This window comes from Agrobacterium sp. NPDC090273, assembly GCF_044772305.1.
In the GTDB taxonomy this organism is placed as follows: Bacteria; Pseudomonadota; Alphaproteobacteria; order Rhizobiales; family Rhizobiaceae; genus Agrobacterium.
In genome coordinates this window covers 443,564-649,472 of sequence record NZ_JBIVYN010000002.1, presented here as the reverse complement: position 1 = coordinate 649,472, position 205,909 = coordinate 443,564, and the positions used below count along the sequence as shown (strand labels likewise).

At 57.7% G+C, this 205,909-nt stretch carries 187 protein-coding genes and 3 tRNA genes (1 of these 190 only partly in view); 96 read left to right on the top strand and 94 right to left on the bottom strand.

Annotated features, from left to right (window positions below; genetic code table 11):
- Positions 1 to 16 precede the first annotated feature (16 nt).
- Positions 17 to 93: transfer RNA gene (locus ACIQT8_RS09315), tRNA-Met, on the top strand.
- Between the two features lie 353 nt (positions 94 to 446).
- Here the strand turns inward: ACIQT8_RS09315 and ACIQT8_RS09310 are convergent.
- From ACIQT8_RS09310 to ACIQT8_RS09275, 8 genes are all read right to left on the bottom strand, one after another.
- On the bottom strand, positions 447 to 1,016 hold the full coding sequence (locus ACIQT8_RS09310) for a TlpA disulfide reductase family protein (protein WP_400964843.1): 570 nt from the start codon (positions 1,014 to 1,016) through the stop codon (positions 447 to 449).
- A 58-nt stretch (positions 1,017 to 1,074) separates the two neighbouring features.
- Entirely contained in the window at positions 1,075 to 1,626 is a 552-nt protein-coding gene (locus tag ACIQT8_RS09305) for a carboxymuconolactone decarboxylase family protein (RefSeq protein WP_400964842.1), read from the bottom strand.
- 71 nt (positions 1,627 to 1,697) lie between these two features.
- A complete protein-coding gene (locus tag ACIQT8_RS09300) occupies positions 1,698 to 2,414 on the bottom strand; it encodes a hypothetical protein (protein ID WP_400964841.1) in 717 nt (238 codons plus the stop codon).
- Positions 2,415 to 2,453: 39 nt separating this feature from the next.
- Positions 2,454 to 3,098, bottom strand: coding sequence for a MarR family winged helix-turn-helix transcriptional regulator (locus ACIQT8_RS09295; RefSeq protein ID WP_400964840.1), 645 nt, complete (start codon positions 3,096 to 3,098; stop codon positions 2,454 to 2,456).
- Positions 3,099 to 3,168: 70 nt separating this feature from the next.
- On the bottom strand, positions 3,169 to 4,362 hold the full coding sequence (locus ACIQT8_RS09290; protein WP_400964858.1) for a MauE/DoxX family redox-associated membrane protein: 1,194 nt from the start codon (positions 4,360 to 4,362) through the stop codon (positions 3,169 to 3,171).
- A 2-nt stretch (positions 4,363 to 4,364) separates the two neighbouring features.
- Positions 4,365 to 4,997, bottom strand: coding sequence for a cysteine hydrolase family protein (locus tag ACIQT8_RS09285; protein WP_400964839.1), 633 nt, complete (start codon positions 4,995 to 4,997; stop codon positions 4,365 to 4,367).
- A 113-nt stretch (positions 4,998 to 5,110) separates the two neighbouring features.
- Positions 5,111 to 5,959: an alpha/beta fold hydrolase gene (locus ACIQT8_RS09280; protein WP_400964838.1), complete on the bottom strand. Its 849-nt coding sequence runs from the start codon at positions 5,957 to 5,959 to the stop codon at positions 5,111 to 5,113.
- 200 nt (positions 5,960 to 6,159) lie between these two features.
- Positions 6,160 to 7,104 (bottom strand): helix-turn-helix domain-containing protein, encoded by a 945-nt coding sequence (locus ACIQT8_RS09275; RefSeq protein ID WP_400964837.1) that lies wholly within the window; start codon positions 7,102 to 7,104, stop codon positions 6,160 to 6,162.
- Positions 7,105 to 7,576: 472 nt separating this feature from the next.
- Between ACIQT8_RS09275 and ACIQT8_RS09270 the strand changes: the two genes are divergently transcribed.
- Positions 7,577 to 8,092: a cytochrome P460 family protein gene (locus tag ACIQT8_RS09270; RefSeq protein WP_400964836.1), complete on the top strand. Its 516-nt coding sequence runs from the start codon at positions 7,577 to 7,579 to the stop codon at positions 8,090 to 8,092.
- Between the two features lie 200 nt (positions 8,093 to 8,292).
- Here the strand turns inward: ACIQT8_RS09270 and ACIQT8_RS09265 are convergent, their stop codons facing one another.
- The 4 genes from ACIQT8_RS09265 to ACIQT8_RS09250 all read right to left on the bottom strand — a co-directional run bounded on the left by ACIQT8_RS09265 (position 8,293) and on the right by ACIQT8_RS09250 (position 12,360).
- Entirely contained in the window at positions 8,293 to 9,612 is a 1,320-nt protein-coding gene (locus ACIQT8_RS09265; protein WP_400964835.1) for an epoxide hydrolase family protein, read from the bottom strand.
- A 206-nt stretch (positions 9,613 to 9,818) separates the two neighbouring features.
- Positions 9,819 to 10,808: a ketopantoate reductase family protein gene (locus tag ACIQT8_RS09260; RefSeq protein ID WP_400964834.1), complete on the bottom strand. Its 990-nt coding sequence runs from the start codon at positions 10,806 to 10,808 to the stop codon at positions 9,819 to 9,821.
- Between the two features lie 50 nt (positions 10,809 to 10,858).
- Positions 10,859 to 11,635: a pyrroline-5-carboxylate reductase gene (locus ACIQT8_RS09255; protein ID WP_400964833.1), complete on the bottom strand. Its 777-nt coding sequence runs from the start codon at positions 11,633 to 11,635 to the stop codon at positions 10,859 to 10,861.
- 5 nt (positions 11,636 to 11,640) lie between these two features.
- Entirely contained in the window at positions 11,641 to 12,360 is a 720-nt protein-coding gene (locus tag ACIQT8_RS09250; protein ID WP_400964832.1) for a GntR family transcriptional regulator, read from the bottom strand.
- 200 nt (positions 12,361 to 12,560) lie between these two features.
- Between ACIQT8_RS09250 and ACIQT8_RS09245 the strand changes: the two genes are divergently transcribed.
- From ACIQT8_RS09245 to ACIQT8_RS09200, 10 genes are all read left to right on the top strand, one after another.
- Complete coding sequence (locus ACIQT8_RS09245) at positions 12,561 to 13,394, top strand: substrate-binding periplasmic protein (protein WP_400964831.1); 834 nt, start codon at positions 12,561 to 12,563, stop codon at positions 13,392 to 13,394.
- 67 nt (positions 13,395 to 13,461) lie between these two features.
- Positions 13,462 to 14,244: an amino acid ABC transporter ATP-binding protein gene (locus tag ACIQT8_RS09240; RefSeq protein ID WP_262527461.1), complete on the top strand. Its 783-nt coding sequence runs from the start codon at positions 13,462 to 13,464 to the stop codon at positions 14,242 to 14,244.
- A gap of 9 nt (positions 14,245 to 14,253) precedes the next feature.
- On the top strand, positions 14,254 to 14,916 hold the full coding sequence (locus tag ACIQT8_RS09235; protein ID WP_400964830.1) for an amino acid ABC transporter permease: 663 nt from the start codon (positions 14,254 to 14,256) through the stop codon (positions 14,914 to 14,916).
- A 9-nt stretch (positions 14,917 to 14,925) separates the two neighbouring features.
- Entirely contained in the window at positions 14,926 to 15,591 is a 666-nt protein-coding gene (locus ACIQT8_RS09230) for an amino acid ABC transporter permease (RefSeq protein WP_400964829.1), read from the top strand.
- A 26-nt stretch (positions 15,592 to 15,617) separates the two neighbouring features.
- Complete coding sequence (gene dapA, locus ACIQT8_RS09225; protein WP_400964828.1) at positions 15,618 to 16,496, top strand: 4-hydroxy-tetrahydrodipicolinate synthase; 879 nt, start codon at positions 15,618 to 15,620, stop codon at positions 16,494 to 16,496.
- A gap of 57 nt (positions 16,497 to 16,553) precedes the next feature.
- A complete protein-coding gene (locus tag ACIQT8_RS09220; RefSeq protein ID WP_400964827.1) occupies positions 16,554 to 17,786 on the top strand; it encodes an NAD(P)/FAD-dependent oxidoreductase in 1,233 nt (410 codons plus the stop codon).
- Positions 17,787 to 17,822: 36 nt separating this feature from the next.
- Positions 17,823 to 19,292: an aldehyde dehydrogenase family protein gene (locus tag ACIQT8_RS09215; RefSeq protein ID WP_400964826.1), complete on the top strand. Its 1,470-nt coding sequence runs from the start codon at positions 17,823 to 17,825 to the stop codon at positions 19,290 to 19,292.
- Positions 19,289 to 20,320, top strand: a complete 1,032-nt coding sequence (locus ACIQT8_RS09210) for a proline racemase family protein (RefSeq protein WP_400964825.1) — start codon at positions 19,289 to 19,291, stop codon at positions 20,318 to 20,320. Before ACIQT8_RS09215 ends, ACIQT8_RS09210 begins: the two co-directional genes overlap by 4 nt.
- Positions 20,317 to 21,069: an SDR family NAD(P)-dependent oxidoreductase gene (locus ACIQT8_RS09205; RefSeq protein ID WP_400964824.1), complete on the top strand. Its 753-nt coding sequence runs from the start codon at positions 20,317 to 20,319 to the stop codon at positions 21,067 to 21,069. Before ACIQT8_RS09210 ends, ACIQT8_RS09205 begins: the two co-directional genes overlap by 4 nt.
- 6 nt (positions 21,070 to 21,075) lie before the next feature.
- On the top strand, positions 21,076 to 21,828 hold the full coding sequence (locus tag ACIQT8_RS09200; protein ID WP_400964823.1) for an SDR family NAD(P)-dependent oxidoreductase: 753 nt from the start codon (positions 21,076 to 21,078) through the stop codon (positions 21,826 to 21,828).
- A gap of 23 nt (positions 21,829 to 21,851) precedes the next feature.
- On the opposite strand, the gene ACIQT8_RS09195 is transcribed toward ACIQT8_RS09200, so the two are convergent.
- Positions 21,852 to 22,745, bottom strand: a complete 894-nt coding sequence (locus ACIQT8_RS09195) for a LysR family transcriptional regulator (protein WP_400964822.1) — start codon at positions 22,743 to 22,745, stop codon at positions 21,852 to 21,854.
- Positions 22,746 to 22,876: 131 nt separating this feature from the next.
- On the opposite strand from ACIQT8_RS09195, the gene ACIQT8_RS09190 reads away from it, so the two are divergent.
- The 10 genes from ACIQT8_RS09190 to ligD all read left to right on the top strand — a co-directional run bounded on the left by ACIQT8_RS09190 (position 22,877) and on the right by ligD (position 34,965).
- Entirely contained in the window at positions 22,877 to 24,427 is a 1,551-nt protein-coding gene (locus ACIQT8_RS09190; protein ID WP_400964821.1) for an ABC transporter substrate-binding protein, read from the top strand.
- A 24-nt stretch (positions 24,428 to 24,451) separates the two neighbouring features.
- Entirely contained in the window at positions 24,452 to 25,333 is an 882-nt protein-coding gene (locus ACIQT8_RS09185; protein ID WP_400964820.1) for a dihydrodipicolinate synthase family protein, read from the top strand.
- A 33-nt stretch (positions 25,334 to 25,366) separates the two neighbouring features.
- Positions 25,367 to 26,326: a nucleoside hydrolase gene (locus tag ACIQT8_RS09180; protein WP_138794096.1), complete on the top strand. Its 960-nt coding sequence runs from the start codon at positions 25,367 to 25,369 to the stop codon at positions 26,324 to 26,326.
- On the top strand, positions 26,323 to 27,303 hold the full coding sequence (locus ACIQT8_RS09175) for a nucleoside hydrolase (protein WP_400964819.1): 981 nt from the start codon (positions 26,323 to 26,325) through the stop codon (positions 27,301 to 27,303). Before ACIQT8_RS09180 ends, ACIQT8_RS09175 begins: the two co-directional genes overlap by 4 nt.
- Positions 27,300 to 28,274 carry an ABC transporter permease gene (locus ACIQT8_RS09170; protein ID WP_138794098.1) on the top strand — a complete coding sequence of 325 codons (975 nt, stop codon included), beginning with the start codon at positions 27,300 to 27,302 and terminating at the stop codon, positions 28,272 to 28,274. The genes ACIQT8_RS09175 and ACIQT8_RS09170 overlap by 4 nt, the downstream gene beginning before the upstream one ends.
- Entirely contained in the window at positions 28,274 to 29,212 is a 939-nt protein-coding gene (locus ACIQT8_RS09165; protein WP_138794099.1) for an ABC transporter permease, read from the top strand. The genes ACIQT8_RS09170 and ACIQT8_RS09165 overlap by 1 nt, the downstream gene beginning before the upstream one ends.
- 4 nt (positions 29,213 to 29,216) lie before the next feature.
- Positions 29,217 to 31,022 (top strand): ABC transporter ATP-binding protein, encoded by a 1,806-nt coding sequence (locus ACIQT8_RS09160; protein ID WP_400964818.1) that lies wholly within the window; start codon positions 29,217 to 29,219, stop codon positions 31,020 to 31,022.
- A 12-nt stretch (positions 31,023 to 31,034) separates the two neighbouring features.
- Positions 31,035 to 31,913: a ribokinase gene (locus ACIQT8_RS09155; protein ID WP_400964817.1), complete on the top strand. Its 879-nt coding sequence runs from the start codon at positions 31,035 to 31,037 to the stop codon at positions 31,911 to 31,913.
- A gap of 93 nt (positions 31,914 to 32,006) precedes the next feature.
- Positions 32,007 to 32,330 carry a hypothetical protein gene (locus ACIQT8_RS09150; RefSeq protein ID WP_400964816.1) on the top strand — a complete coding sequence of 108 codons (324 nt, stop codon included), beginning with the start codon at positions 32,007 to 32,009 and terminating at the stop codon, positions 32,328 to 32,330.
- Between the two features lie 4 nt (positions 32,331 to 32,334).
- On the top strand, positions 32,335 to 34,965 hold the full coding sequence (gene ligD / locus ACIQT8_RS09145) for a DNA ligase D (RefSeq protein WP_400964815.1): 2,631 nt from the start codon (positions 32,335 to 32,337) through the stop codon (positions 34,963 to 34,965).
- A gap of 25 nt (positions 34,966 to 34,990) precedes the next feature.
- Here the strand turns inward: ligD and ACIQT8_RS09140 are convergent, their stop codons facing one another.
- From ACIQT8_RS09140 to ACIQT8_RS09125, 4 genes are all read right to left on the bottom strand, one after another.
- Positions 34,991 to 35,809, bottom strand: a complete 819-nt coding sequence (locus ACIQT8_RS09140; RefSeq protein ID WP_400964814.1) for a Ku protein — start codon at positions 35,807 to 35,809, stop codon at positions 34,991 to 34,993.
- A gap of 16 nt (positions 35,810 to 35,825) precedes the next feature.
- Positions 35,826 to 36,707: a Ku protein gene (locus ACIQT8_RS09135; RefSeq protein ID WP_400964813.1), complete on the bottom strand. Its 882-nt coding sequence runs from the start codon at positions 36,705 to 36,707 to the stop codon at positions 35,826 to 35,828.
- A gap of 106 nt (positions 36,708 to 36,813) precedes the next feature.
- The gene (locus ACIQT8_RS09130; protein WP_400964812.1) at positions 36,814 to 37,218 is read right to left on the bottom strand and encodes a hypothetical protein; all 405 of its coding nucleotides are present in this window, start codon (positions 37,216 to 37,218) and stop codon (positions 36,814 to 36,816) included.
- A gap of 9 nt (positions 37,219 to 37,227) precedes the next feature.
- Positions 37,228 to 38,115 (bottom strand): TIGR02587 family membrane protein, encoded by an 888-nt coding sequence (locus ACIQT8_RS09125; protein ID WP_400964811.1) that lies wholly within the window; start codon positions 38,113 to 38,115, stop codon positions 37,228 to 37,230.
- A gap of 223 nt (positions 38,116 to 38,338) precedes the next feature.
- On the opposite strand from ACIQT8_RS09125, the gene ACIQT8_RS09120 reads away from it, so the two are divergent.
- Positions 38,339 to 39,553, top strand: coding sequence for an FAD-dependent monooxygenase (locus ACIQT8_RS09120; RefSeq protein WP_400964810.1), 1,215 nt, complete (start codon positions 38,339 to 38,341; stop codon positions 39,551 to 39,553).
- Between the two features lie 43 nt (positions 39,554 to 39,596).
- Here ACIQT8_RS09120 and pcaF read toward each other — a convergent pair whose 3' ends face one another.
- The 3 genes from pcaF to ACIQT8_RS09105 form a co-directional block, all read right to left on the bottom strand.
- Positions 39,597 to 40,802 carry a 3-oxoadipyl-CoA thiolase gene (gene pcaF, locus ACIQT8_RS09115; protein WP_400964809.1) on the bottom strand — a complete coding sequence of 402 codons (1,206 nt, stop codon included), beginning with the start codon at positions 40,800 to 40,802 and terminating at the stop codon, positions 39,597 to 39,599.
- 67 nt (positions 40,803 to 40,869) lie between these two features.
- Complete coding sequence (locus ACIQT8_RS09110; protein ID WP_400964808.1) at positions 40,870 to 41,574, bottom strand: CoA transferase subunit B; 705 nt, start codon at positions 41,572 to 41,574, stop codon at positions 40,870 to 40,872.
- Positions 41,571 to 42,293 carry a 3-oxoacid CoA-transferase subunit A gene (locus ACIQT8_RS09105; protein WP_400964807.1) on the bottom strand — a complete coding sequence of 241 codons (723 nt, stop codon included), beginning with the start codon at positions 42,291 to 42,293 and terminating at the stop codon, positions 41,571 to 41,573. Before ACIQT8_RS09105 ends, ACIQT8_RS09110 begins: the two co-directional genes overlap by 4 nt.
- Positions 42,294 to 42,429: 136 nt before the next feature.
- On the opposite strand from ACIQT8_RS09105, the gene ACIQT8_RS09100 reads away from it, so the two are divergent.
- Positions 42,430 to 43,185, top strand: coding sequence for an IclR family transcriptional regulator (locus ACIQT8_RS09100; RefSeq protein ID WP_400964806.1), 756 nt, complete (start codon positions 42,430 to 42,432; stop codon positions 43,183 to 43,185).
- Positions 43,186 to 43,204: 19 nt separating this feature from the next.
- Here ACIQT8_RS09100 and fhuB read toward each other — a convergent pair whose 3' ends face one another.
- From fhuB to ACIQT8_RS09070, 6 genes are all read right to left on the bottom strand, one after another.
- On the bottom strand, positions 43,205 to 45,193 hold the full coding sequence (gene fhuB, locus ACIQT8_RS09095) for a Fe(3+)-hydroxamate ABC transporter permease FhuB (protein ID WP_400964805.1): 1,989 nt from the start codon (positions 45,191 to 45,193) through the stop codon (positions 43,205 to 43,207).
- Position 45,194: 1 nt separating this feature from the next.
- The gene (locus ACIQT8_RS09090; protein ID WP_400964804.1) at positions 45,195 to 46,019 is read right to left on the bottom strand and encodes an ABC transporter substrate-binding protein; all 825 of its coding nucleotides are present in this window, start codon (positions 46,017 to 46,019) and stop codon (positions 45,195 to 45,197) included.
- 68 nt (positions 46,020 to 46,087) lie between these two features.
- Positions 46,088 to 48,436, bottom strand: a complete 2,349-nt coding sequence (locus ACIQT8_RS09085) for a TonB-dependent siderophore receptor (protein ID WP_400964857.1) — start codon at positions 48,434 to 48,436, stop codon at positions 46,088 to 46,090.
- 199 nt (positions 48,437 to 48,635) lie between these two features.
- Positions 48,636 to 49,598, bottom strand: coding sequence for a FecR family protein (locus tag ACIQT8_RS09080; protein ID WP_400964803.1), 963 nt, complete (start codon positions 49,596 to 49,598; stop codon positions 48,636 to 48,638).
- Between the two features lie 97 nt (positions 49,599 to 49,695).
- The gene (locus ACIQT8_RS09075; RefSeq protein WP_138794116.1) at positions 49,696 to 50,193 is read right to left on the bottom strand and encodes an RNA polymerase sigma factor; all 498 of its coding nucleotides are present in this window, start codon (positions 50,191 to 50,193) and stop codon (positions 49,696 to 49,698) included.
- 174 nt (positions 50,194 to 50,367) lie between these two features.
- Positions 50,368 to 50,763 (bottom strand): cupin domain-containing protein, encoded by a 396-nt coding sequence (locus tag ACIQT8_RS09070; protein ID WP_138794117.1) that lies wholly within the window; start codon positions 50,761 to 50,763, stop codon positions 50,368 to 50,370.
- Positions 50,764 to 50,935: 172 nt separating this feature from the next.
- Between ACIQT8_RS09070 and ACIQT8_RS09065 the strand changes: the two genes are divergently transcribed.
- The 7 genes from ACIQT8_RS09065 to ACIQT8_RS09035 are packed head-to-tail and all read left to right on the top strand — an operon-like array spanning position 50,936 to position 56,879.
- Entirely contained in the window at positions 50,936 to 51,370 is a 435-nt protein-coding gene (locus ACIQT8_RS09065; protein ID WP_400964802.1) for an acetyl-CoA carboxylase biotin carboxyl carrier protein, read from the top strand.
- Positions 51,370 to 52,737, top strand: coding sequence for an acetyl-CoA carboxylase biotin carboxylase subunit (gene accC / locus ACIQT8_RS09060; protein ID WP_400964801.1), 1,368 nt, complete (start codon positions 51,370 to 51,372; stop codon positions 52,735 to 52,737). Before ACIQT8_RS09065 ends, accC begins: the two co-directional genes overlap by 1 nt.
- A complete protein-coding gene (locus ACIQT8_RS09055) occupies positions 52,734 to 53,144 on the top strand; it encodes an acetyl-CoA carboxylase (protein WP_400964800.1) in 411 nt (136 codons plus the stop codon). The genes accC and ACIQT8_RS09055 overlap by 4 nt, the downstream gene beginning before the upstream one ends.
- Positions 53,141 to 53,848, top strand: coding sequence for a 5-oxoprolinase subunit PxpB (pxpB, locus tag ACIQT8_RS09050; RefSeq protein WP_400964799.1), 708 nt, complete (start codon positions 53,141 to 53,143; stop codon positions 53,846 to 53,848). Before ACIQT8_RS09055 ends, pxpB begins: the two co-directional genes overlap by 4 nt.
- A complete protein-coding gene (locus tag ACIQT8_RS09045; RefSeq protein ID WP_400964798.1) occupies positions 53,845 to 54,840 on the top strand; it encodes a biotin-dependent carboxyltransferase family protein in 996 nt (331 codons plus the stop codon). Before pxpB ends, ACIQT8_RS09045 begins: the two co-directional genes overlap by 4 nt.
- 16 nt (positions 54,841 to 54,856) lie before the next feature.
- Positions 54,857 to 55,624 carry a LamB/YcsF family protein gene (locus tag ACIQT8_RS09040; RefSeq protein WP_400964797.1) on the top strand — a complete coding sequence of 256 codons (768 nt, stop codon included), beginning with the start codon at positions 54,857 to 54,859 and terminating at the stop codon, positions 55,622 to 55,624.
- 52 nt (positions 55,625 to 55,676) lie between these two features.
- Positions 55,677 to 56,879: a pyridoxal phosphate-dependent aminotransferase gene (locus tag ACIQT8_RS09035; protein WP_400964796.1), complete on the top strand. Its 1,203-nt coding sequence runs from the start codon at positions 55,677 to 55,679 to the stop codon at positions 56,877 to 56,879.
- Between the two features lie 4 nt (positions 56,880 to 56,883).
- Here ACIQT8_RS09035 and nac read toward each other — a convergent pair whose 3' ends face one another.
- Positions 56,884 to 57,789, bottom strand: coding sequence for a nitrogen assimilation transcriptional regulator NAC (gene nac, locus ACIQT8_RS09030; RefSeq protein WP_138794125.1), 906 nt, complete (start codon positions 57,787 to 57,789; stop codon positions 56,884 to 56,886).
- Positions 57,790 to 58,050: 261 nt separating this feature from the next.
- On the opposite strand from nac, the gene ACIQT8_RS09025 reads away from it, so the two are divergent.
- The 8 genes from ACIQT8_RS09025 (at position 58,051) to ACIQT8_RS08990 (ending at position 65,292) form a co-directional block, all read left to right on the top strand.
- Positions 58,051 to 58,830 carry an SDR family oxidoreductase gene (locus tag ACIQT8_RS09025; protein ID WP_400964795.1) on the top strand — a complete coding sequence of 260 codons (780 nt, stop codon included), beginning with the start codon at positions 58,051 to 58,053 and terminating at the stop codon, positions 58,828 to 58,830.
- Positions 58,827 to 59,534, top strand: coding sequence for an amino acid ABC transporter permease (locus ACIQT8_RS09020; protein ID WP_138794127.1), 708 nt, complete (start codon positions 58,827 to 58,829; stop codon positions 59,532 to 59,534). The genes ACIQT8_RS09025 and ACIQT8_RS09020 overlap by 4 nt, the downstream gene beginning before the upstream one ends.
- A complete protein-coding gene (locus tag ACIQT8_RS09015) occupies positions 59,531 to 60,289 on the top strand; it encodes an amino acid ABC transporter permease (RefSeq protein WP_400964794.1) in 759 nt (252 codons plus the stop codon). Before ACIQT8_RS09020 ends, ACIQT8_RS09015 begins: the two co-directional genes overlap by 4 nt.
- Positions 60,286 to 61,053, top strand: coding sequence for an amino acid ABC transporter ATP-binding protein (locus tag ACIQT8_RS09010; protein ID WP_138794129.1), 768 nt, complete (start codon positions 60,286 to 60,288; stop codon positions 61,051 to 61,053). The genes ACIQT8_RS09015 and ACIQT8_RS09010 overlap by 4 nt, the downstream gene beginning before the upstream one ends.
- Before the next feature lie 36 nt (positions 61,054 to 61,089).
- Entirely contained in the window at positions 61,090 to 61,926 is an 837-nt protein-coding gene (locus tag ACIQT8_RS09005) for an ABC transporter substrate-binding protein (RefSeq protein ID WP_138794130.1), read from the top strand.
- Positions 61,927 to 62,031: 105 nt separating this feature from the next.
- Positions 62,032 to 62,706, top strand: a complete 675-nt coding sequence (locus ACIQT8_RS09000; RefSeq protein ID WP_400964793.1) for a 4-carboxy-4-hydroxy-2-oxoadipate aldolase/oxaloacetate decarboxylase — start codon at positions 62,032 to 62,034, stop codon at positions 62,704 to 62,706.
- Between the two features lie 34 nt (positions 62,707 to 62,740).
- Positions 62,741 to 63,511 carry an amino acid ABC transporter ATP-binding protein gene (locus tag ACIQT8_RS08995; RefSeq protein ID WP_400964792.1) on the top strand — a complete coding sequence of 257 codons (771 nt, stop codon included), beginning with the start codon at positions 62,741 to 62,743 and terminating at the stop codon, positions 63,509 to 63,511.
- 197 nt (positions 63,512 to 63,708) lie between these two features.
- Entirely contained in the window at positions 63,709 to 65,292 is a 1,584-nt protein-coding gene (locus ACIQT8_RS08990; protein WP_400964791.1) for an ABC-F family ATP-binding cassette domain-containing protein, read from the top strand.
- Between the two features lie 9 nt (positions 65,293 to 65,301).
- Here the strand turns inward: ACIQT8_RS08990 and ACIQT8_RS08985 are convergent, their stop codons facing one another.
- Entirely contained in the window at positions 65,302 to 66,126 is an 825-nt protein-coding gene (locus ACIQT8_RS08985; RefSeq protein ID WP_400964790.1) for an IclR family transcriptional regulator, read from the bottom strand.
- Positions 66,127 to 66,181: 55 nt separating this feature from the next.
- Here ACIQT8_RS08985 and ACIQT8_RS08980 point away from each other — a divergent pair, with 55 nt between their 5' ends.
- The 3 genes from ACIQT8_RS08980 to attM are packed head-to-tail and all read left to right on the top strand — an operon-like array spanning position 66,182 to position 69,654.
- Positions 66,182 to 67,636: an NAD-dependent succinate-semialdehyde dehydrogenase gene (locus ACIQT8_RS08980; RefSeq protein WP_400964789.1), complete on the top strand. Its 1,455-nt coding sequence runs from the start codon at positions 66,182 to 66,184 to the stop codon at positions 67,634 to 67,636.
- A 20-nt stretch (positions 67,637 to 67,656) separates the two neighbouring features.
- Positions 67,657 to 68,817 carry an iron-containing alcohol dehydrogenase gene (locus tag ACIQT8_RS08975; RefSeq protein ID WP_400964788.1) on the top strand — a complete coding sequence of 387 codons (1,161 nt, stop codon included), beginning with the start codon at positions 67,657 to 67,659 and terminating at the stop codon, positions 68,815 to 68,817.
- Positions 68,818 to 68,862: 45 nt separating this feature from the next.
- Positions 68,863 to 69,654, top strand: a complete 792-nt coding sequence (gene attM, locus ACIQT8_RS08970; protein ID WP_046802461.1) for an N-acyl homoserine lactonase AttM — start codon at positions 68,863 to 68,865, stop codon at positions 69,652 to 69,654.
- Between the two features lie 87 nt (positions 69,655 to 69,741).
- Here attM and ACIQT8_RS08965 read toward each other — a convergent pair whose 3' ends face one another.
- Positions 69,742 to 70,734, bottom strand: a complete 993-nt coding sequence (locus ACIQT8_RS08965; protein WP_400964787.1) for a helix-turn-helix transcriptional regulator — start codon at positions 70,732 to 70,734, stop codon at positions 69,742 to 69,744.
- Between the two features lie 130 nt (positions 70,735 to 70,864).
- Between ACIQT8_RS08965 and ACIQT8_RS08960 the strand changes: the two genes are divergently transcribed.
- From ACIQT8_RS08960 to ACIQT8_RS08950, 3 genes are read left to right on the top strand one after another with little or no spacing between them, the layout of a single operon-like run.
- Positions 70,865 to 72,115 carry an MFS transporter gene (locus tag ACIQT8_RS08960; protein ID WP_400964786.1) on the top strand — a complete coding sequence of 417 codons (1,251 nt, stop codon included), beginning with the start codon at positions 70,865 to 70,867 and terminating at the stop codon, positions 72,113 to 72,115.
- On the top strand, positions 72,112 to 74,112 hold the full coding sequence (locus tag ACIQT8_RS08955) for a TonB-dependent receptor (protein ID WP_400964785.1): 2,001 nt from the start codon (positions 72,112 to 72,114) through the stop codon (positions 74,110 to 74,112). The genes ACIQT8_RS08960 and ACIQT8_RS08955 overlap by 4 nt, the downstream gene beginning before the upstream one ends.
- Before the next feature lie 10 nt (positions 74,113 to 74,122).
- Positions 74,123 to 75,283, top strand: coding sequence for an FAD-dependent monooxygenase (locus ACIQT8_RS08950; protein WP_400964784.1), 1,161 nt, complete (start codon positions 74,123 to 74,125; stop codon positions 75,281 to 75,283).
- A 55-nt stretch (positions 75,284 to 75,338) separates the two neighbouring features.
- On the opposite strand, the gene ACIQT8_RS08945 is transcribed toward ACIQT8_RS08950, so the two are convergent.
- The 7 genes from ACIQT8_RS08945 to ACIQT8_RS08915 all read right to left on the bottom strand — a co-directional run bounded on the left by ACIQT8_RS08945 (position 75,339) and on the right by ACIQT8_RS08915 (position 83,083).
- Entirely contained in the window at positions 75,339 to 76,256 is a 918-nt protein-coding gene (locus ACIQT8_RS08945) for an iron-siderophore ABC transporter substrate-binding protein (protein WP_138791872.1), read from the bottom strand.
- Between the two features lie 17 nt (positions 76,257 to 76,273).
- Positions 76,274 to 77,101 (bottom strand): ABC transporter ATP-binding protein, encoded by an 828-nt coding sequence (locus ACIQT8_RS08940; protein WP_262527528.1) that lies wholly within the window; start codon positions 77,099 to 77,101, stop codon positions 76,274 to 76,276.
- Complete coding sequence (locus ACIQT8_RS08935) at positions 77,098 to 78,153, bottom strand: FecCD family ABC transporter permease (protein WP_400964783.1); 1,056 nt, start codon at positions 78,151 to 78,153, stop codon at positions 77,098 to 77,100. Before ACIQT8_RS08935 ends, ACIQT8_RS08940 begins: the two co-directional genes overlap by 4 nt.
- The gene (locus tag ACIQT8_RS08930) at positions 78,150 to 79,202 is read right to left on the bottom strand and encodes a FecCD family ABC transporter permease (protein WP_400964782.1); all 1,053 of its coding nucleotides are present in this window, start codon (positions 79,200 to 79,202) and stop codon (positions 78,150 to 78,152) included. Before ACIQT8_RS08930 ends, ACIQT8_RS08935 begins: the two co-directional genes overlap by 4 nt.
- Before the next feature lie 208 nt (positions 79,203 to 79,410).
- Positions 79,411 to 81,045 (bottom strand): GMC family oxidoreductase, encoded by a 1,635-nt coding sequence (locus tag ACIQT8_RS08925; protein WP_400964781.1) that lies wholly within the window; start codon positions 81,043 to 81,045, stop codon positions 79,411 to 79,413.
- 13 nt (positions 81,046 to 81,058) lie between these two features.
- Entirely contained in the window at positions 81,059 to 81,586 is a 528-nt protein-coding gene (locus tag ACIQT8_RS08920) for a sugar dehydrogenase complex small subunit (protein WP_400964780.1), read from the bottom strand.
- Between the two features lie 60 nt (positions 81,587 to 81,646).
- Positions 81,647 to 83,083, bottom strand: a complete 1,437-nt coding sequence (locus ACIQT8_RS08915) for a c-type cytochrome (protein ID WP_400964779.1) — start codon at positions 83,081 to 83,083, stop codon at positions 81,647 to 81,649.
- 288 nt (positions 83,084 to 83,371) lie between these two features.
- Between ACIQT8_RS08915 and ACIQT8_RS08910 the strand changes: the two genes are divergently transcribed.
- Positions 83,372 to 84,295 (top strand): LysR family transcriptional regulator, encoded by a 924-nt coding sequence (locus ACIQT8_RS08910; protein ID WP_400964778.1) that lies wholly within the window; start codon positions 83,372 to 83,374, stop codon positions 84,293 to 84,295.
- Between the two features lie 37 nt (positions 84,296 to 84,332).
- On the opposite strand, the gene ACIQT8_RS08905 is transcribed toward ACIQT8_RS08910, so the two are convergent.
- On the bottom strand, positions 84,333 to 87,527 hold the full coding sequence (locus ACIQT8_RS08905) for an autotransporter domain-containing protein (protein WP_400964777.1): 3,195 nt from the start codon (positions 87,525 to 87,527) through the stop codon (positions 84,333 to 84,335).
- 234 nt (positions 87,528 to 87,761) lie between these two features.
- Here ACIQT8_RS08905 and ACIQT8_RS08900 point away from each other — a divergent pair, with 234 nt between their 5' ends.
- The 3 genes from ACIQT8_RS08900 to ACIQT8_RS08890 all read left to right on the top strand — a co-directional run bounded on the left by ACIQT8_RS08900 (position 87,762) and on the right by ACIQT8_RS08890 (position 89,927).
- A complete protein-coding gene (locus tag ACIQT8_RS08900; protein ID WP_138791881.1) occupies positions 87,762 to 88,235 on the top strand; it encodes a MarR family winged helix-turn-helix transcriptional regulator in 474 nt (157 codons plus the stop codon).
- Entirely contained in the window at positions 88,232 to 89,356 is a 1,125-nt protein-coding gene (locus ACIQT8_RS08895) for an FUSC family protein (protein WP_400964776.1), read from the top strand. Before ACIQT8_RS08900 ends, ACIQT8_RS08895 begins: the two co-directional genes overlap by 4 nt.
- A 103-nt stretch (positions 89,357 to 89,459) precedes the next feature.
- Positions 89,460 to 89,927, top strand: coding sequence for an Lrp/AsnC ligand binding domain-containing protein (locus ACIQT8_RS08890; RefSeq protein ID WP_178340670.1), 468 nt, complete (start codon positions 89,460 to 89,462; stop codon positions 89,925 to 89,927).
- Between the two features lie 53 nt (positions 89,928 to 89,980).
- Here the strand turns inward: ACIQT8_RS08890 and ACIQT8_RS08885 are convergent, their stop codons facing one another.
- From ACIQT8_RS08885 to ACIQT8_RS08860, 6 genes are all read right to left on the bottom strand, one after another.
- A complete protein-coding gene (locus ACIQT8_RS08885) occupies positions 89,981 to 90,706 on the bottom strand; it encodes an ABC transporter ATP-binding protein (RefSeq protein ID WP_400964775.1) in 726 nt (241 codons plus the stop codon).
- A complete protein-coding gene (locus tag ACIQT8_RS08880; protein WP_400964774.1) occupies positions 90,703 to 91,461 on the bottom strand; it encodes an ABC transporter ATP-binding protein in 759 nt (252 codons plus the stop codon). The genes ACIQT8_RS08885 and ACIQT8_RS08880 overlap by 4 nt, the downstream gene beginning before the upstream one ends.
- Positions 91,451 to 92,341: a branched-chain amino acid ABC transporter permease gene (locus ACIQT8_RS08875; protein WP_400964773.1), complete on the bottom strand. Its 891-nt coding sequence runs from the start codon at positions 92,339 to 92,341 to the stop codon at positions 91,451 to 91,453. Before ACIQT8_RS08875 ends, ACIQT8_RS08880 begins: the two co-directional genes overlap by 11 nt.
- Entirely contained in the window at positions 92,334 to 93,227 is an 894-nt protein-coding gene (locus tag ACIQT8_RS08870) for a branched-chain amino acid ABC transporter permease (RefSeq protein ID WP_400964772.1), read from the bottom strand. The genes ACIQT8_RS08875 and ACIQT8_RS08870 overlap by 8 nt, the downstream gene beginning before the upstream one ends.
- Positions 93,228 to 93,379: 152 nt before the next feature.
- Positions 93,380 to 94,495 carry an ABC transporter substrate-binding protein gene (locus ACIQT8_RS08865; protein WP_138791887.1) on the bottom strand — a complete coding sequence of 372 codons (1,116 nt, stop codon included), beginning with the start codon at positions 94,493 to 94,495 and terminating at the stop codon, positions 93,380 to 93,382.
- A 191-nt stretch (positions 94,496 to 94,686) separates the two neighbouring features.
- Positions 94,687 to 94,953 carry a hypothetical protein gene (locus ACIQT8_RS08860; protein ID WP_138791888.1) on the bottom strand — a complete coding sequence of 89 codons (267 nt, stop codon included), beginning with the start codon at positions 94,951 to 94,953 and terminating at the stop codon, positions 94,687 to 94,689.
- 152 nt (positions 94,954 to 95,105) lie between these two features.
- On the opposite strand from ACIQT8_RS08860, the gene ACIQT8_RS08855 reads away from it, so the two are divergent.
- The 8 genes from ACIQT8_RS08855 to ACIQT8_RS08820 all read left to right on the top strand — a co-directional run bounded on the left by ACIQT8_RS08855 (position 95,106) and on the right by ACIQT8_RS08820 (position 101,283).
- Entirely contained in the window at positions 95,106 to 95,606 is a 501-nt protein-coding gene (locus tag ACIQT8_RS08855; RefSeq protein ID WP_138791889.1) for a gamma-glutamylcyclotransferase family protein, read from the top strand.
- 97 nt (positions 95,607 to 95,703) lie between these two features.
- Positions 95,704 to 96,570: an ABC transporter substrate-binding protein gene (locus tag ACIQT8_RS08850; protein ID WP_400964771.1), complete on the top strand. Its 867-nt coding sequence runs from the start codon at positions 95,704 to 95,706 to the stop codon at positions 96,568 to 96,570.
- 17 nt (positions 96,571 to 96,587) lie between these two features.
- Positions 96,588 to 97,436 carry an amino acid ABC transporter permease gene (locus ACIQT8_RS08845; RefSeq protein WP_400964770.1) on the top strand — a complete coding sequence of 283 codons (849 nt, stop codon included), beginning with the start codon at positions 96,588 to 96,590 and terminating at the stop codon, positions 97,434 to 97,436.
- Entirely contained in the window at positions 97,433 to 98,218 is a 786-nt protein-coding gene (locus ACIQT8_RS08840; RefSeq protein WP_138791892.1) for an amino acid ABC transporter ATP-binding protein, read from the top strand. Before ACIQT8_RS08845 ends, ACIQT8_RS08840 begins: the two co-directional genes overlap by 4 nt.
- 90 nt (positions 98,219 to 98,308) lie before the next feature.
- Positions 98,309 to 98,746, top strand: coding sequence for a VOC family protein (locus ACIQT8_RS08835; RefSeq protein WP_400964769.1), 438 nt, complete (start codon positions 98,309 to 98,311; stop codon positions 98,744 to 98,746).
- 9 nt (positions 98,747 to 98,755) lie between these two features.
- A complete protein-coding gene (locus tag ACIQT8_RS08830; RefSeq protein ID WP_400964768.1) occupies positions 98,756 to 99,640 on the top strand; it encodes a DMT family transporter in 885 nt (294 codons plus the stop codon).
- 43 nt (positions 99,641 to 99,683) lie between these two features.
- On the top strand, positions 99,684 to 100,496 hold the full coding sequence (proC, locus tag ACIQT8_RS08825) for a pyrroline-5-carboxylate reductase (protein WP_400964767.1): 813 nt from the start codon (positions 99,684 to 99,686) through the stop codon (positions 100,494 to 100,496).
- A gap of 136 nt (positions 100,497 to 100,632) precedes the next feature.
- Positions 100,633 to 101,283, top strand: coding sequence for a GntR family transcriptional regulator (locus tag ACIQT8_RS08820; RefSeq protein WP_138791896.1), 651 nt, complete (start codon positions 100,633 to 100,635; stop codon positions 101,281 to 101,283).
- Positions 101,284 to 101,370: 87 nt separating this feature from the next.
- Here ACIQT8_RS08820 and ACIQT8_RS08815 read toward each other — a convergent pair whose 3' ends face one another.
- Together ACIQT8_RS08815 and ACIQT8_RS08810 are read right to left on the bottom strand one after the other, a co-directional pair.
- Positions 101,371 to 102,126, bottom strand: a complete 756-nt coding sequence (locus ACIQT8_RS08815) for an alpha/beta hydrolase (RefSeq protein WP_400964766.1) — start codon at positions 102,124 to 102,126, stop codon at positions 101,371 to 101,373.
- A 41-nt stretch (positions 102,127 to 102,167) separates the two neighbouring features.
- Positions 102,168 to 103,940 (bottom strand): cytochrome c biogenesis protein DipZ, encoded by a 1,773-nt coding sequence (locus ACIQT8_RS08810; protein WP_400964765.1) that lies wholly within the window; start codon positions 103,938 to 103,940, stop codon positions 102,168 to 102,170.
- A gap of 321 nt (positions 103,941 to 104,261) precedes the next feature.
- Here ACIQT8_RS08810 and ACIQT8_RS08805 point away from each other — a divergent pair, with 321 nt between their 5' ends.
- From ACIQT8_RS08805 to ACIQT8_RS08785, 5 genes are all read left to right on the top strand, one after another.
- A complete protein-coding gene (locus ACIQT8_RS08805) occupies positions 104,262 to 105,320 on the top strand; it encodes an alpha/beta fold hydrolase (RefSeq protein ID WP_400964764.1) in 1,059 nt (352 codons plus the stop codon).
- A gap of 97 nt (positions 105,321 to 105,417) precedes the next feature.
- Positions 105,418 to 106,158 carry a response regulator gene (locus tag ACIQT8_RS08800; RefSeq protein WP_138791900.1) on the top strand — a complete coding sequence of 247 codons (741 nt, stop codon included), beginning with the start codon at positions 105,418 to 105,420 and terminating at the stop codon, positions 106,156 to 106,158.
- Complete coding sequence (locus tag ACIQT8_RS08795) at positions 106,155 to 107,498, top strand: sensor histidine kinase (RefSeq protein WP_400964763.1); 1,344 nt, start codon at positions 106,155 to 106,157, stop codon at positions 107,496 to 107,498. Before ACIQT8_RS08800 ends, ACIQT8_RS08795 begins: the two co-directional genes overlap by 4 nt.
- Positions 107,499 to 107,629: 131 nt before the next feature.
- Positions 107,630 to 108,046, top strand: coding sequence for an organic hydroperoxide resistance protein (locus tag ACIQT8_RS08790; protein WP_400964762.1), 417 nt, complete (start codon positions 107,630 to 107,632; stop codon positions 108,044 to 108,046).
- Between the two features lie 13 nt (positions 108,047 to 108,059).
- Positions 108,060 to 108,182: a hypothetical protein gene (locus ACIQT8_RS08785; protein WP_286086202.1), complete on the top strand. Its 123-nt coding sequence runs from the start codon at positions 108,060 to 108,062 to the stop codon at positions 108,180 to 108,182.
- Between the two features lie 54 nt (positions 108,183 to 108,236).
- Here ACIQT8_RS08785 and ACIQT8_RS08780 read toward each other — a convergent pair whose 3' ends face one another.
- Entirely contained in the window at positions 108,237 to 109,652 is a 1,416-nt protein-coding gene (locus tag ACIQT8_RS08780) for an aldehyde dehydrogenase family protein (protein WP_400964761.1), read from the bottom strand.
- A 99-nt stretch (positions 109,653 to 109,751) separates the two neighbouring features.
- Between ACIQT8_RS08780 and ACIQT8_RS08775 the strand changes: the two genes are divergently transcribed.
- From ACIQT8_RS08775 to ACIQT8_RS08755, 5 genes are all read left to right on the top strand, one after another.
- On the top strand, positions 109,752 to 110,645 hold the full coding sequence (locus ACIQT8_RS08775) for a LysR family transcriptional regulator (protein ID WP_400964856.1): 894 nt from the start codon (positions 109,752 to 109,754) through the stop codon (positions 110,643 to 110,645).
- Between the two features lie 195 nt (positions 110,646 to 110,840).
- The gene (locus ACIQT8_RS08770; protein WP_400964760.1) at positions 110,841 to 111,365 is read left to right on the top strand and encodes an RNA polymerase sigma factor; all 525 of its coding nucleotides are present in this window, start codon (positions 110,841 to 110,843) and stop codon (positions 111,363 to 111,365) included.
- A gap of 129 nt (positions 111,366 to 111,494) precedes the next feature.
- A complete protein-coding gene (locus ACIQT8_RS08765; RefSeq protein WP_400964759.1) occupies positions 111,495 to 112,514 on the top strand; it encodes a FecR family protein in 1,020 nt (339 codons plus the stop codon).
- Between the two features lie 160 nt (positions 112,515 to 112,674).
- Positions 112,675 to 115,581 carry a secretin and TonB N-terminal domain-containing protein gene (locus ACIQT8_RS08760; RefSeq protein ID WP_400964758.1) on the top strand — a complete coding sequence of 969 codons (2,907 nt, stop codon included), beginning with the start codon at positions 112,675 to 112,677 and terminating at the stop codon, positions 115,579 to 115,581.
- Positions 115,581 to 118,337 carry an insulinase family protein gene (locus ACIQT8_RS08755; RefSeq protein WP_400964757.1) on the top strand — a complete coding sequence of 919 codons (2,757 nt, stop codon included), beginning with the start codon at positions 115,581 to 115,583 and terminating at the stop codon, positions 118,335 to 118,337. Before ACIQT8_RS08760 ends, ACIQT8_RS08755 begins: the two co-directional genes overlap by 1 nt.
- A 66-nt stretch (positions 118,338 to 118,403) precedes the next feature.
- Here ACIQT8_RS08755 and ACIQT8_RS08750 read toward each other — a convergent pair whose 3' ends face one another.
- The 3 genes from ACIQT8_RS08750 to ACIQT8_RS08740 are packed head-to-tail and all read right to left on the bottom strand — an operon-like array spanning position 118,404 to position 122,057.
- Positions 118,404 to 119,843 carry a c-type cytochrome gene (locus ACIQT8_RS08750; protein ID WP_400964756.1) on the bottom strand — a complete coding sequence of 480 codons (1,440 nt, stop codon included), beginning with the start codon at positions 119,841 to 119,843 and terminating at the stop codon, positions 118,404 to 118,406.
- A 2-nt stretch (positions 119,844 to 119,845) separates the two neighbouring features.
- Positions 119,846 to 121,492 carry a GMC family oxidoreductase gene (locus ACIQT8_RS08745; RefSeq protein WP_400964755.1) on the bottom strand — a complete coding sequence of 549 codons (1,647 nt, stop codon included), beginning with the start codon at positions 121,490 to 121,492 and terminating at the stop codon, positions 119,846 to 119,848.
- 1 nt (position 121,493) lies between these two features.
- A complete protein-coding gene (locus tag ACIQT8_RS08740) occupies positions 121,494 to 122,057 on the bottom strand; it encodes a sugar dehydrogenase complex small subunit (RefSeq protein ID WP_400964754.1) in 564 nt (187 codons plus the stop codon).
- A 295-nt stretch (positions 122,058 to 122,352) separates the two neighbouring features.
- Between ACIQT8_RS08740 and ACIQT8_RS08735 the strand changes: the two genes are divergently transcribed.
- Positions 122,353 to 123,387 (top strand): LacI family DNA-binding transcriptional regulator, encoded by a 1,035-nt coding sequence (locus ACIQT8_RS08735; protein WP_400964753.1) that lies wholly within the window; start codon positions 122,353 to 122,355, stop codon positions 123,385 to 123,387.
- An 88-nt stretch (positions 123,388 to 123,475) separates the two neighbouring features.
- Here ACIQT8_RS08735 and ACIQT8_RS08730 read toward each other — a convergent pair whose 3' ends face one another.
- Genes ACIQT8_RS08730 through ACIQT8_RS08710 form a run of 5 tightly spaced genes read right to left on the bottom strand, consistent with a single transcriptional unit; the run spans position 123,476 to position 127,506 of the window.
- Complete coding sequence (locus ACIQT8_RS08730; RefSeq protein ID WP_400964752.1) at positions 123,476 to 124,153, bottom strand: ABC transporter permease; 678 nt, start codon at positions 124,151 to 124,153, stop codon at positions 123,476 to 123,478.
- A 7-nt stretch (positions 124,154 to 124,160) separates the two neighbouring features.
- Positions 124,161 to 124,838, bottom strand: coding sequence for an ABC transporter permease (locus ACIQT8_RS08725; protein WP_400964751.1), 678 nt, complete (start codon positions 124,836 to 124,838; stop codon positions 124,161 to 124,163).
- A 57-nt stretch (positions 124,839 to 124,895) separates the two neighbouring features.
- Positions 124,896 to 125,666, bottom strand: a complete 771-nt coding sequence (locus ACIQT8_RS08720) for a lysine/arginine/ornithine ABC transporter substrate-binding protein (protein ID WP_400964750.1) — start codon at positions 125,664 to 125,666, stop codon at positions 124,896 to 124,898.
- 23 nt (positions 125,667 to 125,689) lie between these two features.
- Positions 125,690 to 126,472, bottom strand: coding sequence for an ABC transporter ATP-binding protein (locus ACIQT8_RS08715; protein ID WP_400964749.1), 783 nt, complete (start codon positions 126,470 to 126,472; stop codon positions 125,690 to 125,692).
- A gap of 44 nt (positions 126,473 to 126,516) precedes the next feature.
- Entirely contained in the window at positions 126,517 to 127,506 is a 990-nt protein-coding gene (locus ACIQT8_RS08710; RefSeq protein ID WP_400964748.1) for a LysR family transcriptional regulator, read from the bottom strand.
- Between the two features lie 280 nt (positions 127,507 to 127,786).
- Between ACIQT8_RS08710 and ACIQT8_RS08705 the strand changes: the two genes are divergently transcribed.
- Entirely contained in the window at positions 127,787 to 129,256 is a 1,470-nt protein-coding gene (locus ACIQT8_RS08705; protein ID WP_400964747.1) for an FAD-binding oxidoreductase, read from the top strand.
- 26 nt (positions 129,257 to 129,282) lie between these two features.
- On the opposite strand, the gene ACIQT8_RS08700 is transcribed toward ACIQT8_RS08705, so the two are convergent.
- From ACIQT8_RS08700 to ACIQT8_RS08680, 5 genes are all read right to left on the bottom strand, one after another.
- A complete protein-coding gene (locus ACIQT8_RS08700) occupies positions 129,283 to 130,905 on the bottom strand; it encodes an ABC-F family ATP-binding cassette domain-containing protein (protein ID WP_262527563.1) in 1,623 nt (540 codons plus the stop codon).
- Positions 130,906 to 131,040: 135 nt separating this feature from the next.
- Positions 131,041 to 132,273, bottom strand: coding sequence for a TadE/TadG family type IV pilus assembly protein (locus tag ACIQT8_RS08695; protein WP_178340666.1), 1,233 nt, complete (start codon positions 132,271 to 132,273; stop codon positions 131,041 to 131,043).
- 163 nt (positions 132,274 to 132,436) lie between these two features.
- A complete protein-coding gene (locus ACIQT8_RS08690; RefSeq protein WP_400964746.1) occupies positions 132,437 to 133,318 on the bottom strand; it encodes a transglutaminase domain-containing protein in 882 nt (293 codons plus the stop codon).
- Positions 133,319 to 133,322: 4 nt separating this feature from the next.
- Positions 133,323 to 135,734, bottom strand: a complete 2,412-nt coding sequence (locus ACIQT8_RS08685) for a circularly permuted type 2 ATP-grasp protein (RefSeq protein ID WP_400964745.1) — start codon at positions 135,732 to 135,734, stop codon at positions 133,323 to 133,325.
- A gap of 1 nt (position 135,735) precedes the next feature.
- The gene (locus ACIQT8_RS08680) at positions 135,736 to 139,062 is read right to left on the bottom strand and encodes a DUF2126 domain-containing protein (protein ID WP_400964744.1); all 3,327 of its coding nucleotides are present in this window, start codon (positions 139,060 to 139,062) and stop codon (positions 135,736 to 135,738) included.
- On the opposite strand from ACIQT8_RS08680, the gene ACIQT8_RS08675 reads away from it, so the two are divergent.
- Positions 139,043 to 139,231, top strand: a complete 189-nt coding sequence (locus tag ACIQT8_RS08675; protein ID WP_400964743.1) for a hypothetical protein — start codon at positions 139,043 to 139,045, stop codon at positions 139,229 to 139,231. The two genes, ACIQT8_RS08680 and ACIQT8_RS08675, sit on opposite strands and share 20 nt — an antisense overlap.
- Before the next feature lie 111 nt (positions 139,232 to 139,342).
- A complete protein-coding gene (locus ACIQT8_RS08670) occupies positions 139,343 to 141,151 on the top strand; it encodes an ABC transporter ATP-binding protein/permease (protein WP_400964742.1) in 1,809 nt (602 codons plus the stop codon).
- 22 nt (positions 141,152 to 141,173) lie between these two features.
- Here the strand turns inward: ACIQT8_RS08670 and ACIQT8_RS08665 are convergent, their stop codons facing one another.
- Positions 141,174 to 141,368 (bottom strand): hypothetical protein, encoded by a 195-nt coding sequence (locus tag ACIQT8_RS08665; protein WP_262527575.1) that lies wholly within the window; start codon positions 141,366 to 141,368, stop codon positions 141,174 to 141,176.
- Positions 141,369 to 141,544: 176 nt separating this feature from the next.
- On the opposite strand from ACIQT8_RS08665, the gene ACIQT8_RS08660 reads away from it, so the two are divergent.
- From ACIQT8_RS08660 to ACIQT8_RS08645, 4 genes are all read left to right on the top strand, one after another.
- Complete coding sequence (locus ACIQT8_RS08660) at positions 141,545 to 141,934, top strand: acyl-CoA thioesterase (protein WP_138791928.1); 390 nt, start codon at positions 141,545 to 141,547, stop codon at positions 141,932 to 141,934.
- Positions 141,935 to 142,025: 91 nt separating this feature from the next.
- Complete coding sequence (locus ACIQT8_RS08655; RefSeq protein ID WP_400964741.1) at positions 142,026 to 143,219, top strand: ATP-grasp domain-containing protein; 1,194 nt, start codon at positions 142,026 to 142,028, stop codon at positions 143,217 to 143,219.
- A 5-nt stretch (positions 143,220 to 143,224) separates the two neighbouring features.
- Positions 143,225 to 144,274, top strand: a complete 1,050-nt coding sequence (locus ACIQT8_RS08650; RefSeq protein WP_400964740.1) for a polysaccharide deacetylase family protein — start codon at positions 143,225 to 143,227, stop codon at positions 144,272 to 144,274.
- Positions 144,275 to 144,552: 278 nt separating this feature from the next.
- On the top strand, positions 144,553 to 146,409 hold the full coding sequence (locus ACIQT8_RS08645; RefSeq protein ID WP_400964739.1) for a flagellin: 1,857 nt from the start codon (positions 144,553 to 144,555) through the stop codon (positions 146,407 to 146,409).
- A 125-nt stretch (positions 146,410 to 146,534) separates the two neighbouring features.
- On the opposite strand, the gene ACIQT8_RS08640 is transcribed toward ACIQT8_RS08645, so the two are convergent.
- Together ACIQT8_RS08640 and ACIQT8_RS08635 are read right to left on the bottom strand one after the other, a co-directional pair.
- A tRNA-Gln gene (locus tag ACIQT8_RS08640) sits at positions 146,535 to 146,608 on the bottom strand.
- A 101-nt stretch (positions 146,609 to 146,709) separates the two neighbouring features.
- Positions 146,710 to 147,147 (bottom strand): Lrp/AsnC family transcriptional regulator, encoded by a 438-nt coding sequence (locus ACIQT8_RS08635; protein WP_138791932.1) that lies wholly within the window; start codon positions 147,145 to 147,147, stop codon positions 146,710 to 146,712.
- A 129-nt stretch (positions 147,148 to 147,276) separates the two neighbouring features.
- Here ACIQT8_RS08635 and rocF point away from each other — a divergent pair, with 129 nt between their 5' ends.
- Together rocF and ACIQT8_RS08625 are read left to right on the top strand one after the other, a co-directional pair.
- Positions 147,277 to 148,197, top strand: coding sequence for an arginase (rocF, locus tag ACIQT8_RS08630; protein WP_400964738.1), 921 nt, complete (start codon positions 147,277 to 147,279; stop codon positions 148,195 to 148,197).
- Between the two features lie 14 nt (positions 148,198 to 148,211).
- Positions 148,212 to 149,267, top strand: a complete 1,056-nt coding sequence (locus tag ACIQT8_RS08625) for an ornithine cyclodeaminase (protein WP_400964737.1) — start codon at positions 148,212 to 148,214, stop codon at positions 149,265 to 149,267.
- Positions 149,268 to 149,302: 35 nt separating this feature from the next.
- On the opposite strand, the gene ACIQT8_RS08620 is transcribed toward ACIQT8_RS08625, so the two are convergent.
- From ACIQT8_RS08620 to ACIQT8_RS08595, 6 genes are all read right to left on the bottom strand, one after another.
- A complete protein-coding gene (locus ACIQT8_RS08620) occupies positions 149,303 to 150,184 on the bottom strand; it encodes a DMT family transporter (RefSeq protein WP_400964736.1) in 882 nt (293 codons plus the stop codon).
- 225 nt (positions 150,185 to 150,409) lie between these two features.
- Complete coding sequence (locus tag ACIQT8_RS08615) at positions 150,410 to 152,140, bottom strand: acetyl/propionyl/methylcrotonyl-CoA carboxylase subunit alpha (RefSeq protein WP_400964735.1); 1,731 nt, start codon at positions 152,138 to 152,140, stop codon at positions 150,410 to 150,412.
- The gene (locus tag ACIQT8_RS08610; RefSeq protein ID WP_400964734.1) at positions 152,137 to 153,759 is read right to left on the bottom strand and encodes a 5-oxoprolinase/urea amidolyase family protein; all 1,623 of its coding nucleotides are present in this window, start codon (positions 153,757 to 153,759) and stop codon (positions 152,137 to 152,139) included. Before ACIQT8_RS08610 ends, ACIQT8_RS08615 begins: the two co-directional genes overlap by 4 nt.
- Positions 153,760 to 153,766: 7 nt before the next feature.
- A complete protein-coding gene (locus tag ACIQT8_RS08605) occupies positions 153,767 to 154,576 on the bottom strand; it encodes a putative hydro-lyase (RefSeq protein ID WP_400964733.1) in 810 nt (269 codons plus the stop codon).
- A gap of 10 nt (positions 154,577 to 154,586) precedes the next feature.
- On the bottom strand, positions 154,587 to 155,354 hold the full coding sequence (locus ACIQT8_RS08600; RefSeq protein WP_400964732.1) for a LamB/YcsF family protein: 768 nt from the start codon (positions 155,352 to 155,354) through the stop codon (positions 154,587 to 154,589).
- Between the two features lie 22 nt (positions 155,355 to 155,376).
- A complete protein-coding gene (locus tag ACIQT8_RS08595; protein ID WP_400964731.1) occupies positions 155,377 to 156,618 on the bottom strand; it encodes an NRAMP family divalent metal transporter in 1,242 nt (413 codons plus the stop codon).
- Between the two features lie 265 nt (positions 156,619 to 156,883).
- Between ACIQT8_RS08595 and ACIQT8_RS08590 the strand changes: the two genes are divergently transcribed.
- The 10 genes from ACIQT8_RS08590 to cysG all read left to right on the top strand — a co-directional run bounded on the left by ACIQT8_RS08590 (position 156,884) and on the right by cysG (position 170,005).
- Positions 156,884 to 157,549 carry a GntR family transcriptional regulator gene (locus tag ACIQT8_RS08590; RefSeq protein ID WP_138791941.1) on the top strand — a complete coding sequence of 222 codons (666 nt, stop codon included), beginning with the start codon at positions 156,884 to 156,886 and terminating at the stop codon, positions 157,547 to 157,549.
- 87 nt (positions 157,550 to 157,636) lie between these two features.
- Entirely contained in the window at positions 157,637 to 158,224 is a 588-nt protein-coding gene (locus tag ACIQT8_RS08585) for an ANTAR domain-containing response regulator (RefSeq protein WP_138791942.1), read from the top strand.
- Positions 158,225 to 158,257: 33 nt separating this feature from the next.
- Positions 158,258 to 159,547: a CmpA/NrtA family ABC transporter substrate-binding protein gene (locus tag ACIQT8_RS08580; RefSeq protein WP_400964730.1), complete on the top strand. Its 1,290-nt coding sequence runs from the start codon at positions 158,258 to 158,260 to the stop codon at positions 159,545 to 159,547.
- A gap of 376 nt (positions 159,548 to 159,923) precedes the next feature.
- A complete protein-coding gene (locus ACIQT8_RS08575; protein ID WP_400964729.1) occupies positions 159,924 to 161,216 on the top strand; it encodes a CmpA/NrtA family ABC transporter substrate-binding protein in 1,293 nt (430 codons plus the stop codon).
- Between the two features lie 86 nt (positions 161,217 to 161,302).
- The gene (gene ntrB / locus ACIQT8_RS08570) at positions 161,303 to 162,196 is read left to right on the top strand and encodes a nitrate ABC transporter permease (protein ID WP_138791945.1); all 894 of its coding nucleotides are present in this window, start codon (positions 161,303 to 161,305) and stop codon (positions 162,194 to 162,196) included.
- 66 nt (positions 162,197 to 162,262) lie between these two features.
- Entirely contained in the window at positions 162,263 to 163,060 is a 798-nt protein-coding gene (locus ACIQT8_RS08565) for an ABC transporter ATP-binding protein (RefSeq protein WP_262527609.1), read from the top strand.
- Positions 163,061 to 163,064: 4 nt separating this feature from the next.
- The gene (gene nirB, locus ACIQT8_RS08560; RefSeq protein ID WP_400964728.1) at positions 163,065 to 165,512 is read left to right on the top strand and encodes a nitrite reductase large subunit NirB; all 2,448 of its coding nucleotides are present in this window, start codon (positions 163,065 to 163,067) and stop codon (positions 165,510 to 165,512) included.
- A gap of 5 nt (positions 165,513 to 165,517) precedes the next feature.
- Positions 165,518 to 165,853, top strand: coding sequence for a nitrite reductase small subunit NirD (gene nirD, locus ACIQT8_RS08555; protein ID WP_138791948.1), 336 nt, complete (start codon positions 165,518 to 165,520; stop codon positions 165,851 to 165,853).
- A gap of 2 nt (positions 165,854 to 165,855) precedes the next feature.
- The gene (locus tag ACIQT8_RS08550) at positions 165,856 to 168,513 is read left to right on the top strand and encodes a molybdopterin-dependent oxidoreductase (RefSeq protein ID WP_400964727.1); all 2,658 of its coding nucleotides are present in this window, start codon (positions 165,856 to 165,858) and stop codon (positions 168,511 to 168,513) included.
- Complete coding sequence (cysG, locus tag ACIQT8_RS08545; RefSeq protein WP_400964726.1) at positions 168,485 to 170,005, top strand: siroheme synthase CysG; 1,521 nt, start codon at positions 168,485 to 168,487, stop codon at positions 170,003 to 170,005. Before ACIQT8_RS08550 ends, cysG begins: the two co-directional genes overlap by 29 nt.
- On the opposite strand, the gene ACIQT8_RS08540 is transcribed toward cysG, so the two are convergent.
- Genes ACIQT8_RS08540 through kdpF form a run of 6 tightly spaced genes read right to left on the bottom strand, consistent with a single transcriptional unit; the run spans position 169,972 to position 177,798 of the window.
- Positions 169,972 to 170,670 carry a response regulator gene (locus ACIQT8_RS08540; RefSeq protein ID WP_262527614.1) on the bottom strand — a complete coding sequence of 233 codons (699 nt, stop codon included), beginning with the start codon at positions 170,668 to 170,670 and terminating at the stop codon, positions 169,972 to 169,974. The genes cysG and ACIQT8_RS08540 overlap by 34 nt on opposite strands.
- Positions 170,667 to 173,360: an ATP-binding protein gene (locus ACIQT8_RS08535; protein WP_400964725.1), complete on the bottom strand. Its 2,694-nt coding sequence runs from the start codon at positions 173,358 to 173,360 to the stop codon at positions 170,667 to 170,669. Before ACIQT8_RS08535 ends, ACIQT8_RS08540 begins: the two co-directional genes overlap by 4 nt.
- A 5-nt stretch (positions 173,361 to 173,365) precedes the next feature.
- On the bottom strand, positions 173,366 to 173,932 hold the full coding sequence (gene kdpC, locus ACIQT8_RS08530) for a potassium-transporting ATPase subunit KdpC (protein WP_262527616.1): 567 nt from the start codon (positions 173,930 to 173,932) through the stop codon (positions 173,366 to 173,368).
- 2 nt (positions 173,933 to 173,934) lie between these two features.
- Positions 173,935 to 175,971: a potassium-transporting ATPase subunit KdpB gene (kdpB, locus tag ACIQT8_RS08525; protein ID WP_400964724.1), complete on the bottom strand. Its 2,037-nt coding sequence runs from the start codon at positions 175,969 to 175,971 to the stop codon at positions 173,935 to 173,937.
- 12 nt (positions 175,972 to 175,983) lie between these two features.
- Positions 175,984 to 177,693 carry a potassium-transporting ATPase subunit KdpA gene (gene kdpA, locus ACIQT8_RS08520; RefSeq protein ID WP_138791954.1) on the bottom strand — a complete coding sequence of 570 codons (1,710 nt, stop codon included), beginning with the start codon at positions 177,691 to 177,693 and terminating at the stop codon, positions 175,984 to 175,986.
- 18 nt (positions 177,694 to 177,711) lie between these two features.
- Positions 177,712 to 177,798 carry a K(+)-transporting ATPase subunit F gene (gene kdpF, locus ACIQT8_RS08515; protein ID WP_138792259.1) on the bottom strand — a complete coding sequence of 29 codons (87 nt, stop codon included), beginning with the start codon at positions 177,796 to 177,798 and terminating at the stop codon, positions 177,712 to 177,714.
- Between the two features lie 439 nt (positions 177,799 to 178,237).
- Here kdpF and ACIQT8_RS08510 point away from each other — a divergent pair, with 439 nt between their 5' ends.
- Complete coding sequence (locus ACIQT8_RS08510) at positions 178,238 to 178,897, top strand: peroxiredoxin (RefSeq protein ID WP_400964723.1); 660 nt, start codon at positions 178,238 to 178,240, stop codon at positions 178,895 to 178,897.
- A gap of 79 nt (positions 178,898 to 178,976) precedes the next feature.
- Here ACIQT8_RS08510 and ACIQT8_RS08505 read toward each other — a convergent pair whose 3' ends face one another.
- Positions 178,977 to 179,837: a LysR family transcriptional regulator gene (locus ACIQT8_RS08505; RefSeq protein WP_138791956.1), complete on the bottom strand. Its 861-nt coding sequence runs from the start codon at positions 179,835 to 179,837 to the stop codon at positions 178,977 to 178,979.
- Positions 179,838 to 179,935: 98 nt separating this feature from the next.
- Here ACIQT8_RS08505 and ACIQT8_RS08500 point away from each other — a divergent pair, with 98 nt between their 5' ends.
- On the top strand, positions 179,936 to 180,946 hold the full coding sequence (locus tag ACIQT8_RS08500) for a bile acid:sodium symporter family protein (RefSeq protein ID WP_262527622.1): 1,011 nt from the start codon (positions 179,936 to 179,938) through the stop codon (positions 180,944 to 180,946).
- Between the two features lie 70 nt (positions 180,947 to 181,016).
- On the opposite strand, the gene ACIQT8_RS08495 is transcribed toward ACIQT8_RS08500, so the two are convergent.
- From ACIQT8_RS08495 to ACIQT8_RS08485, 3 genes are all read right to left on the bottom strand, one after another.
- The gene (locus ACIQT8_RS08495; RefSeq protein ID WP_138791958.1) at positions 181,017 to 181,499 is read right to left on the bottom strand and encodes an Hsp20 family protein; all 483 of its coding nucleotides are present in this window, start codon (positions 181,497 to 181,499) and stop codon (positions 181,017 to 181,019) included.
- A gap of 154 nt (positions 181,500 to 181,653) precedes the next feature.
- Positions 181,654 to 182,247, bottom strand: coding sequence for a YceI family protein (locus tag ACIQT8_RS08490; protein ID WP_400964722.1), 594 nt, complete (start codon positions 182,245 to 182,247; stop codon positions 181,654 to 181,656).
- Positions 182,244 to 182,825: a cytochrome b gene (locus ACIQT8_RS08485; RefSeq protein ID WP_400964721.1), complete on the bottom strand. Its 582-nt coding sequence runs from the start codon at positions 182,823 to 182,825 to the stop codon at positions 182,244 to 182,246. The genes ACIQT8_RS08490 and ACIQT8_RS08485 overlap by 4 nt, the downstream gene beginning before the upstream one ends.
- Before the next feature lie 332 nt (positions 182,826 to 183,157).
- On the opposite strand from ACIQT8_RS08485, the gene ACIQT8_RS08480 reads away from it, so the two are divergent.
- Entirely contained in the window at positions 183,158 to 184,099 is a 942-nt protein-coding gene (locus ACIQT8_RS08480; protein WP_262527627.1) for an alpha/beta fold hydrolase, read from the top strand.
- Positions 184,100 to 184,107: 8 nt separating this feature from the next.
- Here ACIQT8_RS08480 and hisN read toward each other — a convergent pair whose 3' ends face one another.
- Complete coding sequence (gene hisN / locus ACIQT8_RS08475; protein WP_400964720.1) at positions 184,108 to 184,884, bottom strand: histidinol-phosphatase; 777 nt, start codon at positions 184,882 to 184,884, stop codon at positions 184,108 to 184,110.
- Between the two features lie 287 nt (positions 184,885 to 185,171).
- Positions 185,172 to 186,056: an N-formylglutamate amidohydrolase gene (locus ACIQT8_RS08470; RefSeq protein ID WP_138791963.1), complete on the bottom strand. Its 885-nt coding sequence runs from the start codon at positions 186,054 to 186,056 to the stop codon at positions 185,172 to 185,174.
- A gap of 180 nt (positions 186,057 to 186,236) precedes the next feature.
- Here ACIQT8_RS08470 and cpdR point away from each other — a divergent pair, with 180 nt between their 5' ends.
- From cpdR to ACIQT8_RS08455, 3 genes are all read left to right on the top strand, one after another.
- On the top strand, positions 186,237 to 186,599 hold the full coding sequence (gene cpdR, locus ACIQT8_RS08465) for a cell cycle two-component system response regulator CpdR (protein WP_138791964.1): 363 nt from the start codon (positions 186,237 to 186,239) through the stop codon (positions 186,597 to 186,599).
- 81 nt (positions 186,600 to 186,680) lie between these two features.
- Positions 186,681 to 186,755 (top strand) — tRNA-Val (locus ACIQT8_RS08460).
- Between the two features lie 456 nt (positions 186,756 to 187,211).
- Positions 187,212 to 189,155, top strand: coding sequence for a methyl-accepting chemotaxis protein (locus ACIQT8_RS08455; RefSeq protein WP_400964719.1), 1,944 nt, complete (start codon positions 187,212 to 187,214; stop codon positions 189,153 to 189,155).
- A gap of 100 nt (positions 189,156 to 189,255) precedes the next feature.
- Here the strand turns inward: ACIQT8_RS08455 and ACIQT8_RS08450 are convergent, their stop codons facing one another.
- The 9 genes from ACIQT8_RS08450 to ACIQT8_RS08410 all read right to left on the bottom strand — a co-directional run bounded on the left by ACIQT8_RS08450 (position 189,256) and on the right by ACIQT8_RS08410 (position 198,302).
- A complete protein-coding gene (locus ACIQT8_RS08450) occupies positions 189,256 to 190,416 on the bottom strand; it encodes an alanine racemase (RefSeq protein WP_400964718.1) in 1,161 nt (386 codons plus the stop codon).
- A gap of 40 nt (positions 190,417 to 190,456) precedes the next feature.
- Complete coding sequence (locus tag ACIQT8_RS08445; RefSeq protein WP_400964717.1) at positions 190,457 to 192,328, bottom strand: adenine deaminase; 1,872 nt, start codon at positions 192,326 to 192,328, stop codon at positions 190,457 to 190,459.
- Positions 192,325 to 192,984, bottom strand: coding sequence for a helix-turn-helix domain-containing protein (locus tag ACIQT8_RS08440; protein WP_400964716.1), 660 nt, complete (start codon positions 192,982 to 192,984; stop codon positions 192,325 to 192,327). Before ACIQT8_RS08440 ends, ACIQT8_RS08445 begins: the two co-directional genes overlap by 4 nt.
- 29 nt (positions 192,985 to 193,013) lie before the next feature.
- Complete coding sequence (locus ACIQT8_RS08435; protein WP_400964715.1) at positions 193,014 to 193,949, bottom strand: N-carbamoyl-D-amino-acid hydrolase; 936 nt, start codon at positions 193,947 to 193,949, stop codon at positions 193,014 to 193,016.
- A gap of 2 nt (positions 193,950 to 193,951) precedes the next feature.
- Complete coding sequence (locus tag ACIQT8_RS08430; RefSeq protein WP_400964714.1) at positions 193,952 to 195,037, bottom strand: ABC transporter ATP-binding protein; 1,086 nt, start codon at positions 195,035 to 195,037, stop codon at positions 193,952 to 193,954.
- 4 nt (positions 195,038 to 195,041) lie between these two features.
- Positions 195,042 to 195,830 carry an ABC transporter permease gene (locus ACIQT8_RS08425; RefSeq protein ID WP_138791970.1) on the bottom strand — a complete coding sequence of 263 codons (789 nt, stop codon included), beginning with the start codon at positions 195,828 to 195,830 and terminating at the stop codon, positions 195,042 to 195,044.
- 7 nt (positions 195,831 to 195,837) lie between these two features.
- Complete coding sequence (locus ACIQT8_RS08420) at positions 195,838 to 196,674, bottom strand: ABC transporter permease (RefSeq protein WP_400964713.1); 837 nt, start codon at positions 196,672 to 196,674, stop codon at positions 195,838 to 195,840.
- Positions 196,675 to 196,697: 23 nt separating this feature from the next.
- Positions 196,698 to 197,723: an ABC transporter substrate-binding protein gene (locus tag ACIQT8_RS08415; protein ID WP_138791972.1), complete on the bottom strand. Its 1,026-nt coding sequence runs from the start codon at positions 197,721 to 197,723 to the stop codon at positions 196,698 to 196,700.
- Between the two features lie 186 nt (positions 197,724 to 197,909).
- Positions 197,910 to 198,302 carry a helix-turn-helix domain-containing protein gene (locus ACIQT8_RS08410; protein WP_138791973.1) on the bottom strand — a complete coding sequence of 131 codons (393 nt, stop codon included), beginning with the start codon at positions 198,300 to 198,302 and terminating at the stop codon, positions 197,910 to 197,912.
- A gap of 141 nt (positions 198,303 to 198,443) precedes the next feature.
- Between ACIQT8_RS08410 and ACIQT8_RS08405 the strand changes: the two genes are divergently transcribed.
- Together ACIQT8_RS08405 and ACIQT8_RS08400 are read left to right on the top strand one after the other, a co-directional pair.
- Complete coding sequence (locus tag ACIQT8_RS08405) at positions 198,444 to 199,055, top strand: NAD(P)-dependent oxidoreductase (protein ID WP_400964712.1); 612 nt, start codon at positions 198,444 to 198,446, stop codon at positions 199,053 to 199,055.
- Positions 199,056 to 199,086: 31 nt separating this feature from the next.
- Positions 199,087 to 199,557: an ester cyclase gene (locus ACIQT8_RS08400; protein ID WP_400964711.1), complete on the top strand. Its 471-nt coding sequence runs from the start codon at positions 199,087 to 199,089 to the stop codon at positions 199,555 to 199,557.
- A 69-nt stretch (positions 199,558 to 199,626) separates the two neighbouring features.
- Here the strand turns inward: ACIQT8_RS08400 and iolG are convergent, their stop codons facing one another.
- From iolG to ACIQT8_RS08380, 4 genes are all read right to left on the bottom strand, one after another.
- Complete coding sequence (iolG, locus tag ACIQT8_RS08395) at positions 199,627 to 200,619, bottom strand: inositol 2-dehydrogenase (RefSeq protein WP_400964710.1); 993 nt, start codon at positions 200,617 to 200,619, stop codon at positions 199,627 to 199,629.
- Between the two features lie 268 nt (positions 200,620 to 200,887).
- A complete protein-coding gene (locus tag ACIQT8_RS08390) occupies positions 200,888 to 202,123 on the bottom strand; it encodes an adenylate/guanylate cyclase domain-containing protein (RefSeq protein WP_400964709.1) in 1,236 nt (411 codons plus the stop codon).
- 209 nt (positions 202,124 to 202,332) lie between these two features.
- Positions 202,333 to 202,563, bottom strand: coding sequence for a helix-turn-helix domain-containing protein (locus ACIQT8_RS08385; protein ID WP_138791978.1), 231 nt, complete (start codon positions 202,561 to 202,563; stop codon positions 202,333 to 202,335).
- A gap of 246 nt (positions 202,564 to 202,809) precedes the next feature.
- Positions 202,810 to 203,922, bottom strand: coding sequence for an RHE_PE00001 family protein (locus ACIQT8_RS08380; RefSeq protein WP_400964708.1), 1,113 nt, complete (start codon positions 203,920 to 203,922; stop codon positions 202,810 to 202,812).
- 246 nt (positions 203,923 to 204,168) lie between these two features.
- On the opposite strand from ACIQT8_RS08380, the gene ACIQT8_RS08375 reads away from it, so the two are divergent.
- Positions 204,169 to 205,473 carry an MFS transporter gene (locus ACIQT8_RS08375; RefSeq protein WP_138792261.1) on the top strand — a complete coding sequence of 435 codons (1,305 nt, stop codon included), beginning with the start codon at positions 204,169 to 204,171 and terminating at the stop codon, positions 205,471 to 205,473.
- Between the two features lie 58 nt (positions 205,474 to 205,531).
- Here the strand turns inward: ACIQT8_RS08375 and ACIQT8_RS08370 are convergent, their stop codons facing one another.
- Positions 205,532 to 205,909, bottom strand: the final stretch of a protein-coding gene (locus ACIQT8_RS08370; RefSeq protein WP_138791980.1) for a HAMP domain-containing sensor histidine kinase. Its footprint extends 957 nt past the window's final position; the window shows 378 of its 1,335 coding nt (coding positions 958-1,335); the start codon falls outside the window, past its right edge; its stop codon occupies positions 205,532 to 205,534.

Sequence of the window (205,909 nt, the reverse complement as noted above, 5' to 3'; positions counted from 1 at the left end):
GGCAAAGTCATGGTGCCGCGGGGTGGAGCAGCCCGGTAGCTCGTCAGGCTCATAACCTGAAGGCCGCAGGTTCAAATCCTGCCCCCGCAACCAATATCCCCACAAAGCACAAATCCCCAAGTCAAAAGACGTAAACAAAACACCAAATCAACCGCAAGCGGCCTCGAATAATACGGGCTCGGTTGGTGATTAATATCGAAATATAGGTTTTATGGCGCTGGTCTGTGCGTGAAAAGAGTGGCCTTCGCCGCTCCTGTCACGGCAGTCTTCTAGCTCGAATAAACCGATTAACGTCGCTAAAGCCCCAGGATACGCATGATTTTATATTGAAGGAGAGGCAGGCAGGCGCTTCAGCGTCTGAGCAATACGCCCGACTTCACTAGAAGGAGCCGAGATCCTCGACGTGGATGTGCCGCAATACGAGCGCGGATTTCTTCATCTTGACCTCACGAAACGTGTTTCGACGATGAGGGGATCTCGCATAGTCCGTTGGCGCACTCGCGGTCCTGCTCGCTCACGGTAGCGGGTTCAATCTCGGGGACGCGTGCTGACAGTGCTGTGGCGATCCTTGCGCCGACCGCGATGTCATCCTCGACCCCGAACGCGTGGTTAAGGATGGATCCGTCGCGCCCGATCAGGACGGACGAGGGTGTGCCGCGCAGGCCGAACCGCCGCATCGTTGCTGGGATGTCGGATCCCGCTTCTGCCAGGTCGACGCCGACCGGCGATCGCAGACGGTATTCGTGCAGAAATGCCCGAAGTGTTACTGGCGACATGGCCGCATGATGCTCGAATACCGTATGGATCCCGATGATCTGAAGGTCGGTTCTGGCGAAGATGCGCTCGATGCGTTGCACCTGCGGAATGGCTTCCGCCACACAGCCCGGGCAGAGAACCTGAAATGTATGAAGGAATACCGGACGACCACGAAGCCCTGCGAGGGTCAACGGGGTTGGTGTATTGAACCATTCACTCACCGCCAATTCAGGCGCAAGTGTTGTTGAAGAGCTTAACATAATTCTTGATCCTTAGATTGTGGCGGGCCGGAGAGGAAACGATCCGCCCTCCAGGGGCTTACGCGGCGGCGGCACGCGTGAGCTTCACTCCCGGAAAATCGACCGGAACATCGAGCGCGACATTCAGGTAGTTGGTGAAGAGATTGAGCGCGATGTGAGCGATAATCTCGACGATTTCCTCGTCATCAAACCCTGCTGCTCTGAGAGCAGCCACATCGGCGATCTGAACATCCGCTCGCTCGTTCACCACCTTGATCGCGAACCGGAGCGCTGCAGCCGTGCGTGCATCGGTCGAACGGCCCGCTTGAGCCTCAACCATTTCCTGCGCGGTTGCGCCAGCCTTTCGGTCAAGACCGGTGTGCGCAGCGAGGCAATAATTGCAATTGTTGCGATCAGCGATGGAGACGGCTATCTGCTCGCCGAGCTTGGCGCCGAGACGGCCGTTGCCCAGGGCCCCGAACGAGCCCCACATGCTGGAAAGTGCTGCTGGCGAGTTCGCCGCCGCCTTGAACATATTGGGCACCATGCCGAAAGCGGTCTTGATCTGCGAAAGCTGTTCACCCGTCGTTCCTGTTGCATTGGACGGGTCTAAGAGGGTAATCCTTGTCACGTTCTTTCCTTTCATTTGCCTGGAGGGGGAGATTTGTCGGTCTGGCGATGGCAGTCGCCGGACCGACGTTATCAGTCAGCCGCAATCACTTTACCTGGCAGACTGAGATTTCCGGATGCAACTTTGAAGACGTTGCTGACGCACAGCAGCGGTGCGTGCAGATTACCGTTGACCTTGAGGCCAGCGGTGACGCCATCGAAGGATGCACCTTTGATACCGCTAATCAGAGACAGCGGGATTTCCACATCAACCGACTCTCCTTTGAAACTCGTTGGATATTCTGGGCTATCGATCAGAAGCGGAACACCCGGCCATGTCGCCGGAACCTTGGGCTTGGCGCCTTCCGGAATGTCGATGACCTTGAGTCCACCGCCACAGGCTTTGTCCTGGGCCAACACGACCCAGTGCGGATGCCAGATGTGGCGATTCTTGCCGCCATAAGCCGCATCGTCGAAATCGGGATGGAAGGTTACGGCCAGCGCAACGATGCCCTGATCCTTCTCGAAGCCGATCTCGGCGCTGTTAAGGCTGGTCGGCCACACATAGGCGTAGACACTGGAACCCTCGAACTTGCCGGTCGCGTCCGGCTTGTCCTTGCCGGCCTCGCCGCGCACGCGTGTCGTAAACACCGCTTTATCGCCTTTTGTGACGATGGTGGTCTCGATGATGTCGAATGCGGCCTGCACGGCTTCCACCGGCTTTGCCTCAATGGAATGGGCTTCGGCTGAAATCAGCCATAGCACTGCCGTCCCGGCGACAAGGGCACCGGTTGCGAATTTCAGTAGCATTGAAGTTCTCCTTCCTTTTCTGTTTGCCTGGAGGGTTGATTATCCTTCGACGAAAGCGCTCCAGGTGGCAGCCCGGATCGCTGGGTCGGCGGTTTCATGGTCGCGGCAATCGATGCGGAGTTCCCGCTGGCCGAAGGCCGCGTCTACGAAATTGCAATGATGCGGCCTTGCCGCATCGGTATGAACGAATGGCGCGAAGTATCGACAGCTTGCGCACATCCGCTGGATCGGTATCGCCTCGCGTTCCTGCAGGGAACGGATCATCTTGACCAGCGTGAGCAGGAGTTCCTCCTGCTCCTGCCCGCCCAGCACCCCGGTCGCCTGCTCGGCATCGCCTTCGACCGTGCCGCCCGCCCGCAGTGCGGCGACACCTTCGGACGTCAGGCCAACGCTTACGCCACGCCTGTCATTCGCTGTCTGGCGCTTTTCGACGTAGCCCTTGCGTTCAAGGGCGCCGATGGAGTCCGTAGCCGTTGGCTGGGAAACCGCCAGATGCAGGGCGATGTCCTTGACGCTCAGTCCGCCCTTGCGTCCCTCCAGCAGTTCGAGGATCGAAAGCTGCGTCGGATTGATTCCGGCGAGTTTCGCCCTGTTCCAGTCGTCGGCGCGCATGACCATCGCGATCCGCGAAAGGCCCTCGCGGATACGGTGTTGAATGGCTGTCGGGTTCGTCGGCGTTTCCATAGTGTTTATATATAGGAATCCTATTTAAATGCAAGTGGCACGAGCTGGACCCCGAGATTTCCCATGATGCCTATTGTTTGGTCGGGGGTGCACCTATGCCTTCGTCTGCCCGTGGTCCATGCGGATGATCGGGATTGTAGGAGTGTGTCGCGCGCTCATCGGGCGCCGCTTGTAAAGAATATTCGCTGCCGTAGAAGGTCAAGTGCAGGCCCCAATAGGCGGTCGCAAACACAAGAAGGGCCGTGGCGACACCACCCGGGATCGCCGCGATATGGATTTTCAGCGACGGCAGCATGCGTGTCTTTCGGCATTGGTCGCAGGCGACCGCCACCAGGATTGCCATGATCAGGCCGTGACCGATGAGGTCGATCCGGCCGAATGGCCAGACCGCGGCGGTGAAGATGACGAGCAGGGCGATGGCCGACAGTCGCCGCACGAGCGGTGTCCACAGAAGTCCGAAGCCCATGGTGAATTCCGCCACGCCTGCCATTGGAATGAAGACATCGCGCGGCATGCCGAAGGTGAGGAAAGGCTTTTCCTCAACGAGCGGATAGAACCATTCCGGATAGGCAAATTTTTCCAGGCTCGACCACATCAGTGCGATGGCTAGACCCCATCGCAATGCCTCGAACCGATGGGAACGCAACGCCTCGTTTTTCGATGGTTCCATGATCAGGTAGGCTGCGACACCGACGCCGAGCGCCAAGTAGTCGAAGAGATGGAACAGGTCATAGTCGCGCAGCGCCAGGAGCCACAGCGCTATGATGCCGATGCCCGCCAGCGGCATTGTGGGCCGGAAAAAAATGCAGCCGGCAATGAGCAGTTGCAGCCACGACACCCATTCGCTCGGCGTCTTGAGGTCCGGTGTGAGGTAGACCCCGCCGACAGAGAAGATCGCGACGAAGAACGCTCCGACGGTAACCCTGACATAGTCGTCGAGCCTGTTCCACAAGAATGCGGTCGCGCGATCCAGTCCGCGGTGTATCTTCTCGCCCCAGGTGCTGATTTCTATCAGCCGCGTCCCGGCGAAAAAAATCACCACCAGTGCAATGCCAATCCAGAACCAAATATCGGCGATCACCGTGGTGACCGGCTGCGGTGGTGCATCGATGATGTAGGGGGCAAACCACTTGACGTGCGCCACGGCCGGCTCAAACGGGAACATGGCCAGGCCGGCGACCAGGAGGATCAAGCGGATGGCTCGCAATGAGAGCGGTTCCGGCGCGCCGATCGGGGAGGAAAGTCTGGAAGCGTAGCGCGTCATACTCACTTTGGCGTCCCTTCGAGTGCTGCGATCACCGCTTCGGTTGACAGAATGGCCGAGGCATAAGCTGGTGCGTTCAGTTCGACGGTGGTGGCGACCTCCTGCGAGTTGAAGGCTGCGATGGCATCGGTAACGAGCGTGACGTGGTATCCGAGTTCGGCGGCGTACCGCATGGTTGAATCGATGCAGGTGTTGGCGCGCAAACCGATGATAATGACCTTTTCGACGCCGCTCTGCCTCAGCAGGAGATCGAGGTCGGTGTTTTGGAAACCGCTCGACAACCAGTGCTGCTGCGCCACCGCGTCGCCCGGCCGCGGCTCGAAGTCCGGATGGAAGCTGCCGCCCCATGTGCCTTCCGCAAAAGCCTTGAGGCTGCTCGCGCCTGCCTGCGCCGGGGGCTGATGCTTCCACCTGAGAAAATCGCCCTCACGCCAACGATGATGTGGGGCAATGAACACCCGGATGCCTGCCTTGCGACAGGCAGCCAGTACCCTTTTCATATTCTCGACGGTGTTCAGTCTCTTTATGGTGGCTTCGCAGTAGCCGTAGAGTACGCCGCCTTCCGAGATGAAATCGTTGTACGGGTCGACAATCAGGAGCCCGGTAGTTTCCGTCTCATAGATTGTGTCAGACATGATGCATTCTCCATTAGAGGCCGGTGCGGACATCGCGACTGGGCCGGGTCCCAACGGTTCGAGCTATTCGGCAGCTTGTGTGATATCGAGCCCGATTGGCATCGGCATTCTCCTCACACGTTGCACACGAAGCTGGCGATGATGTCTGCGCTCGCCTGCGGATGCTGGTGATGCGGGCCATGACCGGACTGCGGGAACGTGAGCAACGTCACGGTGGGCAGCATCTCGTTGAGGGCGTACCAGTTTTCGATCGGAAAGATGATGTCGTGGTCGCCGCCGATATGGATGATCGGAATGTGCGTCTGCTTCAGCATCTGCAGTACGGGGGGAGCGGGGAAGGCCGGGCTTCTGGGACCATGCGCAAGCAGGGGGCGTGCAAATCCCACTGGTACTGGCGGGCACAGGTCTTGCTTGCGGGCCTCGATTCTTGCCTGGGAGCGGGCAGCCGCTTCCCGACTGGCTGCGGAGCGCGGTTCGAAGAACAGCGCCGTAATGTCTTCTATCGTGTAAACGTCCTTGCCGGCGAGGTCGTAGAAAAGCTGTTCGGCAAGTTTGACCAGATCGCCGGGTGGTGTCGTCCCGAGGAGGGCAAGATGGCTGATCCCGTTTGGATGCAGGGCAAGCGTTGCTTGCGCCACCATCCCGCCGAGCGACCAGCCTGCAAGGACGACCCCTTCCAACTCCAATCCGGCAACAATATCGCGCGGGTCCGCCGTCATCTCGATCGGGTTATATGTCGGGGTCCCTGTCGAAAGCCCTAGCCCGGAATAGTCGAAGGTGATGACGCGTAACCCGTTCGCTGCGAGCGCATCGAGAAATGCGGGATCCCAGAGATCCATAACACCGCGAAAGCGGTTGCACAGCACGATCGGGGTGCCAGACCCGATTGATCGATAGGCCAGGGTCCGGTCGTTTAACGGAAGATAATCTGTCGGTGCAAGTGTTGCTGAAGTCCCGTCCATGCGATTTTTCCATCCTTAAGAAGGCGAACGAAAGCGCTGCATGCCAGCCGGGCAAGAGTACTGCGAGCCTGATTGGGGGTCTTGTAAGTTCTTGCTTTCGGCAGAGCGCGGTCGTCCGACTTTCGTCTAAATCGTTCGTGGCCGAGCGACTGGCCGTTGTCGGCGGTTCGAGAACATCGAGGAGGTCAAGATGGTGGGTGTCAGCCGCAGCGAACTCTTTGCCACGTTCCCGGAGGCATGCCGACAATGCGGCTGAAGCTCTTTGTTAAATGCGCCTGATCGAAGAAGCCGACGGCATGCGCCACGTCGGCTGGCCTCATCCGGCGGTCGCATAGCATGGCCTGTGCGACGCGGACCCGCTCGCGCGTGTGCCAGGCATGTGGAGAAACACCCAGAGAAGTCTTGAAAGCGCGGCAGAAGTGGAATGGCGAAAGTTGAACGAGATTGCAGAGTTCGCTCAGCCGAATGTTCGAGGCGAGCCGCGAGCGCATGTATTCGACCAGAAGGCGGCGTTGTGTCGGGGACAGGCCGTAGGGGCGGTCCTCTCCCGGCTTCTCCAGTCGCGATATGGCGTTGAGGAGCGAAAGCATGAGGAGATCATCGCGGAGTGTTTCACCGCTATCCTCCTCGCTGCAAGCGAACTCGAACTGCCGTGCCACATGATAGAGTGTCTCATCGTAGAACATGTGCCTGGGGCGAAAGTCGCAGGCCTCGAAACCCGCGCCTAGTTGCTGCCCAAGCTTGCCGACGTCAAATTGCAGGACGAGCCACCGAAGGTATCCGGAGGGCTGATCGAAAAAGCCCCACTGCCGCGCTCCCGGCGCGCTGACCGACATCTGAAACGGTGTGTCGTGGGTCGGCGTGGGTCGGCGCGACCTGTGGGGACCGATCGTTACGCGCGCATTGTCCTGAGCCAGCATCACAACGAGCCGTGAGCAATCAGCTTCGTCCGAATTGTAGGAAGGGCGAAGGCAGGAGGCTTCCACGACCTTGGCGCTGAGATGAGTCCACATCGAGACAGACTTGATCTCGTAGCTGATCCCATCATGGCGTATCGCCGAAACGTGCCTCCAGGCATCGGGCCCGAAGCTCCGTGGTCCGGAAACCATCGTTTGGATGCTGTCATGAGATACCTGCCTTGCCATGCGATATCCCGTTCGGTTCAAACCCTGCGTTAATATGCTTCAATTGGGAGATTGATTTCAATGGACTGTATCGTAATGGTTCGGCGATACATATCGCGACTTTCGCTATTCGCCCCAGAATTCATATACGATCGCCTGTCCAAACTTTTGGGCCACAGTCTGATGGCGGTGGCGAGGCTTTGCCCGCTTTTCGTGTGGGGATGGACAAACAGCGGACAGTCTTCCGTCGGGCCCATAAAGCGTCCGGACGTAGCTAGAGCCCACGATCCATACGATTCTGTCTGGAAAGAGAGGCGGACAGGCGCTCCAACGTCTGAGCAATGCTCCAACTTCACTTTTGACGCACTTGAAGATCGAGGACGAGGGTGCCTTCGGACTACATTACGATACATTTCCGGGTGCCAATGAAATCCGGGAGATACATGACTGCCTCAACCTGTGCCGCGATATCTAAAGGTGCAGGAGAAGATTGATGAAGCCGATATACGCAGTGCTGGGTGTCTGTTCAGTGTCCGTTGCAGTTTTTGGTGGTGCGGCATCTTATTCCAGAGCGACCGATGTTCCATCGGAGAATGCCTCGCCTATTTATGGTGTGACCATTCCGGCCGGTTATCGGGACTGGAAGTTTATTGCACCAGCGCAGGAGGCGCCGCCACTGGATGAGTTGCGGGCGGTTCTTGGAAATGACATTGCCATCGAAGCCTATAAGAAGGGGACATTGCCGTTCCCGGATGGTTCGGTTCTGGTCAAGCTGGCGTACAAGCGCCAGCAGTCGACCGAATTTCAGCCAGCGACTGTTCCTGGTGCACCAACAACCGTGCAGGTGATGGTCAAGGATTCGAAAAAATATCCCGACAGCCACGGATGGGGCTTTGGGCGGTTTGTTGACGGCAAACCGGTAGACATCGCGCAGCATGAGACCTGTCTTTCGTGCCATGTCGGCAACGTCAAGGATCATGACTACGTCTTTACGCGCTACGCGCCTTAAGCATTCTGGCGTCCATATCCCCCACGATACTCGTAGAAAGTATTTCGCCCCGCGCTTCTGAGAAAGCGGGGCGATTTTATTTTTACGGCGAGATTAGCGTTTCCTGAAAAGTCTGGCGCCCCAAAGCCCATCGGCAATGGCCAGACCAGTTACTCTCGGAACACCGCGCGGATCTTTCTCCGAGCCGCGCGGTGGCGATGTTAACGGACTGATTTAAAAGCTGCCCTGAGTTCTTCCGCAAAGATCTGCGGCTGTTCCCAGGCTGCGAAATGTCCGCCTTTGGCTACCTGGTTATAGTAGGTCAGATTTGGATAGGCCTGCCGGCTCCAGCTTTCCGGCGCCTGGTAGATTTCCTTCGGGAAAACGGTGATCCCAACGGGTATCTTGATGTCCTGCGTTTTCTGCGTCTCTGAACTGAAATTGTTGTTGTTATTTTCCCAGTAAAAGCGCGATGACGAAGCCCCGGTGTTGGTCAGCCAATACAAGGTGATGTCATTGAGCATCTCGTCGCGCGACAGGACCTTTTCCGGTACGCCGTCACTGTCGCTCCACTGCGCGAATTTCTCGTACATGAAAGAAGCAAGCCCCGCAGGCGAGTCCGAGAGCGAGTAGCCGATTGTCTGCGGTCGCGTGACCATCATGGCACCATATGCTGCATTCCGGCCGAAGAACGTACTCAACGATTGAAACGCATCACGTTCCGGCGACGTCAATTCAGCAGGTGCGGGATCGCCGCTATTGATTGCCTTCATGAGGTTTCCTGGCACGGTCGCCGGCATGTTGAGGTGAATAGCCAGAAGGCCCTCCGGAGCCTGCCGCGCCAAGGCATCCGATATAACTGAGCCGTGGTCTCCGCCCTGAGAAACATAATGCTTGTATCCAAGCCGCTTCATCAATGTATCCCAGGCACGGGCCGTCCGATCTGGACCCCAGCCCAACTCCGTTGGTTTGCCGGAGAAGCCATAACCGGGGATCGATGGAATGACCACGTCAAAGGCATCTTCCGCCCGGCCACCATAGGCGGTTGGATCGGTCAGAGGTCCGATCGTCTTCAGGAACTCGAAAGGGGAACCGGGCCAGCCGTGCGTCAGGATGACCGGCAGGGCATTCGGGTGACGAGAGCGGACATGGATGAACTGAATATCGACGCCGTCGATGTTCGTTATGAATTCAGGCAATGCATTGAGCTGTGCCTCGGCCTTGCGCCAGTCGTAGTCGGTTCCCCAATAACGAACGAGGGCCTGCACGTTGGCAAGCTGAATGCCCTGCGAGATATCACCAACCGTTTCCTTGTCCGGCCAACGGGTGTCGGCGATGCGTCTGCGCAGGTCATCAAGCTGGGACTGAGGAACATGAACCTGGAATGGACGAATGCTTTCGTCGGCTGTGGCCACCTTGGCGTCTGCGGCGGCTGCATTCGAGATGTGGGCTGCTGACACGAGCATGGCTGCCGCAAGCGCTGCGAGGATGCGGCGAGCCTCGACTTGTCTCCCGGCGACATTATTCTTCATCATGGGCATAGGTGTTTCCTTCGTCGTTGTTCATGACGAAGTCAGGCTATGCAGCCGACGTATCCCGAATGTTTTCAGATTTGCGGGAACTGTATCAAAGCGTAGCTCTCCCGATTGTCCGCATTTGGCGGGTAAGCTCTCTGCTGTTCAGTAACATTTGGTGCGGCAAACCAAACTGATTTAAGGCGGGGCGATACACACCGGCCGACGACATATCAGTGGTCGACGAGCGCCTGTATTGCTGCAAGGGACAGTGTTCCGTCAAAGCCGCCATTTTGCTCCAGCTTGCCCGTTAGCAACTGAACTGCCGCATTATAGGGTGTCGGGACACCGTGTAGGCGGCCGAGGAGGACGATCTCGCCGTTGAGATAATCGACCTCGCTCGAAGCTCCACGTTTGAAGCTTTGCCATGTCGATTGCTGACCGGACTGGATGCCGCTGTTTTCCGCTGTTTTCCAGTTTGATATATCGATGGTTCTCTCAATCGGTGATGCGGGCGAATAGCCCGCAGCCTGCAAAACATCCCGAGCCTCCTGCCCGAGCGCTGCACTGATTGAACCGGCCTGGTCATCCGTGCCATCGAAGAGTTCGAGGGCGTTCCTGACATTGTGCAGCAGCTTTGCCGATTTCCAGCGGCGAATGTCTGCGCTGGTTTCGGCAAGATAGCCTGCCCGGATGAGGTCGGTGACAATCAGTTCGCTCGTTGCATCATTCCGTGAAGGAAAGCGCCCAACTGTAACGATACCAAGTTGCGGGTCACCGCCCACTGCCACCTTGCCGGTTTCCGTAAACCGGGCAGGCGTCATAATGCTGGCGCCGTAGACATGGGAAAATGTCCTGAGAGCCGCAGCCTCCGTTGCGAGACCATTCTGGAACGTGACGATCGGCAGGCTGGCGGCCACACCGTCGTTTTGATCTTGTAGCGGACGCCAGGACCAGAAGGATAATGCCGTGGCTGCATCCTGCGATTTGACTGTCAGCAACAGGATGTCGTCGGAGTTGAGCTCCGGAGGATTGCTGAGATCAAAAGCGTTCAAGTTGATCTGTCGTGTTCCGGATGGGCGCTGGAAACTCAATCCGTATTGTTGGATATGCTTGATCTGAGCGCCGCGACCGACGAGTGCATAGCTGATACCCGTCAGTTCGAATTGTGCGGCAAGGCTGGCCCCGATCGCACCTGCGCCAATAATTACGTAACGTGTCATGTTTGCAGATACTCCCGAAGTAAGCGGACTTCTCGCAACAAAATTGGCTGTCACCCCGTGATACGCGCAAAAACGCGATCCAGAGCCTGTTTCAGAGCCGTTGTGCCGCCGTCTTTGTCGAAATCCACCTGTACCTGTTCGTTCAGGCCACCCTTCGTAGTAAATTCACGGCTGAGTTCGCCAAAGGAGCTGGTACGCGACTTTTTGGCTCTTTCAGCGAGACCATGAAAGAGCGGCGCCAAATAGGCCTGTCCTTTCGCCCGGTCGAGACCATTGTCTTCAAGCCAATCTGTTGCCACGTCCAGAATGTGGAAATAGGTCGACATCAGTGCGCTGGCTGCAGCCAACAGGTCGTATTCTTTTTTGCTTTCGCACTGAACGGCGCTGCCAAGTGCATCGAAAAGTGCCGCTGTCTCAACGTCCGGCGGAAAAATTGCGGTTACACCAATGCGGTCTTCAACGAAGGGCAGCGGGATCGCCTGAACCAGATGTACGTCAGCACCGATCCACTCCAAAAGGATCTGCCGTTCGGTTGCAGCGATGACACTGACGACCGACTGACCGTCCCGAAATGAAAGTGGCTCGATAACCTCTTTGGCGATCTGCGGGCGGACGGCGAGAACGACAACGTCGCTCTGGTCAACGACCGCCTGATTGTCCCTGGCAACCGATGCGGTCTCGAAGTCGGCAGCAAGGCGTGAAGATATATCGGCGCTGCGTGGAGAAAGGTGCACCTTGCCAGCATAGGCAGGCGTCGCCAGCAGTCCTCGGACCATGGCCTCGGTGATGGCACCAGTGCCGACAAAGCCAATCGATTCAATGGTCATGGTTTTTACTCCGCAGCGCGCAACGGGCCCAATGTAACGTCCGTCGCATAGTTTTCGCGCATGAAATTGATGAAGTTGTCCTGGAACTGCCGGGTGTGGGCGTGCGCCAGTTCGTCGGCGAGGTCGACATTCTTGTCGCGGATGGCGTTGAGCATCAGGCTGTGTTCGTCGGTTAGGAGATAGCCCTCATGCGTGCGTTCGAGATATTCGAAGTGCAGATGGAGCATGCGTTGCCCCTGCGAGAGCAGTTTCTCATAGAAGGAGGCTAGGTACTGGTTCTTGCCGGCATGGGCAATCGCCATATGGAATTCCTTGTTGGCCTCGGACATCGCAAGGTGATTGCCCGTCTTTACCGCTGCGGCAAAAGCCTTGTCGCATTTGGCGATGATCTTCAGGTCGGTTTCCGTGCGCAGTGCAGCAGCAAGCCTGGTGTTCATGCGCTGGGCGATGTCGAGCGCTTCGACGTATTTCGGAAACGTCGCGACCTCGATCGGGGCAACGATGGTGCTGCGGTTTGAAAGTGTCACGACAAGTTCGTCGGACCCCAACCGGATCAGCGCTTCGCGCACCGGCGCGCGCGACATATTGAAACGCTCCGCCAAAGTCGTCTCATCAAGAAGCTGTCCAGGTGGCAACGCCAGCGACAGAATCTCGTTGCGCAGCGTTTCATAGACACTTCTCGAGCCTGTTCCCCGCACCCGCTTCACTTCAACTTCTTCAGACACTTAAGTCCCTTTCACTTTCAGAGCCCGCATTGGGCCAGAAATCCATCGTCACAGCAATGTAAAATTTCCGCTTGACTTTGTCGACACCATGTTGACTGATAATACTCAGTCGACACGAAGCCGACAGAGATAAGCAATAGAAACGGCTCTAGCCGACGAGTGGAACAAACGCGCTTCGCGCACAGCAAAGAGGAATGCCGATGCTTTCGAAGATGATTACGTCCGCACTGCGGGCGCTGCCTGCGCTCGCCCTTTTGGGAGGTCTCGCCGTCACATCCGCCCACGCCCAGACCGCTGAAGGCTACTGGCAGGGCGTGCAGAAGGCGGGAGTGCTGAAATGCGGTGCCGCCGTCGCACCACCCTACATCATGCGCGATCCCGCCACCGGTGATTACTCCGGTTTCTATGCTGATCTATGCCGTGAATTCGCTGACGTTCTGAAGGTGAAGCCGGAGTTTGTCGACACCACCTGGGACAACATCGTGGCTGGCCTTCAGGCTGGAAAATGGGACGTGTCACTGGCGCTGAACAGGACGCCTGCTCGTGCCATGGCCGTCCAGTTTTCCATTCCGGCGATGGAGTATCAGATCTCTCTCGCCTACAACAAGAACAACCCGAAAATACCTCAAGGCGCCTCGTCCGTTGCTGAAGTCGACAAGGCAGGTGTCACCATCGCCGTGATGTCCGGTACCGCACAGGACAAGGCAATCTCCGCTGCCGTGAAGAACGCCACCATCATGCGGTTGCCCGGCAATGACGAGACGCGCCTGGCCTTGACCTCCAAACGCGCCGATATTCTCGTCGATGCTTCGGACACCAATCTGTTGCTGACCCAGGCAAATCCCGAGTGGGCAATGGCGCTCAACCCCAAGCCGGCGCTTGCCAAACAGGGTGTGTCCTTCGGCCTACCGCATGGAATGACGGCCTCTGACGTCGAGGTCGTGAACATCTTCCTAGAAGAACGGGTTGCAACCGGTCACGTCGACGAACTGATCAAGAAGGCAATTGATCAGGTTCTCAAGGGCTCGAACTGACTCCGCCGGCAGCCGGCGGTCTCTGCCGGCTGCCTCCTATCGACGCCACGATAAACCGAGATCGGCCATGACCATGTCATTCAGTCTTCCCCTCGTGAAAATGCAGTCGTTGCACAAGAGCTATGGCAATGGCGCAGTTCAGGTGCTCAAGGGCATCGATATTGAAATGAAGCCTGGCGACCGGGTCGTTGTCATCGGACCAAGTGGCGGCGGCAAGAGCACTCTGCTTCGCGTCATGATGGGGCTGGAGCAGATCGACAGCGGCGCCGTCAGTTTTGATGGAAAACCCTATATTTCCTCTGAGGGGACGGGCAAAAAAACCGTCATCGACACCGATGTTCGCCGTTCGATCGGCATGGTGTTTCAGCACTACACTTTGTTTCCGCACCTCAACGTCATCCAGAACCTCGTACTCGCACCCTGCAAGGTGCGCGGTGAAGCAAGAGCGAAAGCGGAAGCCCGGGCGCAGGCCCTGCTAGAACGGTTCGGACTTGGCGCCAAGGCAAAGGCCTATCCGGCGCAACTGTCAGGTGGACAGAAGCAGCGTGTTGCCATTGCCCGTGCGTTGATGCTGGACCCGAAGCTGATGCTTTTCGATGAGGTGACCTCGGCGCTTGATCCGGAACTTGTCAGCGAGGTGGAGCAGGTGATCATGCAACTGGCGGCGCAGAACATGCCGATGATGATCGTCACGCACGACATGTGGTTTGCCAAGAACATCGCCTCGCGGGTGATCTTCTGTGCGGGCGGCGTGGTGGTGGAAGACGGGCCGCCGGAACAGGTGCTCGGTTCGCCGAAGGAAGAGCGCACCAAGGAGTTCATCGACCGCGTTTTCCATATCAAGCAATAGGAGGGGGCCGTGAACTACGCGTTCGACTTCAATGCCGTTTCCTTCGCGCCGCTCCTTCGAGGGCTATGGGTTTCGCTTGAGCTGACTGTCGCCGCAAACATCATGGGTATCGTCGCCGGTTTCGGTCTGGCGCTGCTGCTGATGAGCCCCTACCGGTTGGTCAGAGTGCCGTTCATGCTGTTTGTCGAATTCTTTCGCTGCACACCGGCAATCGTCCAGATTGTCTGGATCTTTTATTGCGTGCCAATGTTGTTCGACGTGTTTCTCGATCCGATCACGATGGGCATCATGGCGCTGGGGCTGAACCTGACCGCGTTCAATGCCGAGGCCTATCGCGCCTCGATCCAGGCGGTGCCGAAGGAGCAGATCGACGCGGGAATTGCGCTCGGCCTCAATCCCTGGCAGCGCATTCTATACATCGTGTTTCCGACTGCCTTTCGCGCTTCCGTGCCAGTGCTGCTGACAAACGGCATCGTCATCTTCCAACAGAGCGCTCTGGTCGCGATCGTCGCGATTGCCGACCTCATGTACGAGGGCAAGTCGCTGGCGACCGAAACCTATCGCCCGATTGAAACCTTCACGGTCGTTGCCCTGATCTATTTCGCTGTCTCGTTTCCCGTCACCCAGATCGTCGGGTTTCTGGAGCGTCGACGCCAGTTGCTGGCAAGCTAGGAGGATGTGATGTCACTTGATTTCTCGGTCCTGGCGCGTTTCGAAAACGCATTGTTGCTTGGGCTTTTTACCACGCTGAAGCTGACGGTAGTCTGCATTTTGCTTGGATGCTCACTGGGCTTTATCGTCGGCCTTGCCAGAACATCGCGAAGCACCATCCTTCGCTTTGTTTCCGGGCTCTACGTGGAGTTCTTTCGCGGTACGCCGGTACTGATCCAGCTTTTCTGGATCTTCTTCTGCCTGCCGCTGATCCTCGGCGTCGAACTGTCGAACTTCATGTCCGGTGTCATTGCCCTGACGCTCTATATGGGCGCGATCACCAGTGAGACATTCCGCGCCAGCCTCAGGTCTGTCGGACCGGAACAGCGGGATGCCTGCGTCGCGCTTGGTCTTCCCCCACGTATCCAGGTCACAAGTGTCGTGCTGCCGCAGGCGGTTCTTCGGGCAATCCCGACGCTCCTCTCCAACTGCGTCAGCCTGTTCAAGGAGAGCGCGCTGGTGTCAGCCGTCGGCATGGCTGACCTGATGTTTGTCGGCCAGAACATCTCCAACAACACGGCGCGACCCGTCGAGGTTCTGACAGTGGTCGCGCTGATCTATTTCGTCATCGCTTTTCCAATCACCCGCGCCGTCACGCTTGTTGAAGGGCGAATCCTCAAGAAACTTGCCCTTTAGCGCATCTGCCACAGGAGAATGCATCCATGAAATTGTCTGGCGTAATGCCCGCTCTCATCACCCCGTTCGATGCCAATGGAAAGGTCGATTTCAAGGCCTATGAAAAGCACCTGACGGCACTGCGTGCCGCCGGTGTCACGGGCTGGGTGCCGATGGGCTCGACCGGAGAATATTCCGCCATGTCGAATGACGAACGGCTGGAGGTTTTGAAGTTCGTGAAGGATTTCGCCAGTGAAGGCGAGGCCCTGATCGCCGGTACCAACGCCCCGGCAACCCGGGAGGTCATCGAAAATACTTTGAAGGCCAAGGAGATCGGCTACGACACGGTTCTGCTTGCGACCCCGTTCTACACACGCCCGACGCAGGACGAATTGCTGGCGCATTTCCAGAGGGTGCTCGATGAAACGGATATCAATCTCGTGCTCTACAGCTATCCCTACAAGGACGGTGTCGAGATTGGTTTTGACATTCTCGATGCGCTGGCTGATGACCCACGCGTCATCGGCATCAAGGAAAGCTCGGGCTCGCTTCAGCGCGCCGTCGATATCCATTCCCGTTACGACGGCCGTATCGGACTGGTCTCGGGCTCTGACGATATTGCTCTCGATTTCATGTTCTGGGGGGCGGATTCCTGGATTTGCGGCCCTGCCAACTGCATGGCCAAGGCCTGCGTCGACCTCGATCGGACATTCCGCTCCGGGGATCTCAAGGCGGCCCGCGACAAGATGATCGTGCTCTACAAGGCTATGAACATTCTCGAGAGCGGAAAGTTCGTTCAAAAGGTCAAATATGGTTGCGAGTTGCAGGGTCTGTCCGTCGGCAACTGCCGTGCACCGCTCGGCGAACTGACCGCCGAAGAGAAGGCCGAATTCAAGGCCGCCATGCAGCCCATCCTGAACTGGTGAAAAAAATCGGCGGGCGTTCTGGCGCCCACCGCCATGACATCAATGGAGAATGCGAGCATGACAACCGTGATTGTCGGCGCAGGGATCATCGGTACAGCCATCGCTTACGAGCTGCAGAAGCGCGGGCACCAGGTGGTTCTTGTCGACAAGGGTGAGATCGGACGCGGGGCGTCGTATGGCAACATGGCATCCATTGCCGTGACTGAATTCATGCCCGCCTCGCGCCCATCCATCTGGAAACAGATCCCCGGCTGGATGCTCGACCCTGAAGGGCCGGTGCGCGTTCGCCCCGGTTATATGCCAAAGCTTCTCCCTTGGTTCGCCCGCTTTGTCGCCGCCTCACGTCCGGGAAAATTGCGCCAGCTTGAAGCGCAGGGGGCAGCACTTTGCAAACGCGTCTTTGACGATCTCCTTCCTCTGCTTCGGGAAACCGGATTGGAAGGCGAGTTGACCGATGAAGGTTGCCTGTCGCTTTATCTCGATGAGAAGGAGTTTCGTGCCGACCGTGAACACATCGAGCTCCTCGAGCGGTTTGATTTTCCACATCAGCGCCTGAGTGGCGACGAGGCGCGTGAACTGGAGCCGGCGCTGGCAAAAAACATTGGCATGGCGGTTCTGTTCCCACAAAACCGCAGCCTGCGCGATCCTTTCCGCCTGGTGAGCCGTCTGGCGGACAAGTTCACGGCTCTTGGCGGTTCCGTTGCACGCGGCGAAGTGGTGGGGTTCGATAGGAACGATCGCATCACGGCCGTAAAACTCGCAGATGGCGGCTCGATCTCCGCCGACAAAGTCGTGATCTGCGGCGGTGCCCATAGTGGCCGCCTCTCGAAAATTCTTGGTGAGCCCATCCCGCTGGAGACCGAGCGGGGATATCATACCCAGATCATGACGCCCGGCATCTCCATGCGTCATTCAATTATCTGGCCGGCCCGCGCCTTCATGGTCACGCCCACGGCGGGTGGCATCAGGGTTGGTGGTACGGTCGAAATGGCGGGTCTCGATGCGGCCCCCGATTATCGGCGCTCAAAAGTGACGGTGCGACGGGCGCAGACCGCTCTGCCCAACCTCAAATGCGAGAATTTTTCCGAGTGGATGGGGCATCGTCCCGCCCTTCCTGACACGGTGCCGGTTCTGTCCGCCTCGGCAAAGACGTCAGGGATTTTCTACGCCACCGGTCACGGCCATCTCGGGGTAACTTACGCCGCCACAACTGCGCGGCTGATGGCTGATCTCATCACAGGCGCCCCGCCACCTATCGACATGCACCCCTATCGTATCGACCGTTTCTGATGGACGGTCGGTCAGACATAACCGTGTGAGGACACCATGCAGAACAGACTTTTCATCGACGGCCAATGGATCGCCCCTGCAGACGGTGCCATTCTTCCGGTGATCGACCCGGCGACGGAAGAGGTCATTCATCACATTGCGGCTGCCGGTCGGACGGAGGCGGATGCTGCAGTAAAAGCTGCGCGTGAAGCGTTTGACCATGGGCCGTGGCCAAGACTGTCTGGCAAGGAGCGTGCCTCCTATCTGCGTGCCATTGCACAGGGTATTCGAGACCGTCTGCCCGATCTGGCGCAGATGGAGACCCGTGACAACGGCAAGCCCCTGCCGGAATCCGAATGGGATCTTGCCGACGCTGCCGGCTGCTTCGACTTTTACGCCGATCTTGCCGAGGAGCTGGATGGCGAGGTCGAGGACATCAAGCTTGCCGACAACCGCTTTATCTCGAAAGCCGTGCGTGAGCCGCTTGGTGTTGCCGTCGCGATCGTGCCGTGGAACTACCCGTTGCTGATGGCGTCGTGGAAGGTTGCCCCGGCCCTTGCCGCCGGCTGCACCATGATCCTCAAACCAGCGGAGACGACATCGCTTACGGCGCTCGAACTCGGTGTTATTGCGGAAGCTGCGGGGTTGCCGAAAGGCGTCCTCAATATCCTCTCCGGAAAGGGGTCGGTGGTCGGGCAAGCTCTGGTTGATCACCCCGATGTTGACAAGGTTGCCTTCACCGGTTCGGGTCCGGTCGGCGCGCGTATCATGGCGGCCGGCGCGAAGGACATCAAACGCATCAGCCTCGAGCTTGGCGGCAAATCTCCCTTCGTGGTCTTCGCCGACGCCGACATCGAAAAGGCCGTTGAATGGATCATGTTCGGCATTTTCTGGAACCAGGGGCAGGTCTGCTCTGCGACATCGCGTGTACTGGTCGAGGCTGGTCTTTATCCGAGACTGCTGGACCGGCTCGTCGAGGAAGCCGGCAAGATCAGGATCGGCAATGGGCTAGACGCTGGAACGCTGCTTGGGCCTCTCGTCAACGAAGGACAGTACGATGATGTGCTGCGCCATATCGACCGGGCCGTCGAGCAAGGCGCGAACCTTGCCTGTGGCGGTCGGTATGACGGGTTTGAAAAAGGGTTCTGGGTTTCGCCGACAATCCTGACGGATGTGGCGCTCGACAGTGATGCCTGGATCGAGGAGATTTTCGGCCCCGTTGTCTGCATACGTCCGTTCGAAACCGAGGAAGAGGCGATCAGCCTTGCCAATGGGTCCCGCTTCGGGCTTGCGGCGGCTGTCATGTCCGCAGACGATGCCCGTTGCGAACGGGTTGCCGCAGCGTTCCGGGCCGGCATCGTCTGGATCAATTGCTCGCAGCCGACATTCACCGAAGCACCCTGGGGCGGCTACAAGCAGTCAGGCATTGGTCGTGAACTGGGCCGGTGGGGGCTCGACAATTATCTGGAGACCAAGCAGATCACCCGGCTGGTCAGCGATGAGCCATGGGGATGGTATCTGAAATGACCTTCGACAAGGTGCTCGATATCCTGCTTGTCCACTGCCAGGGCGAAAGCGGCAATGTGCTTGTTGGGGGTGCTCCGGACATCCCCGGTGAGACCATTCTCGACAAGATGAACCATCTGAATGATGTGGATCCCTCGTTGCGTCTGTTCTTGACGCGCGAACCGCGTGCCCAGGTGGTGCACACCACCAATCTGCTTCTGGCGCCGACCCGACCGGACGCCGACGCGGCATTTATCGTGTTGCAGCCTGACCGGGCGCACCCGATGTCCGGCTCCAACTGTATCTGCGTCGTGACGGCGCTTCTCGAAAGCGGTCGTTTGCAGATGGTCGAGCCGGAAACGGTCGTTCGCCTGGATACGGCAGCCGGGTTGATTGTCGCTCGAGCCAGATGCGAAGGCGGCCGCTGTCTGTCGGTCAGTCTCGATAATGTGCCCGCTTTCGTGCATCAACTCGACGTGGCCATCGACACACCCAAATGGGGGCTGATCACGGCGGACATTGCCTTTGGAGGTGTCTTTTACGCGCAGATCGATGTTGCGCAGATTGGGATGCGGATTGAGCCCGAAGCCGCACGTGCCCTGGCGGAAGCCGGTACCGAAATCAAGGCGCTTCTGTCCAGTCAGATCAAGGTCAGCCATCCGGAAATTCCAAGTCTGGATGAGATCGCCTATGTGATGTTCCGCGATTATCAACCGGATGGCTCCGTCATCACCTGCACAACACTGAAGCCGGGACGGGTTGATCGCTCTCCATGCGGAACTGGTTCGTCGGCTAATCTTGCCATCCTTCGTGCGAAGCATATGGCTGCGGTCGGAGACATAAGGGTTTCACGCAGCATCATCGGTGGAACCTTCACGGCCGAGATCCTCAGCGAGACCGATATTGCCGGTCGTCCCGCCGTTTTGCCGCGTATCACGGGTCAGGCTTATGTCTTCGGGCGGCAGCAACTGCGGCTTGATCCAGAAGATCCCTTCGCCCATGGTTTTGCCATGTCGGATACCTGGGGACCGCAAGTGGGGGAACTATGAAACTTTCCGGACAATCCATCCTCGTGACCGGCGCGACGGGCGCCATTGGGCAGGCCATATGTCAGGCTCTTGCTACCGAGGGTGCGCGTGTCGTTGTTCATTATGGCCGCAATCACGACGTTGCCGAAACGCTGGTGAGAACCCTGGGGGAAGGCCATTCGGCCGTCACCGCGGACCTCTCCAGTCCCGAGGGTGCGCAGCTTTTGTGGGATCAGTCGATTGCTGTGGCAGGCAAGCTTACCGGGCTGGTCAACAACGCCGGTATCCGCTCGGAGGTGGCAATCGACGCCCCGATGGACGAATGGCAACGGGTCTGGGCGCGTGAGATGCAGGTCAATTTCCTGTCTGCCGTCGATCTGTCGAAGCTCGCCATCCAGCATTTCCGCCATAACGGCGGTGGTCGCATCGTCAACATGGCGAGCCGCGCAGGTCAGCGTGGCTACACATCGAGCGCCATGGCCTATGGCGCATCAAAGGCTGCACTTATCAATCTCACCAAGTCAATTGCACAAAGCTATGGGCACGAGGGCATTACCTCCGTCGCGCTGGCGCCGGGGTGGGTGCGCACAGAGATGGCCAAAGCCTATATTGCCGAACATGGTGAGGCGGCAGCGCTCGCCGGCATTCCCATCGCCAGAATGGCCGACCCGCAAGAGATCGGCGAAATCACCGCATTTGCCTTCCGTCCTTCCCAGGCCTCCCTTAACGGTGCTGTGCTGGACGTGAATGGTGGCAGCTATATGAGGTAATCAGACATGCGCTTCCAGAACAAAGTTGTTATCGTTACCGGTGCCGCAGGTGGTATCGGCGGCGCCATCAGCAGCCGTTTTGCGGCAGAGGGCGCCCACGTCATCGTCACGGATATGAATGGCGAGGGAGCCGAGGCAACGGCAAGCCAGATCAGGGGAGAGGGTGGCTCTGCCCGGGCCGTGGCAAGTGATATCTCGAACGCCGAGGGCTGCCGCGCCATCATCGACGATGTGATTGCTCACGAGGGCCGGATTGACGTCCTTTGCAACAATGCCGGTATCAACAGGCGTGGCAATCTGCTGTCGTTGACGCCGGAGGACTGGCGTTTGAGCTTTGCCGTCAATATCGATGCGATGTTCCATCTTTGCCAGGCAGTGCTTCCGCATATGATCGAAGCCGGTGGCGGCGCTATCGTCAACACCGCGTCGCAATGGGGGCTTTACCCGGCACCGAACCACATTGCCTACAACGTCACAAAGGCGGCGGTTGCAAGCTTCACTCAGAACCTCGCCCGTGACTATGCGCCCAGCAAGGTGCGCGTCAACGCGGTCTGCCCCGGTGAAATTCACACGCCAATGCTGGAAGCGGGGGTCAAGCGTTCGGGACGCACCATTGCCGACCTTGACAAGCTCGTACCCTTCGGCCGCATTGGCAAACCGGAAGAGGTTGCAGCACTGGTGGCATTCCTGGCGTCTGAGGAGGCGGCCTTCATGTGCGGTTCCCTGGTCGAAATCACGGGTGCTCAGGCCGTTGCCTGAGATTTAGGGCTCGCTGTTTATCGCTACTGCGAGCCCGCTGCACTCATCATCTGCTGCATCCGTTCGATCAACCGATCGAGAACGGCTATTCTCTGCGCTCCGACAGGGCGTATGGCGTAATAGGAAACCTCAATCTTCGGTTCGAACGGTATTGCCACCACCTTCGCATCGGCGGAACGGAGACTGGTGTGGTCGACAATGCCGACCCCCATGCCCGCGGCGGCGAAATAACAACAGTTGAGCATAGAGGTTTCCATCGTGCTGATCGGCTGATGGTCTTCCGTCGAAAAGGCGCGGTCGAGCGCCAGTCGCAAAGGCGAATTTCTGCCGGGGATAAGAACACGTTCATCGAGCAGGTCGCCAGGCGTGACGACCTGACGGGATGCCAATCTGTGATCCGCCGTCATTGCTGCAACCGCGTAGGAACTGTGCAGAGGCGTGGCGTTCTTGTCCGCCATTCTGGGTGAGGCGAATACCAGCCCGAGATCATACCGGTTCTGGTCGACCATATCCCAGATGTAGCGGCTGTTTTCGACGTCGATGACCAGCGGAATATCCAGCCGGTCACCGATCACTTCGACAATTGCCTTGTGAAGATAAGGCCTTACCAGAGATGTGACGCTGCCAATCCGCAAGACGGTGTTCTTGTGTGCCCTTATGTCGTCTGCCGCCTGGGCGATCTGGTCGAGGCCGAGGTAGAGTCGCTCGACTTCCCGGTAGAACTCTGTCGCTTCAGCGGTTGGCACCAATCGCGCTCCCACGCGTTCAAACAGTCGCATTTGGACGATATCTTCGAGATCGCGGATAAGGCGGCTGACAGCAGGCTGCGTGACGTTCATGGCCTCGGCGGCAGCAGTGATGCCACCGGTCATCATTACGGCGCGAAATGCTTCGACCTGTCTTGGTTTCAGCCTCAACTTGCAGTCCCTCACATAACATTACGGCATGGCTTAAGTACAAAATGCAATTTTTCTTTTGCCAGGTAAAACGTTAATTCGTCTTTTACCCGCAGGGAGCGCGGGTCGGACAACCCGGAGGAGTCCCCGTTATGAAATTTTCTGTTTTCGCAGCCGCAATGGCAGCGTCCGTTTTTGCCATGCCGCTCGCGAGCGAGGCCCGGGATCTGACCGTTGGCCTGTCCGCCTCTACGACGTCCATGGACCCGCAATTCTATGTCGTCGGCCCGAACAGCGCGATGGCGCGCAACATTTTCGATGGTCTCGTCAACCAGGACGACAAGCAGCAGATCCAGCCGGCTCTGGCTGTTTCCTGGACAATCGTTGATGACACGACCTGGGAATTCAAGCTTCGAGAAGGCGTGAAGTTCCACGACGGCAGCGATTTTACCGCTGAAGACGTGGTCGCCAGCATCAAGCGCATTCCGCTTGCCTCGACCAACAGCCCAAGCTCGTTTGCCGCTTATGTGAAGGCCATTACCGAGGTCGAAGCTGTCGATCCTCTGACGGTCCGCATCAAGACATCAGGCCCGACGCCGCTGCTGCTCAACAACCTCAGCCGTATCGCCATGCTTCCGGCCGAAATGGAAAAGGTTACGACCGGCGAGATGAACACCGGTAAGGGTGTTGTTGGCACCGGCCCGTTCAAATTCGTTTCCTGGTCGCCGGACGACAATGTCGTTGTTGCGCGCAACGATACCTATTGGGGTGAAAAGGCTGCCTGGGACAAGGTTACCTTCCGCGTCTTCAAGAACCCGAGCGCCCGCGTGGCCGCCATGCTTTCGGGCGATGTGGACATGATCGAAAACATCCCGACGGCCGATACCCGCCGCCTGGAAGCTTCGGACAAGATGAAGGTCATTAACATTGCCGGCAACCGCATCATGTACCTGCATATGGATCAGGGCCGTGAAGAATCGCCTTTCGCAAAGGGGGCTAATGGCAAGAACCCGCTGCTGAAACCGGAAGTCCGTCGCGCGCTGTCGCTATCCATCAACCGTGAAGCGCTTGTCGACCGTATCATGGACGGCCAGGGCGTGCCGGCCGGTCAGGTCGTTCCGGAAGGGTATTTCGGGTACGATCCAGCCATCAAGGTTGATGCCTATGACCCGAACAAGGCCAAGGAACTGCTGGCGAAAGCGGGTTATCCCGACGGTTTCCAGCTGACCTTCCATGCATCGAACGACCGTTATCCTAATGACAGCAAGGTTGCGCAGGCCATTGGCCAGTTCTTCAGCCGTGTTGGCGTGAAAACGGAAGTCGCGACGCTGCCGGGCAGCGTCTATTTCACACGCGCCTCGAATCTCGAATTTTCGTTCATCATGGGCGGTGCTGCCGTTGAAACGGGTGAGGCTTCCGGCGTTCTCGGACCGATCCTCGAAACCTACGGCGAAAAGGCCGGCCAGGGCAATCGCGGTCGTTACTCCAACCCGGAGTTCGACAAGGCTCTGAACGAAGCCCGATCAACGCTCGACGACGCAAAGCGTGAGGAACTTCTGAAGAAGGCCACTGAAATCGCAATGACGGATCTCGGTGTCATTCCGGTTTTCTATCTCGCCAACACCTGGGCGGTGAAGAGCGACATCAACTACGCCGGTCGCTCCGACGGTTACACGCTTCCCTACTACGTGAAGCCGAACTGATCGAAGAACAAGGAGCGGTCCACCATGTCTTTCAGCGGTGTATTTCCCTATCTCGTCTCACCGGTTGATAGCGCCGGTCAGGTGATGCAAGGTGTGCTGACGGATCTGGTGGATCATCTGATCGACGCTGGCGTCCATGGTCTGGCGCCGCTCGGCAGCACGGGTGAATTTTCCTATCTCTCCCAAGAGCAAAGACGCCGCGTCGTCGACACCGTGATCTCGGCCAATCGGGGCCGGGTTCCCGTTGTCGCCGGCGTGGCGTCGACATCCACTGCCGATGCCGTTGCCCAGACGGAATACATGGTAGAGGCCGGCGCAGATGGCATTCTGGCGATCCTCGAAGCGTATTTCCCGGTCAGTGACGAGGGCGTCGAAGCCTATTTCACCGCCATCGCCAAGGCGGCCAAAGGTCGTCCGGTGGTGCTCTACACCAATCCGCAGTTCCAGCGGTCCGATCTGTCTTTGCCGGTCATCGAACGACTGAGCAGGATCGATAACATCCGCTACATCAAGGACGCCTCGACCAACACGGGGCGGCTGCTCTCGATCATTGAGCGGACCCGTGGCCGCATGGAGGTATTTGCAGCCTCCGCGCATATTCCGGTCTGCGTGATGATGATTGGCGGGGTCGGCTGGATGGCCGGTCCAGCCTGCATCGTGCCCAAGCAGAGCATTGCACTCTACGAGGCGGCCAAGGCCGGCGACTGGACGCGTGCGATGGACCTTCAACGGCCGATGTGGAAGGTCAACGAGATTTTCGCGAAATATTCGATCGCCGCCTGCATCAAGACGGCGCTCGATCTGCAGGGTTTTGCCGTCGGTGCGCCAATGCATCCGCAAATGCCGCTCGGTGAGGCCGCGCGAGCGGAAATCGCCAGCGTGCTGCGCGATATTGGCGCGCTCTGAATTTTCTGATCCCACACATTGAAGGCATTGAGAATGAAGCCGATTTCGATCATCGTCGATTGTGATCCCGGTATCGATGACACGATTGCCCTGTTGACCGCATTCGTGTCGCCGGAACTCAAGATTCTGGGCATCACACCGGTCTGTGGCAACCAGCCGCTCGAGCGCACGGTGCGCAATGCGTTGCAGGTTTGCGAACTTGGCAACCGTATCGATATTCCGGTTTATGCCGGTTGCTTCCGGCCGATGCTGCGTGAGCCGATCCATGGGCAGTTTCATGGCAAGACCGGACTTGGCAACACCGTGTTGCCGGAACCGGTGAAAAAGGCCGAAGAAACGTCTGCCGTCGATTTCCTGATTGATGCGCTGTCCAAGGCCGCAGAGCAGGGCGAGCGTATCACGCTCTGCTGCCTGGGGCCGCTGACCAACGTCGCGGTCGCCCTGCGCATGAAACCGCAGATCGCCGAAGGCATCGAACGCATCGTGATGATGGGTGGTGCCTATCGCGAGCCGGGTAACCGCACAATGACCTCGGAATTCAACGTTCTGGCCGATCCGCATGCCGCTCATGTCGTGTTTTCGACTGGCATTCCACTGGTTGCCTTGTCGCTTGATGCCACGCATCAGGTCATGCTGAAGCCGGAACATGTCGCCGAGTTTTCGCGTGTCAGCGGTCGCATCTCCGAAACACTGGCCGAGTTGATGGCATTTTGGGATCGTAACGATGTGCGTCGTTATGGTTCGCGCGGGGGTCCGCTGCATGATCCCCTGGTCATGGCCTATATCCTTGCGCCACATCTGTTCGAAACCGAGAAAGCCCGCGTTTTCGTCGAATATGAAAGCGAACTCTGCATGGGTCAGACGATTGCCGACTGGTACGGTAAGAGCGGCCTCGAACCGAATGCCGACATCGTTACGAAGGTCGATGCGGAAGGCGTTATTGCCTTCTTCCTTGAGCGCCTGTCGCGTTATGCCGAAAAGGCCATGGCATGAGTATCCACAAGGTCATCATTGATGCGGACCCGGGCGTGGACGATGCCGCCGCCATCCTGATGGCGCTTGCCTCGCCTGAAATCGAGGTTCTCGGCCTGTCGATCGTGGCTGGCAACGTGCCGCTCGGCGATACCGTCACGAATGCCTGCAAGCTTGTTGGGCTCAGTGGTCGCCGCGACGTACCGGTTCATGCCGGTGCGAGTGGCCCTCTGGTACGTGAGCAGGTTTACGGCAAATATGCCCGGATCGGCTCCTTTGACGATACGCTGGTTAAGGCTGGCGATATCGTGCCGTCGCAAGAAGGTGCTGTTCAGTTCATCGTGCGATTGGCGCGTGCTGCTGCAGCTGCAGGCGAACAGATCACCATCTGTGCCATCGGACCTATGACCAATGTGGCGCTGGCGTTGATCCAGCATACGGATGTTGCCCGTGGCATTCGCCAGATCGTTTCAATGGGTGGTGCGTTCACGGCTCTCGGGCACCGCACGCCCTGGGCAGAATTCAACATCTACGCCGACCCGCATGCGGCGGAAATCGTCTTCCAGTCCGGCGTACCCATCGTGCTGATGCCGCTCGACATGACATTTCAGGCGCTTTTCACCGCCGACCATTTCCAGCGCTTTCGCGCGGGTGGCGAAGCGGGTGCTGCGCTTTACAATCTCTTCTCCACCTTCGACCGCAGCGATGAAAAACGCTTTGGTCGTCCGGGCGGACCGATCCATGATGCGACAACGATCGCCTGGTTGATCCGGCCCGAACTGTTCACCAGCCGCGAGGCTTTTGTCGGCGTTCAGGTCACGGGCCTGACGATGGGTTATACCTATGCCGATTTCTACAAGAAGATGGACCGGCCGGCCAATGCCACTGTCGTCACCGATGTCGACGAAGCCGGGTTCATCGAATTGCTGATCGAGCGCATCGCCCGCCATGGCGACGACGCGCTCGACAGACGAACCCTGGGAGGCTCACACGCATGAGCGGATATCTCTTAAGCCGGTCGCTCCAGACCATACTCACACTGTTTGTCATGTCGGTCCTGGTTTTTGCCGGCCTCTATCTCGTCGGCAACCCTGTCGACGTGCTGTTGAGCCCGACCGCGACACCGGCCGAGCGCCTGCAGGTTATCCAGTCCTTTGGTCTCGATAAATCTGTCTGGGAACAATACTGGATCTTCCTCAGCAACGCCCTTTCGGGCGATCTCGGCAACTCCTTCGTGTTCAATCAGCCAGCGCTGACACTCATCATGAACCGCATGCCCGCGACACTCGAGCTCGCTTTTGTGGCGCTCGCCATGGCGCTGGTGATCGGTATTCCGCTGGGTGTTTACGCCGGCCTGAAGCCGAAAGGCTTCATCTCCAAATCGATCATGACCTTCTCGATCCTCGGTTTCAGCTTGCCGACCTTCTGGATTGGTCTTGTGATGATTATGCTGTTCAGCGTGTATTATGGCTGGCTTCCGTCCTCCGGTCGCGGGGACACCGTCAATGTGCTTGGCGTCCCGCTGTCGATGTTCACCTGGGATGGCCTGTCGCATCTTCTGCTGCCGGCGTTCAATCTGGCGCTCTTCAAGATTTCGCTGGTTATTCGTCTGACCCGCGCGGGCGTGATGGAAACGATGCAGCTCGATTTCGTCCGTTTTGCCCGCGCCAAGGGCCTGCCGGAACGCCGCATCGTTACCGTGCATGTGCTTAAAAACACCCTGATCCCGCTGATCACGGTTATCGGCCTCGAACTCGGCTCGCTGATCGCCTTTGCGGTTGTCACCGAAACCATCTTTGCATGGCCGGGAATGGGCAAGCTGATCATCGACGCCATCGGTGTTCTCGATCGTCCCGTCATCCTTGCTTATCTGATGATCACCGTCGTGATGTTCAGCGTCATCAATCTTCTGGTCGACATCCTCTATTCGATCGTCGATCCCCGCGTCCGTCTTGAGGGGAACTCGTGATGACCGACAACAACAGCTCGACCGTTTCGGTCCATGCCGCAGCAAACAGCGGCGCAAAATCCGCCTCGCGTTCGCCATCGCGTGAAGTTCTTTTCGCGCTGATGCGTGACAAGCTGGCGCTGCTTGGTCTCGTTCTGGTGACGGTGTTCATTCTCGCCGCCATCTTTGCTCCGATGATTGCGCCGCAGAACCCTTATGATCTGGCGCAGCTCGATATTCTCGATGGTCGCCTGCCGCCCGGTTCGGAAAGCATGTCGGGTATGACCTACCTGATCGGTACCGACACGCAGGGCCGTGACCTGTTCAGTGCCATTCTCTACGGCTTGCGAACCAGTATTCTCGTGGGTCTTTCCAGTGCGGCGATCGCACTTGTCATCGGTGCGTCGATCGGTCTGACCAGCGCCTATGTCGGCGGCCGGCTGGACTCGGTCCTGATGCGTATCGTCGACATTCAGCTCAGTTTCCCGGCCATTCTGATTGCGCTCATCTTCCTCGCCATTCTCGGCCAGGGCGTCGACAAGATCATTCTGGCGCTGGTGGTCACGCAGTGGGCCTATTATGCCCGTACGATCCGCGGCTCCGCCCTGGTTGAGCGCAAGCGGGCTTACGTCGATGCAGCCCGTTCGATGGCGTTGCCAGACCGCAGCATCCTTTTCCGGCATATTCTGCCCAACTGCCTGCCGCCGCTGATCGTCGTCGCAACCATGCGCGTCGCCTATGCCATCATGCTGGAGGCAACGCTCTCCTTCCTGGGCATAGGCTTGCCGGTCACTGAACCCTCGCTTGGCCTGCTGATTTCGAATGGCTTCGAATACCTGCTGTCCGGCGACTACTGGATCAGCTTCTTCCCGGGCATTGCCCTTCTGTTGCTCATCGTCGCGATCAACCTGATCGGCGATTCCCTGCGCGACATCCTCAATCCGCGTCGTGAGGGCTAAGATCATGACCAAACCTATTCTTTCGATTTCCAACCTCAACACGGCATTCCGTGTTGGCGGTGAGTGGCGCAACGTCGTGCATGATGTCAGCTTCGATATCGCGCCGAAGGAAACCGTTGCGGTCGTCGGCGAATCCGGCTCCGGCAAGAGCGTGACCGCCATGTCTATCATGCGGCTCCTGTCGCCAGGCAACTCGCGCGTCACCGGCAAGATCGAATTCGAGGGCAAGGATCTTCTGTCGATCCCGCTCGACGACATGCAGAAAATCCGCGGCAACCGCATCGGCATGATCTTCCAGGAGCCGATGACGTCGCTCAATCCGGTGCTGAAGATCGGTGAGCAGATCACCGAGGTGCTGCGTCAGCATCGCGGCATGTCGGAAGCGCAGGCGCAGGCGGAAGCCGTGCGGCTTCTCGAAAAAGTCCGCATTCCCTCGGCCAAGTCGCGCCTCAACGAATACCCGATGAACTTTTCGGGCGGCATGCGTCAACGCGTCGTCATCGCCATTGCACTTGCCTGCGATCCCAAGTTGCTGATCGCCGACGAACCGACGACCGCGCTCGACGTGACCATCCAGGCGCAGATTCTCGAGCTGATCAAGACGTTGCAGGAAGAAGAGGGCATGTCTGTTCTCTTCATCACTCACGACATGGGTGTTGTTGCGGAAATCTCCGACCGGACGGTGGTGATGTATCGTGGCGAGCAGGTCGAGACCGGCACGACGCACGATCTCTTCGCGGGTGCCAAGCATCCCTACACCCGCGCCCTTTTGTCGGCCGTGCCGCAGCTCGGCTCAATGACCGGGAAGGACCGTCCGTTGCGGTTCCCGCAGGTAGACATGGCAACCGGCGAAATCCAGCCGGTCAAGCCCACTGAAGATACGGTCAAGCGCGACCAGCCGCCGATCCTCAAGGTCGATAACCTCGTCACGCGCTTTCCGATCAAGAAGGGGTTCCTGCGCAAGACCATCGGTCGCATTCACGCGGTCGAGGGCGTTTCGCTGGAACTGCGTCAGGGAGAAACGCTGTCTCTGGTCGGCGAATCCGGTTGCGGGAAGTCGACGACCGGTCGATCGATCATCCGTCTGACCGATGCGGTTTCAGGCGAAGTCCAGATTGACGGCAAGAACGTCTTGAAAGCTGGAAAGACCGATCTCGCCAATATCCGTCGTGAAGCGCAGATGATCTTTCAGGACCCGTTCGAAAGTCTCAATCCGCGCATTCGTGTCGGTCAGGCGATTGCCGAACCGATCATCACCCATGGTCTGGCGCCAGCCTCGCAGGCGCGTCAGCGCGTTGGCGAACTTCTCGAACGTGTCGGTCTGTCCGCGTCGATGGCGGATCGTTTCCCGCACGAGTTTTCCGGTGGCCAGCGTCAGCGTGTGTGTATCGCCCGCGCCCTCGCGCTGGAACCAAAGCTTCTGATTGCCGACGAATCCGTGTCCGCGCTCGACGTGTCGGTCAAGGCTCAGGTCATCAATCTGATGCTCGACCTGCAGGAGAAATACGGTCTCGGCTACCTGTTCATCAGCCATGACATGGCGGTTGTCGAGCGCATCAGCCACCGTGTCGCCGTCATGTATCTCGGCGAAATCGTCGAGATCGGTCCGCGTCAGGCCGTTTTCGAAAACCCGCAGCACGAATATACCAAACGTCTGATGGCCGCGGTTCCGATTGCAGATCCATCGCGTCGGCAGACACGCCGCATCTCCAATGACGAGATCAAAAGCCCGTTCCGCGCTGCCGATTATGTGCCGCCGAAGCGGACTTACGAAGAAGCCGGCGAAGGCCACTTCGTTCAGATCGCGTAAGGAAACCATGCCATGATCATCACCTTCGGCTCAATCAATGTCGACTTCGTGTACGAGGTCGAGGACATGCCGCAGCCGGGCCAGACGCTGCTTGCGAGACGCTTCCGCACGGAAGCCGGTGGCAAAGGGGCCAATCAGGGGCTTGCTGCAGCCCGCGATGGGGCGGAGGTGGTGATGGTGGGTGCTGTCGGCCAGGATGGTCTGGCAGAGACCGGACTGCAGAACCTCAAGACGGCAACGGATATCAGCCGTGTGGCCATTCTTCGCGAACCGACTGGCAATGCCTCGATCCATATCGACGCCAAGGGGCGGAATATGATTGTGGTCGCAGCCGGTGCCAACCTGGCGGTTTCTTCCGATAGCGTGGAGGAGGACCTGTTGCAACGGGCGAATGTCGTGCTCATGCAAATGGAAAACGATGTGGCGGAGGTGGAAAAGCTCATCCGCCGCACGCATGCCTCCAGTGCCACCTCAATCCTCAACCTCGCACCGGCATTTCCCTTGTCGGAAGAGGTTCTCTCTTTGTGCGATCTGATCGTCGTCAATGAAGACGAAGCCGAGGCTTTGGCGGGTTGGCTCGGCTGCGGTGTATCGGCGGAGGACCTGTCCGCGCGCCTTGGTACCGGTGTCCTGCGTACACTTGGCGGTGACGGCGCCGAAGCCGTCGCATTTGGCGACAAGGTGCGGGTCGCGGCCATGTCGATTGAGGTGAAAGACACGACGGCGGCAGGTGATTGTTTCGTTGGTGTCCTTGCCTCGGCGCTTGATCGCGGCCTTTCTCTGAAAGAGGCCATGCAGCGCGCCTCGATTGCAGCGGGTTTGGCGTGCTCGCGGCCTGGAAGCCAGAGCAGTCTTCCTCAGCGAGACGAGACGGACAGGGTCATCTTCTGATCCCTGTTGCCTCCTGAAATTTCCCAGGTGCGTCGGAGAGTCAGAGCGAAACGGCATCCTCTCCGCCTTGAATGACGATTCTTGGCGGCCTGATTGGAACTTCTGCACCGTCTGGCGTCTTTTTACCGCATGGGCGCGCCACTGAAGAAAACCGACCGGCTGCAAGATGATCTCGACATTCGGGATGCGATCATCCACGTCCTCTATCTGAAACTCGTTGCCGAACGCGAGACGCGCGAAGCGATTATTGACGCTGCAAGGTCGGGTGCCGCACCGGAAGTGATTGAGGCGATTGCGTCAGACCCTGTTCCCGTGATCGATGAATTCGGACAACAGGAAACGGTCCGCAAGCTCCTGCATCAATTCTCGAAGATGAAGTCCCGTTCTTCGGGAACGAAGATCGGGCCGGGCCGGTGAAGTCATGTCCGGAAAACTCTCGACCTATCAAAGCAAACGCGATTTCAAGAAGACGACAGAGCCCGCCGGAACGGTCGAGATAAAGCCATCGCGGCGTCTTCGCTTTGTCATGCAGAAACACGATGCGACCCGCCTCCATTACGATCTTCGCCTTGAGCTTGATGGGGTGTTCAAGTCATGGGCCGTGACGCGCGGTCCTTCACTCGATCCGGCAGACAAACGCCTGGCAGTCGAAGTTGAAGACCATCCGCTCGATTACGGCGATTTCGAAGGCACGATCCCGAAAGGTGAATATGGCGGTGGCACGGTCATGCTGTGGGACCGTGGTTATTGGGAGCCGGAGGGTGACATGTCGCCGGAAGATGCGCTCAAAAAAGGCGACCTCAAATTCGTCCTCAGCGGGGATCGCCTGCAAGGCAGCTTCGTGCTTGTTCGCATGAAACACGACCGAAACGGCGGCAAGCGGACCAACTGGCTGCTGATAAAGCATCGCGACGATAAATCCGTCAGCCGGAACGGTGGCGCAATTCTCAATCGGGAAAAAACGTCGGTGGCGTCGGGCCGGGAGATGGCGGCGATCGCTGCCGGCACAGGGCGAAAGCCAAAGCCATTCATGTTGAGTGAAGCCGTTATCGGTGCCGACGCCGTATGGGACAGCAGCGAAGGGCGTGCGGCGGAAGAGAGGCAAAAGCAGCGACAGCGCGAGGCCAGAAAAAAAAGACCTGCGGCAAGCTCGATGCCCGCCTTCGTCCCGCCGCAGCTTTGCAAGTCTCAGGAGAGGCCACCATCTTCGACAGGATGGCTGCATGAAATCAAGTTCGACGGTTACCGTATCCAGATGCGTGTGGAGGCAGGCGAGGTTCAGCTCAAAACGCGCAAGGGGCTCGACTGGACAAAACGTTTCAGCCACATCGCCGGCGATGCCGCCGATCTTCCCGATGTTATCGTCGATGGCGAAATCTGTGCGCTGGATCGCAGCGGCGCACCGGATTTTTCAGCACTTCAGGCGGCCTTGTCGGAGGGGCAAACCGAGCATCTGGTCTTTTTCGCTTTCGATCTCTTGTTTGATGGCGACGCTGATCTACGCGATCTGCCGCTTCAGGAGCGGAAATCACGGCTTAAGGCACTTCTCGCGGAAGCAAAGGCCGGTGAGCGCATACGTTATGCCGATCATTTCGATACGGGCGGCGATGCCGTCCTTCGCTCGGCATGCCGGCTGTCTCTGGAGGGGATTGTATCAAAGAAGGCGGATGCGCCTTATCAGTCCGGTCGAAGTGATAGCTGGATAAAATCCAAGTGCCGGGCAGGTCATGAAGTGGTCATCGGCGGTTACGCCACAACCAACGGACGGTTTCGGTCTCTTCTGGTCGGTGTCCATCGCGACAAGCACTTCGTCCATGTCGGCCGTGTCGGTACCGGTTTCGGCGCTGGCAGAGCCGATATGCTGATGGAAATGTTGGTGCCGCTGCAGGTCTCCCGTTCGCCCTTTACCGGGATGGGCGCACCGAAAAAGACGACCGACATCCATTGGGTGAAACCGGAATGCGTTGCCGAAATCGAATTCGCGGGATGGACGGCGGATGGGCAGGTGCGTCAGGCTGCATTCAAGGGGTTGAGGGAAGACAAACCGGCCGGTGAGGTGACGACGGAGGTCGCGGCATCGGTCGATCCGGTGAAACCCGGTGAAGCGCCGGTGCAGAAATCTGCTTCAAGGGCCACAGGCCGAAAGGGTGCAAAAGTGGAGATCATGGGTGTCCTCATTTCCAACCCTGACAAGGTGCTCTGGCCGGATAAAGACGATCCCGTGACCAAGGAGGATCTGGCTCACTATTTCGAGGCTGTGGGGGATTGGATGATCGGTCACGTCAGGGGCAGACCCTGCTCGGTCATCCGGGCGCCTGATGGGATCGGCGGCGAGCAATTCTTCCAGCGCCATGCCATGCCTGGCATGTCGAACCTGCTGGAGCTCGTCAAAGTCTCCGGTGACAAGAAGCCCTATCTGCAGGTCGACCGGATTGAGGGGCTGGCAGCACTGGCACAGGTTGCGTCACTCGAACTTCATCCCTGGAATTGCCATCCGGGTGAGCCGGAATTGCCTGGCCGTCTGGTCTTTGATCTCGATCCAGGCCCCGACGTTGCCTTTTCCATTGTGGTCGAGACGGCGCGCGATTTCCGCGACCGTCTGGATGAGCTTGGTCTTGTCAGTTTCTGCAAGACGACCGGTGGCAAGGGGTTGCATGTGGTTACGCCATTGAAGGCCGCAAAAGGTGCGTCGCCCGACTGGGATGAGGCAAAGGATTTTGCTCGGCGGGTTTGTGAGTTGATGGTCGAGGAGAAACCCGACCTCTATCTGACCAAAATGGCAAAAAAGCTTCGGGACGGGCGTATCTTTCTCGATTATCTGCGCAATGACCGCATGGCGACCGCGGTTGCTCCTCTGTCACCGCGTGCGCGGCCCGGTGCTACGGTCTCGATGCCGCTGACATGGACGCAGGTGAAATCGGATCTTGATCCCAAGCGGTTTACGATACGGACGGTCCCATCATTGCTCGGCAAGAGCGAGGCGTGGAAGGATTACGATCAATCGGGCCGCTCGCTGGCGGAAGCCATTAAACGTCTAAAAAAATTGAGCTGAGGCGCAGCATTTGAGAGGCCTTCGGCTATTTCGTCTTTTTCGATCGACGATTGTCTGCCTCGACCGATTTGCGTAGCGCATCCATGATGTTGATCACGTTGCTCGGTTTCTCTGTCTCCGTTTCGTTGGGCTTTTTGGCTGCGGTCGGCTTACGCTGCTTTTTCTTGGACTTGATGAGATCAAGGAGGTTTTCCTGGACCGGATCGGAGACCATCTTGCCGTCCCAATGCCGGGTCTGCGTCTTGATGAGTTTGCGAATTAAAGGAAGCGCTTCTCTTTCGGTTTTTGTTTCGGTCAAGCCGACGAAATAATCGCCTGCCTCTCGCACTTCGTCGCCATATCTCAACGTCCAAAGTACAATTCCCTTGCCGCGTGGCTCGAGCATGACCGCCCGTTCACGGCGTCCAAGCACCAGCCTGGAAATACCGACCATTTTCTGCTGTTCCATGGCGGCGCGAATGACGGCAAAGGCCTCTTCACTGACCTTGTCGTTGGGTGTGAGATAATACGGCTTGTCCAACCAGATCCAATCAATCTCGTCACGTGGGGTGAAGGTCGAAATGTCGATCGTTTTCGTGCTTTCCAGTGCGACGTGCTCGAGGTCTTCATCCTCAAGCATGACATAATCATCATCGCCGCGCTGATACCCTTTCACCTCGTCCTGTTCGCGGACCCCCTTACCGGTAACGGCATCGACGTAGTGGCTTTGAACGCGGTTGCCCGTCTCGCGATTGAGAGTATGGAATTTCACCTTTTCGCTGTCGGACGTTGCCGGCGTCATCTCCACCGAACAGGTGACGAGGGATAGTTTCAGATAACCTTTCCAATGGGGACGAAGTGGCATGATGGCAATCTCCGTTTCATCCGGCCTTCCGGCGCGGCGATGACGACGAGGCGATCTTGTTGCTGGAAGCCTTCTTCCGCGCTGGATTGGTGTTGGCAGATTCACGCTTCGCTGTAGACGCCTTCATGGCCTGCGCGCTCTCTCGCAACGCCTGCAGAAGGTCGCTGGGTTTCGAGGCTTTTGGAGCAGCAATCTTCTTGAACGGCTTGCCCTCGATCTTCGCCTTCACCAGTTCGGCCAGTGCATCCTCGTAGCGGTCGTCGAATTTCGAGACGTCAAAGCTGCCGCGTTTCGTTCCAATGATATGAGCAGCAAGATCGAGCATCTCGGCGTCAATTTTGATGTCGGTCATTTCTTGGAAAGCGTCCTCGGCCGGGCGAACCTCGTAATCGAAGTTCAGTGTGGTGCCGATCAGGCCATCGCCACTGGGACGGATCAACAGGGTGCGAAGACGGCGAAAAAGTACGGTACTGGAAATGGCGGCAACTTTGGCCTCCCTCATGCCGTCGCGCAGCAACGCAAACGCTTCCTCGCCCATTTTCTGCGGAGCCAGATAATAGGGTTTGTCGAAATAGACGTCGTCGATTTCCGTGCAGGCTATGAACGCGTCTATGGCAAGTGTCTTGTCGCTGTTGGGAATGGCTGCGGCGATCTCCTCCGGCTCCAGCATGACATATCGGCCATTGCCGGTTTCATAACCCTTCACCTGGTCGTCGTGTTCGACGACATCTCCCGTCTCGCTGTCGATGAACTCGCGACGGACGCGATTTCCGGTCTTTCGGTTGAGAATGTTGAAGCTGATCCGTTCGGAGGAGGATGCTGCAGTGTAAAGTGCCACCGGACAGGTGACCTCCCCGAACTTGATATAGCCCTTCCAGTTGGCGCGCGGTGCCGCCATCTCCGTGACTCCCAATACGGACAATAACGCTAAACGAAGCGGCTGGTGATTCGTTCCGCCGCTGCGGCCCGATCAGCTCAACAGATCTTCATTCACGCAGTGGTGTTCACGGGTCGGCATAACCGCGCGGCTTGATGCGGATTTCACGATTGGTCGTGTCGTTTACGAAGATGAAAGCGCCGCCCGCTGTTGAATGGGCAGGGACATAGTCGAGGATGACCTCAACGCTTTCCAATACGTTTCCAGCGTCGATGACTTCGCCCCTGACAGTCACTGCGGCGGCAGTTCGGTCAGAACGGTTCAGCACCTGAAACTCGACGCGATGGCCGGATTCAATGACGCTGTCCTGTCCGACCTGTATGGCAAGATCCGGAGGGTTGCTATTTTGGGTCAGTGCCTCGTAGCCGACCCACGCCAGAATACTAGCGACCAACAGGCCTGAAAGTACACCGGTGGCCCACTCGATCCAATGAGGTTCCTGTGCTTCGGGGTGTTTTGACTTGCTGGCCATGCGCCCTCGCTAAAGAATGAGACGTGCGGCTGCAGCGCCGATTGCGCCTGGAAACGACAGAACGATAGTCGACATCAGCATCTGCGTCGGTACCGTGTGATCGAGCCGCCCGAATATCCAGAGCACATAGAGGCTGACGATCAGTGCAACGACGTAACCGGGAAGGGTGAAGCGGAAAAAGACATGCCACCGCGGTGTATCATCCGGTATCTCGTGGGTGCCTCTGAACGAAACGGCATAAACGAACCCGTGCATGATGGCGATCGATAGCAGAATGGCGACAAAAGCATGCCAAGGTGTCATCCTGTAGGAAATGAGGATTACTTCTTCAGTCGGAGCGACATTCAGGTTGAGAAAAAGCGCGCCGACCGCCATGAGGAAAAGCTCGCGACTGTAGCGAGTTGAGAGCTGCCCTTCGACAGGATCGTTTTCATCCACGTCGCTGTTCTTATCTTCTTCATCGCTCGTATCCGCCTTGTCTCCGAACTGTGAGCGACCGAGCAACGCGCCGATACTTGCCGGTACAGCCTGGATCGCGATCTTTCCGAGCATTTCCGAAAATGGCATGTCTGGCTTGATGTCTCCAAGCAAGACAAGGATTGCAGCACTCATGACAACGCCAAGTGCATAGGCGATCATGGCGTCGCGATACGCCTCACGCCATGTGGACGTCCGTTCGAAGCCGATCATCCTTGCGAGCAAGATCAGGAGCGGAATGTTGAGAAGCAGCAGAACGAACAACCTGTAACGCTCGATGTAAAATCCAAGCTGCCACAACTCCATGGTCATCAGCATGGGAATGCCGAAAAGCAGGGCGCCGGCGGCACCGCGAGCGATGCCAATCGCAAATTCTGTCAGCTCTGGTGGTTCCGCCGTTCTGATTGAAGCGCCTGCCATTGCCGTTTCTCTCTTCTGCACCCGGATGCGTGCCCGCCGATCGCGTGAAGCGCGTTTCATTAATTGCGGCGACTGCAAATCGTTCCAAGTGCAATGGTTTTGGGACTGACTGCGTGAGGCGGAACCAAACATCCCTTTTCCTCATTGCTTGATGGCGACCGAGCCCCGGCCCGATAGGCGCAGGGATCTTCTTCTTTTATCAGTTCAGTGCGAGTGTGTGAGCATGCGTGATATGGATCAGCAGAAGCGCCGGGTTCTGATTACGGGCGCCAGTGTTGCTGGTACGACATTGGCCTGGTGGCTTAATCATTGGGGATTTGACGTCACGGTCGTGGAGCGCCATTCCCAGTTTCGCGACGGCGGCCAGAATATCGATGTCCGGGGTGCAGGGCGGGACGTGCTCCATAAGATGCGGCTCGAAGACGTGGTAGCCAGGAATGGAACTGGCGAAGAGGGCATCCGCTTCGTCGACGAAAACAACGAGACGATTGCCGAATTCGACGTTGATGAAATTGGCCCCGATGGGCCGACGGCGGAGCTGGAAATTCTGCGCGGCGATCTCGCAAGAATCCTCTTCGAGGCTTGCGGGCACGATACCCGGTTTCGCTTCGGCGATTGTATCGAGGATATCGATGACCAGAAAGATGGTGCTGTCGTAACATTCAAATCTGGCAATCAGGAAAACTACGATCTGGTGATTGTTGCCGAAGGCGTCGGATCATCAACTCGGGAAATGTTCTTCATGGGGGAGAATGATCCGCGATGGCTCGATGTCATCATGGGTTACTTCACCATCCCCAAAAGCGAGAGCGACGTTGATCATTGCCGCATTTACACAGCCGGCGAAGGCCGGAGCATATGGTTGCGGCCCGACAACAAAGGGACAACGCGCGTTATCCTCGTTGTGCAGAAAAAGCCAGATGAAGAAGACGCGTTATCGCCTGAAGAGCAGAAGGAATTTCTGAGACAGCATTTCCACGATGCCGGCTGGGAGGCACCTCGCGTGCTGCAGGGGCTCAACACCACCGATGATCTATATTTCGACGTTCTTCGCCAGGTGAAGATGGAGCGCTGGTCGAGCGGCCACGTTGTTTTGACTGGCGATGCCGCATGGTGTGCAACCCCGATTTCAGGGATTGGCACCACGCTTGCCATTGTTGGAGCCTATGTTCTTGCCGGAGAACTGGCGACCGCCAAAGATCTTGATACGGCGCTGCATCGCTATGACGAGCTGATGAGGCCCTATGTCGAGAAGGGGCAGGGGGTGCCAAAAATTGCACCCAAAATGCTGCAGCCGCAAACCCGCTTCGGTGTTGCTCTCCAGCATGCGGTGCTGAGAGTGGCCGCGAGCCCCGGCGTCAAAAAGATCGTGACAAAATTCTTCACGCCCGACGCCGACGAGTTCACGGTCCCTGACTACGATCGGGATAGACGCTGAAAAGGGCGAAGACCACTAAGCTGATCCTCGCCTTGCTCCCAGATTAGACGCGCTGCAGTGCGACGGCGATGCCCTGGCCGACGCCAATGCACATGGTGGCAAGAGCATATTGGCCGTGTCCGAGCGAAAGCTCCATGGCGGCAGTACCACTGATGCGGGCGCCCGACATCCCCAGTGGATGGCCGAGTGCGATCGCGCCTCCGTTCGGATTGACGTTCTCCGCCTCATCCGAGAGACCTAGGTCTCTGAGCACAGCAATGCCCTGCGACGCGAAGGCTTCGTTCAGTTCGATGACATCGAACTGCGAAGGGGTGAGGCCAAGTCGTGCGCAAAGTTTGTGCGTGGCTGGCGCTGGCCCAAATCCCATAACGCGCGGTGCAACACCGGCTGTGGCCCCACCCATGATACGCGCAATCGGTGTCAGACCGTATTTGCGTGCGGCGGCTTCCGATGCGATGATGAGGGCTGCAGCCCCATCGTTGACACCAGAGGCATTGCCGGCAGTCACGGTGGCGCCTTCCAGGCGGTTGACGGGCTTCAGCTTTGCAAGGGCCTCGAGGCTGGTAGAACGCGGATGTTCGTCCGCAGACACGACGATTGGGTCGCCTTTTCTCTGCGCGACCGAGACAGGCGTGATTTCCTTGGCCAGCCGGCCATTTGCCTGTGCGGCAGCAGCCTTTGCCTGTGAAAGCAAGGCAAAGGCGTCCTGGTCTTCGCGTGATACGTGGTAGTCGATGGCCACGTTGTCGCCGGTTTCCGGCATGGAATCGACACCGTATTGCTTCTTCATGGCGGGGTTGACGAAACGCCAGCCAATCGTCGTATCGTAGATTTCGGCATTGCGGGAAAATGCGGTCTCCGCCTTGGGCATAACGAAGGGCGCACGGCTCATGCTTTCCACACCGCCTGCTATCATCAAGTCGGCTTCGCCTGCCTTGATCGCACGCGCCGCCGTGATGACGGCGTCCATGCCGGAACCGCAGAGGCGATTGATGGTCGTGCCAGTCAAGGAAACAGGAAGACCTGCCAGAAGCAACGACATGCGGGCAACGTTCCGGTTATCCTCGCCGGCCTGGTTGGCGCAGCCATAGACGACATCACCCACCGCTTCCCAGTCGACAGACGTGTTGCGCTCCATCAAGGCCTTGAGCGGTATCGCGCCCAGATCGTCGGCGCGAACGGATGACAGCGAGCCGCCGAAACGGCCGATCGGAGTGCGGATATAATCGCAAATGAATGCGTCAGTCATAAAATCCTCCTCAAGCGGACCGGTGTGAAACGGATGCGACTTCCAAACACCGGAACGCTTCACGAATTCACAGTGTCGGAACGGTCAGATCGGCTACCGTGCCATCGATGTGGAGCTTGGCACCCGTCATGGCCTGCAGTTCTTCGACACTCATGCCCGGCAGCTTTTCACGCAGGACAAAATGCCCGTCCACGATGTCGATGACGGCGTGGCTGGTGTAGATGCGGGTGATGCAGGCAACGCCGGTCAGCGGGAAGGTGCATTTTTCAACGAGTTTTGGTTCGCCATTTTTGGTGATGTGTTCGGTGATGACGAACACCTGCTTGGCGCCGTGAACCAGATCCATGGCGCCGCCGACGGCCGGCACACCCTTTGAGCCAACCCGCCAGTTGGCGAGGTCGCCGTTTTCGGCAACCTGAAGCGCGCCCAGAATGGCAACGTCGAGATGACCGCCGCGCACCATCGCGAAGCTGTCTGCATGGTGAAAGAACGCGGCACCCGGTTTCAGGGTCACGGCCTTTTTGCCGGCATTGATCAGATCCCAGTCTTCCTCACCGGGCTTCGGCGCTTCCCCGAAATTCAGGATGCCGTTTTCGGTGTGAAACACGGCCTGACGTCCCGGCGGCTGATAACGCGCCACCATTTCCGGAAAACCGATGCCGAGGTTCACATAGGCTCCGTCTTCAATATCCTGGGCGGCGCGCCAGGCGATCTGGGCGTTGGAAAGCTTGATGTCGTCACGGACATCGACTGTCAGCGTATCGGCGCTCATGCGTAAATTCCTCCCTCATACTGCATCCCGGCGCGGATCATTGCCTCTTCCTGCTGCGGGTTCGCCACTTCCACGACGCGGTCGACGAAAATTCCAGGTGTCACGACCTGTTCCGGGTCGATGCCGCCGGCCTCGACAATCTTGGAAACCTGAACGATCGTCCTGGCTGCGGCCATGCACATCAGCGGATTGAAGTTGCGGGCGGCCTTGTTGTAGGTGAGGTTGCCGTGCGTATCGCCGACATGCGCCTTTACGATCGCAAAATCGGCCTTCAGCCAGCGTTCCTGAACATAATGGCGACCATCGAATTCAGCGATCGGCTTGCCGTTGGCAAGCTCGGTTCCGTAGGCAGTCGGCGTATAAAAGGCCGGAATTCCCGCGCCGCCGGCTCTGATGCGCTCAGCCAGTGTTCCCTGCGGTACCAGTTCAAGCTCGATTTCGCCGGCGAGATACTTGTCGGTGAAGGCGCGCGGGTCGGACGATTTCGGGAATGAGCAGATCATTTTCGCGACCATGCCCGCGTCGATCATCGCGGCAATGCCGATCCTGCCGTTTCCGGCATTGTTGTTGATGACGGTGAGATTTCTGGGACGCTTGTCGATCAGCGCATGAATGAGTTCAATCGGTGCGCCGGAACCGCCGAAGCCGCCGATCATCACCACGGCGCCGTCGCCGATAGCGGAAACTGCTTCTGCGGCACTTTTCGATCTCTTGTCCATTCGACCTCCCTAGATCTTACGTCGACCAACTGTCTGTGTTCTCGCCAGTAGATACGACTCATCAAGGCTTGCGGCAATGAAGTTTGTGCGTTAATTGATATTTGTTCATATATCGCACAAATGAGAGGGCTAAGCCGTGAAAGAAACGGATTTCGTCAGCAGCTTTGCCAAGGGTTTGCGTGTAATCGAGGCATTCGGCGAGAGCGACCGGCGCCTGTCGATTGCCGATGTTGCCAAGAAAACGGGGCTTGATCGCGCCACGGTGCGACGCTCGCTGCTGACCCTCTTCGAGCTGCAATATGCTGACTATGACGGCAAGTTCTTCACGCTGACGCCTCGCATCCTGCGGCTTGGACACTCCTATCTGTCCGCCACGCCCTTGCCGACGCTGTTGCAACCTCATCTTGACGTGCTGGCGGAAAAGACCGGCCAGAGTTCATCTGCATCCGTGCTCGATGATACGCAGATCCTTTACATCGCCCGTGCATCGCAACGGCGCGTCATGTCGATCAACCTCAATCCCGGCAGCCGTCTTCCGGCTTACTGTTCTTCGATGGGTCGGGTACTGCTTGCCGCCCTCAGCGACAGCAATGCGCGCGACGTGCTGGCGAGATCCGATCTGCGGGCCAACACCGACCGCACGCTTGTCGACCCCGACGCGATCATGAGCGAGCTCGGTCGTGTCAGGGAGCTTGGATATGCCTTGATCGATCAGGAACTCGAACTGGGCCTGAGGTCGATCGCAGTGCCTTTGAAGAACAGGCGCGGTGAAACGATTGCGGCCCTGAACGTTGGTGCTCCGGCTGCACATATCTCGCTGGAGGAGATGACGGATGATGTTCTGCCCCTGCTCAAAGAGGCGGCGGAAAACATCATGCCTCTGTTGAACTGACTGGTCTGATCCGGGACGTTCAGCCGCGTTGGCGCATCGTATAGAGAAACACGGGACCGCCGATCAGCGCGGTCAGAAGACCGGCCGGCATTTGCCAAGGGAAGATCAGGGTTCTCCCGAGCCAATCGGCTGTCAGCATCAGAACACCGCCGGCAAGCGCGGCGGCAAAAATCTGCGGCAGCGTGCGGGTAATGCCAAACTGGCGCACCATATGCGGCGCCAGCAGTCCAACGAAACTTGCAGGTCCAACAATGATGGTTGCGCCGGCGGTGGCAATCGCACTGTAGAGAATGATCGCACCACGTGTGTGTGAAATCCGCAGTCCGAGTGATCGGGCGCTGTCTTCACCAAGTCCGAGCAGTTCGAGCGGACGATTAAGCAGCGGTACAACGAGCAGGGCTATGGCGGCCAAGACTGCCACTGTTATCGCCTGATCGCTGGTGACACGGTAAGTGGAGCCGGAAAACCATGTGAGAAGAAGCCCTCGCGCGGGCCCCCCGACGGCCACGACAAATGCGCCGACGGCTCCGACAATCGCCGACAGAGCGATGCCGATCAGAATGATCCTGTCAGGTGCGAAATTCGCGCGCCTGCCCAGGATCACCATCGCCGCTGTCACCAGCAGCGAGCCGGTGGCACAGGCGATGAGCAGGTCGCCGGATGTGTAGGACGTCGAAACGAAGAGCAGTGCGATAGCGCCAAGCGTTGCGCCGGCCGATATGCCCATGACCTCGGGACTTGCCATGGGATTAGCCGTGACACGTTGAACAAGCACGCCGCTGATGCCCAAGAGAACACCTGCGGAGACGGCGCCGACGACCCGCATGAGCCGCCAACGCGCAATCAGGTTGACGTCGGTACTCCACTCCCAGCCCGCCGGACCATGGCCGACGGCAAGCGTGATGATAACGAAGGCAGATAGGACGACGGCGCAACCAGCCAGATGCTTCGGCATAAGCCGGATACGGTGAGATGTCATCTGCTGGGTTTGCGACCGGATGGCGCCGGATCTGGCTCGCGACAGAAGCACAAGCAGGACGGGTGCTCCGAGAAGAGAAACGAAGGTACCGGTCGGAAGCTGGCCATTCGCAATGGCAGGCAGTTGCACGATCTGGTCCGCCAAAACGACGAGCAGACCGCCAAGCAGCGGTGCCCAGATGATAAGCGATCGCAGATCGCGTGCACCCAGCGCACGGGCAAGGGCCGGGACAGCAAGGCCGACGAAACCGATTGTACCGACAGTGGCGACCACCGATCCCGCGACGACGATGGCAATGGCAAGGGACAGGCCACGCAGCCACGCCGGTTTCATGCCAAGCGAAGTGACGACGGTGTCATCCATCTCTAGGAGGCGAAGGGCGCGACAAAGCAATGCTGCAATCGCCCATGCTAGCAGCAGACAAAACATCAGGCCGAATGCTGGTCCCCAGCTTGTCTGCTCCAGCCTGCCGGTCTGCCATTGTGCGAGATCTTCGCTGCGCTCCGGGTAGAGCAGCACGATGATAGCGCAGATCGTTCCAAGCGTCAGATTGACGACGAGCCCGGCGAGAATGATGGAGATTGGCGAGCGTCCAGCGCCCGCTGAGATAGCGAATACGGCAGCAGTCGCGATGGCGGCGCCGCCAATGGCAATCGGCGCCTGGCCGACATCCAGCAGACCCGGTGCAAAGACCAACGCCAGGAGCAGGCTGGCCTGCGCGCCCGCCGATGTTCCAAGCGTCGTCGGTTCCGCCAGCCCATTGCGAAGGGATTGCTGGAACAGCAGGCCGGAAAGGGAAAGGGCTGCGCCGCAGAGGAAGGCAACGGCGAGACGCGGCAGCGCCGCAAAGACGAACAGCAGTTCTTCGATTGATCCTGATAGCGGCGTTGTCAGGGCTGCGGGCCAATCGGAAACGGGCAGAACGCGCTGCAGATTGTCTGCCGCCAGCAACGCGCCCAATAGACCGACCAGCAGGACGAAAAAAGCCAGGACGTATTGGTTGATACCGCGACCTCTTGCTTTCGCCATGTCACGCGGCCCTGTCGAATGTCGTGGCAAGCCACTCTGCAAAGTTTGTCGCCGACACGAGGCCGCCGAAGACCGAGACGGGTGGCGAAATATGGACCTTTCCGCTGCGAACGGCCGGGATCGAACGCCAGAGAATATTATCGTCCAGCCTCGACAGCATTTCCGTTGTCCTGTCGTTCTGGTTCAAGATCACGACCGATGCCTCCGGTGTCTGCAGCAGTTTTTCGACACCGATCGATGTGAAACCAAAGCCGTTGACCGGTCTCTGCCAGGCATTTTCCAGACCAACATGTGTCAGCGCGCTGCCAGGCAGACTGCCGGCCGCGTAGACATTCACGAAGCGGTTGTTGCTTCGCAGATTGAGGAGAAAAACGCGTCGCGATTTTGCTGCTCCAGCCACCCCGGTCAAACGCTGTTCGAGTTGCTGAATATTGCCTTGTCCCGGCGCATCAGGGAAATCCCTCAGGACGTCGGTGGCAAAAATCCGCGCCCTTTCGATCGGGTCGCCACCGCTGCCATGGATGTCGCAAAGACGAACCGGTGCGATCTTCGCAAGCTGCGGGCGGGAGATTGCGCTCCATGACGGCAGGTAGATTGCGTCGGGTTTCAATCGATCAAGCAGCTCCAGGTTCGGTTCCCAGGTTGACCCCAGATCGATCACATCGTTCATTGCAGGCAGATGACTGAAGCTTGCCCGAAACCCCGAAAGATCTGCAATTGCTGCAGGTTCTATCCCAATTGCAATCAGCGTCTCGGCCGCTGCCCAGTCGATTGACGCGACATGGGGTTTGGGAAACGAAGCCGCCTTTATCGATCTGGCCTGCAAGGCAAATGCCGCCGCACCGAAAATGACGGTGCGGCGGCAAATACGATTCTGCAGATGATATCGGGGTCTTACCACTGGTAGCTGAGCTTGCCGAAGATGGTTCTCTGCGAACCATAGTTGCAGCCGTTATAGGTGAAGCATCCGGGCACATAATACTTGTCAAACAGGTTGCTGACGTTGATCGAGGCGCTCAACCCCTTGGCTTCCGGGAATTTCTTGCCGAAATCATAGCGGAGTGCGAGATCAACGAGCGTGAATCCCGGTACCTTGAAGGTGTTGTCGTCATTGCCCCAGGTCTCGCCGATATAGCGCACACCGGCACCAACACTCAGACCTTCCAGCGCTTCCTGCTGCAACTCGTAATTCACCCAGAGCGACGCCGCATGGCGGGGAATACGATAAGGTGTATTTCCGAGCTGACTTGCCGTTTTTGTTTCCGTGATTTCGGCATCCGTATAGGTATAGGCAGCCGCGAGGCTGATGCCGTTATCAAGATTGGAAACGGCTTCGAATTCCAGACCACGGGCGCGGATTTCACCTGTCTGCAGGGTATAGCGCGGATCAGCCGGGTCGTAGGTCTGGACGTTCTGGCGTGCGAGATCGAAGGCGCTCAAGGTGAACATGCCATCAAAGCCATCCGGCTGATATTTGACGCCGACTTCCCATTGCTGGGCCGTTTCGGGAACGAACACATTGCCGACGCTGTCGGTGCCGACGACAGGGTTGAACGACTCGGAATAGCTGGCATAGGGCGCAATGCCGCCGTCAAAGAGATACGTCAGACCGGCCTTTTTGGTGAAGGCATGATCGTTCTGCTTGGTCAAGGTTCCGGAGGTGAGGTTTTCCGTATCGCGCCACGCCCAGTCCTGCCGCATACCGAGCGTCAGAATGAGATTGTCGAGTTTGAGTTGATCCTGAACGTACAGACCTGCCTGGGACGCGTCGATGTCCGACAGTGACTTGGTCGAATAGACGTTGGTGTTGACCGGCGACCCGTAGACAGGGTTGTAGATATCGATCGCGCTCGCAGTGCCGCGCTGCTCCAGCCAGCGCGATGTGCCCCAGAGATAATCCAGACCGACGATCGCCTTGTGTTCGATCGGACCGGTGTCGAAATCGAACCGGAAGCGACTGTCGACGGCAATGCCGTCGTTTTCAATGTCACGCAGGTTATAGGTGCGGTTGAGCAGCCGGTTGCCCACCAGCGCGCCGCTGGCCTGCAGGTACTGGCGATGGTTGGACAGATGCGTGTAGCGAAAATTCTGCTCGAACTTCACGGTATCGTTGAAGCGATGTTCGAACTCGTACCCGACCGCTGTTCGTTCGGATGTTTCATATTCCCAATCCGGTTCACCGAGAAACCGGCTGAACGGGATGTGACCGTTCGGATTCGGCAAGAGAACGGCGGCGGCCGGAACCTGCGCGTAGAAATCGCCCTCGTTGCGCTGATAGGAGCCGAGAACGGTCAGCTTGGTGTCTTCATTTGGCGCCCAGGTGATACTCGGCGCAAAGTAGCGGCGATTGTTTTCAACGTAGTCGACCTGCGTATCGGCCTCACGCACCATGCCGACCATGCGATACATGATGTTTTTGTCTTCCGTCGTGCCGCCAACATCGAAACCACCTTGATAATGATCGAAGCTGCCGACCGTTGCTTCGACTTCATTGACCGGGTTTTCTGTCGGTCGTTTGGAGACCACATTGATCAATCCGCCCGGAGCCTGCTGACCATAAAGAACAGAAGAAGGCCCCTTGAGAACCTCGACACGTTCAAGACCATACGGTTCGACAGCGAAGAAGCCGAAATAGCCCGGGGTGACGGACCTTAGACCGTCCTGATACATTTCTAGGCTGCTCTGCTGGAAACCGCGGAGATAGAGCGGATTGTCCATCATTTGCGAGCCGCTCGTTTCCGATCGGACACCTGCGGTATAGCGAAGCGCCTCGTTGACGCTTTGTGCCGCCTGATCTTCGATGCGGTCGGCGGTCACAACGGACACCGCCTGTGGCGTTTCGAGGATCGAGATGTCACCCTTCATTGCCGAGGAGGCGTTTCTTGCCACATAACCGTCGACCGGGCCGAAGGCACTCTCTCCGGATACGACGATCGGTGCAAGGTTCGTGGAGGCGCCCCCTGCATCTGCTGTGCCGGCACCTGCTGGCGAAATGACAATTGTTCTGGAATTGGTGAAGCGATAGCTCAGGCCGGAACCTGAAAGGATACGCGCGATCGCCGTATCGGCCGACAGGCGTCCGCTGACGCCGGGAGACTGTTTGGCTGTTGCATTCGATGGGACATAGGAGACCTGAATGCCGGACTGGCGACCAAAGGCAGCCAGAGCCTGATTCAATGGTCCGGGTGCGATTGAGTAGGTCGTTTCAGCGGTCTGCGCGATGGCAGGTTTTTCCGCTGTCATCGTCACGATTGACGCAACCGACGACAACAGCAGCGTTACTGCCGAAACTCTACCTTGATGCCTGCAATTGACATCCAATTTGCCCCATAGGTGCCCCTTCAAAATACGCAGCTTCAGGGCGCGATGAATCCGTCTCATCGTCGCCCCGATAGAGAAAACGGAAGGGGGCGCAAATTTTTCTCTTTTTTCTCAAGTTTTTTTAGAGCGCCGAAATTATGGTGAGATAAGGGGATAATTCCCTGACCCTGCCGCCATAGGGCTGGACCACGGCTTCGAGTGCCAGATGCGGGTTTCTGAGGTCATAGACACCGCTGACCGGCTGGGTTCCCAGGCCTGGGTCCGCAATCAGAACCTGGCCATGCTTCCAACGGGCGATCCTTGTCACAACGGTAGCGATCTTTTCTTTTTCGACAACAATCATGCCGTCACGCCAACTGCCAATCTGGCCGACATCGCGTGTGCCGGTGGAGACCGTTCCGTCAGATGTCGAAAGGCTAAGCCAGTCTCCGGCATTCAAGGTCATGGCTGGCCGTTTGATCTCTGGCGGCAGGTCGGCCCGAACAATCCCGTGGCTCACCGAAAGATTGAGCTGGCCGCCGTCTTCGCTGATATCGAAGGCGGTGCCGAGTGCCGTGGCGATCATCGTGTCCATCTGAACCGCAAATGGACGTGCGCTGTCCTTGGCGACTTCAAAAAATGCCATGCCCTGGATCAGTTCGACATCGCGTCGTGTGCTGTCGATGCGGGAGGTTATGGCACTGTCTGGCCCAAGCGTCGCAATGCTGCCATCGGCAAGCTCCACGCGTTTGATTTCCGCAGTCGAAGTGATGACATCGGCGCGCGCCTGAAGGATCAGACCGGGAGCGGAATAGCCAGCGGCGATCAGTGCTCCAGCGCCGAGGAGACCACCGACGACAAGGGTGCGACGCGACATCGAATAGGCATGACTGCGTTCCGCTCGACGTTTGTCCGTCAGAAGCTTGCCTGTCATGCCGTGGATTTCGAGCGCCTCTGCAAAAATCTGGCGATGCAAATCGCTGCGACCCAGCCAACGGGTCGCAACGTCAAGCGCCACCGGATTGTCCGGATCGCTCTTGATACGGATCAGTATATCCACCGCTTCTTCGAACAGCCGATCTTCGTCGGTTGCATCATCACTCAACGACGTTTTTCCTTTGGTCAGCGCTTTGACACGATCGCTTCTTTACATGAGGGATAACGAACGGGAAGGCGGAATTTTCTCCGTCTGGAGACGAACGTCACACATCCTTCAGTCGTGTGCGGACGTGGCGATAGGCTTCACGAATGAGCGACCAGGTTCTGGTCGTCGACAGGCCGATTTTCTCTGCGACTTCGGCGATGGTCATTTCTTCGAGCCGATAGAGTTCAAAGGCCCGGCGTGTTCGCTCGGGTAACTCTGCAAGCGCCTGATCGGAAAGCGCCAGCCGCTGTTTGTCGTAGACGATCGTTTCCGCGGACGGCTTCGGATCGGCAACGGCCTGAACCGTCACCTCCGACACATGACTGAAGGGGGAGCTGCTTTCACGCCTGCCATGATCGATCAAAAGGTTTCGGGCGATCCGGAAGAGATAGGCTCGGGGATTGTGCTCCTGGCCCGTCGGCTTTGCCGTCATCAACCGCACAAAACTGTCCTGTGTCAGATCAGCGGCAGAATCATCCGTCATGCCGCGATTGCGCAGAAAACTCCTCAGCTCCTTTGCATGGCGGCCAAACAGGTCGTGAACATCCCACGCCATCAGAGCGGTTCAATCGATGCGGGTTTTGAGATTGCGCCTGGATACATAACGAGGTTCGAGCACAGCGGAAGATTGGCAAGCTATAGCCTGACCGCGTCCTCAAAACTAGTGGAAAACTGTCATATTTAAAGCGCCCGCGTCATGCGGCTTTCGCTGATGATGCGGGCTGACGTTTCAGCCGAGATACTGGGCGTCCGTCACATGCTCGAGCCAGTCGACGACCTTTCCGTCAACATGCTCCTGGATGGCGATATGTGTCATGGCGGTTTCCGGCGAGGCACCGTGCCAGTGTTTTTCACCAGGTTCGAACCAGACCACATCGCCGGGATGGATCTCCATGATCGGGCCGCCCTCGCGTTGCACACGCCCGCGCCCTGATGTCACCAGCAATGTCTGGCCGAGAGGATGAGTATGCCACGCGGTTCTTGCACCGGGTTCGAAGGTCACCGAAGCCGAAGCGGCACGGCGCGCATCGTTTGCCGAAAACAAAGGGTCGACGCGAACATTTCCCGTAAACCAGTCCGACGGACCCTTTGCCGACGGCTGCGAACCACTTTTGGTGATAATCATTGTGCTTCCTTCCTCAGAGAATCTGCCCGTTGATGCAGCAAGAGGCGACTGCCGGTCCATTGAAACTTCGTCTGACCCCATCAACCCGCTGCCTATGTTACCACAATGGCCTGTGATGGCTGCTGCTCGAAATGGGGCACAGCATCGACGCAGCCCAAATGTGGACCGAGGAATGGACCTTTCAAAGATAGAAACACTCATCGAATTCGTCGGCCGGTCCAGCATTACCGAACTGACGGTCACCGAGAAGGACACCACTGTCCGGATTTTCCGAGAAAGGTCGGCAAATGCTTTGTCGTCGACGGCTGAGAGTGTCGCCGCTGTCGAGCAACCCGCGCAAGCCACCGTGCCTGAAGACAAGCCTTCAACGGGCGGGTTTGCAGTCAACGCTCCCATCTTTGGTGTCCTGCATATTGCTCCGGCTCCGAATGATCCGCCTTTCGTTGCCGTCGGCGATGAGGTTGTCGAAGGCCAGACACTTTTTATCATCGAAGCGATGAAGGTTTTCAACAAGATCGCCGCGCCGCGCGCTGGCCGCATCACGCGTCTGACGGACGTGAACGGTGCGGAGGTCGAGGCTGGTGACATGCTTGCGGAGATCGCGTGATGCAGCCGCAACAACGTTTCGACAAGGTTCTGATCGCCAATCGCGGCGAGATTGCTCTGCGCGTGGTGCGCGCGTGCCGTGACATGGGCTTGAAGACGGTCGTTGTCTGCTCAGAAGCTGACCGGAATGCCGCCTATACCCGAAGCGCCGACGAAGCGATCTGCATTGGTCCGGCGTCTGCCCCGAAAAGTTACCTGAACCAGAATGCCATTTTGCTCGCGGCACGTCTTTCTGGCGCCGGTGCCGTTCATCCAGGCTATGGTTTCCTCTCGGAAAACGCTCGGTTCTCCGCTTCCGTCGACGAGGCGGGGCTGACGTTCATCGGGCCGGATGCTACCGCGATCGCCACGATGGGCGACAAGATTGCCGCCAAGAGCGCCATGGTTGCCGCCGGCGTGCCCTGCGTTCCAGGTCCCGACAGTGAACTTCCCGCAGAGCCGGAGGCGATCCGCGCCATCGCGTCGGAGATCGGCTATCCGATCATCGTCAAGGCTGCCGGTGGTGGCGGCGGGCGCGGCATGCGGGTCGTGCTTGAAGAGGCTGATCTGCTGGAAGCGGTGACATTGACCCGCGAAGAAGCCCGTAAGGCTTTTGGAACGCCGGCGCTCTACATGGAGAAATTCCTCCAGCATCCGCGCCATATTGAAATTCAGGTGCTGTGCGACACGCATGGAAATGCTGTCTGGCTTGGCCACCGTGATTGCTCCATGCAACGGCGCCACCAGAAGGTTGTCGAAGAGGCTCCGGCGCCGGGAATTTCCGATGCGCTGATTGGTCCCGTCGGAGAAGCATGCGTCAAAGCCTGCCAGCAGATCGGCTATCGCGGTGTTGGCACCTTCGAGTTCCTTTATGAAGATGGCGCGTTCTATTTCATCGAAATGAACACGCGTCTGCAGGTCGAGCATCCCGTGACCGAGGAAACCAGCGGTGTCGATATCGTCCAGCAGCAGATCCGTGTTGCGCAGGGCGAAGAGTTGCCGATGAACCAGAACGACGTGGCCTGCCAGGGGCACGCCATCGAATGCCGTATCAATGCCGAAGACCCGGCCACCTTCATGCCGTCGGCCGGTGTCATTGCCGCGCTCGAACTGCCGACAGGCGAAGGCGTTCGTGTCGATACGCATGTCGAAGCCGGTTACAGGGTCTCTCCCTATTACGACTCCTTGATTGCCAAGCTTATCGTGCACGGGCGTGATCGGGCCGAGGCCATGGCCCGCACCCGCGCCGCGCTCGCCGCCTTCAAGCTGGACGGCATCGCGACCAATCTGCCGCTGTTGCGGGAGTTGTTTGAAGACCCGGCTTTTGAAGAGGGCCAAACAGACATCCATTATCTCGAAAAATGGCTGAAGACGCGGGGGCGCGCATGAGCAAGGTTGATTTCACCGATCCCGCGATCATCGAAAGGCTGACACTCGTTCTTGAAGCCGTTGGTGTCGATGGTATCGAGATCACCCGCCGGGACCAGACCGTGCGGATCGTTGTGGCCGGATCTGCGGGAAGATCCGCGCGTGATATCAGCGCCAACAAGTCGGAGACTGCGTCTGCTGCGATCTTCAAGGCGCCGATGGCGGGCGTGTTCTGGCCATCAGATCTTTCGCGCGCGCCAACGCAGGGCAGTTCTGCGAATGACAATCTGGTGGGTTTCCTCCGTGTCGGACCAGTTCTGTTGCCGGTGAAAGCCGGAACCTCGAAGCGCCTTCGCCGCCATCTCGTTGAACCCGGAACGGTCGTCGGCTTCGGCGACCCGATTGCAGAAGTCGAGCCAGAAGCATGAACGCCTCGATTGCCAAAATCCTAGCCCCTTTGGAGGTCTTTTCACAGGACCGCAATGGGGCGCGTGTGTCGCCGATTGGCTCCCGCGCTTTCCTTCTTGAAGCCACCGGTGATTTCGACCTCGCCTCGCAGCGGCGGATCTGGGCTTTGTCCAAGGCCGTGGAAACCTGGAGCGAAACCCAGGAAATCGTTCCTGGCATGACCAATCTCCTCGTTGTGCTCAAGGCCACGCCCGATGATCCGGAGGCTCTGGCACTGCGTCTTCTGGAAGCCTGGGATCAGGCCGAGAGTATCGACCTCGCCGGAAGAACGATCGAAATTGCCGTGACCTATGGCGGTGATCACGCAACCGATCTTGCCGCGCTCTGTGACCGGTCAGGATTATCAGACTGCGAGGTGGTGCGCATTCATTACGAAGGGACCTACCGGGTGTTTGCACTCGGAAGTGCGCCGGGGTTTGGTTACCTGCACGGTCTTGATCCGCGTATCTACATGCCGCGAAAGACCGTTCCTTCGCTCAACATGGCAAGAGGCTGCCTCACCATAGGCGGCATGCAGACCGGTGTTGCGGTACTGACCGGCCCGAATGGCTGGAATTCAATCGGTTTTGCCGAATTGCAGATGTTCGATCCAATGTCGGATACGCCTGCCATCATGGCGCCGGGTGATACGGTGCGTTTCGTGCCAGCGAGCATAGAGCTATGATAGAGATCATCCACACGGGACCGTTCAATACGGTGCAGGACCTTGGCCGCCCCGGTTTCCGAAATATCGGTGTTACCACCAGCGGCGCAATGGATACGCTGGCCTTGAAGGTCGGAAACAGTCTGATCGGCAATGACGCAGGCGCTGCCGTGCTCGAGATTCAAACCTATCCCTTCAAGCTGCGGTTTTCGAAGCCGACCGCGTTTGTTGTCACCGGTGCCGACTGCGGCGCATCGCTTGATGGCGCAGCCATTCAATCCTGCTGCGCTTTGCCGGTGCAAGCTGGACAGGTTCTGGAACTGGGCCAACCCCGTACCGGCACCCGCGCCTATATCTGCGTTGCCGGCGGCATTGATGTCGCAACTGTCATGGGATCGCGCAGTACGTCGCTGCGCGGTGCCTTCGGCGGTAACGACGGTCGCTTCCTCGCGGTCGGCGATACATTGCGCGTCGATGAGGTTTCCGAGCCACTGAATTTTCCGGCAGCGGGCGTCGCCTTTGTCGATCCGGTCTATGCGCTGGCGGATGCTTTTCCGGCAGCGGAAGATGGTGTGCTTTCGGTTCGTGCCATTCCGGCCGGTGAACATGCGCTTTTCGGCGATGATGCCGAGCGTTTCTGGTCGCAGACCTGGAAAATCTCAACCCAGAGCGACAGAACCGGTTATCGCCTGATGGGCGATGCCATCAAGCCGACGACACCGGTGGAAATGCGCTCGCATGGTGTTGTTTCCGGCGTTGTGCAGGTCCCGCCGAGCGGTGAGCCGATCATCCAGATGGCCGACGCCAACACGGCAGGTGGTTATCCCAAGATTGCCGGCGTTATCGAGGCCGACCTGTGGCGACTTGGCCAGGCGCGCATCGGCAGCCGGTTGCGGTTTGTCCGCGTGACGCATCAGCAAGCGGCTGAGGTCGAAAAGTCGGTCGCTGCCTTCATTGCCGATGTCCGCAGAACCTCGCGCATGGTTTGCCAGGCGCTTGCCGTGATCAACTGACGCGAAGGAGGGACGAATGAAGATCGATCTGAATTCCGACATGGGTGAGGGTTTTGGCCCTTACCGACTGTGTGATGATGAAGCGATGATGAAGGTTGTTTCCTCGGCCAACATCGCCTGCGGTTTTCACGGCGGTGACCCCGACACGATGGTCCGGATGGTACGGTTGGCCAAAGCAAACGGTGTGGGTATCGGTGCGCATCCTGGCCTGCCCGATCGTGCCGGTTTTGGTCGCCGCGAAATTCCTTATTCGGCGGATGAGCTGCGTCAGCAGATGCTCTATCAGCTCGGTGCGCTCAGGGCGATTGCCGCAAGCGAAGGCCAGCAGGTCGCCCATTTCAGCTTCCATGCGGCAATGGGCAATATGGTCAACAGGGACCCGAAGCTTGCCGATCTGATGATGGATGCGATCCGCGCCGTTGATCCGGGGCTTATCATTTTTGCAATGCCGGGCAGTGAGATTGAAAGCGCTGCAAAGCGTGCTTCGCTGAAGACGCTCACCCTTTTTCTGGCGGACAGAGCCTATGACCGCGAAGGCCGTCTGGTTACCCGAGGTCTGCCCGGTGCACTGGTAAAAGAAGAATCTGCAGTGCGCGCCCGCGTTCGCCAGTTCTTGATCGATGGCACTGTCACGACCATTGATGGCGCAACCATCCCCATGGCGGCCCGCTCGATTCTCGTCCACAGCGATACGCCGGGTTCTCTCGAACTGGCGCGCATTGTCCGTAGCGAAATCGAAAACGCCGGCGGCTCGCTGGCGCCTGCATCCGAAGTTGCCGGCTGAGGTTTTCAGCCGATCCGTTTTCACCATCTGTTCAAAACTGGAAGACCAGACCATGCCCGCGATTGCCGACCGATTGAAAAATGTCTCGATTTCCGCTTCCGCCGCAATGACGCAACGTGCGCGCGAACTTGCCGCTCAAGGCATCAAGGTGGTGAGCCTTTCGTCCGGAGAACCAGATTTCCCGACGCCTGCACACGCCGTTGAAGCCGCTCATACGGCCGCTCTTGCAGGTGATACCAAATATCCCACCATGGATGGCACGCCGGCGATGAAGGCGGCGATCATCCGCAAGTTCAAGCGCGACAACAACCTCGTTTACGAACCGAACCAGATCGTTGTTTCCGGCGGCGGCAAGCAGGTCATCTTCAATGCTGTCTTGGCAACCTGCAATCCGGGCGATGAAGTTGTCATTCCTGCGCCGTCCTGGGTCAGCTATGCAGATATCGTCAAGTTCGCTGGTGGCGTTCCGGTTTCGGTACCGTGCCCGGAAAATGCAGGTTTCAAGCTGCGGCCCGAAGACCTCGAGGCAGCGATCACTCCACGCACCAAGTGGCTTTTCCTGAACTTCCCGAACAATCCGACCGGCGCCGCCTGCTCGCGTGCTGAAATGGCGGCGATCGCCGAAGTTATGCTGCGCCATCCGCATGTCTGGATTCTGACGGACGATATCTACGAGCATCTCGTCTACGATGATTTCGAATTCTGCACGATCGCCGAGGTCGAGCCACGTCTTTACGATCGCGTATTGACCATGAATGGCGTGTCGAAGGCCTATGCGATGACCGGCTGGCGCCTCGGTTACTGCGGCGGTCCGAAGGATCTGATTGCGGCAATCAGCAACGTCAACGGACAAAACAGCGGCGGTACCTCGACCTTGACCCAGGCTGCATCCGTGGCCGCGCTCGATGGGCCGCAGGATCTTCTCAAGGAACGTTCGTCCATCTACAAGACCCGTCGCGATTACGTGCTGGGTAGGCTTGCGGAGATCGACGGCCTACGGGCGCACAAGCCGGAAGGTGCGTTTTACATTTTCCCGAACATTTCCGAGCTGATCGGCAAAACCAGCAAGGGCGGTCGCAAGATTGCGACCGACGTCGATTTCGTCATGGGTCTGGTCGAAGAACACCACGTTGCAACGGTGCAGGGTGCGGCATACGGCATGAGCCCGTATTTCCGCATCTCCTATGCGACGAGCATGGAAATGCTGGAAGAGGGCTGTAACCGCATCGCAGAATTCTGCAACGGGCTGCGTTGACCGCCTAGGATTTCAGGCGGGCGGTGAGCTCCATCAGAATGGATTTCACCGCCAGCGCCGGCTCCGACAACTCGCTTTGGTCGGAAACACAGAACGACAGGGTTTCCTCGATCCTTGGCGTGATGGGGCGCACAATAAGAGGTTCGCTCGTTTCGGCCAGAAGGCGCTCGCTGATCGCCTTCGGCATGATCGTTGCACCCATGCCATCGGTTACGGCGCGCGATAGCGTCCGGACGATTTCGATTTCTGCCACGACGTTCAGTGAGACGCGTGCGCGGGTGAAGGCGAGATCAACCGCACGACGCACAAAATTGTAAGGCGGCGGCATGAGAATGGGGACATCCTCCAGCGCCGAAATTGGCAGAGGCTGATCGCTCGCTTCGATCCCCATTCGGCTGTGACCGACGAAATAGAAATCCTCGTTGAGCAAAGGCTCAAAACGCACGCCCTTGATTGGCCCCGAGCCGTGAATGAGCGCCATTTCCAGACGCCCGTTCATGATCATCTGGCTGTAGGTCTGACCGACGCTTTCTGTCAGATGAAGCAGGATTCCGGGGTGACGTTTGCGGGTCTCGATCAACAGATCGGCGGAGAGCGTCGCCGCACTGCTGAATGGCACAAGGCCGACGGACACACGGCCGACCAGTGAAGCGCCTGTTGCTTTGACGTCTGATTGAGCGAGATCCATCTGGCGAAGGATGATCTGCGCGTGCCGATAGACGGCACGGCCCGCCTCGGTCATGGACACACCCTGCTGGCTGCGAATCAGAAGCTTCTGCTGGAAATGATCTTCCAATCCGGCAAGCTGCTGGCTCAAGGCGGGCTGCGCAATATGCAAAACGTCGGCGGCGCGGGTAATGCTGCCGGTGTCGACGATCACGATGAACGACCTCAGTCGCCTTATGTCCATGAAAGTTCCCTCTTTATCTGTGGCGCGATTTTCGCAGGCCGCGCGGAGGATTGCAACGCGACCAACAGCCGCCAGCGGCAAAAAAGAAGACGTTCTTTTTCAATCTCTGGAAAAGGTGAACTTCTAAGTGTCTGTCTGCGCTTGATGATTTGGAGCGAATTGGCGCCATAACGCATCCTTATCCATCCAGATTCAATCCGTCTTAGGCAGAACGCCAAAGCTCCGCTAATCTCAAATTCAACGACAAGGGGATAAATACGAATGTCTTTTTCCGACTATAAAACGGCTCTTGTAACCGGCGCTTCCGGAGGGATTGGCGCGGCGATCGTTGAGCGTTTCCGGCGTGAGAACATTGAGGTGCATGCCGTGGCAAGAAGTGCTGACGCGCTTCAGGAACTGGCAGAGCGTACTGGTTGCATCCCGCATGCCATCGACGTGACCGACCGCGCGGCGCTGGCGAAGCTTGCCTCGGAAATCGACTTCGACATTCTCGTCAACAACGCCGGTGTCGACCGGCCGAAGAAGTTCCTTGAAGCGGAAGATGGCGATATCGACCTGCTGATCGATGTGAACCTGCGCGCCGTACTGCATCTGTGCCGGCTGATCGTTCCTGGCATGGCAGAACGCGATCGCGGCCACGTCATCAACATCTCCTCCATTGCCGGCAACTACAATTTTGGCGGCAACTCCACCTATCACGCCACGAAAGCCGGCGTTGCCATGCTGTCCAACCAGCTGCGCATCGATACGTTCGGCAAGCGGGTTCGCGTCACTGAAATCTGCCCCGGTCGCGTTGCCACTGATATCTTCAATCACGTTCACGGTAACGACCCGTCGATCCGCGAGCGCTTCATCGATGGTTTCGAATTGCCGCAGGCTTCCGATATTGCCGATGCAATTGCCTTTGCGGTTGCAGCACCCGTATCGATGAACATCGGTCACATGGAAATCACCCCGACGCTGCAGGTCATGGGCGGTCTGCAGACGGCGAAACCACAAACGCCCGCTGTTGTCGGCAGTGCCAAAGGGGCAGAGCGGTGAGCGGCTTCGATCTATCAGCGATTTTCTCAAATCCTGAATATGTCGGGATGCTTCTGCACGGCATCCAGATGACATTTGTCATCTTCTTCGGTTCCTGGACGCTTGCGATGACGCTGGCAATTCTGCTGTTGGCGCTTCGGGTTTCGCCGTTTCGCTTCGGGGAGCCGATCGTTGCCGCTTACGTCTCCTATCACCGCAATGTGCCGACACTCGTTCAGTTGATGTTGTGGTACTTCGGCATTTTCACGCTCATGCCGCAAGGTTTGTCGGACTGGCTTGCCAGCCACAATGCGGAGGCGATCTTCGCGGTGATTGGCCTTGGTCTCTGCCAGGCAGCCTATTTCAGCGAGGATTTGCGATCCGGCCTGCGTTCTGTCAGCAAGGGCCAGATGGAAGCTGCTCAGGCGCTCGGCCACGGTTATGTCTCCGCCATGCGCTTTGTGATCATGCCGCAGGGCATTCGCAATGCCTTGCCGCCCCTCATCAATCACAGCGTATCCCTGTTCAAGAACAGCAGCATTGCCATCGTTATCGGTGCACCTGAATTGACGCACGCCGTCAAGGAAGTCGAGAACCTCAGCTTCCGCACTTTCGAAATCTATACGATCGGCACCGTCACCTATCTGTTCTTCTCACTCATCATCATGGGCATCGGAGCTTATCTCTCGATGCGTGGCGATCCGGCGCGGAGGGCGCGCGCATGATCCAGGATTTCATCAATATCATTCAGGATTACTGGCTGCTGCTTCTGATCGGGCAGTATCCGAACGGGCCGCTCGGCGGGCTTGCCAACACACTCATCCTTTCGGCACTGGCGATCGCACTGGCTTTCCCGGTCAGCATCTTGATGGCTCTTGCCCGCCTGTCCAAGTGGCGGCTCCTGAGCTGGCCGATTACCGGTCTCGTCTATGTCACGCGCGGCGTGCCGCTCCTGATGCTCATTCTGTGGTGCTACTTCGTCATCCCGCTGTGGACTGGCGCAGACGTGCCAAGCTTCCTGATCATGCTGGTCACGCTGGTCATCTATCAGGGCGCATTTTTGAGCGAAGTGGTGCGGGCGGGTATCGTATCGCTCGGCCAGGGACAGATGGATGCCGCCCGTGCCCTGGGGCACAGCCATCTCGGTGCCATGCGTTACGTCATCCTGCCGCAGGCGCTCTACAACATGATCCCGAGCATGATCTCCACGTTCGTTTCGACGATCAAGGACACCACGCTTGGTTACGTCATCAATGTGCCGGACCTGACATTTGCGGCGAGCCAGGTCAACAACCAGCTTCTGACGCAGCCTTTCCAGGTCTTCCTCATTCTCGCAGTGGTCTACTACATCCTGTGCTGGAGCCTGACCTATGTTGCCAACAGCGTCGAGCGGCGGATCGCGCGCCGCCGGGCCGGCCCGTGCAATGTCCGCCTTCCTGCAGAGGCAGCCCCACTTAAAACCATTACGGAGCAGCTATGAGCACCCCAGTTTCCGGGCCGAAGGCCGATCAGGCGATCCGCATTTCCGATGTCTGCAAAAGTTACGGCGATTATCAGGTTCTGAAGAACGTCAACGCCGAGGTGGCGCGCGGCGAGGTCGTGGTGATCTGTGGCCCATCCGGTTCCGGCAAATCGACGCTCATCCGCACGGTCAACCGTCTCGAAGAGATCAACAGCGGCGGTATCAGCTTCGAAGGGCAGGACATTCACGCGCCGATGCGCAGCAATGAACTGAACAAGCTGCGCAGCCGCATCGGCTTCGTATTCCAGAGTTTCAACCTGTTCCCGCACCTATCAGTGGTCGACAACGTTTCGATGTCGCCGATCCGGGTGAAAGGTGTTCCCGCCAACGTTGCCCATGAAAAGGCTCTCAAGCTGCTCGATCGGGTTGGCCTTGCCGACAAGGCCAATTCTTATCCCGGCCAGCTTTCCGGTGGTCAGCAGCAGCGCGTCGCGATTGCCCGTGCGCTGGCTATGGAGCCGCCGGTCATGCTCTTCGACGAGCCGACCAGCGCTCTCGATCCGGAAATGGTTGGCGAAGTCCTGAGTGTGATGAAGAGCCTCGCCGCCGAAGGCATGACCATGCTTTGCGTCACCCACGAAATGGGCTTTGCACGCGATGTTGCGGACCGGATCTGGTTCATCGACGCGGGCGAAATCCTCGAAACGGCTCCGCCTGAGGAGTTTTTCAAAAATCCACGACATCCGCGCGCTCAGCGTTTTCTCGCTGATCTGCGGCACTGACTGCCTTCTTTAAAAAATAACAATGGAGAACAGCAAATGAACTGGAAATTCGCAATTCTGACATCGCTCGTCGCCAGCACCGCTGTCGTCGCGCCAGCCAAAGCCGACCAGCTTGCCGATATTCAGGCAGCGAAGACGCTGCGTTGTGCAACCTTCGCCGATGTGACGCCTTTTGCCGCGCCGGACCCGAAGACCCGCGAAATGGTCGGCTTCGACGTTGATCTCTGCAACGCCATCGCCAAGGAAATGGGCGTAAAGGCTGAAATCAAGCCGGTATCGGTTGAAGCACGTGTCCCGGAAGTGAAACTCGGTCGCGTCGACATCACCGTTGCCAACCTCGCCTACACCCAGAGCCGCGCCGAGCAGATCCAGTTCAGCGACCCCTATTATCTCGCCAAGGAAATGCTGATCGTTCCGACCACGGACGAAGGTAAGGCCAAGGCAGACTACGTCGGTCAGCGTATCGCCTCTACGAAGGGCTCGACGTCTGAAATGTCGATCAAGCTCAACAAGTCCGAACCTTTGACATTCCAGGACACTGGTTCTGCCTATCTTGCCGTTCAGCAGGGCAAGGCGCGCGGCATGGTCGCAAACACGATGACGACGACGAAGCTTGTCAATGAATCGAAGACCCGCGGCAAGGAAATGCGCATGATCGAGGAGCCCATGCTCTACCAGCCGATCGGTATTGGCATGCAGAAAGATCAGCCGGCGCTGACCGCCAAGGTCAACGAGATCCTGCGCAAGCTCGACGCCGATGGTGAGATCAACAAGATCTGGGACAAGTGGCTCGGTCAGGGCACCGAATACAAAATGACCCGTACCGACAAGGTCGTGCCGCTCTCCGAGCTGAAGTTCGATCCGATTCCCTGATCTGACGCACCAGGCGTCCGGTCCTTAAAAACCTGAAAAACTGACTATTGCCGACGGCGGCAATCTTGCCGCCGTGCGGTTCACTATGGCCTCGAGGAGGGCCTCATGACCCACATCAAAGATATTCCCGCACGTCCGTCCAAGGAGGATCTGGAGGCTCTTTCGAAGTTCTCTCCGGCAACGATCCATGAGGCTCAGGGCCGTCGTGGTGCGCTGTCGTCGCGTCTGAAGCCGGTCGACTACCGCATGAAACTCTGTGGCCCTGCCTTCACGGTGAAGTCCTCGCCGCGCGACAACATCATGCTGCAGCTTGCGATCAATTACGCCAAGCCGGGCGATATCATCGTCGTCTCCGCCGGTGAATATGAAGAAGCCGGTTCGTTCGGCGATGTTCTGGCCAATGCCTGCCTTGCCAAGGGTATCGGCGGTCTTGTGACCGATACGGGCGTGCGCGATACGCTGCAGCTTCGCGAACTCGGTTTTCCGGTGTTTTCGCTGAGCACCTGCATCAAGGGTACCGTCAAGGAAACGATCGGCACCACCAACGACACGATCATCGTCGGCGGCGAGATCATTCATCCGGGCGATGTAATCGTTGGCGATGCCGACGGTCTGGTCGTGGTTCGTCGTGATGAAGTTGCCGAAGTCGCCAAGCTTTCGCAGGCGCGCGAAGATGCCGAAGCCGGTTACATCGCCGCCTACAAAGCCGGCAAGACGGTGGTCGAGGTCAGCAATCTCGAACCGGTGCTGAAGGCAAAGGGTCTAATTGTCGGCATCTGACTTACCGGCAAGCGGAAGGGAATTGGGGTCTGACATGAGCGCGGCACTGAAGAATCTGGTCATCTCTTCTGCCGAGGTTGCCGTTGAAATCGTCGGCATGAACAAGTGGTACGGCGATTTCCACGTGCTGCGCGACATCAACCTCAAGGTCATGCGCGGCGAGCGCATCGTCATTGCCGGCCCGTCCGGTTCCGGCAAGTCGACCATGATCCGCTGCATCAACCGTCTGGAAGAACACCAGTCGGGCAACATCTTCGTTGACGGTATCGAACTCACCAACGACCTGAAGAAGATCGATGAAGTGCGTCGCGAAGTCGGCATGGTGTTCCAGCACTTCAACCTCTTCCCGCATCTGACGATCCTGGAAAACTGCACACTGGCACCGATCTGGGTTCGCAAGATGCCGAAGAAGGAGGCCGAGGAAGTGGCGATGCACTACCTCAAGCGCGTCAAGATCCCCGAGCAGGCCAACAAATATCCCGGGCAGCTTTCCGGTGGTCAGCAGCAGCGTGTGGCAATCGCCCGCTCGCTGTGCATGAAGCCGAAGATCATGCTGTTCGACGAACCAACCTCGGCACTTGACCCGGAAATGGTCAAGGAAGTGCTGGATACGATGGTGAGCCTTGCCGAAGACGGCATGACCATGCTGTGCGTGACCCACGAAATGGGTTTTGCCCGTCAGGTGGCAAACCGGGTGATCTTCATGGATCAGGGCCAGATCGTCGAACAGAACTCCCCGCAGGAGTTCTTCGACAATCCGCAGCACGAGCGCACCAAGCTCTTCCTCAGCCAGATTCTGCACTAGAGATTGCCTGGAGGAAGACGATCTCAGACCGAGCTCTGTTCGGGTGTAGTCATGTCGCCCGAAAAGACAACGTGCCTTGAACGTGCCGCCTTTCGCGCATAAATAGAAAGTCCACGCAGCACCAACAGGACGGTTTCATATGGATTTCAACCCGATCGCAAAGTCACATCGCCTTGCCATACGGGAAAACCATATCCATGCCGCACTTTATCACCCTTTCGAATGTTTCCTGGTCGACGCCTGACGGTCGCCAGCTCTTCTCCGGGCTCAATCTCACGCTTGGTCCTGAACGCGCTGGCCTGATTGGCCGCAACGGCGTCGGGAAGACGACACTCCTGAACCTGATGGCCGGAGATATATCTCCGTCTTCCGGATCGATTTCTGTTTCCGGTACTGTTCACGTGCTTCGCCAAAGCGTTCAGGTTTCAGCAGATAGTACGGTTGCGGATCTGTTCGGTGCGGGTGATGCTCTCGCGGTTCTCGGCCGTGCTCAACTGGGCGAGGCGACGGTAGATGAGCTGGCCGATATTGACTGGATGCTGGAGGCGAATATTGCCAGCGCCCTGTCGGACGTTGGCCTTGATGCGCCGTCCACGACGCCGCTCGCGCATCTCTCCGGCGGACAGCGCACACGCGCAGCACTTGCGGCGCAAATCCACGCCGCTCCTGATTTTCTCATCCTCGATGAGCCGACCAACAATCTCGACCGGGAAGGCCGGTTGGCCGTCATCGACTTTCTGGCAAAGTGGCGTGGTGGCGCAATCATTGTCAGCCATGATCGTGAACTACTGGAGACGGTGGATTCCATCGTCGAAATGACGTCATTGGGTGTCAGTCGTTATGGCGGAAACTGGAGCCATTACAGGGAGCGCAAAGCGCTGGAAATCGCCTCGGCGCAGCATGACCTCGCTGATGCGCAAAAGCGTTTGGCGGATACTGCGCGCAAGGCGCAGGATACGGTCGAACGCAAAGCGCGCCGCGACAGCGCCGGAAAGAAGAAAGCGGCGCGGGGTGATATGCCGAAGATCGTCGCAGGCGGATTGAAGATGCGCGCCGAACAGACGGGTGGTGCCAACGCTCTGCTCGCCAATCGGCTGGAGACTGAGGCGCTGGATGACGTGAAGACGGCGCGCGAGCGTATCGAGATCTTGCAACCGCTTTCGGTCACCTTGCCATCCTGTCATCTGCCCCCGGCAAAGACCGTGCTGCGTATGGAGGGCCTGGTAGCGGGGTATGAACCGGACCGGCCCATATTGCGCGATCTCTCCTTCCACATCACGGGACCGGAACGGGTTGCTGTTACTGGCGCCAATGGATCGGGCAAGACGACCCTTCTCTCGGTGATCACGGGCGTCCTGCCGGTAGCGTCTGGAACGCTGCAGGTCGATGTGCGCTCGGCCTTTCTCGATCAGCAGGTCAGCCTGCTCGATCCGGCCTCGTCGATCCGTGACAATTTTCTGCGCCTGAACCCGAAGGCGGGGGAAAATGCCTGCCGGGCGTCGCTCGCACGTTTCCTTTTCCGGGCGGATGCAGCGCTGCAGAAGGTCGAAACATTGTCAGGCGGGCAGATGTTGCGGGCAGGGCTGGCCTGTGTGCTTGGTGGCACTGAACCGCCACAGTTGCTGATACTGGATGAGCCGACAAATCACCTCGATATCGAGTCCATTGTGGCCGTGGAGGCCGGACTGAGAGCCTATGACGGCGCAATATTGGTCGTCAGCCATGACGAAACCTTCCTCGACAATATCGGCATCGATCGACGACTGAAACTTGGCTCCTAGACGCGGCAGTTACTGCGCTATCCGGTAGCCCAGCTTCTCGGAAAGTGCGTTGGCCGTATCGCGTAATTCCTCTCCCAGACGGGCGATCTTTTCGTCGCTTGCTTCGCTTCGTATCAGGCTTAGTGCGATACCCGCCGACGCGGCCCCTGAGTAGTCGCGTATGGCGGCACCAATGCAGAGCATTCCCTCGCGGATCTGGCCGTCGTCGATGGAGTAGCCACGGCTGCGCGTCGATGCCAGTTCGTGCTCCAGTTTCGATATGGAGTTCACGCTTCTTGGTGTCAGGGGAGGCGGAAAGCTTTCGAACAAGGCTTTCAGCTCATCGGTGCTGAGGTCGGAGAGCAGCATCTTGCCGGTCGCTGTAAACGGTGCCGGCAAACGCATGCCGATACGAAACGTATGCCCGAGCGGTTGGGCCGAGTTCCGACAGCCGATATAGACGACTTCGCCGCCTTCGCGAACGGTCAGCGTGACCGTGTACGGGTCGAGATCGTGCCGTTCGGCAAGCTGTTCGTGAAATGTCGAGACGATATCGAGCTGCGACAGAAAGCCGTTTGCCCATCGCAAAGGATGAGGACCGGCACGCAAGGTTCCGTCCGCCGATTTGGCAAGAAGATCAAGCTCCACCATGACTGCCAAGAGGCCATGCGCCGTGCTTTTGGGCATATCCATAAGGCGGGTCAGTTCTGCGGCTGTCAGGTGCTGGGGGGAGCCGGCAACCACGTCAAGAATGCGCACTGCACGTCTGAGGGCCGGCACAGTGTCTGATATTTGCGACGATTGTTGATCTGCGGTCATGCAACCTCCTTGACACATCAGCGTGCTTCGGCCCATAGTTCATTATATTGATTCAAGTTCAATTAGTTGAACTTTACTGTGGGAAAGACAGATGATCAAGCTTAAAAACGCTGCTCTGTTGCGTGATGCGTGTTTTGTGGACGGCCGCTGGTTGAAAGCTGCCGATGGCAAAACGATTGCCGTTGAAAATCCCGCCAATCTGGAAATCATCGGGCATGTCCCATCGCTTTCGGCAGCAGAGACGCAAGCCGCAGTCGATGCTGCCGGAAATGCATTTTCCGAGTGGAGCCGGCGCGCTGCCAAGGATCGCGCAGCAATCTTGCGCCGCTGGTTTGATCTGATGGTGGCAAACGCTGACGATCTCGGTGCATTGATGACCGCAGAGCAGGGGAAGCCGCTTGCGGAGGCTAAGGGCGAGGCGCTTTATGCAGCATCTTTCGTGGAATGGTTCGCGGAGGAAGCCAAGCGCGTTTATGGCGACACTATTCCAGCGCCGACCACCGACAAGCGCATTACCATTCTGAAGCAACCGATCGGAGTTTGCGCCGCGATCACGCCGTGGAATTTTCCGGCTGCGATGATTACGCGCAAGTCTGCCCCGGCACTGGCCGCCGGCTGCACGATGATCGTCAAACCGGCTGAGCAGACGCCGCTGACCGCACTTGCTCTGGGTGTTCTGGCGGAAGAGGCAGGCATTCCCCCCGGTGTGTTCCAAGTGGTCACGGGTTCAGCACGCGATATCGGCAAGGTCTTCACCGAAAGCGACACGGTGCGCAAGATCTCCTTTACCGGATCGACTGAAGTCGGCCGTCTGCTGATGGCGCAATCGGCCCCGACGATCAAGAAGCTGTCACTGGAACTTGGCGGAAACGCGCCCTTCATCGTTTTCGATGACGCCGATCTGGATGCTGCTGTCGAGGGCGCGATCGTATCGAAGTATCGCAATGCCGGACAGACCTGTGTGTGCTCCAACCGAATCTATGTCCAGGCCGGCGTGTACGATGCCTTTGCGGGAAAGCTGGCCAAGAGGGTCGAGAGCCTGTCCGTTGGCGAAGGCACCGAACCCGGTATTTTGATCGGGCCCCTGATCGATCAGGACGCCGTGGCGAAGGTCGAGGATCATGTTGCTGACGCCCTTGGAAAAGGGGCGAAGGTCGTTACCGGCGGAAAGCGCCATGCGCTTGGCGGGACATTCTACGAACCCACGGTGCTGACAGGTGCAACGCAGGCAATGAAGGTTGCCCGTGAGGAAACCTTTGGACCGGTCGCCCCGCTTTTCCGGTTTGAAACGGAAGAAGAAGCCGTTGCCATGGCGAACGACACCGAGTTTGGTCTGGCGGCCTATTTCTACACCGAGAATGTTCGCCGGACATGGCGTGTCGCAGAAGCGCTCGAATACGGCATGGTGGGCCACAATACCGGCCTCATCTCCAATGAAGTCGCACCGTTCGGTGGTGTAAAGCAGTCCGGTCTGGGCCGCGAAGGCTCGCACTACGGCATCGATGAATATCTTGAAATCAAATACCTGTGCTCGGCCATCGGCTGAGATCACGCTGGGAGGATCAAATGACCATCAACCCTTTCGAATTCCGCACTGTTCCCTCCATGCAGGTTGCCTGGGGGGGTGCCCAGCGCCTCGGAGAGATTCTTTCCGGCAGGTTCCAGGCGCGCAAGGCACTTCTCATTACCGATGCAGGTCTTATCAAGGCCGGCCTCATCAAACCGATTGCCGACGCTCTAACCGCTAGCGGCTTCAGCGTCACGATCTTCGACAAGGTCGTGGCCGATCCGCCGGAGCATATCGTTGCAGATTGCGTCGAATCCGCCAAGCAGATCGGGGTCGATATCGTCATCGGTCTTGGTGGGGGCTCCTCGCTCGATATCGCCAAGCTGGTAGCGGTTCTTCTGGTGTCCGACCAGACGCTTGCAGACATGTACGGCATCGGTAACGTCAAGGGGTCGCGTCTGCCGCTGGTGTTGGTGCCGACCACGGCTGGAACCGGTTCGGAAGTGACCAACATCTCGATCATCACTACAGGTGAAACCACCAAGATGGGTGTCGTTTCTCCGCAGCTTTACGCCGATTTCGTTCTTCTCGATGCGGAACTGACTGTGGGTCTGCCGCAGGTTCATACCGCGGCTACCGGTATCGACGCCATGGTGCACGCGATTGAGGCTTACACCAGCAAACACAAGAAGAACCCGCTATCAGATGCTCTGGCGCGTGAGGCGTTACGCCTGCTTGGCGCAAACCTGATCGCCGCCTGCAAGGATGGGACCGATCGCAAAGCCCGTGAAGGCATGCTGTTGGGGGCAACATTGGCAGGCCAGGCTTTCGCCAATTCGCCGGTGGCTGCCGTTCACGCGCTCGCTTATCCGCTGGGTGGCCACTATCACGTGCCGCATGGCCTTTCCAACGCCCTGATGTTGGGGCCAGTGCTGCGTTTCAACGCCAAGGCTGCGGCGTCGCTTTATGCCGAGCTTGCCGATGTGCTCGGCGTGCCGGGCGAGGGTGATACGGCGACCCGTTCGGACGCCTTTGTCCAGCATATGGAAAAACTGATGAATGAAAGCGGTGCGCCGCGGCGCCTTCGTGATGTCGGCGTGACGGACAACACCCTGGCAATGCTTGCTTCCGACGCCATGAAGCAGAGCCGCCTGCTGGTCAACAATCCGGTCGAAGTCCGCGAAGAGGATGCGCTCGCGCTCTATCGCGAAGCTTTCTGATCCATTTCTTACACCAACATCTTCAGTCCCAAGGGAGGAAAACGAGTGACCGATATCAGACTTTACATGCTTCAGTCAGGTACCCTGAAATGCAAGGTACACAACATCAAGATGAACCAGGGTAATGGTGCGGACTATGAGATTCCCGTCCCATTTTTCCTGATTACTCATCCCGATGGGCACACCGTCATCGACGGTGGCAACGCGATCGAAGTCGCGACCGACCCGCGCGGTCACTGGGGCGGTATCTGCGATGTCTATTGGCCGGTTCTGGATAAGAACATGGGCTGCGTTGACCAGATCAAAGCGCTCGGTTTCGATCCGGCCGATGTGAAATACGTCGTGCAGTCCCACCTGCATCTCGACCATACCGGCGCGATCGGTCGCTTCCCCAATGCAACCCACATCGTGCAGCGCTCCGAATACGAATATGCCTTCACACCGGACTGGTTTGCTGGCGGCGGTTACATCCGCAAGGACTTCGACAAGCCGGGCCTGAAGTGGCAGTTTCTCAACGGTACGCAGGACGACTATTACGACGTCTATGGCGACGGCACGCTGACCACAATCTTCACGCCCGGTCACGCACCAGGTCATCAGTCATTCCTGGTTCGTCTGCCCGACAGCAAACCGCTGCTTCTGACGATCGATGCCGCCTACACGCTGGATCACTGGGAAGAAAAGGCCCTGCCGGGCTTCCTTGCCTCGACCGTTGATACGGTCCGCTCGGTTCAAAAACTCCGCACCTACGCTGAAAAGCATGATGCGACCGTTGTCACGGGCCACGATCCGGACGCATGGGCGAACTTCAAGAAGGCTCCGGAATTTTACGCTTAAGATAAATCCGGACCAGTCATAGCTCTGATACGGCGAGGTGTGGGCAACCTCGCCGTTTTGCCTGAAAAGGCAGCATCGATCGTGAATTCAGAGGTCTTGCTGCGCGCCGGTCGTGCGCAGGCGAGATGGCTGGACGCCGAAACGTCGGAGAAAAAGCTGCGAGAAATGGCTGGGGTTGCCGTAGCCGACAGCAAGTGCCGCCTGGGTGATCGACATCGCACCTGTTTCAATCATGCGACGCGCCTCCAGCAGACGCTGTTCCTGCAGAAATGCGTAAACGGAAAAGCCGTAGAGTACCTTGAAACCGGCTTTCAGCCTTTTTTGCGTCAGCCCCACTTCACGGGCGAGGTCCTCGAGCGACCAGGGATGCGAAAGATCAGCGATCATCAAATCCCGGACACGTTGTAACGCCCGACGATCACGTGGCGGCGTCTTTATCGCAACCTGCGCATGGCGCATGGCACTGATCGAGGCGTTGATGATATCGAGTGCGCGTGCCTCGAAGGCAAGGTCGTCATTTTCCACCATGGCGCTATCGAAAAGCGCACGGGCAACAGACAGCAGTTGCGGCGGAACCGGCAAGACACCAACCCATGTCCCGTTACCGGATGCGACATGCAAAGCATGCTGCTCATCGAGCGAGGATAGGACATCTGCCGCACCAAGCTTCTGCCAAAGGGCGGTATCAATACGAATGTCCATACCCTTGAAACGCGTTCCCACCGGAACGTCGTAGAACCCGACGGCGCCTTCCGGGGCTGCCATGATGTAGATGCGACCGGGCCGGTATGGCAGGCTCGAGATACGTTCGCCATCGGCATCCAGAAGCCAGCCCTGACCTGCGGCCTCGAACAGGAAATCGATGGCCACGCAGGGTTCCGTTGCGAAACGGCCGACGAAATCAGCACCGATCACCATATCGAACACGGAAATCGTCAAGCCGGGACGGACGCCGAGGATCTTGTAGGCGCCGTCCGTCGAGGTGGTCGCAAAACTCGTTTCCGTAGGGTTCGGTCCTAAAACAACGACATCGTTCTGATCTGACTGGACCAAAGCCCTCTGCTCAACGCGCAAGTTCATGATCGGCCCCCACTTTTGCTGCCGATCAAAAAAGTGACCGGATCACGACAGTCTTGAACCTGATTACAATAGTCAAGTTTACGCCGTCAATCTATGGAGGTCGGGAACTTCATTGCGAGGGGCAATGTCCATGACTTTCCTTCAAACCAGCGCCCGATCCAGCGCCTGGCTCGTTCTCGGCCTGCTGGCAGGTCTTTATGCCGCCCAGTCGGTCACCGGCAGCATGGTGCAGTCAGCGTTGCCTGTGGTGCTGCGTGACACAGGCATGCCGCTTGACCAGATCGGATTTCTCGCCGTTCTCTTTCTTCCGTGGGCGCTCAAGTTTCTCTGGGCACCGCTGGTCGATCGCTTTTTCAGTGAGCGTGCGTGGATATTGTTTAGCCAGGCAGGCATCATCGTCTGCTTCCTCATCGCCACGGCGTTTCCACCCCAAACGCATCTGATGCCGCTTGCGGCGGTCTTGCTGGTCATGGCGACACTTGCAGCCACACAGGACATCGCAACGGATTCGCTTGCCGTCCGAGCCACCACCGAAGAGAGCCGCGGGGCGGCGAGCGGCGCCTCGACAGCCGGTGCCTATATCGGCTTCCTGCTCGGCGGCGGTTTGTGGCTGATCGTCTACAGCCATGCCGGCTGGGCCGTTTCTATGGCCGCCATGGCAGTTTTTGTGGCTCTGCTAAGCATTCCGGTGCTGTTGGCCAGACGGCTCGCGGCACCACGGCAAAGGCCGGTGGATAAAGCCCGGCACATGCTGCTGCGCGGAACCTTTGCCAATCGCCGGCTGATGACCGGTCTGATCTTTCTTGCCGTCTATCAGGTCGGATTGCGCATGGGTTCGGCGATGACTGGCCCCTATCTCGTGGATAAGGGCCTGTCGCTGGAAATGATTGGTACGCTGCGCGGAGCCGGCGGCGCCATCGCAGGTTTTGTCGCATCGACGCTTGCCGCACTCGTCGTCCAGGTGATCGGCATTCGACGGGCGATCCTTGTGGCCGCGGGCCTTAATGCCCTGCTTCTTTTCGCGCTCGCCTCACTCGAATTCTGGAGCGCCGTATCGCAGAGCGTTGCCGCCGGTCTCATGGTGGCGCAGGTGGCTGCCGTCGCCATGTCCTTCGTCGCGCTTTATGCGGCGATGATGAATTGGTGCGACGCGGAACGGACCGCAACTGATTTTGCCGTTTTGCAAAGCCTCGATGCGATCATCGCCATTGCCGCATCGTCGATCGCCGGCCTGCTCGGCAAATCGCTTGGTTATGGGACGCTGTTCGGGGCATCGGCCCTGTTCATTCTGACTGCGATCCTGATCGCCCCTTGGGTTTTGCCGGTCTCCGCCCGCAAGTCTTCTCACTTTCCATCCGCAGAAAAGGTATCGCACTCATGATGCGTCATCGCCTCCTTGGCGTCTCCGCCCTCGCCATCATCGCCAGCACGCAACCCAATGGGGCCGTGGCACAAGAGGTTTCCAGCGATACGGTGCTGGCCCCAATCGTGATCACAGCCACCAAGCGCAGCGAGGATTACTTCCTGCTGCCATCGACGGTCGATTTTGCCAGCGCCAATGAACTGTCCGTCCGCAACATCGACAGCGTTGCCGATCTCGACAGGGTGTTCCCGGACGTGAACATCCGCACACGGTCCAGCCGCGCCTATTCCAACTTCACAATCCGTGGGCAGGCCTCGCTCGATTTCTATAATCCAAGCACGCAGGTTTATGTCGATGGCCTGCCACAGGACAGTTTCAACCTTTCGCGCAGTCTGCCTGGCAATCTCGAAAGCGTCGAACTGCTCTATGGTCCGCAAGGCACGCTGTACGGTCGCGGCGCCATCGGTGGCGTCATCAACATCACCACGCGGAAGCCGGATAATGACATGCGGTTCGGTTTTGATGGCGACATCAATTCGGAGGGCGCCGGTGGTACCTTCTATGGCAACCTGCCGCTTGTTGACGGCGTCCTGTTCAGCGATATCACTTTGACCGGCCTCCACCATAAGGACCAGTATACCGCCATGCTGACGGGAGAAGAGGTCGGAGGAAGCAACGATCTCAACGGTCAAGTTCGGTTGCGTTACGCGCCGGAGGGCAGCCCGCTCGACGTTATGGTCTCAGCAGGTCGTGGTCGCGTCACCTCCACCGAAGAGTATTTCGTCATGGAATCGATGCTGGAAGACAGGATCGCCTTGCCGGTTCCATCGAAATATACGCTCGATACCTGGAATTTCGGCATCAACGCCAGCTACGATCTTGGCGCTGCAACCGTCACGGCGCTGACCGGCTACCAGAACAGCGATTTCGATCGCACCGTGTTCGGCACCTACACGCCGGAGAAGCAATGGACATTGAGCCAGGAGCTTCGCATCGCCTCCAATCCCGATGAGGGCAATGCTGTCGACTATGTCGCCGGTCTCTATTACCAACATCTTGATTTTACCCGCGCCATTCCGAGCTACGGCCAGATCGCGCAGCAAAAGATCGATTCCTACGCCGTGTTCGCAGATGTGACATGGCATGCCACTGATCGTCTCGACATTACGCCCGGCCTACGCTTTGACCATGAACGGGTTGCCGCAAAGGCGACCGGTACCTTGTCACTCAACGACAGCGACAATTTCAGCGCTATCTCGCCAAAGCTGGGTGCGAGCTACGGGCTGACCGATGAGTGGCGGCTCTACGGCCTGTTCAGCACCGGCTTCAAGGCAGGGGGCTTCACACGCACGCTGACGACCGCGAATATCGCCTATACCTATGATCCGCAGAACACCTACAATAGTGAGATCGGCCTTAAGTATCGCAACGACGAAGGCACTCTCGAAGGCCAGCTTTCGGCCTATTACAACGTCACGAAGGACTATCAGATGTTCGTCGGCGTGCAGCCGCTGCAATATCTGCAGAACGTGGGTGAAGTCACGGCCAAGGGTGTCGATCTCAAACTGCGCGCAAGACCCACCGATGAACTCGGTATCACGCTCGGCGCTGCCTACAACAACTCCAAGTTCACGGACTACAGCAATCCCGTTACGCCGGGCACCGACCTGACGGGCAACCGCGTGCCTTATGCGCCGGAATTCACCGCCAATGTCATGCTGGATTACCGGTTCGACCTCGACAATGATGCCGGTGCGCTCATTCCCTACGTGGCGCTCAGCTATGTCAGCAAGACCTATTTCGACGAGACCAACACGATTGGCCAGAAAGGCTATGGCCTTGTCGATCTTGGCATCAAGTGGGAGCTGGACAAGAACATCGCAGCCGAAGCCTTTGTCACCAATGTGTTCGACAAGACCTATACGACCTACGGCTTCAACGTCGCCCCCTACGGCAACGTTTACCAGCTTGGCGACGGGCGGACGTTCGGTGGTCGCCTCAGCATGACATTTTGAGGGGCAACGGATGCGTATTCTCATTGCCGGCGGCGGCCCCGCCGGCCTGACCTTCGCCGCCTGCCTCAGGCAGCATGGCATCGATTGCACCATTGTTGAAAAAGCAGCAAAAGGCCGCGCTGCGGGTTATTCGATCGGACTGCACGTCAACGGCTGGAACGTCGCCGAACGCCTGGGGCTTGTCGAGCACTTCAAAGAGAAAGCCATGCCGCTTGGTCCGGCATTGCACCGCGATACCGCCGGAAAGACGCTGTTCTCCTACGATTATCGGACACTTGCACAAGCATCGGGTGGCCGTATGCTGGCAATCATGCGTCAGTCCTTCCAGGACATCGTTACCCGCCACATCGAAGCGAATGTGGATATCCGATACGAGACGACGATCAGTGCACTCAGCGATGACGGCGATGGTGTCGATGTCACGTTTTCCAGTGGCGACAGGGAACGCTTTGATCTGGTGGTGGCCGCCGATGGTTATCGTAGCGCCCTGCGTGCCCTGGTCTTCGGGCCGCACGAAGACTTTCTGCGCCCTCTCGGATATCGTGCCAGCGCATGGCGCATGCCTGTCGGCCAGCCGCTGGGGGCGAGTTTTGTCGGCATGATGGATGTCGATCATCAGGGCGGGCTTTACGATATCGGAGACGGTCATGCGGCCACGTTGTTTTGCTGGCGCGACGACAGGACAGACCGGCTGGACGCGGACGCACGCCAGAAGGTGCTGAGAGAGCACTTTGGCCATTGGCCAGAGCCGGTCCGCTCAGCCCTGGAGGCGTCGATCGATTGGGACAATGCATTTTTCGACACGGTCTCGCAGATCGACGTGCCAAAATGGTCGAAGGGGCGCGTCGTTCTCCTGGGGGATGCCGCCTGGTGCCTGACATTTCTTGCCGGGCAGGGCACATCGACAGCCATGGCTGGCGCCTATATTCTGGCAGCGGAACTGGCGCGCAAACCGCACGAAGCAGCCTTCGATGCCTACGAGGCACGGTTACGCCCACTGGTCACGAAAATGCAGGCGGTCTCCCGAAAGATCGGCGGCCACTATATCCCGCAGAGCAATTTCGGCATGCGGCTTCAGGCGTGGATCTTGCCGATCATGTTGTCGCGGCCGTTCGTTCGATTGGCCTCGCGACAGTTTTCCGCGCCAGCCCTCGATCTCGACCGGGCCTGAGCATTAAAGCCGAGATGCTGCCCGGTGTGGCCAGCATCTCGCGATCCTGCCCTCGTCAAGCCTTGAACTTTTCTTCCAAAAGATCGAGCAGATTGAACGCCGTCAGGATATTGCCGAACAGGAAGTCGGCCGATGGCAGCTCGATCTTCTCGCCGCGCAGGCTTGCAAACGTCGGCAGGTCTTTCAGCTTCTCGCTCATCGCACCAGCACCCTTGGCACCTTCGTCTTCCAGAAGCAGGATCATGTCTGCTTCCAGTAGATCGAGTCGCTCCAGGCTGATATTGATGAAGGCATCGTCACCACCCACTTCCTGCTGTGGTGGTGCCTTGAAGCCAACATCCTTCAGAACGGCCCATGTGAACGACGTGTCCTGCAGCATGTAACGAACGAGATTGGTACGCACGCGCGCAACGGTTGCCGTGCCGGCCTTGTCACCAATGATGTCGCGGACCTGCCTGGCGCGGGCATCGTAACGGGCAAGCAATTCCTTGGCCTCGGCCTGACGCCCGGTTACCTCAGCGATGGTCTCAAGTGTGTGGCGCCATTTCTTCTGGTCGACGTCGATCAGTACGGTCGGTGCGATCTGGCTGTAGCGTTCATACATGCCTTGCTGATCCGGCAGATCGTCGTTGCTCATCAAGATGAGGTCGGGCTCCATGTTGAGCACCGCCTCGTAATTCGGCTCCCCGGACGAACCGATATAGCCGATGTCGGCTGGCAGGCGTTCCGCGACACCCTTTGCGAAACCACCCGTGAAATTAGGGCGGGATGCACCGACCGGCTTGATGCCGAGCGCGACCGTCGGCTGCAGCACGTCGTCGCCATCGGTCACGACGATGCGCTTGGCAACCTTGGGGATTTCGACGGAGCCGATGACGTCGGTGACGGTGATTGTCTCCTGGGCGAGAACGGGGCTGGCGGCGAGTAGAAGCGATGCGGCGATCATCTCGCGGCGTGTCAGATTAAGCGACAAGGGCAATTATCCTTTCGTCATTCCGTTGAAATCGAGGCGGTGGAATTGTCGTGCAGACCGCGCGGCACGACCAAGGGTGTGCCGAAGATGGGATCGGCAATGATGAGGCTGTCGAGGCCGAAAACGTCACGAACAAGCGCTTCGGTAACGATGTCGGCGGGCCGTCCCTCGGCAACCGCGTGGCCGCCGCGCATGGCGATCATGTGCGTGGCATGTCGGCATGCCTGGTTGAGGTCGTGCAGGACCGCAGCAATCGTGTAACCCTTCTCACGGTTGAGCTTTTCCAGAAGCAGCATCAATTCCATCTGATGGGCGATATCGAGAAAGGTTGTCGGTTCATCAAGCAGAAGAAGCGGGGTTTCCTGGGCAAGAACCATGGCGATCCAGGCACGCTGACGCTGACCGCCTGACAGTTCGCTGACGCGACGTCCGGCAAGGTCGTTCATGCCGGTGGCGTCGATGGCGGCGGCAACCGCCTGCTCGTCGGCTCTGCTCCATTGGCGCAGAAAGTTCTGATGCGGATAACGGCCGCAGGCGACCAGCTCCGTTACGGTGATGCCATCAGGGGCAATCGAGCTTTGCGGCATGAGACCGACACGGCGGGCAAATTCCTTGGCCGGAATGGCGGAAATTGCGCGTCCATCCAGAAGAACCGAGCCGCGACCGGGGGCAAGCAGGCGTGAAAGAGCCTGCAAAAGCGTAGACTTGCCGCAGGCATTGGGGCCGACAATTGCGGTAAAGGAACCGGAGGGTACGCTGACCGAGAGATCCTGCGCGATGATCGACTTGCCATAGGCGAGTTCAACGGATTGTGCTTCGAGGCGGGGAGCGGGTTGCTGGCTCACGTGCGGCGTGCCTCCTTGACGATCAACCAAAGGAAATAGATGCCGCCGATGCAGAGCGTTACCACGCCGACCGGCAACTGGATCGGCGCGAAGCTATGCTGTGCGGCATAATCGGCGGCAGAGAGAAGGACAGCTCCGGTGGCCATCGATGCGGCCAAAGAGGTGCCGGCCGTGCGGGTGATTGCGTGGGCAATCGGCGGGGCAGCCAAGGCCACAAAGGGGATAGGGCCTGCGATTGCTGTGACCAAAGCCGTGGCAACAATGGCAAGTGCCATCAGCGACAGTCGCACCGCCTCAATCCGGATACCGAGAGCGCGTGCACGCGCATCGCCCATCTCCATCATTTTGAGCGGGCGCGACAGAACAAGGGCCGCAATGATGACCGGCAAGGCGATCCATAGCGACGGCAGCAATTGCTGGCTATTGACGCGGGCAAGTGAACCCATGCCCCAGGTGTTGGCGGCCATGGCGGTTGAGAGAGTGGACTTCAGCAAAATCCAGTGATTGGCCGAGGTGAGCATGGCACTGACGCCGATGCCGATAACGATCAACTGAAAGCCCTGGATACCTTTGTGCCAGGTCAGGAGATAGACAACGAGTGCGGTCAGCAAGCCGCCGGCAATGGCGCTGCCGGCCAGGACCAGCCAGCCGCCACCGGCAAAGGTGATCGCCAGAATGGCGCCTGTATAGGCGCCCGCATCGAAGCCGACGACGTCAGGGCTGCCTAGCGGATTGCGGGTGATGGACTGGAAGACCCCACCACCGAGACCGAGCAGTGCTCCGAACAACGCTGCAGCGGCTGCACGGGGCATGCGCCATTCGAGAACAACGAGCCGGGTACGGCGCTGGCCATTGCCGGTCAGCACATCGATGACATCCATGACAGGAATATGGACCTGCCCGCTGACGAGCGCTGCTATGAGAACGACGACGCCAAGCCCGATGAGAATTGCGCAGGCCAGCAGAAGTCGCTTGTCGATGCTGATGCCAATGCGCTCGCCCAAGGCTCGGATTGTAAGCTGGCGGCGCGTGAAGGAAGGATGCAGGCTCATAGTGCGGTCACCTTGCGCGCACGCACGAGCCAGATCAGAACCGGCGCACCGATGAAGGCAGTGACGATGCCAACCTGGATCTCCGCAGGGCGCATACTGAGGCGGCCGATAATGTCGGCGCTAAGAAGAACGATCGGCGCGAGCACCAGCGTGTAGGCAAAAATCCAGCGTTGATCACTGCCAACAAGACTGCGGGCGACGTAGGGCACCATCAGACCCAGAAAACCGAGTGGGCCGGCGGCTGCAGTGGCGGCACCCGTCAGAAGCATGACCGAAATGACGGTCATGATCCGGGCACGACCAAGGCCAGCGCCAAGTGAGCGTGCCTGATCGTCACCTAGCGCCACAACGTTGAGAACCGGGGCCGAGATCAGGGCGAGAACGATGCCGATGGCGACGAAGGGTGCGGTATAAATGAGGCTGTCGTAGCCGGTGATGGCAAGCGATCCGACTTCCCAGTTCAGCATGTGATCGAAGGTGTTGGGGTCGAGAAAGATCAGCGTCGACGTGAGGCCGCGAAGAACCGCTCCGATGGCAACGCCCGCCAGTGTCAGACGCAATGGTGTTGCACCGGCACGGCCGCCCATCGCTGCCGCGTAAACGGCAACCGCAGCAAGTCCTGTGCCGGCAAAGGCGAACCAGATCAATGATAGCGGATGAGAAATGCCGAGGAGGCCGATGGCGGCGACCATGGCAAAGGCGGCTCCCGCATTGATGCCGAGGATACCAGGATCAGCGAGGGGGTTCCGCGTCAACGCCTGCATTAGTGCACCCGAGAGCGCAAAGGCGATGCCGGCCATCAATCCCAGAAGCGTGCGAGGCAGGCGCAAAGACCAGATGGTTTCGCTGTCGATCGTGGTTTCACCGGAGAAGAGTGCCGATAAAACGTCACCAACGGCAATGGTGCGGGCACCGATGGCAAGGCTGAGACAAAAGACCACGACAAGGAGAATGGCGGCGGTAAAAAGGCCAAGTCGTTTCCCGCTTTTGCCGGAGGTCGCGACGCGATCCCGCGCATATGCGGTTTGTTCGATAGGGCTGGCACTCATGAAAACGATCGCTCGTCCTTCGTGCGATCGCCTCCCGTCGATCTATTGATGACAAATACAATCATCTTTTGCCCGGCAGAGATCGGCAAGTCAATTCAACATGATAAAAATCAGCTACTCATGCGTGTTTAAGATGACCGGACCGTCCATGAGTCATGTTTGAATGGAGGCCCCCCGGAAAACGGGGAGGGCACTCCGGTGTTCGAGATCAGATTTCCTTGATCAATTGTTCCGCGATGCGAACGCTGAGTGCGGCACCCGTCAGGGTCGGGTTCATGCAGGACGCCGATGGCATGACGCTGGTGCCGGCAATGAACATGTTCGGGTGATCGTGCGTGCGGCAGTCGCGGTCGACAACAGAGTCTTTCGGGTCGTTGCCCATGCGGGTGGTACCCATCACGTGCTGGCGGTTTTGCCATTTGACATCGGTAGACAGCACTTCGGCTTCCAGCAAATCCGCGATCTTGTGCAGATCCTGGAGGCCGCGGTCGCGACCAGCGTTCCAGTAATCGGTCACGCTGTAATAGAGAACGGGGACCGGGATACCGAGCGCATCGAACTTGGTTTTCGAAGGTGTGACGCGGTTTTCCGGCAACGGCAGCGGTTCGAAGTCGATTGCCCAGTTCAGCGAACGAGCCGAATATTTGCGGATTTCTTCGTCCAGCTTCGATCCAAGAATGCCCTTCTTGATAAAGCCTTCGGTCATCTGCGCCGTCGGAACCGTGTTGCGCACCTTGATCTTGTAGCTTGGATAATCCTTGCGGAACTCGCCGTCACGCTGGTTGAGGTAGACGAGAAGTTCGGTCGGACCCTGGCCCGGCCACATGTCATCCTTGGTCAGCATGTTCATGCTGATACCGGTGTGGTCCATGAGGTTGCGGCCGACCTGATCCGAAGAATTCGCGATGCCGTTCGGGTATTTTTCGGATGTCGAGATCAGCAGAAGCTTGGCGGATTCGATGCCGTAAGCGGCAAGCACGAAATACTTCGCCGTGAGGCGATGTTCGGAGCCATCGGGTTTCTTGTACCAGACAGCAGTGATCTTGCCGTCGTCGCCAGCTTCGATTTTATAGGCGGGCGAGTTGTCGAGAAGCTTGGCGCCATGACGTTCGGCCTCGTCGATATGCATCGATCCGTCGTATTTGGCGCCGATCGGACAGACCGGGTTGCAATTGTTGTTGCCCGCACAGACCGGGCGATTGCCATAGGGACGCGAAGCACGTCCATGCGGCTCGAGAACCGGGTTGAAGCCACCGACAAGAAGCTTCTGCGACAACGTGTCGAACATATAGGTGCTGTTCAACTGCTTCATCGGGAACGGCATCGACCGTGGCGGCATCGGACCGCCGCCCTGACCGCTTTCGTCCTGGCCGTCGGTTCCTGTCACGCCCAGTTCAAGCTCGGCCTTGTTGTAGTAGTCCTCGAGATCGTCGTAGCCGATCGGCCAGTCACGGCCGCGGCCGTAAAGCGTCTGAATCTTGAAGTCGTTAGGGATCATGCGCCACAGCGCCGAGCCGAAGTGCCAGGTCGTTCCGCCGACGACCCTGAGATAGGAGGTGTTGTATTTCACCGGGCCTTCATACTGCAGATAATCGCCATAGGTGGATGGCGCCCAGGGCATGCTCGGAAATGGCGAGCCGGCGCCCTGCAGCTTGGCGTTTGCCAGCGACAGTTTTACCGGAGCGTTGCGGTAGGTTTCGACGATCTCGCGGCGGTCGACACGGGGCCCGGCCTCCAGCACGATAACCTTCTTGCCGGCCTTTGCCAGATTTGCGGCGACGATGCCGCCCATGACGCCTGAGCCGATAACGATCAGGTCCGCATCGTAGGATGTGTTAGCCATATCTCTATTCCTGTCAGATCTTGCTGCCGGGCTTCGGTCCCCAGGCATTCGGGCCGGGACCGTAGGACGGAACGGTAAGGAGGCCCTTGGTCGGGCGATACATCAGCGATTCCGCGTAGGTGATCAGCTCGGCATCTTCCGGCTCGCCGACGACGCCGAGATACCAGGCCGAAACAATCTTGGTGGCTGTTTTGGTGAGGGCTGGATCCGTGCCGGTCAGCGCCAGAAAGCCGTCCATATTGGCAACGCCGGACTGCTTGATAAGCTGTGTCAGGGCATCAAGGCTGGCGTCGAGCTCGGCATCGCGCTTTTTCAGAGCTTTCAGGAACCGTGCGCCGAGAACCGGATCGAGCGTGTAACCGGTCAGGAACTCCGACAGTTGCGTGAATGAGGCCACGGCGTCGTCCGCTGCCGCAGCAGACAGAGGCACGCTGAGGCTGGCAGCGAGCGCCAGTCCGCCGAGGGCTGCGGTTCCTCGCAGCAAACTGCGGCGGGAGAGGATTTGGCCGAAAATGGCCGGGGAGGATGGATCAAAAGGCATCAGGATCTCCGATGGAGCATGATATGCGAAAAGGTGAAGAGGTGGCCGGGCGCTGGAGGCTCAGCCAAGCATCGGACGCGGGCGACGACGCAGGACCAGCCAGCCGATCAGGGCGACGACGATCGCTGCAATCGCAATGCCGACAGGCAGTGCAAAAGGCGCCAGCTTGACGATGAGAGGCTTTTCACCGCCGTCACGAATACGTGCGACGTCTTCCGGCATCACCTTGACCGCCGGATTGCCGTAGTTGGCCAGCACGTAGTTGCTGACATCGGCAATGTCCTTGTCGGAGAGACGATCCGTATAGGACGCGTCCGCACCAAAGGCAGGCATGAAAGCAACAGTTTCACCCACCGTGCGGCGCAGACCAAACAGGATCGTGGCAACGAGATTGTCGGGGCGGTCACCACCGGTCGCCGTGTTGTGAAACAGGGACGGATAATGGTCGTTACCCTGGCCTTCGGCCTGATGACACGCAGCACAGCTACCGCTGAAGACATGGTAGCCGTTTTCATCCGGAGCCTGACCCGGCAGACCGCGAAGCGAGGCTTCGACTGCGGTGGATGGCGCGCCGAAGGCGTCGCGAGCGGTGCCGGTCGTTGTCGTCACGCCCGGAACGTCGCGCAAATAGGTGACAATGGCTTTGATGTCTTCGTCGGGAAGGTGCTGAAGGCTGTTTTCAATGGCTTCCGCCATTGGCCCAGCAGCCTGAGCCTTGCCTGCGACGAGACCGGTTTTGAGATACTGCGTCAGTTCTGCTTCAGACCAGCCGCCAATACCCGATACCGTCGATGCGGTAATGTCGGGTGCGTACCACGGCCCGATGGAGCCACCGGATAGCGCCTTGCTGGCGTCTTCCGCCATGAACATGTTGCGCGGCGTGTGACAGGTGCTGCAATGCTCCAGCGCCTCGGCGAGATAAGCGCCACGGTTCCATTCCGCCGACTTGGCAGGGTTGGGCTGGAAGCGATCCTTGTCCAGGAAAAGCAGATTCCAGCCGGCCATCGACGCACGGATGGAGAAAGGAAACGGCAGTTCCGTTTTCTGAGGCCTGTGGTCATCCGCTTTGACGCCCTGCATGAAGTAGGCGTAGAGCGCCTTCATGTCCTCATCGGTGATCTTTGCATAGGCCGTGTAGGGCATGGCCGGATAGAGATGGCTGCCGTCCTTTGCGATGCCATCGCGCACCGCACGCGCGAATTCCTCTTCGCTGTAATTGCCGATGCCGGCTTCCTTGGAAGGCGTAATGTTCGTCGAGAAAATTTTCCCGAGCGGAGTGTCGATGCCATATCCGCCTGCGAAGAGTGTGCCGCCGTGCGGCGCGGTATGACAGGCAGCACAGTCGGCCGCAGTGGCAAGATAACGCCCCCGAGCAATGAGATCGGCAGCGTCATCTGCGAAGGTGGGACAGCTTGTTGCGACCAGTGCGCCAAGACAGAGCGCGAAAGAACCCAAGGGACCACGCGCGGTTTTGAGGATGGGAGGAAGCCTAAACATGAGCGGCGCTTTCATAAATAATGAATGCAAAATTGCAGATCCAGAACGCCTCCCACGCACTGGCCTGATACGTATCGCCGCAGCCCACACAGCCAAGCCTGAAAAATCCTGCTGCATCCAAGGTGATCTTGAATAAAAATGACGCATTTTGTCATTTATTACGAAAGGATTGAGGCGTGTCGATGTGTCGCGGGCGCAACTTGATGTTCCTCATAGCGTCGCCACGGATGACTTGGGTAGTCAGTTTGTTGTACAAACAGATTTCATCAAAAGTGAAAGGTTTCTTCGTTGAACTTCGACTTTACCGACCTCAAGATTTTCCTGTCTGCAGTCGAAGGCGGAAGCCTCACGGCGGCAGCGGCAAAGAACAACATCGTTGTTGCGGCGGTGAGCGCACGGCTGAGAAAGCTCGAGGAAAATTTCGGCCTTCTGCTGTTTGAGCGCACCGGTCGCGGCATCAAGCCGACTCTTGCAGGAGACCTGTTGTGCCGACATGCGCGCAAGCTGCTGGATGACGCAAGGAAGCTGGAAGTTGAACTCGATGCGTTTTCGCAAGGGCGCGGCGGCACAATTCGCTTCCTTTCGAATACGAACATGCTTTCCGAGCATATGCCGCAGCTTATCGGGACATTTCTGCGTGATCATCCTGATGTGTTCGTTTCGGTGAAAGACAGGCCAAGCCTGGAAGTGGTCAATCTTCTGCGGGCAGGTGAAGCCGATATGGGCATCGTGGCATCCTCGGCCGACATGACGGGTCTGGAAAAGTGGCGGTTTGTTCCTGATCGGCTCGTTGTGATTGTTCCGCGTGACTTTCCTCTGGATGGGCCGCTTGCCTATTCAAGCATTCTCGATCATCCACTCGTCGCGCTCGACGAAAAAGTGGCGTTGTCGCAATTCCTGCGACGTCTTGCGAATGAGCTCGGCAGGCGTCCTACCATTCGCATGCGTGTGGAAAGTTTTGAGGCACTGTGCCGTGTTGTCGAGTGCGGTACGGGCGTTGGTATTGTCCCTGAAACGGCGGCTCTGCGCTATCGCCGCAGCATGGATTTTCGAATCTTGCCGATTGGCGAAGCGTGGTCGGAGCGAGAGATCTATCTTTGTGTCCGAAACCGCGATCAGTTGCCGCCCTATGGAAAAGCGTTGCTGACGCACCTGCTTGACTATGTTGAGGTCGTTCGGGGGATGGGTTCAGTCGCCACCGTGGGTGATTGATTGACGTCAGGCGAAATGGGCTGAGAAGGCGCTTGCTTCAGAAATTGACCGACAGGTTGGCGTGTGCTGCATTTGATTGGAAACCGCGTGCAAACTCGCCGGAATAGGTGAGCGTGAGGCGTGCTGACCTGGACAGTCGCGCAGCAATGCCAGCCCTGACCAGGAGCGTATCGCGCGGCATGGTAACACCTTCAAGGATGAAGGGTGAGCCACCTTCAAAGGCGGAAAGCGAGACGGGTGTCGTGTCGCCAGCCGCGTGTCGCCAGCCGATCATACCGGATGCAACGACAGGCAAGCCGCCGAACTCCAGGTTGGACGACATGCGCAGACCCAATGTCGATACGGCGAGACTGTCGGAACCGCCGGCGACCGACAAAGCCGCAGCGCCGCCTCTTTCCTTGAAGTCATCAGTCTCGAGATTGACGTAGGCCAGATTGGCAAAGGGCTGGAGATCGATGCCATCCATCTTCAGCGTCCAGGAAATGTCTCCAAAGACCTGAGCTGCGGTACTGGCGTAGTCGGCAGAAAGCTGATCGGTGAATGTGCTGAACGCGATGTCCCGGCGGGTTGTGATGTCGTTTCGGCTGTAGAGGGCGCCGCCGATAAGGTTCAACGGGCCAAAGTCGCCAACCGCATAAAGGCCGGCATGGTAGGAATCGGCAGCCGCTTGCGGATTCGTGGACAGGTCGCTGTCGCCCAGAACGCCGCCAAGGTGCCATTGGTCAAGAAGCGCGATGTCGGCGCCAACCAGTGCTCCGGTCACGGTGTTGTCTATGCCGCGTGCATTGCCATTACTGCCGATATGGTTCTGCGCCAGTACGCCCGATGCCCAGAGCGAAACATCGCCGTTTTTCGTCGACCGCCGTGCCGAAGACTGCGAAGTTTCAGCAATGACTGCCTCGCGCAGAAACTGGCTCTGCCACAGGAATGTGCTTTTCAGTGACGGGTGGATTTCACCGTTGAGCTGCGTGAATGCACTGGCGGCAGTCTCGACATTCAGCGGCAGGACAGCCGAGTAGAGCGTATTTGCAGTTCCCAGTCCTTCCACTGCATTTGCCGTGGCACGGTCGTTTGCCGTCAGTGCAACATCGGCAAAGCGCACATCGTTGCGGTCAAGGCTGAGGTCGACAGCCGTGCTGCTGTAGGACAGCGACGGAGAAAGGAAAGCGAAGTCACTGTCAATGGTTGAGAATGTACCGCTGATGCTGCTGGCCGTCAGGATTGTGTAATCGGTCGAAAGTCCATAGGTGCCGCTTTCCGCACGCAACGTTAGGGTGCCGCCGTTGATGGTAACCGCACCCGATGCATTGACCTGGTCGGAGGCACCTGCCGAATTGATGTCGACCGCGTAAATCGATCCCGCCTGGAATGTCAGGTCGCCATTCACAGCCAGTGTCTGAATGCCGGGGCCGGGCGAGAGCACGCCGCCGGTATTGACGACAAGTCCTCCAGACACCCCGCTACCGGAAAGGAGGCCACCGTCGAAGATATCGATGGTGCCTGTTACCGTTCCGTTGTTGACAAGTTCGCCGCCTGTAACCGTCGCGGTGCCGCTGATGGTGCCTGTATTGGAGAAGGAGCCGCTGCTGTTAACGAGGGACGCGATTGTGCCCGCATTCGTACTGGTGCCTGAATTGGATATTGCGCCGGCCGTGGCCGCACTGTTGTTGGTGAATGTGCCCAGTGCGCCGACATCGACATCCGCAAGGGCTGCATTGTTGACGACAGTGCCGCCGTCGACTGTTGTGGTTCCCGAAACGGTGCCGCCACTATTGTTGGTGAATAGCCCGCTATCGTTCTGGAGAGAGGCGATCGTACCCGCGTTGGTCGTGGTGCCCGAATTGGTAACGGCGCCGGCGGATGCGCCACTGTTGTTGACGAAGGTAGCGACTGCCGCAACATCCACATCGGTCACGACGAAATTGTTGGTGACGGTGCCGCCGGAAACCGTGGTGGTTCCGGTGATCGTCCCGCCGGAATTGTTGGTGAAGCTTCCTGCTGTATTGCTCAGGGACGCAATTGTGCCCGCATTCGAACTGTTGCCGGCATTGGTAACCGCACCGGCGACGGCGCCTGTTGTGTTGGTGAACGTTCCGCTCGAACCGATGTTGACGTCGTTCAGGGTTGCGTTGTTCGTGACACTGCCCCCGGAGACATTCGTCCCGCCTGTCACGACACCCCCGAAGTTGTTGGTAAAACTTCCCGCATCGTTTTGAAGTGAGGCAATGGTACCCGCATTGGAGACGGTACCGGCGTTCTGGACGTTTCCAGCCGTTGCGCCACTGTTGTTGACGAACGTTGCGACGGCTGCAACGTCCACATCGGTTACGACGAAATTGTTGGTGACCGTTCCGCCTGAAACGGTCGTTTTCCCCGTTACTGTGCCGCCGTTATTGTTGGTGAAGTTGCCCGACGTGTTCGTCAGCGTACCAATCGTACCGGCATTGGACGATGTTCCGGCATTGACGAGCGTGCCGACCGTCCCGTCGCTGTTGTTGACGAACGTGGCGACGGCCGCGACATCGGCATCGGTGATGACGAAGTTGTTGACCACCGTCCCGCCGGCAATCGTTGCTGTGCCGGTGATCGTGCCGCCGGTATTGTTTGTGAAGGTTCCTGCCGTGTTGTTCAGCGAGCTGATAGTGCCGGCATTGGATGCCGTGCCGGCGTTTGTCAATGTGGCTGCCGAAGCTCCACTGTTGTTATCAAATGTTCCGCCCGACAACACGGAGACATCGCCCACCGTTCCGTTGTTGGACAGCGCCGTGCCGGTTCCGACGGTCGCGCCGCCGAGTGCGCCATTCACCGTCACATTGCCGGTGTTCAGCATCAGATTGCCGTTGAGGGTGCCGTCGACAGCAAGGCCGCCGCCATCGAGGTTGACGTCTGAATTCAGGACGCCGCCTGCATTGATGCCAACCGTGCCCGATGTGATCGTCGTTCCGTTACTTACAGTCAGCGCGCCGGTGTTGGAGATCGTAACGTTTCCGCCATCGACGCCAAGCTGATCGATCGTGACGTCATTTGTGACCTGCGGCGAACCGCTGTTCAGCGTGGCTGCATCAGTCTCTCCAGGAAGGCCGGGAGCCCAGTTCGTTCCCTCGCTGAATTCATTGTTGGTGCTGCCTGTCCACACGGACTGGGCAAATGATGGCGTGCTGAAAGTGAGTGAAGCAAGTGCGCTGAATAAGGTCAGGCGTCGGGAAAACACCGGAAGCAGTTGCTGTGTCATTGCGCGACCGATGCAAAAAGGGATGCCGAATCGGATCGGCGGCTGATTAACGAATCGCGCTCAATCATGGTTAACGGAAGCTTGAGTGTCAACGATCGCGTGCCCGATCGCGTCGGGCAATCGTGCAGGTTGCTAACGGCGTTCGCATGGCGAAAGACACGCTTTCAGTCTTCAGAAAATCTCACCAATATAATTTGAATTGCAAATCAAACTATATTGTGATTTATTCCGACCATGACCTCCAAACATTCCTCTCCACGCGCGCGTTTCGGCGTCCGCTTCTCTTTGCTCGCCCGCCGTTGGCGCCGGGCTCTCGACGAACGCCTGGCTGAATCGGGCCTTTCCGATGCGACCTGGGCACCGCTCGTTCATCTTCAGGAAACCGGTGGCGGTATTACGCAGAAAGAGCTTGCGGCCCTCGTGGGTATCGATGGCTCCAGCCTTGTGCGCCTGCTGGATATTCTGTGTCGCCAGGGCCTGGTTGAACGCCGGGTTGACGAGAACGATAGCCGAGCGCGGCTGATCTATCTGACAGAGAGCGGCGAAGAGCGTGTTGCTGCCATCCGACGCGAACTGGTGAAGGGTGAGGAGGAGATGCTGGCCAACATTTCCGATGACGATCTCGCGATCATGCTTCAGCACTTCGACCGGATCGATGAGAGGTTATCGGCGATCCAGGCGCGGCGTCGCGAGGAGAAATCCAGATGAGCAATCAGACGTCTTCCGAGATTGCCCTGCCTGCAGTGACACGTCCTCGCCGTATCGATGCAGCCCGTCACCTGCTGCATCCCAGGCAGTTTCGTGAAAGCATGACGGTATCGGGTCAGCCGTTCCTCCGCAATTCCGCACTCGCCGGATTGCAGGCGGCATTGACGGTGCTGATTGCCCTTCCGCTTGTCCATCTTTCGTCATGGTCTCATCTGATCGGGTTTGCCTCACTGGGTGCGCTGGTCGCCCTTTTTGGCCGTTTCGCTGAACGGGGCAAGCGTGGCGGGATCGTGCTGCAATGCGCATTCTGGCAAACGGTTGGCGTTCTCGTGATGTCACTTGCGGCATGGCTCGGAGCGCCTTCCATCATGCTGCTCCTGCTTCTCGCGCTGCTCTCGGGCACGTTCTTTTTTGTCGTCACGACAGGGCGATTTGGGCCTCCGGGGGCTCTTATCTTCGTCTTTGCCGCAGGTGCCTCGATGGGGCACGTCACGTCGGCGAGCGAGATTATCGAGCGTGGCCTTGCCACGGCGATCGTCGCCCTTCTTGCCTGGCTGATCTGCAGCCTGACGGAAGCGTTCCGGCACAAGGCAAACGGCGATCTTCCCTTCCCCGTAGAACCGCTTCGACCTTGGAACCATCGCGTCGTCGCTGCACTGCGCATCGCCCTCGGCTCGGCGATTGCGGGTCTTGCGGCCCATGTTCTCGGTGCGGCGCACCCTGCCTGGGCCGTGCTTGGCGCCATGGCTGTCATGCAGGGCTCACATCTTCATATCAGCATGAACCGCGCCTTGCAGAGAACGCTGGGGACCGTTGCCGGTGCGATCCTGGTCTGGTGGATCTTGCAGCAGGAACCGTCCGTCTGGCTCATCATCGCCATTCTGGCCGGTTTGCAGTTCGCGACGGAGGTGATTATCGGTTCGAATTACGGCCTCGGCCAGATTCTCGTCACGCCAATGGCGCTGCTGATGAGCTATCTTGCCGCGCCCTATGCCGCTAGCCACACCATGGTGCCGGAGCGCGTTCTCGACACATTGCTTGGCGCAGCAATCGGCATCGTTCTCGCGGTTCTCTGCTCAAGTCTGGACGATAGACGACACCTCGCGAACCGTCATCTTTAGGCACTTTTCCAGGTGGAAAGGACGGGCTTTCCCGCTTGCAAAGCATGGGCGTATATGTATCAATATATGTCTATGTATATAAGAAAAAGATGGGGAATGACGGGTGCTGGAGCTCGATAAAACTGACCGGCGGATTCTGATGATCCTGCAGTCCGAAGGCCGGATCACCAATAGTGAACTGGCGCAAAGGCTCGGTATTCCGCAGACATCCATGAGTGACCGGTTTCGGCGCCTCCAGCGGGATGGTTTTATCACCGGCTTTGGTTGCCGCCTCAATCCGGGCCTCATCGGTTACGATCTGCTGGTCTTCATCGAGGTTCTGCTGGACAAAACGACACCGGATGTTTTCGAGAAGTTTGCGCTTGCCGTAAGGCGGGCGCCGGAAGTGCTGGAATGCCATATGGTTGCCGGCGGTTTTGACTACCTGGTGAAAACCCGGTTGACGAACATGAATGCTTACAGGCGTTTCCTCGGTGAGATTGTGCTTAGTTGGCCAGGTGTTTGCGAAACCCGCACCTATGCAGTGATGGAAGAGATCAAGAACGACGGAGCCCTGCCGCTTTTCCTTTAAGCGGACTGTCGCAAGGCGCGTTAAGCCGCCTTGCGATACCCGGTTCTCGATGTCTAGGCCGTCTCGATCTCAGCGCCGAGATAGAGTTTGCGCATAGCGGGGTCTTCCAGCAAGTCGGATGCATTGGCCGTCAGGGCGACATGTCCCAATGACAGCACATAAGCGCGGTCTGCAATGCCAAGCGCCTCAAAGGCGTTCTGCTCGACCATCAAGATGCACATGTCCTCGCTGTCGCGGATCGAGGCGATGGCGTCGAAGACGTCATGCATCATCAGGGGTGACAGACCCGCAGAAGGCTCATCGAGAAGCAGAATTTCCGGCCCTGAAATCAAAGCCCGTGCCAGGGAGAGAATTTGCCTTTCACCGCCGGAAAGGGCCGAGGCCTTCCGGTTCTTCTTCGTCGCGAGTGCCGGATATTGCCGCATCAGCCCGTCGAAACGCTTTTCTTTCTCTTGCTTTTCAAGCAGACGAGCCCCCAGCATGATGTTTTCAACGACCGTCAAGGTGCCGAACACGTTGTCCGTCTGCGGTACGTAACCGACCTTGTGATAACGGACCTTTTCATGGATCGGAATGTTGCTGACCTCCTGACCCTCGAAGGTGATACTGCCGGCGCGTGGTCGGACGTAGCCGGCAATGGTCTTCAGAAGGGTCGACTTGCCACAGCCGTTTGGGCCTAGAATGGTGACGATCTCCCGACGATTTGCTGTCAGCGAGATACCTGTGAGAATGTCGGCGCCATCGCCATAACCGGCGCGAATGTCCTTGGCTTCGATCATAGCGTCGTCTTTCCCTTTTCAACGGCTTTGCCGAGATAGGCCTCGACCACACGTGGATTATCTTCAAGTTCTCTTGGGGTGCAGTCAGCGATGATTTCGCCGCGATCGAGAACAACGCAGCGCGAACAAAGGTCACGAATGAACAGCATATCGTGTTCCACCACCAGAATGGCGACGCCGGCATCCCGGTAGCGCTTGAGGATCGCCACCATATCTGCCCTCAGATTGGGGTGGACACCCGCGGTCGGTTCATCAAGGCACAGAAGGCGTGGTTTGCTGCGCAAAGCGGTTGCCACGGACAGGAGTTTTTTCTGTCCGCCAGACAGCGCGCTGGCCGGAAGATCGGCCACGTGCGTCAGCCGGAATGCCTCCAGCAGCGTTTCCAACTCATCGTCGAAGCTGAAACGGCTGAAGATGGAGCGAAGGCCCACCTTGCGACTTGCGCCGGTCTGCAGCACTTCGCGCACCGTCATCTTGTGCGGCATTGCAGGAAGCTGGAACGTTCGCACCAGACCCTGCATCGTCACGCGTTGCGGTGACACATTGGCGATCTCCGTATTGGCGAGGCGGATGCTGCCGCTGTCGGACGGTAAAAAACCGGAGATAACGTTGAGTGCCGTGCTTTTGCCAGAACCGTTGGGCCCGAGCAAACCGACAATCTCTCCCTCTGCGACATTGAAATTGACGGCTTCCAGGACACGGTGAGCACCGAATGCCTTTGAAACGTCTACGAGTTCCAGAAGTTTAACGGCCATGATTTCCTCCCACTCTTTCAGGGAAAAGTCCTTTCGGACGCCAGAGGAGAAAGGCAAGCAGGCCACCGCCGACGATGACAAGTCGGGCGGCTGCAACGAAGTCGGTCGGCAGATCCAGCACGTCCTTGACGAAGGGGACGTAGGCCATTGCAAATTGCATGACGAAGGCGCCGGCGACTACACCCCAGTTGTTGCCGATTCCGCCAATGATCACCATCGACCAGATCAGGAAGGTTTCGGGCGAGAACAATTGATCCGGGCCGACGAACGTCAGGTAGTGCGCATAAAGAAACCCGGAAAATGCGGCGATGGCAGCGCTGATGAGCATGACCACACGGCGGATTGCATCGAGGTCATACCCAAGCGAGCGGGCGAGTTGTGGCTCTTCACGCATCAGCTTCATGGCCAGGCCGAATGAACTTTTGACGATCCTCTGGCAGATGAACCAGACAAGCGCCAGAACGATGACATAAAGCGCCAGTCGAGCCGTTCCATCAAAGGGTTTGAACTCGGCGAAAAGGAGCGGCAAGCCGGATACGCCCTGTGCGCCACCTGTCAGTGCCTGCTCGTTGGTGATCGAGATTCGCAGGATTTCGGCGATCGACAGCGTGGCGATGCCCCAATAGTCGCTTGAAAGCTTTCGCCCGAGGCGAGCGTAAAAGAGGGCAAGAAGGGCCGCAAAAAGAAGGCCGGCAGGCAGGCCGACGAGCGGATGCCAACCCATGCCTTTTGCAAGGGCCGCCCCATATGTGCCGCAACCGAAAAGCGCGATAAGACCAAAATTGACGAGCCCCGTAAAACCCGCCTGCAAGTTGAGGCTGAGTGCCAGTGTCCCGTAAAGGCAGGCGATCGAAGCGACATGGATAAAGAAATCAAACACGGTTCACCTCGCTGGTAAACAGCCCGCGCGGGCGAAACAGCAGGAAGACGACGAGGATGGCAAAGGACGCCACAGGCGCGTAGCTTGCCGGAAGGAAGTAGAAATCCTCACCGACGAAGGGGCCGATGTTGGTGTTGGTGATGGCGGTTTCGGCGGCGGCGATGACGATTGCACCCACGATCGCACCGAGCGCGTTGCCGAGCCCACCGAGAATGGCGGCGGCAAAGACCGGAAGCATCATGTTGGTGCCGAGATCGATGCTGACACTGCCGCGCATGGCAAGGGTGATGCCGCCAAGGGCTGCAAGAATTCCGGAGAGAAAAACGACGATGTTGGTGACGCGGCGCGTGTCGATCCCTGTGGCGGCGGCGAGAACGCCGTTTGTCGCCGTAGCGCGCATTTCCCGACCGAGACCAGTCCTGAAAAGAATAAGCGCGAAAAGGCCAAGTGCGACCGCCGTTACCACCAGCGTGGTGATCTGGTGATCGGTGATGCGAGCCCCGAGAATGCGCATTGCCGGCGAAACCTGCAATTTGAAGCGGTAGGCCGTTGGGCCATAAGTCAGCAGAAAGACAGCCGAGAGGATCATGCTGAGTGCCAGCGAACCGATCAGCGCAATGGCGGAATCAGACTTCAGCAAGCGTTCGAAGATCAGAATATTGAAGATGACGGCGAGAAGCCCGACGAAGAACGCCGAGGCAAGACCAGCCAGAAACAGCGGCAGGCCAACGGCATGCAGTGACATCGCCACGAAAGCACCCACCACGGCATATTGCACAAGTGCGACATTGGGGAATTTGATCAGGGAGTAAACGGCACTCAAGGCAACGGCGATGAGAGCCAGATCGACGGACCTGATCAGGAGGTCGAAAAGGAATTGAAACATAGACACGTCCGTCTGGGCAACTCCGGACGAGGCTGCAGTCGTCAGTCCGGAATTGTGTGAAAGGGAAGGCGACTGGTCGTTACTCCTGCCTTAGGGCAGTCTGTCGGCTTGGATGAAAATGCCCGTCGCAATCGCAACGGGCATTGCTGACATCAGTCGTATGCGACGAGTTTTTCGCCATCGACCTTGAACTTGAGGTAGGGCTGATGCGTCCGCTGGCCGTCCGCATCCAGCTTGATCTCACCGGTTGCGCCTTTGACGCCTTCCTTGCCCAGATCCTCGATCGCCTTGAGAACGGCAGCTTTATCGGTGCCTCCGGCTTTGTTAAGCGCGGCCGCCGCGAACAGAACGGCATCATGCGCATAACCACCATAGGCGGAGAGGAAGCCTTCACCGTAGGTCTTTTCGTATTCGGTTTTGTAGGTGTCACCGCCATCGCCGATATAGCCGACGTCCATGCCGATGAGCCCTGCCTTGAAGTCGGCCGGTGTATCCTTGTTCATCATGGTGATGAGGATCGAATACCAGGGTTTGCCTTCCTGAAGACCAAGTTCGAAGGCTTCCTGCATGATGAGAGCGCCTTCGGTGCCATATGCGGTGAAGACATAGGCGTCGGGGGCGGCGGCTTCCACCTGCTGCAATTCGCGGCGATAGGTGGACTGGCCGATGGTATACATGACCGTGGTGGAGATTTCACCGCCCTTCGCCGTGAAATGCTTCTTGAACTCTTCGGCAACACCCTGACCGAAGGCGTTGTTCATTGCCAGGACAGCAACCTTTTTCCAGCCATGATTGATGACATCCTGTGCGGCGAACTCGGTCGACACGTTGTCGAGGCCGACGACGCTGTAGGAAGTTGCGCCGATGCCGCGAACCAGGCCGCTGGTGGAGGCCGGATTGATATGGGGCATGCCTTCCTGAACCAGGTACTGACCAAGTGGAATGGTATTGCCGGAAGAATACTCGCCGATGACGATCGGCACCTTGTCCACGGAGACAAGTTTCTTGGCGGCGTCGATGGCGGTCTGCGGTTTGCCGCCGGAATCTTCGACGATGACCTTCAATTGTTTGCCGAGTACACCGCCATTGGCGTTGATCTGCTTAACGGCAAGCTCGATACCGCGGCTCTGGTCCTTGCCGGTGGTGGCGCTGGCGCCTGAGAGCGGAATGACTGCACCGATTGTGACATCTTCAGCCTTTGCGGGAGCCATGTTCGACAGTGCTGCGAGCAAGGTTGCGACAGTTGCGCTGATTGCGATCTTTTTCATTTTTACCCCTCTTTCCGTTCTTTAACGGGACAGGAAAACTCTAGGGGCAGCGGCGCCGTAGCTATAGAAGATATATCGAGCGATATACGTAGAGATCGCGGGAGAATTTGTATTCTTCCGCTGAATCCTCGGCTTTGGTCAGCTCTGATCGTCACGAGAGCGAAGCAGCGCGGCGAGCTCGCAACCGCATTCTATTTTTCCAGATCATATCGCTTTTTAATGCGCCATCGATCAGCGCCGAGGCTGACCAGCACCCAAGATTTTTGTGCAATCGCACTGCCCTTCGATGTTGTGTGGCCACTGATCGCCAGAATGATCTGATCGGTGCTGATGCTCGTGATACGGGCCTCAGCCACGATACCGTCGCTGAATTGCACGTGGGTTGGCCCCGCCATCACTTCTCCATCCGTCGAAGCCAGGCAGCCTGGATATGCGTGGCTGTCCATCATGGTGATCATCGTTTCATTCCTCAGAAATCAGGTTCAAAAGTCAAGTTGACGTCATATGCATCTTCGTATACGAAATAATATATGAAGATCGGGCCGGCCGCAATCTTCAGCCTATCGCAACAATAACGGGTGCGGTTTTGCCCTCCCATGGAAGAGGTTTCATGTACTACTTCGCTTATTGCACTTGGCTGCACGACATCGAGATCGCCCGGTTCATGCCGGAAGCGAAAGCGGTGACGAAGGGATTCGCAGCCAATCACGCCCTCCGTTTTCACGCTGCTGGTGACCGGACGGATCGGGGCTGGTGCCATTTTCTCAACACGGCTGACGCCTGGGGTGAAAAGGCGTTCGGCGTCGTCTTCGAGCATGACGAGACGCATTTCGAAGAAGACTACGACGATTTCGAACGCTGCTGCGTCACGGTTTATGGCGATGACGGCAAGCAATATGATTGCTGGACCTATCGTCTGATCACCCCCGGCATCGCTATGCGTCCGCCGAATTTCTATTTCGAGCACATTCCGGCCGGATTGAAACAGTGGGGCTTCTCGGAGGACTATATCGCCAAGGTACAATCGGTTTTCGACAAGGCTGCCGAGTGCCCACGCGCTGATCGTCCCAACCCTTCGAAGATACCGGGTCGCGGGGCGGAGACCCGATAACAAAGCTATCCGGCGGTGGCTTCTATGTGGTCGTCACCGCCGCTATAGAGTGAAAGAAAAGCAAAACATCAATCAAAGATGAAACTGGGGTAACGACATGAAAATTGGGAAGAGTGGTGCCGCCGTCATGGCGGGCTTTGCGGCTGTCTTGTTCAGTTGTGCGGCTTTCGCAGGGGAGGGGTCGAAGCTCGTTCCGCAGCCGATACGCGCTGCGGGCAAGATCACCGTGGGATCGCAGCAGACATTTCCGCCGATTGAATTCCGTGAGCCGGGAGCAACCGAAGTGACGGGCGCCAGTGCCGATCTGCTTCGCGAAATTGCCAAACGCCTCGACCTCAAGCTGGAATATGTGCAGGCAGAATATGCCGCCCTTATCCCCGGTATTGAGGCCAAGCGCTTCAACATGGCCTCGGGCGGAATCAGCGATACCGAAGAGCGTGAGCAGAAGCTCGACTTCGTCAACTACATGCTTTCGGGTGGCTCCGCGATGGTACGCGCGGAAGATATCAGCCAATACAACACCATTGCCGATTTCTGCGGAAAGTCTGTCGCCACCTTGCTCGGTAGCCGGGTCATTATGGCCAAGGTCGAGGAAGCGTCTGCTGCCTGCAAGGCCAAGGGCGCAGTTGAAATCCGCGCAGAACAGCTTCCCTCCGCGCCCGATGCCAGAATGCAGCTCGACCTGAAGCGTGTTGATGCCTATCTCGGCGACTTCCCGGCACTGGTCTACATGGGTGCTCAGTTCCCCGGAAAATACGCCATTGTCGGCGGCAACTACATGCTCACGCCGTACATCACGTCGTGGGGGTTCGGGAAGGACAATAGCGGTCTGCGTGACGCGGTGAAGGTTACCCTGACAGAAATGCTGGCTGACGGTACCTACAAGTCGATCATGGACAAGTGGGGTGTCGGCGGCGCGCTGCTTTCGGAAATCACCGTCAATCTTCCCGCCAGCAAGCGCTAACGAAGTCGGACAGGGCAATGGCCGTTACAGATCATCTTCACTCTTCCGAACTTCCGATCGTACATCGACGCCGTTGGGGCGCATGGATTTTCGGAGCCATTGCCCTGCTCATCGTTGTGACGATTGTCCAGGCTGCTTTTCAGTCACGCATCATCAATGTCGGGGTCTTCGCCAATTACATCTTCAGTCCGCTGATCGTCATGGGAGCAGTCAACGCGCTGATCCTCGGAACGCTCGCGCTGTTCATCGCAAGTGTCATTGGCTTCGTGGCGGCATTGATGCGGGTCAGCGGCAATCCCATCCTTGTGGCGATTTCCGCGACCTATGTGTATCTGTTTCGTGGCACTCCGATGCTGATCCAGCTCATCTTCTGGTTCAACGCTGTGCCGATCATGTTCCCCTTGATCACCATCAGCCTGCCGTTCATGGCCGAACCTCTGGTGAGCGCGCCGACAACAACCATCGTCACGCCATTCCTTGCGGCGCTGGCGGGTCTCAGTCTGGCGGAAGGCGCTTATATGAGCGAGATTATCCGTGCCGGCATTCTTGCCGTGGACAAGGGGCAGAGAGCGGCTGCAACCGCGCTTGGCATGACCCAGCGCCAGGTGCTGGTTCAGGTGGTCATCCCCCAAGCGGGACGGATCATTATCCCGGCTGCAGGCAATCAATACATCATGCTGCTGAAGTCATCGTCACTCGCCTCCGCAATCGGGTACCTCGAATTGCTGCGTGTTGCGACCGACATCTATTCTTCCAATTTCCATGTCGTGGAACTGCTTGCCGTTGCGGCATTCTGGTACCTGGTGATGACCGCTTTCGCCACCGCCATTCAGACGATTCTCGAAAAGGTATTCCCCCAAAGATGAGCGACCTGAACATTCAGAAACACGCCGTCTCCGTGGTCGGCGTTTCCAAGAAGTGGGGCATGGTCTCCGCATTTTCCGATGTCAGTTTCGATGTCCCGCAGGGCGAAGTTGTCGCGTTGCTCGGCCCGTCCGGTGCCGGAAAATCGACGCTGCTGCGTTGCGTGAACCATCTGGAGACGATTTCCGCAGGCCGGATCTACGTCCATGGCGAACTGATTGGCTACCGCATCGGGGATCGTGCGCTGCATGAACTCTCCGATGCCGAGATAAGCCGTCAACGTCAGAAAATCGGTATGGTGTTCCAGCATTTCAACCTGTTCAAACACATGACGGCCCTGCAGAATGTCATGTGTGGTCCGGTGCAGGTCCTGCGTCGTCCGAAGGCAGAATCCATGAAACTTGCTCTGGAATTGCTCGACAAGGTCGGGCTCAAGGCAAAGCAGGATGCTTATCCTTCCGAACTTTCCGGTGGCCAACAACAACGTGTGGCAATTGCGCGCGCATTGGCCATGCAGCCAAGAGTCCTTTTGCTGGATGAACCGACCTCGGCACTCGACCCAGAACTTGCGCAGGAGGTGGTCGAGACGATCCGCAAGCTTGCCGAGGAAGGGCAGACCATGATGATCGCCACGCACGACATGGGTATCGCCCGCGATGTCGCTGACCGGGTGATCTTCATGGAAGGGGGGCGTCTCGCAGAAGATGCCCGCTCGAAGCAATTCTTTACTGCGCCGAAAAGCGATCGCGCCCGGCAATTCCTCGCCCGCCTGTTGCCAGCGTAACTACGCCATTTACCAGATTCGAAACAGACAACGCGCGCCTTCCCCCCGCGCGGGGGAAGGCCTTTGCGTCTTGCTCACAAGGAACGTGTCATGTCCCAAATCTTCCAGCATCTTCACCACGTCTGCATCGTCGTTCGCGATCTTGCGAAAACGGTCGCCTACTATGAAAGTCTGGGGGTTGGGCCGTGGTTCGATTACCCGAAAAAGGGCACCTATCTCGAATTTGAGGTGCCCAACAAGGCGGCCTCGGACGCGATGCGCTACAGGTGCTGTGATCTTGAAAACGTCCAGATTCAGCTCTGCGATCCGGGCGACCTGGACTCTCCGCAGAAACGCTTCCTCGATGAACGTGGTGAGGGTGTCTATCATCTCGGTTTCGAGGTGGCGGATCGCGATGCGGCGGAAGCACAGGGGCGGGCGCTCAACCTCGGTGTGATCGCTCGCGGCAAAAGGATGGACGGCTCCGGCTTCTGCTATTTCGACACCCGGGACAATGCCGGGATCGTCCTTGAAATCCGCAAGTCCTGAGCCCGCGTGATGTCGAGGATTTTCTCTCGTACAGGTGCGGGCGTCGATCTGGGTGCCGCCTTGCGTGGGCAAGAGAGTGTTCTGCTCTGCCTTGCCGCGATGGTTCTGTTTGCTGCGTCTGACGTCATCGCCAAACATCTGTCAGCGACCTACCATCCATTCCAGATTGCCTGGTTTCGTTATCTGACCGCATCCACCCTGCTGGCCGTCGTTTGCCTGCGATGTGGCAGGCCGGCGCGGAGCGTGGCGGCTGCCGACCAGATCATTCGCGGCATTGGAATGGCGGGGGCGACGATCCTTTTGATCGCGGCGCTGAGCCTGCAACCGCTTGCCGAGGCGACAGCGCTGGTCTTCATCTCGCCATGCATTGTAACCCTTCTGTGCGTGCTGATCCTCAAGGAGAGCGTGCCTCGCCTGCGGTGGGTTGGGGTCTTCGGTGGTTTGATCGGCGTCCTGGTGATCCTGCGTCCGGGGTTTGCCGACTACAATCCTGCAGCATTGTTTTCGATCGCGTCCGCAGCCTGCTGGGCTACGGCTCTTGTGATGACGCGCCGGGCTGTCCTGGCTGATAGTCTCGTGACGACACTCGCTTATTCGTCGCTCACGGGATTTGTGCTTTTGAGCGCAACGATGCCCTTTTTCTTTCGGCAGTTGACGGGAATTGACGTGGTCCTGTCTGTTGCAACAGCCGTGTTGTGGCTCGCGGCACATGTTGCCATTGCCTATGCTTACCGGCGACCCGAGGCGCAGGTCTCCCGCCTTGCACCGATCTCATACACACACCTCATCTGGGCGACCGGCTTTGGGTATGTGGTTTTCGGCACGATCCCTGATGGCATGACGATTGTGGGGGCGGTTTTGATTGTTTCGTCCGGACTGCTGGCCCGCAAATGATGACGTACAGCGGTGAGACACTGCAGATTGAAGGAGTGATGCCATGAAAAATGTTCTGCTGATCGGGGCCGGCAATATGGGATTTGCCATGTTGCGAAGCTGGATCGGGATGGCAGGTCACCAGTTCGCGGTCGTGGAAGTTAACGACGCTCTGCGAAAGCGTGCGCAAGTGGTTGGGGCGAGTAGTTATGCGGACCTTTCCGATCTGCCCCCCGACTACCACGCCGATATCATGGTGATTGCAACCAAGCCACAAGGGGTTGCAGGTGCAATTGCCGCAGGTCGTGACCACCTGATATCGGGTGGTCTGGTCATTTCTATCGCGGCTGGCGTGACCATCGACGGCATGCGCAATAAGGCCGGGGAGAATGCAGTCATCATCCGCGCTATGCCGAACACGCCGGCCGCTATCGGGGAGGGCATGATTGTCTGCTGTGCCAGTGGTAACGCGTGTGCGGCGAATCGACAGCATACGGAAACCCTGCTTGCTGCTATCGGTCGCGTCGTCTTCGTTGAGGACGAGGGGATGATGGATGCGGTGACGGCCGTTTCAGGTTCAGGTCCTGCTTATCTGTTCTCCTTCCTTGAGGCATTCAGTGCAGCGGGTGTTTCTGTCGGGCTATCGTCTGATCTCGCTATGCAGCTCGCCAAACAGACCCTCTATGGTGCGGCCAAGATGGCGTTGGACCCATCGGCCGATCCTTCTGCCCTGCGCAAAGAAGTCACGAGCCCGAACGGCACGACAGCCGCCGCTCTTTCGGTGCTTTTGGATGCAGACAAGGGGCTCGCACCGCTCATGCGGTACGCCGTCGAGGCTGCCCGGTCGCGTTCTGAGGAACTGGGGAGGCTGACGTGACAGCTTGCCGGTATCACACACAGCCGGGTTTCGGATTCTTGGGTGTGGGAAGACCTTGCTTATACACGAGAGAATATACCAAAATCGATAGTTTGGCGGTAAGGCTTACTGAAGGGCCGGAAAAGGAAAAAGAGTAATGGCATCAAGAAAAGCCGCGGCAGGTGAATTCCTCGCATCCGACGTCAGAAACCGCTTGCGCAGCATGATCCTCGGTGCCGAGCTCAAGCCCGGGCAAAGACTGGTGGAAGACGATCTGTGCGAACGCCTGAATGTCGGGCGCACGCCCGTGCGGGAAGCGCTTTTGTTGCTACAGGGTGAAGGCTTTCTGAGCCGGCAGCGAGGCTGGGTTGTCGAAACGATCGATCGAAGCCAGGTGCACGCAATTTTCGAAAGTCGCGCTGCAATCGAGGCGGCGACTGCCAGGCTTGCTGCGCGGCATGCCGAACAGGCTGAACTCGACACGCTTGCAAATCTGATTGAAGCGATGGAGCCGGCTGAAACCTTGACCCGTGCAGACCTGAACAGTCTGAACACACAGTTCCACAAGCTAATCGTCACGGCATCGAAAAATATCCTGCTCGCGCAGTTCCATGAGCGGACGCAGTTCCACTACTGGATGCTGCGGGTGCCGATCCTGTTCTCGGAATCGGAAGTGAAAGAAACCAACATTCAGCATCGCAAAATCTTTGATGCACTGGTCAACCGCAACGAAGATGATGCCGAACGCGCAGCCCGCCATCACGTCGAGTCCACAATGGCGATCGTGGAGCCGGCCATCGACCTCTGACAATACCTCCAGTCACGGCCAAGAGTTCTGTCTTCGCCCCAGCCGTCCTTTTTTGAACGGCTGGGGCGCATGGCTTTTTTGGAGGGCTTACTGGCCAGACTGGCGGGCTGCGGCCTCAATCACATCGGCAACTTTTTCGGGCTGCGATGCGAAAACGGCGTGGCTTGCGGCAATTTCGGTGACCTGGCTGCCGGCACGTTTGGCCATGTCACGCTCGAGGTCAGGGTTGATCGAGCGGTCTTGTGTGGCGACGATCGACCAGCTCTTCTTTGCTTTCCAGGCGGGATCGCCGACCTTGGCAGAGAAGGTCTGCTTTGCGGCGAAGACCTGCGATCTGGCCATGAAAGCGGTTTCGTCCTTCGGCAGATCGGCGGCGAAATCATTGGCGAAGGCGGCGGGGTCCAGATAGAGATACTGACCGTCGGGGGTCTCGCGAATATTCATGCCGGAGGAGGGTTTGGATGTCGCCAGCGACAGGAGGCTTTCACCTTTATCCGGCTGGAAGGCGGCGACATAGACAAGGCCCGCCACCTTTTCGTTGTTCCCGGCTTCTGTGATGACGATACCGCCGTAGCTGTGGCCGACGAGCAATGTCGGGCCATCCTGCATCGAAAGAACGCGGTTCGTCGCGGCGATATCGTCGGCAAGCGACGTGATCGGTTGCTGGACGACCGTGACGTTGAACCCGCGCTTTTCGAGGATTTCGGTTGCCTTTTTCCAGCCGGAACCATCGGCCAGTGCACCGTGCACGACCACGATGTTTTTCACCTCTGCCGCATGGGCGGCGAAGGCAGCGAAGCTGGCTGCAAGTGCAATTGCGAAAGTTGAAATAAGACGCTGCATGGTCAGTCTCCTTCTTGGATTTTTCAGGGGGTGATGGGAAATTAGCCGAATGTGAAAGCGTAGGCTTCGACGCCGGGATCGAGGAAACGGATCTCGAAGTTCCGCGCCTCCACCTCACCGGATTGGCGTACGAGCTGGTAAAGTCGGGTCGACGTTACGGTGCCGTTGCCATCGGCATCGATGTCTGCGCCGTGATTTGTGCCTGGGGCCTTGCCATCGATCGTGACCTGGAACCTGACCGGCTTGCCTGCCTTGCCCGGGCCAAGAACGAGATGCAGGTCGCGGGCGCTGAAGCGGGAGGTGATCTCTCCACCCGCACGGTCGAGCACAGCCTGTTCAGGGTTGATCGTCCACGTTCCGGCAAGACCCCATTCGTTGAGATCGAGGTCCCTGCTCGTATAGTCGCTGGCAACACCGGCACGCAGGGGTTCTTTCGATGCAAACCCGGTGGCGCGTTCGTAACCGAGATAGGTTTCACCTGAACGGATGTTCTTCAGATCAGGACTGGCTTCGGCACCTTTGGCCTGCGGGTCGACGGGCGCACTTGCCGCCATCTCGCTGCCAGCCTCATGCAAGAGGTCTTGAATAGCCTGCTCGGTCTGGCGGTAATTGCCTTCACCAAAGTGGTGGTAGCGGATCTGACCCTTGGCATCGATCAGATAGTGAGCCGGCCAATAATTGTTCTCGAAGGCGCGCCAGATCTTGTAATCGTTGTCGACTGCGACCGGATAGCCGATCTTGAAATCGCTGATGGCCTGTTTGACGTTGTCGATCTTTTTCTCGAAGGCGAATTCCGGTGAATGCACACCGATCACCACCAGACCCTGATCCTTGTATTTTTCTGCCCAGGCACGAACGAATGGGACAGTGCGAATGCAGTTGATGCAGGAGTAGGTCCAGAAATCGACGAGAACGACCTTGCCGCGAAGCTGTTCCGCAGTCAGCGGCGGTGAGTTCAGCCACTCGACGGCGCCATCGAGCGAAGGTGCACGCCCCTCGATGGGAAGATCGGCACGGAAGGGCGGGTTGGCCCCATTGAGCGGCACAGTGCCGTTGCTGGCGACCTCACGAGCGAAAGAGGTGTCCGGATTCCCATGCAGGCGGTCCAGAATGGCCTGTTCAAACGATGATGTACTGGCATAGGAGAGGCGAGACAGAAGACCGGTATCGAGGCCAAGCGCGATCACGGCAACCCCTGCAAGAACGGCAGCTCCGAGGATTTGTCGAATGCGTTCGCTGACGCCAAGCGACCGCTTCATTGCAGCAAAAACGCGACCTCCGACGAGAAGAGCAATGGCGAGCGATGTGGCGGCGCCAGAGGCATAGGCCGCCAGCAACAGCGTGGTCTCGATGTTCGCGCCTTGCAACGCGGCCCCCGTCAATACGAGGCCAAGGATCGGGCCGGCGCAGGGAGCCCAGAGCAGACCTGTCGCCACGCCGAGGATCAGTGATCCGGTGACAGACGATGCCGAGCCAGGTCTGCCGTGAGCATTCACCAGCCGGTTGCCCAGATCGACAACCGGTTGGGTGATCGCAGCGGCGATTTTCGGTGACAGGAGGCTCAGGCCGAAGACAGCCAGCAATGCGATTGCAGCAAGGCGCCCATATTCGTTGGCATGGATCGCCCAACTGCCGCCGACTGCGGCAAGCGTTGCAACAAGTGCAAATGTTACCGCCATGCCGGCAAGCATGGGCAGCGTGCTGCGCAGGAAGGGTTGTCCTGCACGGGCGAACACGAAGGGAAGAATGGGTAATATACAAGGGCTGAGTATCGTCAGCGCTCCACCCAGATAGGCAATGATAAGAAGCGTCATGTGTCCGTCTCCTCGAAAGCGGGAGCTGGTACAACGTGAGACCGTGGAACCAGCGATGACGCCAGTTTGGTCAATACGACGTATCCCGGATGTGTCCGTTCACCACGCAAAATGTATCGAAGTGTAGAAACGGCCGGGATTGCGGGAGACGGGACAATTCGTGTCTTCCGTCACGAGCGCAACGTCTGCTGAATTGTATCAGAGTGTATCTGCTGGCCGAAAAGTTACACCCGCATGCAATTGCCGACGCTCAGCGACATACCTCAGATACATGCTGCCGGCTTTCTTCCGATCGTCATTATGGAGATTGGAGAAAAGATCATGATCAACGAAATCAATGTTCAGCGCCGGCGTTTTTTTGGCATTGCCGCCATGACGGTTGCCGCTGTCGAACTTGGCGCTACGACTTTGGCCAACGCAAAGTCCGCCACCGCAACATTGCCTGCCGCCAGTCAAGCTGCAGCCAAGGGCAGTGGCCATACCTCGTTTGATGCGCTGAAGCAGATTGATGCCGGCGTGCTCAATGTTGGTTACGCCGAGGCGGGTCCCGCAGACGGTCCGGCGGTGCTGCTGCTGCACGGCTGGCCGTATGACATCTACAGCTATGTCGATGTCGCTCCGATCCTTGCTTCTGCCGGGTATCGTGTGATCGTGCCCTATCTGCGTGGCTACGGCACAACGCTCTTCCTTTCCAAGGACACCCCCCGTAACGGCCAGCAGGCAGCCCTTGCTGCGGACATGATTGCGCTTCTGGATGCGCTCGGTATCGAGAAGGCGATTGTTGCCGGCTACGACTGGGGTGCCCGCACCGCCGACATCATGGCTGCGCTCTGGCCGGAACGCTGCAAGGCACTGGTATCCGTCAGCGGTTATCTGATCGGCAGCCAGGAGATCAACAAGAAGCCGCTTCCTCCCAAGGCGGAACTGTCCTGGTGGTATCAGTTCTATTTTGCCACCGAGCGCGGCCGGGCCGGTTACGCCGCCAACACCCGCGACTTCGTGCGGCTGATCTGGCAGACCGCCTCGCCGACATGGAATTTCGATGACGCGACGTTTGATCGATCAAGCCCGGCTTTCGACAATCCGGATCATGTCGACATCACCATCCATAACTACCGCTGGCGGCTTGGGCTGGCGGAGGGTGAGGCCAAGTACGACGCCTATGAGCAGAAGCTTGCAAAACTGCCTGTCATCACCGTTCCGACCATCACCATGGAAGGCGATGCCAACGGTGCCCCGCATCCTGACCCGTCTGCCTATGCCGCCAGATTCTCTGGAAAGTATGAGCATCGCAACGTCACCGGCGGCATCGGTCACAACCTGCCGCAGGAAGCACCTGAGGCATTTGCCCAGGCAGTCCTCGACGTTGCGAAGTTTTAGGCTTGCCCGCGTCGGCAAACCGATATCTTTTCTTTCTCAACTCAACTAGGCATTCGGTATCGGGCTGTTTGCTAGCGTCAAGGCGTTGAAGACATTCATGGAACACATAGACCATATCCTCGTCGTCGATGACGACCGTGAAATCCGCGAGCTGGTTTCGAGCTATCTGAAGAAGAACGGATTGCGCGCAACAGTGGCGGCGGATGGCCGGCAGATGCGGACATTTCTCGAGCAGAATGCGGTCGACCTGATCGTGCTCGATGTCATGATGCCGGGTGATGACGGATTGGTTCTGTGCCGTGAGCTTCGGGCTGGCAAACACAAGGCGACGCCGGTCCTGATGCTGACTGCCCGTGATGACGAGATGGATCGTATCATCGGCCTCGAAATGGGGGCCGATGACTATCTGTCCAAACCCTTTGCAGCGCGTGAGCTTCTTGCCCGTATCAAGGCCATTCTTCGCCGCACACGGATGTTGCCGCCCAATCTGCAGATCAGTGAGGCGGGAAATCTGCTGACTTTCGGCGACTGGCGTCTTGATACGGTCGGACGCCACCTCCTCGATAGGGAGGGAACGGAAATCGCATTGAGCGGTGCGGAATATCGTCTGTTGCGCGTTTTTATCGACCATCCTCAACGTGTGCTGAACCGGGATCAGTTGCTGAATCTCACGCAGGGTCGGGACGCAGAATTGTTTGACCGCTCGATCGACCTTCTTGTGAGCCGCCTGCGTCAGCGTCTGGGTGACGATGCTCGTGAACCGACCTACATCAAGACCGTCCGGGCCGAAGGCTATGTCTTCTCTGTGCCGGTCGAGATATCGGAACCAAGGGTATGAGCGGCGGGGCTGGAAACGACGGAACAACCGCCGCCACAGCCAGACGCGGCTGGTGGCCCAGTACCCTGCGTTCGCGGCTTTTCATCATCCTCTTCATCGGGTTGGCGATAGCCTACAGCCTGTCCTTCAGCATACTTTTCATCGAACGTTACATGTCGGCCAAGGCTGTGATGCTGGGCACGCTCGAGAGCGATCTTGCGACATCGATTGCCGTTATCGACCGGCTGCCGCCAACCGAGCGGCCGCTGTGGCTTGACCGGCTCAGCCGTGGCAACTACCGCCTTCTGCTGGGGCCGGGTCTTCCGGGCGTTCCTGACATGTCTGGAAGGGGCGCGGAGATTGCCGAGCGGATCGAAGAGGCCGCAGGCCACAGATTTCCCCTGAGAGTCGAGGCCATCCCGGAAGACGGCAAGCGGCTGCAGGGGCATGTCACACTGTCGGATGGTTCTGAACTGACCATTGATGTTACGCCGCGCGGTGTCATGCCGATTGCGAGCTGGCTTCCCTATGTTTTTGCTGTGCAGATGGCGCTATTGCTCCTTTGTACCTGGTTTGCGGTGCGCCAGGCGATCCGTCCTCTCGGAGATCTGGCCGCCGCTGCCGATGCGGTCGATCCGAGCAAGAAGGGTGAGCCGATGCGCGAGACGGGTCCCGCCGAAGTAGCGCGGGCGGGGCGCGCCTTCAACGCCATGCGCGACCGTATCGCCCATCATCTGGAAGAGCGCGTGCAAATTCTGGCAGCGATCTCGCACGATCTGCAGACGCCGATCACGCGCATGCGCCTGCGGGCCGATATGGCGGATGACACGCCCGAAAAGGAAAAGCTGGTTAGCGACTTGCGCGAGATCGAACGGCTCGTGCAGGACGGGATTGCTTACGCACGAAGTGCGCATGGGAATGCGGAAAAGGCGTCCCGGATCGATCTTTCCTCCTTCATTGAAAGCATCGCTTACGATTATCAGGATACGGGCAAGTCGGTCCGTGTGATCGATCTGGTTCAGGGTACAGTTGCAACCAAGCCGCATGCGCTTCGACGCATTCTCACCAACTTCATCGACAATGCGATCAAGTTCTCCGGTGCGGCTGAAATCGGCATTGAACGGAGAGACGGTGGCGAGGTCGTCATCACCGTGCTGGACCGTGGGCCGGGTATCCCTCAGGACATGCTCGAAGCGGCCATGCAGCCGTTCTTCAGGCTGGAGCAATCGCGAAATCGCGAAACGGGTGGCGCAGGTCTCGGTCTTGCCATAGCCCAGCAGCTTGCGGGTGCGCTGGGCGGTTCGGTCCGGCTCTACAATCGCGACGGCGGCGGTCTGGCCGCGGAACTCACGCTGCGCTGAACATCCTTTTTGTAAGATTGCCGCCGCTTGGCGGCAGTTTCCTACAGTCTGTTACACTTCAGTTGTTTCCTGAAACATGCGCGATACGCCGATCCGTCAGAACACCCTCGTCAGTTACAAAGGAGTGTTCCATGACCAAGATCGAAAAGGTTCTCTACACCGGCAAGACCCACACCACGGGTGGACGCGATGGCCTTGCCCGCAGCGACGATGCGCAGCTTGAGGTCAAGTTGTCACCTCCGGGGTCTGCGCAGCCGGGTACCAATCCTGAGCAGTTGTTCGCGGCCGGCTGGTCGGCTTGCTTCATTGGCGCAATGGGGCTTGCTGCAGGCAAGCGCAAGCTGCGTTTGCCTGAAGGGACAGCGGTGGATGCCGAAGTCGATCTCGGGACAACTGAGGGCGCCTACTTCCTGCAGGCGCGTTTGAATGTCAGCCTGCCGGGTTTGGAGCCGGAACTTGCCCGCACACTCGTCGAGGAAGCCCATCAGAATTGCCCCTATTCCAAGGCGACACGCGGCAACATCAACGTTGAACTCAATCTGGTCTGAACAGGAGGCTTCCATGCGGATGCCAGTCATCCTCGTCTTGATCGCGTCGATCTTTGCAGTTCCATGCATCTACGACACCGCCTCGGCAGAACCGTCTCCATTCGCCGGCCTCTATAGCCTGGCAATGGCCTACTAACCCCGAACGAAAGATGGCTCTTGCTTTGCCGCAAGAGCCATTTCTTTTTGCTGTTCACGCCAGAATGGCTTTGGCTTCCAGGTAAGCCTCAAGTCCAAACACCCCGTACTCCCGACCAATACCCGATTGCTTGAACCCGCCGAATGGTGCCGCCGGGTCGTGCGGTGCGCCGTTTATCACCACGCGACCGGTATCGAGCCGTTCGGCCAACGACTGCATGTGCGCCATGTCTGTGCCGTGAAGATAAGATTGCAGTCCATAGGGGGTATCGTTGGCGATGGCGATCGCCTCTTCCTCGTCGTGATAGGCGATGACCGAGAGAACAGGCCCGAAGATTTCCTCGCGCGCAATACGCATCTCATTGTTGACGTTGAAGAAGATCGTCGGTTGTGTGAACCAGCCTTTGTTCAGACCCTGCGGCCGGCCAAGGCCGCCGGTCAGTAACGCGGCACCTTCCTGAAGTCCGACATCAATATAGGACTGTACCCGGTCGTATTGTTTCTGGCTGACCATTGGTCCGACCATCACCTGCGGGTCGGCAGGATCTCCCGCCTTGAACTGCGCAGCGCTCATCTTCAGCCGCATCAGAATGTCTTCCATACGTTGTGCGGGGGCAAGGATTCGGGTGCCGGCTACGCAGGCCTGTCCGCTGTTCATGAAGCCCATGCGCAAAACGGTCGGGATGACCGTGTCGAGATCGGCATCATCCAGAATGATGTTCGGGCCTTTGCCGCCGAGTTCCAGGGTGACGCGCTTGAGGCTTTCCGCACCAGCACGCAGGATTTCCTTTCCGACCCTGGTCGAGCCCGTGAACGTCACCTTGGCAACATCCGGATGGCGCGAGAATTCGGCGCCGACTACATCGCCAAGGCCGTTGACGACGTTGAATACACCCTTCGGCAACCCGGCTTCGTGAAGACATTCAAGCAGTGCCTGTGTCTGGATGGCGCTCATCTCGCTGGGTTTGATGACGATGGTCGTGCCGGCGGCAATCGATGTGGCGAGCTTTGAGGCAATGAAACCGATGTTGCTGTTCCAGGGCGTGATTGCTGCAACGACACCGATTGGCTGCATCCGAACCCTCGTCTGGCCAGACTGGCGATCGAAATCGTAGCTTTGAAGCGCCTTCGCCATATCGAGAAAGGTCGTTGCCGCATGCGGAATGGCAAAGCGGGTAAACGTTTGCGGCGCGCCGTATTCGGTCGCCATGGCCTCGGTCAGCTCCGGAATTCGCGCCGACACAACCGAACTCAGCGTCTTCAGCATCTCGATACGCTCTGCCTTTGTCGTTCTTGAAAAGGCAGGGAACGCACGCTTGGCAGCGGCGATTGCCGCCTGCGCGTCCTCGATATCGCCGAGGCGAACAGTGCCGATTTTCTCTTCAGTCGATGGGTTATGAAGGTCTGCGGTTTGCGTGCCGTGGGGCGTGACGAACTGGCCGTCTATGTAGACTTTGTCGATGTGGCGCATGTCTGTCTCCTTTGAGGTGATGCGTCATATCTGGCATTTCGATGATGTCCTGATAAGCTATCCAAAGATGCGCGGTGTGATAAGGAAATGTGGACAATGATGCGAGGCTCTCTGGCCGAACTGCAAGCCGTTGTGGCGGTGGCGGCCCAAGGTGGTTTCCGATCTGCAGCACGAGAACTTGGCATTTCGTCCTCGGCGCTCAGCCAGCAGATCGCGACACTGGAAACAAGGATGGGCGTGCGGCTGTTCAACCGTTCGACGCGCAGTGTCGTGCTTTCAGCCGCTGGCGAGCAGTTCGTCGCGGAGATCGTGCCGGCGCTGGCGGCCATCCGCAACGCTGTCGAGCATGTCGACGAGCACAGGGCTGAGCCGACAGGCACCTTGCGGATCAACAGTTCCATTGGAGCGATCCGTATGGTTCTGGCGCCAGTGGTACTGGAGTACATGCGTCTTCATCCGCAGATGGCGGTAGAGATCGTCACGGAAGGTGCGCTGGTCGACATCAACGCCCAGGGTTTCGATGCCGGCATTCGTATTCGTGAGGCGGTGCCGCCGGATATGATTGTTGTCCCGATCAGCGGGAGTGTGCGGCCGGCAATCGTTGGCTCGCCCGAGTATTTTCGGCATTTCGGCAAGCCCAAAATGCCAGCCGATCTGCAGAGCCATCAATGTATTCGTGCGCGCATGGCCAGCGGTGCAATCTATGGCTGGGAGTTTGAGCGCCGGGGAGAGAGCTTCACCATGGATGTGCCTGGAAAATTGACGCTCGATGAAAGTGACCTGATGCTGCGCGCGGCGAGAGAAGGGGCCGGGCTTGCCTATCTCAACGAATGGCAGGTTGCCGACGATGTCGCCAGTGGTCGCCTTGAACAGGTTCTGGCGGAATGGACGCCGCCTTATCCAGGCCTCTGCCTGTATTATCCCGGGCGTCGCAATATACCGGCGAAACTGCGCAGCTTTATCGATCTTATAAAGGCAGTGCGCTGGGACTAGCGGAGGAGCAGCCTCATTCAAACCTTGAATATTGCGATAAAGACGAATTGCTTCTAGCACCGGTTGCGAGCGATTCTTCAAGTCGCCGTTTCGGCGATTGCAAACCTCCAAATGACACGCTAACGAAACAAGACTTTTTAACTCAACTATTCTTGCCGGATACCTTGTGACCGCTTCCGAAAGCATTCTCTGATCATGGACAGCGATATTGCGCGCCTTGATGCGGCTTTTCCGGCTATGCGCTCATCCCTTTTTCAGGCGGTTCTGCGGATTGTACGCGACCCTGCCACTGCCGAAGAGTTGACGCAGGAGGCCTATGTGCGTGCCCGCCGGGCGGTGGAAACGGCAAAGCCGCAGCGCATGGAAGCCTTTCTTTGGCAGACCGCGCGCAATCTCGCTTTCGATTATATCCGTTGGAAAAAAGTTCGGGCTGGCACCGAGACACTCGATGCGGTCGAAAGCCAGGGGAGTGAGGTGGCCGACACCGCGCCTTCGGCAGAAGAGCAGGCAATCCAGAAAGACAACCTGCGCATTGTCGGCGAAGCCTTGCAAAAATTGCCGCCACGCGCTCAGAAGGTCTGGGTACTCAGCCGTGTCGAAGGATGGCCCTATCCCCGTATCGCCGCACATCTCGGCGTTTCGCCAAATACGGTTTTCAACGATATCAAGATGGTAATGGCATTGCTTTACGACTTGCGCACCAAAATGGATGCCCCATGAGATTTCATCAGCTTTTTCTCGAGAAAAATTTTTCTGAGCAATGTCTGCGAAGTTTTTTTGTGAGATATGCCCTGCTCGAACGTCACTGTTCATATGGTCGCGCGAAAACGGGAAAAGCGGACGGTTTTGATGCGTGAAGGCACAGGAGAGCAGAGCGGATCGGAAACTTTCCTGCATCCCGATCCGGCAGTCGATGCGGCGCTGGACTGGCTGGTGCGGCTGGAAGCGGCTGGCCATGTGGATAAGACCACACGCAGCGAATTTGATGTCTGGCTCGCCGCCGCGCCCTCCCATCAGAAGGCCTGGAATGAGATCCATGGCTTGTGGGCTTCGCCTGAAACGCTGGTCGCCGCACAGGAACTGGAAGTTCACCTCAGCCAGCAACCCGTTTCATTCGACGAAATGAGAGAGAAGAAGCGCCGCCGGTGGTCGTTCCGATCTTTTGCCATGGCTGCTGCTGCGTCGCTCGTCCTCGTTGCTGGCGCGTCTCATGTGATATCGAACTATCTGCCGCGGATGCTGGCGGACTACACCACGTCTACGGGTGAGCGCCGCGAAATTGCTTTGCCGGATGGCTCGCGGATGATCCTCAATACACACAGCGCCGTGGCTCTGGATTTTACCGAGGGGCAGCGCGGTGTGCGGCTTCTGCAGGGGGAGGCCTGGTTCGATGTTGTGCATGATGCCGAGCACCCCTTCCATGTTGCTGCAGCCTATAGCGAAGTGCGTGTCAAAGGCACCGCGTTCGGTGTTCGCACAGAAGACGATACCGATACGGTCTCTTTGCAACGTGGTGCGGTTGATGCCGTGCATGAGCGCAAAGACATCCCTGTTGCGCATCTGTCGCCAGGCGAAATGGTCGTTGCGTCGGAAAAATCCCTCTCTTCAGTCGCTCCGTTCAACTCCGATGAAAATTTCGGTTGGCTGAACGGGCGTGTCGTCATCGAGGCGCAGCCGCTCTCCAAGGCGCTCGAAGAAGTCGGCCGTTATTTCGATGGCCGTATCTTCGTTCTGAACCGCGCACTTCTGAACGTTGCCGTCAGCGGCGACTACAGGATCGATTCCGCCGAGGCCGCAATCGACAGTTTAACCACCGCTGCCGGTGGAAAAATCACTGTTGTTCCCGGCGGTTACATAATCATTCGATAAAAACTCAACTTTTTTTGTGAGATTTGTTCGCGTCGAACGTCGAACGCTACTGAGGGCCTGTTGCAGTGCAGCAGGCCGTCGCCGAGCCGAGGGGGCTCAGCGGAATCGATTAGTGGCTCGTCTTCCATGATGGAGGATGAGAGGCGTTCAGGAGATGGAAATGGCATTGTATGCGGGGCAGGTCGCCGGCGGTCATCGTGGCGCTGGCGGAAAAAAACCGGTCGTAAAGTTTGCGGTCTGGTTGGCATCCTCGGCATTGATGCTGGTTCTGGCTTCGCCCTCCCTGGCGCAGACGACGGTGCCCGCTGAAGCGACGGCGCAGAGCGTTTCCTTCTCCATTCCGGCGCAGCCGCTTGCCGGTGCTATTAAGGCATTCATTCGCACGACCGGCTGGCAGGTTGGTTACCCTGCAGCACTCGTCGGCAATCTGCAGTCCAGGCCGGTATCAGGACGCCTTGCGCCGCAAGCCGCTCTGCAAGCAATGCTGGCGGGGACCGGTATTGCCGTTCGCATCACCGGCCCGCAGACGGTGACGTTGGTGGATGCAAAAGCCGCTGCCGCCGCCGAAGGTGGCGACACCACCGTTCTCGATACGATCTCGGTTGCTGGCGGTAACAGAGGCGTCTCTCTTGGCACCAGCAGCCTTTCCGATACCGGCACAACGACAATTTCCGGAGGCCAGATCGTCGCGCGCTCGGCAGGAAACGACGCCAACGACATTTTGCGCAATCTGCCGAACGTGCAGTACCAGAACGATATCGATGACGACGCAGGCGTTTCCGATCAGGACTTGATCGATCTGAGACCACGCGAAGTCTCGATCTCCGGTGCGCGTGTCTACGAGAACAACTTCATTCTCGAGGGAATGCCGATCAATACGGTGACTGGGACGGCAGACAGTGATGATGACACTGATGTTGAAGACAGTTTGACGCCTGCTGACGTCAACCGCGTTTATGGTCTTCACTCGCAGTCCATTTACGTGCCGACTGATTTTCTTGAAAGCACCACTGTGATCGATAGCAATGCGTCGGCGCGTTACGGTAATTTTCAGGGCGGTGTTGTTTCTTACAAAATGCAGGAGGCCGCGAAGGATCGATGGAAAGGAAACGCCAGTACCGATTTTTCCACAAGTCGCTGGACCGGTTATCACGTGGGCACGGAAAATGGTCTTAATCCCAACGGTGTTGTAGAACCTGAATATATAAAGCGAAGGTCCTCGGTCTCTCTGTCGGGGCCAGTTACCGACAATATCTCGATCCTCGGACAATACAGTACCCAGAGCGCGGTTACATCAAAAGACAAGGATTATCGCTACACCGAAAAACGTCGCGTTACAGAGGAGTCGAAAAACGATTTCTATCGGGGCCAGGTCAAGGCGGACACCGATTTCGGCGATTTTACTCTGGAAGGAGTTTATACCCATTACGATCAGATCTGGGAGAATGCGCGTTGGCGCAATATGCAGATCAATCAAGCTGCACGTGGCCTGAATAGCAAACTTGAGCACAATTACGAGTTTGCTGATTTCTCACTCGGGGGCGTAACGCTTTCAAACGTCAAGCTGGATTCGAAGCTGACCTATGGTCAATCCAGCACAATCAATGACGTGAATGGCAACGTCGCCAGAGCTTTCACGCAGTCGGCAGTCAAGAGCAGAGCCGTCTATTGGAATGCCACTTCGCTTTCTGATTGGTGCCGCACCGATCCGACGCAGACGATTGCCACGCTTTGCTATGATGGTGCCAATGGTGACAGAGAGCTTGGGCAGGAGCAAATAAGCTGGTCGCAGGACGTGACCGGTGACATATGGCAGGGCTCGTTCCGGCTCGGGGCGGAATATACCTACACTGATGCCTACCGGCGCAGACCGGAGGATGTAACTTACTATACATCCTATACGACGATAGCCGGTATCACGAGCTTCAGCGAATACACGTGCAACACGGCTGACGAGTGCAATTCGGAAATGTTCGCGAAGAGCAAATCGATCTACAAGGCCTTTGATATTCACGCTCATCTCAATCAATTCGACACCTACGCGGAGTTGGAGCAGACTTGGGATTGGTTCAACGTCCGAGCCGGAGTGCGGGCGACCTATGATGACTACATGCAGAACCTGAATGTTGCGCCGCGTGTGGTTACTAACATCACACCATGGGAAGACTTTACCATTTCACTTGGCGCTAACCGTTATCACAGCGCCCAGAGTTTGGCTTTCGCAATTCGCGATGGAGTACCCAGACCAGAGAACTTTAGTCGTACAGCTACTAGTACAGGTGTTGTAAGCGATTTCGCAGCTGGTCGTTCCACAGGTTACTTCCTCAATAGCGCATCCGATCTCAAAACCCCCTACACGGACGAATTGTCACTAGGAATATCTGGAATCGAACCATTGTTTGACGGCCAGTGGCGCTTGCGTTTCTTGGATCGTCGCTCGAAAGATCAATACGCTTCGGAGAAGACTGGCAGTAACTACGTGCTGACGAATGACGCCCACGGCGCCTATCAATCAGTCACTGCTGAATATTCGAAGGAACTTGACGTGACGGCTGTGAGTGGCCTTGATCAACTGCTCTTAAATGCCTCGGTCACTTGGTCTCGTCGGGAAGTCTCCAATAACAGTTACTATGAAGACTCCCTAGAGGATGAGTACATCTACTATCATGGCCAGTCATATACCAAATCCGGATTCAACGTTGTAACCGGAAATATGGACATCCCTCTGCGATTTCAGGCAGGGTTATCCAGCAGTTGGTTCGATGACACTTTGAAGCTTGATGTGAACGCCAACTACAATGTTGGATATACCGGAGCAAAGTATACCGACGAAAATATTGTCATCGACGGAAGAAGCCATGAAATTTATGAGGATTTCGACTTTGATCCACTCCTGACCGTGGATTTGTCCGCCAGCTACCAGATTTATAAAAAGGATGAGGCTGGCCTGACCCTAAATGTCCGTGTCGACAATGTTTTCGACGAGACCGGTAACGCGACTGCATCTGCGACCCGGCCCTGGCTGGTCGGCAGAACCGTCTGGGTTGGCGCCAAGGCGACGTTCTGATGATGGTTGTGCTTTCGCGATTTGTCGCTGCTATCGTTATGCTCGTGGCTTCGCTGGCCCATGCTGGCGAGGCGGAGTGGGACCCGCGCCTTACCCGTGGAACGCTCGATAACGGTCTTGCCTATGTCCTCTATGATAGTGGCAAGGCGACAGATCCGTTCAATATCCGGCTGATTGTTCACGCCGGATCGGTGGATGAAGAAGAGCCGAGCGGTATCGCCCACATTCTGGAGCACATGGTGTTCCAGTCGAACGAAACCTATCCTGAAGGCATTCATCGTTACATCCAGCAGATCGGCTGGCGACAGGGTTTGCAGATCAATGCCGTGACGCGTGAAAGCGAAACGCAATATATGATCCGTACGCGCCCCAATGATGCTCTCGATCTCTCAGGCGCATTGAAGCTCGCTTCCGATACGGTCTTCGGCGCGCAGTTGCGACAGGAGGACTGGGCGAAGGAACGGTTCGTGATCCTTGAGGAGTTGCGGCAGGGCAACAAAACGGCCGATCGTATCAGTCGCCAGAAAAAGGCGGCCTTGCGCGTCGGTTCCCGTTATGTCGATCGCTCGACAATCGGTACGCGTGAAACCATCGAAAATGCCTCGATCGAGGATATCCGCGCTTTCTACGATCGCTTTTACAGGGCCTCGAACATGACCCTTGTCGTCTCTGGCCGCATCGACAAGGCCAGTGCGGAAGCTGCGATCAAGGCGGCATTCGGTTCCGCTCCCAAGCGTGCAAGACCGGACCGGTCCTATCTCGACCTGCCGTTAAAGGCGGGTCTCAGCACCGGGCTTGTGCAGGACCCGGCAGGCACGTCATCCCAGACGACCTATGCGTTTCGCCTGGCCATGCCTGATCGGACGAGTGAAGCGGGACAGCTTGCCTATCTGCAGAAGTATTTTCTCACGCGTCTGATCCGAGATGCCATCCAGGCGCAGGCACCGCACTATGAAAACTCGGTCGACAGGCTTGGTTTCGTGGCCCAGGAGACCACGGAACACCGGCTGATCCTTGCCTTCAACGCGTCTGGCATCAATCACGCTGCTGCTCTGCCTGTTCTGCTTGAGGCTATTGAGCGTGTCAGGCGTGAGGGAATTGCCAAGCCAGCCTTCGACCGGCTGATGGCCTCTGCGCGGCGCATCAATGACACCAATATCAAAGCTGCCGAAGGCCGCACTTTTGCCGAATGGGAAGATCGTATTGCTTCAGCGGTACTGACAGGCTCGGTGGTCGACGATCCCGCCAAAAGAGCAGAGCGCACCCGTGTTCTTCTCGACCGCATAACGCTTGAAGACCTTGAGGCCCGTATGCAGGAGATGTTGTCGTCTCCGGATCAGGTGCTTTTTTATCAGGCTCCGGGCGGCGTCAGTGTTTCTCTGCCGTCCGTTGCCGACGTGATGGCGATCCGTGACCACCTTGCGGCTTTGCCGAAGCTGCCAGATCTGCCGCCGCTCTCCAATCCGAAACAGGTTGCCGAGATCCCTGTCCCTTCGTGGCCCGCCGATGCGACTGTTCCACAAACGGGCTCGCTGGCAGAATTACGCAACCTCGAAAACCCAGACATCCGGGAGTGGACACTTTCAAATGGTGATCGGGTCGTCTGGCTGGTACGTGATACACCGGATGGCAAGATTTATCTTTCCGGTCAGTCGTCACCGGGTTTTCGCAACGTGGAGCTCGGTAGCACACTTTCGCAGGTGGCGGTGCAACTGTGGGCGCAGAGCGGTTTTCGCTTCTGGACGCAGGAGGAATTCGATCGCTGGACAGAAGCGCAGCCCGGCGGCAGCCGCTGGAGTTATGCTCTGAAGGCCAATGTGCTTGATGCGGCAGTTGCCGCTACACCGGAACGTCTTCCCGCTCTTCTCGAACGTTATGCCCAGGACATTGCTTTCGGGACCGTCCGTCCGGAAGCTGTCGCGGAGTTTCATCGTCTTAGTGCCGCAAGTGCTGATCAGGGCGATGACTATGCGCAACTTCTTTATGGCCTCGGGCAACCCGAGCGTACGCCGGCGTCACTGACCGTTGGTGAGCTGCAAGCGTCCGCTTCAAAACTCTTCGCCCAGCCTGTCACATGGTTTGCCGTAGGGACTGCTCCCGATGACAATATTCGCGACGGCTTTGCCAAAACCATTGGCGCCGTGTCCCGCCAGGCAGTTCTCAAAACGGCGCCTGCATTGCAGCGTGAGGGACTTCACGCGGCGACCGTGGAGGATGGCGACGGCGACCGTGCTCGCGTGCAATTGTCGTTCTTCACGCCCATGAACTGGACGCCGGAAACAAGTTTCCTCATTTCGGCGCTTAACCCCGTTGCTCAGCAGGCGCTGAAAAACGAACTGCGCTACAAGCTGGGTGGCATCTATACCCTGCAGTTCGAGCTTGAACTGGATGCGGGAAGCAATCGGGCTATCGGTACGCTGTCATTCTACTGCGCGCCTGAGAGGGCGCAGGAGCTTAAAGATGCTGCCATCGGGGTACTGGATCGCATGCCAGAGATTGTTCGGGGCGTCGATATTGATCGTATCCGTGCCGACATCGACTTTGCCGAAGGCAGCCGGCTTGATGATCCCAATACATGGCTGCGACGGCTGGCGCTGAGTTATCGCCGGTACGACAACGCCGGTTATCTCACGCGCATGAAAGATCTGCCTGGGCGTTTGACACAGCAGGTTTTCGAGGCCGAAGCGGCCACCGTTTTCAAGACAAATAATCTCGTGGTGCTGACGCGCTTGCCGGTTGAGAGAGCGGAGCCTTAAATCCTGCGGCGTCTGAATTGCTGCAAGCGGTTGCGTGACCCGACAAAAAGCCGGGTCACGTCAGAATTAATGCGTCTGCCGTGACCTTGATCTGGTGACGACGTAACCGGCAACAATCATTGCCGCGACAAGACCGAGGAGCGCTGCAGGCAACATGAACGGCTGCGCTTTTGCCAGAAGCGGGACAGGGCCACCGGCACGTGCGGTTGCAACATCCGCCGGCGAGACATGTGCACCCGGGTTGCCGAATTTGGTCAGAACATAGTTCGAGACGTCGGCAATGTCCTGATCGCTCAACGGATCGACGTAGGACTGCTTGCCAAACCCTGGCATCAACACCTCATGATGGCCCGTTGTCCGCTCGACCCCATAAAGGATTGTGGCAACAAGGTTGGCGGGCTCGATCGATCCGGTTGCCGTGTTGTGAAACAACGAGGGATAAGCCTGGTTTTCGCTGCCTGCTCCATTCGGCTGGTGGCAGCTTGCGCAATATCCGCTGTACATCTGTTCGCCGTTGCGCAGGCTGTCGTGTTCGTTTTGGGCATAGAGACCGCGGATCTTGTCCTCGTCGCTGCCCGTCCCCGAAAACGCATGAGCAGGCTGTGTTTCGAGCGGATCGCGGATGGCGGGAACCGTCTTGAGATAGGCAGCCAAAGCTTTGAGATCGCTGTCGGGCAGGTGCTGCAAGCTGTTTTGAACCGCTTCCGCCATGCCACCGGCTGCCTGGTTCTTGCCTTCTGCGTGGCCGGTGCGGAAATATGCGACGAGTTCATCGTTGCTCCAGCCACCGATCCCGCTGACCGGGTCTGAGGTTATGTTAGGGGCATACCACGGCCCAACGAAACCACCTGCCAGGAACGCGCCACCATTCTCGCCCATCAACGGTCCGCGTGGAGTGTGGCAGGAACTGCAATGGCCAAGCGCTCCGGCGAGATATGCGCCACGATTGAGTTCGTCTGATCTGGCTGGATCGGCGCTGAATGGCGTCTTCGTGGCATAAAGCAGGTTCCAGAATGCCATCGAAAAACGCAGGTTAAAGGGAAATGGCAGCGCAGTGTAATCTTTCGGCTTGCCGTCGACGGGCGCCACACCCTGCATGAAGTAGGTGTAGAGGGCGTGGATGTCCTTGTCGGTCATTTCCGCATAGGCATCGTAAGGCATGGCCGGATAGAGATGCTGGCCATCTTTACGAATGCCCTTGCGGACAGCCTGTTCGAAGTCTTTTTCCGTATAGGTTCCGATACCCGCCGTCTTCGAAGGCGTAATGTTGGTGGAGAAGATGGTTCCAAGTGGCGAAACGATGCCGTATCCCCCGGCAAAGGGGGCGCCCTTGTTTGGCACCGTGTGGCAAGCCATGCAGTCGGCGCCTATAGCGACCATCTTGCCCTGCTCGATAAGAGCTTTCATGTCGCCCGACGGTTCCTGCGCCTGTGCGGGAGCAGAAAACGCCAGCCCAATACCGAGCAGTGAGGAAACGAGCATTGTGCGTTTGGTGACGTCACGCATGGTCATGCTCCCATCCGGCGGGAAATGTCGTCGGCTGCCCTCAAGCCAAGCGCGGCCATGGTCAGTGTGCTGTTCACCACGCTGGCGGACGGCATGGCGGAACCGCCAGCGATCCACAGGTTGCTGTGATCGTGCGAAAGACAGTTGCCATCCACGACCGAATCCCTGGGGTTTGCCCCCATGATACAGCCGCCCATGATGTGGTTGTTGGCGTTGAGTGACGTGGTGATGTGCAGGTCGGTGGCGTTGAAAAGCCTGGCGATCTGTTCGAGTTGCGTCACGGCGGCGTCATAGCCTTTACGCACATAACCGCCGACATCGTAATAGACATCGGGGCAGGGTATGCCGTGAGGGTCCATGCGCGTCTTGCTCAGAGTGACCCGGTTATGCGCTTCTGGAAGAGGCTCGAGGCTGATCGAAAGATCGACGCCGTGGATTGCGCGCTTTCTGATCTCGGCGTCTAGCTCATCGCCGACCAATCCCTGTTTCAAGGCGGCGGTTGCCGCAGATGTGACCTGGGTGATGTTGTTCAGGATCATCTTGTTCGCGGAGTATTCCGACCGGAATTCACCATCACGCGGGCCGACGAGACAGCTACTCTGCGCAGGTCCACGGCCGATCCACAAGGGTTCATCTGCCTGGAAGAAACAGTGGAAACCCGAGTGGTCCATCATGTTACGACCGACCTGATCGGAAGAGTTGGCGATGCCTGCGGGATTGCGGTCGTTGGCTGCCGCCAGGAGAAGACGTGGGGACTCCAGCGAGTTGCAGGCAATGACGAAGGCTTGCCCGGTGGCCTTGTGGGAGACATGCTCGTTATCGTACCAGTGGATGGCGGTGATACGATTGTTCTCGTCCGTATCGATTTTGTAGACGACGGATTCGGCCAGCACGACAGCACCCTTGGCTTCGGCCGAAACAACCGAGTGGATACCGTTATACATCGCGCCGATGGGACAGATGGGCTGGCAATTGTTGTTTCCGCAGCAGGTCGGCCGACCGTTCCAGGGTCTTGTGCTGCGTCCCTGTGGGATAGGAACCGAGCGGAAGCCGTGCGGATTGACGACTTCGGCAAACCGCTTGTCGCCATAGCTCCAGGGCACCATGTCCATCGGATAGGGACGGCTGCGCTCGGCGGGAGATTGCAAAGCTGGATCGTTTGGTCCCGCGACCCCCATGGTGTCTTCCGCCCGACAGTAATAGGGCTCGAGTTCGTCGTAGGAAATCGGCCAGTCGCGTCCCACGCCGTAGGCTGAATACATTTTCAGATCGACAGGCAGATGCCGCCAGGACGATGCCGCCCAGTGCCAGGTCGTGCCGCCGACGGTTTTCAGGTAGCCCTGTTTGAACCCCTTGCCATCGGGGCCGGACAATTCCACGAAATTGTTTTCCGGCCAGTAGAGCGGGGCTGGCGCCCACTTGGACTGGGGATAGAGACCCTGGAAATCAGAGCCGGTGCGGTTCTTGAACGGCATGTTGCGCCAGTTCTCCACCGCTTGAGCCCGCTGGATACGCAATCCCGCGTCGAGAACCAGAACCGATTTGCCCTCACCCGCCAATTGATCGGCCATCATTGCGCCGACAACGCCCGAACCGACAATGACCACGTCAGCCGTGGCATCGCCATTGGAAAACACTGGTGATTTCATGTCAGAGAACTTTCGGATTGTTGATAGGCATGCGGGCGATCTGTGGCGGCAGACCTGTCCACCACATCGGGCCCTTATTGCAGTAGGTTGGAACGATCAGACCATCCGCGACGGGGCGGTACATCAGCGCTTCCTTGTAAGCGACGACGACCGGCCCTTTCGACGTTTCGATTGTGCCTGTGTACCAGGCAGTCAGGATCGTGCTAAGGAGATCGCCTTGACCTGCCTCGGTCGCCGTCTCCTTCAACTGTAGCGCCGTCACATGGCGGTCGGACAAGATGCCCAGTGTAGCGATGGCGGAAGGCAGATCGGGATGATCAATCAGCAGAGCATCGTAGATGCGCGCAGAAGTGATGGAAGACAGGTCGGACTTGCCGGTAATCGTTTTTGAGACCGCATAGAAGTTTGCAAAAACGCTGGCTTTGGCATCGTCAGCAAAGCTCTGCCGATCAGTGGTCATGGCCAGAACAAGCGCGGCAGTCGCGGTCATCAGCGCACGCCGGGTGATGACAGGCTGGTCACCAATTCCCTGTGTGGATGGTGTGGGGTCGGACAAAATTTCCATATCAAGTTCCATAGGGACGTGCGGGTTCGATCCGCCACGTCATGGGCAGTGAAATTTAAAACAGGACTTTGATTTCGGCTCGTGGTGCGTTGACAACGATCGCCAGGGTCGAAATGACGCACTGTTTTTGCTATTTAGATCGATCTAAGTCAATTCAGAAATTTTGCAGTGCAGCATTTTTGATTCCGGGTGGCTATCCCGAACTGCTCCAAACCTGTCTGGACGGTGCGGCTTGTGGTCCTGTAAGGATCGGTTCTGCACTGACCTTAAAGTTGTCCAAGACACGCTGGATCGCATGAAAGACCATGGCTCGAACCGTCAGGTGACCTTGATTGATGTGGCGAGGGAGGCCGGGGTCTCGCGCGCAACGGCCTCGCTGGTTATTCGGCAGAGCCCGCTTGTCTCGAAGTCCACGCGCGAAAGCGTCGAAGCGGCCATCGAAAAACTGGGTTATGTCCGCAATCTGACAGCAGCGCGCCTACGCTCCGTACAGAGCAGGCTTATCGGCCTCATCGTGCCAAATCTTTCGAACCCGTTCTTCGCAGAATTTCTGGCGGGTGTTGAAGCGGTCCTCGACCAGCATCATCTCGCCGTGCTGATGGCAAACAGCCAGGATGATTGCGGCCGGCAGACAGACTTGATGCGGCGGATGCGTGAACATGGCGTGGACGGTGTGATCATCTGCCCGGCGGCCGAAACGCCAAATGATTGGGACGAAGGTCGTAGTTTCGGATCAATGCCGGCCGTCCAGACCTTGCGACACGTCACCCGGAATCTCGATTATGTCGGAGTGGATTATCAGCAAGGTGTACGGCTCGCCGTCGATCATCTTGTGAAACTCGGACACCGCGCGATCAATCTGGCGGTTCAGGGGGCCGAGCATTCGGCCTATCGTGAGCGTGTCGCATCCTACAAAAGCGCGATGTCTTCGCACGGGCTCGATGGTGAGGCAATTTTCCGTATCCCCGGATCGATTGCGGAGATTCCCGGATGCGCCAGTGAGCTCATGAAGTGTTATCCGGCATCCACAGCAACGCTTTGTTTCAATGACATCACCGCGTTTGGCCTGTCCGCCGGATTTTACGATCTTGGGGTCGCGCTCGGCCGTGACCATTCGCTGATCGGCTTCGATGACGTGCTGAATGGTGAGGCCCGGCGTCCGAAACTGACATCGGTTGCAACTCACCCCGAGCTTATCGGCAGGGCGGCGGCAAGCCGTATGATTGCACGACTAAAAGAACCGTCGCTGCCGGCAAACAGCCAGATCCTTCCCGCCGATCTGGTCGTTCGGCAAACCTGCGGACCAGCGCCTGCCACACCAAGCCGGTAAGATATGTCCGGTTCTTGGACCAAGGCCATACCAATTCCTCAGCCGCCTTCAGCGTCCCGGTGCCGTACAGGCAGGGGGCACAAGTGTATCAACGAAACGCCAGAAATTTGCGTTCGCTCTTCCTGAAAACCATGGTGATAAACAGCACGACGACCATGTAAAGCGCAGCAGCCGTGAGAAAGCCTTCGTAGACCACGTAATAGGTCGAATTCAGTTTGCGTCCGGCCCCAAGAATGTCGACGATGGTGATCGTCGAAGCAACTACGCTTGCGTGCAAGAGGAAAATCACCTCATTGGAATAGGCTGGCAATGACAGGCGAAATGCCTGTGGGAGAGCGATCAGCCGGATCACCTGAGCGCGCGTCATACCGTAGGCAGCGGCCGCTTCCAGTTCGCCTTTGTCCAGACTGACGAGTGCGCCTCGGTAGATCTCTGCAACATAGGCTGCACTGTTGAGCGTGAAGCCGACGATGGCGCAGGTATAGGCGTTGCCGAGCAACAGCCAAAGTGCTGACTCACGAACGCCCTGAAACTGGGCAAGGCCGTAATAGAGAATATAGAGCTGCACCAGAAGCGGCGTTCCACGAAACACGTATGAATAGGTTGCCGCGGCTTTCCCGAGGAAGGGAACGTTATAGGCTTGCGCGAGAGCGAGCGGGATCGCCAGAATTGCGCCAAGGGCGAGCGCAATCCCAACCATAGACACGGTGACCCACAAACCATGGGCGAAAAGCGGCCAGTTCTCGAAGATCAGCGCGAAGTCCATGCAGCACCTATTGAAGCTTGTAGCGGTTTCGAAGCTGCCGCAGGGCAAGATCGGAAAGGAATGTCAGCCCGAGATAGACGGCAAAGGCCAGGAGAAGGAACAGGAATGGCTGGTGGGACGAGCGCCCAGCCTGATTGGCGTTATACATCACATCCTGTAGGCCGATGATCGACACCAGCGCCGTTGTCTTGAGAAGCACCAGCCAGTTGTTGGTGAAACTGGGCAGAGCCAAGGGCACGAATTGCGGCCAGACAATCAGGCGTAGCCACGTCAGCGGTCGCATGCCGCAGGCAAGTGCTGCTTCAATTTCACCCTTGTCCAGTGCGGCATAGCTGCCTCGAAACGTTTCCGTCATGTAGGCGCCAAAAATGAAGCCGATGGTCGCGGTGCCGGCGATGAAAGGGCTGATCTCGATGTAATCCCACAAGCCGGTCATTTCGCCGATCGAATTGACGAGGGTCTGACCACCGAAATAAACGATCAGCATTAAAACGAGGTCGGGAATACCGCGGACGAGTGTCGTGTAACCATTGCCGAGAATGTTCGGCAAGCGATGTCGCGACAACTTGGCCCAGGCGCCGAGCAGGCCGAAGAAAACCGCCAGAACCAGCGAAGCAAGCGACAACGTGATTGTCAGGCCGATACCTGAAAGCACCATCGGACCATATGCGAACAGGGTATCCACGCGACTTCATCCCCTTGGCTGAAGGCGCCGCCTTTTCAAAGGCGGCGCCACTGCGGATTATTTACCGTAGACGTCGAACGGGAAATACTTGGCGTTGATCTTCGCGTAAGTGCCATTCTCGCGGATCGTCTTGATCGCGCCGGTGATGGTGTCGCGCAGCTTGCTGTCCTTCTTGCGAAGCGCAATCCCCGTGCCTTCGCCGAAATACTTGTCTTCGGTGTATTCCGGACCAAAGAAGGCAAAGTCCTTGCCCTGCGGCGTTGCAAGGAAGCTATCCTGTACCACCACCATGTTGGCCATGCCGGCATCGATACGGCCGGCGGCCAGATCAAGCCAGACTTCGTCCTGTGTCGGATAGGTTTTGACGGTGACACCAGGCATGGTCTTTTCCAGGAATACCTGCGTTACCGTGCCGCTCTGTACGCCAACGGTTTTACCGTCGAGCGTTTCAGGCGTCAGGCCGGCCTTTGCCGGAGCAACGAAGCGGTAGGGGATCTTGTAGTATTTGCCGGTGAAGTCGACGGCACGCTTGCGCTCTTCGGTGATCGACATCGACGCGAGGATCGCGTCATATTTGCCGGACTGCAAAGCGGGGATAAGACCGTCCCAGTCCTGCTCGGTCCAGGTGCACTTTGCTTTCAGGACTTCGCAGATCGCGTTGCCGATATCGTAGTCGAAGCCAGCCAGTTCACCGGCCTCGGTCTTGTACATGAAAGGCTTGTAGCCTGCCTCGGTTCCCCAGCGGATTGTCAGATCTTCGGCGCTTGCGCCACCTGCAAGCAGGGCGGCAACGGCCGAAGCGGCCAGAACTTTAAATACCTTGTGCATAGTCGTTCCTCTCTGTGTTGTTTTTACATTCTGGCAATGAACTCGGCCCAGCGGGCCGATACGTCCGCAGGGTTGCGGAACATTTCGTTGGGCGGCGCGACGGCTTCGGCCATCCCTTGATTCATGAACATGACACGGGTGCTCACATCACGGGCAAATGCCATCTCGTGTGTAACAACCAGCATCGTACGGCCTTCCTCGGCCAGATCGCGCATCACTTTCAGCACGTCTCCGACCATCTCCGGGTCAAGTGCCGACGTTGGTTCGTCAAAAAGCAGGATTTCCGGGTCCATCGCCAGCGCACGGGCAATGGCGACACGCTGTTTCTGCCCGCCAGACAACTGCGATGGATAGAAGTTCAGACGCGCGGACATGCCGACGCGATCGAGAAAATGTTTTGCCTTGGTCTCGGCTTCGGCCTTGGATGCGCCCTTCACATGGATCTGGGCAATGGTGACATTTTCGAGCACCGTCAAATGGCGCCAAAGATTGAAGCTCTGAAAGACCATGGCGAGGCGGGTCCGCAGATCCGTCAGTTCCTTGGTGTCGCTTGGCTCAAGCTGCCCCTCGCGGTTGCGTCGCAGGGCGATTTCACTGTCGTTGACCATGATCTGGCCTTCGGAGGGATGTTCCAGAAAATTGATGCAACGGAGAAACGTGCTTTTTCCAGACCCCGATGAACCGAGGATGGAAATGATATCGCCCTTGTGTGCAGCCAGCGAGATGCCCCGAAGAACCTCAAGATCGCCAAAGGATTTGCGAATGTTGAGAACCTCAAGGGGAGGGACTTGCTTCAATGTCGTCATCTCCTTCGTCTCCGCCGGTCTGCTATGAGAAACAAAATTTTGCCTCACGATAAATCGCTGTTATCGAATTGTTCGGTGCGTTTGCGTGCAACAGAACGTTTCTTTGCCTGTGCCGTGACAGTGTTCGTCAGCCGTTCTAGGAAGGCGTTCGTCACCACCGAACCGCGCCGGCTGCGACTGACCGCCACACAGATCGGCGCCGAGTACTCGAAGATATCAGGCCTGATGCTGACAAGCTCCTCGCTAGCAGCATGTTTGGGCAGAAAACCGAGATAAGCGCCTGCCTGGATCAGTGCCGCTACAGCCTCGGTCTGAAAAACCGTCGGGCCGCGCCGAAACTGCTGCTTGATCTTTAGAAGCTTTTCTCCCTCGAGATAACCGCGAAATACCAACTCGTGCCGTGTGATCTTCTCTACCGACAGATCCGGGTCTTTGTCCAAAGCTTCCAATAACGGGTGGGATACCCCCGCGTAAAGGGCAACTTTCTCGTCATAAAGATCAAAATAAACCAGTTCATCGAGATGCCGGTAGGCCGGGAAGATACCAAGGTGAAAACTGCCGTCGAGAATGCCGCGTTCGATCGTTCCGGGAGATTCCACCGTCAGATTGATTTCGACCCGTGGCGCAAGTGTGCGGAATTCGCGAATGGCCGGCAATACGGGGCTGCGGATATCCGAAAAACTATAGTCCATGATCGCCAGATTGATCCGGCCCGAAAAGTCGTCGTTGATCGCGGCCATGTCGGCCATGAACTGCTCGGTGGTCGATAAAAACGCACGGATCAGCGCCAGCGCCTGTTCGCCGTGCTGGGTCAATACGAAACCGCTGCGCCCGCGATAACAGAGCATGTATCCGAGCCGTGTTTCCAGATGGGAGATCTGTCGTGAGATTGTCGATCGTCCGACACCAAGCTGTCCCTGCGCGGCAGAAAAACCACCGCAATCGGCAACCGTGCAGAAGACACGGAAGAGGTGCATGTCAGTGTCGCTGACACGCCCGAGCAATTTCCGGCGTTTGTTAAGTTTCGGCTGCATGAACCACCTCATTCCTTCGTTCGACGTGGATGCAACAAATGTGCCTGAAATCTTTGTCGGTGGGGATAGCGAATGCGACATCCGGCAGACAAAGGCTCACAAACCAGAAAGAACCGTCAGGAGACAAAGGGTACGCGCTCATGGATGATACCGGTAAAATTGTTTGTTGCATAATAATGCAAAAAAACTTCCAATCTTGCATATTTTTGCATCACCCATTTCCTGTTAGATTTGCATTCACTTCGAGAAAAAGCGTGATCGGTTGTCGGGGATTAGAGAGATGAAACAGGCAGGAGATCAGATGGGACAGGCCATCCTTTCGGATGAGGTCATGGAGCGTCTGAAGGCAATTGTCGGTCCTGCTGGCTGGAGCACCGATCCCGATGTGCTGGAGGCTCACTCGGTTGACTGGTTGCGGCTATATCGCGGTGTGACGCCACTCGTTTTGAAACCTGCCAGCACGCAAGAGGTGTCAGCCATCGTCTCGGTTTGCGCCGAGAGCGGCATCGGCATCGTGCCGCAAGGCGGCAACACCTCGCTGGTCGGGGGCTCTGTTCCGTTCGCCACCGGCAACGAGATCGTTCTCAACCTGTCGCGCATGAACAAGATACGCTCCGTCGATCGACTGAATGACACGATCACGGTCGAAGCGGGCTGCATACTCGCCACGGTTCAGGCTGCGGCAGAAGAGGTCGACCGACTGTTCCCATTGCGGCTCGCAGCGGAAAGCAGTTGCCAGATCGGTGGCAACATTGCCTCCAATGCGGGCGGAACGAACGTGCTGCGATATGGCAATACGCGCGATCTCGTGCTTGGCCTCGAGGTCGTTTTGCCGGACGGTCGCATCTGGAACGGCCTGCGCGGGCTACGCAAGGATAATACCGGTTACGATCTGAAACAGCTTTTCATCGGCAGCGAGGGAACGCTCGGCATCATTACTGCGGCGGTCTTGAAACTGTTTCCACGCCCGGCTTCCATCGAGACGGCAATCTGTGCTGTTTCCTCGGTCGAAGCGGCCCTTGAACTGCTTGTGCGTTACAAGGAAAGAACCGGCAATCAGGTCACGGCTTTCGAACTGATGCCGCGAACCGGCGTTGAACTCGTATTGAAACATTTTCCTGCGACACGCTTTCCGCTTGCCGAAATCCACGACTGGCAGGTTCTGATCGAGCTGTCATCCGGCGACAGCGGTTCTGCTTTGCGCGAAACGATGGAAGATACGCTGCAGCAAGCGTTTGAGGCCGATCTTGTAACAGATGCCGTGCTCGCGGCCTCGGTGGAACAAAGCCGGGCGTTCTGGGCGATCCGCGAAGGCCTGGCGGAAGCCGACGTGCTCGAAGGAGCGTCGATCCATTGTGACATCGCAGTCCCACTATCGGCGATCCCCGCCTTCCTGCAGGAGTCGATCGCGGTGGCCGAACAGGTGTGTGAAGGCGTTCGCGTGGTTGCCTTCGGACATATGGGAGATGGCAACATCCACTTCGGCATCGTCCAGCCGCAAGGTGCTGATGGTGATGCATTCCATGCCCGTGAAGAAGAAATTACCGGGCTCATCCACGATATCGTCCATCGTTTCGACGGCACGATTTCCGCGGAGCATGGGCTTGGCCGCGTCAAACGCGAAGCAATCCTTCACTATCGCGATGCGGTCGATCACGATCTGATGCTGATGACAAAGCAATCCCTCGACCCGAAAAACATCATGAACCCAGGCAAATTCATAGGCCCTGTGGTTGTGGACCACGCGTAGAGAAAGAGCCTACGGCCTGATCGCTATCAGCTTCTCAAGCCAGGCGCTTCATGGCCGCTGCGTTCAACATATTCCGTATAGCCTCCACCGTATTGATGGATACCGTCAGGCGTCAGTTCCAGTACGCGATTGGAAAGGGCTGCGAGGAAATGACGGTCGTGCGAGACGAACAGCATCGTGCCCTCGTATTCCGAAAGCGCCTTGATCAGCATTTCCTTGGTGTCGAGATCAAGGTGGTTCGTTGGTTCGTCGAGGACCAGGAAGTTGGGTGGGTCGAACAGCATGGCCGCCATGACGAGCCGCGCTTTTTCACCACCCGATAGCACCCGGCAGCGTTTCTCCACGTCATCGCCGGAAAAGCCGAAACAACCGGCAAGAGCACGCAACGGTGCCTGACCGGCTTTCGGGAAGCGTTCTTCCAGCCATTCGAGAATGGTCGCGTCGCCTTCCAGAACGTCCATAGCGTGCTGTGCGAAATAACCAAGCTTCACGCTTGCGCCGAGTGTCACGACACCCGTATCCGGTGTTGCCGTGCCGGTGACAAGTTTGAGCAATGTGGATTTGCCGGCTCCGTTGACGCCCATGATGCACCAGCGCTCCTTGCGCCGGACCATGAAGTCCAGTCCGTCGTAGATGGTTCGGCTGCCGTAAGCCTTGTTAACCTTTTTCAATGCCACGACATCTTCACCCGAACGCGGTGCGGGGGCGAATTCGAACGCCACGGTCTGGCGTCGCTTCGGTGGTTCGACACGGTCAATTTTCTCGAGTTTCTTGACACGGCTCTGCACCTGCGCCGCATGGGACGCCCGGGCCTTGAAGCGCTCGATGAACTTGATTTCCTTGGCAAGCATTGCCTGCTGACGCTCGAACTGGGCCTGTTGCTGCTTTTCGTTCTGAGCACGCTGCTGTTCGTAGAAGCCGTAGTCACCCGAATAGCTCGTCAGCGAGCCAGCGTCGATTTCGATGATCTTGTTGACGATGCGGTTCATGAACTCCCGGTCATGGGAGGTCATCAGCAAAGCGCCGTCGTAGTTGCGCAGGAAATTTTCCAGCCAGATCAGGCTTTCGAGATCCAGATGGTTGGATGGTTCGTCAAGCAGCATGACGTCGGGGCGCATCAGAAGAATGCGCGCCAGGGCGACACGCATCTTCCAGCCACCAGAGAGCTTGGCGACGTCGCCGTCCATCATTTCCTGGCTGAAGCTCAATCCGTCCAGAACTTCACGGGCACGGCCCTCAAGGGCGTAACCGTCGAGTTCCTCGTAGCGGGCCTGTACTTCGCCGTAACGCTCGATGATCGCGTCCATTTCATCCATCCGGTCAGGATCGGACATGGCCGCTTCCAGTTCCCGTAACTCGGCGGCAACCTCGCTGATGGGGCCAGCACCCTCCATCACCTCGGCCACCGCAGAGCGGCCAGACATCTCACCGACGTCCTGATTGAAGTAACCGACGGTCATGCCCTTTTCGACAACCACCTGGCCTTCATCCGGCTGTTCCTCGCCCGTGATCATTCGGAACAGGGTGGTTTTGCCGGCACCATTCGGTCCGACGAGGCCGGTCTTTTCACCCTTGTTGAGAGCGGCGGACGCCTCGATATAGAGGATGCGGTGGCTATTCGACTTGCTGATGTTTTCGATACGGATCATGACTTGGCCTATAAACTTTGCGCAACCCTATGCCACGGGCCGCCCCGGCTGTCACCCGACCAAACAGGGAGAAGGCAAAGAAAAACCACGGAAACGAACGGGTTTCCGTGGTTGCTGTGTGCCTTTGCCGGCTGATCAGTTTGTCAGCGTTGCGATATTTCCGGCTGCCTTACGAGCGATCTCGCCGAATGCCGTCACGATCCCGTCCATGTCTTCGGGGGCATAATAATTGTCTGCGCTGGATGCGCAATATTGCAGGAGTGACTTGCCCTTGTCAGGTGCCATGAAGGCGACGGTGAAGATCTTGATCCCGTCTTTCTTGGCTGTGTCGCACGTGTTGCGAACTGACTGGTCGATGCTGTAGTTCCAGCTTGCGCTGCTCCCCGTCATCTCTCCGTCCGTCATAAGAACGATGTAGCGCTCGAAGGACTCATTACCCTTGTCTTGATGCTGTTTTGCCTCGGCGGTATTGGACTTTTTCAGTGCATCATAGGCGGTTGTCAGTGCCTTTGTCGCGTCGGTACCGCCTGTTGGATACTGAGGGATCTTGCCGACATAGGTGTTGACACTGCTTGTTCCCCAAGACATTGACTGGGCCGCAAATGGGCTGGCTTCGTAGGCGATCGCACCTGTCCTTACGAGTTCGGAACCGTTGGCCGTGTATGTGGGGTCCGCCTTGTTAAGGACGCTCACCAGGAACGACACGGCCGTTTTCAAGGATTCCATTTTGTTGACGTAGCACGGGCTGGACGTGGCCTTTGCTTCTGACTGGCCCCAGTTGCTCGCGGTATAGTTTGCGCATGACTTTTTGGCGGTATTGATCGTATCGGTCTTGAACGACATCGAGCCGGAACGGTCGAGAACCAGATACATGGAGATCGGTGCGCCTTTGTTCACACTCGCCTGCGCTGTCCCTGTGGCGGAAACATTCAGCGTGCTGGCACCCAGAAAACCGAGGAGCGGATTGAGCTTTATCTGACGGGTGATGGTGGTGGTTACGGTATAGGTTTTTCCGCGAGTGCCGTCAGTTGTGGAAACGGTCGCAACCGTGTTTTTATCGAGCTCTTTTTTCTCCGCGTCTGTGAGATCATTTTCCATTTGGCCTACGATGAAATCTTTGGCCAATTTCTTGATGTCTTCATCGGCCATATCACCTTCGCGCAGGCGCGCTTGTGTCACGGCGGCCAGCGCTCCGGCATCGGCGGTATTCTGAATATCTGCCTTCACCTGCATGACGTTCGCCAGTTCCATGCCTGCGCCTGCAACACCAAGAAGCACAGGCAGCAAGATTGCCGTCATGATGCCGAAGTTGCCCGCCGTGTCGGCAAGAAAACGGCGCTTCAGGGATGTCACTGACGGCAGGGGCATGGCGCGCTCACAAGTTGAGTGGTCTATTGAGCGCAGCTAACTCCCAAGCGATGTAGAAACCGCTAATCGAAAACATGCAATTTTACAGAGTGATCAAATCGGGTCAGTTTTAGAAGTATTCGGCAGGAATTCTCTCTGTATTACACCAGTAAATCCAGCCGTCTCAATTCTGAACGGGGATCACGTCGACGGCCTGTTTTGCCTGCTGGTTTCCGTAACCTTTGAGTACGCCAATAACAGGAGCAACGTCGGAATAGTCGCGTCCGTAACCAACGACGATATGGTCGCTTCCGGCGACAATGTCATTGGTCGGGTCAAGCTCGATGTAACCTGTCGCATCTCCGCACCAAATGCGAACCCAGGCATGCATGGCGTCCGCACCCTCCAGCCGTTCCTTGCCCGGCGGCGGTATGGTGCGCAGGAAACCACTGACGTAACCTGCCGGTATGCCAAGGCTGCGAAGCGCCAGGATCATGATATGGGAAAAATCCTGACACACACCGCGCTTGAGCTTGAAGGCTTCTGACGGCGTGGTGTCGACAGTCGTTGCCTCACCATCGTAGGTGAAGTCCTTGTGAATGCGTTTGCACATGGCAAAGGCAATTTCCCGGATCGTCATGCCGGGTTTGACCAATTCCTTGGCGTAGGCAGTGATTGCGGCATCGACCCCGATCCGAGGGCTTGTGCCAACGAAGTGGTGCGGGGACTGGAAGTCCACCGACCAGACATTGGCAAGCTCATGCGGCAGCCGCGAGAGCTGTGGAGAGAAATCCGCGGTCATCGCAGGCGACTCGACCATAACGCGAGCCTGCATGCGGATATCCAGCTTTTCATGCGGGGCTCTGACATGCACGGATGTTGCTGGTTGGCGGAAAAAATCCTCAAAAACCGTCCGCTCGTCCGGTGTCGGCGAAATCGTAATCGATCCTGCGACCAACCGCTGCCGGCCTGGGATAGAAAGCGGCAGCACGCGAATGACATGGCGTCCGCCGTGCGCCATCGCGTCGTAGGAGTAGCCCATGTGCAAGGAAAGATCGTAGAGCATCGGCTTATCCGAGATAGGTGCGCGCCAGAACATCGGAGAGATGCTCCAGATCTTTTTCGAGCTGACGGTAGATCGCGGTGTTCATGCCCTCCGGCGTCATGACGGCGAGGCCGGAATGAAGCCGCATCGCCTCGCGATAGAACGCTGACATCTGGCCGTTAACGAAGGCATTCGGCAACTGTTCGACCTCGGTGCGGATCTCATTCAACTGGAAGAGGATCGAACGCGGATTGAGCGGATCGAGCGCCAGAAGATCGGTGACCGTCAATCCCGCCGTGCTGACATTGTAGCGGCGGCGATGGGTCATGACGCTGTCGCCGATTTCGAGCAGCATGTCGTAGGCGCCATCCGGGGCATCGGGGCCGGTCATGTGACCGAGAAGCCGCGTCATGTGCAGCCCACGTTCCAGATAGCGACCGATCGACAGGAAGCGCCATCCGGTGAACCGGTACATGTTTTCATGTACAAGACCTGCAAAGCCAGCGAGCTTGCGCAACAGAATAGTCATTGCATGCGTGGCGTCGTCACCAGGCGCGACCTTGGCATGGAAGCGGCGAGCCGTTTTGGCAAGATCGTTCAGGGCGAGCCAGCCATCAGGGGAAAATCGGTCGCGGATATTGCTGGCTGAATAAAGCGCGCTGTTGATGTTGTTCAGGAGGCTTGCGGGAACGGCGTCGCTCATCTCGATATCGAGCGTTTCGAGGTACCGGACGACATGCGCAAGAAGTGGCTGTTTTGGATCGGCGGACTCGGCATAACGTCCGTGCCAGGCACGCAGGATTCGCAGTGCTCCTTCTGAGCGCTCGATGTACCGGCCAAGCCAGAAAAGGTTGTCTGCCGCCCTGCTTGGCAGGCTGCCAGGCATGTTGCGCGTGAAACTTTCCTCCGCCGGAAGAAGCGTGGTTCGCTCAACAGGCTTTTCGCTGACGATCCAGACGTCTGCGGCGCTGCCCCCTGATTGCATGGCGATGGCCGAGACATCGTTGCTGCTGCCGATCCGCGCAAAACCGCCCGGCATGATCTGCCAGCCGTCTTGCGTGCGGGCGGCAAAAACGCGAAGGCTCATCGGCCGCGGCACAAGCTGGTTATCGACATAGGCCGGAGTGGTCGAAAGCGTTACCACCTCCTGACCGACGAGCCTGTGACCATCGGCGGCGAGCCAGTCGCTGATCGATTCCTTTGCAGTTTCGCGCAAAGACGAGCCAAGCACGGATTGCCCGTTATCATCAAAGAACGGGAGACGGGAATAGGCAGGGCCAATCACCATTCGTTCGATGTTGCCTGCAACGTGCTGGCGTTCGGATCCCTGTCCGCACCACCACGTCGCGATCGAAGGCAGCTTCAGGTCTTCGCCCAGAAGATGGCGGCAAACCCCTGGCATGAAGGCGAGGAGTGCACGTGTTTCCAGAATACCGGTGCCCAGCGCATTAACGATGGTCAGCGCTTCATTTCGAAGGGCCTGGACCATGCCCGGCGTGCCGATATGCGATTGCTGGTTCAGTTCCAGTGGGTCCGCATAGGATGCGTCGAGACGACGCCACAACACACCAACGGGTTTCAACCCGGCAACAGTCCTGACCATCACCCGCCCGTTGACGACGGTAAGATCTTCGCCTTCCAAGAGCATGAAGCCGAGATAACGGGCAATATAGGCGTGTTCGAAATAAGTTTCGTTTGCCGGGCCGGGTGTCAGAACCGCGATCCGGTCATCGGGATGCTGCCGATGCGACTGTAAAGTATCGCGAAATGCACCGAAGAAGGATGCGAGACGATGAACGTGGGTTTCCGCGTAGATATCGGAGAACGCACGCGTCGTCGCGACACGATTTTCCAGCGCAAATCCAGCGCCGGAAGGCGCCTGTGTGCGATCGGCCAGCACCCACCAGTTTCCATCGGGGCCGCGGCCAATCTCGAAGGAACAAAAATGTAGATAATGGCCGCTTGCCGGTTTGATGCCGACCATCGGTCGCAGATATTCCGGATTGGATGCGACCAGCGCCGGTGGAATGTGTCCTTCCTTGACGAGCCGGTTGGCGCCATAAAAGTCTGCAACGATTTCTTCGAGGAGATTGGCGCGCTGCGTCAGTCCCTCAGACAGGGTTGCCCATTCCTTCTCGTCGATCAGAACCGGAATGTGGGAAATCGGCCAGTTTCTCTCGCTGCTGCCTTTGCCGTAATCGCGGTAAAACACGCCTGCGTCACGCAGATATCGGTCGGTGCGGGCAAAGCGCTCGTGCAGTTCCCGTTCCGACATGCGTGAAATGGCACCCAGAAGATGCCGCCAGACCGGTCGGACGTTGCCGTCCGTTCCCAGCATTTCATCGGCAATGCCGGGCAGGGCGGCATAGTCGAACCCGCGTGGCCGCGAGTCCGCTTCCGTCTTGCTTTCCGTTGCCGTTGCCGGGGCTTTGGCCACTTTATACTCCGTAAGGGCGGCGCAGATCGAGTGTCAGCGGAAACTCCGGAGACACGGTTTCCGGCATCAGGGGATACTGGCCGGCCGTGTGTCCCCAAGGTTCGAAGCGGGCGAGACGCCGCGCTTCGGCTTCATTACCGTTGACGGGAAATGTCTCATAGTTGCGCCCGCCCGGATGAGCAACATGATAGATACATCCACCGATCGATCGTCTTGACCATGTATCATAAATGTCAAAGGTCAAGGGTGAATTCACGGGGAGGACGGGATGCAAACCGGACGCAGGCTGCCATGCCTTGAACCTGACGCCGGCCACCGCAACGCCTGAGTTTTCCGTTTGCGTCAATGGAACGGCGCGACCGTTGCAGGCAACGGTGTAACGGGAAGGATTGGAGGTCTCCAGACGAACCTGCAAACGCTCAACGGAGGAATCGACATATCGGACCGTTCCGCCGATTGCGCCCTGCTCACCCATGACGTGCCAGGGTTCCAGGGCCTGTCGCAACTCCAGCTTTGCTCCTTCGTATTCCACCTCACCGAAAAACGGAAAACGGAACTCCTGCTGGGCAACGAACCATTCCGGTTTCAGATCGAAGCCATTGGTCCGCAGATCTGTCAGAACGTCGAGAAAGTCTGCCCAGATGTAATGCGGCAGCATGAAGCGATCCGCGAGCGACGTGCCCCAGCGCACGAACTTGCCGCTGGCCGGGTTTTTCCAGAAACGCGCGATCAGTGAGCGGACCAACAATTGTTGCGCCAGAGACATGCGCGCATTCGGTGGCATTTCAAAACCACGGAATTCCACCAGGCCAAGGCGCCCGGTCGGTCCATCCGGCGAGAACATCTTGTCGATGCAGATTTCAGCGCGATGCGTGTTGCCGGTGACATCAACGAGAAGGTTGCGGAACAGGCGGTCGACCAGCCACGGCAAAGGCGCAATGCCTTCTCCAAGTGACGGAACCTGAGCCAGGGCGATTTCCAGCTCGTACAGGCTGTCGTGACGGGCCTCGTCAATGCGCGGCGCCTGACTCGTCGGACCGATGAACAGGCCCGAGAACAGATAGGAAAGAGACGGGTGGCGTTGCCAATGCAGGACAAGGCTCTTCAAGAGATCGGGGCGGCGCAGGAACGGGCTGTCATTCGGATTGGCGCCGCCAACAACGACGTGGTTGCCGCCGCCGGTTCCGGTGTGACGACCATCGATCATGAATTTGTCAGCACCAAGCCGGGATTGTCGTGCCTCATCGTAAATTGTCGTGGTGATATCGACGCAGTCTTTCCAGCTTGAGGCCGGATGAATGTTGACCTCGATAACGCCCGGATCGGGGGCAACCCGGATGACATTCAGTCGCTCGTCATGCGGTGGAGCGTAACCTTCGATATGGACCTGAAGTCCAAGGCTTGCGGCCGCGCGTTCTGTCGAGGCGATCAGGTCCAGATATTCCTCGAGCGTGACTGTTGGAGGCATGAACACGCAAAGTCGTCCGTCCTTGGGTTCGACGGAGATGGCAGTACGGATATGTCCTGCAATTTCGGCTTCCTGAGAGCGTTGGGTTGGCTGGCTGCTTGTCTCAAACGGCTGAAAATGCGCGGTTTGTTGTGCATGTCCCTTTTCGCCTCGAAAATCCGGCAGCGGCTGGCGTTCCACACTCGGATCGAGCGGGTTTATATAGGGATATTGCGAGGGTGTGATCCACGGCAGGGAATTGAGTGGCAGGCGGTAACCGACCGGGCTGTCACCCGGCACCAGGAAAATACGTCCGCGCCGCGTGCGCCATTTTTCGCTTACCCAGCGGTGTCCGTGGGCACGGCTGTTCCATACCTGCACCGGCAAGATATACCCCGTCGGTTGCGTCAAACCGCGTTCGAATACCTTGGCCAGACGGCTTCGCTCTTCAGGGTCCTTCAGCTTGGAATTGGCGGGATCGACGTTTTCGGGAAGGTTGGCTTCCTTTAAAATCCATTCGCCAGGGTCTTCAAAGGCGGGCATTACCATATCCGGCTCGATGTTGAGTTCCGTGGCAATAGCGCTGAGCAGTCGGTTGGCGTCTTTCTCTGTTACGTCGGTCTGCACACCCTCCTGCGCTATCAGGGAGGGGTTTTGCCAAACAGGCAATCCGTCCTTTCTCCAGTAAAGCGAGAATGTCCAACGTGGCAGGCTTTCACCTGGATACCATTTCCCTTGCCCGTAATGCAGAAAGCCGCCCGGCGCGAAACGCTCGCGCAGGCGGCGAATGAGGGTATCAGCCTTATCGCGCTTGGTTGGTCCGACAGCACCTGTATTCCACTCGTCTGATTCGAAATCATCGATCGAAACGAAGGTGGGCTCACCGCCCATGGTCAGACGGACATCATGCGCCGTCAGAACCCGGTCAACCTCTTCGCCCAGCGCGTTGAGTTCGTCCCAGCTCTCGTCGGAAAAAGGCTTGGTGATGCGAGGTGTTTCGGCGATACGCCGAACCTGCATATCGAAGGCGAATTCGGTGTTGGCCTGGCCAAAATAACCGCCCGAAATGGGAGCAGCGTTGCGGTAATGGGGTGTCGCCGCAAGAGGGATATGGCTTTCGCCGGTCAGCAGCCCCGAAGTAGGGTCAAGCCCAACCCAACCGGCGCCCGGCAGGTAGACTTCCGCCCACGCGTGCAGGTCCGTGAAGTCCACCTCGGTTCCAGAGGGACCGTCCAGGGCTTTGAGGTCAGGCGTCAACTGGATGAGATAGCCGGAGACGAAACGGGCTGCAAAACCGAGGTGCCTTAGAATTTGTACAAGCAGCCAGCTTGTGTCACGGCACGATCCCTTGCCGGATGCCAGTGTTTCTTCCGGTTCCTGAACACCGGGTTCCATACGGATGACGTAACCGATTTCCTGCTGGAGGCGGGCGTTGAGACCCACAACCATATCCACTGCTGGCTGGTCGGGCGACCGGTCGATGGTTTTCAGAAGGGCGGTCAGCAACGGTCCCGTCGGTTCGGGTTTCGTATAGATGGATAGATCGTCCTGCAGCGTCTCTGGGTAGTCAAATGGCCATTTGGTTGCCGTTTCTTCCACAAAGAAGTCGAACGGGTTGTAAACGGTCATATCGGCGACAAGATCAACCTCGATCTTCAGTTCCGTGACCGGGTCGGGAAACACGAAGCGGGCGAGATAGTTGCCGTAAGGGTCCTGTTGAAGATTGACGAAGTGGTTGGAAGGGGAAACCCGAAGCGAATGGCTGATGACGCGGGTTCTGGAGTGAGAGGCAGGTTTCAGTCTTATGATTTGGGGGCCGAGCCGGACCGGATTGTCGTACTTGTAATGCGTCAGATGATAAATGCTTGCTTTGATCGCCATCGTCTACCTTGCCCGGTTTTTCCGGCTTATGCGGTTTGTCCGCCCCTCTGAAATTACAGGGATTTTGTGCAATGCAGGAAAAGAATGCAAGGACGTTTTGACGGGCAATCCCGAGTTGTTGCTGACGGATGCGAGTGGCCGGACGCAAGGAACTGCTTTGGCTTTTTGAGGTTTTTGTCGCAGATGTGGACAAGGTTGAACAGCGTGTTATTGCTTGGCCTCGCAAGGTCGGGATTGTGACCTGCCTCCTTTGCAACTGTGAAGTTTCGGAATCGATCGAATGGTATCCAAGGTAACCGACGCCCAGCGCAAGGACATGGCCAGCATGTCCGGCTTCGACCTCGATTTCCCTGCACAGTTGCGGATCATGGGGAATGCGTTCTGGACATCACCGGTGCGCAACCGGCTCATTCTTCTCGCCTTCGCCCTGCTGTCGATCATTTTGCTGACGGCCTATGGGCAAATCCGTCTCAATGAATGGAATGCGCCGTTTTACAATGCTCTGGAAAGACGTGACCTCTCCGCTTTCATCCATCAACTGGAAGTCTTCGCGGTTATCGCCGGCTGCCTTCTTTTGTTAAACGTCGTCCAGACCTGGCTCAATCAGATGACCGCGCTGAAAATGCGCGAGGGGCTTGCCAAGGACATGGTCGATCAATGGTTGAAGCCGGGACGGGCGGCGCGGCTAGCGGGTTTTGGTGCCATTGCCATCAATCCGGATCAGCGACTACATGACGATGTTCGGAATCTCGCCGAAAGCAGCACGGCACTTTCCATCGGTCTGGTGAATGCCACGATCCTTCTCGTCAGCTTTATTGGCGTGCTCTGGACATTGTCGGCCGGTTTCGCGATCAACATTAACGGTAATCTTGTCGCTATTCCCGGATACATGGTGTGGGCGGCGATCCTTTATGCCGGGTCGGCCTCGTTGCTGAGCAATCTTGTCGGTCATCGACTGGTTGGCCTCAATGCGGAGCGTTATTCGAAAGAGGCAGAACTGCGCTTTTCGTTGATGCGCGCCAGCGAAAACCTGACGGCCATTGCGCTGGCGCGTGGCGAGAAAAACGAACGCCGGCGGATCGGCATTGATATCGACGCAGTGCTGGGTGTTATTCGCGGGCTGGCGATGGCGCTGACGCATCTTACCTGGGTGTCATCAGGTTATGGCTGGCTTGCCATCGTCGCACCAATCCTGATTGCTGCGCCGGTTTATTTCTCCGGAAATCTAACGTTCGGTGGTTTGATGATGGCGGTGGGGGCCTTCAATCAGGTCAATACTGCGCTGCGGTGGTACATCGACAACTTCGGCCCCATCGCAAGCTGGAAAGCGACCCTGCAGCGCGTCTCCGTATTCCGCAATGCTCTGATCCAGATGGATAAGGTCGAGCAGCACGGCCTGACAATCGACCTTGCACGCGGCACGCCAAACGAAGGCATACGTCTGCAATCCGTGGAAATTTGCCGTGATGCAGGTGGCGATAGCCTGGAACGCGGGTTCCGGATGCGTGAACCCGATGTGGAAATCGGCTCCGGGCAACGTTTGATGATCAACGGTGAGCAGGGCGTGAATCGACGTTTGCTGTTTGCGGCTATGGCGGGTCTGTGGCCGTGGGGGCAGGGCAGAATTGAAATGCCGGAGCAATCGGACACGCTTTTCATCGCCCAGCACGGTTACTTGCCGGCCGGCTCGTTGCGGGAGATTCTTGCTTATCCACGTGCGCCGCAGCGGTTTACGGATGAAGACTACGTGGCTGCCCTGACAGCCTGCGGATTGTCGGGTCTTGTGCCACGTCTCGACGAAAGCATCCGGTGGGACAAGAGGCTTGATTCGGATGAACAGGCCAGTGTCCGCGTTGCCAACGCGCTTTTACTCAAGCCCTCGTTCCTTGTTGTCGACGATCTGCTTGAAGGGCTTGAGAAATCGACACAGGACACACTTGCCCGTGTTCTGAACGAAATGGCGGGGACCGCGATCATCTATATCGGCCGGTCGGAGATATTTCTTGCCGTACTTTCGCCGGCAATCGCGCATCTCGATCTGATTGCGCCATCGGAAGCAGGCGCAGATCCGTCAGTACAGTCCGATTGATCGGAAGCCGTGGCTTGTGGCGTCAAAGCCTTAGATGCCACCCTTCCGAATTCAGTGGCTCTACGGTTGCAAATGCAACAGGGCTTTTGGGCTCAATCTGCGTGCGCAGAGCAAATGTCCCTGTCGCGAGGGTAAAAAGCAGCGCGCCAGCAATCGTCAGGACGATCCGGTCATAACGCTGCTGCGTCGTTTGGTTCCCAGTCCAGTCATAGGCCATGCGTATGCCCCCGTGCCTTTTCATCGAATCCTGACGGATCATGGTTAATCCAAGCTTACCATGACCTTGGTATTCCTTGCTGTTTCGGAAGGGCTGCTACGAAAAAACGGCTATTGGCTCATCCTCTCGGGTCCTTTAATGGCTTTGCCGGGAGGTTAGCCGGAAGGATTTTTCAGATGGATCAGCAGCCACCCGCCGATATGGAGCTAACGCTTCGCACTCTTGCAATGCCCGCAGACGCCAATCCCGCAGGCGATATTTTTGGCGGCTGGGTCATGTCCCAGATGGACCTTGCGGCATTTGTCCGCGCTAATGATGTTGCGGGCGGACGCACCGTTACGGTTGCCGTCAATGAAATTGTCTTCAAGAAGCCCGTAAAGATCGGCGATACCCTTTGCGTTTACACGCGCATCGAGAAGGTCGGCCGAACCTCCATCACACTCAAGATCGAGGCGTGGACCCGCCGGCACTATCAGGACTCCCGCGAGAAGGTGACGGAAGCCGTGTTCATCATGGTCGCGGTCGATGACAATGGCGATCCTCGCCCGGTAAAGAGCGTGGCCTGAACCTCAAAGGGGTGAATGTTGCCTGTCGGTGTTATCCAATTTGTTTATCAATTTTTGCCATTAAGGAATTGGATAAGACGGGGATCAGGCTGTGACTATTCCAGGCGTTGTTATTGTTGGGGGCGCTCACGGGACTTTGGCGCTCGCGCGAAGCCTGGGTGCCCTGAATGTTCGCGTCACTTACGTCACGCATGATTCTCCTCTGGCTGGCTGGTCGCGTTTCGTGCACGAAACCATCCGTTGGTCAGGTGCGGAAGACGCTGGTGCGCTTCAATTCCTGTCAGATTTGGCGGAGCGGCCGCATATGCGCGGCTCTCTTCTCGTTCCTGCCGGCGACGGTGAGGTCAAGTTCGTTGCGGAAAACCGCGAGATTTTGTCTTCCCTTTATACGATCGTTCTGCCTGACTGGACGGCGCTGCAGTGGCTGTGTGAAAAGCCGCTGCTTTACAAGCGTGCCACGGACCTTGGAGTGGCAATTCCGAAAACCTACGAATCGGCTTCGATAGCACATCTGGAGAAAGCGGATGTCGTTTTCCCGGTGGTCCTGAAGCCAAATATGGGCGGTGGCGGTACGCCAATTGCCAAGGCCAAGGTCATCAGAGCCGAGACCCCTGCAGAGTTGATGCAAGCCTATGCGGATGCAAGCGCGCAGATCGGTGCGGAGAACGTGGTGGTGCAGGAGCTGATACCTGGTGGCGGGGAAAGCCAGTTTTCCTACGCAGCTCTCTGGAAAGACGGTGAACCGGTTGCCGAATTCACGGCGCGCCGCACTCGTCAGTATCCTGTCGATTTTGGTTATACGAGCACTTATGTCGAAGTGGTGGACGAACCGCGTGCCGTGGAAGCCGCAAGAAAGATTCTAAGCTCGGTTGGACATAGCGGGCTAGTGGAAGCTGAGTTCAAACTTGATCGCCGCACAGACACGCTGAAGCTTCTCGACGTAAACCCGCGTCCCTGGTCGTGGTTTGCCTTGTGCTCTGCCGCGGGCGTCGATCTCGGAAGCATGTTGTGGCAGCTTGCCAATGGCGATAACCGCAAACACCTATCCAGCGCCCGGCAGGGCGTCGCGTGGTCCTATTTCATCCGTGATGTTGTCGCTGCCCTCACACTGAAGCGACGCGGCCAGTCCGGTGTCGCAGCCGTGTTTCCATCTCTTGGTAAAGTCCGTTGCTGGGCGGCATTTGCGACCCAGGATCCTCTTCCCGGTCTGATCGACTTGCCGCTGACTGCGTGGCGGGTGATGAAAAAGAGGGTTTTGCCCTCCATACGGTCAGAGCATCGGTAAGCTGCATGTTGTTATCAAAGACAATGAAGCGCTCGTTGAAGTACCTTGCCATTCGCGCGGGACTTGAAGTGTCGGCGCTGCCCGGCGTGCGATCCCTTCAGCCCTCTCTTGGCGGAAGAGGCGTGATCTTCACATTGCATCATGTTCGTCCGCCAGAGAAAACCTCCGGCTTTGCACCCAACGCTCACTTGTCCATCACTCCGGAATTTCTGGACGTTGCCATCGAGGCCGCACTCGAATGCGGCCTCTTGCCGGCGCACCTGCATGATCTGCCACAGCTGACTGCGCAGCCGCATGACGGTCGAAAATTCTTCGCTTTCACGCTGGACGATGGCTACCGCAACAATGCCGAATATGCCGCACCGGTGTTCCGCAAATTTGCTGTTCCCTATACGATTTTCATCACGCCGGGCTTTGTCGAGCGTACCCGCAGCATATGGTGGGAGACGGCGGAGGCGCTGGCGAAGAACAACATGTCTTTCCGGTTTGATTTTGGTCAGGGCGAAGAAACGGTTGCGGCCACGACTCCCGCACAGAAGATCGCAGCCTTTATCCGTTTTGAGCAGTTCGTCTCATCCACGGATGAAGATGAGGCTGTTGCCCGCATTGATCGTGCTGCACGCCACCACGGTATCGACCCAATGGCAATCGTCGACCGGCTCGTGATGAACAAGGGGGAATTGGCGGCGCTTTCCTCTGATCCGCTCGCCCATCTCGGTGCGCATACGATGACACATGTCAACATGCGTCGGGTCAGCAACGAACGCCTACACCAGGAGATCAGCCAGTCGACATCGCGGATTGAAGGTTATGTTGGTCAACGTCCCCGGTCGTTTTCCTATCCCTACGGATGGGCGACCGCTGCAGCCGACCGCGAGATGAAGGCCACCCTCGCCGCCGGGTTCCCGGTAGCTGTCACCACGCGACCGGGTGTCTTGACACCTCAATCCCTGCGCCAGCCCACGGCGTTGCCGCGTGTTTCACTGAATGGCCACTTTCAGAAAAAGCGCTATGTGAAAGCGCTGATTTCCGGCTTGCCGTTTCGGTTGATTTAGACCCAACGCGCGCCACGCTTGCCAGAGTAGTTTCCAAGCGGGCAAAAAACGTAACTTGGGAGAGCGTTTGTTCTTCTTGACCTTGAACGTTCGCGTGCGTGCACATCGAGACAATTGAGCTCTAGATCCGCGTTTACCCAAGAACAATATCAACTATTAATGGTTGTGTTATGCAGAGATATCGCGCTTATCATTAACTACGCATTAACGCTCTAAATGGTTGTATCCCATCGTGATTTTCTGCTCATGATGAGTTTATCCCACCAAGGCTGAGTACCATGTCCTCCATTCTAACGAATGGGGCTGCAATATCTGCGCTCCAAACTCTGCGTGCAATTTCCGCTGATTTAGGTGAAACCCAACGGATGGTTTCGTCAGGCTTGCGCGTGGATGTTGCCGCGGATAACGCTGCATACTGGTCAATCTCGACAACGATGCGTGCGGACCGGATGGCAGTGTCCGCCGTCGCTGACGCGCTTGGCTTGGGTGCTGCGAAGACTGATACCGCATATTCTGGAATGAACGCCGTCATCGATGTACTGGCGGAGTTCAAAGCTAAGCTCGTTGCTGCCAAGGAGGATGGTGTCGACAAAGCTAAAGTTCAGGCGGAACTGGAACAGCTCAAAGCACAGGTGCAGGGCATCTCGACGTCGTCAAGCTTCAATGGCCAGAACTGGCTAAACACGAATATTGAACAGATTTACGATATCGAGACGAACAGGGCATCGGTTATTTCCTCGTTCGTCAGGTCGCCAAGCGGTGTGTCCACAGGCACGATGGACGTTCACCTCGACAAGATCAGCCTCTTCAACTCCACCGGCGGCGGCTTGCTGCAAGCTGACCCGCGTGATGTGAAAACGCTTGGTGGGATGAGGTCTCTCGGCAGTTCTTCCACCTGGAGTGGTTCACCGACCGTCTATCATACCGAAACATCGACCGAATGGATGCATCCGCGCGGTGACAGCGGGGATAATGCGTCTTTCAATATGTCGTTCCCGGATGGAGCACCCCTGGACTTTAATACGCCTGGCGCGGAGATCAAATTCGATCTCATCCTGGATAAGGAATACGATCCATCGGCACTTACCGGCGCTTATGGCGAACTCTACGATTTGCCTGGACCTTACGATCCCGGATATTCGGCGGCGAGTTTGACCATCACAAAAGCGACGGTGGATGCCTACAATGCCAGCTGGGGGGGCATTGTTTCGACAAATGAGCAATTCGCAGACTTGTTGAACTCTTTACTTTCTCCGCACGGTGCATCTGTCTCTGGTCGGTTCACAAAGGAGGATCCGCCTGGGTCCAACAAATTCGTGCGCGATCCTGTTACGATGCTTATTTCAACACGCCAGATTCACGGCAACGGCAACTATGTTGAGATCGCCAATCTCAGCAGTGTTGGTGTCAGCACAGGTGGTCTTTTGAACCGATACGACTACGGAGATCGGGGATCCGGCATTGCACTGCGGTTCGAACAGTTTACGCTTCACATAGACGGCGATAATGCTGATGGGGTTGAGGTTGATTTCCGCTTTTCGGTCAATGGTGCGCCTGCCACAACGCATAACTTCAATCGCACCTACATTAACGACCTGCTTGGCAAAGATACAGGTACCGTAGAAACAGCAGAGGAAATGGTCACTCTGCTTAAGTCTCTAATCGACCCTGACTGGCCGAATACGATCATCGAAGTGTCCGCTTCCGACCCGAACTACATAATCGTGAAATCTGACCCATCAGTCGACAGAAAATGGGGACCTAGTACGAGTATCGGATTCTCAAATATCGTTGTCAGTATCGAGCCTATCCCGGCAATGAACTTTCTCAACATCGACATCGAGCAAAACCCCGGCGCGGTCGATCTATATATCGACTACATCGAGGTTGCCTCTCAGCGTGTGGTCGCCGGGGCTTCAATCCTAGGATCGCTCTCGATGCGTATTGATATGCAGACAGAGTTCACGGCCAAGTTGATGGCAGCCACGGACAGGGGCGTCGGTCGGCTCGTGGATGCAGACATGAATGAAGCCTCGACGAGGCTCAAGGCCTTGCAAACACAAGAGCAGCTTGCGATCCAGTCACTCTCTATCGCAAACGCAAGCACAGAGAACGTGATACAACTCTTCCGTTGAACGTGACTGCCCGCTTTGCTTTTCGTGCTCTTCCGCGCGGAGGTTTCCGCAGGGCCAAGACGAAAGCCGGCGTCGTTTGGCCTTCGCAAGACTAAAATTCAAAGGATTTGGTGATTTTCAGTGATTGGCTGGGGAACCTGGATTCGAACCAAGATCGACGGAGTCAGAGTCCGCTGTTCTACCATTGAACTATTCCCCAAAAGCCCGAGACGCGAAGCGCGTTTGCGTTTGGTGGGTCGTCATATAGATGATTTATTTCAGGGCGCAAGTCGAAAAATGAGATTTGGGACAATCTTTTGCCTAGAGCCTTGCTCGAGTGGAGCGCGGGGTTGAAAGCAGCAGGCTGGTTTCGCTTCCTGTGATCCCTGGAACGAGGCGAATACGTCGCAGGACTGCATCCAGATCGCTCAGGGTGGCGGCGTGGAGTTCAACGATCAGGTCCCAGCGCCCGTTGGTCGTATGGATCTCGGATATTTCAGGGAAGCCGCCTAACGTCCGAATCACGCGGTCGGTGACATGTCCTTCGATTTCCACCATCATGATGCCACGCACAGCCGCTTCCACGGCATCAGCCCGCAAGATCACGGTGTAACCTATGATCGTCCCTTCGGCCTCCATCTTCTCGATCCGTGATCTGACAGTTGCACGCGATGCGCCTGCTTCAATCGCCAGATCGGAAATACTGCGCCTGCCATTGTGTCTGAGAAGGGTAACGAGCTTTTCGTCCAACGTGTCCATGATGCTCATTTTGATAAGTTTATTTTCCAAAATGATATGCGCATTAAATATGTTTGCCAATATTACCTATTCAATTTGCCAGCAGTTTTATGGTTCACTTGTAACAGTCGTCACTGGGAAAAACGCCACATGAATATCAAGCTTATCGGCGCACCGTTGCAAATCGGGGCGGGACAACTGGGATGCGAAATGGGACCGAGCGCGTTCCGCATTGCCGGTCTTGTCCGTGCTCTGGAGGATCTTGGGCATCAGGTCGCCGATGTGGGCAACATCGCACCAGCGCCCATGAAGACGTTCGACCATTCCAATCCTGCGGTCCACCATCTGAGCGAAACTGTTGCCTGGACGGAAGCGCTGATGGACGCAGCCTATCGCGAGAGCGCAGATGCCATGCCGATATTTCTCGGTGGTGACCATGCGATTTCGGCCGGTACTGTCGCGGGTATGGCGCGTCGTGTTGCCGAGAGCGGACGGCCTTTCTTTGTTCTCTGGCTGGATGCGCATACCGACTATCATACGCTTGAGACGACACGCAGTGGCAATCTGCATGGCACGCCTGTTGCCTATTTCAGCGGTCGAGATGGCTTTGATGGCTATTTCCCGCCTCTGCCGAACAAGGTTCTGGAAGAAAACATTTGCATGATCGGCATTCGAAGTGTCGATCCGGCTGAAAACGCCGCACTTGAGCAGAGCCGCATTACGATCAATGACATGCGCGCTATCGATGAGCATGGCGTTGCCGTGCTGCTGCGCAAATTTCTGGCGCGGGTTCGCGATGCGAACGGCGTGCTGCATGTCAGTCTCGATGTCGATTTTCTCGATCCAGCCATTGCGCCAGCCGTCGGCACCACCGTGCCGGGTGGAGCGACGTTCCGCGAGGCGCACCTCGTCATGGAAATGCTGCACGACAGCGGATTGGTGGGGAGCCTCGATCTCGTGGAACTGAACCCGTTTCTGGATGAGCGCGGCCGGACGGCAACCCTCATGGTGGATCTCGCCGCGAGCCTTCTGGGCAAGCGCGTCATGGATCGCCCCACACGCGCCGGCTGACAGGAGGACTTGAGATGACCGTAATACCAAACCTGAACATCGTGCCCTTCGTCAGTGTCGACCACATGATGAAGCTGGTGCTGCGTGTCGGCATCGATACGTTTTTGCGTGAACTCGCCGATGTGGTCGAGGAAGACTTCATCCGCTGGGAGAGCTTTGATAAAACGCCGCGTATCGCATCTCATTCCAAGGAAGGTGTGATCGAGTTGATGCCGACGAGTGACGGAACGCTCTATGGCTTCAAATATGTCAATGGTCACCCGAAAAACATGCGGGAAGGTCGGCAGACCGTGACTGCTTTTGGCGTGCTTTCCGATGTCGGTAATGGTTATCCGCTGCTGCTGACGGAAATGACCCTGTTGACTGCATTGCGAACGGCGGCGACCTCGGCGGTTGCGGCAAAGCATCTTGCTCGCAAGAATGCCCGTTCCATGGCCATCATCGGCAATGGTGCGCAAAGCGAGTTCCAGGCGCGGGCCTTCAAGGCGATCCTCGGCGTCGATCAGTTGCGTCTTTTCGACATAGACCGCACGGCGAGTGAAAAATGCGCCCGCAACCTTCAGGGACAGGGCTTTTCGATCAAGATTTGCGAGAGCGCTGAGGATGCCGTCGAAGGCGCCGATATCATAACGACGGTCACCGCAGACAAACAATATGCGACGATCCTGACCGATAACATGGTTGGGCCTGGCGTCCATATCAACGCAGTTGGTGGTGATTGCCCCGGTAAAACGGAACTGCACAAGGATATTCTGTTGCGATCCGATATTTTTGTCGAGTATCCGCCACAGACCCGTATCGAGGGCGAAATTCAGCAACTACCGCAGGATTACCCGGTTATCGAACTATGGCAAGTGATTGCCGGGTTGAAGGAAGGCCGAGGCTCCGAAGGGCAGATCACGCTTTTCGATAGCGTCGGTTTCGCGACCGAGGATTTTTCAGCACTGCGTTACGTGCGCTCAAAACTGCCGTCCACCGGCCTCTACGCCGAACTGGACCTTCTGGCGGACCCGGATGAGCCACGGGATCTGTTTGGCATGCTGTTGCGCTGTGAAGCCGCGATGGCTTGAAAGCTATCCCTGATGAGAGCGAAGGGCGCGGCGGTTTAGGCGCCGCGTCGATTTTTACGGGTGAGAACATGCTCGCGCCATATGGTGAACAGGCCGGCAGCGATAACGATTGCGGCGCCGATGACCATGTTCGCGCTCAAAACCTCACCAAACATCGTGACGCCGAGAATGGAAACCAGCACGAGTTGATAGTAGGAGAATGGTTGGACGGAGGCCGCATCTGCCAGCTCGAACGCCTTGATCAGACAATAATGTCCGCTCATGCCGGTTATGCAGAGCGCCAGCATCCATCCCCAGTCATAGGGCGCAAGTTCGACCCAGTAAAATGGGCCAACGAAGGTCAACGCGGCAGCACCGGCGACACCGGTGTAGAAGAAACTGGTCATGGATGTATCGCTTTTGCTGCCGAGGCGCGTCAGAACGCCATAGAGAGCCAGCATGAAAGCGGCCATGAAAGTGATCAGGAGGGTGCTGTCAAAACCGCTCTCATCGGGCTTCAAGATGATGAGAACGCCGATAAAACCGACAAAAATCGCACACCAGCGCCGCCAGCCGACCTGCTCACCAAGCAACGGCACGGAGAGGGCTGCAACGATCAACGGTGCGGAAGCGACAATGGCATGAGTGTGTGCCAGCCCGATAAGCGCGAAGGAAAAGATCGAAAACACAATCTGCACTGCCAGCAGAACACCCCGGCTGATCTGGAGCCAAGGCCGGTTTGCCATGGCAGCGCCGCGAATGCCGCCTGGTGATCTTGCCGCCATCAACAACACGAAAACGGCAAACGCCCAGTATCGCAACATCGCAACAAACACGGGCGGATAGGCGCTACCGAGATGTTTGGAGATGCCGTCCTGTGCCGCGAAAATGGTGAAGGCGGTAAGCGCGTAAAGATAACCGGTTTTTTGTGACGGCATTAAATAACTCGTTGTCCGGCTATCGCCGCTTATAAATGTGACATGCAGTGGAGGCAGCAAAATTCAGGATCGATGTTTTCCCTGAAATCGCTTGTCAGACAACATTATTTTGTGAATGGCAGCCATGCAAGCGTGTCACCCGCCATTTGCGGGCAACACGCCATGTTCTTGCAATTTTATCTTGCGCTGCCGGAGACTGGCTGACCGGCTAGGCAGATGCGATGATCAGTTGAGAACCTGAAGCAGCGTTGCACCTGCCTGCAGATAATCTCCTTCTTTGGCGAGAAGGCGGACCTTGCCTGCCTGGGGTGCCGTGATCTGCGTCTCCATCTTCATGGCTTCCATCACGGCCAGAAGATCGCCTTCGGCAACCGTGGCGCCATCCTCGACCTTGAAGGATTGAAGAGTTCCGGAAACGGGTGCGACGACGCCGTCGTCGTTTTTCTGGCCATTCGTTTCGGCTGAGGCAGTGTCTATACGTCCGGCCGTGCCGAGAGCTGATAGCAATATGTTCGGCAAACCAACGGATATGCGCTTGCCGTCAATCTCCAGCCAAGTGCGGGTCATGGACGGATCAACTGCCGGTTCGGGACGCTCCATCGCGTCTGGCATGGCGGCAAAGTCCGTCTCGATCCAGCGCGTGTGCACCTTGAAGCCGTCAGAACCAATAAAGTCTTCGGTGTCGATGGCTGCGCGGTGGAACGGCAGCACGGTCGCCACGCCCTCTATGCGGAATTCCTTCAGCGCGCGCCGGGCGCGACGCAGAACCTCATCGCGGTTGGCACCAGTAACGATCAGCTTTGCCATCAGTGAATCGAACACGCCTGGAATGGAGGAGCCGCTGACGACCCCGCTGTCCATACGAATGCCGGGGCCGGATGGCGGATCGAAGAGAGTGATTTCGCCTGGGGTCGGAAGGAAGCCACGGCCAGGATCTTCGGCGTTGATGCGGAATTCCATGGAGTGGCCACGTGGTTCGGGCGTTTCCAGCACGCGCAAGGTCTCGCCTTCGGCGATGCGGAACTGCTCGATAACCAGATCGATGCCTGTGGTCTCTTCGGTGACAGGGTGCTCCACCTGAAGCCGGGTATTGACCTCAAGGAAGGAAATCGTGCCATCGATGCCAAGCAGGAACTCGACAGTGCCGGCACCCGAATAGCCTGCCGCGGCACAGATCGATTTAGCGGCCTCGTGGATCTTCTGACGCTGCTCTTTAGACAAGAACGGTGCTGGCGCCTCCTCGATCAATTTTTGGTTGCGGCGTTGCAGCGAGCAATCGCGCGTTCCAAGAACCAGGACATTGCCGTGCTTGTCGGCAATGACCTGCGCTTCGATGTGGCGTGGCCGATCGAGAAAACGTTCGAGGAAACATTCGCCGCGGCCGAAAGCGGCCGTTGCCTCGCGGACGGCAGATTCATAGAGATCGGCGATTTCTTCCATCTTCCAGGCAACCTTGAGGCCGCGACCGCCGCCGCCATGTGCTGCCTTGATGGCGACCGGAAGGCCGTATTCTTCGGCAAAAGCGATAACTTCTGCCGAGGAGGAGACCGGACCGTCGCTGCCTGCAACCAACGGCGCACCGACACTGGTGGCAATGCGGCGTGCTTCCACCTTGTCGCCCAGTGCCTCGATGACCTTGGGGGCGGGGCCGATCCAGGTCAGACCCGCATCCAGCACTGCCTGCGCGAATTCGGCACGCTCGGAAAGAAAACCATAACCGGGGTGTACAGCATCGGCGCCAGCGCGTTTTGCAATGGCGATCAGCTTGGAAATGTCGAGATAGGTTTCCGCGGGGCGTACACCTTCCAGCGCATAAGCCTCATCTGCAAGGCGCACGAAAAGTGCGTCCAGATCCGGGTCGGCGTAAACGGCGACCGACTGGATGCCGTAGTCGCGGCAGGCGCGGATAATGCGCACCGCGATCTCGCCACGATTGGCAATCAGGACTTTCTTCATCGCTGTTCTCCTCGGAATTCTGTGTTCACGCTCGCCGAAATTTCGGCGAAGGGGCCAATGGGCCGGAATTTGATTTTTGCGTTGACCGGGATCTGGCCGGCAAGGTCAAGGTGATATTCGGCGACCGCGCCGATGACCGGATAACCACCGGTCAATGGATGGTCGGCGAGGAACAGGACCGGCTGGCCGCTGTGCGGTATCTGAATGGCGCCTGTTGCCGTGCCTTCGCTTGGCAATTCCGCACTATCTTTCCGCTCAACCGGGATTTCGCCGGAAAGGCGGATGCCGACACGGTTCGACTGTGGCGTTACCTGCCATAGCTGGCCTGTCAGTGTGTCGAGACCTTTTTGTGTGAACCAGTCGGTGCGCGGTCCCAGGACCACATCGAGCGTCACCACATCGCCGGGCTGAGGTGGGTTGAAAGCCGGGATTTCGTCGATTGAAAGACTGGCGAGGCCAGACGTCTCTACATTGAGGAAGAGAATTGAACCGGCCGTGACGGGCTGCGGACCGACAACGGCCAGCGTATCGGTGGCAACGCTGCCAAGGACCGAATCGACCTTGAAACCGCCGCGCACGGCAAGATAGCAGCGCATGCCTTTGGGCGGCTGGCCGAAGCTCACGAGATCGCCGGGATCTACCGATACAGGGGCGTAGGGTTCGGCAGAGATTGTGTGCCCGGCTGCAGTCTTGATGGTGATCGGGCAAAGCGCTCCGGCAGTGGCGATGACGGTCCGGCTTGAGCTTTTGAATGAAAAACCGCCGAGCGTCAGTTCGAGGCAGGGTGTATTGGCGGGATTGCCGACAATACGGTTCGCGGCATTGAAAGCGCTCTGGTCGAGTGCGCCGGACGCCGAAACGCCCTGTCCGGTCTGGCCAAAGCGGCCGAGATCCTGAAAGAGCGCCGGCATCGGTGCGGCGAGCACTTCAAAGTGCGGTGCTGTTCTGTCTGTTTCCGTCTCATTTTTACGCGACGCTGGCGCAGCAACGGATACCGTCTTGCCTGCCTTGTTCAGATCGAAGAAGCGGACGCGATAACCGGGCTGGAAAAGTGCGCCGGGATCACGGTCGATATCCCACATCTTAGACGGCGTTGTGCCAATGATCTGCCAGCCACCCGGGCTGTTTTGCGGATATACGCCACTGAAGGCGCCGGCGAGCGCGACGGAACCTGCGGGAATACGGGTGCGTGGGCTTTGGCGACGCGGGACGTGAAGTGAGGGATCGCCGCCTACGAGATAACCGAAACCGGGGGCAAAACCACAAAAGGCGACAGTGAACTCGCTTTCAGTGTGCCGGCGGATCACTTCTTCCACGCTCAGACCCGTTAGTTCGGCAACATCGCCAAGATCTTCACCGTCGTAATGGACGGGGATCTCGACGAGATTTTCGGAAGGAGCAATCTTGGCCGAGAGGTCGCGGGTCGCGATCCGGGCTGCCAGTGTCTCGGCGCTGATTTTATCCGGACGGAAACGGATCATCAGCGTCCGCGCTGCCGGAACCGTTTCGTCGATCCCTTCGATCGGGTCTGCCTGGAGAGAGGCGAACAAGGCAAGCGTCTGGTCAAGGTCGGCCAGTTCGACAAGCAGGGTGGTGAGGCTGACGGGAAGAAAACGCATGCTGTCCTCACGCATGATAGGCAGAATCGGGAATGTCAGTGATGAACATATGGCCCGGTGCATGAGTGATGGCGAAGGGAACGCCGGACGCCATGACGGCTGCCTGCGGGGTGACGCCGCACGCCCAGAAGACGGGAACCTCGCCGGGTTCGATACGCACCGCATCGCCAAATTCCGGTTTGGAGAGATCGGCAATACCGATTTCTTCCGGCGCGCCAATATGCACGGGCGCACCATGAACGGCCGGAAAACGACCGGAAATGGTCACAGCATCGGCAACACGGGATGCCGGGATCGGCCGCATGGAGACAACCATATTGCCTTTAAGGCGTCCGGCGGGACGGCAAGGCTGATTGGTGAGGTACATCGGTACGTTGGTCTTGTCGGTCATGTGACGGATTTCGATGCCGGCCTCGACCATGGGTGTCTCGAAGGTAAAGCTGCAGCCGATCAGAAAGGCGACGAGATCGTCGCGTTCGGCCCAGGCTGCAGTGGCATCTGCTGTTTCTTCGACGAGTTTCCCGTCACGCCAGATGCGATAAAGCGGCAGATCGGTTCGGAGATCCGCACCCGGCGCAAGCAGGGTTGTCGGCGAGCCGGGATCGGACACATCGAGCACCGGGCATGGCTTCGGATTACGCTGCGCGTAAAGAAGGAAATCGAATGCCCAGTCACGTGGCAAGACAATCATGTTTGCCTGCGTGAAACCGGGGGCGATGCCAGATGTCGGCTGAACGAGGCCGCCGCGATAGGTAGCACGCGCGTCCCGCGCGGACTGCGCGTTCGTGTGTTTGAGGAAGGAGGTGGGAATGGTCATGTGCTGCTCCTCAGACGTCTGAAACGAACGAGCGGATTTCAACGCCCTCCGCTTCGAAGCGGCGGCGGATTTCCTGCGCGATCGCAACCGCGCCTGGGCTGTCGCCATGAACGCAGATAGACTGTGCTTCGATCTTGATGATGCTGCCATCGATGGCTTCGAGGGTACCCTCACGGGCGAGTTGCAACATACGGTCCGCGATCTTTGTGGTGTCGTGCAGAACGGCGCCTGCTTCGCGGCGCGAGACCAACTGGCCCTGCGGTGTGTAGGCGCGGTCGGCAAAGGCTTCCGCGACGACGGCCAGCCCAGCCCTGCGGGCGAGATCGAGAATGGGGGCGCCCGCAAGCCCCATCAATATGAGGGACGGATCGACTGCCTTGATGCCATCAATGACAGCCTGCCCCTGTTTCGCATCATTGGCGATGCGATTGTAGAGTGCGCCGTGGGGTTTGACATATCGAACGGTGGTGCCGGCGGCGGCGGCAACGCCCTTGAGCGCGCCGATCTGATAGATGACATCGGCAATCAGTTCTTCAGAGGTGGTATCGAGATCGCGGCGACCGAAGCCGACGCGATCCGGGTAGGAGACATGCGCGCCGACCACGACGCCTTTCTCGGCAGCAGCCTTGACGGTGCGGTAAATACCGGCTGGATCGCCGGCATGAAAACCGCAGGCAATGTTGGCGCTGGAAACGACGGCGAGCATTGCTGCGTCATCTCCCATTTTCCATGCGCCGTAGCTTTCTCCGAGGTCGCTGTTGAGGTCGATGGCGGCCATGTCGTTTCTCCCTTTTGTCGTATTACAGGCCAAGCAGGCCGAAGATCGTGCCGGCGGACTTGTAGCCCATGTACCATGTCAAGGCGCAGGTCAGAACGCCGAGGATCAGCAAGATGCGCGGGTAGCGATAGCCGCCCATCAGGTCTTCACGTTTCCAGGCGGCGAACAGGAAGATGCTGAGGCCGATTGGAAGGATGAGGCCGTTGAGGCCGCCGACAAAGACCAGCATTGCTGCGGGAGGCGTGGTGATGAGCAGATAGCAGACAAGCGAGATGGCGATGAAAACAACGGTCGCCAGGTTGCGGGCGCGTTCGGTGATGTCCTGCTTGAAAATGGTGATGAAGGACACCGACGTGTATGCCGCGCCGATGACGCTTGTAATGGCTGCGGCCCAGAAGATGACGCCGAACAGTCTGTAACCGAGATCGCCAGCAGCGTGCTGGAAGGCCTGTGCCGCCGGGTTTGCCGCCTGGCTGGAGGTGTCAATGATAATGCCACTGGCAACGACGCCGAGGATGGCAAGGAACAGGACATAACGCATGACGCCGGTGACGGCGATGCCCGTCAGAGCGGCGCGATTGACGGCCGGCAGGTTTTCAATGCCGACCATGCCGCGATCCAGCAGACGATGTGCGCCGGAATAGGTGATGTAGCCGCCGACCGTGCCGCCGACAATGGTGGTGATGGTTGCGAAGTTGATGGTGTCTGGCAGGAACGTCTGCCGGAAGGCATCACCGACTGGAGGCTGAGAAACAAAAGCGACATAGAGGGTGAGCGCGATCATCAGGATGCCTGCGAAGATGATGAACCGATCGACCGCCATTCCGGCGCGTTTGGAAACAAAGATGGCAATGGAGAACAAGGCGCTGATCGCGCCGCCGATCTTTGGATCAAGGCCGAAGATGGCATTGAGGCCAAGGCCAGTGCCGCCGATGTTGCCAATGTTGAAGAACAGGCCGCCAACGATGACGAGAATTGCAAGCAGATAACCGGAGCCGGGAATTGCAGCATTGGCAATATCGGAAGCACGCATGCGCGTCAGCGTCACGATCCGCCAGATATTCAATTGTACGACAAAATCGATCAGGATGGACGCAAGAATACCGAATGCAAAAGCGGCACCCAATTGCGTGGTGAATGTCGCGGTTTGCGTGATGAAGCCAGGGCCAATGGCCGATGTTGCCATCAGGAAGATGGCTGCCATCAAGGATGAACGCCGGGATCGTATGGTGTCGACGCTCTGTGCGAGCTTCGTTTGCTGCATGGATTTTCTCCCATCCTGTGCTGCGATCCGCCCCTCGCGGATGCTTTATGGAGGACAATCTTGTCGCGTTCTGCAAAATTGTCAATATTGTTCAACAATCATATCATATTGTTCTTTTAATATGCTTGTTTGTTGGACGTTGTGCTGAGTGTTTCATCACAATTTTGCGTGCTTTGCCCGGTGTTTGTGCTAATGGCAATCGTAACCGTGTCCGCAACCGCCGCCACGGTCTCCCGCACTGCCTTGTTATCTGGAAAGGAGCGTCATGACGGAAACTGTGGAAGGTCTGCCGCTTGCCGATCGACTGGCCAAGGATATTCGCATTCTGCTGATCTCCGGTGAACTGAAGCCTGGCCAGCGTCTTTCTGAGGCAGCCTTCAGTGAGCGTTTTGACGTGTCACGCAACTCTTTGCGCGAAGCCTTTCGTCTGCTGACGAAGGACGGCCTTTTGCGTCACGAGGCCAACCGTGGCGTTTTTGTCGCCGTTCCTTCGATGGCATCGGTCATAGACATCTACCGCGTGCGCCGCATGATCGAATCCGGTGCGCTGCGCCAGGCATGGCATAAACACCACGCGGTGAAGATCATGCGCAAGGCGGTCGAGGAAGCCAAGGTCAAGCGCGACCAGGCCGATTGGCACGGAGTTGGCAGCGCCAATATGAAATTCCATGCCGCCGTTGTTGATCTTCTCGATAGCGGAAGGTTGAGCGATTTTTACGAGCGGATCGCTGCGGAACTGCGCCTTTGTTTCGGGCTTTTGAAAGATCCCGAGATGCTTCACTCCCCTTTTGTGGACATGAACAACAAGATCCTTTCCCTCGTAGAAGAGGGGCGGACGGGTGAGGCTGGTGATGAAATGGACATCTACCTCAATCTTTCCGAGCGTACGGTTCTGAAGGCGTTGGAACGTGCCGTGGAATACGCGTCCTGACGATTTCCTGAAACGGCGCTGTCCGTTTGCCGGATTTTGCGTTCGACGTGATTGCCAAGTTTGCTGCGGTGCGTCATCTATTCGGTTATGACGCTTCGCGACCTTACCATTCTTGTCATAGATGAAAATGCGATCCGCGCCTCCATTATCGAGGAGGGCCTTCGCGAAGCCGGGCATCACCGTGTCACCGTCATTCACGAGGTGCATGGCGTGGCGAGAACCATCGAGACGCTGCAGCCGGATGTGATCGTTATCGATCTCGAAAATCCCAATCGCGATATGATGGAGCACCTTTTTCAACTGACCCGCACGGTTGGGCGGCCGATCGCGATGTTTGTCGACCGGTCGGATACGGCGTCTATTGAGGCTGCGGTCGAAGCAGGCGTGTCGGCTTACATCGTCGATGGTCTGAAAAAGGAGCGGGTGAAGCCCATCCTTGATATGGCGGTTAGCCGCTTCAACGCGTTCAGCCGTCTGCAGCGAGAACTGGCCGATGCCAAATCGGCACTGGAGGACCGCAAGCTCATCGAACGTGCCAAGGGCATTCTGATGAAGATGCGTGGCCTTTCCGAGGAGGAGGCGTTTGCGCTTCTGCGCCAGACGGCAATGAATGAAAAGAAAAAAATCTCCGAGATTGCGCAAAGCGTGGTCACGGCTGCGGGTCTGCTGATGTAACGGCCGGACCGGCGACAATGTGGAGTGAACGGTATGACTGGGCATGGAACGGAACCCGGTACGAGCGGCGAAACAGCGAACGTCGCCTCTCCGGCGATCATCGGCTACGACTGGCAAAGAACCTTGCGCGCCGGGTTCATTCCGCTTGTCGACGCTTCCGTTCTGATCGCTGCTGCTGAATTCGGTTTTGCAGAGCGCGAAGGGCTTGTTCTCGATCTCGTCAAGGATGTTTCCTGGGCAAATGTGCGCGATCGCCTAGCGTTCCGCCAGTTCGACATCGCCCATATGCTCTCGCCAATGCCTGTCGCTTCGATGCTTGAGCTCGGTTCGAACCCGTCACCAACTGTTACGCCCTTTTCATTGGGCAAAGGCGGCAATGCCATTACGCTATCGACGCGCCTGTTTGCGCGCATGAAGGCATTGACTGGAATTTCAGAAACAGCAGGAGCGCTCGACAACGCGCTTGCCTTGAAACGTGTTCTCGATGACATGCGGGCGCGGGGTGAGCCTCAGCCGACGCTCGGCATGACCTATCCATTTTCGTCGCATAACTATGAGTTTCGCTATTGGCTTGCTGCTGGAGGCATCCATCCCGATCACGATGTGAAGCTTGTGGTCGTCCCGCCACCCTTGACCTCGGACGCCTTGGCTGCAGGTGCGATCGATGGATTTTGTGTCGGCGCACCATGGAATATCGTTGCTGCCGAACGCGGTGTTGGCCGCATCGTCGCTGCCAAGCAGGATCTGTGGCCGTCGGCGCCGGAAAAAGTCATCGGTATGCGGCCGGAATGGGCGGATAGTCAGCAGGAAACGGTGTCCCGTCTTCTGCTTGCTCTCGATGCGGCTGCCAAATGGTGCGACAAGCCGGAAAACCATGACGATCTTAGCAGAGCTTTAGCGGATAAACGGTATATCGATGCACCTGAGAACATCATTCGTCGCGTCCTCGCCGGAGAGTTCAGTATCGACAGCCTGGGCAATCAGCGGGTGATTGACAAGTATTTCGTGTTTCACGAAGGTCACGCAAATTACCCCCGCCAGAGCCAGGCGCTCTGGATTTATAGCCAGATGATCCGCTGGGGGCAGGCCAGTTTTTCTGAAGCTGGCGTAAAGGCGGCGACATCCGCATATCGGCCGGACATTTATCGCCTGGCGCTCGGCGATGATGCCGCGCCTGCAGGCGCTGATATCAGGATTGAGGGTGCAGAAGAAGGAGACCGTTTTCTCGACGGTTTCGTTTTCGATCCTGCCCAGATCGAGCGCTATGTGGACGGTTTCGCCGTTCGTAGCGCCGGAACATCAGGGGCTGGCAGCGAGGCCTGATTGCCGTCACAAGCTGCGATCTGCGCAAAATTGAAGCGCCCTATTCCATGGGGAGCACAAATTGCAGGCGGTTATTTCTGCGATTAAAAAACAGGCGTTGTTTCGATTCCGATAAATAGCCCATAATTGTCAATTGCTTATGTCAATGTGAAAAAACTGGCACGCCCTTTGCTTCTCTAAGATCGCACCGGTCAACGGCGACCGGGGTAAAAGAAGCGCACGATAAGCGTTTTCCAAAGACATCGACGTCGCAAGGTTTTGCTGCCCGGAGCATCGTTCCGCAGGCGCAAGGACCGAGCGGCGTTTTTTATTTTCAGGCTTTTTTCGCAAACGACAATGTCACGTCCCAAGCGTGGCCAGACAAGGGGAACATGCGATGAAAACAATACTCTCGGGCTCCATCAGCCGCCGCACCATCCTGAAGACGACAGCCACTGCGGCACTCGTGACTGCGGCACGTGCGGCATTTCCCTCGGGCGCCTTCGCGGCCACCTCAACGCCCGAAGTCACGGGCGCAAAGCTTGGCTTCATCGCTCTGACCGATGCCGCGGCACTGATCGTTGCTTCGGAAAAAGGGTTGTTCGCCAAGCACGGCATGCCGGATGTTGAAGTTCTGAAACAGGCATCCTGGGGGGCAACGCGTGATAACCTGGTTCTCGGTGGTGCCGCCAACGGCATTGACGGTGCACATATCCTCACGCCGATGCCGTACCTCATGCATACCGGCAAGGTAACGCAAAACAACGTGCCGGTGCCGATGACGATCCTGGCGCGGCTGAACCTCGACAGTCAGGGGATCTCTGTTGCGAAAGAATATGCAGAGACAGGTGTGCAGCTCGACGCCTCGAAGCTGAAGGCTGCTTTTGAGAAAAAGAAGGCCGAGGGCAAGGAAATCAAGGCCGCCATGACGTTCCCCGGCGGTACTCATGACTTGTGGATTCGCTACTGGCTGGCCGCTGGCGGCATCAATCCGGACAAGGACGTTTCCACGATCGTCGTTCCTCCACCGCAGATGGTTGCCAACATGAAGGTTGGCAACATGGACGTTTTCTGTGTGGGCGAACCCTGGAACGAACAACTCGTCAATCAGGGCATCGGCTTCACAGCCTGTACCACCGGCGAGCTTTGGAAAGGACATCCCGAAAAAGCTTTGGGCATGCGCGCAGACTGGGTCGAGAAGAACCCGAACGCCACCAAGGCGTTGCTCATGGCCGTTCTGGAAGCCCAGCAATGGTGCGACAGCATGGACAACAAGGAGGAGATGTCGACTATCCTTGGCAAGCGCCAATGGTTCAATGTTCCGCCCAAGGACGTGCTTGGTCGCTTGAAAGGCAACATCAATTACGGCAACGGCCGTAGTCTCGAAAACACCGGCCTGCAGATGAAGTTCTGGCAGGACCATGCCTCTTATCCGTTCAAGAGCCATGATAGCTGGTTCATTGCCGAAAACGTTCGCTGGGGAAAATTCGCGCCCGACACGGACATCAAGGCTCTGGTCGACCAGGTCAACCGCGAGGATCTGTGGATGGAGGCCGCCAAGGTACTTGGCGTGTCCGATCTTCCGCAGTCCGCGTCACGCGGCAAGGAAACCTTCTTCGACGGCAAGGTTTTCGATCCAGACAACCCGTCCGCCTATCTCGACAGTCTTTCCATCAAGGCAGCCTCCTGAGGAGGAGTCGTGGCCTCGCCCCTCACTCGCCGATGGCAAGGTGAGGGGCGAGGTCCCAGTCACAACTGAAATCCAGAGGAATTGCCATGTCCGCATTGGCCCGTAAATTCAAGGAAGAGCCGCAGCAATCGACTGCGCAGAAAGCAAATGTCGTGACTTTGTCGGCGAAGCCGGCGCAAAGGATTCATCTGCAAAAATGGGGCGCTGCAGCAACGCGAAACGTTGTGCCGCCGCTTGTCGTGCTCGCTCTGTTGCTTGGCATCTGGCAGTTGCTCTGTTCCGCCCCCGGCGCGTCTTTGCCACCTCCCAGCCAGGTTTTCGAGGAAAGCTACGACCTGATCGTATCGCCGTTCTTCAATTTTGGTTCGCAGGATATCGGTCTCGGCTGGCGTGTGCTCGTATCACTTCAGCGTGTTGCTTATGGGTTCGGTCTTGCAGCCGTGGTCGGTGTCGTCGTCGGTGCGGTCATTGGTCAATCGATCTGGGCCATGCGCGGTCTCGATCCGATTTTTCAGGTGCTGCGCACGGTGCCGCCCTTGGCCTGGTTGCCGCTTTCGCTGGCTGCGTTTCAGGACAGCAATCCGTCTGCGATCTTCGTTATCTTCATCACGTCGATCTGGCCGGTGATCATCAATACCGCCGTTGGTGTTCGCAATATTCCGCAGGACTATCGCAACGTTGCGCAGGTTCTGCGTCTCAACCAGCTGGAATTTTTCTACAAGATCATGCTGCCTTCGGCGGCACCCTACATCTTCACCGGCCTGCGGATCGGTGTCGGCCTTTCCTGGCTCGCCATCGTTGCGGCTGAAATGCTGACGGGTGGTGTCGGCATCGGTTTCTTTATCTGGGATGCGTGGAATTCGTCGCGCCTGCCCGACATCATCGTGGCTCTCGCCTACATCGGTGTTGTCGGCTTCCTGCTCGACAAGCTGGTTGCCGCGCTTGGCAAGATCATCACTCGCGGCGCGTCGGCACATTGAGGAGCCAGCATTCCAGGAAAACGGGAATCCGGTTTCCACATGGAATTGCCTCACAGGAGATTTCAAATGAACGCTTATCTCAAACTCGATCATATCGACAAATATTTTGACAAGGGCGGCTCCCGTGCCGACGTGCTGAAGGGCATCAACCTCACCATCGACAAGGGCGAGTTCGTTTCTGTCATCGGCCATTCGGGTTGCGGCAAATCCACGATGCTAAACCTCATTGCAGGTCTGACCAAGGTTTCAGCAGGTGCAGTGCTGCTGGAAAATCGCGAGGTCAATGAACCGGGGCCGGAGCGCGCCGTCGTGTTCCAGAACCACAGCCTTCTACCCTGGCTTTCGGTTTACGAGAACGTCAATCTGGCGGTCGAAAAGGTCTTCAGCAGAAGCAAGACGAAAGCCGAGCGTCACGATTGGGTCATGCGCAATCTCGACCTCGTGCAGATGGCGCATGCCAAGGACAAGAAACCGTCTGAAATCTCCGGCGGCATGAAGCAGCGTGTCGGTATTGCCCGTGCGCTGGCAATGGAGCCGAAAATCCTGCTGCTCGACGAGCCGTTCGGCGCACTCGATGCGTTAACACGTGCGCATCTTCAGGACGCGGTCATGGAAATCCACGCCCGTCTCGGCAACACGATGGTGATGATTACTCACGATGTTGACGAGGCCGTGCTGCTTTCCGACCGCATCGTCATGATGACAAATGGACCTGCTGCCCACATCGGTGAGGTGCTGGAGGTACCGCTGGCCCGACCACGCAACCGCATCGAGCTTGCATCCGACAAGACCTATCTCAAATGCCGCGAAGCCGTGTTGAAGTTCCTCTACGAACGTCACCGCTTCGTCGAAGCCGCGGAGTAAACCAATGGCGCAAAAACTCGTCATCATCGGTAATGGCATGGCACCGGGGCGCATGCTGGAAAACCTTTTCGAAACGGCTCCCGGCCTCTACGACGTCACGATCTTCAATGCAGAACCTCGCGTCAATTACGACCGTATCATGCTCTCGCCGGTGCTTTCAGGTGAGAAATCATATGATGATATCGTCATTCATAACGACGACTGGTACGCCGCCAACCAGGTCACCCTGCATAAGGGGGCAAAGGTAACGGAAATCGATCGTGACAGGAAAACCGTCACAAGTGCAAACGGAATAACCGTTGCCTACGACAAGTTGGTGATTGCCACCGGTTCCTTGCCTTTCATCATTCCCGTTCCTGGGCATCAACTGGCGGGTGTGCTGCCATATCGTGATCTCGATGATGTTACGAAAATGCTGGAGATCGCCAAGGGCAAGGGACGCGCCATCGTCATCGGAGCCGGTCTTCTCGGTCTCGAAGCCGCATATGGCCTGAAACGTCAGGGCATGGATGTCACTGTTATCCATCTGATGCCTACCATCATGGAGCGCCAGCTTGACCCGGCAGCCGCCTATCTTCTGGAAAAGGCGCTGAACGAACGGGGCATCGACATTATCACCAAGGCCAACACCAAGCGCATCCTTGGTGAAGACAAGGTTGAGGGTATCGAACTGGAAGACGGCCGTATCATTGAAGGCGATATGGTCGTCATGGCAGTTGGTATCCGTCCGGCGTCCGGCCTTGCGAAGGATGCCGGTATCGCTGTCAATCGCGGAATTGTCGTGGATGATGGCATGATGACGTCAGACGCATCGATTTATGCGCTCGGCGAATGTGCCGAACATCGAGGTATCTGTTACGGCCTTGTCGCCCCACTCTACGAAAGCGCCAAGGTCCTTGCCGATCGTCTGACAGGCGGTCATGCCGAATATCATGGTTCCGTCACCAATACGAAACTCAAGGTCACCGGCGTCAATCTGTTCTCCGCCGGCGATTTTGCCGAAGGCGACGATCGTGAGGAGATCGTGCTGCGCGATGCTACTGCGGGTGTCTATAAGCGCCTGATCCTCAAGGAAAACCGCATTATCGGTGCGGTTCTCTATGGTGAAACAGCGGATGGTTCGTGGTTCTTCGACCTCATGAAGAAGGCCACCGACGTTTCCGCCATGCGCGAAACCCTGATCTTCGGCCAGGCCTATCAGGGAGGGTCCCCTCTGGACCCTATGGCGGCCGTTGCAGCCTTGCCGGATGATGCGGAAATCTGCGGCTGCAACGGCGTTTGCAAGGGCAAGATCACCTCGACCATTACGGCGAAGGGATTGACTTCTCTCGATGATGTTCGCGCCCATACCAAGGCATCGGCGTCCTGCGGCAACTGCACGGGCCTCGTTGAACAATTGATGACGCTGACGCTTGGCGACAGCTACAATCCGGCCGCAGTGCAGCCGATGTGCAAATGCACCGATCTTGGCCATGACGATGTGCGTCGCCTCATCAAAGCAAAGGGCCTGAAGACCATTCCTGCTGTCATGCAGGAACTGGAATGGAAAACCTCGTGCGGCTGCGCAAAATGCCGCCCGGCGCTCAACTACTATCTCGTCTGTGATTGGCCCGACGAATATGCCGACGACTACCAGTCGCGCTTCATCAATGAGCGTGTCCATGCCAATATTCAAAAGGATGGGACCTATTCCGTCGTTCCGCGTATGTGGGGCGGCGTCACCAATGCCAACGAGCTTCGTGCGATCGCCGATGTCGTCGACAAGTTCGATATCCCTTTGGTGAAGGTGACGGGTGGCCAGCGCATCGACCTTCTCGGCATCGAAAAGGAAGACTTGCCGGCTGTGTGGGCTGATCTCGGCAAGGCCGGTTTCATCTCCGGCCAGGCCTATGCCAAGGGACTTCGCACGGTCAAAACCTGTGTGGGTCAGCAATGGTGCCGTTTCGGCACGCAGGATTCGACCGGCCTTGGCATCCGCATCGAAAAATTCATGTGGGGTTCGTGGACACCGGCCAAGCTGAAGCTTGCGGTTTCCGGCTGTCCGCGCAACTGCGCCGAGGCCACCTGCAAAGATATCGGCGTGGTCTGTGTCGATTCAGGTTTTGAAATTCACTTTGCCGGTGCCGCTGGTTTGGACATCAAGGGCACGGAAGTTCTTGGGCTGGTTCCGACCGAGGACGCCGCACTCGAGCATATCGTCGCGCTGACCCAGATGTACCGCGAGCAGGCACGTTATCTGGAGCGGATTTACAAGTGGGCCAAACGCATCGGTTACGACGAGATCCGCCGCCAGATCATGGACGATGCCGACAAGCGGCAGGCGTATTACCAACGCTTCGTCTTCAGTCAGAAATTCGCACAGGTCGATCCATGGTCCGAGCGCGTGTCGGGTCACGACAAGCACGAATTCAAGCCGATGGCCACGCTCGGTTTCAATCAGGCAGCGGAGTGAAACAGATGGACAGAAACTGGATCGATATCGGCCACATCTCAGACATTCCGCTCCGCGGCGCGCGATGTGTGAAAACACCCATGGGCAAGATCGCCGTATTCCGTACGGCAGACGATCAGGTCTTCGCCATTGAAGACCATTGCCCGCACAAGGGCGGGCCACTGTCTCAGGGGATCGTGCACGGCGCTTCTGTAACCTGCCCGCTGCACAACTGGGTCATCTCGCTGGAAACCGGAAAGGCGCTGGGGGCTGATGAGGGCGAGGTGAAAACGGTTCCGGTCCGCAATCTCGACGGCCAACTTTCGATCGCGATCGAGGCTTTGATGATGGCGGCGGAGTGAACATGGCAAAAGAGGTCAAGACCACCTGTCCCTATTGTGGTGTCGGTTGCGGCGTTGTCGCGACCGTTTCGGACGGCGGTGCTGTTTCAGTCAAGGGAGATCCCGAGCACCCGGCCAATTTCGGCCGGCTCTGCTCCAAGGGTTCCGCTCTTGCCGAGACCCTCGATCTGGAAGGGCGGCTGCTCTATCCGTCGGTGGCCGGTCGCAGAACAGGATGGCATGAAGCGCTTGACCTCGTTGCTTCCCGCTTTTCGCAAATCATCTCGGAACATGGACCTGAGGCGGTTGCCTTTTACGTCTCCGGCCAATTGCTGACGGAGGATTATTACCTTGCCAACAAGCTGATGAAGGGTTTCATCGGTTCCGCGAACATCGACACCAATTCGCGGCTCTGCATGTCTTCATCGGTCGCCGGACATCGCCGTGCCTTCGGGTCGGATACGGTTCCCGGCACCTATGAAGATCTGGAGCTGGCAGATCTGGTCATCCTCACCGGCTCCAATCTGGCATGGTGTCATCCTGTTCTGTACCAGAGGCTTGCAGCCGCAAAAGCCGCGCGACCGGACATGAAGGTCGTGGTGATTGATCCGCGTCGGACGATGACGGTGGATATTGCCGATATGCACCTTGCTGTTCGCCCCGATGGCGATGTGGCGCTTTTTGCCGGTCTGTTGGCATATCTCGCTGCGGGGTCTTCGGTCGATGACGTTTATGTCGATCGCCATACGACGGGCTTTGCTACCGCTGTCCACACAGCAAAGGCATATGATCTCGCTGAGATCGCGGAAGCGACCGGGTTGATGCTACCCGAACTCCTCCATTTCTATGAATTGTTCGAGGCAACCGAAAAGGTCGTGACGTGCTACAGCCAGGGCGTCAACCAATCGGCCTCTGGCACCGACAAGGTCAACGCCATCATCAACTGCCACCTGGCGACGGGTCGGATCGGCCGACCCGGCATGGGACCGTTCTCACTGACCGGTCAGCCGAATGCCATGGGTGGCCGCGAGGTCGGCGGCCTCGCCAATATGCTCGCTGCGCACATGGCCATCGAAAATCCGCAGGATCGCGATCGTGTGCAGCGCTTCTGGAGCTCTCCCGTCATTGCAGAAAAGCCTGGGTTGAAGGCGGTCGATCTGTTTCAGGCCGTGAGGGACGGACGTGTGAAAGCACTCTGGATCATGGCTACCAATCCGGTCGTCTCCATGCCGGATGCCTCTGTTGTCGAGGCGGCAATCGCCCAATGTCCGTTCGTCGTCGTTTCCGAGATCATGGAGACGACGGACACGGCGCGGCATGCCCACGTGCTGTTGCCTTCTCTCGGCTGGGGCGAAAAGGATGGCACGGTCACAAACTCCGAACGGCGTATTTCCCGCCAGCGTCCCTTTCTCGAACCTGCCGGGGAGGCAAGAGCCGACTGGTGGCAACTAGCCGAAGTCGGCCGCCGTATGGGCTATGAGCAGGCCTTTTCTTTCTCGCATCCGGCGGCGGTTTTCAGTGAGCACGCCGCACTTTCCACATTTGAAAACGACGGCCAACGCGATTTCGATATCGGGTCGTGCGACGGCATCGATCCGGTTTCCTACGACCGAATGCTTCCCTTCCAATGGCCAAAAGCAAAGGGATCGGATGCCGTCGAAACACGATTTTTTGCGGAGGGCCGGTTTTTCCACGCCGACGGCAAGGCACGCTTTATTCCAACGGTCCTGCCGGAGCGGCGAACTGCTTGCGCAGATTATCCTCTGACTTTGAACACTGGTCGTATCAGAGACCAGTGGCACACAATGACACGAACCGGCAAAAGCGCACGGTTGACGGCGCATATTGCAGAACCCTTCGTTGAGATGCATCCCCGCGACGCGCAATCGCTTGGCATTGCGAGTGCCGATCTGGTCATGCTGGAAAGCCCGAACGGTACGGTGCTGTTGCGTGCGTTGGTCAGCGATCGCCAGGCGCGCGGCTCTGTCTTCGCCCCCATGCACTGGAACGATCAGTTTGCCTCTCTGGCACGTATCGATACGCTCGTTCCAGCGGTCACCGATCCGCACTCCGGTCAGCCCGCTTCGAAAAACGTGGCGGTGAAGGCTTCTCGTTTCGAGCCTGCCGCTTACGGCTTTGCGATTTCCCGCGCGCATCCAAAGACATTGGATTGTCGTTATTGGGCCGTCGCCAAAGCGGACGGCGGGCATCGCATGGAGCTGGCTTTTGAAGGTCTGCCGGAAGACTGGACCGCCTGGGCGCGCTCAGCTTTTGGTATCGACGCCAGAATTGAACCGCTCGGTTACAACGACCGTCAGACCGGCGATATCAGGCTCGCTTTTTTTGATGGGGAGACGCTGCTCGCAGCGCTTTTCATAGCAAAGAGCCCGGTCGCCGTTGCCCGCAATTGGGCAATCTCGCAGCTCACCACGCGCCATGAAGATCTGCGTATGCGTTTTGCCCTGATTGCCGGACGTCCAGGTGCTGGCAGGCCGGACCCGGGTGCCACCGTGTGCTCCTGTTTCAGCGTTGGCGTCAATCAGATTACCGCGGCCATCCGGGACGGCTGCCACACGGTCGAGGCCATCGGCAAGACGTTGAGCGCAGGAACAAATTGCGGCTCATGCCGCGCCGAGATCAGGGGGATCATCGATGGATGCCTTAAAACTGCAGCGGAATGAGCCGGCTCGCATGGAGAAACTTGCCAAGCTTCCAGTATTTTGGGGGTTGGAAGGCAAGCGCGTTGTCCTGGCGGGTGGCTCGGATGGGGCGGCATGGAAGGCGGAGCTTCTTAGCGCCTGCGGTGCAGAGGTTCATGTTCATTGCGAGCAGTCCGAGTTGTCTGAGACTTTCGCGGCGTTGATCGCCGGAACACCGACCATGACGTTGCACGCTCACCACTGGGATGAAAGTGTATTCGACGGTGCTGAACTGGCACTGGCTGATTGCGAAACGGACGCGGAGGCCAAATCCTTCTACATTGCCGCGCGCAAGGCAGGTGTACCGGTCAACGTTATCGACAAGCCACAGTTCTGTCAGTTCCAGTTCGGCTCTATCGTCAACCGTTCCCCGGTGGTGGTGTCGATCTCGACAGATGGCGCCGCACCTATTCTGGCACAGGCGATCCGTCGACGTATCGAAACTCTGTTACCCGGAACGCTCAAGGAATGGGGTAGACTTGCTCATACGATCCGCGACCGCGTCAATCTGCGATTTGCTCCGGGTGGCGCGCGGCGGACTTTCTGGGAGAAATTTATCGATCTGGCTTTTACCGAAAAGCCAGGTTCGGTCGCCGAAGAGCGGCTGCTGAATGAGATCGAAAGCAAGATGCGTGCTATCAGACCATCCTGTGGGCATGTGACGCTGGTGGGCGCCGGACCGGGAGATGCCGAACTTCTTACCTTGAAAGCGGTGCGCGCCCTGCAGGCTGCTGACGTCATTCTTTTTGATGATCTTGTGTCCGACGATGTTCTGGAATTGGCACGCCGGGAGGCGAAGCGCATGCTGGTGGGCAAGCGTGGCGGCCGCGAAAGCTGCAAGCAGGAAGACATCAACGCAACGATGATCCGGCTTGCAAAGGCTGGAAAACGGGTGGTGCGACTGAAATCCGGCGACCCGATGATCTTCGGACGTGCGGGCGAAGAGATCGCTGCGTTACGGGCAGAAAACATACCGGTTGAGATTGTACCCGGCATTACGGCGGCCAGCGCTATGGCTTCACGTCTCGGCGTGTCTCTGACGCACCGCGATCACGCGCAGTCTGTCCGGTTCGTAACGGGCCATTCCAGACAGGGCAAGTTGCCCGGTAGTCTGGACTGGAAGTCGCTTTCCGATCCTTCTGTCACGACTGTTTTTTACATGGGTGGCCGCACGGCTGGAGATATCAAGAGTGCACTTTTGCTGCACGGCATGCCAGCGTCGACACCAGTCGCCATCATGACATCGGTCAGCCGTGTCAATGAAAAGCGTTGGAGAGGGACTTTGGCTCAACTGGCCACGGCCGTTGAAACGCTGGGTGTGAACGAGCCCATTCTGATAGGCGTTGGTGATGCGTTCGGTGCGACGATCGCTGCTTGCGAAGACCCTTGGCCGACACTTGCGTCAGAATACGTCTCTGCCGTAGCGGAAGATAACCTCGTCTACGCGCCATCCGTATCAACGATGAGCCGGTAGCCGACACCGGGTTCAGTCTGCACAATTTTCGGCTGGGTCGGGTCGCGTTCTATCTTCTGCCGTAACTGACCAATGAAAACGCGCAGATAGTGCAAGTCTTCGCCATGAGCTGGTCCCCATACGGAGGTCAGCAGGATGCGATGGGTGACCACGCGCCCGGCATGGTGCGCAAGGAGAACCAGAAGGTCGTATTCTTTCGGTGTCAGGCGTATCGGATTGCCGTCGCGAGAAACGATCCGCTGCACCACATCGATCTTCAGCCCGTCTGCGTGGACGACGGTGAGCGCCGCACTTGTATTGCCGCGATGACGCATCGCCGTGCGGATGCGTGCGGTCAATTCGCCGATCCCGAAAGGCTTTTCGATGTAATCGTCGGCACCAAGATCGAGTGCGGCGATCTTTTCTGTTTCGCGATCACGGGCCGACAGGATGATGATCGGAATGCTCGACCAGCCACGCAGGCTGGCAATGACATCCTTGCCATCCATATCGGGCAATCCAAGATCGAGAATGACGATCTCCGGTGCAGCAGTCGCAACAGCCTTCAGGGCATCGGTGCCATTTTCGGCTTCGATCACCTCGTACCCAGCCGCAGCAAGGGCTGGACGCAGAAAGCGCCTGATCTGAGGCTCGTCATCGACAACAAGAATCCGTCCTAACGTCATGATGTTCCCTTGTCCGCCGGCTTTTCCTCGATCGGGAAACGCATGACGATACGTGTGCCCCGCTTGCGAACGGCCGGGCTTTCAGCATGGATACGCCCACCCATCGCTTCGATAAAGCCACGCGCGATGGAGAGACCAAGGCCCGTGCCAGGTGCGCGACCATCCGATTTGGAACGTCGATAGAACTTTTCAAAGATACGGTCCAGATCGGCCGTCGGAATCCCTTTGCCAAGGTCCGTAACAGAAATTATCAGCTCCCTGCCGTCCTTGCGCGCGTAAATGTTGACGGGTTCTCCGCCTCCATATTTGGCGGCATTGTCCAGCAGATTGAAAAGGACCTGCTCGAGCAGAACGCTATCACCGAGCAGCAACGGCAGGTCCGTTGCAATGCCGGTTTCAAATGCCTGTGCAGGGAAATATTTACGCGCCCGTTCGGTTGCCAGACGCACGACATCGCCTACATCGACCCATTCGCGTTTGGCCTTGAGGGTGCCTGCGGTTATTCTGGTCATGTCGAGAAGATTGGCGACGAAGCGTGTCAGCCTCGCGCCTTCTTCTTCAATGGACTGGAGCAGATCGTCGCGGCTTTCCGGCGGCATTCGGTCACCCAGTTCGCGTAGGCTTGTGACGGCACCGGTGATTGTTGCCAGGGGTGTACGCAGGTCATGCGAAATGGAAGACAACAGGGCCTCCCGGTAGCGTTCGTTTTCCAGCCTGGCAGCCTGCTCGGCACTTTCTGAGGAGAGGCGGGCGCGGTCAATGGCCGTCGCGGTCTGGTCGATGATGGCGGACAGCATCCTTTCAGCATTGGAGTCGAGCGGTTCGTCACCGACTTCATAACCGCAAACGCCGACCACGCCATGTGGGCTTGTCAGTGGCCTGAACTGGAATCTACAATTGGGCAAGGTGCCGGTGCCTGAACCTGCCGGTTCCCTGCGCTCGTTGGCCCATCGCGCAGCGGCAATTTCCGTGACGCCGAGTTCGGTGTCCGGTGGCCACGCGGCGGCGGTGTCCAGTGTGTCGTTCTGTGGCAGCAGCAGAACGACGTTGCGGCGGATGCCCGCCTGCAATTGCGTCACGGACGCCCAGAGCACTTCGTCCACATCGGCAGTTCCGGACAGTTTGCGGGCAAAGTCGTAGAGTGCCTGCATGGCCGTGGCACGCGAACGGGCCATGTTGGCCTGCTCGCGAATACGCGAAGCGAGACTGCCAGCCAAAATCGCGGCTGCGATGAACACGAAAAGGGCAAAGACCTCGTGCGGTGCGGCGATGGTAAAGTTGTAGCGCGGCGTGATGAAGAAGAAATTGTAGCCGAGCGCTGACAACAGTGCGGCAAATATGGCCGCAGTGAAGCCGGCATAGGTCGCAGCACAAAGAACGGCGAGCAGGAAGAGCAGCGAGACATTCGGCAGATAAACGAGGCGATCCATGATCGTGCCGACTGCAATTGCCGGCAGGACAGACAGTGCGGCAATGCCGAATGGTCTGGCAAGCGAGGAAATCCGCAGCCGGACCCGTTTCGGCGGCGTTTTCGCAACCGCTTTTTCATCTGCCGTCACGAGATGAAGGCCAATACCGCTTGCTTCGCGTGTCAGGGCATCGGCCAGGCGCGTGCGGAAGGGAAGGCGCAACCAGCCGCGCTTTTGTGATCCGATGACGATCTGCGTCGCATGTTCACGCCGTGCGAGTTTGAGAATTTCCGTAACGAAATCGTTGCCTGTGATGCGCTTTGTCTCGGCGCCAAGCTTTTCGGCCAGACGAAAGGTTTCGTCGATCCGGCGCAAACCCTCCTCGTCCATGGTTTCTCGGTCGTCGCGTGAAATACTGACGACTACCCATGGTGCGTTAAGGCCGGAGGCGAGACGGCTTGCAACACGCACCACCTTTTCGGACAGGGCGTCGGGGCCGATACACACGAGAAGACGCTCGCCGGTCGCCCAGGGACCTTCAATGGCGTTCTGGCGCAGATAGTCGATCATCTGGTCGTCGACGCGGTCGGCGGTGCGCCGCAGGGCCAGTTCACGGAGCGCGGTGAGATTTCCAAGGCGGAAAAAGCGGTCGGCGGCACGCCGCGCGCTCGCGGGCAAGTAGACCTTGCCTTCCTGTAGCCGGGTAATGAGTTCGGCTGGCGGCAGGTCCACCAGCAATACATCATCAGCGCGTTTCAATACCGTGTCGGGAACGCGCTCTCGCACGTTGACGCCGGTGATCTGCGCGACGAGATCAGACAGGCTTTCCAGATGCTGGATATTAAGCGCCGTCCAGACGTCTATCCCGGCGGCAATCAGCTCCTCTATATCCTGGTAGCGTTTCGGATGACGAAAGCCCTCCGGGTTGGAGTGAGCCAGTTCATCGACGATGATGATGCTTGGTCGACGTGCCAGCGCGGCGTCGAGGTCGAACTCTTCAAGCGATTTGCCGCGGTAGGAAACGGTGATACGTGGCAAGATTTCCAGGCCGTCCAGCAGAGCAGATGTTTCGTTGCGCTCATGTGTTTCCACCAAGCCGGCAACGATATCCGTACCCTCACGCTTCAGGCGCTGGGCACGGTTGAGCATCGCATAGGTCTTGCCGACGCCGGGTGCGGCTCCCAGAAAAATCGTGAGCTTGCCCCGGCGGTCTTTCTCCGCCAGGGCAAGCAACGCATCCGGATCGGGGCGATTTGTGTCGTCTCGTTCGTTCGATGGCATCCGTATCAGCTCTTGAGCGCATCCAGCGCGAGATTGAGCTCTAGCACATTCACACGTGGTTCGCCGACAATTCCAAACGTCCGGTTTTCCGTATGATCTTGAACCATGGTGCGAAGGGTTTCGGGCGTGATGTTCCGTGCCGTTGCAACACGAATGATCTGGGCGTCGGCAAACTCCGGTGAGATGTGCGGGTCGAGGCCGGAACCGGATGTGGTGACCGCATCGGCAGGTATGGTTTCCATACCAGCGGTCTTCAGGCGTTCGACATCGGCGGCGACGCGATCACGCAGCTTGACCGAGGTCGTTCCGAGGTTGGAGCCGGATGAAGCGGATGCATTGTAGGCATCCGGCCCGGTTGCGGAAGGGCGCGGCCAGAAATAACGGTCGGATGAAAAATTCTGACCGATCAAGGCGGAGCCGACGAGCGTGTCGCCGCGGTAGATCAACGTGCCATTGGCCTGCCCAGGCAGAAGTGCCTGTGCAATACCCGTTACGGCAAGCGGAAAGCCAAGGCCGGTCAGAGCTGTCAGGATGACAATAAGAACGAATGCGGGGCGAAGTTGGTTCAGCATGATTACACCAGATGCAGCGCCGAAACGGCGATATCGATGATCTTGATTCCGGCAAATGGCAGGACGAGGCCGCCAAGTCCGTAGATGAAGAGATTGCGGCGCAGGAGAGACGCGGCGCCGGCAGGGCGATAGGCCACGCCTTTGAGTGCCAGCGGGATCAGCGCGATGATGATCAACGCGTTGAAGATGACCGCAGACAGGATTGCCGATTGCGGCGAGGCAAGCCCCATGATGTTCAGGGCGCTGAGGGCCGGGTAGGTCGCAACGAACAGGGCCGGAATGATCGCGAAATACTTGGCGACGTCATTGGCGATCGAGAAGGTCGTCAGCGAGCCGCGCGTCATCAGCAATTGCTTGCCGATTTCAACGATCTCGATCAGCTTTGTCGGGCTGGAATCGAGGTCCACCATGTTGGCGGCTTCGCGCGCTGCCTGTGTTCCTGTCTGCATCGCGACGCCGACATCGGCTTGCGCCAGTGCGGGTGCGTCGTTGGTGCCGTCACCGCACATGGCGATCAGTCGGCCGCCCTGCTGCTCACGACGGATGTAAGCGAGCTTGTCTTCCGGCGTTGCCTCGGCAAGGTAGTCATCGACACCGGCTTCGGATGCGATGGCGGCTGCCGTGACCGGGTTGTCACCGGTGACCATCACGGTTCGAATGCCCATGGCACGCAGTGCTGCGAAGCGCTCCTTGATGCCTGGCTTTACGACGTCCTTGAGATGAATGACACCGATCAGACGGTTTCCATCAGCGACGCCAAGCGGCGTGCCGCCAGTCCGTGCGATCTTTTCGACAGCCTGGCTGAATTCGGCAGGCACGTTCTTGTCCGAGACGCCTGCGAACTTCAGGATGGCATCGATCGCACCCTTGCGCAGTCGATGCGAGCCCATGTCGATACCGGAAAGGCGTGTCTGCGCGGTAAAGGGGATTGTCGCATCGACCGTCACTTTTGGCGCGGCCAGGCCAAACTCACCCGTCGCGAGAGCGGCGATGGAGCGGCCTTCCGGCGTTTCATCCGAGAGGCTGGCAAGCAAGGCGGCTTCGGCGACCTGTTGCTGGGTAACGCCAGGGGCAGGAATGAAGTCTGCCGCCATGCGGTTGCCGAAGGTGATCGTGCCGGTCTTGTCGAGCAGCAGCGTGTCGACGTCGCCAGCAGCTTCGACGGCACGACCGGATGTGGCGATCACGTTGAAACGCACCAGTCGATCCATCCCGGCGATACCGATGGCAGACAGAAGTCCGCCGATGGTTGTCGGGATAAGGGTAACGAGGAGAGCCGCCAAGACTGTCACCGAGAGTAGGGTACCGGAGTAACCGGCAAGACCCCAGATGGTTACGACGACGATCAGGAAGATCAGCGTCAGGCCCGACAGCAGGATCGACAAGGCGATCTCGTTCGGGGTTTTCTGGCGCTCCGCGCCTTCGATCAACGCAATCATGCGATCCACGAAGCTTGCGCCGGGCGGGGTGGTGATACGGATGGTGAGCTGGTCGGAGAGAACCTGCGTACCGCCAGTTACAGCCGACCGATCACCGCCGGATTCGCGGATCACAGGAGCGGATTCACCGGTAATGGCGCTTTCGTTGACAGAAGCGACACCCTCGATGACCTCGCCGTCACCGGGGATAAGTTCACCGGCGTCGACGACAACGAGATCGCCGACCTTGAGCATCGTTGCTGCAATGGTCTCTTCCTTGCCGTTCGCGGCGACGCGTCGGGCGGTGAGGTCGGAACGGGTCCGTTTCAGGCTGTCAGCCTGGGCGCGGCCACGACCTTCCGCCACCGCCTCAGCAAAGGTGGCGAAAAGAACCGTGAACCAAAGCCATGCGGCGATCTGGCCCGAGAAGCCGGCATTGCCGGTGTTCGCCACAAGATCCCGAAGGAAGAAGACGGTTACCATGGCGGCTACGGCTTCGGTGACGAAGATGACGGGGTTGCGCACGAGTTGGCGCGGATCGAGTTTCACGAACGCATTTTTTGTGGCCGGCACCAAAATGGCCGGATCGAAAAGGCCCGGTTTTGCGGGTTTGTGAGACATGTTGACTGTCCTTTAGAAAGTCTGGCCGGCCAGCATCGCGAAATGTTCGACAATGGGGCCGAGTGCGAGCGCCGGGAAGAATTGCAGCCCGCCGAGGATAAGAATGATGCCGATGAGAAGGCCGACGAAAAGTGGGCCATCGGTCGGGAACGTGCCACTGGAAGCGGGAACGCGGACCTTTGCTGCAAGAGAGCCGGCGATGGCCATGACCGGGACGGCATAGGCAAAGCGACCGAGCAGCATGGCGATGCCAAGCGTCGTGTTATACCAGGGCGTGTTGCCGCTCAGACCACCGAAAGCCGAGCCGTTGTTGCCGGTTGCGGAGGTGAAGGCGTAGAGGATTTCCGACAGGCCGTGCGGACCAGCGGTGCCGATACTGGCGACAGCCGACGGCAGCACGGCAGAGACAGCCGTGAAGCCGAGGATTGCAACCGGTAGAATGAGGACTGCCAGCATGGCATATTTCATTTCCCGGCTTTCGATTTTCTTGCCGAGAAACTCGGGTGTACGGCCGACCATGAGGCCTGCAACGAAAACCGAAAGCAGCGCAAAGACCAGCATACCGTAAAGACCGGAGCCGACACCGCCCGGCAGGATTTCACCCAGCTGGATCAGGAACATCGGCACCAGACCGCCAAGACCGGTGAAGGAGCCGTGCATGCCGTTGACGCCACCATCCGAAAGACCGGTCGTAACAGCGGCATAGAGCGCCGTCATGGCCTGACCAAAGCGGATTTCCTTGCCTTCCATGTTCCCCTGCGCCGCATCGACACCAAGAGCGGTGAGAATGGAGTTGCCGGAGGATTCCGCCCAGTAGACGACGGCCACGCCTGCGACGAGCAGGATCGCCATGGCAGACAACAGCACCCAACCCTGCTTGCGGTTACCGACCATCTGGCCGAAGGTGTAAACCAATGCTGCCGAAATCGACAACATCGCGAAAATGTTCAGGTAGTTGGCGAAAGCCGTTGGATTCTCAAATGGATGGGCGGCGTTGACGTTGAAGAATCCACCGCCGTTGGTGCCGAGCTGCTTGATGGCTTCCTGGCTTGCGACCGGCCCAAGCGAAATGACCTGCTGAGCGCCTTCCAGCGTGGTTGCGGTGACGCTTGCATCGAGGGTCTGCGGCAGGCCCATGGCAACAAAAGCGATGCCAACGATGAAGGCGAGAGGCAAAAGGATGTAGAGCGTGGCACGGGTCATATCGACCCAGAAATTGCCGAGCGTTGCCGACTGAGAACGTGCGAAAGCGCGCGTCAGGGCAATTGCCATTGCCATGCCAACAGCCGCAGACAGGAAGTTCTGGACGGTCAGGCCTGCCATCTGGCTGAAATGGCTCATCGTCGTTTCGCCCGCATAGTTCTGCCAGTTTGTATTGGTCACGAAGCTGACGGCGGTGTTGAAGGCGAGATCAGAGGGGACGTTGGCAAAGCCCTGCGGATTGAGCGGCAAAAACGCCTGAAGGCGCAGAATGGCGTAAAGCACGACAAAACCTGCGATCGAAAAGGCAAGCATTGAAAGTGTATAGCCCAGCCAGTTCTGCTCCTTCTTCGGGCTTACGCCAGCGAGCAGATAAAGGCCGCGTTCAACGGGCGTGAAAAGAGGAGAAAGAAATGTTCTGTCACCGGAAAATACTTTCGCCATGTAAAGGCCAAGCGGTTTGACGATAACGAGCACGGCAAGAAAAAGGAGGCTGATCTGTAGCCACCCGATAATAGTCATGGGGGTTCTCCCGAAGGGTCAGAAGCGTTCGGGACGCAACAGCGTCACGACGAGATAAATGGCGAGTGCCGCAGCGACGGCGAGGCCGATCAAGGGTTCGATCATGGATTGCCTCACAGCCGGTTGAGCGCGCGGGCATAAAGCGCGAACAGGATGAGTATTCCCACGCCTGCCAGAGTGAAGATGAAGTCGGACATTTCCGTTTCTCCTGTGAATTCAGGAGCGAAATCTAGGCCTGATCTGCGTCAAGGTTCGATTGGGAATCCATATGGGCGACATAAGGAAAACATAAGGATTGCTCATACCTTCGGATGATGTGTCGAGGCCAAAGGTGTTGCACATCCCCGTTCTGGGGCGCCAGCCAGCAAAAAAATCGCTGGTATGCCAGAAGCTTGACCACAATTTATGCGTGCTCGTAAAATTAACGTCGTGAAGTGCTGGAATGTTGGAATAAACTTGCTTGAAGAAAGCCAGGTGACGTCCAAGATTGGGGCTGAAGCAGGCTGTTGCCAACAGCATGTTAAATCAAAGAGGAGAGAGACCAGTGAGCCTGCGTATTAACGATGTAGCACCGGATTTTACGGCTGAGACCACCCAGGGGACCATCCATTTCCATGACTGGATCGGTGGCGGTTGGGCCGTTCTGTTTTCCCATCCGAAGAACTTCACCCCTGTGTGCACCACAGAGCTTGGTGCGGTGGCCGGGCTTGAAGACGAGTTCAAAAAACGCGGTGTCAAAATTATCGGAATTTCTGTCGATCCGGTCGACAGCCATGCAAAGTGGAAGCTCGACATCAAGACCGCGACGGGTTTCGACGTCGAATATCCGCTGATCGGCGACCGTGATCTCAACGTTGCGAAGCTCTATGACATGCTGCCTGCCGGTGCGGGCGAGTCTTCGGAGGGGCGCACGCCTGCCGATAATGCGACCGTTCGGTCCGTCTACGTCATCGGCCCGGACAAGAAGATCAAGTTGATCCTCACTTACCCGATGACCACGGGCCGCAACTTCCACGAAATCCTGCGTGCCATCGATTCCATCCAGCTTACGGCCAAGCACCAGGTCGCAACCCCGGCCAACTGGCAACAAGGTGAAGATGTCATCATCACCGCCGCAGTGTCGAACGAAGATGCGACGACCCGTTTCGGTTCGTTCGATACCGTTCTTCCCTACCTGCGCAAGACGAAACAGCCGACGGCCTGACACCTTTCGTCCCGGCGGAACACGTTACCCTTGGAAAGTGTGACCGCATTCGCAAGAGTGCGGTCATTACGGTTACGCTTCAGACGAAGCTGCCGGGTGCGATGCTTTTGCTGGACACGAGGTCGGACAGCGCCTGAACCAGCTTGCCATCGGCGCCTTTGCTTGGTTGCAGCACGAACTCCACGTCCTCGAGCGGTGGCAACACCCCTGCGGGGATTTCTCTCAAACCTGCGGGCGCCATGCTGCGCGGTTGGACGAGAACGCCCATGCCGGCTCTGGCTGCCGCCGTCAAACCACTCAAGCTTCCGCAGGTGCAGACAATACGCCACACCACACCTGCACCATCCAGCGCTTCCTGCGCGGCTTTTCGGGTGATGCTGGGGGGTGGAAAGGCAATCAGGGGCAGGGCGTCGGGCCGGCTCACCACCCGCTCAGGGTCGCGTGCCAGCCACACCAGCGGTTCGCGATAGAGAAAATGCCCGAGCCTGTCGCCGACCCGCCGTTTGGCCAGGACAACATCGAGTTCGCCATTATCCTGCATCTGGTAGAGCACGCCGCTCAAAGAAACCGTCAGTTCGAGATCCACCAGCGGATAAAGACGGATGAACTCCTCGAGGATGACCGTCAGCCGGCTTGCCACGAAATCTTCGGATACACCAAGGCGGAATCGCCCCCGAAGACGGCTTTCACCAAATAACGATGCCACCTTGCTGTCGATATCCAGCATGCTGTGCGCATAACCGAGCAGGGCCTCGCCTTCGCCGGTCAGCTTCACGTGGTGGGTGTTACGGGCAATCAGCGTGCGTCCGAGCGTAGCCTCAAGCCTTTGAATATGCTGGCTGACGGTGGATTGTCCGATGCCTAGCCGTTCCGCAGCCAGGGTGAAGCTGCCGGTGCGCTCGAGCATGACAAAACTTGCAAGATGTTGGAGGTTCAGCATTTATTGCAAATCACGATAACTGTTAATCTTTGCATCTGATTTCATGATGAGCGATACTTCTGGCCACTTCAAGTAGAATACGCTGAGAAAGAATTCCGATGAGCCGCTTTCTTCCCGATCGCTTTACCATGATGCTGGTTGCGACCGTGCTTCTCGCCTCCGTGCTGCCTGTCAGCGGTCAGGCCGCCGATTACTTCGGCGTGGCCACGAAACTTGCGATAGCACTGCTGTTTTTCCTGCATGGCGCACGTCTTTCGCGAGATGTCGTTATCGCCGGCCTCCTGCACTGGCGCTTGCATCTTGCCATTCTTCTGGTGACCTTCGGCCTGTTCCCGCTGCTTGGCTTGGCAATCGGCTTCATTCCAGGCGACATCCTGCCTGCGCCGCTCTATATGGGCATCCTTTTTCTTTGCGTTCTGCCCTCCACCGTTCAATCATCGATCGCCTTTACGTCGATGGCAGGCGGAAATGTTCCGGCGGCGATCTGCTCGGCTTCTGCCTCGAACATTTTCGGCATGTTTCTCACTCCGCTTCTCGTTGGACTGCTGTTTACCGTTGGCGGCCATGGCGGTGGTTTTTCGTTTGACGCATTCTTGCAGATTTTCCTGCAATTGCTGCTGCCGTTTATTGTCGGTCAGGTCTTGCAGCCCTGGATTGGCGACTGGATCAGGGCACGCAAGAAACTGCTCGCGCCTGTTGATCGCGGTTCCATCCTCATGGTTGTTTACCTTGCTTTCTCGGACGCCGTGATCGAAGGCATCTGGCACACATTCTCGCTGCGTGACATCGGTGTCGTGATCGGCATCGATATCGTCCTGCTCGCTATTGTCCTGTGCGTCACCATGTTTGGCAGCCGTCTGCTGGGCTTCAACAAGGCCGACGAAATCACCATCACCTTCTGCGGCTCGAAAAAGAGCCTTGCCAGCGGTGTGCCGATGGCAGGCGCTATTTTTGCCGGTCAAAGCATCGGCGCAATTGTTCTGCCGATCATGCTGTTCCACCAGATCCAGTTGATGGTGTGCGCCGTCCTTGCCCAGCGTTATGCCCGCAAGGCGCATGAGAAGGCCGCGGCTGTCACTGCGGAACCGGCTGTGGCTCCATCACGGTAAGAATTGCCGGATCGGCAAACAAAAACGGCCTCCCCAAGGAGGCCGTTCGTTTGGGAGCTGATTATCAGGCTTAGTTGACCTGAGCGGGCGTAACCTGCGCTTCGATCGTCTTCGCTGCTTCGGCGATGTCAGAGGAAATCGCGATGCGGCGCGGTTTCATCGCTTCGGGAATGTTGCGGACCAGATCGATATGAAGCAGGCCGTTCTTGAGAGAGGCGGACTGGACTTCAACGTGATCGGCAAGCTGGAAGCGGCGCTCGAAGGCGCGTGTGGCGATGCCGCGATAGAGGAATTCCCCTTCAGCAGCCTTGTCTTCCTGGGACTTCTCCGCCTTGACCGTCAAGGCATTGGCGCGGGATTCGATGCTGAGTTCGGTTTCATCGAAGCCTGCAACTGCCATCGTGATGCGGTAAGTGTTCTCACCCGTCCGTTCGATGTTGTAAGGCGGATAGGACTGGGCGGCTTCAGGCTGCCCGATACCATCGAGCATCGAAAACAGGCGGTCGAAACCGACGGTGGAACGATAGAGGGGAGAAAAATCAACGTGACGCATAGTGTCCTCCTTGTGAGCGACTGTTTGCGGTTAAGCCGGACATCCCTTTCTGGCGACGGCCGGTCTATGGCACGGCCCCGTTCTGGCAACCGTGACAAAGAGGTGGGTATCGCTTTGCGTCTCGTCAAGGCCACGATGTTGGCTGGGTGTGTTGTTACCGGCGCGCGCCTTCAATCGACATGTTGAACTGCACAACATTGGAGTAGATAGGGGTACCGACATCCATCGCGTATCTTGAGCGGAACACGCCACCCGTCACCTGGAACGCGATGCGAGCGCCGTCCCAGCGGGTCAGTTTGACGTTGAATGTCTCCGTGCGTTTATGACCTTTGGCCGTCAGTTCTCCTGTGACGATTGCGGTGTCGGACGCTGTTTGGGCAATGCCGGTAGAGCGGAAGGAGATGGTCGCGTAGCTGCCCGTGTCGAAGACGGCAGTTGATTTAAGGAAGGTATCGATACGTTGTTGGCCGGTTTCGACACTATCCGGTATCAAGGTGAACGTCACCGTTGAGCGGCTTACATCGCCCGCCTGGAGATTGAAGGTACCCGAAAATTTTCCGAATGTGCCTTTTATGCCGGAACCCCCACCAACCTGCTCGACTGTGAAGCCAATGCGTGAGGATGGCTGGATCGTGTAGCGCCCTGCCGCTTCGTCGAAACTCGGTAGCGCTGCCGCAATCGCCTGTCCGCAGAGGCAAATGAGAACGGCAGTCGTATATGCCAACCGGAAAGACAAGATGGTTTTCATGGGCGTTTCTCCAGGGGGCGTTGTCCGTTTTTGCCAAGCATCCGAAGCAGTACGGGATCCCGTTTCCAGAGATGATGGTAGAGCGCTGCTCCGATGTGCAGAACGACGAGACAAAGAACCGTATAGGCAAGGGTCGCGTGGACATACGACCAGATTTCTTCAGCACGGTCGGAACGTGTGAGTGGAAGATCGGGGATGACGTAGAGGTTGAACAAAAACGTCGGGATATTAAGAGGGGAAACAGACGCGATGGCCCACCCTGCGAGCGGCACGGCCAGTGTCAGCACGAGCAGACATCGATGAACAACGCTTGAGGCAATGCGCTCGACAGGGCTCAACTCTGCAATTGGTGTAACGGGCGACGCGAAGCACCAATGCACGCCACGAATGATTGCCAGCGCCAGAACCAGGATGCCGAATGATTTGTGCCATTGGAAAAGCGAAAATTGCAGGCCTGGATCGATATCCGGTTGTGTCATGATGTAACCAAGTGAAAGCAGACAACAGATCAACACGGCGATGAGCCAATGCAGAATGATCGCAGAAAGTCCGTAGCTGTTTCTGAATGCTTTCTTCATGCGACAACCTCCCGCCGCACAGCAATTGACGATCCGCCTTTTCGTCACCGCCCGCAAGTCATTTTCCCGTTAAAAGACAGGGGCATTCCAGAGCGGCCATCACGGAAGCTGAATTTCCAATGAATGTCCGGTTACAGAAGTGTTCAGTTTGAGGTGTCTAGAACTGGGCCTATCGGAGCGATGCTTCGAAGACAGAAGCAATAACGTCCCTTCTTCTTCTGTCTTTCTGGCCGGAACCGCGACTGCTTTAACCGTCGGTTCCGGCAATTTTTTCTTTGACGTGTCCGTTTCCCCGACCTATCCGATATAGGCACGACAGCCGGAAAAGATTGATGACCGAAGCCCTATTGCGCGCCAGCGAAAACAACCCGGTTCCTGAGAACAACACCGTTGGTTATTTCACCGGCTATGGTGGCAAAAAGCTTCGATATGCGATTTTTCGCGCCAGTCGCCAGCTTGCCCGTGGAACGATCGTGCTGCTGCATGGCCGAAACGAATGTATCGAAAAATACTTCGAAACGATTGCCGACCTGACCGCCATGGGCTTTTGGGTCGCGACGTTCGATCTGCGCGGCCAGGGTGGTTCGGAACGGCTGCTTAAAAACACCGATGCGGGGCATGTTCGCCGATTTTCCGACTATCAGCGCGACATCAACCTCTTTCTGGAGCAGATTGTCTTGCCGGATACCCGGCTGCCGTTTTTCATGGTGGCGCATTCGACTGGCGCGCTCTCGGCGCTCGCGTCGGCTCCAAAACTTTCAAACCGCATTGAACGGCTGGTCCTGACCTCACCCTTTGTGGCTTTAGGCGAGCAGCAATCGGTTCCGCCGTCGATCATCCGGCTTGTGGCCACGGCTCTCAGTTTTGTAGGGCTCGGCGCGGTTCAGTTGGGAAAAGACCAGCGAGAGCGTGACTTTGACGGTAATCCGCTGACGTCGGATGCGACGCGTTTTGCCCGCAATCTTGCGCTCCACAGGCAGAATGCGGATCTTTTCGTCGGTGCGCCGACGGCACGTTGGCTCCATGAAGCGCTGAAAACCATGGATCGTGTCATGCGCCAGGACCACCTGACCAAGGTGACCATTCCAACGCTCGTGCTGGCGCCGATGCTCGACACAATCACGCCCTATAAGGCGCAGGAAGAGCTCTCGCGTAATTTTCGAGCGGCACAACTTCTTCCCGTTACCGGTGCCCGTCACGAATTGCTGCATGAGCGGGATGTCTACCGCAAGCAGGCGCTTGCGGCGATCGATGCGTTTCTCGCGCCGGAGTGAATTTTAGCCTACAGCCTGGAGAGGACAGCGAGAGCTTCCTCGTGGACGGCCTTTGAACCGGCCGCGATGATGCGCCCACCATTTTCCGGTCTGCCGCCATCCCAGGTGGTCATGATGCCACCTGCCTGTTCGATGACGGGAATGAGTGCGCCGACATCGTAGGGTTTCAAGCCTGATTCGATCACCAGATCGACGTGCCCAGCGGCAAGCAGGCAATAAGCGTAGCAATCCACGCCATAACGGAACAGGCGAACCTTATCCTGAACGGCTGCGTAAACCGGCGCTTCCTCTGCCGTGAAGATGTGCGGTGACGTGGTGAAAAGCACGGCATCCGACAGTGAGGCGCACTCGCGTGTCTTGATCTTTCGCTCACCGTCCGGCCCGAAGTACCATGCGTCCTTTCCGTCTGCGAAATAACGCTCCCGGGTGAAAGGCTGGTCCATCATTCCCATCGTCGCGCGACCGGCGGATTGAAACCCGATCAGTGTACCCCAGACCGGAACGCCGGAAATGAACGCTCGGGTTCCGTCGATCGGATCGATAACCCAGATATGGTCGCGATCCAGTCCGACATTACCGTGCTCCTCACCCAGAATGCCATGCTGCGGATAGGTGTCCTCGATCAACGCCCGGATTGCTGTTTCCGCAGCCTGATCGCCCTCGGTGACCGGATCATAACCGCCATCTTGCTTGTTGGTGACGGCAATGCCGGTGCGGAAGCGAGGCAGCGTCTCAGCGCTGGCAACATCGGCAAGTTTGAAGAAGAAATCCCGGTCGGGCAGCATGAGAACCTCATTCCCTGAACAATCTGGGCAAATCAATAGACTGGAACGGTGCTGGTCGTCCACTCATGTCTAGAGAGGAACCATTTCCATATTTTCAGCATAAGCACAAAATATGTGCAATAATAAAATTGATTGACAAATGAGCACTTATTGACTAGGTTTATCTCACAGTCCTTGACTGTAAATACCCTCCTTGGGTGTTTCCTCCCTAGACTTGACCGCGCGCAGGCGCGGTTTTTTTTGCGCAGGTCTTGATACGCATTTCTTATTCGCCTGGATGGAAAGATTTATTCAGCCGCGAGCGACGTCTCGATGACGTATTCGGAGACAAAGGCGCCAAGCTGTCTCATGAAGATTTCCAGCGATGCCTGAATGGCATGGAAATCGGCATTCTTGACGAGGGTTTTCTCGTCGACATAGAGCGCGCGGTTTACTTCGATCTGCAAGGCATGCAGGGAGCGGATGGGGCGCCCATAGTGCTCCGTAATAAAGCCGCCAGCGTAGGGTTTATTGCAGACGGCAATGAAGCCCAGTTCTTCGAGAAAATGCAGCGCAGCCCGTGAAACCTCCTGGGACGCACTGGTGCCGTAGCGGTCGCCGATGATGATGTCGGGCCGGATGTTCGAGCCTGCAACACGTATATTGCCCGGCATCGAGTGGCAGTCGATCAGAACCGCCATGCCAAACTGCGCGTGTGTGCGTGACACAAGCCTTCGCAGGCAGGCATGATAGGGTTTGTATATTGTCTCCACACGCGTTAGCGCCTCTTCGACCGGCAGACGATGCGCGTAGATATCCATGTTCTCGGCAACAATGCGCGGCACTGTGCCCAGTCCGCCGGCAACACGCATGGAGCCGATATTGGCGTAGGGTGGCAGCGTGCCGTCAAACATGCGCGGATCGAGTTCGTAGGGCTCACGATTGACGTCGAGATAGGCGCGCGGAAAATTTGCTTTCAGGATGGGCGCGCCGATTTCCGGTGCCGCTCCAAAGAGTTCATCGACGAAATGATCCTCGGAACGGCGAATTTCATGCGGGCCCAGCCGCGATGATTCGAGAAAGGAAACCGGATAACAGCGACCGCTGTGGGGGGAGTTATAGACAAATGGCAGGGTTTGGACGGCAGGTTCCGTTACTTCGAACAGCTCGTATTCGCCGGTTATCCAGTCCATTCAGCCCATTTACCATGTCGTAAAACTATCAGAATGCTTATGTTGCCAGTTACTGGCAGGCAAGTCCATACTATCGCCCAAACAGCGCTATACCGATTCCCGCGTTCACAGGATATTTACCCTGAAAACCTTACAATCGGACTAGGTTATTCCAAACATCGAGCAGTTACGGTCACTTAAATGAATCAGAAAATCCTTCTTGCTGAAGACGACAATGATATGCGGCGCTTTCTCGTCAAGGCGCTGGAAAAGGCTGGCTACCAGGTCTCTTCCTTCGACAACGGTGCCAGCGCTTATGACCGTCTCCGCGAAGAGCCTTTTTCGCTGCTTCTGACCGACATCGTCATGCCAGAGATGGACGGCATCGAACTGGCGCGCCGCGCCACCGAACTCGACCCAGACCTGAAAGTTATGTTCATCACCGGCTTTGCGGCGGTCGCTTTGAATGCCGATTCGAAGGCTCCGAAGGACGCGAAGGTTCTTTCCAAGCCATTTCACCTTCGCGACCTCGTTGATGAGGTCAACAAACTCCTTGTGGCATAAGGGTTCTCAAAAAACCTTCACAAAACCGAAAAAAAGCAGTTGACGTGCGATCGGGTTTTGTGGTCTATCCGCCGCAACGGAGGGCGTGTAGCTCAGCGGGAGAGCACTACGTTGACATCGTAGGGGTCACAGGTTCAATCCCTGTCACGCCCACCATCCTAATTCGTTGATTGAAAAGGGCTTCTGAGAAATCAGGAGCCCTTTTCCTCTTTTAGCCTTCAGGCTCATCTCGTCGTTATTCTTTAAAAATTCCGCGCCAGACCGAAGCGGTTTTTGTCCGGTTTTCGGCCTGCGGCGACAGCGTCAATTGCCCCGTTTCCAAGACATGAATAATTCGGCAGCAATCGATGCGAATTGCGATTGATTGGGTGCCTGAAGTAACAATTCATTCAGTGATTTGGTGAAATCTACGCCGTGCAGGTTCCAATGTTTCATCGGAGGAGCCGGTAGAACGAGTGGACACCATCCTCGAGCGAGCTTTGGCCGCTTTCACCGGAGGCCCGCTTGTCGCCCTATGAGGAGGGGCACAGCTACCCGCGATGTTTCATTCTATATTTCGTTTCTCAGGCGTCCTGGAGGGGAGCCGGGGAAGCGCTTGCCTTGAGGCTATTCATGTCGTTCCTGAAAAATACCAAGATAAAAACGAAGGTCGTTTTTGTCATATCGCTGATGAGTCTGATGTCGCTTTCCGGGATCAGCTATGTGAGTTGGCAATATAAGAGCACAGACAGCGTCTACAGCGATTTCATTGCCAATGAGGCGCTCGCTGCCGTACTGAATGCCCGGACCAGTGGAAACCTCAACGCATTGGGCATGCAGACGCTTCGCGCTACGCTCAATGATCCAAAGAGCAGCGATTTTGAAGCCGCGGTCAAAACCTTCAGGGCCGACCGCAAGCAGCTCGAAGAGCGCCAGAACAAGATCATGGAACTGGTTCCGGCCCGCACGGATGCAGCCCGCGAGATCCTGAAGGGCGTCGTTGAAGTGGAAGACCTTGGCAACAAGGCAATCGCGTTGGCACAGGCCGGCAAACAGGCCGAAGCCCAGCAAATGGCGCTCGCCGTACTTCAGAAGATGACCGAAGTTTCCCCGAAAATCAGCGCCGGCAACGAGCAACTCATTCAGGTCATGAATGAGGGGCGACAGCGTCTGACAGCCAGCACCAGTACAACGATCTGGACGGGCCTTGCTGGCATCGCAATCGTCTCCATGATGTTGATCGCGCTTGGTCTTCTGATTTCTTCCCGCGGCATCACCGCGCCGATTGCTCGCCTGCGTGAACGCATGGGATCGCTGGCGGCCGGGGATACGGTGTCGGAAATCGACGGCATGGACCGCAAGGATGAAGTCGGTCAGATGGCCGCCGCCGTTCAGGCCTTCCGGGAAAGTGCAATCGAGCGCATTCGCCTTGAAAAAGAGACGGAAGCCAATCGCTCGTTGTCGGAAAAGGATCGCATCGAGCGTGAGAAACAGAAGGCGAAGGAAGCTGTCGATGTGCAGTTTGCGGTCGATAATCTCGCCACGGCGCTTTCGAAGATTGCCCAGGGTGATGTGACCTACCGTATCGTGCAGCCTTTTGTGGCCAGCCTCGACGGTATCCGTGGAGATTTCAACAGGGCTGCGGAGCAACTGCAGTTGACACTGAACCAGGTGGCGCAGAATGCCCGTGGCATCGATGCTGGTGCGAACGAAATCAGGTCGGCCGCAGATGATCTTGCCAAGCGCACGGAACAGCAGGCTGCTGCTGTCGAGCAGACTGCCGCGGCACTCGAGGAAATTACGACGACCGTGAAGGACGCGAGCAAACGCGCCCAAGACGCAGGGCAGCTTGTTGGTCGTGCAAAGGTGGGCGCAGAACAGTCGGGCGAGGTCGTTCAGCGGGCTGTGTCTGCAATGGAGCAGATCGCATCCTCCGCCAATGAGATTTCCAACATTATCGGCGTGATCGACGAGATCGCCTTCCAGACCAACCTGCTGGCGCTGAATGCGGGTGTCGAGGCGGCCCGTGCCGGCGAAGCGGGCAAGGGTTTTGCGGTTGTCGCGCAGGAGGTTCGTGAACTGGCGCAGCGTTCGGCAGGTGCGGCCAAGGAGATCAAGAATCTCATCACCACGTCCAACGGTCAGGTTCAGCAGGGCGTGCAACTGGTCGGCGAGACCGGCAAGGCGCTGGAGCAGATCGTGACCGAAGTAAAGGAAATCAACCGGCACGTCGCAGCGATTGCGGAATCGGCACAGGAGCAATCGTCCGGCCTGCAGCAGATCAACACCGCTGTGAACCAGATGGATCAGGATACGCAGAAGAACGCTGCCATGGTCGAAGAAAGCACGGCGGCAAGCCACGGCCTTGCCCGCGAGGCGTCCTCGCTCAACCAGATCCTGTCCCAGTTCAAGCTGTCAGAAGGCGGTTACAGTGAAGCGTCAACACCGCTCCGCACAGCCTCGCCGGCTGACAGGCCTGCAGTGTCACCCGCGCGCGCATTGGGTGGAAAGATCAGGGCTGCATTCGCTGGCAATGCTGCGCTCAACACATCTGCGGATAGCTGGGAAGAGTTCTGATACGGACCGGCGAAAAACGTCTGCCTAGAAGCTAGGATCGGGTCGGAGAGTTTGAACGCTTTCCGGCCCCTGTCTTTTCGCCAAACCCGAGATTTCAAGGTCATGGAAACGTAGAGCGTGTGCCTTCAACGTGAATTTCACGCGTTGCGCCCGTATCATTGCCGAGACCCAGCATGCCCCCGCTCAGATTGGCAACGGGGCAGCTATGGTTCGGCAGGATGAGGATGGGGGTGCCATTGGCTGGCCGCTTTCCGCTGTAGGAGAGAAACGCATGTTCCTCTGATAGCTTCAGCACGCAGAGTGGTTCGTCGGCACCGGCGATCCATGCCTCGCCAAAGCTGCTTGTGGCCGAGGTTCCATGAGCGCCGAGATCCGACGACAGCGTTTTAGATCCGAGATTGGCAATGGCGTAATGGTCATTGCCGGAAACGATGCGGGCAGCGATGCCAAGGGCAACATCCGTACGCTTTGCGATGCCGAGACGGACTGCCGTCAGATCGAGGAAAGCATAGTTTCCCGGTCGGACCTCATCCACGCCCTCAAATCCTGCATTGGACAGGAGAGTGGGTGTGCTGCCAATGGAGATGCGGTGAACCGCGACGCCGTTCTTTTGCAGGCGGAGGCGAAACTCTGACAAAAGAGAGAGTTCTTCGGTTGCCACTAGTCTGATCGCATCAGGATCGGGCGCGCCGTAAGCATGGCCTGCGTGAGAGAGCAGCCCGAGGAGGCTCAGGTGTGGATCACGATCGATAGTCGCTGCAAGCTGCAGACCCGCATCTCCTTTCGGATCGACGCCACAGCGATGCAGGCCAACATCGACCTTGAGAAAGACCTGAACGGACATGCCGAGCTTGCGACCGGCGGAGGAAAGGGCGATGACACCCGCATCGCTTTCAGCGATGAAACGCAACCGCTGCGGTTCACCCGCCAATTTCAAAAGAGCAATGATCGTTTCTTCTGATATCAGCGGGTAGGCAATGGTGACCGGATCGTGCCCGGCTTGAAGCAGCATCTTCGCTTCATGCGCGCGCGCCACCGTAAAGCCCTTCGCACCGTGATCAGACTGCATTCCGGCAATGGCTAGGCTCTTGTGTGTTTTCACATGCGGATGCAGTTCCGCCTGTCCGGCAACCAAGTTCGCCATCGCCCTGAGATTGCGGTCAAGCGTCGGAAGATCGATGACCACGCGTGGTTCAACAAGCGCGTCGAAACCAGAAAAGCGGTTTTCGAGCTCAGGTGTAACGGTGGTGATGGCGGTCATGCTTGCACTTTCAAAAGAAACGGGGAGGGGAAAGTCCGGTTTAGAAGACAACCGGATGGGTCGCTCCGGTCTGGACGTTGACCAGACCCTGCGGTGCATGGTCGCTCGGTGCAACCAGAACCCAGCGCCAGGGCGCGCAGGTCAGAGTGGCAAACGCCAGCCGTTCAGGGAAGCCCGGGAACCAGCGCGGCATGAAGGTCGGCTCGTACATCCATTCTATCTTTTCGCCGGCTGCATAAAGCGCCTGCATTTCCTCGTGCAATGCTTCTGCCGAGCGGCAGCTCATCAGGCCAGCCACCTCGTAACGAACGCGGGCAACGACCTCACCCGCGTGGACCAGCGCCCAGCCGCCGTCATTGTCTGCGACCGCATTGACGGCTTTTGCCATCGCGTCGTCGGACGAGCCGACGCACCAGATATTATGTTTGTCATGCGCCATCGAGCAGGCAAGTGCTGTGTCTGGTGTTGCCGGACCACAGCCGAGCCAGAACATTTTCGACACGCCGGCCTTGCCGGAAAAGCGGTCAATGACGGAGAATTTGGTGATGTTGCGGCTCTCGTCTCGCTGCACCAGGCCGTCTTTCACCGGCAGATCGTAAGTGAGGAAGTCGTCTGTCCAGTGGAAGGGGCGCAGGACCGCGGCGGTCATGGTTTCTCGGCCAGACGCAGCCTTGATGGCGAAATCGTCTGCCGCCAGATGCCGACCGATGTTGACGGTCTTTCGGGCCCATTCCGGCCAGTCTATCTGGGGCACCTCCGGCAGGAAGGTCTTACCTTCAGAGACCTGCCGTCCGTCCGCCCAGACCTTGGCGATTTCGAATGTCTCCACATCGGAAAGCAGCACGATGTCGGCATACAGGCCAGGAGCGATCGAGCCGACCCAGGGTGTCAGCCGCATGTGGCGGGCCGGGTTGATTGTCACACACTGAATGGCGATTTCCGGCGCAAGGCCAGCTTGAATTGCAAGTCGAACATTATAGTCTGTCGCACCAAGTTTCAGCGTGTCGGAGGCAGAACGGTCGTCCGTCGTCAACGCGATCTGCGACCAGTCGGAGAGGCCGCGCTCCAGAAGGCCCTTGATGACCTCCGGCAGACTGTGCGGACGTAGCTCCATGAAAAGGCCATGTGTGAGCTTGTCCCAGAATTCCTCGACGGTCCACGCCTCGTGATCGGAGGACAGTCCGGCGGCGGCGAAAGCATTGATTGTCGGCAGGTCGCGGATGCCCGCAGCATGCCCCTCAACCACGGCGCGCTTTTCGAAAGTTGCGCGGATCATGCCCCACAAACGGTCGTAAGAAGGGTTTTCCGGGTTCCAGACGGCTGGCCAGTCCATCACCTCATCAAGCCCTGCCGTCATCAGGCTGTCCTGAAGGAAAGCCTTCTGTTCATCGTAGCCGAAGTAACCGCCGCCGTGTTCATAGGCAGTGGGCGGTACTGCCGAGCCGGGCAGAGGGAAAATCTTGAGTGGTGAGCCAGCCTCACGTGCCTTTAACCAGAACTCCAGCGTTTTCGCGCCGTTGACGTTGGAGAATTCATGGCTTGCCTCACAGGTCCAGGTGTTGCCACGCGGCAGAACCAGCGCGGCTTCCCATTCCGGTGTCAGATGCGAGCTTTCGATGTGCTTGTGGACTTCGCCAAGGCCGGGAACCGCAGCAAGATTGGGTTCGTGCACGCGGATTGAGACTTCACCCGGATAGCTGCCTGCCTTGCCGACATAGGCAATGCGACGATCCTTGATGATGATTTCCTGGTCGTCCGACCATGTGCGGGTTGCGACATCAAGCAGCCGCCCGACCCGCAGCGCCACATCGGCCTTCTCCTTGCCCAAGGCAACAAGCGTCAACCGCTGGCGGATCTTGATCTCGCTGGCGGCATCAATGGAAATATCCTGGATCGTCGTATCGTTGGTCATGCTGTGTCCTCGCCGGAATGTGCCGCGCTTGCGGGACGTTCCAGGCAGATTGAGAGAATGCGGGCGATCTTGTCGCTGTTGGAAGAAAAGCCGTGCTCACTGGCGCCGTCGAAATAGACGCTATCGCCGGTCTTGAGCACGACGGGCGTGTACGGCTCCATGAAGAAGGTCACTTCGCCGTCCAGTACGTAGACGAATTCTTCGGCTCGATGGGCGCTGCGAACGGTCTTGGCGTTGCCGGTACGCTTGGGAATATCGATGACCATGGGCTGCATGGATTTTGCAGCCAGGCCAGAGGCGAGCGCTTCATAGGCGCCCATCTTGTTCACATAGGTCGTGCCTTCACCGGCGCGCGTGATAACCCGGGCTGCGGAGGCAAATTTCTGGGTCGAGCTGCCGATCAGGTCAGCAAAGTCGATGCCAAGTCCATCCGCCAGGCGCACCAGAACGCTGTAGGCCGGTGTCGACTGGTTGTTTTCGATTTTTGACAACGCAGATATGGAAACGCCCGTGCGACGTGAAACCTCGGCAAGCGTCCAACGGTTTTCGAAGCGGAGCCGCGACAGGATTGCACCAACGGGCATACCGACGGGTTTTTCCGCGCTTCGCCCGTCAATTGCTATCGGCCTGTTCGGCGTTGCCTCATGTTCCGCCATATAATGCCTCTCCATCCTGCCGATAGTTCTCAAACCTCGACAATTGGTCCCTTGCGCTCCACGATCAGACCGTATTGCGATGGCTCGCGGTGTCGAGCGAAATCGAAAATCGTGCGCTTGTACAGGACGCCCATGTCGAGGTCGCACCTGGCGCTGATGATCTCATCACCAGTCGTGGATGCCATCGCGACGATCTGGCCGGATGGTGCGACGATCATCGACAAGCCGATCATGTTCGTGCCTTCTTCACAGCCGGCCTTGGCCGCAGCGGCGACCCAGGTGGCGTTCTGATAGGCGCCTGCCTGTAATGACAGCTGGTGATGGAAGCCGGTCAACTGGTCGAAATCGAAGACGCCGGTGTGATTGTCAGGTGTGTTGTAGCCAACAAACACCATCTCTGCTCCCTGCAAGGCCATGATGCGATAGGTTTCCGGCCAGCGTCGATCGTTGCAGATGCACATGCCGACGATGCCGTCCATCGTGCGCCAGACCGGAAAGCCCAGATTGCCGGGCTCGAAATAGCGCTTTTCCAGATGCTGGGCATCACGGCCGGGCACCGGCTCAGCGTGGCCGGGGAGGTGAACCTTGCGATATTTGCCGACAATCTCGCCGTTTGAGTCGACGATGATCGAGGTGTTGAAATGCCGAGTACGGCCATCTTCTTCGGCCAGTTCAGCATAACCGATGTAGAAGCCGATGCCGAGTTCTCTGGCCGCGTCGAAGAGTGGTTGGGTCTCCGCCCCCGGCATCTCCCGTTCGAAATAGCTGTCGATCTCGGCCTGATCGTTTAAAACCCAGCGCGGGAAAAAGGTGGTGAATGCAAGTTCGGGGAAAACCACAAATTCTGCACCGCGCGATTTTGCCTCGCGCAGCAGTTCGATCTGCCGCTTCACGATCTGCGGACGACTATCTATACGGGCAATCGGGCCCATCTGTGCGCAGGCAATGTTGATGAAGCGGGCCATCGTCACGTGTCCTTTTTGCTGGAAATGGCTTCGAACGGCAGGATCGCACTGTGCAGCGGATTGATGGTCAGGCCCACGGCCGTGCCGGCCTCGAATGGGGTCTCGATCGATCCCAAAGCCACCAGCGTGCCCGCCGAGCTTTCGCAGTGATACTGATAACTGCGGCCCAGAAAGGTTCGCAGGCCGATGTTTGTCGTGATGCCTTCGCCGGCGATGTCGGGCGTAAGGCCCTCGGGACGTGTAGCGATCAGGCCCCGATCAGGAATTTCACCGAAGTCGGCACTGGAGAGTATAACGCGGCTTCCGCCCTCGAATTCAACGCTCACCTTGCCATTTGCCAGACGGTCGACGACACGGAAGGGCAGGATGTTCTCGAATCCGACGAAACGGGCGACGAAGGCGTTCGCCGGTCGGCGGTAAAGAACCTCCGGGGTATCGAGCTGGACAACACGTCCAGCATCCATGATGGCAACCTTGTCAGAGATTGAAAACGCCTCTTCCTGATCATGGGTCACGTAGACGGCTGTCCGCTGACCGGCCATCTGCAGGCGGCGGATCTGCACCCGCATATCGACACGCAGTTTTGCATCGAGGTTGGAAAGCGGCTCATCGAACATCATCAGTGGTGGATCGATGACAAGCGCGCGTGCCAGTGCGACACGTTGCTTCTGGCCGCCGGAAAGCGCAGATGGCAGGCGATTGGCCAGATGCGCCATGCCGACGATTTCAAGCATCTCAATCGAACGCTTCTGGCGCTCTGCAGCAGCGATGCCGCGTTGTTTCAGTCCGAAACTGACATTGTCGATGACGGTTAGATGCGGCAGCAGTGCGTAGTTCTGGAATACTAGGCCGATGTCGCGCCGGTGCGGCGGCAAACTGGTCAGCTCCTTGTCACCAAGCCTGATGGAGCCAGTAGAAGGCTTGATAAAACCTGCGATCAGTCGAAGCGTTGTCGTCTTGCCGCAGCCGGATGCGCCAAGCAGCGAAATCAGTTCGCCGCTTTTGACGGTCAGGTTCAGATCATCGAGAATGCGGGTGGAGCCATAATGGGCGGAGACGCCGGTGAGCGAAAGGGTAGGACTGGTCATCGGTCTATCTCATGACTTTCGACAGGCCGAGCGTGCGTTCGACGATCACGATAACAATCGCCGTCAGAAGCATCAGGAGCACGGAAACAGCGGCAACTGATGGATCGAAATGCTGCTCGACATAGGTAAACAGGTTGATTGGGAGCGTGCTGACGCCGGGTCCGGTCAGGAAGAGCGATACGGACACGTCGTTCATGGAGGAAATGAAGGCGAGGATGAAGGCTGCGACGATGCCCGAGCGGATGTTGGGCAAGACCACCGTGAAGAAAGTTTTGAGTGGCGAGCAACCAAGCGAGATCGCGGCTTCCTCTGCGCTGAAATCGAAGCTTGAAAGGCTCGCTCCGATGACGCGCACTGCATAAGGGATGGCAATGATCGTGTGGCCGATCAAGAGCGCGGTCATGACGGGAAGCTCCAGCGTCACGATCACGGTTTTCAGAAGCGAAAAACCGAACACGATTTCGGGTACCAGCACGGGAAGGAAGAAAATCGAACCGAACCAGCCAGGAATGACGGAGCGATGGCGAACCAACGCATAGGCCACTGGAATGCCGACCAGCATGGCAATGCCGGTGCCAAGCGTTGCGACGATCAGGCTGGTCTTGAAGCTCTCCATGAAGCTCTCGTTCTGCAGAACGAAGGCGTACCAGCGAAGCGACAGGCCTTGTGGCGGGAAGGAGAGAAACGTTCCGGGTGTCAGCGATGCGCCGAAGATGATGAACAGCGGCGCCAGCAGGAAAATGAACACCAGGACGGCCATCAAGCGGGTGAAAAGGGAGGTGGTGTCAGTCATCGCCCGATTATCCTGCAGAGGGGTTGAGACGTCGTGCGGCGAACTGGCCGACAAGGACGACAGCAAAAGTGATCGCGACCATCACGACGGCGATAACGCCAGCGGCGTCCCAGTCGAAGCTGATCATCGCCTTTTCGTTGAGCAGTGTCGGAAGGATGGTCTCCGCTTCACCGCCGAGCAGACGGCCCGTCGCAAATGCCGCAAGGCTTCCGGTGAAGACCAGAACGCCGCCGACCAGAAGGCCAGGCGCGATCAGCGGTAGCGTAACTTGTCGAAAGACAGCTCGCGGCGATGCGCCAAGCGACGTAGCAGCATCGATGATGCTTCGGTCGATCGCCTCGATAACGCCAATCAGGGAAAGGACGGCAAGCGGGGTGAACAGGTAAACAAGGCCGAGGATCAATGACACCTCGGTAAAAAGCAGCGGAATCGGCTCGTTGATAATTCCAAGTGACAGCAGTGTGGAATTCAGCAGGCCGTTGCGACCGAGCACGATCATCCAGGCGAAGCTGCGCACGATCGCGCCTGTCAGCAGCGGGAATACCGCGCAGACAAGCAGGATTTGCCGCCAGAGGCCGCTGGCGCGTGCAATGACGCTTGCGGCAAAATAGCCGAGAAAGAGAGACAGCACCGACGTGACAAGCGCGACGCGGACGGAGCGCACGATGACGGTGATGTTGTAGTCGTAGCTGAAGAACTGGCGGTAGAGAGCGAGACGATCGCCCTCCGGGCCAATTGTTCCAGTAAATGTATCTGCAACTGGCAATACGAGAAGGCCGAGGACGATAAGCGTCCCCGGCAACACCAGAAGGTAAGGTAAAGCCTGACCGGGCCGGATGTTCATTGGTCGATATCCACCGTTTCGGCTTATTTCGCGAAAATATCGTTCCAGCGGCGTTCCCAATCAGGCTTCTGTGCCAGAATGGCCTTGAAGTCAGGTTTGCGCAGCTTTGCGATTGCGTCGGCGCCGTAAGCCATGTCGCCGACCTTGTCAGGGCTGATCACGACGTTCTTGTTGACAGGGCTATCGCCAACGGCCACGAACTTTTCCTGAACGTCCTTGGAGAGTTTGTAGTTGATGAACTGATAGGCAAGTTCAGGATTGTTGGCCTTTTTACCGATGTTCAGCGTGTTGAAGATGGCATAATCGCCTTCAGACAACGGCGCCCACTTGGCATTTGGAACAGCTTTGTGAATCGCCGGCGCAGCAAAGTCCTGAACCGCAGCGATCACCACTTCCCCGGTGGAGAAAAGGTTCACCAGTTCTGAGCCGGTGTTGTAGGTCTTGCGGACGTTTTCCTTGAGTTCGCCCAGGCTCTTGAAGGCACCTTCCGGGTCCTTGAAGGCATCCACGCCTGCGCGTTCACCGGCGATGACTGCTGTCAGCGGGCCCGTTGTGGTGTTGAAACCGGGGATGGCGACAAGTCCCTTGAACTCCGGACGCCACAGGTCCTTCCAGGAGGTGATCGGCTCCTTTACCTTGGAAGCATCGTACATGATGCCGTAGTGACCGGCGACGTAGGCCGGACCATACTCTTCGCCCTGGGGAGCTTTTGCGATGTCATAGACTTCGTCAAGATTTGGCAGTTTCGACCGGTCGACCTTGGCGAAGACGCCCGCGTCGATGCCCTGCTGGGTGAAGGCATCGGTGATGAACATCACGTCTACGCCGCCACGGACGCGCATCTTGTTGAGGCGGTCTGCATTGTTGCCGGTATCGATGACGACCTTGCAGCCGCAGATAGCCTCGAAAGGCTTGTAGAGAAATTCGTTCGATTGCTCGGGCGTGTAGCCCCATTCCGAAACGACCAGGGTCTTTTCCTGGGCGAGCGCCGCCGGCGCACTTGCCGCAAGAGCGGCAGCCAGGGAAATCAGGGTGGATGCAAGGCGCATGTGACGGGCTCCGTTGGGATTTGAATAATAGGGAGGCATATCGTATGTTTGCCTACGCTATAGGCATTGCATTTTCTGATGCAACAAAAATTTTCTAGTTAGAGAAAATGCAAACAATTAAATCCGCTTGATGACGGGTCGTTTCGTTCCCGCTGATTGGATGCGCACCAAGTGCAGTGGAGAAAATCAGACTGGTTCGTTTGGTGTGGCGTAGCGCGTACGCGCCTTGACGATTTCCCGATGGTTGTCGTCGGCCCAGCCAACCAGCAACTTCATAGGCTGCAGAAAGGACCGGCCAAGATCGGTCAACGTATATTCAACGCGTGGCGGGACTTCGGGATAGACCTTGCGTGCTATGAAGCCGTCCTGCTCAAGCCGGCGCAATGTCCTTGAGAGCATCTGTTTGGAGATGTCGCCGATATCGCGCATGAGCTCGTTGAAGCGCCGGACGCCATTTTCCAGCGCCTCCAGCACCAGCAGGCTCCACTGGTCACCAATACGATCCAGCACATCTCTTATCGGGCAGGGCTGATCGAAAACGAGGGGCTCGTCCCGGTTCGATGGGGTCGTCAATTTCATTCCTTCCTCTCCGCCAAAGGTCATTGTCGTGTGACCAGATCAACGAAAGATGACTTCTTGCGCAGGCCATTTATCTGTCATAGCAACCTTATAGGTCTATATTTTAGACCGTATTAACAGTTACGCCAAGGAGCTGTCGTCATGACAAAAGTCGCACTGATCGGAGCATCCGGTAATGCCGGATCGCGTATTCTCAAGGAACTCTCGGACCGCGGCCACCAGGTCACCGCCATTGCCCGAAACCCTGAAAAGATTGCAACATTGGCCAACGTGACGCCTCTTAAAGGTGACGTGTACGATGGGCAAGGATTGGCTGCTCTGTTGAAGGGGCATGACGCCGTGATCTCGTCAGTTCACTTCACCGCGAGCGATGCAGCTACCCTGATCGCGGCGGTGCGTGCATCCGGCGTGACGCGTTATCTCGTTGTTGGCGGTGCAGGCAGCCTGGAAGTGGCGCCGGGTGCGCGTCTGGTCGATCAACCCGATTTTCCGGCCCTGTACAGAGCGGAAGCATCGAAGGGGGCCGAATTCCTCGACTTGCTGAAGACGGTTGAAGACCTCGACTGGACGTTCCTTTCGCCTTCGGCGATGTTTGTCCCTGGTGAACGCACCGGAAAGTTCCGCCTCGGCAAGGATACCCTGCTTGCCAACGATCAGGGCTCCAGCATTTCCTTCGAGGATTACGCCATCGCGCTCGTAGACGAAATTGAGAAGCCAGCGCATGTGCGCCAGCGTTTCACGGTCGGATACTAAGTCGTTCTCAAAACAATGTAAGGGAGACACCATGGTCGGATCTCTGAAGCTGCTTGTGGGCGCCACTGTCATTCTGGTTGCCGCAACAATGCCCGTTCTCGCTCAAACGGCCTCTCGCAATCTTGTGCAGGAAGAAGCAAACCGCAAACTTGTGATCGAATTTTACGATCGTTTCTTCAATAGGCATGAAACTGAAGAAGCGGCCAGGGTGGTGGCCGACGACTACAGGCAGCACAATCCGGAGGTACCGGATGGCAAGGCGCCTTTCCTGTCGTTTTTCACTGGTTTCTTTAAGGACAACCCCAACTCCAAAGCGCGCATTGTTCGTAGCTCTACGGATGGAGATCTGGTCTGGCTACACATCCACTCCACCAATGGTGAGAAGGATAATGGCCAGGCTGTTGTCGACATCTTCCGGGTCGCGGATGGCAAAATTGTCGAACATTGGGACGTGATCCAGAACGTGCCTGAAGCGTCAGCAAACCAGAACACGATGTTCTGACGAACAAAACAGGCTTGTAATGAAAAAAGGCCGGGCGTTGTCGCCCGGCCTTTTTTGCCTTTCGCCGTTTCAAGCGATCGAAACAGCTGTTTTCGTTTGTGCGGATTTAAGGGCGGCATCCGCCAGCTTGAGGGCAACGAGCCCGTCGGTAATGGATGGCGACGGCGCCTTATTGTTCTGGATGCAATCGATGAACGCCGTGATTTCCGCAGCATAAGCGGCGGTATAACGCGTCATGAAAAAATCATGCAGAGGCGGGCGTGTATAGCCGTCCGCATTGGCGATCTCTATGGAAACCGGACGCTGGTTTTCGGCAGCCGCCGAGCCAAGAGAACCGTGTACTTCAATGCGCTGGTCGTAACCATATGTGGCGCGGCGTGAGTTCGAAATGATGGCCTGTTTTCCGCTCTTGGTGGTGAGAATGACACTGGCACTGTCGAAATCGCCAAGCGCACCGATCTCGGGATTTACGAGAACGGAACCGCTTGCGAAGACGTCGCTTACCTCTTCGCCGAGCAGGAAACGCGCCATATCGAAATCGTGGATGGTCATGTCACGGAAAATGCCGCCGGACACCTTGATATAGTCTCCAGGCGGCGGGCCGGGATCACGGCTGGTGATCGTCACCATTTCCACCTTGCCGATGCGGCCATCTTCGATCGCCTTGTGAACGGCCTGAAAATGAGGGTCGAAACGGCGATTGAAGCCAAGCATGACCTTCGCGCCGGTTTCCTGAACCACCTTTGCGCAGGCTTCTGCACGTGCAACGTCGAGGTCGACGGGTTTTTCACAGAAGATCGCTTTGCCGGCGCGCGAAAAGCGCTCGATCAGGTCGGAATGTGTATTGGTCGGCGTGCAGATGATGACAGCGTCGATGTCCTTGTTCGCCAGGACGTCGTCAATTGTGCTGACGGCACATCCTGTTTCCTCTGCGATTGCCTTCGCTGCGTTTTCCATTGCATCGACCACGGCGACCAGCTTCGCGCGACTGTCCGTCGCGATTGCCTTGGCGTGAACCTTGCCGATGCGGCCAGCGCCAAGCAGTGCCAGTTTCGTAACCATTATTCCTCCCGTTGCTCATAACTGCCCTCCACTCCCTGGAAGGCAGAACGTAGAATTCTCTACGTGAAAATATGGAATATATGTTCTATTTTGCTAGATCGACAGGTGCATCATGTCAAGCGATTTAAACGAGCAGATGCATCCCTTTCGGGCGCTGGTCTGACGTTTCCGGTCACAATGCACCTGACGTTTGTTTAAGACGAAAAAGCGCGCCGCAGTCATCGATGATGGCGTAGCCGCATGACAAATGTGTTTTTATATAAGTCGCTTATGCGTGGCTTTGCGCGGGGAGAGCATAGACTTCCACAGGGGTTTCAAGTCCACGAAGCAGCCAGGGTCCGAGGTTTTCCAGCTTGTCGCTACATCCTGCCGCGTTGACAAACTCCTTGGAAAAGAGAACCGGGCGCCCGGTGTCTTTCGTCAGGGTTTCAAGGCGGGACGCGATGTTCACGGCTGGGCCGATGACGGTGAAATCCAGGCGGGTTTTCGAACCGATGTTGCCATACATGACATCGCCAATATGAACGCCGATGCCGTACCCCAGATGTTCGTGGCCTTTCTGCCTGTTGACTTCATTGAGCGCGGCAAGCCCTTCCTGCGCCTTGCCAATCGCCTTGAGAAGATTGTGGCAGGCATCGGGATTGCTGAGTGGGAAAACCGCCAGCAACCCGTCGCCCATAAACTTCAGGATCTCGCCGCCAAATTCCTCGATCGGGTCGCACATGGCGTCGAAATAGCCGTTGAGCAGTTCGATCACATCGTCTCTCGGCCAAAGGTCGGAAATATGTGTGAAATTGCGCAGATCGCAGATCAGGATCGCCGCTCCGACCGTGGCGCCGCTTCCGCGCGTCGTTGCGCCATCCAGAATCTTCGCCCCAGCATGTGGCCCGACATAGGTTTCCAGCAATGTCCGCGCCATGCGATTTTTGACCCTTATCTCGCTGACGAGCGCGAGCGCGGGTATAAGGTTTTTCAAGGTCGCGATTTCAGTATCAGAAAACCCGCCTGGGCGATCGCTGGCGAAACTCGCCACATGCCGTTTTTCGAACGTGTGTTCTATTGGCCAGGCACAATAATCTGTCATTCCCTCGGCGAGAAGATCGTCATAGATCGCATATCCGGCCCCGTTCGTTGCGCCGCTTTGCAGCCGCTGGCGAACCTCCTGAGCACCACGATGGATCTCGCTGATTGGACTGTTGATATATTCCGGAGAACTTTCCGATCCGTACCCGAATGTATCGATGTCGGCGGTTTCGATGCCCGGCTTCCAGAGTATGCGCGCACCAAGCCATTGCGGGTGGCGAACCTGGAAGGCAAGGACGGCACGTGCGATGGAAACGCCTTCAGCACGCAACCGCTCGCACATTTCCACGAATATCTCGTCAATGAAACGCTGACCCTTGGTATCGGTCACGAGCCAGTCGAGGATGCCGGTTTTTTCCGTCGGCCAAAGATTGAGCGTCGACGCCGAAATGAGATCCTCGGTGTTATCGCGAAGTGTCATGAGCGGATTCCCGAAATGTGGCCGGCTCTCGGTCGTGCAGGCAGCGCCCGGCGGATGCCGGTGACCACGCTCATGTGGTGCTGAAAAGCGAAATTTTAAGAGAAGCTTCGGAAATAGTTTCGCCATTTCTGACGGCGAACATTCAAACGCCGCCGGAATGCTCCATCAAGAACATTCCGTGGGCGGCGGTCAAGTCGGAGCGCAGAAGATCAGATGACAGCTTCAACGGGGATGTTCAAAGCAGCCGCAACGCGCTTGATGCGTAGCGGATCGCTGTCAGTGCCCTCTTCCAGGGCTCGGATTTCGGTGGTCGTAAGGCCACAGGTTATTGCCAGTTGGTCGACCGTGTAGCCGGCGTGGTTTCTGGCTGCCAGTATCTTTCTGGCAAATGGTGCGCTGGTTTCCTGATCGGAATCTGGCTGTGAAATGGAAATGGTCATGACTTGCATCTCCCTCGTGATGGACACTGGATGTCGCCGGTCTGAAAATATTGCCGGTGTTGAATGCGACTGCGTTGCCGGAGAATAAATTGGGCTGCAACGCTGCGAGGAAGATAGACATTTCGACCCGCTCCGCAATAGTTAAATTTTGTTAAGAATCGTGATCGGAAAATTCTGAAATTGTTTCAGTTGCTTATCCAGTGAGCATAGCTGCTGTCATGCCGAGAAAGCCAGTATCAGTCAGCCTCAAAGCATTCCCCAGGCACGAAATCGCCCGCGCCCCGTGACTTCGCGAAGTTCAAGCTGGTTGGCTAGTCCCACAGCGCCTTGCGGCGTTGTTCCAAGTTCCTTGACGATGACGGAGGCCGAGACGACGGGCCGGGCGACAACAAGGTCGATCAGTGCCGGCAATCGCGAACTGGAACGCCGGCCGACCAGTTTCCGCAGCATTCTTTCACGGGCGTGCAGGAGCCTGTCATGCTCTTTCAGTCCGCCAACAGCGGCTTCGTAAAAACTGTCGAGAAGCGCTACGGTGCGCTCCGTCTGGTCGGCGGCATGTCTGCGGTCGCGTGCAACAGCGCGCAGGCCTGGGCTGAGCGCCGGCAGATGGTCAGGAGAAACCCCCGAATCGCGTAGAAAAGCCGCTGTCAGCAGCCTGCCAAGCCAGGGGCTTCGTTGCAGAACTTCAAGCTTGTTCCACGCGTCCAGCATGATCGCGGCGCGCAGGATCGGCGGGAGTGCCTGGCTTGCGTCATGAACCTGCCGCCACTCCTCAAGCCTTTCTTCCTCATCCCAGTCTGCGTCACGGATCAGAGCGTGGCTGTCGTTTGCGGGCAGGCTTGGCGGAAGATCACGCCCTCCGGTGACGGCCTGCAATGTTGCCGTGCTGCGTGCCAGAAGGGCATCCAGCTCGGAAAAAGCATCCTGTAGTGGCGCATCTTCGACAGACGTTTCATCGACATCCGGTGTAGCGGGAGAGAAACTTTGGAGGCCTGTACTTTCATCAGTATCCGATATCTTGCCACGCAGGCGGGACAAGCCGCTCGCCGAGAAGGCCCATCCTCTGACATTCGCGAAGATCGTGCGTCGGGTTCGCAAAATCCTGTAGGCGGAAATCATCTCGTGCGTGGGCGCACGTACGTCCATTCGCGCCTCATGCAAAACGAGGTCTTCCATGTGCACGAGTTCGCCATCGACCCACATGGATGAGATCGCATCGCCGAAATCCTGTCGCTCAATGAAGCCCAATCGCAGCGGTGAGCGTAAAATTCGTTCGTCCAGCCGCGCCAACGCCTCGCCCGCCCGTGATGCCGGCACGAGGAGCTTCTCGAGTTGCAAATGTGCGATATTGTAAAGCATTGATATTTTTTATTTTACCCCGCAGCCACTGGCAACGGCGGGATTGGTGTTTTTGCCGTCTCGACGGCGGCATATGAAAACGCAGATGCGACCGGGTGAAAGCAAGGATTATGCCGCATTGCAGCATAAGCTTGCGCATTGCAGCATCAGAGGTATATACCGTCCGCAGGGAGCGACAAATTATCACACCTTCCTTGCTCGCTCCAATCTCCAGATCAGACTGAATCGGAGTCTAGCGTGAATATTATGACAAATGAGCCGGCGGCTGCGCCGGATCAGAAAACCCGGCTGAAATCCATCATCGGTGGATCGGCGGGTAACCTCGTTGAATGGTATGACTGGTACGTCTACTCGGCCTTTACCCTCTATTTTGCGCCGATCTTCTTCCCGTCTGGGAACCAGACCGCCGAACTCCTGAGTGCCGCCGCGGTTTTCGCTGTCGGGTTTCTGATGCGCCCGATCGGTGCGTGGTTCATGGGCACCTATGCCGACCGCAAGGGTCGCAAGGCAGGCCTGACCCTTTCCGTGACGCTGATGTGTCTTGGGTCGCTCCTGATTGCCATCACCCCTGGCCATGAAACGATTGGTATAGCTGCACCGGCAATTCTGGTTTTTGCCCGTTTGCTGCAAGGGATCAGCGTCGGCGGCGAATATGGCGCCAGCGCGACCTATCTCAGCGAAATGGCCGGTAAGAGCCGCCGTGGCTTCTTCTCCAGCTTCCAGTATGTCACCCTGATATCCGGTCAGCTTCTGGCACTTGCTGTGTTGCTCATCCTGCAGCGCCTGTTGACGCCCGAACAGCTCAGCGCATGGGGCTGGCGCATTCCGTTCTTCATCGGTGGTGTTCTGGCGATTGCGGTGTTTTACATTCGCCGTGGACTGGTCGAAACGCAGTCGTTCAAGAACGTCAAGGAAAATGACGACAGCAAGCCGAAGTCCAGCGGCTGGGCGCTTTTCCGGCACTACCCGAAGGAGGCCTTCATGGTTATGGCCCTGACGTCGGGCGGTACCCTGGCCTTCTACGCCTACACCACCTACCTGCAGAAATTCCTCGTCAATACTTCGGGCTTCAGCAAGGAGAGCGCGACCGAAATCACCACGGCGGCCCTCTTTGTCTTCATGCTGTGCCAGCCGATTGCCGGCGCGCTGTCTGACAAAATTGGTCGCAAACCGCTGATGGTCGGCTTCGGTATCCTCGGAACGTTGTTCACCTATCTCATCTTCAGCACCCTTGCGACCACGACCAGCCCGTTCACGGCTTTCGCATTGGTGCTTGCAGGACTGTTGATCGTGACGGGCTACACGTCCATCAACGCGGTAGTGAAGGCGGAAATGTTCCCGGCACATATCCGTGCTCTTGGGGTTGCGCTGCCTTACGCGCTTGCCAACACCATCTTCGGTGGAACGGCTGAGTTCGTCGCCCTCAAGTTCAAGCAGATCGGCCACGAGGGCTGGTTCTTCTGGTACGTGACGATCATGATTGCCCTGTCGCTCATCGTCTATGTAAAGATGCGCGATACACGCGATCACAGCCACATCCACGAAGACTGAACTGGCGAATACGCCCATAAATATCCAAGCCCCGTCGACCTCGGCGGGGCTTTTTTCGTCAGGCCGCTTTTACGGGAAAGACAACGCGCGCTTCAAACCCGTCTTTTCGTCCAGGTGCCGGCGATGACAGAAACAGCTTTCCGCCGCTTTCTTCGACCAGCTTTTTCACGATGGCAAGGCCGAGGCCCGAGCCTTCGGCACCGGTCTGGCCTCTGGTGAAGCGCGTTGTCAGTTTGGGCAACAGTGCTTCGTCGATCACCGGTGCGGAATTGACGACGGTAATCGTTCCGTCGGGCTTCGTCTGGACCGTCACCGGACTTCCCGCCGTGCTGTGGATCAGTGCGTTTTCGAGCAGATTTCTGACGACAATCCCCAATGCGTCGGCACCAATCCGACATTCGAGACCCGTGTCGCAATCGTTGATGAACCTGATACG

Bases quoted from the DNA above. Each gene is read 5' to 3' on its own strand.
- ACIQT8_RS08840 (WP_138791892.1), top strand. From the start codon at position 97,433: ATGAGCGACCTGAACATTCAGAAACACGCCGTCTCCGTGGTCGGCGTT.
- ACIQT8_RS09205 (WP_400964824.1), top strand. From the start codon at position 20,317: ATGAAACTTTCCGGACAATCCATCCTCGTGACCGGCGCGACGGGCGCC.
- ACIQT8_RS08400 (WP_400964711.1), top strand. From the start codon at position 199,087: ATGGTCGGATCTCTGAAGCTGCTTGTGGGCGCCACTGTCATTCTGGTT.
- dapA (WP_400964828.1), top strand. From the start codon at position 15,618: ATGAAATTGTCTGGCGTAATGCCCGCTCTCATCACCCCGTTCGATGCC.
- ACIQT8_RS08535 (WP_400964725.1), bottom strand. From the start codon at position 173,360: ATGCCATCGAACGAACGAGACGACACAAATCGCCCCGATCCGGATGCG.
- ACIQT8_RS08505 (WP_138791956.1), bottom strand. From the start codon at position 179,837: ATGCTGAACCTCCAACATCTTGCAAGTTTTGTCATGCTCGAGCGCACC.
- ACIQT8_RS08705 (WP_400964747.1), top strand. From the start codon at position 127,787: ATGAAACAGGCAGGAGATCAGATGGGACAGGCCATCCTTTCGGATGAG.
- ACIQT8_RS08485 (WP_400964721.1), bottom strand. From the start codon at position 182,825: ATGAAGAAAGCATTCAGAAACAGCTACGGACTTTCTGCGATCATTCTG.
- ACIQT8_RS09200 (WP_400964823.1), top strand. From the start codon at position 21,076: ATGCGCTTCCAGAACAAAGTTGTTATCGTTACCGGTGCCGCAGGTGGT.
- ACIQT8_RS09015 (WP_400964794.1), top strand. From the start codon at position 59,531: ATGATCCAGGATTTCATCAATATCATTCAGGATTACTGGCTGCTGCTT.
- kdpC (WP_262527616.1), bottom strand. From the start codon at position 173,932: ATGCTGAACCAACTTCGCCCCGCATTCGTTCTTATTGTCATCCTGACA.
- ACIQT8_RS09310 (WP_400964843.1), bottom strand. From the start codon at position 1,016: ATGTTAAGCTCTTCAACAACACTTGCGCCTGAATTGGCGGTGAGTGAA.
- ACIQT8_RS08620 (WP_400964736.1), bottom strand. From the start codon at position 150,184: ATGCCGTCACAAAAAACCGGTTATCTTTACGCGCTTACCGCCTTCACC.
- hisN (WP_400964720.1), bottom strand. From the start codon at position 184,884: ATGCTGCCCGACCGGGATTTCTTCTTCAAACTTGCCGATGTTGCCAGC.
- ACIQT8_RS08455 (WP_400964719.1), top strand. From the start codon at position 187,212: ATGTCGTTCCTGAAAAATACCAAGATAAAAACGAAGGTCGTTTTTGTC.
- ACIQT8_RS09260 (WP_400964834.1), bottom strand. From the start codon at position 10,808: ATGACACGTTACGTAATTATTGGCGCAGGTGCGATCGGGGCCAGCCTT.
- ACIQT8_RS08930 (WP_400964782.1), bottom strand. From the start codon at position 79,202: ATGAGTGCCAGCCCTATCGAACAAACCGCATATGCGCGGGATCGCGTC.
- ACIQT8_RS08375 (WP_138792261.1), top strand. From the start codon at position 204,169: ATGACAAATGAGCCGGCGGCTGCGCCGGATCAGAAAACCCGGCTGAAA.
- ACIQT8_RS08850 (WP_400964771.1), top strand. From the start codon at position 95,704: ATGAAAATTGGGAAGAGTGGTGCCGCCGTCATGGCGGGCTTTGCGGCT.
- ACIQT8_RS08885 (WP_400964775.1), bottom strand. From the start codon at position 90,706: ATGATCGAAGCCAAGGACATTCGCGCCGGTTATGGCGATGGCGCCGAC.
- kdpF (WP_138792259.1), bottom strand. From the start codon at position 177,798: ATGATCGAACCCTTGATCGGCCTCGCCGTCGCTGCGGCACTCGCCATT.
- ACIQT8_RS08490 (WP_400964722.1), bottom strand. From the start codon at position 182,247: ATGAAAACCATCTTGTCTTTCCGGTTGGCATATACGACTGCCGTTCTC.
- rocF (WP_400964738.1), top strand. From the start codon at position 147,277: ATGAATATCAAGCTTATCGGCGCACCGTTGCAAATCGGGGCGGGACAA.
- ACIQT8_RS08615 (WP_400964735.1), bottom strand. From the start codon at position 152,140: ATGAAGAAAGTCCTGATTGCCAATCGTGGCGAGATCGCGGTGCGCATT.
- ACIQT8_RS08635 (WP_138791932.1), bottom strand. From the start codon at position 147,147: ATGGACACGTTGGACGAAAAGCTCGTTACCCTTCTCAGACACAATGGC.
- ACIQT8_RS08760 (WP_400964758.1), top strand. From the start codon at position 112,675: ATGGCATTGTATGCGGGGCAGGTCGCCGGCGGTCATCGTGGCGCTGGC.
- ACIQT8_RS09075 (WP_138794116.1), bottom strand. From the start codon at position 50,193: ATGGCGTGGGATGTTCACGACCTGTTTGGCCGCCATGCAAAGGAGCTG.
- ACIQT8_RS08420 (WP_400964713.1), bottom strand. From the start codon at position 196,674: ATGAACATCCGGCCCGGTCAGGCTTTACCTTACCTTCTGGTGTTGCCG.
- ACIQT8_RS09110 (WP_400964808.1), bottom strand. From the start codon at position 41,574: ATGAGCGCCGATACGCTGACAGTCGATGTCCGTGACGACATCAAGCTT.
- ACIQT8_RS09160 (WP_400964818.1), top strand. From the start codon at position 29,217: ATGACCAAACCTATTCTTTCGATTTCCAACCTCAACACGGCATTCCGT.
- ACIQT8_RS09040 (WP_400964797.1), top strand. From the start codon at position 54,857: ATGAAGATCGATCTGAATTCCGACATGGGTGAGGGTTTTGGCCCTTAC.
- ACIQT8_RS08950 (WP_400964784.1), top strand. From the start codon at position 74,123: ATGCGTATTCTCATTGCCGGCGGCGGCCCCGCCGGCCTGACCTTCGCC.
- ACIQT8_RS08710 (WP_400964748.1), bottom strand. From the start codon at position 127,506: ATGCAGCCGAAACTTAACAAACGCCGGAAATTGCTCGGGCGTGTCAGC.
- ACIQT8_RS08785 (WP_286086202.1), top strand. From the start codon at position 108,060: ATGCGGATGCCAGTCATCCTCGTCTTGATCGCGTCGATCTTTGCAGTT.
- ACIQT8_RS08405 (WP_400964712.1), top strand. From the start codon at position 198,444: ATGACAAAAGTCGCACTGATCGGAGCATCCGGTAATGCCGGATCGCGT.
- ACIQT8_RS09245 (WP_400964831.1), top strand. From the start codon at position 12,561: ATGCTTTCGAAGATGATTACGTCCGCACTGCGGGCGCTGCCTGCGCTC.
- ACIQT8_RS09135 (WP_400964813.1), bottom strand. From the start codon at position 36,707: ATGGCGGCACCGCGCGCCAACTGGAAGGGCTATATCAAGTTCGGGGAG.
- ACIQT8_RS08550 (WP_400964727.1), top strand. From the start codon at position 165,856: ATGGCAAAAGAGGTCAAGACCACCTGTCCCTATTGTGGTGTCGGTTGC.
- pxpB (WP_400964799.1), top strand. From the start codon at position 53,141: ATGAACGCCTCGATTGCCAAAATCCTAGCCCCTTTGGAGGTCTTTTCA.
- ACIQT8_RS09045 (WP_400964798.1), top strand. From the start codon at position 53,845: ATGATAGAGATCATCCACACGGGACCGTTCAATACGGTGCAGGACCTT.
- ACIQT8_RS08755 (WP_400964757.1), top strand. From the start codon at position 115,581: ATGATGGTTGTGCTTTCGCGATTTGTCGCTGCTATCGTTATGCTCGTG.
- ACIQT8_RS08925 (WP_400964781.1), bottom strand. From the start codon at position 81,045: ATGGCTAACACATCCTACGATGCGGACCTGATCGTTATCGGCTCAGGC.
- ACIQT8_RS08960 (WP_400964786.1), top strand. From the start codon at position 70,865: ATGACTTTCCTTCAAACCAGCGCCCGATCCAGCGCCTGGCTCGTTCTC.
- ACIQT8_RS08955 (WP_400964785.1), top strand. From the start codon at position 72,112: ATGATGCGTCATCGCCTCCTTGGCGTCTCCGCCCTCGCCATCATCGCC.
- ACIQT8_RS08860 (WP_138791888.1), bottom strand. From the start codon at position 94,953: ATGATCACCATGATGGACAGCCACGCATATCCAGGCTGCCTGGCTTCG.
- ACIQT8_RS09140 (WP_400964814.1), bottom strand. From the start codon at position 35,809: ATGCCACTTCGTCCCCATTGGAAAGGTTATCTGAAACTATCCCTCGTC.
- ACIQT8_RS08430 (WP_400964714.1), bottom strand. From the start codon at position 195,037: ATGACCAGTCCTACCCTTTCGCTCACCGGCGTCTCCGCCCATTATGGC.
- fhuB (WP_400964805.1), bottom strand. From the start codon at position 45,193: ATGGCGAAAGCAAGAGGTCGCGGTATCAACCAATACGTCCTGGCTTTT.
- ACIQT8_RS08580 (WP_400964730.1), top strand. From the start codon at position 158,258: ATGACTGGGCATGGAACGGAACCCGGTACGAGCGGCGAAACAGCGAAC.
- ACIQT8_RS08780 (WP_400964761.1), bottom strand. From the start codon at position 109,652: ATGCGCCACATCGACAAAGTCTACATAGACGGCCAGTTCGTCACGCCC.
- ACIQT8_RS09175 (WP_400964819.1), top strand. From the start codon at position 26,323: ATGAGTATCCACAAGGTCATCATTGATGCGGACCCGGGCGTGGACGAT.
- ACIQT8_RS08410 (WP_138791973.1), bottom strand. From the start codon at position 198,302: ATGAAATTGACGACCCCATCGAACCGGGACGAGCCCCTCGTTTTCGAT.
- ACIQT8_RS08935 (WP_400964783.1), bottom strand. From the start codon at position 78,153: ATGAGCCTGCATCCTTCCTTCACGCGCCGCCAGCTTACAATCCGAGCC.
- ACIQT8_RS08425 (WP_138791970.1), bottom strand. From the start codon at position 195,830: ATGACTGACACCACCTCCCTTTTCACCCGCTTGATGGCCGTCCTGGTG.
- ACIQT8_RS09000 (WP_400964793.1), top strand. From the start codon at position 62,032: ATGACCCACATCAAAGATATTCCCGCACGTCCGTCCAAGGAGGATCTG.
- ACIQT8_RS09190 (WP_400964821.1), top strand. From the start codon at position 22,877: ATGAAATTTTCTGTTTTCGCAGCCGCAATGGCAGCGTCCGTTTTTGCC.
- cpdR (WP_138791964.1), top strand. From the start codon at position 186,237: ATGAATCAGAAAATCCTTCTTGCTGAAGACGACAATGATATGCGGCGC.
- ACIQT8_RS09085 (WP_400964857.1), bottom strand. From the start codon at position 48,436: ATGACAGCGGAAAAACCTGCCATCGCGCAGACCGCTGAAACGACCTAC.
- ACIQT8_RS08845 (WP_400964770.1), top strand. From the start codon at position 96,588: ATGGCCGTTACAGATCATCTTCACTCTTCCGAACTTCCGATCGTACAT.
- ACIQT8_RS08660 (WP_138791928.1), top strand. From the start codon at position 141,545: ATGGATCAGCAGCCACCCGCCGATATGGAGCTAACGCTTCGCACTCTT.
- nirB (WP_400964728.1), top strand. From the start codon at position 163,065: ATGGCGCAAAAACTCGTCATCATCGGTAATGGCATGGCACCGGGGCGC.
- ACIQT8_RS08720 (WP_400964750.1), bottom strand. From the start codon at position 125,666: ATGCACAAGGTATTTAAAGTTCTGGCCGCTTCGGCCGTTGCCGCCCTG.
- ACIQT8_RS09035 (WP_400964796.1), top strand. From the start codon at position 55,677: ATGCCCGCGATTGCCGACCGATTGAAAAATGTCTCGATTTCCGCTTCC.
- ACIQT8_RS08600 (WP_400964732.1), bottom strand. From the start codon at position 155,354: ATGGCCGCCATCGACCTCAACAGCGACCTCGGAGAAAGCTACGGCGCA.
- ACIQT8_RS08805 (WP_400964764.1), top strand. From the start codon at position 104,262: ATGATCAACGAAATCAATGTTCAGCGCCGGCGTTTTTTTGGCATTGCC.
- proC (WP_400964767.1), top strand. From the start codon at position 99,684: ATGAAAAATGTTCTGCTGATCGGGGCCGGCAATATGGGATTTGCCATG.
- ACIQT8_RS08575 (WP_400964729.1), top strand. From the start codon at position 159,924: ATGAAAACAATACTCTCGGGCTCCATCAGCCGCCGCACCATCCTGAAG.
- ACIQT8_RS08830 (WP_400964768.1), top strand. From the start codon at position 98,756: ATGTCGAGGATTTTCTCTCGTACAGGTGCGGGCGTCGATCTGGGTGCC.
- ACIQT8_RS08470 (WP_138791963.1), bottom strand. From the start codon at position 186,056: ATGGACTGGATAACCGGCGAATACGAGCTGTTCGAAGTAACGGAACCT.
- ACIQT8_RS09010 (WP_138794129.1), top strand. From the start codon at position 60,286: ATGAGCACCCCAGTTTCCGGGCCGAAGGCCGATCAGGCGATCCGCATT.
- nirD (WP_138791948.1), top strand. From the start codon at position 165,518: ATGGACAGAAACTGGATCGATATCGGCCACATCTCAGACATTCCGCTC.
- ACIQT8_RS08880 (WP_400964774.1), bottom strand. From the start codon at position 91,461: ATGGCCGTTAAACTTCTGGAACTCGTAGACGTTTCAAAGGCATTCGGT.
- ACIQT8_RS08765 (WP_400964759.1), top strand. From the start codon at position 111,495: ATGCGTGAAGGCACAGGAGAGCAGAGCGGATCGGAAACTTTCCTGCAT.
- ACIQT8_RS08695 (WP_178340666.1), bottom strand. From the start codon at position 132,273: ATGCCCCTGCCGTCAGTGACATCCCTGAAGCGCCGTTTTCTTGCCGAC.
- ACIQT8_RS09220 (WP_400964827.1), top strand. From the start codon at position 16,554: ATGACAACCGTGATTGTCGGCGCAGGGATCATCGGTACAGCCATCGCT.
- ACIQT8_RS08865 (WP_138791887.1), bottom strand. From the start codon at position 94,495: ATGAAAAAGATCGCAATCAGCGCAACTGTCGCAACCTTGCTCGCAGCA.
- ACIQT8_RS09270 (WP_400964836.1), top strand. From the start codon at position 7,577: ATGAAGCCGATATACGCAGTGCTGGGTGTCTGTTCAGTGTCCGTTGCA.
- ACIQT8_RS08800 (WP_138791900.1), top strand. From the start codon at position 105,418: ATGGAACACATAGACCATATCCTCGTCGTCGATGACGACCGTGAAATC.
- ACIQT8_RS08915 (WP_400964779.1), bottom strand. From the start codon at position 83,083: ATGTTTAGGCTTCCTCCCATCCTCAAAACCGCGCGTGGTCCCTTGGGT.
- ACIQT8_RS08645 (WP_400964739.1), top strand. From the start codon at position 144,553: ATGTCCTCCATTCTAACGAATGGGGCTGCAATATCTGCGCTCCAAACT.
- kdpB (WP_400964724.1), bottom strand. From the start codon at position 175,971: ATGTCTCACAAACCCGCAAAACCGGGCCTTTTCGATCCGGCCATTTTG.
- ACIQT8_RS08980 (WP_400964789.1), top strand. From the start codon at position 66,182: ATGATCAAGCTTAAAAACGCTGCTCTGTTGCGTGATGCGTGTTTTGTG.
- kdpA (WP_138791954.1), bottom strand. From the start codon at position 177,693: ATGACTATTATCGGGTGGCTACAGATCAGCCTCCTTTTTCTTGCCGTG.
- ACIQT8_RS08715 (WP_400964749.1), bottom strand. From the start codon at position 126,472: ATGACGACATTGAAGCAAGTCCCTCCCCTTGAGGTTCTCAACATTCGC.
- ACIQT8_RS08815 (WP_400964766.1), bottom strand. From the start codon at position 102,126: ATGCAGCGTCTTATTTCAACTTTCGCAATTGCACTTGCAGCCAGCTTC.
- ACIQT8_RS09295 (WP_400964840.1), bottom strand. From the start codon at position 3,098: ATGGAAACGCCGACGAACCCGACAGCCATTCAACACCGTATCCGCGAG.
- ACIQT8_RS08905 (WP_400964777.1), bottom strand. From the start codon at position 87,527: ATGACACAGCAACTGCTTCCGGTGTTTTCCCGACGCCTGACCTTATTC.
- ntrB (WP_138791945.1), top strand. From the start codon at position 161,303: ATGTCCGCATTGGCCCGTAAATTCAAGGAAGAGCCGCAGCAATCGACT.
- ACIQT8_RS09165 (WP_138794099.1), top strand. From the start codon at position 28,274: ATGACCGACAACAACAGCTCGACCGTTTCGGTCCATGCCGCAGCAAAC.
- iolG (WP_400964710.1), bottom strand. From the start codon at position 200,619: ATGGTTACGAAACTGGCACTGCTTGGCGCTGGCCGCATCGGCAAGGTT.
- ACIQT8_RS08500 (WP_262527622.1), top strand. From the start codon at position 179,936: ATGAGCCGCTTTCTTCCCGATCGCTTTACCATGATGCTGGTTGCGACC.
- ACIQT8_RS08435 (WP_400964715.1), bottom strand. From the start codon at position 193,949: ATGGCCCGCTTCATCAACATTGCCTGCGCACAGATGGGCCCGATTGCC.
- ACIQT8_RS09120 (WP_400964810.1), top strand. From the start codon at position 38,339: ATGCGTGATATGGATCAGCAGAAGCGCCGGGTTCTGATTACGGGCGCC.
- ACIQT8_RS09215 (WP_400964826.1), top strand. From the start codon at position 17,823: ATGCAGAACAGACTTTTCATCGACGGCCAATGGATCGCCCCTGCAGAC.
- ACIQT8_RS09240 (WP_262527461.1), top strand. From the start codon at position 13,462: ATGACCATGTCATTCAGTCTTCCCCTCGTGAAAATGCAGTCGTTGCAC.
- pcaF (WP_400964809.1), bottom strand. From the start codon at position 40,802: ATGACTGACGCATTCATTTGCGATTATATCCGCACTCCGATCGGCCGT.
- ACIQT8_RS09275 (WP_400964837.1), bottom strand. From the start codon at position 7,104: ATGGCAAGGCAGGTATCTCATGACAGCATCCAAACGATGGTTTCCGGA.
- ACIQT8_RS08895 (WP_400964776.1), top strand. From the start codon at position 88,232: ATGAGCAATCAGACGTCTTCCGAGATTGCCCTGCCTGCAGTGACACGT.
- ACIQT8_RS08740 (WP_400964754.1), bottom strand. From the start codon at position 122,057: ATGGAAATTTTGTCCGACCCCACACCATCCACACAGGGAATTGGTGAC.
- cysG (WP_400964726.1), top strand. From the start codon at position 168,485: ATGGATGCCTTAAAACTGCAGCGGAATGAGCCGGCTCGCATGGAGAAA.
- ACIQT8_RS08605 (WP_400964733.1), bottom strand. From the start codon at position 154,576: ATGACCATTCCCACCTCCTTCCTCAAACACACGAACGCGCAGTCCGCG.
- ACIQT8_RS09130 (WP_400964812.1), bottom strand. From the start codon at position 37,218: ATGGCCAGCAAGTCAAAACACCCCGAAGCACAGGAACCTCATTGGATC.
- ACIQT8_RS08625 (WP_400964737.1), top strand. From the start codon at position 148,212: ATGACCGTAATACCAAACCTGAACATCGTGCCCTTCGTCAGTGTCGAC.
- ACIQT8_RS08590 (WP_138791941.1), top strand. From the start codon at position 156,884: ATGACGGAAACTGTGGAAGGTCTGCCGCTTGCCGATCGACTGGCCAAG.
- ACIQT8_RS09170 (WP_138794098.1), top strand. From the start codon at position 27,300: ATGAGCGGATATCTCTTAAGCCGGTCGCTCCAGACCATACTCACACTG.
- ACIQT8_RS08445 (WP_400964717.1), bottom strand. From the start codon at position 192,328: ATGACCAACGATACGACGATCCAGGATATTTCCATTGATGCCGCCAGC.
- ACIQT8_RS09125 (WP_400964811.1), bottom strand. From the start codon at position 38,115: ATGGCAGGCGCTTCAATCAGAACGGCGGAACCACCAGAGCTGACAGAA.
- ACIQT8_RS08975 (WP_400964788.1), top strand. From the start codon at position 67,657: ATGACCATCAACCCTTTCGAATTCCGCACTGTTCCCTCCATGCAGGTT.
- ACIQT8_RS09155 (WP_400964817.1), top strand. From the start codon at position 31,035: ATGATCATCACCTTCGGCTCAATCAATGTCGACTTCGTGTACGAGGTC.
- ACIQT8_RS08565 (WP_262527609.1), top strand. From the start codon at position 162,263: ATGAACGCTTATCTCAAACTCGATCATATCGACAAATATTTTGACAAG.
- ACIQT8_RS08680 (WP_400964744.1), bottom strand. From the start codon at position 139,062: ATGGCGATCAAAGCAAGCATTTATCATCTGACGCATTACAAGTACGAC.
- ACIQT8_RS09255 (WP_400964833.1), bottom strand. From the start codon at position 11,635: ATGACCATTGAATCGATTGGCTTTGTCGGCACTGGTGCCATCACCGAG.
- ACIQT8_RS09185 (WP_400964820.1), top strand. From the start codon at position 24,452: ATGTCTTTCAGCGGTGTATTTCCCTATCTCGTCTCACCGGTTGATAGC.
- ACIQT8_RS08495 (WP_138791958.1), bottom strand. From the start codon at position 181,499: ATGCGTCACGTTGATTTTTCTCCCCTCTATCGTTCCACCGTCGGTTTC.
- ACIQT8_RS08870 (WP_400964772.1), bottom strand. From the start codon at position 93,227: ATGTTTCAATTCCTTTTCGACCTCCTGATCAGGTCCGTCGATCTGGCT.
- ACIQT8_RS09285 (WP_400964839.1), bottom strand. From the start codon at position 4,997: ATGTCTGACACAATCTATGAGACGGAAACTACCGGGCTCCTGATTGTC.
- ACIQT8_RS08790 (WP_400964762.1), top strand. From the start codon at position 107,630: ATGACCAAGATCGAAAAGGTTCTCTACACCGGCAAGACCCACACCACG.
- ACIQT8_RS08595 (WP_400964731.1), bottom strand. From the start codon at position 156,618: ATGCAGCAAACGAAGCTCGCACAGAGCGTCGACACCATACGATCCCGG.
- ACIQT8_RS08385 (WP_138791978.1), bottom strand. From the start codon at position 202,563: ATGACCATTTCCATTTCACAGCCAGATTCCGATCAGGAAACCAGCGCA.
- ACIQT8_RS09005 (WP_138794130.1), top strand. From the start codon at position 61,090: ATGAACTGGAAATTCGCAATTCTGACATCGCTCGTCGCCAGCACCGCT.
- ACIQT8_RS08795 (WP_400964763.1), top strand. From the start codon at position 106,155: ATGAGCGGCGGGGCTGGAAACGACGGAACAACCGCCGCCACAGCCAGA.
- ACIQT8_RS09290 (WP_400964858.1), bottom strand. From the start codon at position 4,362: ATGACGCGCTACGCTTCCAGACTTTCCTCCCCGATCGGCGCGCCGGAA.
- ACIQT8_RS08440 (WP_400964716.1), bottom strand. From the start codon at position 192,984: ATGGCGGAACATGAGGCAACGCCGAACAGGCCGATAGCAATTGACGGG.
- ACIQT8_RS08820 (WP_138791896.1), top strand. From the start codon at position 100,633: ATGGCATCAAGAAAAGCCGCGGCAGGTGAATTCCTCGCATCCGACGTC.
- ACIQT8_RS08610 (WP_400964734.1), bottom strand. From the start codon at position 153,759: ATGCGTTTTCTTCCCGTCAGCCTCACCACCCTGCTTGTCGAACTGGCC.
- ACIQT8_RS08835 (WP_400964769.1), top strand. From the start codon at position 98,309: ATGTCCCAAATCTTCCAGCATCTTCACCACGTCTGCATCGTCGTTCGC.
- ACIQT8_RS08415 (WP_138791972.1), bottom strand. From the start codon at position 197,723: ATGCGCCTTGCATCCACCCTGATTTCCCTGGCTGCCGCTCTTGCGGCA.
- ACIQT8_RS09210 (WP_400964825.1), top strand. From the start codon at position 19,289: ATGACCTTCGACAAGGTGCTCGATATCCTGCTTGTCCACTGCCAGGGC.
- ACIQT8_RS08750 (WP_400964756.1), bottom strand. From the start codon at position 119,843: ATGCGTGACGTCACCAAACGCACAATGCTCGTTTCCTCACTGCTCGGT.
- ACIQT8_RS08920 (WP_400964780.1), bottom strand. From the start codon at position 81,586: ATGCCTTTTGATCCATCCTCCCCGGCCATTTTCGGCCAAATCCTCTCC.
- ACIQT8_RS09265 (WP_400964835.1), bottom strand. From the start codon at position 9,612: ATGCCCATGATGAAGAATAATGTCGCCGGGAGACAAGTCGAGGCTCGC.
- ACIQT8_RS09180 (WP_138794096.1), top strand. From the start codon at position 25,367: ATGAAGCCGATTTCGATCATCGTCGATTGTGATCCCGGTATCGATGAC.
- ACIQT8_RS08810 (WP_400964765.1), bottom strand. From the start codon at position 103,940: ATGACGCTTCTTATCATTGCCTATCTGGGTGGAGCGCTGACGATACTC.
- ACIQT8_RS08745 (WP_400964755.1), bottom strand. From the start codon at position 121,492: ATGAAATCACCAGTGTTTTCCAATGGCGATGCCACGGCTGACGTGGTC.
- accC (WP_400964801.1), top strand. From the start codon at position 51,370: ATGCAGCCGCAACAACGTTTCGACAAGGTTCTGATCGCCAATCGCGGC.
- ACIQT8_RS09025 (WP_400964795.1), top strand. From the start codon at position 58,051: ATGTCTTTTTCCGACTATAAAACGGCTCTTGTAACCGGCGCTTCCGGA.
- ACIQT8_RS08990 (WP_400964791.1), top strand. From the start codon at position 63,709: ATGCCGCACTTTATCACCCTTTCGAATGTTTCCTGGTCGACGCCTGAC.
- ACIQT8_RS09055 (WP_400964800.1), top strand. From the start codon at position 52,734: ATGAGCAAGGTTGATTTCACCGATCCCGCGATCATCGAAAGGCTGACA.
- ACIQT8_RS08735 (WP_400964753.1), top strand. From the start codon at position 122,353: ATGAAAGACCATGGCTCGAACCGTCAGGTGACCTTGATTGATGTGGCG.
- ACIQT8_RS08540 (WP_262527614.1), bottom strand. From the start codon at position 170,670: ATGACGTTAGGACGGATTCTTGTTGTCGATGACGAGCCTCAGATCAGG.
- ACIQT8_RS08985 (WP_400964790.1), bottom strand. From the start codon at position 66,126: ATGGGCCGAAGCACGCTGATGTGTCAAGGAGGTTGCATGACCGCAGAT.
- ACIQT8_RS09065 (WP_400964802.1), top strand. From the start codon at position 50,936: ATGGACCTTTCAAAGATAGAAACACTCATCGAATTCGTCGGCCGGTCC.
- ACIQT8_RS08995 (WP_400964792.1), top strand. From the start codon at position 62,741: ATGAGCGCGGCACTGAAGAATCTGGTCATCTCTTCTGCCGAGGTTGCC.
- ACIQT8_RS08965 (WP_400964787.1), bottom strand. From the start codon at position 70,734: ATGAACTTGCGCGTTGAGCAGAGGGCTTTGGTCCAGTCAGATCAGAAC.
- ACIQT8_RS08380 (WP_400964708.1), bottom strand. From the start codon at position 203,922: ATGCTTTACAATATCGCACATTTGCAACTCGAGAAGCTCCTCGTGCCG.
- ACIQT8_RS09280 (WP_400964838.1), bottom strand. From the start codon at position 5,959: ATGGACGGGACTTCAGCAACACTTGCACCGACAGATTATCTTCCGTTA.
- ACIQT8_RS09105 (WP_400964807.1), bottom strand. From the start codon at position 42,293: ATGGACAAGAGATCGAAAAGTGCCGCAGAAGCAGTTTCCGCTATCGGC.
- ACIQT8_RS08775 (WP_400964856.1), top strand. From the start codon at position 109,752: ATGCGAGGCTCTCTGGCCGAACTGCAAGCCGTTGTGGCGGTGGCGGCC.
- ACIQT8_RS08670 (WP_400964742.1), top strand. From the start codon at position 139,343: ATGGTATCCAAGGTAACCGACGCCCAGCGCAAGGACATGGCCAGCATG.
- ACIQT8_RS09300 (WP_400964841.1), bottom strand. From the start codon at position 2,414: ATGCTACTGAAATTCGCAACCGGTGCCCTTGTCGCCGGGACGGCAGTG.
- ACIQT8_RS08675 (WP_400964743.1), top strand. From the start codon at position 139,043: ATGCTTGCTTTGATCGCCATCGTCTACCTTGCCCGGTTTTTCCGGCTT.
- ACIQT8_RS08770 (WP_400964760.1), top strand. From the start codon at position 110,841: ATGGACAGCGATATTGCGCGCCTTGATGCGGCTTTTCCGGCTATGCGC.
- ACIQT8_RS08390 (WP_400964709.1), bottom strand. From the start codon at position 202,123: ATGACACTTCGCGATAACACCGAGGATCTCATTTCGGCGTCGACGCTC.
- ACIQT8_RS09230 (WP_400964829.1), top strand. From the start codon at position 14,926: ATGTCACTTGATTTCTCGGTCCTGGCGCGTTTCGAAAACGCATTGTTG.
- ACIQT8_RS08730 (WP_400964752.1), bottom strand. From the start codon at position 124,153: ATGGACTTCGCGCTGATCTTCGAGAACTGGCCGCTTTTCGCCCATGGT.
- ACIQT8_RS08650 (WP_400964740.1), top strand. From the start codon at position 143,225: ATGTTGTTATCAAAGACAATGAAGCGCTCGTTGAAGTACCTTGCCATT.
- ACIQT8_RS08480 (WP_262527627.1), top strand. From the start codon at position 183,158: ATGACCGAAGCCCTATTGCGCGCCAGCGAAAACAACCCGGTTCCTGAG.
- ACIQT8_RS08690 (WP_400964746.1), bottom strand. From the start codon at position 133,318: ATGCTCTACGATCTTTCCTTGCACATGGGCTACTCCTACGACGCGATG.
- ACIQT8_RS09070 (WP_138794117.1), bottom strand. From the start codon at position 50,763: ATGATTATCACCAAAAGTGGTTCGCAGCCGTCGGCAAAGGGTCCGTCG.
- ligD (WP_400964815.1), top strand. From the start codon at position 32,335: ATGTCCGGAAAACTCTCGACCTATCAAAGCAAACGCGATTTCAAGAAG.
- ACIQT8_RS08450 (WP_400964718.1), bottom strand. From the start codon at position 190,416: ATGACCGCCATCACCACCGTTACACCTGAGCTCGAAAACCGCTTTTCT.
- ACIQT8_RS08585 (WP_138791942.1), top strand. From the start codon at position 157,637: ATGACGCTTCGCGACCTTACCATTCTTGTCATAGATGAAAATGCGATC.
- ACIQT8_RS08855 (WP_138791889.1), top strand. From the start codon at position 95,106: ATGTACTACTTCGCTTATTGCACTTGGCTGCACGACATCGAGATCGCC.
- ACIQT8_RS08900 (WP_138791881.1), top strand. From the start codon at position 87,762: ATGACCTCCAAACATTCCTCTCCACGCGCGCGTTTCGGCGTCCGCTTC.
- ACIQT8_RS08665 (WP_262527575.1), bottom strand. From the start codon at position 141,368: ATGGCCTATGACTGGACTGGGAACCAAACGACGCAGCAGCGTTATGAC.
- nac (WP_138794125.1), bottom strand. From the start codon at position 57,789: ATGGACATAAGGCGACTGAGGTCGTTCATCGTGATCGTCGACACCGGC.
- ACIQT8_RS08700 (WP_262527563.1), bottom strand. From the start codon at position 130,905: ATGATCCGTATCGAAAACATCAGCAAGTCGAATAGCCACCGCATCCTC.